General features: G+C 47.3%; 206 protein-coding genes, 1 tRNA gene, 6 rRNA genes, 1 pseudogene and 1 riboswitch (1 of these 215 cut by a window edge). Of the genes and pseudogenes, 127 read left to right on the plus strand and 87 right to left on the minus strand.

Going from position 1 to position 230,686, the window contains the following annotated elements; translation table 11 throughout:
- The 13 genes from AC5YB1_RS01150 to AC5YB1_RS01210 form a co-directional block, all read right to left on the minus strand.
- Positions 1-1,286, minus strand: the 5' portion of a protein-coding gene (locus AC5YB1_RS01150) for a class II fumarate hydratase (RefSeq protein ID WP_494520394.1). Its footprint begins 97 nt before the window's first position; only the first 1,286 of its 1,383 coding nucleotides appear in the window; it begins with the start codon at positions 1,284-1,286; its stop codon lies beyond the left edge, outside the window.
- A gap of 299 nt (positions 1,287-1,585) precedes the next feature.
- The gene (locus tag AC5YB1_RS01155) at positions 1,586-2,575 is read right to left on the minus strand and encodes a formate dehydrogenase subunit gamma (protein WP_475515451.1); all 990 of its coding nucleotides are present in this window, start codon (positions 2,573-2,575) and stop codon (positions 1,586-1,588) included.
- A 71-nt stretch (positions 2,576-2,646) separates the two neighbouring features.
- Positions 2,647-3,216: a formate dehydrogenase FDH3 subunit beta gene (gene fdh3B, locus AC5YB1_RS01160; protein WP_475515450.1), complete on the minus strand. Its 570-nt coding sequence runs from the start codon at positions 3,214-3,216 to the stop codon at positions 2,647-2,649.
- 20 nt (positions 3,217-3,236) lie between these two features.
- Positions 3,237-6,092 carry a molybdopterin-dependent oxidoreductase gene (locus AC5YB1_RS01165; protein ID WP_494520395.1) on the minus strand — a complete coding sequence of 952 codons (2,856 nt, stop codon included), beginning with the start codon at positions 6,090-6,092 and terminating at the stop codon, positions 3,237-3,239.
- Between the two features lie 17 nt (positions 6,093-6,109).
- On the minus strand, positions 6,110-6,307 hold the full coding sequence (locus AC5YB1_RS01170) for a twin-arginine translocation signal domain-containing protein (protein WP_110458741.1): 198 nt from the start codon (positions 6,305-6,307) through the stop codon (positions 6,110-6,112).
- Positions 6,308-6,876: 569 nt separating this feature from the next.
- Positions 6,877-7,905: a formate dehydrogenase subunit gamma gene (locus AC5YB1_RS01175; protein WP_475515448.1), complete on the minus strand. Its 1,029-nt coding sequence runs from the start codon at positions 7,903-7,905 to the stop codon at positions 6,877-6,879.
- Between the two features lie 51 nt (positions 7,906-7,956).
- The gene (gene fdh3B, locus AC5YB1_RS01180) at positions 7,957-8,553 is read right to left on the minus strand and encodes a formate dehydrogenase FDH3 subunit beta (protein WP_475515447.1); all 597 of its coding nucleotides are present in this window, start codon (positions 8,551-8,553) and stop codon (positions 7,957-7,959) included.
- 26 nt (positions 8,554-8,579) lie between these two features.
- Positions 8,580-11,429 (minus strand): formate dehydrogenase subunit alpha, encoded by a 2,850-nt coding sequence (locus tag AC5YB1_RS01185; protein ID WP_494521556.1) that lies wholly within the window; start codon positions 11,427-11,429, stop codon positions 8,580-8,582.
- A gap of 67 nt (positions 11,430-11,496) precedes the next feature.
- Positions 11,497-11,697 (minus strand): twin-arginine translocation signal domain-containing protein, encoded by a 201-nt coding sequence (locus tag AC5YB1_RS01190; protein WP_475515446.1) that lies wholly within the window; start codon positions 11,695-11,697, stop codon positions 11,497-11,499.
- A gap of 142 nt (positions 11,698-11,839) precedes the next feature.
- Positions 11,840-12,508: a TorD/DmsD family molecular chaperone gene (locus AC5YB1_RS01195; protein WP_475515445.1), complete on the minus strand. Its 669-nt coding sequence runs from the start codon at positions 12,506-12,508 to the stop codon at positions 11,840-11,842.
- A gap of 10 nt (positions 12,509-12,518) precedes the next feature.
- A complete protein-coding gene (locus AC5YB1_RS01200) occupies positions 12,519-14,189 on the minus strand; it encodes a 4Fe-4S binding protein (RefSeq protein WP_475516889.1) in 1,671 nt (556 codons plus the stop codon).
- A gap of 188 nt (positions 14,190-14,377) precedes the next feature.
- The gene (locus AC5YB1_RS01205) at positions 14,378-14,968 is read right to left on the minus strand and encodes a DUF3306 domain-containing protein (RefSeq protein WP_475515444.1); all 591 of its coding nucleotides are present in this window, start codon (positions 14,966-14,968) and stop codon (positions 14,378-14,380) included.
- Positions 14,968-15,438, minus strand: a complete 471-nt coding sequence (locus tag AC5YB1_RS01210) for a DUF3305 domain-containing protein (protein ID WP_475515443.1) — start codon at positions 15,436-15,438, stop codon at positions 14,968-14,970. Before AC5YB1_RS01210 ends, AC5YB1_RS01205 begins: the two co-directional genes overlap by 1 nt.
- Positions 15,439-15,744: 306 nt before the next feature.
- Here AC5YB1_RS01210 and AC5YB1_RS01215 point away from each other — a divergent pair, with 306 nt between their 5' ends.
- From AC5YB1_RS01215 to AC5YB1_RS01230, 4 genes are all read left to right on the plus strand, one after another.
- Positions 15,745-16,590 carry a formate dehydrogenase accessory sulfurtransferase FdhD gene (locus tag AC5YB1_RS01215; protein ID WP_475515442.1) on the plus strand — a complete coding sequence of 282 codons (846 nt, stop codon included), beginning with the start codon at positions 15,745-15,747 and terminating at the stop codon, positions 16,588-16,590.
- A 25-nt stretch (positions 16,591-16,615) separates the two neighbouring features.
- Positions 16,616-17,521, plus strand: coding sequence for a substrate-binding domain-containing protein (locus tag AC5YB1_RS01220; RefSeq protein ID WP_475515441.1), 906 nt, complete (start codon positions 16,616-16,618; stop codon positions 17,519-17,521).
- Positions 17,522-17,613: 92 nt separating this feature from the next.
- Positions 17,614-19,503 (plus strand): DUF294 nucleotidyltransferase-like domain-containing protein, encoded by a 1,890-nt coding sequence (locus tag AC5YB1_RS01225; protein ID WP_494520396.1) that lies wholly within the window; start codon positions 17,614-17,616, stop codon positions 19,501-19,503.
- 7 nt (positions 19,504-19,510) lie between these two features.
- Entirely contained in the window at positions 19,511-20,230 is a 720-nt protein-coding gene (locus tag AC5YB1_RS01230; RefSeq protein WP_494520397.1) for a 3'-5' exonuclease, read from the plus strand.
- 71 nt (positions 20,231-20,301) lie between these two features.
- Here the strand turns inward: AC5YB1_RS01230 and AC5YB1_RS01235 are convergent, their stop codons facing one another.
- Positions 20,302-21,873, minus strand: coding sequence for a BCCT family transporter (locus AC5YB1_RS01235; RefSeq protein ID WP_494520398.1), 1,572 nt, complete (start codon positions 21,871-21,873; stop codon positions 20,302-20,304).
- Between the two features lie 632 nt (positions 21,874-22,505).
- Between AC5YB1_RS01235 and folX the strand changes: the two genes are divergently transcribed.
- The 3 genes from folX to folM are packed head-to-tail and all read left to right on the plus strand — an operon-like array spanning position 22,506 to position 24,267.
- Positions 22,506-22,871: a dihydroneopterin triphosphate 2'-epimerase gene (gene folX / locus AC5YB1_RS01240; protein WP_110458839.1), complete on the plus strand. Its 366-nt coding sequence runs from the start codon at positions 22,506-22,508 to the stop codon at positions 22,869-22,871.
- 34 nt (positions 22,872-22,905) lie between these two features.
- Positions 22,906-23,541: a GTP cyclohydrolase I FolE gene (gene folE, locus AC5YB1_RS01245; RefSeq protein WP_494520399.1), complete on the plus strand. Its 636-nt coding sequence runs from the start codon at positions 22,906-22,908 to the stop codon at positions 23,539-23,541.
- A gap of 18 nt (positions 23,542-23,559) precedes the next feature.
- Entirely contained in the window at positions 23,560-24,267 is a 708-nt protein-coding gene (gene folM / locus AC5YB1_RS01250; protein ID WP_494520400.1) for a dihydromonapterin reductase, read from the plus strand.
- A gap of 157 nt (positions 24,268-24,424) precedes the next feature.
- On the opposite strand, the gene moeB is transcribed toward folM, so the two are convergent.
- Positions 24,425-25,195, minus strand: a complete 771-nt coding sequence (gene moeB, locus AC5YB1_RS01255) for a molybdopterin-synthase adenylyltransferase MoeB (protein WP_494520401.1) — start codon at positions 25,193-25,195, stop codon at positions 24,425-24,427.
- Between the two features lie 14 nt (positions 25,196-25,209).
- A complete protein-coding gene (moeA, locus tag AC5YB1_RS01260) occupies positions 25,210-26,454 on the minus strand; it encodes a molybdopterin molybdotransferase MoeA (protein ID WP_494520402.1) in 1,245 nt (414 codons plus the stop codon).
- A 394-nt stretch (positions 26,455-26,848) separates the two neighbouring features.
- On the opposite strand from moeA, the gene ftnA reads away from it, so the two are divergent.
- Positions 26,849-27,373, plus strand: a complete 525-nt coding sequence (gene ftnA, locus AC5YB1_RS01265; RefSeq protein WP_494520403.1) for a non-heme ferritin — start codon at positions 26,849-26,851, stop codon at positions 27,371-27,373.
- A gap of 114 nt (positions 27,374-27,487) precedes the next feature.
- Here the strand turns inward: ftnA and ribB are convergent, their stop codons facing one another.
- Positions 27,488-28,141, minus strand: coding sequence for a 3,4-dihydroxy-2-butanone-4-phosphate synthase (gene ribB / locus AC5YB1_RS01270; protein WP_494520404.1), 654 nt, complete (start codon positions 28,139-28,141; stop codon positions 27,488-27,490).
- A 164-nt stretch (positions 28,142-28,305) separates the two neighbouring features.
- Positions 28,306-28,510, minus strand: a riboswitch (FMN riboswitch).
- A gap of 303 nt (positions 28,511-28,813) precedes the next feature.
- Here ribB and AC5YB1_RS01275 point away from each other — a divergent pair.
- The 3 genes from AC5YB1_RS01275 to AC5YB1_RS01285 all read left to right on the plus strand — a co-directional run bounded on the left by AC5YB1_RS01275 (position 28,814) and on the right by AC5YB1_RS01285 (position 32,192).
- Positions 28,814-30,904, plus strand: coding sequence for a S9 family peptidase (locus AC5YB1_RS01275; RefSeq protein ID WP_494520405.1), 2,091 nt, complete (start codon positions 28,814-28,816; stop codon positions 30,902-30,904).
- Between the two features lie 27 nt (positions 30,905-30,931).
- The gene (locus AC5YB1_RS01280) at positions 30,932-31,216 is read left to right on the plus strand and encodes a GIY-YIG nuclease family protein (protein ID WP_475515433.1); all 285 of its coding nucleotides are present in this window, start codon (positions 30,932-30,934) and stop codon (positions 31,214-31,216) included.
- Between the two features lie 157 nt (positions 31,217-31,373).
- The gene (locus tag AC5YB1_RS01285) at positions 31,374-32,192 is read left to right on the plus strand and encodes a phosphatase PAP2 family protein (RefSeq protein ID WP_494520406.1); all 819 of its coding nucleotides are present in this window, start codon (positions 31,374-31,376) and stop codon (positions 32,190-32,192) included.
- Positions 32,193-32,307: 115 nt separating this feature from the next.
- Here AC5YB1_RS01285 and AC5YB1_RS01290 read toward each other — a convergent pair whose 3' ends face one another.
- The 4 genes from AC5YB1_RS01290 to AC5YB1_RS01305 form a co-directional block, all read right to left on the minus strand.
- The gene (locus tag AC5YB1_RS01290) at positions 32,308-33,027 is read right to left on the minus strand and encodes a DUF4097 family beta strand repeat-containing protein (RefSeq protein ID WP_494520407.1); all 720 of its coding nucleotides are present in this window, start codon (positions 33,025-33,027) and stop codon (positions 32,308-32,310) included.
- A gap of 71 nt (positions 33,028-33,098) precedes the next feature.
- Positions 33,099-34,937: a M14 family metallopeptidase gene (locus AC5YB1_RS01295; RefSeq protein WP_494520408.1), complete on the minus strand. Its 1,839-nt coding sequence runs from the start codon at positions 34,935-34,937 to the stop codon at positions 33,099-33,101.
- A gap of 122 nt (positions 34,938-35,059) precedes the next feature.
- On the minus strand, positions 35,060-38,215 hold the full coding sequence (locus AC5YB1_RS01300) for an efflux RND transporter permease subunit (protein ID WP_494520409.1): 3,156 nt from the start codon (positions 38,213-38,215) through the stop codon (positions 35,060-35,062).
- A 9-nt stretch (positions 38,216-38,224) separates the two neighbouring features.
- Complete coding sequence (locus tag AC5YB1_RS01305) at positions 38,225-39,385, minus strand: efflux RND transporter periplasmic adaptor subunit (RefSeq protein ID WP_494520410.1); 1,161 nt, start codon at positions 39,383-39,385, stop codon at positions 38,225-38,227.
- Positions 39,386-39,797: 412 nt separating this feature from the next.
- Between AC5YB1_RS01305 and AC5YB1_RS01310 the strand changes: the two genes are divergently transcribed.
- A complete protein-coding gene (locus AC5YB1_RS01310; protein WP_494520411.1) occupies positions 39,798-40,556 on the plus strand; it encodes a TorF family putative porin in 759 nt (252 codons plus the stop codon).
- Between the two features lie 123 nt (positions 40,557-40,679).
- Here AC5YB1_RS01310 and AC5YB1_RS01315 read toward each other — a convergent pair whose 3' ends face one another.
- Positions 40,680-41,360 carry a DNA-3-methyladenine glycosylase I gene (locus AC5YB1_RS01315; RefSeq protein ID WP_494520412.1) on the minus strand — a complete coding sequence of 227 codons (681 nt, stop codon included), beginning with the start codon at positions 41,358-41,360 and terminating at the stop codon, positions 40,680-40,682.
- 229 nt (positions 41,361-41,589) lie between these two features.
- Between AC5YB1_RS01315 and AC5YB1_RS01320 the strand changes: the two genes are divergently transcribed.
- Together AC5YB1_RS01320 and AC5YB1_RS01325 are read left to right on the plus strand one after the other, a co-directional pair.
- Positions 41,590-42,513, plus strand: coding sequence for a LysR family transcriptional regulator (locus AC5YB1_RS01320; RefSeq protein WP_494520413.1), 924 nt, complete (start codon positions 41,590-41,592; stop codon positions 42,511-42,513).
- Positions 42,514-42,553: 40 nt separating this feature from the next.
- Entirely contained in the window at positions 42,554-43,201 is a 648-nt protein-coding gene (locus AC5YB1_RS01325) for a glutathione S-transferase family protein (protein ID WP_494520414.1), read from the plus strand.
- Positions 43,202-43,229: 28 nt separating this feature from the next.
- On the opposite strand, the gene AC5YB1_RS01330 is transcribed toward AC5YB1_RS01325, so the two are convergent.
- Positions 43,230-43,760: a thioesterase family protein gene (locus AC5YB1_RS01330; protein ID WP_494520415.1), complete on the minus strand. Its 531-nt coding sequence runs from the start codon at positions 43,758-43,760 to the stop codon at positions 43,230-43,232.
- Between the two features lie 175 nt (positions 43,761-43,935).
- On the minus strand, positions 43,936-44,469 hold the full coding sequence (gene hemG / locus AC5YB1_RS01335; RefSeq protein WP_494520416.1) for a menaquinone-dependent protoporphyrinogen IX dehydrogenase: 534 nt from the start codon (positions 44,467-44,469) through the stop codon (positions 43,936-43,938).
- Between the two features lie 264 nt (positions 44,470-44,733).
- Here hemG (AC5YB1_RS01335) and AC5YB1_RS01340 point away from each other — a divergent pair, with 264 nt between their 5' ends.
- Positions 44,734-45,039, plus strand: a complete 306-nt coding sequence (locus tag AC5YB1_RS01340) for an ArsR/SmtB family transcription factor (RefSeq protein WP_028763438.1) — start codon at positions 44,734-44,736, stop codon at positions 45,037-45,039.
- A 24-nt stretch (positions 45,040-45,063) separates the two neighbouring features.
- Here AC5YB1_RS01340 and hemG (AC5YB1_RS01345) read toward each other — a convergent pair whose 3' ends face one another.
- The 4 genes from hemG (AC5YB1_RS01345) to pepQ all read right to left on the minus strand — a co-directional run bounded on the left by hemG (AC5YB1_RS01345) (position 45,064) and on the right by pepQ (position 49,197).
- Entirely contained in the window at positions 45,064-45,591 is a 528-nt protein-coding gene (hemG, locus tag AC5YB1_RS01345) for a menaquinone-dependent protoporphyrinogen IX dehydrogenase (protein ID WP_494520417.1), read from the minus strand.
- Positions 45,591-47,048: a TrkH family potassium uptake protein gene (locus AC5YB1_RS01350; protein ID WP_494520418.1), complete on the minus strand. Its 1,458-nt coding sequence runs from the start codon at positions 47,046-47,048 to the stop codon at positions 45,591-45,593. Before AC5YB1_RS01350 ends, hemG (AC5YB1_RS01345) begins: the two co-directional genes overlap by 1 nt.
- A gap of 198 nt (positions 47,049-47,246) precedes the next feature.
- A complete protein-coding gene (locus tag AC5YB1_RS01355; protein WP_494520419.1) occupies positions 47,247-47,861 on the minus strand; it encodes a YigZ family protein in 615 nt (204 codons plus the stop codon).
- A gap of 13 nt (positions 47,862-47,874) precedes the next feature.
- A complete protein-coding gene (gene pepQ, locus AC5YB1_RS01360) occupies positions 47,875-49,197 on the minus strand; it encodes a Xaa-Pro dipeptidase (RefSeq protein WP_475515418.1) in 1,323 nt (440 codons plus the stop codon).
- 282 nt (positions 49,198-49,479) lie between these two features.
- On the opposite strand from pepQ, the gene fadB reads away from it, so the two are divergent.
- The 6 genes from fadB to AC5YB1_RS01390 all read left to right on the plus strand — a co-directional run bounded on the left by fadB (position 49,480) and on the right by AC5YB1_RS01390 (position 58,124).
- Positions 49,480-51,630, plus strand: coding sequence for a fatty acid oxidation complex subunit alpha FadB (gene fadB / locus AC5YB1_RS01365; protein WP_494520420.1), 2,151 nt, complete (start codon positions 49,480-49,482; stop codon positions 51,628-51,630).
- 21 nt (positions 51,631-51,651) lie between these two features.
- On the plus strand, positions 51,652-52,815 hold the full coding sequence (gene fadA, locus AC5YB1_RS01370; RefSeq protein ID WP_494520421.1) for an acetyl-CoA C-acyltransferase FadA: 1,164 nt from the start codon (positions 51,652-51,654) through the stop codon (positions 52,813-52,815).
- Between the two features lie 373 nt (positions 52,816-53,188).
- Complete coding sequence (gene ybaK / locus AC5YB1_RS01375; RefSeq protein ID WP_494520422.1) at positions 53,189-53,671, plus strand: Cys-tRNA(Pro) deacylase; 483 nt, start codon at positions 53,189-53,191, stop codon at positions 53,669-53,671.
- A gap of 143 nt (positions 53,672-53,814) precedes the next feature.
- On the plus strand, positions 53,815-54,060 hold the full coding sequence (gene tusA, locus AC5YB1_RS01380) for a sulfurtransferase TusA (RefSeq protein WP_110458777.1): 246 nt from the start codon (positions 53,815-53,817) through the stop codon (positions 54,058-54,060).
- Between the two features lie 86 nt (positions 54,061-54,146).
- Positions 54,147-54,602 carry an MOSC domain-containing protein gene (locus AC5YB1_RS01385; protein WP_494520423.1) on the plus strand — a complete coding sequence of 152 codons (456 nt, stop codon included), beginning with the start codon at positions 54,147-54,149 and terminating at the stop codon, positions 54,600-54,602.
- Positions 54,603-54,926: 324 nt separating this feature from the next.
- Positions 54,927-58,124, plus strand: coding sequence for an amidohydrolase family protein (locus tag AC5YB1_RS01390; protein WP_494520424.1), 3,198 nt, complete (start codon positions 54,927-54,929; stop codon positions 58,122-58,124).
- 218 nt (positions 58,125-58,342) lie between these two features.
- On the opposite strand, the gene AC5YB1_RS01395 is transcribed toward AC5YB1_RS01390, so the two are convergent.
- Positions 58,343-58,912, minus strand: coding sequence for a DNA-3-methyladenine glycosylase I (locus AC5YB1_RS01395; RefSeq protein WP_494520425.1), 570 nt, complete (start codon positions 58,910-58,912; stop codon positions 58,343-58,345).
- 108 nt (positions 58,913-59,020) lie between these two features.
- Between AC5YB1_RS01395 and glyQ the strand changes: the two genes are divergently transcribed.
- From glyQ to pxpA, 5 genes are all read left to right on the plus strand, one after another.
- On the plus strand, positions 59,021-59,926 hold the full coding sequence (gene glyQ, locus AC5YB1_RS01400) for a glycine--tRNA ligase subunit alpha (RefSeq protein WP_494520426.1): 906 nt from the start codon (positions 59,021-59,023) through the stop codon (positions 59,924-59,926).
- A 12-nt stretch (positions 59,927-59,938) separates the two neighbouring features.
- Complete coding sequence (gene glyS / locus AC5YB1_RS01405) at positions 59,939-62,008, plus strand: glycine--tRNA ligase subunit beta (protein WP_494520427.1); 2,070 nt, start codon at positions 59,939-59,941, stop codon at positions 62,006-62,008.
- Between the two features lie 153 nt (positions 62,009-62,161).
- A complete protein-coding gene (gene pxpB, locus AC5YB1_RS01410; protein ID WP_494520428.1) occupies positions 62,162-62,824 on the plus strand; it encodes a 5-oxoprolinase subunit PxpB in 663 nt (220 codons plus the stop codon).
- On the plus strand, positions 62,821-63,753 hold the full coding sequence (locus AC5YB1_RS01415) for a 5-oxoprolinase subunit C family protein (protein WP_494520429.1): 933 nt from the start codon (positions 62,821-62,823) through the stop codon (positions 63,751-63,753). The genes pxpB and AC5YB1_RS01415 overlap by 4 nt, the downstream gene beginning before the upstream one ends.
- Positions 63,743-64,495 carry a 5-oxoprolinase subunit PxpA gene (gene pxpA, locus AC5YB1_RS01420; protein ID WP_494520430.1) on the plus strand — a complete coding sequence of 251 codons (753 nt, stop codon included), beginning with the start codon at positions 63,743-63,745 and terminating at the stop codon, positions 64,493-64,495. Before AC5YB1_RS01415 ends, pxpA begins: the two co-directional genes overlap by 11 nt.
- A gap of 168 nt (positions 64,496-64,663) precedes the next feature.
- On the opposite strand, the gene gyrB is transcribed toward pxpA, so the two are convergent.
- The 4 genes from gyrB to dnaA all read right to left on the minus strand — a co-directional run bounded on the left by gyrB (position 64,664) and on the right by dnaA (position 70,751).
- The gene (gene gyrB, locus AC5YB1_RS01425) at positions 64,664-67,081 is read right to left on the minus strand and encodes a DNA topoisomerase (ATP-hydrolyzing) subunit B (RefSeq protein WP_494520431.1); all 2,418 of its coding nucleotides are present in this window, start codon (positions 67,079-67,081) and stop codon (positions 64,664-64,666) included.
- Positions 67,082-67,097: 16 nt separating this feature from the next.
- Positions 67,098-68,180 carry a DNA replication/repair protein RecF gene (gene recF, locus AC5YB1_RS01430; protein ID WP_494520432.1) on the minus strand — a complete coding sequence of 361 codons (1,083 nt, stop codon included), beginning with the start codon at positions 68,178-68,180 and terminating at the stop codon, positions 67,098-67,100.
- Positions 68,181-68,247: 67 nt separating this feature from the next.
- On the minus strand, positions 68,248-69,348 hold the full coding sequence (gene dnaN / locus AC5YB1_RS01435; RefSeq protein WP_475515404.1) for a DNA polymerase III subunit beta: 1,101 nt from the start codon (positions 69,346-69,348) through the stop codon (positions 68,248-68,250).
- A 20-nt stretch (positions 69,349-69,368) separates the two neighbouring features.
- Positions 69,369-70,751 carry a chromosomal replication initiator protein DnaA gene (dnaA, locus tag AC5YB1_RS01440; RefSeq protein ID WP_475515403.1) on the minus strand — a complete coding sequence of 461 codons (1,383 nt, stop codon included), beginning with the start codon at positions 70,749-70,751 and terminating at the stop codon, positions 69,369-69,371.
- 443 nt (positions 70,752-71,194) lie between these two features.
- On the opposite strand from dnaA, the gene rpmH reads away from it, so the two are divergent.
- The 5 genes and pseudogenes from rpmH to mnmE all read left to right on the plus strand — a co-directional run bounded on the left by rpmH (position 71,195) and on the right by mnmE (position 75,032).
- Positions 71,195-71,332, plus strand: a complete 138-nt coding sequence (rpmH, locus tag AC5YB1_RS01445) for a 50S ribosomal protein L34 (protein WP_011867659.1) — start codon at positions 71,195-71,197, stop codon at positions 71,330-71,332.
- 15 nt (positions 71,333-71,347) lie between these two features.
- Positions 71,348-71,704 (plus strand): ribonuclease P protein component, encoded by a 357-nt coding sequence (rnpA, locus tag AC5YB1_RS01450; RefSeq protein ID WP_494520433.1) that lies wholly within the window; start codon positions 71,348-71,350, stop codon positions 71,702-71,704.
- Positions 71,671-71,926 (plus strand): annotated as a pseudogene (yidD, locus tag AC5YB1_RS01455) (membrane protein insertion efficiency factor YidD). Before rnpA ends, yidD begins: the two are co-directional and overlap by 34 nt.
- Positions 71,927-71,929: 3 nt before the next feature.
- Positions 71,930-73,561, plus strand: a complete 1,632-nt coding sequence (yidC, locus tag AC5YB1_RS01460) for a membrane protein insertase YidC (protein ID WP_494520434.1) — start codon at positions 71,930-71,932, stop codon at positions 73,559-73,561.
- Between the two features lie 109 nt (positions 73,562-73,670).
- On the plus strand, positions 73,671-75,032 hold the full coding sequence (gene mnmE, locus AC5YB1_RS01465) for a tRNA uridine-5-carboxymethylaminomethyl(34) synthesis GTPase MnmE (RefSeq protein ID WP_494520435.1): 1,362 nt from the start codon (positions 73,671-73,673) through the stop codon (positions 75,030-75,032).
- Positions 75,033-75,105: 73 nt separating this feature from the next.
- Here mnmE and AC5YB1_RS01470 read toward each other — a convergent pair whose 3' ends face one another.
- The 3 genes from AC5YB1_RS01470 to AC5YB1_RS01480 all read right to left on the minus strand — a co-directional run bounded on the left by AC5YB1_RS01470 (position 75,106) and on the right by AC5YB1_RS01480 (position 80,409).
- The gene (locus AC5YB1_RS01470) at positions 75,106-75,258 is read right to left on the minus strand and encodes a hypothetical protein (protein WP_494520436.1); all 153 of its coding nucleotides are present in this window, start codon (positions 75,256-75,258) and stop codon (positions 75,106-75,108) included.
- A gap of 1,049 nt (positions 75,259-76,307) precedes the next feature.
- Positions 76,308-77,015, minus strand: a complete 708-nt coding sequence (locus tag AC5YB1_RS01475; RefSeq protein WP_494520437.1) for a sulfotransferase — start codon at positions 77,013-77,015, stop codon at positions 76,308-76,310.
- Between the two features lie 226 nt (positions 77,016-77,241).
- Positions 77,242-80,409 carry a DUF3427 domain-containing protein gene (locus tag AC5YB1_RS01480; RefSeq protein ID WP_494520438.1) on the minus strand — a complete coding sequence of 1,056 codons (3,168 nt, stop codon included), beginning with the start codon at positions 80,407-80,409 and terminating at the stop codon, positions 77,242-77,244.
- Between the two features lie 417 nt (positions 80,410-80,826).
- On the opposite strand from AC5YB1_RS01480, the gene AC5YB1_RS01485 reads away from it, so the two are divergent.
- The 21 genes from AC5YB1_RS01485 to glmS all read left to right on the plus strand — a co-directional run bounded on the left by AC5YB1_RS01485 (position 80,827) and on the right by glmS (position 102,527).
- Positions 80,827-81,468, plus strand: coding sequence for a LysE family translocator (locus AC5YB1_RS01485; RefSeq protein ID WP_204165148.1), 642 nt, complete (start codon positions 80,827-80,829; stop codon positions 81,466-81,468).
- 491 nt (positions 81,469-81,959) lie between these two features.
- On the plus strand, positions 81,960-82,724 hold the full coding sequence (ubiG, locus tag AC5YB1_RS01490) for a bifunctional 2-polyprenyl-6-hydroxyphenol methylase/3-demethylubiquinol 3-O-methyltransferase UbiG (RefSeq protein WP_494520439.1): 765 nt from the start codon (positions 81,960-81,962) through the stop codon (positions 82,722-82,724).
- Positions 82,725-82,916: 192 nt separating this feature from the next.
- Entirely contained in the window at positions 82,917-83,357 is a 441-nt protein-coding gene (mioC, locus tag AC5YB1_RS01495) for an FMN-binding protein MioC (protein WP_494520440.1), read from the plus strand.
- Positions 83,358-83,840: 483 nt separating this feature from the next.
- Complete coding sequence (mnmG, locus tag AC5YB1_RS01500; protein ID WP_494520441.1) at positions 83,841-85,730, plus strand: tRNA uridine-5-carboxymethylaminomethyl(34) synthesis enzyme MnmG; 1,890 nt, start codon at positions 83,841-83,843, stop codon at positions 85,728-85,730.
- A 102-nt stretch (positions 85,731-85,832) separates the two neighbouring features.
- The gene (rsmG, locus tag AC5YB1_RS01505) at positions 85,833-86,456 is read left to right on the plus strand and encodes a 16S rRNA (guanine(527)-N(7))-methyltransferase RsmG (RefSeq protein ID WP_494520442.1); all 624 of its coding nucleotides are present in this window, start codon (positions 85,833-85,835) and stop codon (positions 86,454-86,456) included.
- 101 nt (positions 86,457-86,557) lie between these two features.
- Complete coding sequence (locus AC5YB1_RS01510; protein ID WP_110458817.1) at positions 86,558-87,346, plus strand: ParA family protein; 789 nt, start codon at positions 86,558-86,560, stop codon at positions 87,344-87,346.
- Between the two features lie 10 nt (positions 87,347-87,356).
- Positions 87,357-88,235 carry a ParB/RepB/Spo0J family partition protein gene (locus AC5YB1_RS01515; protein WP_494520443.1) on the plus strand — a complete coding sequence of 293 codons (879 nt, stop codon included), beginning with the start codon at positions 87,357-87,359 and terminating at the stop codon, positions 88,233-88,235.
- A gap of 223 nt (positions 88,236-88,458) precedes the next feature.
- The gene (locus AC5YB1_RS01520) at positions 88,459-88,842 is read left to right on the plus strand and encodes an ATP synthase subunit I (RefSeq protein WP_494520444.1); all 384 of its coding nucleotides are present in this window, start codon (positions 88,459-88,461) and stop codon (positions 88,840-88,842) included.
- Positions 88,843-88,854: 12 nt separating this feature from the next.
- Positions 88,855-89,649 (plus strand): F0F1 ATP synthase subunit A, encoded by a 795-nt coding sequence (atpB, locus tag AC5YB1_RS01525; RefSeq protein ID WP_494520445.1) that lies wholly within the window; start codon positions 88,855-88,857, stop codon positions 89,647-89,649.
- 70 nt (positions 89,650-89,719) lie between these two features.
- Positions 89,720-89,971 carry a F0F1 ATP synthase subunit C gene (atpE, locus tag AC5YB1_RS01530; RefSeq protein ID WP_011639455.1) on the plus strand — a complete coding sequence of 84 codons (252 nt, stop codon included), beginning with the start codon at positions 89,720-89,722 and terminating at the stop codon, positions 89,969-89,971.
- Positions 89,972-90,008: 37 nt separating this feature from the next.
- The gene (atpF, locus tag AC5YB1_RS01535; RefSeq protein WP_494520446.1) at positions 90,009-90,479 is read left to right on the plus strand and encodes a F0F1 ATP synthase subunit B; all 471 of its coding nucleotides are present in this window, start codon (positions 90,009-90,011) and stop codon (positions 90,477-90,479) included.
- 15 nt (positions 90,480-90,494) lie between these two features.
- A complete protein-coding gene (atpH, locus tag AC5YB1_RS01540) occupies positions 90,495-91,028 on the plus strand; it encodes a F0F1 ATP synthase subunit delta (protein ID WP_494520447.1) in 534 nt (177 codons plus the stop codon).
- A gap of 14 nt (positions 91,029-91,042) precedes the next feature.
- Positions 91,043-92,584 (plus strand): F0F1 ATP synthase subunit alpha, encoded by a 1,542-nt coding sequence (atpA, locus tag AC5YB1_RS01545; protein WP_494520448.1) that lies wholly within the window; start codon positions 91,043-91,045, stop codon positions 92,582-92,584.
- Positions 92,585-92,633: 49 nt separating this feature from the next.
- The gene (gene atpG, locus AC5YB1_RS01550) at positions 92,634-93,494 is read left to right on the plus strand and encodes a F0F1 ATP synthase subunit gamma (RefSeq protein ID WP_494520449.1); all 861 of its coding nucleotides are present in this window, start codon (positions 92,634-92,636) and stop codon (positions 93,492-93,494) included.
- Positions 93,495-93,529: 35 nt separating this feature from the next.
- Positions 93,530-94,906 carry a F0F1 ATP synthase subunit beta gene (atpD, locus tag AC5YB1_RS01555; protein ID WP_494520450.1) on the plus strand — a complete coding sequence of 459 codons (1,377 nt, stop codon included), beginning with the start codon at positions 93,530-93,532 and terminating at the stop codon, positions 94,904-94,906.
- A 34-nt stretch (positions 94,907-94,940) separates the two neighbouring features.
- A complete protein-coding gene (locus tag AC5YB1_RS01560) occupies positions 94,941-95,369 on the plus strand; it encodes a F0F1 ATP synthase subunit epsilon (RefSeq protein ID WP_494520451.1) in 429 nt (142 codons plus the stop codon).
- 152 nt (positions 95,370-95,521) lie between these two features.
- Positions 95,522-95,878, plus strand: coding sequence for a DsrE/DsrF/TusD sulfur relay family protein (locus AC5YB1_RS01565; protein ID WP_494520452.1), 357 nt, complete (start codon positions 95,522-95,524; stop codon positions 95,876-95,878).
- A gap of 123 nt (positions 95,879-96,001) precedes the next feature.
- The gene (gene glmU, locus AC5YB1_RS01570) at positions 96,002-97,366 is read left to right on the plus strand and encodes a bifunctional UDP-N-acetylglucosamine diphosphorylase/glucosamine-1-phosphate N-acetyltransferase GlmU (RefSeq protein ID WP_494520453.1); all 1,365 of its coding nucleotides are present in this window, start codon (positions 96,002-96,004) and stop codon (positions 97,364-97,366) included.
- A 225-nt stretch (positions 97,367-97,591) separates the two neighbouring features.
- On the plus strand, positions 97,592-99,730 hold the full coding sequence (locus AC5YB1_RS01575; RefSeq protein WP_494520454.1) for a TonB-dependent siderophore receptor: 2,139 nt from the start codon (positions 97,592-97,594) through the stop codon (positions 99,728-99,730).
- 154 nt (positions 99,731-99,884) lie between these two features.
- Positions 99,885-100,655 carry a DeoR/GlpR family DNA-binding transcription regulator gene (locus tag AC5YB1_RS01580; protein WP_494520455.1) on the plus strand — a complete coding sequence of 257 codons (771 nt, stop codon included), beginning with the start codon at positions 99,885-99,887 and terminating at the stop codon, positions 100,653-100,655.
- 42 nt (positions 100,656-100,697) lie between these two features.
- Positions 100,698-102,527, plus strand: a complete 1,830-nt coding sequence (gene glmS, locus AC5YB1_RS01585; RefSeq protein ID WP_475515374.1) for a glutamine--fructose-6-phosphate transaminase (isomerizing) — start codon at positions 100,698-100,700, stop codon at positions 102,525-102,527.
- A gap of 121 nt (positions 102,528-102,648) precedes the next feature.
- On the opposite strand, the gene AC5YB1_RS01590 is transcribed toward glmS, so the two are convergent.
- The 3 genes from AC5YB1_RS01590 to AC5YB1_RS01600 form a co-directional block, all read right to left on the minus strand.
- Positions 102,649-102,861, minus strand: coding sequence for a DUF2061 domain-containing protein (locus tag AC5YB1_RS01590; protein ID WP_494520456.1), 213 nt, complete (start codon positions 102,859-102,861; stop codon positions 102,649-102,651).
- 172 nt (positions 102,862-103,033) lie between these two features.
- Complete coding sequence (locus AC5YB1_RS01595; protein ID WP_494520457.1) at positions 103,034-103,936, minus strand: 1,4-dihydroxy-2-naphthoyl-CoA synthase; 903 nt, start codon at positions 103,934-103,936, stop codon at positions 103,034-103,036.
- A gap of 131 nt (positions 103,937-104,067) precedes the next feature.
- Positions 104,068-104,421 carry a hypothetical protein gene (locus tag AC5YB1_RS01600; protein ID WP_494520458.1) on the minus strand — a complete coding sequence of 118 codons (354 nt, stop codon included), beginning with the start codon at positions 104,419-104,421 and terminating at the stop codon, positions 104,068-104,070.
- A gap of 89 nt (positions 104,422-104,510) precedes the next feature.
- Between AC5YB1_RS01600 and ccoG the strand changes: the two genes are divergently transcribed.
- From ccoG to AC5YB1_RS01635, 7 genes are all read left to right on the plus strand, one after another.
- Positions 104,511-105,938 (plus strand): cytochrome c oxidase accessory protein CcoG, encoded by a 1,428-nt coding sequence (gene ccoG, locus AC5YB1_RS01605; protein WP_494520459.1) that lies wholly within the window; start codon positions 104,511-104,513, stop codon positions 105,936-105,938.
- A gap of 630 nt (positions 105,939-106,568) precedes the next feature.
- Positions 106,569-108,115 (plus strand): 16S ribosomal RNA (locus tag AC5YB1_RS01610).
- 339 nt (positions 108,116-108,454) lie between these two features.
- Positions 108,455-111,348: ribosomal RNA gene (locus AC5YB1_RS01615) — 23S ribosomal RNA — on the plus strand.
- Between the two features lie 137 nt (positions 111,349-111,485).
- Positions 111,486-111,601: ribosomal RNA gene (gene rrf / locus AC5YB1_RS01620) — 5S ribosomal RNA — on the plus strand.
- Together the 16S, 23S and 5S rRNA genes form the textbook arrangement of a ribosomal RNA operon.
- Before the next feature lie 371 nt (positions 111,602-111,972).
- Positions 111,973-113,008 (plus strand): IS630 family transposase gene (locus AC5YB1_RS01625; protein WP_494518896.1). Its coding sequence is split into 2 segments (ribosomal slippage): positions 111,973-112,431 and positions 112,433-113,008, totalling 1,035 coding nucleotides; the frame shifts between segments, so codons are not numbered across the junction.
- Between the two features lie 78 nt (positions 113,009-113,086).
- Positions 113,087-113,341, plus strand: coding sequence for a YkgJ family cysteine cluster protein (locus tag AC5YB1_RS01630; protein WP_494520460.1), 255 nt, complete (start codon positions 113,087-113,089; stop codon positions 113,339-113,341).
- Between the two features lie 10 nt (positions 113,342-113,351).
- On the plus strand, positions 113,352-113,804 hold the full coding sequence (locus tag AC5YB1_RS01635; RefSeq protein WP_494520461.1) for an Rrf2 family transcriptional regulator: 453 nt from the start codon (positions 113,352-113,354) through the stop codon (positions 113,802-113,804).
- Between the two features lie 26 nt (positions 113,805-113,830).
- Here the strand turns inward: AC5YB1_RS01635 and AC5YB1_RS01640 are convergent, their stop codons facing one another.
- From AC5YB1_RS01640 to gpmM, 4 genes are all read right to left on the minus strand, one after another.
- Positions 113,831-114,592 (minus strand): divergent polysaccharide deacetylase family protein, encoded by a 762-nt coding sequence (locus tag AC5YB1_RS01640; RefSeq protein ID WP_494520462.1) that lies wholly within the window; start codon positions 114,590-114,592, stop codon positions 113,831-113,833.
- 16 nt (positions 114,593-114,608) lie between these two features.
- Positions 114,609-115,814 (minus strand): S41 family peptidase, encoded by a 1,206-nt coding sequence (locus tag AC5YB1_RS01645; protein ID WP_494520463.1) that lies wholly within the window; start codon positions 115,812-115,814, stop codon positions 114,609-114,611.
- 32 nt (positions 115,815-115,846) lie between these two features.
- On the minus strand, positions 115,847-116,932 hold the full coding sequence (locus AC5YB1_RS01650; protein ID WP_494520464.1) for a murein hydrolase activator EnvC family protein: 1,086 nt from the start codon (positions 116,930-116,932) through the stop codon (positions 115,847-115,849).
- A 66-nt stretch (positions 116,933-116,998) separates the two neighbouring features.
- A complete protein-coding gene (gpmM, locus tag AC5YB1_RS01655; protein ID WP_494520465.1) occupies positions 116,999-118,546 on the minus strand; it encodes a 2,3-bisphosphoglycerate-independent phosphoglycerate mutase in 1,548 nt (515 codons plus the stop codon).
- Between the two features lie 241 nt (positions 118,547-118,787).
- Here gpmM and AC5YB1_RS01660 point away from each other — a divergent pair, with 241 nt between their 5' ends.
- From AC5YB1_RS01660 to AC5YB1_RS01675, 4 genes are all read left to right on the plus strand, one after another.
- A complete protein-coding gene (locus tag AC5YB1_RS01660) occupies positions 118,788-119,222 on the plus strand; it encodes a rhodanese-like domain-containing protein (protein WP_494520466.1) in 435 nt (144 codons plus the stop codon).
- A 205-nt stretch (positions 119,223-119,427) separates the two neighbouring features.
- A complete protein-coding gene (secB, locus tag AC5YB1_RS01665; RefSeq protein WP_475515362.1) occupies positions 119,428-119,916 on the plus strand; it encodes a protein-export chaperone SecB in 489 nt (162 codons plus the stop codon).
- Between the two features lie 6 nt (positions 119,917-119,922).
- Positions 119,923-120,942, plus strand: coding sequence for an NAD(P)H-dependent glycerol-3-phosphate dehydrogenase (gpsA, locus tag AC5YB1_RS01670; RefSeq protein ID WP_475515361.1), 1,020 nt, complete (start codon positions 119,923-119,925; stop codon positions 120,940-120,942).
- Positions 120,943-121,133: 191 nt separating this feature from the next.
- Positions 121,134-122,318 (plus strand): BaiN/RdsA family NAD(P)/FAD-dependent oxidoreductase, encoded by a 1,185-nt coding sequence (locus AC5YB1_RS01675; protein ID WP_494520467.1) that lies wholly within the window; start codon positions 121,134-121,136, stop codon positions 122,316-122,318.
- 18 nt (positions 122,319-122,336) lie between these two features.
- On the opposite strand, the gene AC5YB1_RS01680 is transcribed toward AC5YB1_RS01675, so the two are convergent.
- Positions 122,337-123,050, minus strand: a complete 714-nt coding sequence (locus tag AC5YB1_RS01680) for an RluA family pseudouridine synthase (RefSeq protein WP_494520468.1) — start codon at positions 123,048-123,050, stop codon at positions 122,337-122,339.
- A 312-nt stretch (positions 123,051-123,362) separates the two neighbouring features.
- Between AC5YB1_RS01680 and AC5YB1_RS01685 the strand changes: the two genes are divergently transcribed.
- Together AC5YB1_RS01685 and mog are read left to right on the plus strand one after the other, a co-directional pair.
- Positions 123,363-124,259: a GGDEF domain-containing response regulator gene (locus AC5YB1_RS01685; RefSeq protein ID WP_494520469.1), complete on the plus strand. Its 897-nt coding sequence runs from the start codon at positions 123,363-123,365 to the stop codon at positions 124,257-124,259.
- Positions 124,260-124,544: 285 nt separating this feature from the next.
- Positions 124,545-125,078: a molybdopterin adenylyltransferase gene (gene mog, locus AC5YB1_RS01690; protein WP_475515357.1), complete on the plus strand. Its 534-nt coding sequence runs from the start codon at positions 124,545-124,547 to the stop codon at positions 125,076-125,078.
- A 141-nt stretch (positions 125,079-125,219) separates the two neighbouring features.
- Here the strand turns inward: mog and AC5YB1_RS01695 are convergent, their stop codons facing one another.
- From AC5YB1_RS01695 to AC5YB1_RS01705, 3 genes are read right to left on the minus strand one after another with little or no spacing between them, the layout of a single operon-like run.
- Positions 125,220-126,353, minus strand: coding sequence for an ABC transporter permease (locus AC5YB1_RS01695; protein ID WP_475517069.1), 1,134 nt, complete (start codon positions 126,351-126,353; stop codon positions 125,220-125,222).
- A complete protein-coding gene (locus AC5YB1_RS01700; protein ID WP_494520470.1) occupies positions 126,353-127,087 on the minus strand; it encodes an ABC transporter ATP-binding protein in 735 nt (244 codons plus the stop codon). The genes AC5YB1_RS01695 and AC5YB1_RS01700 overlap by 1 nt, the downstream gene beginning before the upstream one ends.
- Entirely contained in the window at positions 127,080-128,630 is a 1,551-nt protein-coding gene (locus AC5YB1_RS01705) for an alpha/beta hydrolase (RefSeq protein WP_494521557.1), read from the minus strand. Before AC5YB1_RS01705 ends, AC5YB1_RS01700 begins: the two co-directional genes overlap by 8 nt.
- A 392-nt stretch (positions 128,631-129,022) precedes the next feature.
- Here AC5YB1_RS01705 and AC5YB1_RS01710 point away from each other — a divergent pair, with 392 nt between their 5' ends.
- The gene (locus AC5YB1_RS01710; RefSeq protein ID WP_494520471.1) at positions 129,023-130,816 is read left to right on the plus strand and encodes an AMP-dependent synthetase/ligase; all 1,794 of its coding nucleotides are present in this window, start codon (positions 129,023-129,025) and stop codon (positions 130,814-130,816) included.
- A 183-nt stretch (positions 130,817-130,999) separates the two neighbouring features.
- The gene (locus tag AC5YB1_RS01715) at positions 131,000-131,404 is read left to right on the plus strand and encodes an acyl-CoA thioesterase (protein ID WP_475515352.1); all 405 of its coding nucleotides are present in this window, start codon (positions 131,000-131,002) and stop codon (positions 131,402-131,404) included.
- Positions 131,405-131,480: 76 nt separating this feature from the next.
- Here AC5YB1_RS01715 and AC5YB1_RS01720 read toward each other — a convergent pair whose 3' ends face one another.
- The gene (locus AC5YB1_RS01720) at positions 131,481-131,729 is read right to left on the minus strand and encodes a GNAT family N-acetyltransferase (protein WP_494520472.1); all 249 of its coding nucleotides are present in this window, start codon (positions 131,727-131,729) and stop codon (positions 131,481-131,483) included.
- A 351-nt stretch (positions 131,730-132,080) separates the two neighbouring features.
- Between AC5YB1_RS01720 and AC5YB1_RS01725 the strand changes: the two genes are divergently transcribed.
- Positions 132,081-133,082, plus strand: a complete 1,002-nt coding sequence (locus AC5YB1_RS01725) for a Solitary outer membrane autotransporter beta-barrel domain (protein ID WP_494520473.1) — start codon at positions 132,081-132,083, stop codon at positions 133,080-133,082.
- A 360-nt stretch (positions 133,083-133,442) separates the two neighbouring features.
- On the opposite strand, the gene AC5YB1_RS01730 is transcribed toward AC5YB1_RS01725, so the two are convergent.
- On the minus strand, positions 133,443-133,874 hold the full coding sequence (locus tag AC5YB1_RS01730) for an acyl-CoA thioesterase (RefSeq protein WP_475515348.1): 432 nt from the start codon (positions 133,872-133,874) through the stop codon (positions 133,443-133,445).
- Positions 133,875-134,022: 148 nt separating this feature from the next.
- The gene (gene mtnC, locus AC5YB1_RS01735; protein WP_475515347.1) at positions 134,023-134,706 is read right to left on the minus strand and encodes an acireductone synthase; all 684 of its coding nucleotides are present in this window, start codon (positions 134,704-134,706) and stop codon (positions 134,023-134,025) included.
- A gap of 464 nt (positions 134,707-135,170) precedes the next feature.
- On the opposite strand from mtnC, the gene AC5YB1_RS01740 reads away from it, so the two are divergent.
- Positions 135,171-136,118 (plus strand): PDC sensor domain-containing protein, encoded by a 948-nt coding sequence (locus AC5YB1_RS01740; RefSeq protein WP_494520474.1) that lies wholly within the window; start codon positions 135,171-135,173, stop codon positions 136,116-136,118.
- Between the two features lie 100 nt (positions 136,119-136,218).
- Here the strand turns inward: AC5YB1_RS01740 and AC5YB1_RS01745 are convergent, their stop codons facing one another.
- The 4 genes from AC5YB1_RS01745 to AC5YB1_RS01760 are packed head-to-tail and all read right to left on the minus strand — an operon-like array spanning position 136,219 to position 141,839.
- On the minus strand, positions 136,219-136,524 hold the full coding sequence (locus AC5YB1_RS01745) for a DUF3240 family protein (protein ID WP_475515346.1): 306 nt from the start codon (positions 136,522-136,524) through the stop codon (positions 136,219-136,221).
- Entirely contained in the window at positions 136,521-139,574 is a 3,054-nt protein-coding gene (locus tag AC5YB1_RS01750) for an efflux RND transporter permease subunit (RefSeq protein ID WP_494520475.1), read from the minus strand. The genes AC5YB1_RS01745 and AC5YB1_RS01750 overlap by 4 nt, the downstream gene beginning before the upstream one ends.
- Position 139,575: 1 nt before the next feature.
- Positions 139,576-140,607 (minus strand): efflux RND transporter periplasmic adaptor subunit, encoded by a 1,032-nt coding sequence (locus AC5YB1_RS01755; protein ID WP_119979283.1) that lies wholly within the window; start codon positions 140,605-140,607, stop codon positions 139,576-139,578.
- The gene (locus AC5YB1_RS01760; protein ID WP_494520476.1) at positions 140,604-141,839 is read right to left on the minus strand and encodes a metal transporter; all 1,236 of its coding nucleotides are present in this window, start codon (positions 141,837-141,839) and stop codon (positions 140,604-140,606) included. Before AC5YB1_RS01760 ends, AC5YB1_RS01755 begins: the two co-directional genes overlap by 4 nt.
- Before the next feature lie 304 nt (positions 141,840-142,143).
- Between AC5YB1_RS01760 and AC5YB1_RS01765 the strand changes: the two genes are divergently transcribed.
- From AC5YB1_RS01765 to AC5YB1_RS01775, 3 genes are all read left to right on the plus strand, one after another.
- Positions 142,144-142,686, plus strand: a complete 543-nt coding sequence (locus tag AC5YB1_RS01765) for a helix-turn-helix transcriptional regulator (protein WP_494520477.1) — start codon at positions 142,144-142,146, stop codon at positions 142,684-142,686.
- A gap of 135 nt (positions 142,687-142,821) precedes the next feature.
- A complete protein-coding gene (locus AC5YB1_RS01770) occupies positions 142,822-143,064 on the plus strand; it encodes a GDCCVxC domain-containing (seleno)protein (protein WP_475515341.1) in 243 nt (80 codons plus the stop codon).
- A 93-nt stretch (positions 143,065-143,157) separates the two neighbouring features.
- Positions 143,158-143,457 (plus strand): hypothetical protein, encoded by a 300-nt coding sequence (locus tag AC5YB1_RS01775; protein WP_494520478.1) that lies wholly within the window; start codon positions 143,158-143,160, stop codon positions 143,455-143,457.
- 328 nt (positions 143,458-143,785) lie between these two features.
- On the opposite strand, the gene AC5YB1_RS01780 is transcribed toward AC5YB1_RS01775, so the two are convergent.
- The 3 genes from AC5YB1_RS01780 to hutI form a co-directional block, all read right to left on the minus strand.
- A protein-coding gene (locus AC5YB1_RS01780; RefSeq protein WP_494519615.1) for an IS3 family transposase occupies positions 143,786-144,888 on the minus strand; the annotation gives its coding sequence in 2 pieces (ribosomal slippage) (positions 143,786-144,624 and positions 144,624-144,888; 1,104 coding nt in all).
- An 88-nt stretch (positions 144,889-144,976) separates the two neighbouring features.
- Positions 144,977-146,611 (minus strand): KAP family P-loop NTPase fold protein, encoded by a 1,635-nt coding sequence (locus tag AC5YB1_RS01785; RefSeq protein ID WP_494520479.1) that lies wholly within the window; start codon positions 146,609-146,611, stop codon positions 144,977-144,979.
- Positions 146,612-147,038: 427 nt separating this feature from the next.
- Positions 147,039-148,265: an imidazolonepropionase gene (gene hutI / locus AC5YB1_RS01790; RefSeq protein WP_494520480.1), complete on the minus strand. Its 1,227-nt coding sequence runs from the start codon at positions 148,263-148,265 to the stop codon at positions 147,039-147,041.
- A 184-nt stretch (positions 148,266-148,449) separates the two neighbouring features.
- On the opposite strand from hutI, the gene hutC reads away from it, so the two are divergent.
- From hutC to AC5YB1_RS01810, 4 genes are all read left to right on the plus strand, one after another.
- Positions 148,450-149,157, plus strand: a complete 708-nt coding sequence (gene hutC / locus AC5YB1_RS01795; protein WP_475515336.1) for a histidine utilization transcriptional repressor HutC — start codon at positions 148,450-148,452, stop codon at positions 149,155-149,157.
- Positions 149,158-149,246: 89 nt separating this feature from the next.
- Positions 149,247-150,926 carry a urocanate hydratase gene (gene hutU, locus AC5YB1_RS01800; protein WP_494520481.1) on the plus strand — a complete coding sequence of 560 codons (1,680 nt, stop codon included), beginning with the start codon at positions 149,247-149,249 and terminating at the stop codon, positions 150,924-150,926.
- A 24-nt stretch (positions 150,927-150,950) separates the two neighbouring features.
- Positions 150,951-152,483: a histidine ammonia-lyase gene (gene hutH, locus AC5YB1_RS01805; RefSeq protein WP_494520482.1), complete on the plus strand. Its 1,533-nt coding sequence runs from the start codon at positions 150,951-150,953 to the stop codon at positions 152,481-152,483.
- A 225-nt stretch (positions 152,484-152,708) separates the two neighbouring features.
- Complete coding sequence (locus AC5YB1_RS01810; RefSeq protein ID WP_494520483.1) at positions 152,709-153,179, plus strand: PaaI family thioesterase; 471 nt, start codon at positions 152,709-152,711, stop codon at positions 153,177-153,179.
- A gap of 127 nt (positions 153,180-153,306) precedes the next feature.
- Here the strand turns inward: AC5YB1_RS01810 and AC5YB1_RS01815 are convergent, their stop codons facing one another.
- A complete protein-coding gene (locus AC5YB1_RS01815; RefSeq protein WP_494520484.1) occupies positions 153,307-153,972 on the minus strand; it encodes a DUF3157 family protein in 666 nt (221 codons plus the stop codon).
- A gap of 407 nt (positions 153,973-154,379) precedes the next feature.
- Between AC5YB1_RS01815 and AC5YB1_RS01820 the strand changes: the two genes are divergently transcribed.
- Positions 154,380-155,636 carry a mechanosensitive ion channel family protein gene (locus AC5YB1_RS01820; RefSeq protein WP_494520485.1) on the plus strand — a complete coding sequence of 419 codons (1,257 nt, stop codon included), beginning with the start codon at positions 154,380-154,382 and terminating at the stop codon, positions 155,634-155,636.
- Between the two features lie 39 nt (positions 155,637-155,675).
- Here the strand turns inward: AC5YB1_RS01820 and AC5YB1_RS01825 are convergent, their stop codons facing one another.
- Together AC5YB1_RS01825 and AC5YB1_RS01830 are read right to left on the minus strand one after the other, a co-directional pair.
- Positions 155,676-156,299 (minus strand): LysE family translocator, encoded by a 624-nt coding sequence (locus AC5YB1_RS01825; RefSeq protein WP_494520486.1) that lies wholly within the window; start codon positions 156,297-156,299, stop codon positions 155,676-155,678.
- A 75-nt stretch (positions 156,300-156,374) separates the two neighbouring features.
- Positions 156,375-156,932 carry a lysophospholipid acyltransferase family protein gene (locus tag AC5YB1_RS01830; RefSeq protein WP_494520487.1) on the minus strand — a complete coding sequence of 186 codons (558 nt, stop codon included), beginning with the start codon at positions 156,930-156,932 and terminating at the stop codon, positions 156,375-156,377.
- Between the two features lie 108 nt (positions 156,933-157,040).
- Here AC5YB1_RS01830 and AC5YB1_RS01835 point away from each other — a divergent pair, with 108 nt between their 5' ends.
- The gene (locus AC5YB1_RS01835) at positions 157,041-157,463 is read left to right on the plus strand and encodes a YybH family protein (RefSeq protein ID WP_475515328.1); all 423 of its coding nucleotides are present in this window, start codon (positions 157,041-157,043) and stop codon (positions 157,461-157,463) included.
- On the opposite strand, the gene AC5YB1_RS01840 is transcribed toward AC5YB1_RS01835, so the two are convergent.
- Positions 157,460-158,230 carry an NRDE family protein gene (locus tag AC5YB1_RS01840; RefSeq protein ID WP_475515327.1) on the minus strand — a complete coding sequence of 257 codons (771 nt, stop codon included), beginning with the start codon at positions 158,228-158,230 and terminating at the stop codon, positions 157,460-157,462. The two genes, AC5YB1_RS01835 and AC5YB1_RS01840, sit on opposite strands and share 4 nt — an antisense overlap.
- Before the next feature lie 84 nt (positions 158,231-158,314).
- Positions 158,315-159,913 carry a ZIP family metal transporter gene (locus AC5YB1_RS01845; RefSeq protein ID WP_494520488.1) on the minus strand — a complete coding sequence of 533 codons (1,599 nt, stop codon included), beginning with the start codon at positions 159,911-159,913 and terminating at the stop codon, positions 158,315-158,317.
- Between the two features lie 229 nt (positions 159,914-160,142).
- Between AC5YB1_RS01845 and AC5YB1_RS01850 the strand changes: the two genes are divergently transcribed.
- Together AC5YB1_RS01850 and AC5YB1_RS01855 are read left to right on the plus strand one after the other, a co-directional pair.
- Positions 160,143-160,745, plus strand: a complete 603-nt coding sequence (locus AC5YB1_RS01850) for a YhgN family NAAT transporter (protein WP_494520489.1) — start codon at positions 160,143-160,145, stop codon at positions 160,743-160,745.
- A gap of 268 nt (positions 160,746-161,013) precedes the next feature.
- Positions 161,014-163,620, plus strand: coding sequence for an immune inhibitor A domain-containing protein (locus AC5YB1_RS01855; protein ID WP_494520490.1), 2,607 nt, complete (start codon positions 161,014-161,016; stop codon positions 163,618-163,620).
- Positions 163,621-163,623: 3 nt separating this feature from the next.
- Here the strand turns inward: AC5YB1_RS01855 and AC5YB1_RS01860 are convergent, their stop codons facing one another.
- Positions 163,624-164,196 carry a chorismate--pyruvate lyase family protein gene (locus tag AC5YB1_RS01860; protein WP_494520491.1) on the minus strand — a complete coding sequence of 191 codons (573 nt, stop codon included), beginning with the start codon at positions 164,194-164,196 and terminating at the stop codon, positions 163,624-163,626.
- Positions 164,197-164,368: 172 nt separating this feature from the next.
- Here AC5YB1_RS01860 and AC5YB1_RS01865 point away from each other — a divergent pair, with 172 nt between their 5' ends.
- Both AC5YB1_RS01865 and rlmF read left to right on the plus strand, forming a co-directional pair.
- On the plus strand, positions 164,369-164,776 hold the full coding sequence (locus AC5YB1_RS01865; RefSeq protein WP_494520492.1) for a flagellar basal body-associated protein FliL: 408 nt from the start codon (positions 164,369-164,371) through the stop codon (positions 164,774-164,776).
- 79 nt (positions 164,777-164,855) lie between these two features.
- Positions 164,856-166,031: a 23S rRNA (adenine(1618)-N(6))-methyltransferase RlmF gene (rlmF, locus tag AC5YB1_RS01870; RefSeq protein WP_494520493.1), complete on the plus strand. Its 1,176-nt coding sequence runs from the start codon at positions 164,856-164,858 to the stop codon at positions 166,029-166,031.
- An 8-nt stretch (positions 166,032-166,039) separates the two neighbouring features.
- On the opposite strand, the gene AC5YB1_RS01875 is transcribed toward rlmF, so the two are convergent.
- From AC5YB1_RS01875 to def, 5 genes are read right to left on the minus strand one after another with little or no spacing between them, the layout of a single operon-like run.
- Positions 166,040-167,482 (minus strand): TrkH family potassium uptake protein, encoded by a 1,443-nt coding sequence (locus tag AC5YB1_RS01875; RefSeq protein ID WP_494520494.1) that lies wholly within the window; start codon positions 167,480-167,482, stop codon positions 166,040-166,042.
- 29 nt (positions 167,483-167,511) lie between these two features.
- The gene (gene trkA, locus AC5YB1_RS01880) at positions 167,512-168,921 is read right to left on the minus strand and encodes a Trk system potassium transporter TrkA (RefSeq protein WP_494520495.1); all 1,410 of its coding nucleotides are present in this window, start codon (positions 168,919-168,921) and stop codon (positions 167,512-167,514) included.
- 9 nt (positions 168,922-168,930) lie between these two features.
- A complete protein-coding gene (rsmB, locus tag AC5YB1_RS01885; RefSeq protein ID WP_494521558.1) occupies positions 168,931-170,211 on the minus strand; it encodes a 16S rRNA (cytosine(967)-C(5))-methyltransferase RsmB in 1,281 nt (426 codons plus the stop codon).
- The gene (fmt, locus tag AC5YB1_RS01890; protein ID WP_494520496.1) at positions 170,211-171,185 is read right to left on the minus strand and encodes a methionyl-tRNA formyltransferase; all 975 of its coding nucleotides are present in this window, start codon (positions 171,183-171,185) and stop codon (positions 170,211-170,213) included. Before fmt ends, rsmB begins: the two co-directional genes overlap by 1 nt.
- Positions 171,186-171,192: 7 nt before the next feature.
- Positions 171,193-171,705, minus strand: coding sequence for a peptide deformylase (gene def / locus AC5YB1_RS01895; protein WP_494520497.1), 513 nt, complete (start codon positions 171,703-171,705; stop codon positions 171,193-171,195).
- 125 nt (positions 171,706-171,830) lie between these two features.
- On the opposite strand from def, the gene AC5YB1_RS01900 reads away from it, so the two are divergent.
- The 6 genes from AC5YB1_RS01900 (at position 171,831) to hemF (ending at position 176,849) form a co-directional block, all read left to right on the plus strand.
- Positions 171,831-172,928, plus strand: coding sequence for a LysM peptidoglycan-binding domain-containing protein (locus AC5YB1_RS01900; protein ID WP_494520498.1), 1,098 nt, complete (start codon positions 171,831-171,833; stop codon positions 172,926-172,928).
- A gap of 84 nt (positions 172,929-173,012) precedes the next feature.
- A complete protein-coding gene (gene dprA / locus AC5YB1_RS01905; RefSeq protein WP_494520499.1) occupies positions 173,013-174,032 on the plus strand; it encodes a DNA-processing protein DprA in 1,020 nt (339 codons plus the stop codon).
- Between the two features lie 2 nt (positions 174,033-174,034).
- A complete protein-coding gene (locus AC5YB1_RS01910) occupies positions 174,035-174,508 on the plus strand; it encodes a DUF494 family protein (protein ID WP_475515315.1) in 474 nt (157 codons plus the stop codon).
- A gap of 151 nt (positions 174,509-174,659) precedes the next feature.
- Positions 174,660-175,223 (plus strand): DNA topoisomerase family protein, encoded by a 564-nt coding sequence (locus tag AC5YB1_RS01915; protein WP_110456821.1) that lies wholly within the window; start codon positions 174,660-174,662, stop codon positions 175,221-175,223.
- Between the two features lie 104 nt (positions 175,224-175,327).
- The gene (gene tsaC / locus AC5YB1_RS01920; RefSeq protein ID WP_494520500.1) at positions 175,328-175,885 is read left to right on the plus strand and encodes an L-threonylcarbamoyladenylate synthase type 1 TsaC; all 558 of its coding nucleotides are present in this window, start codon (positions 175,328-175,330) and stop codon (positions 175,883-175,885) included.
- 46 nt (positions 175,886-175,931) lie between these two features.
- Complete coding sequence (gene hemF / locus AC5YB1_RS01925; protein ID WP_494520501.1) at positions 175,932-176,849, plus strand: oxygen-dependent coproporphyrinogen oxidase; 918 nt, start codon at positions 175,932-175,934, stop codon at positions 176,847-176,849.
- A 52-nt stretch (positions 176,850-176,901) separates the two neighbouring features.
- Here the strand turns inward: hemF and AC5YB1_RS01930 are convergent, their stop codons facing one another.
- Entirely contained in the window at positions 176,902-177,330 is a 429-nt protein-coding gene (locus AC5YB1_RS01930) for a group II truncated hemoglobin (protein ID WP_494520502.1), read from the minus strand.
- A 188-nt stretch (positions 177,331-177,518) separates the two neighbouring features.
- Between AC5YB1_RS01930 and aroE the strand changes: the two genes are divergently transcribed.
- Both aroE and AC5YB1_RS01940 read left to right on the plus strand, forming a co-directional pair.
- Entirely contained in the window at positions 177,519-178,337 is an 819-nt protein-coding gene (aroE, locus tag AC5YB1_RS01935) for a shikimate dehydrogenase (RefSeq protein WP_494520503.1), read from the plus strand.
- Positions 178,338-178,395: 58 nt separating this feature from the next.
- On the plus strand, positions 178,396-178,665 hold the full coding sequence (locus tag AC5YB1_RS01940; RefSeq protein WP_475515309.1) for a DUF1488 family protein: 270 nt from the start codon (positions 178,396-178,398) through the stop codon (positions 178,663-178,665).
- On the opposite strand, the gene AC5YB1_RS01945 is transcribed toward AC5YB1_RS01940, so the two are convergent.
- The gene (locus tag AC5YB1_RS01945; RefSeq protein ID WP_494520504.1) at positions 178,662-179,219 is read right to left on the minus strand and encodes a gamma carbonic anhydrase family protein; all 558 of its coding nucleotides are present in this window, start codon (positions 179,217-179,219) and stop codon (positions 178,662-178,664) included. The genes AC5YB1_RS01940 and AC5YB1_RS01945 overlap by 4 nt on opposite strands.
- A 566-nt stretch (positions 179,220-179,785) precedes the next feature.
- Between AC5YB1_RS01945 and AC5YB1_RS01950 the strand changes: the two genes are divergently transcribed.
- From AC5YB1_RS01950 to AC5YB1_RS01965, 4 genes are all read left to right on the plus strand, one after another.
- A 16S ribosomal RNA gene (locus AC5YB1_RS01950) occupies positions 179,786-181,332 on the plus strand.
- 339 nt (positions 181,333-181,671) lie between these two features.
- Positions 181,672-184,565 (plus strand): 23S ribosomal RNA (locus AC5YB1_RS01955).
- Positions 184,566-184,702: 137 nt separating this feature from the next.
- A 5S ribosomal RNA gene (rrf, locus tag AC5YB1_RS01960) occupies positions 184,703-184,818 on the plus strand.
- 78 nt (positions 184,819-184,896) lie between these two features.
- Positions 184,897-184,973 (plus strand) — tRNA-Asp (locus tag AC5YB1_RS01965).
- A gap of 709 nt (positions 184,974-185,682) precedes the next feature.
- Here AC5YB1_RS01965 and AC5YB1_RS01970 read toward each other — a convergent pair.
- The 8 genes from AC5YB1_RS01970 to AC5YB1_RS02005 form a co-directional block, all read right to left on the minus strand.
- Positions 185,683-186,660 carry an alpha/beta fold hydrolase gene (locus AC5YB1_RS01970; RefSeq protein WP_494520505.1) on the minus strand — a complete coding sequence of 326 codons (978 nt, stop codon included), beginning with the start codon at positions 186,658-186,660 and terminating at the stop codon, positions 185,683-185,685.
- A 132-nt stretch (positions 186,661-186,792) separates the two neighbouring features.
- Entirely contained in the window at positions 186,793-188,874 is a 2,082-nt protein-coding gene (flhA, locus tag AC5YB1_RS01975) for a flagellar biosynthesis protein FlhA (RefSeq protein ID WP_494520506.1), read from the minus strand.
- A 15-nt stretch (positions 188,875-188,889) separates the two neighbouring features.
- Positions 188,890-190,020: a flagellar biosynthesis protein FlhB gene (flhB, locus tag AC5YB1_RS01980; protein ID WP_494520507.1), complete on the minus strand. Its 1,131-nt coding sequence runs from the start codon at positions 190,018-190,020 to the stop codon at positions 188,890-188,892.
- Positions 190,017-190,796, minus strand: coding sequence for a flagellar biosynthetic protein FliR (gene fliR, locus AC5YB1_RS01985; RefSeq protein ID WP_494520508.1), 780 nt, complete (start codon positions 190,794-190,796; stop codon positions 190,017-190,019). The genes flhB and fliR overlap by 4 nt, the downstream gene beginning before the upstream one ends.
- Position 190,797: 1 nt before the next feature.
- Complete coding sequence (fliQ, locus tag AC5YB1_RS01990; RefSeq protein WP_494520509.1) at positions 190,798-191,067, minus strand: flagellar biosynthesis protein FliQ; 270 nt, start codon at positions 191,065-191,067, stop codon at positions 190,798-190,800.
- A gap of 4 nt (positions 191,068-191,071) precedes the next feature.
- Positions 191,072-191,803 carry a flagellar type III secretion system pore protein FliP gene (fliP, locus tag AC5YB1_RS01995; RefSeq protein ID WP_494520510.1) on the minus strand — a complete coding sequence of 244 codons (732 nt, stop codon included), beginning with the start codon at positions 191,801-191,803 and terminating at the stop codon, positions 191,072-191,074.
- Entirely contained in the window at positions 191,803-192,159 is a 357-nt protein-coding gene (gene fliN / locus AC5YB1_RS02000; protein ID WP_110458447.1) for a flagellar motor switch protein FliN, read from the minus strand. The genes fliP and fliN overlap by 1 nt, the downstream gene beginning before the upstream one ends.
- Complete coding sequence (locus AC5YB1_RS02005; protein WP_494520511.1) at positions 192,152-193,033, minus strand: FliM/FliN family flagellar motor switch protein; 882 nt, start codon at positions 193,031-193,033, stop codon at positions 192,152-192,154. Before AC5YB1_RS02005 ends, fliN begins: the two co-directional genes overlap by 8 nt.
- Before the next feature lie 887 nt (positions 193,034-193,920).
- Between AC5YB1_RS02005 and AC5YB1_RS02010 the strand changes: the two genes are divergently transcribed.
- From AC5YB1_RS02010 to AC5YB1_RS02045, 8 genes are read left to right on the plus strand one after another with little or no spacing between them, the layout of a single operon-like run.
- On the plus strand, positions 193,921-194,790 hold the full coding sequence (locus tag AC5YB1_RS02010) for an OmpA family protein (protein WP_494520512.1): 870 nt from the start codon (positions 193,921-193,923) through the stop codon (positions 194,788-194,790).
- A gap of 25 nt (positions 194,791-194,815) precedes the next feature.
- Positions 194,816-196,123 (plus strand): sigma-54 interaction domain-containing protein, encoded by a 1,308-nt coding sequence (locus AC5YB1_RS02015; RefSeq protein ID WP_494520513.1) that lies wholly within the window; start codon positions 194,816-194,818, stop codon positions 196,121-196,123.
- Positions 196,124-196,150: 27 nt separating this feature from the next.
- Complete coding sequence (fliE, locus tag AC5YB1_RS02020) at positions 196,151-196,489, plus strand: flagellar hook-basal body complex protein FliE (RefSeq protein WP_494520514.1); 339 nt, start codon at positions 196,151-196,153, stop codon at positions 196,487-196,489.
- A gap of 12 nt (positions 196,490-196,501) precedes the next feature.
- Positions 196,502-198,187: a flagellar basal-body MS-ring/collar protein FliF gene (fliF, locus tag AC5YB1_RS02025; protein WP_494520515.1), complete on the plus strand. Its 1,686-nt coding sequence runs from the start codon at positions 196,502-196,504 to the stop codon at positions 198,185-198,187.
- A gap of 22 nt (positions 198,188-198,209) precedes the next feature.
- Complete coding sequence (locus tag AC5YB1_RS02030; protein ID WP_494521559.1) at positions 198,210-199,196, plus strand: flagellar motor switch protein FliG; 987 nt, start codon at positions 198,210-198,212, stop codon at positions 199,194-199,196.
- Positions 199,196-199,903, plus strand: coding sequence for a flagellar assembly protein FliH (fliH, locus tag AC5YB1_RS02035; RefSeq protein WP_494520516.1), 708 nt, complete (start codon positions 199,196-199,198; stop codon positions 199,901-199,903). Before AC5YB1_RS02030 ends, fliH begins: the two co-directional genes overlap by 1 nt.
- Positions 199,881-201,236: a FliI/YscN family ATPase gene (locus tag AC5YB1_RS02040; protein WP_494520517.1), complete on the plus strand. Its 1,356-nt coding sequence runs from the start codon at positions 199,881-199,883 to the stop codon at positions 201,234-201,236. Before fliH ends, AC5YB1_RS02040 begins: the two co-directional genes overlap by 23 nt.
- On the plus strand, positions 201,208-201,642 hold the full coding sequence (locus tag AC5YB1_RS02045) for a hypothetical protein (RefSeq protein WP_494520518.1): 435 nt from the start codon (positions 201,208-201,210) through the stop codon (positions 201,640-201,642). The genes AC5YB1_RS02040 and AC5YB1_RS02045 overlap by 29 nt, the downstream gene beginning before the upstream one ends.
- An 18-nt stretch (positions 201,643-201,660) precedes the next feature.
- Here the strand turns inward: AC5YB1_RS02045 and AC5YB1_RS02050 are convergent, their stop codons facing one another.
- From AC5YB1_RS02050 to flgA, 3 genes are all read right to left on the minus strand, one after another.
- Positions 201,661-202,122, minus strand: coding sequence for a flagellar protein FlgN (locus AC5YB1_RS02050; protein ID WP_494520519.1), 462 nt, complete (start codon positions 202,120-202,122; stop codon positions 201,661-201,663).
- Complete coding sequence (gene flgM, locus AC5YB1_RS02055; RefSeq protein WP_475515294.1) at positions 202,115-202,402, minus strand: flagellar biosynthesis anti-sigma factor FlgM; 288 nt, start codon at positions 202,400-202,402, stop codon at positions 202,115-202,117. The genes AC5YB1_RS02050 and flgM overlap by 8 nt, the downstream gene beginning before the upstream one ends.
- Positions 202,403-202,496: 94 nt before the next feature.
- Complete coding sequence (flgA, locus tag AC5YB1_RS02060) at positions 202,497-203,111, minus strand: flagellar basal body P-ring formation chaperone FlgA (RefSeq protein WP_494520520.1); 615 nt, start codon at positions 203,109-203,111, stop codon at positions 202,497-202,499.
- A 221-nt stretch (positions 203,112-203,332) separates the two neighbouring features.
- On the opposite strand from flgA, the gene flgB reads away from it, so the two are divergent.
- From flgB to AC5YB1_RS02175, 23 genes are all read left to right on the plus strand, one after another.
- On the plus strand, positions 203,333-203,683 hold the full coding sequence (gene flgB / locus AC5YB1_RS02065) for a flagellar basal body rod protein FlgB (protein ID WP_110458435.1): 351 nt from the start codon (positions 203,333-203,335) through the stop codon (positions 203,681-203,683).
- Positions 203,684-203,691: 8 nt separating this feature from the next.
- Positions 203,692-204,111 (plus strand): flagellar basal body rod protein FlgC, encoded by a 420-nt coding sequence (flgC, locus tag AC5YB1_RS02070; protein ID WP_494520521.1) that lies wholly within the window; start codon positions 203,692-203,694, stop codon positions 204,109-204,111.
- Complete coding sequence (locus tag AC5YB1_RS02075; RefSeq protein ID WP_494520522.1) at positions 204,112-204,774, plus strand: flagellar hook assembly protein FlgD; 663 nt, start codon at positions 204,112-204,114, stop codon at positions 204,772-204,774.
- Between the two features lie 23 nt (positions 204,775-204,797).
- Positions 204,798-206,006: a flagellar hook protein FlgE gene (flgE, locus tag AC5YB1_RS02080; protein WP_494520523.1), complete on the plus strand. Its 1,209-nt coding sequence runs from the start codon at positions 204,798-204,800 to the stop codon at positions 206,004-206,006.
- Positions 206,007-206,017: 11 nt separating this feature from the next.
- Entirely contained in the window at positions 206,018-206,752 is a 735-nt protein-coding gene (locus AC5YB1_RS02085; protein WP_475515289.1) for a flagellar basal body rod protein FlgF, read from the plus strand.
- 13 nt (positions 206,753-206,765) lie between these two features.
- Positions 206,766-207,551, plus strand: coding sequence for a flagellar basal-body rod protein FlgG (gene flgG, locus AC5YB1_RS02090; protein WP_475515288.1), 786 nt, complete (start codon positions 206,766-206,768; stop codon positions 207,549-207,551).
- Positions 207,552-207,560: 9 nt separating this feature from the next.
- A complete protein-coding gene (gene flgH, locus AC5YB1_RS02095; RefSeq protein WP_494521560.1) occupies positions 207,561-208,235 on the plus strand; it encodes a flagellar basal body L-ring protein FlgH in 675 nt (224 codons plus the stop codon).
- 15 nt (positions 208,236-208,250) lie between these two features.
- The gene (locus tag AC5YB1_RS02100; protein WP_494520524.1) at positions 208,251-209,366 is read left to right on the plus strand and encodes a flagellar basal body P-ring protein FlgI; all 1,116 of its coding nucleotides are present in this window, start codon (positions 208,251-208,253) and stop codon (positions 209,364-209,366) included.
- Positions 209,366-209,770, plus strand: coding sequence for a rod-binding protein (locus AC5YB1_RS02105; protein WP_110458427.1), 405 nt, complete (start codon positions 209,366-209,368; stop codon positions 209,768-209,770). The genes AC5YB1_RS02100 and AC5YB1_RS02105 overlap by 1 nt, the downstream gene beginning before the upstream one ends.
- Positions 209,767-211,140 carry a flagellar hook-associated protein FlgK gene (flgK, locus tag AC5YB1_RS02110; RefSeq protein WP_494520525.1) on the plus strand — a complete coding sequence of 458 codons (1,374 nt, stop codon included), beginning with the start codon at positions 209,767-209,769 and terminating at the stop codon, positions 211,138-211,140. Before AC5YB1_RS02105 ends, flgK begins: the two co-directional genes overlap by 4 nt.
- Positions 211,141-211,151: 11 nt before the next feature.
- Entirely contained in the window at positions 211,152-212,069 is a 918-nt protein-coding gene (gene flgL / locus AC5YB1_RS02115) for a flagellar hook-associated protein FlgL (protein ID WP_494520526.1), read from the plus strand.
- Between the two features lie 12 nt (positions 212,070-212,081).
- Positions 212,082-213,092, plus strand: a complete 1,011-nt coding sequence (locus tag AC5YB1_RS02120) for a hypothetical protein (protein WP_494520527.1) — start codon at positions 212,082-212,084, stop codon at positions 213,090-213,092.
- 316 nt (positions 213,093-213,408) lie between these two features.
- Positions 213,409-214,209 (plus strand): flagellin N-terminal helical domain-containing protein, encoded by an 801-nt coding sequence (locus tag AC5YB1_RS02125; protein ID WP_494520528.1) that lies wholly within the window; start codon positions 213,409-213,411, stop codon positions 214,207-214,209.
- A 296-nt stretch (positions 214,210-214,505) separates the two neighbouring features.
- Complete coding sequence (gene fliD / locus AC5YB1_RS02130) at positions 214,506-215,855, plus strand: flagellar filament capping protein FliD (protein WP_494520529.1); 1,350 nt, start codon at positions 214,506-214,508, stop codon at positions 215,853-215,855.
- A 16-nt stretch (positions 215,856-215,871) separates the two neighbouring features.
- The gene (gene fliS, locus AC5YB1_RS02135; RefSeq protein ID WP_494520530.1) at positions 215,872-216,252 is read left to right on the plus strand and encodes a flagellar export chaperone FliS; all 381 of its coding nucleotides are present in this window, start codon (positions 215,872-215,874) and stop codon (positions 216,250-216,252) included.
- Positions 216,221-216,547, plus strand: coding sequence for a hypothetical protein (locus AC5YB1_RS02140; protein WP_494520531.1), 327 nt, complete (start codon positions 216,221-216,223; stop codon positions 216,545-216,547). Before fliS ends, AC5YB1_RS02140 begins: the two co-directional genes overlap by 32 nt.
- Positions 216,537-217,814, plus strand: coding sequence for a flagellar hook-length control protein FliK (locus AC5YB1_RS02145; protein ID WP_494520532.1), 1,278 nt, complete (start codon positions 216,537-216,539; stop codon positions 217,812-217,814). The genes AC5YB1_RS02140 and AC5YB1_RS02145 overlap by 11 nt, the downstream gene beginning before the upstream one ends.
- 15 nt (positions 217,815-217,829) lie before the next feature.
- Positions 217,830-218,288 (plus strand): flagellar basal body-associated FliL family protein, encoded by a 459-nt coding sequence (locus AC5YB1_RS02150; protein WP_494520533.1) that lies wholly within the window; start codon positions 217,830-217,832, stop codon positions 218,286-218,288.
- Between the two features lie 10 nt (positions 218,289-218,298).
- A complete protein-coding gene (locus AC5YB1_RS02155; RefSeq protein ID WP_494520534.1) occupies positions 218,299-219,012 on the plus strand; it encodes an RNA polymerase sigma factor FliA in 714 nt (237 codons plus the stop codon).
- 27 nt (positions 219,013-219,039) lie between these two features.
- Positions 219,040-219,897 carry a flagellar motor stator protein MotA gene (motA, locus tag AC5YB1_RS02160; RefSeq protein ID WP_494520535.1) on the plus strand — a complete coding sequence of 286 codons (858 nt, stop codon included), beginning with the start codon at positions 219,040-219,042 and terminating at the stop codon, positions 219,895-219,897.
- Positions 219,897-220,889, plus strand: coding sequence for a flagellar motor protein MotB (locus AC5YB1_RS02165; protein WP_494520536.1), 993 nt, complete (start codon positions 219,897-219,899; stop codon positions 220,887-220,889). Before motA ends, AC5YB1_RS02165 begins: the two co-directional genes overlap by 1 nt.
- Before the next feature lie 19 nt (positions 220,890-220,908).
- Positions 220,909-221,355: a PilZ domain-containing protein gene (locus tag AC5YB1_RS02170; RefSeq protein WP_494520537.1), complete on the plus strand. Its 447-nt coding sequence runs from the start codon at positions 220,909-220,911 to the stop codon at positions 221,353-221,355.
- Positions 221,356-221,363: 8 nt separating this feature from the next.
- On the plus strand, positions 221,364-221,651 hold the full coding sequence (locus AC5YB1_RS02175; protein WP_494520538.1) for a hypothetical protein: 288 nt from the start codon (positions 221,364-221,366) through the stop codon (positions 221,649-221,651).
- Between the two features lie 64 nt (positions 221,652-221,715).
- On the opposite strand, the gene AC5YB1_RS02180 is transcribed toward AC5YB1_RS02175, so the two are convergent.
- A complete protein-coding gene (locus tag AC5YB1_RS02180; RefSeq protein ID WP_494520539.1) occupies positions 221,716-223,518 on the minus strand; it encodes a DUF885 domain-containing protein in 1,803 nt (600 codons plus the stop codon).
- A 273-nt stretch (positions 223,519-223,791) separates the two neighbouring features.
- On the opposite strand from AC5YB1_RS02180, the gene add reads away from it, so the two are divergent.
- Positions 223,792-224,787, plus strand: a complete 996-nt coding sequence (gene add / locus AC5YB1_RS02185) for an adenosine deaminase (protein ID WP_494520540.1) — start codon at positions 223,792-223,794, stop codon at positions 224,785-224,787.
- A gap of 88 nt (positions 224,788-224,875) precedes the next feature.
- Here add and hemN read toward each other — a convergent pair whose 3' ends face one another.
- The 5 genes from hemN to AC5YB1_RS02210 all read right to left on the minus strand — a co-directional run bounded on the left by hemN (position 224,876) and on the right by AC5YB1_RS02210 (position 229,568).
- Positions 224,876-226,252, minus strand: a complete 1,377-nt coding sequence (gene hemN, locus AC5YB1_RS02190) for an oxygen-independent coproporphyrinogen III oxidase (protein ID WP_110458411.1) — start codon at positions 226,250-226,252, stop codon at positions 224,876-224,878.
- A gap of 176 nt (positions 226,253-226,428) precedes the next feature.
- Entirely contained in the window at positions 226,429-226,896 is a 468-nt protein-coding gene (locus AC5YB1_RS02195; RefSeq protein ID WP_494520541.1) for a DUF2489 domain-containing protein, read from the minus strand.
- 84 nt (positions 226,897-226,980) lie between these two features.
- Entirely contained in the window at positions 226,981-227,514 is a 534-nt protein-coding gene (gene yihI, locus AC5YB1_RS02200; protein WP_475515272.1) for a Der GTPase-activating protein YihI, read from the minus strand.
- 47 nt (positions 227,515-227,561) lie between these two features.
- On the minus strand, positions 227,562-228,230 hold the full coding sequence (locus AC5YB1_RS02205; RefSeq protein ID WP_494520542.1) for a methyltransferase domain-containing protein: 669 nt from the start codon (positions 228,228-228,230) through the stop codon (positions 227,562-227,564).
- Between the two features lie 717 nt (positions 228,231-228,947).
- Positions 228,948-229,568, minus strand: a complete 621-nt coding sequence (locus tag AC5YB1_RS02210; RefSeq protein WP_494520543.1) for a c-type cytochrome — start codon at positions 229,566-229,568, stop codon at positions 228,948-228,950.
- 168 nt (positions 229,569-229,736) lie between these two features.
- On the opposite strand from AC5YB1_RS02210, the gene yihA reads away from it, so the two are divergent.
- Complete coding sequence (gene yihA, locus AC5YB1_RS02215) at positions 229,737-230,393, plus strand: ribosome biogenesis GTP-binding protein YihA/YsxC (protein ID WP_110458406.1); 657 nt, start codon at positions 229,737-229,739, stop codon at positions 230,391-230,393.
- Positions 230,394-230,686 lie beyond the last annotated feature (293 nt).

Here is a 230,686-nt window from a genome sequence, read left to right on the forward strand (position 1 = left end):
ATTTCACGTTGCTGCTCGTAAGCTTGTTTCGCAATCTCAGCCGCTTTAAGGTAACCAACCACAGGTGTTAACGCTGTCACCAGAATGGGGTTACGCCGTAGCGGCTCCTCTATATTGGCCTGATTCACGCTAAAACTGATAATTGCCTTATCGGCCAGCAAACGGCTCGTGCTGCTGAGTAATTCGATGCTATGCAACAGGTTAACCGCTATTAGCGGTTGCATCACATTGAGTTCAAAGTTACCCGACTGGCCACCAAGGGTGATGGCCGCATCATTACCTATCACCTGTGCAGCCACCATACAGGCCGCTTCGGGGATCACCGGATTGACTTTGCCCGGCATAATGGATGAGCCGGGCTGCAAGGGCTGTAACGCTATTTCGCCGAGTCCGGCCAGTGGCCCCGAGTTCATCCAGCGCAAATCGTTAGCTATCTTCATCATCGCCACCGCGCAGGTCTTCAGTTGCCCCGATAGCGCCACTGCAGTGTCATGGCTGCCCATACGGCTAAACAGATTATCGGCTGGACGAAATCTAACTCCAGTGATACTACTGAGCTTATCGCAAAAACAACTTGCAAAGTCGGGGTGGGTATTGACCCCAGTGCCGACTGCCGTACCGCCTTGGGCAAGCGCCGACAATGACGGCTGCAGCGCGATGAGCATCAGCTGGCATTGCTCAATTTGACTGGCCCAGCCATCAAGCTCTTGGCTAAAGCGCACTGGCATAGCGTCCATCAAATGGGTACGGCCAGTTTTAACCCGCTCGGTTAAGGTCAGAGCTTTTTGACTGATAATCTGTTGCAGATGGCTTAGTGCGGGCAATAATTGCTGCTCAAGCGCCAACATGGCACTGATATGAATACTGCTAGGAATAATATCGTTACTGCTTTGGCCTAAATTGATCTCATCGTTGGCACTCACCTCACGGCCTAGGCGCTGGCTGGCCAAGCAGGCGATAACCTCGTTAGCGTTCATATTGCTGCTGGTTCCCGACCCGGTTTGAAACCTATCGATAGGGAAATGTTGCATCAGCAGTGGATCGTTCTGCAGTTGTTGCACCGCATTGACAATGGCATTGACCGTCACGCTATCAAGTAATGCGAGCTGGCCATTGGCCTCTGCTGCCGCGCGCTTGGCCAGTAATAAGGCGCGTATAAAGGCCTCAGGCATGGGGTAGCCACTAATAGGGAAGTTATCCAAGGCGCGCGCCGTTTGCGCGCCGTACAAGGCATCAAATGGCACTTTAATCTCCCCCATACTGTCTCGCACCGTTTTGTATTTCATCGCCACCCCCTTCTCAATCCACCTCTGTTGAGCTTAGATCAAAACCGACGACTTCACTGCCCACTAGCCAATCAATTCATTGAGAATATTGATTATTTAACAATATCTGCGGTATCCAGTTATATTCAAGCTCAGTCTTGGTTGGCGCAGAGCGTTGAGCACATTTATCGCCATCACACCATGTATGATAAGCCCCCTTAACTCAGGCATAAAAAAACACCTCACTGGTTACCCAACGAGGTGTTTATCAAAGCGGTTGTAGTGGCTAGCGCCTAAGCACTATCACCTAAGACTACAGCCTATTTTTTATACTTAAGCGTACCGTCGGCTTTGATCTCATCGAACCACAAGTTGTGGTGCTGAGTCGCCCAGTTTTCATCACAGTAACCCGACACCATACACTCCATGCCACCTTCAGACATCACGGTTGCCATGAAGATATGCACGATTGAGAACGCGGTGATGATGATGGCGCTAACTGAGTGCAATACCAAAGCAATTAAGCTCAGGGTACGGCTAGGCTCGAACAAGTTCGGGAACAGCAACAACATGCCAGACGCTGAGATGATTAGGCCAAATAGCGCGAACGCCCAGAACCACATCTTCTCACCGGCGTTAGCAAAGCCCGCATCAGGGTGTTTGCCTTTGAATGGACCGAAGTTGATGTAACCACCCACCACCATGAACCATTTAACGTCATACATCTTAGGTAGCTGGTTTTTAGCCCATAAGCTGACCATGAGCGCCCAGCCCAACATAAAGGGGATGGCCATCACGTCGTGCACTTGCTTTGCACCATACACCAGTGCCGCCCAGAAGCCTTCACCCAAATAAGGTTGGAAGAAGAAACGTCCGGCCAACAGGGTTAATCCGGTGAGGATCAACAGTAAGCAAGGAATGGCGCCAAGCCAGTGGATCGATACATCAAACTTCGACCAGCGATACACCATTTTACCCGAGAAGCCATGATGCAACTTAGAGATACCATTCACTTTAATAAACAGTATAAAGATGACAATCATGCCAAACAGCGCAGCCATTAGCGCTGGTGCTAGCCAGTCACTGCGTAGCTCGAGTACGCGTAAATCATAGGTGTTAATGGGTTGATTATGGAATTGACCATCTGAAGTGGTTTCACCGGTGACGCCTGCTTGTAGCTGCGACCAGATCTGCCCTTCTGTTGCCTGAGCGTGCGCCGCGGCATCATCATGGGCAAACGACAATGCACTAAACATTGTCCCCACAACAAGGGCTAACACTAGGCTAATTTGTTTGAACCAATTGTTCATATTACATCCTTATCGTCCACACCGGCCCTAGGGCACGGTGTGGATTATAGTGGCGTTATGCAAGCTGAGGATTAACCCCAAATTGCATTTTTTGAACCACGGTATGCAACACGCTCGCGGAAGATGTTTGAGATAACCTCAGCATCACCTGCCAGTAGCGACTTAGTCGCACACAGTTCAGCACACATAGGCAGCTTGCCTTCTGCAATACGGTTTGCACCGTACTTCTGACGTTCTGCATCTGAATGATTCTCTTCAGGACCACCGGCACAGAAAGTACATTTGTCCATTTTACCGCGGCTACCAAATGCCCCCTGTTTAGGGAACTGAGGCGCGCCAAATGGGCAAGCAAATAGGCAATAGCCACAACCGATACAGGTATCTTTGTTGTGTAGCGTTAGGCCATCTTCTGTCTTGTAGAAACAGTTTGCAGGGCAAACCGCTTGGCAAGGTGCATCTGTACAATGCATACACGCCACAGAGATAGACGCTTCGCCTCGAACACCGTCATTGATGGTGACAACGCGACGACGCTGAATACCCCACTCTAGAGCAGAGTCGTTTTCGTTTTTACATGCAGTGACACAGCCGTTACATTCGATGCAGCGCTTGGTATCACATAAAAATTTCATTGTAGCCATATTGGCAATTCTCCCGGTACTTAGGCTTTAGTGATCTGACAAAGCGAAGCTTTAGTCTCTTGCATCTGCGTCACAGGGTCATAACCGTAAGTTAATGCCGTGTTCGCTGACTCACCAATCACATAAGGCACTGTACCTTCTGGATAGTTGTTCTCGAGGCTTTCGCCATGCATCACACCCGCAAAGTGGTAAGGCATCCAAGTCACACCAGGTTTAACCCGTGGGGTTACCATCGCCTGAATCTTAATGCGGCCACCTTCAGCACCCTCTAGCCATACAGTGTCACCGTTACGGATACCACGGTCAGCGGCATCGGCAGGGTTAATTTCAACAAACATCTCTTGTTGAAGCTCTGCTAGCCATGGGTTAGAGCGTGACTCTTCACCACCACCTTCGTACTCAACCAGACGACCTGAGGTCAATCCTAATGGGTACTTGACTGAACTGTCTTTCTCTTGGATTGACTTGTACAGCGTAGGTAGACGATGCACTTGCATATCGTCATAAGTTGGGTACTTAGACACAAGATCACGACGTGGCGTGTACAGAGGCTCACGGTGCACAGGTACTTGATCAGGGAAGGTCCATACGATACAACGCGCTTTAGCGTTACCAAATGGAATACAACCATGCTTCATAGCCACGCGCTGGATACCACCTGAAAGGTCAGTCTTCCAGTTTTTACCTTCGGCAGAGACTTTCTCTTCTGCTGTAAGGTCGTCCCACCAGCCAAGTTGCTTGAGCATATCTGCGCTGAACTCTGGATAACCGTCTTGGATCTCAGCACCCTTAGAGAAGCTGCCTTCGGCCAATAGGTTCTTACCTTTGTATTCAACACCGTAGCGCGCACGGAAGTTACCGCCGCCCTCAAGCACATGTTTGTGTGTGTTGTATAGGATTTGCGTACCTGGGTGTTTCTGCTCTGGCGTACCCCAACATGGCCAAGGTAGACCGTAAGTTTCGCCTTTTGCTGGGCCACCTACCGCTTCAAGAGTTTTATTGCTAAACGTACCCCAGTTTTGGGTGTGTAGCTTCAAACGCTCAGGGCTTTGACCAGACATACCGATAGTCCACATACCGCGGTTAATTTCGCGAGTAACATCTTCAATCACCAGTACGTCATTAGCATCTTTGGCGATGCGCTTAGTGTACTCATCTGCGAAACCAAGCTTTTGTGATAGACGATACATGATCTCAAGGTCAGTCTTAGACTCGAATAACGGCTCGATGACCTTTTCGCGCCACTGCTGGCTACGACCGGAGTTAGACACTGAACCTTCAGTTTCAAACTGAGTCGCTGCTGGTAATAGATAAACACCATTCTTACGACGGTGCATCACACCCGCCATAGTTGGGAATGGGTCGACTACTACTACAGTGTCCATCTTATCTAGGGCGTCACGCACTTCGCTTTGACGAGTTTCGGTGTTAACCGATTGACCCCAGAAGAACGCCATACGCACACGATCTTTCTGTGCTAGCTTCTCAGGCGTTTCTAATACACCATCGTGCCAACGAGAACATGGAATACCAGGCGTATTCATTGGGATACGACCAAGGTATTCATTTTGGTCGAAACGACCTTTAACCCACTCGTAATCCAGTTCCCATACATTTGACCAATGCTTCCAAGAACCAGTCTTAAGACCGTAGTAACCAGGTAGCGTATCGAACAGTAGACCTAAGTCAGTCGCACCCTGTACGTTATCGTGGCCACGGAAAATGTTAGTCCCACCACCAGACACGCCCATGTTGCCTAAGGCGAGCTGCAAGATACAGTAAGCACGCGTGTTCGCGTTACCCACGTGATGCTGAGTACCACCCATACACCAAACTACGGTACCAGGACGGTTATCGGCCATTAATTTAGCCGCTTGGTATACATCTTCTTCACTCACACCCGTGATATTAGTCACTTCTTTAGGTGGGAATTTCTTCACCTCTTCACGGATAGTCTCCATTTCGAACACACGCTGCTCGATAAAGGTTTTATCTTCCCAACCGTTTTCGAAGATATGCCAAAGCATACCGTAGATGAATGGAATATCGGTACCTGGTCGCAGTGCACAATGCAGATCTGAATGCGCTGCAGTGCGAGAGAAACGTGGATCGACAACAATCACTTTCGCGTTATTCTTCTCTTTAGCGATAAGGATATGCTGCATCGCGACCGGATGTGCTTCAGCTGGGTTAGACCCAATAAAGAAGATCGCATTGGCGTTCTGGATATCGTTGAACGAGTTAGTTTGCGCACCATAGCCCCAAGTGTTTGCAACACCGGCTACCGTGGTAGAGTGACAAATACGCGCCGAGTGGTCGACGTTGTTGGTGCCCCACATTGCCGCGAATTTACGGTACATGTAGCAGCCTTCGTTAGAAAACTTAGCGCTACCCATAAAGTAAAGTGAATCTGGACCCGACTCTTTGCGGATGTCCAGCATCTTGTCGCCCACTTCGTTAAAAGCCTGCTCCCACGACAATTTTTTCCACTTACCATCAACCAATTTCATTGGGTACTTAAGACGCTTCTCACCGTGACCATGTTCACGCAGTGCAGCACCTTTAGCACAATGGCCGCCAGAGTTAAATGGATGGTCGAATGCAGGCTCTTGTCCTGTCCAAACGCCATTTTGTACTTCAGCATAAAGACCACAACCAACCGCACAGGCACTACATACGGTGCGTTTGATTTCGATAGGTGCATCATGAGGAATATCTTTGGCTTCGGCGCGACGCATCATGCCAGTACCAAGAAGAGATGCTGCTGCGATACCACCGGTGGTGATACCTGCGTGCTTCATAAATTGACGACGACTGATCCCTAGTGTTGACTTAGCAACGGTAGGCGCCTCATTTGATTTGCGAGTTAACTTCATCGCTTTTGTTCTCCTAATTAGCTACGCAAGCTGTTGTAGTAGCTGCGGATATGCGCAGTTTCATGGTAGCTGTCGGTGTGTTTTACACTTGGCTTAGTTTCCGCTGCATGGGCAACACTGACACCACTTGCGGCAATGGCCACACCGGCCGTACCACCAATGGAGAGTGCTTTCAGCAATGATCTACGATTGAGATCGGGCTGTTGCTTTTTCATTTTTGCTCCTAGTATTAGGACGATTCAAATAGTTGGGATGCTTCATTCAAATCAAGCGATAAAACACACGTTAAACAAATGTTGCGCCTAGGTGCTGATTTGGTAAATTTTATGTATTTATTAAAAACATCCGATTAATTGCCCCTGCAATATAGGTGGATTTGATGCATAAAATATTGATCTAAACGGGGTAAGAACTACGCAAAAATAGAGTAAATAGCCAAAGTGTTAAGCCAATCATGTATATTCAAATATCCAGAGCAGCGGTTCGTCATAAAGGCGTGATACACCCAAACACAGATGTAAATTAAATGTTGCATGCTGAATTGAGCGTAATAGATATTGGTATACGCCATCAACGCCACACTTGACCGTTAACCGATAAATGGCTGGTCTTTTAGAAAATGGGGGCCGACATGGTTGCCACGTTTTGATAGCACTAACGAACTCATCCGCAGACAATATTCGGCAACACCTTTGACCAATTTGACTTGAAAGCGAGCCAAAAAAAAGCACCTCATTGGATTACCAACGAGGTGCTTTTTATAAGTGAAGTTTAGGTAATAAACTTACTTTTTATACTGCAAGGTACCGTTTTCTTTGATCTCATCGAACCAAAGATTATGGTGTTGAATCGCCCAGTTTTCATCACAGTAACCCGACTTCATCGATTCCATACCGCCCTCACTCAATACCGTCGCCATCCATATATGTACTATGGTAAAGGCAATCAAGATAATAGCGCTGATACCGTGAATAAGTAGGGCTGCCATTGACGCTTCACGTGGCAGATCTAAGCCAGGTAGAACCAACATGATACCGGACACACTGATAAATAGACCAAAGAAGGCCAGTGTCCAGAACCACATTTTTTCACCCGCGTTAGCAAAACCACTGTCAGGGTGCTTACCTTTAAATGGACCGAAGTTGATGTAACCACCCACCACGAGGAACCATTTAAGGTCATACATCTTAAATGTCTGCATTGGCATCCATTTAATGACACATAACGCCCAAGCGATAATGAACAAAGGACCGGCATAATCATGGATAGTCTTACTACCATAGATTAATGCAGCCCAAATATCGGCTCCGACATAAGGTTGCAAGGCATACTTACCTAGCATGATATTTAAACCAGTAAAGATCAGTGCTAAGCAAGGTATCGCCATCGCCCAGTGCAGCCACAAGTCGGCTTTTGTCCAGCGCAATAGCATTTTGCCGGAAAAACCATGGCTTAATTTAGATGCACCATTTACCAAGTAAAACAGTAAAAATGCACCAAAAACACCGACGACCGCTATGGCCATAACTGGCGTGAGGTATTTATTTCGGACCTCTTTACCTTCATTACCGGCAACGTTAATCAGCACCCCAGTTTCAACACCTTTAGCTGTGGTATAACCCGAATCACCGGCTTTTACCGCTCGCCATAGGTCAGCATCACTGGTCTTTGCGTTAGCCTGTTGCTGGCTCGATTGCTGATCACTCGCGTGAGCAGGCATAGAGAGCATCGTCGCCCCCATACCCAATCCCGTGATGAGCACTAACAGAGCAAACAGACTACGCAGTGATTTGTTTAACAGTTTGTTTAACATTGTCACTCCTTTACTTAAGGGTTAGTACTGACGCACTAACCCTTGCTCTGCTTAGTTGAACTCAGCCGTTTGAGGGTTGTAACCCCAAATCACATTAGGATTACCTCGCGCAGCCATGCGCTCGCGGTAAATGTTCGATACCACTTCAGCATCACCAGCGAGCAGTGCTTTAGTTGAACAAAGCTCTGCACACATCGGCAACTTACCTTCAGCGATACGGTTAGCACCGTACTTCTGACGCTCGGCTTCAGAGAAGGTCTCTTCTGGGCCACCGGCACAGAAAGTACACTTATCCATTTTACCGCGGCTACCAAAAGCCCCCTTCTTAGGGAACTGTGGCGCGCCGAAAGGACAGGCATAGAAACAGTAACCACAACCAATACAGGTATCTTTGTTATGCAATACAATGCCGTCTTCGGTACGATAGAAACAATCAGCTGGGCAAACTGCCATACAAGGGGCGTCGGTACAGTGCATACATGCCACTGAGATCGATGCTTCGCCTGGCTGACCATCGTTAATCGTCACGACGCGGCGACGTTGAATTCCCCACTCGAGTGCGGAATCGTTTTCGTTCTTACATGCTGTGACGCAACCGTTACACTCGATGCAGCGTTTGGTGTCACATAAAAATTTCATGACTGCCATAATGGCTATCTCCTCATCAAGTTCAGTTAGGCTTTAGTGATCTGACACAAGCTAGACTTAGTCTCTTGCATCTGGGTCACAACGTCATAGCCGTAGGTCAATACCGTATTGGCTGATTCGCCAATAATGTAAGGGATTGTGCCCTCTGGGTAATTCTTCTCTAGGCTTTCACCTTCGAAGATACCTGCGAAGTGATATGGCATGAAACATTCACCATTAATCACCCGAGGTGTCACCATTGCCTGAACTTTAATTTTGGCGCCTTCTGGACTGTGAACCCATACTTCGTCACCATCACGAAGGCCGCGATCCGCCGCATCACCCGGGCTGATTTCGATGAACATCTCTTGTTGCAGTTCAGCTAGCCATGGATTTGAACGGGTCTCTTCACCACCACCTTCATACTCAACCAAGCGGCCCGAGGTTAATGCCAGTGGGAAATCTTTGGCAAAATCTTGATCCTGAATAGTTTTATATAGAGTAGGTAGTCGCGCAACCATACGGTCATCATAAGTAGGATACTTAGCAACCAAGTCACGACGAGGAGTGTAAAGCGGCTCACGATGTACTGGGATATCATCAGGGAAGTTCCACACGATACAACGCGCTTTAGCGTTACCGTAAGGGATACAGCCATGCTTAATCGCCACACGCTGAATACCACCAGAAATATCAGTCTTCCAGTTTTTACCTTCAGCAGCGGCTTTCTCTTCAGCGGTGAGATCATCCCACCAGCCAAGTTGCTTAAGCATCTTGTCGGTAAATTCAGGGTAACCATCTTTGATTTCAGAGCCTTTAGAGAAAGAGCCTTCAGCCAAGATATTGTTACCTTCGTGCTCAACCCCGTAACGGGCACGGAAGTTACCGCCACCGTCTTTTACTTCACGGCCGGTACGATACAGAATTTGCGTACCAGGGTGTTTCATCTCTGGCGTCCCCCAACATGGCCAAGGTAGACCATAGGTTTCACCCTTAGCAGGGCCACCTGGCGCTTCAAGCGATTTAATATCGAAGGTGCCCCAGTTTTCTTGGTGCATCTTCAAACGCTCAGGGCTTTGACCTGTGTAACCGATGGTCCACATACCTTTGTTATATTCACGGACGATATCTTCGATCAGCGGCTCATCGCCATTGACTTGGATATGCTTACACAACTCTTGCTCTATGCCCCACTTCTTCGCCAGCTTGTACATGATCACATGATCAGGCTTAGACTCAAATAGTGGTTCAATGACCTGAGTACGCCACTGGAGTGAACGGTTAGATGCTGATACAGAGCCGTAGGTTTCAAACTGAGTCGATGCAGGCAGCAGATACACACCATCTTTACGCGTGTGCATAACACCAGCCATGGTTGGGAATGGATCCACAACAACCACGGTATCCATCTTGTTCAATGCTTCACGCACTTCACGACCACGGGTTTCGGTGTTAACAGACTGACCCCAGAAGAATGACATACGAATGTTATCTTTCTGCGCAATCTTAGATTTATCTTCAAGTACACCATCATGCCAACGCGAACATGGGATACCCGTTGATGTCATTGGGTCTTGACCCAAGTACTGGTTTTGGTCGAAGCGAGCTTTCACCCATTCATAATCCAAATCCCATACGTTACACCAGTGTTTCCATGACCCAGTCTTCAAGCCGTAGTAGCCTGGCAAGGTATCAAACAGTAGACCAAAGTCCGTTGCACCCTGTACGTTATCGTGACCACGGAAGATGTTAGTACCACCACCAGACACACCCATGTTACCTAGGGCTAGCTGCAGGATACAGTAGGCACGGGTATTGGCATTACCGATATGGTGCTGAGTACCACCCATACACCAAACGATAGTGCCAGGCTTAGTGGTTGCCAACAACTTAGCAACGCGATACATCTGTGCTTCGGGTACGCCGACAACGTTTTCCACTTCTGCAGGGGTCCACTTAGCGGCCGCTTCGCGAATACGCTCCATACCGTAAACGCGCTGGTCGATAAAGGTTTGATCTTCCCACTTGTTTTCAAAAATATGCCACAACAGACCATAGATATAGGGAATATCGGTACCAGGGCGGATATGCACGAACTCGTCAGCTTTTGCTGCCGTTCGGGTGAAACGTGGGTCGACAACGATAATTTTCGCGCCGCGCTCTTTACCTTCCAGGATATGCTGCATTGAAACAGGATGTGCTTCTGATGGGTTAGACCCGATGAACATCATCGCTTTTGCATTACGAATATCGTTGAAAGAGTTGGTTTGCGCACCATAGCCCCAAGTGTTAGCAACACCGGCTACAGTGGTAGAGTGACAAATACGTGCTGAATGGTCGACGTTGTTAGTGCCCCACATCGCGGCGAATTTACGGTATAAATACGCTTGCTCGTTAGAGAACTTAGCACTACCCATGAAGAATACTGAATCTGGACCCGATTCTTTACGGATATCCAGCGCCTTTTGGCCGACTTCTTCAATGGCTTGCTCCCATGAGATACGCTTCCACTTACCGCCTTCAAGCTTCATTGGGTATTTTAAGCGTTTCTCACCATGACCATGTTCACGCAGCGCTGCACCTTTAGCACAGTGACCACCAGCATTGAATGGATGATCGAATGCAGGCTCTTGCCCAGTCCACACCCCATTTTGTACTTCGGCGTAAATACCACAACCCACTGAACAGTGAGAACAGATAGTCCGTTTGACTTCCGTTGGGGCATCATGAGGCACTTCTTTTGCTTCAGCTTTACGCATCATACCTGCGCCAAGCATTGAAGCCGCTGCAATACCACCAGTAGCAAGACCTGCTGTCTGGAGGAATTGGCGACGATTTAGACCTAGGGCTGGCTTTTTAGTAGCGTCAGCTTGGTCTGTTTTGCGTGTTAATCGCATCACACACTCTCCTAATGTTATTGAATTACTGCGTAATTACGCTTTGATTCACTACCTAAGTAGTGATTTACTTAGTACGTAACGACGCGTAATAACTACGAATATGATCCGTCTCCTGATAGCCATCACCACGAGCAGACTCTTTAGCCTGTGCTGGTGTAGCTGCCGCAGCCTGACCACTGACGGTAGCAACAGCACCGGCAGCACTCCCTATGGCTAAGGCTTTTAACAGTTGACGACGACCCATATCGGAAGCTTGCTTCTTCATAGTGTCTCCTTTATTAACTCAAAGTGAGTCGCGTTGCCGATATGTGAAACTCACTGGCGCAGCGACCCGATGGTAATTGAGGGCGAGCCCTCAGATTTCACTATGCCTGCAGCAGATGACACAGGCATAACAAGTTGCCACCCTATGAAACGAGTTCATTGCTGGTGGGTTGGATCTTTTCCGCTTCGCTGCCAGGGCAGTTCACCGGAATGTTTAAACTCAATTGTTCAAATTCATTGGCTTCAATAGCAAAGAAAGATTTAGCCAACTGAGCCACTGTGGCATAAAACGCCGCACTAGGGGTGCGAGCCAAGTGATCACAGAAGCGGTCGATCCAGCTACCGATATGACGTTGGTAAAACGCTAATTGACGATAGCCTGGTGCCTCTAAAATTAGGGTACCCATCACTTCACACAGAGCAGCCACATGATCTTCAGGCTCTTTCACCTCATCGGTACGCTCAAACCCGAGTTGAGCCAAGTCTTGACGCAGCAAGGCCAACGGCTTATCCATCAAAGAGCCGGTCATAAACCAACTGCCATAAGGCAAGATTTCACCACTGCCTACACCCAAGAAGATATTAAAATACTCCTCTTCAAGTTGGTCGGTAGTAAACTGACCTGCGGCAAGTTTTAATGCCAACCAGGCCTTAGTCATGTCGCTATCATCTTCGTTGGCATCTATCTCAAGGCTGGCAAGAAACTGCAGCAATTCAGCGCTTGGCTGACAACGTAATAGTGCGGCTAACAGCTGATAGATATCGGCTCTTAATTGATCGTTTTCTGATACTTCTCTTACTAATTCGGTCATAGCTACACTCTTATCGCAGTTGCTTTTCAGGATCTTGAAGAATATCTTCAAACATATCTTTTACCCGGCAGTCGCTACACATCTTCAAGCGTTCTGTGTTGGCACTGAAGGCGCTATGGCCTCCGACTACATCCATCATCCGTTGCACCATGGATTGGGTCGCGAAAGGGGTGCCGCAACGAATGCAATCAAACGGGGCTTCCTCTTTCAAGGTTTGGCGCTGCTGACGTGCAGCCGCATCAAAATTCATCTGTGCTGTCAGGCTAATCGCATTCTCAGGACAGGCCGACTCACATAAACCACACTGCACACAGTCTTGCTCAACAAAATGCAATGCTGGCATATCGCCACCATCGGTTAACGCTTGGGTCGGACAGGTCGACACGCACGATAGACACAAGGTGCAGCTGTCGGTGTTAACACTGACTTTGCCGAACGGGATATTGCCCTTACTCAAGGTGCTTTCGATTGAGGCCGCTTGGCTATTGAGATGATCGATTGCCGCATACAGGGTGGCGCGCTTAGTGGTTGGACTAAATTCACCAGGCACAATCACAGGCCAACTTGCACTCACTTCAATTAATGCGGCGAGCTCATCAAGTTGATTTTGGTTGATAACGCTAACGCGTTGCGGTTGTCCCATCTCATCGAATATGTCATTGGCCAACTGTTGTTCGCCATTTAGCATCTGTGTTAGGGTCGGCGCCGTAGCGTCGGTATTCAGCACTATGATTTGACGTGCGCCCCAAGCCAGCGAGGACATCCAGTGATCCATGCTGGCAACGGTGATCTCTTCTAGCTCAACAGGAATCACTGCCCCCGGCAGTTCCTCGTTAATTAAGCTGGCACCATTAGCCGCGTCATGAAACAAAATGACCGGGGCTGTTTGCGCCTGCGCACGAAAACGACTCACAAGCTTATGTAGATATGAATGCAGTGCTTGTGGCGTAGGTAAATCGTAACTGATTGCACCTGTTGGACAGGCATTGGTGCAACTGCCGGCGCCATGACAAAGATAAGGATCGATCTCAATCTTCTTGTTCACACTAGCAATAGCATCGGCAGGACAGAAATTAAGGCAGCGATTACAGCCATCGATACCATTACGGTTATGGGCACAGATCTCGCTGTTGACTTTGACATACCGCGGCTTATCAAACTCACCAATTAAGTCGGGTAACTGGGCGATGGCATCGGCCAATTTGGCTTCATCTTGGCCTACATAGAAATAGCCTGGTGGCAGCATCTCTAGACTAATGCATGGCGAGTGACTGAGGTCGAGGATAAGGTCGAAATGAGCTTTACGAATAGCGACTAAACTGAGCTCGGCAGCACCGTTTTCATGTTCAACTTTAACCTGAAACTGCCCCAAAAACCCTTTAATTTCAATTAACTTATTGTAGTAACTTTCAACGCCTTCCGCCGCGGCCATCACCTTTTCAAGGTGGTCTTCATCTTGGCTGGTAATGGACTCGTTAGCGAGAATGGCCCGCTGGCCCATGTTTGACAATTTGTCTGCCGCGAGGCGCGCTAAATCCTCTGGGCCAATGATAAGTACATTGCCCTCGGTGGTGTAGCTTACTGTGGGTGGGATCAGATTTTGAAGAATTTGCGTCTGTCCCAACACTTGCTGACGAACCTGTTTGAGGTCGGTCAGATTTTCGTTACCGTTTAAATGCATACTCACATTGCGTTCCTGAACAGTTTTGGCTGCTGCCGTCAGCGAGGTGGCTGTCTACTCTATTGGCATGCGCTTTACTTGCGCCAGCTTCACCTCAATATCAACAAGAAACTAACTCGTTGTAAATGTGCCTTATTGCAGCAATTCACGTACCAAAATTATGGATTTAAAAGCACTCTAAACTGACCTCAAGCAACGGGCGGTTTAGGTGCAGCTAGTGATTCTGGTTCATTTTGGGACAAATCAGCTGATTCATCGTCCAAAATGTCCGCTGGGCCTGTGCCGGATAAATTAACCTCCTGCTCGGCGGTAGAAGCTGTCATCTCCTCAGCTTCACTTAACTCGTTAGGCACCTCTTGCTCCTCATCTTTGTTGAGGTGGCGGAAAACTTTCTTGGCGAGCTCCGCCGAGACCTCGGCTGAAAGCTTAGGTTGATTGGTATAATCGAGCGCGTATTCGAGCAAACCATCTATCTCACTGTAGTGTGGTTGCTTCCACAAGGCACGTAACGCGGCAGCCTTGGCATTAGGATCGACGTTATCGGCCATAAAACTGGCAAAGCTCCCCCCTACCTCAATAGACTCAGGATCAGGAAGATCTTCAGCCATCAAGGTTTTATTAGCCTCGCTTGGTTCTGCATTGACTGCATCGGCATGTTCGGTCGGCTGTGTGGTTGGCTCAGGAGCTTGCTGGGCAAGTTGCTCGGCTTCCTCTTCTTGCTGCACCTGCTGACGACGAAGGTTCCATCGTGCTAACAATCCACTCGGTTTTTCACTCATTAGGAAACCTGCCCTCGGTTGTGGTTAGTACTTGGCCCTTCATTTTTACGACGATTAACGTGCTTGCGTCGATGGGCACAAATTTCTACCTCTCCATGGCGGGTAATGAACGCTTCAATCCAGCATGCTACGGCATTGGGCATTAGCATGTTCAATACGGGGGTGTCGCCCTCAAGGCAACCTGCTGCGACATTTTGATCGGCTGAGATATAGGTCGGAATCCAAGTGCCATCTTCAAGTTCATCACAGACGATATACAACATGGCGTTATCCATATCCAAATTGATACGGTAGCTGCCACGCTCATCCTTGTGCAGCTCTAAAGCCACCAATCGAGCGCCCTCTGGTGCAGGTTGCGTGGCTGGAACAACTTGATCTAATTCCCAAGATTCGGCGGTCCAGCGCCCCATTTGTTTTTCCACCTTTTTCAGCGAAACATACATGGGCCATTGACTTTCGGTACGTTGCATTCCAACTCCGTTGATTAGAGGGCTTGGCCATTGTTTGTAAAGCGATTACAAAGCCAAGCCATGGGTTGCGATATACTTACGAATGAAGCAATAAGTGTGCCAGTGCAATTAGCAAATAAGTTTGAGCTAGATCATCAATTCCATGCCCAGGGTAGGACAATTTGTCCTAACTGACATTTTAGACGGGACATAAAAGGGCGTTTTAAGTCTGAGTATTTAACTCGATCACGCATTGCAACATAAAATCATAGTCTCGGAATGATTATTGCTATGCTGCAGGCAGCCAATTGCGAATAGATGATCTTTATGACTAAGAGTAAACAACTCACTTTTTTAAAAACCCAAGCCGATGTGCCGTTGACCATTGCAGTAAAGGCAACCAACGAGCAAGGTGAAATCGTCGATAAATTTATTGCCTGTGAACGTCCCCTCACGGTTTACCTGAATTGGCGTCCAATTGTGACGCTAATGACACTTGGAGCCCGACCGGAGGCTTTAGCACTGGGGTATCTTAAAAACCAAGGCTTTATTTCTGATGTAAAACAACTCGAGTCAGTCATCGTCGATTGGGATGTTAATTCTGCCGCCGTACTCACCCAAGAGACGACCGAGCATCTTGATGAAAAGCTGGCAGAAAAGACCGTCACCACGGGCTGTGGTCAAGGTACAGTGTATGGCGGTTTTATGGATGGGCTAGACGATATAAAACTGCCCACTCCCCAGCTTAAACAAAGCATGCTTTATAGCTTGTTAAACAATATTAGTGCCTACAATGAAACCTACAAAAATGCGGGTGCCGTACATGGTTGTGGCCTTTGTCAGGGCGACCAAATAACCGGTTTTATCGAAGATGTGGGCCGCCATAATGCAGTCGACACTTTAGCCGGTGAAATGTGGCTCAAGCAAGAGTTAGGCGGCGATAAACTGTTTTATACCACTGGGCGACTCACCTCTGAAATGGTGATAAAAGTCGCTAAGATGGGCATACCGGTACTGCTGTCCCGCAGTGGCGCAACCCAGATGGGGCTTGAACTAGCACAAAAGTTAGGCATCACTATGATTGCCCGTGCCAAGGGACGCCATTTTCTGGTTTACAATGGCGCCGAGAACATTGAATTTGATGCCACACCACCTAAACGCAACATCAACTAACCAATAGAGATTTAAAGGAATATTGATGACCGAGCCAAGTGAACTCATCTACATGAGTGCAAAACAGGTGGCTGAATACTTAGACCTTAATGAAAAAAAGGTCTATGCAATGGCAAACGATAGAATATTACCTGCGACTAAAGTCACTGGGAAGTGGCTATTCCCCAAAATACTCATCGACCGCTGGGTTATGGACTCGTGCCACAGCGGTATGCTGTCCGATAGAATGCACATCACCGGCAGTGACGATCCGCTGCTATCCATGTTGGTGGCTCGCCTAATGTCGCGTATCGGTAAGAGTGATTTAGTCAGTTACAGTGCCACAGGCTCACGCATGGGGCTGGATCTGCTGTCGCGCGGCTATGCCGATGTATGCACCCTACACTGGGGCAATATCGAAGAGCGTAATATTCGCCACCCCGCCCTGCTCAAGGGCTACCCTAACCACCAGCAATGGGTCATGGTTCACGGTTATACCCGCCAGCAAGGCTTAATGATGCGCGCCGAAATGCACCATAGATGCCAAGAAGAGGACAGGCTAGTTAGCTTGCCTTGGCGCTGGGTGGGCCGCCAATCGGGGGCCGGTAGCCAACAGCATTTAGAGCACTGGCTGATGAAACAAGGGGCGAGTATCGAACAGCTAAATACTGCCGTGACCGCCTATAGTGAACGGGAGTTGGCAGGATTTATTGCCCGTAACGAGGCCGACATCGGCTTTGGCTGCCAATCGGTCGCAATGGAAAGCGGCTTAAGCTTTGTGCCGCTAATCACTGAGTCATTCGACTTTGTTATGCCGCAAGGCATCTACTTTCGCCGCCAGCTACAAGCGTTATTCGATATGCTCAGCAGTACCCAGACCCGACAACTGGCCACACAATTAGGCGGATATGACCTGAGCCAGTGCGGACAAATGCTCTGGACCGCGTCATAATTAAGCCACATCATGTTTTATATTCTTTAACGAAATTTAGATGTGATAGGGTACACGCCGCATAACCCATGCACGAGACCAAAGGAGATATCGTGGAAGCTGAGTTAAACGAGATCCAAAACTTCTTAGTAAAATATCCGCCTTTTGACTTGTTACCTGAAGAAGTTATCGAACGCATTAGCCGGCATGTAGAGATATCTTATTATCGTAAAGATACGCCTATCATTCATCTTGGTGATCATATCAATGATCTTTACATAATTCGTAGCGGCGAGGTCGAAGTATACCGCAGAAAAGGAGAGCTCTATAACAGGCTCGATACTGGTGATCTTTTTGGCCAAATGGGATTACTTACCAACAATAAAATTCGCTTTCCGGTTAAAGCTATTGAAGACACATTGGTCTACTGTCTTCCTGAAAACATTTTTCAAGAACTTTACGAGCAATATGATGTCTTTGCCGATTTTGTCGAAGTTGAAGATAACGCACGTTTACGTCAGGCGGTATCAAATTCTACTAATCAAAATGATCTCACCTCACCTAAAGTACGGACCTTATTAACTCGCGAGCCCCCCTATATAAACAAGACAGAAAGTATACAAAATGCAGCTATATTGATGGCTAAAGACAATGTTTCCTCTCTGTTAGTAATAGATCCTGATGTACTAGAAAATGATGAAGATGATACATCACCATTAATGGGCATCATCACAGATAGAGACCTATGTACCCGTGTATTAGCCGAAGGCATAAATCCAAGCCATGAAGTCGGTTCTGTTGTAAGCACAGATGTCATCAGTCTAGATCACAACGCCTATGTCCACGAAGTGATGCTAACTATGCTTCGTTACAACGTTCACCATCTACCTATTTTGAAGGGGCGCCAACCTATAGGCATCATTGAAGCCACTGATATCGTGCGCTACGAATCACAAAACTCACTACTGCTAGTAAGTAGTATCTTTCAGCAACTATCGGTTGACGAGCTAGTGATGCTATCAAAGCAAGTTAAAGACAGCTTCGAGCGTATGGTTAATGAAGACGCTAATTCTCATATGATTGGTAGCGCTATGTCAGTGATAGGGCGTAGCTTCAAACAACGCATACTGGAACTCGCCGAGGAAAAATTTGGCCCACCACCTATCCCTTATTGTTTTCTAGCATTGGGCTCAATGGGGAGAGATGAGCAACTTATCGTTACAGATCAAGATAACGCTATTATCTTGGATGAGAGTTATGATAAGGAAAAACACAATGATTACTTTGCAAACTTGGCTAAATTTGTCTGTGATGGACTCGATAAATGTGGTTACAGTTATTGCACGGGTGACATTATGGCAACCAATCCCACATGGCGTATGACACGCAAGAAATGGGAAGAGTGCTTTGCTGATTGGATAGATAACCCCAACCCCAAAGCTTTACTTAACGCCTCTATTTTCTTTGATCTTGATGGTGTATATGGCAGGCTTAAATGGGCTGAACAGCTCAATGGTTTTATCGTCCGCCGAGCTAGAAAAAACAATCGCTTCTTAGCGTGTTTAGCAAGGAATGCTCTCAATCGTAAACCTCCATTGGGATTCTTCAAAGACTTTGTCATGGAAAAAGATGGTCGTCATAATAATTCCATTAACCTCAAGCGTCGTGGCACTGCACCTCTTGTAGATCTCATTCGTGTACATGCGCTATCTGTAGGTTCTAGGGCACGAAACTCGTTCGAACGACTCGATGATATTATTGACGCCGCTATACTTCCAAAAGGGCGCGGTCAAGACCTACGCGATGCCATGGAGTTTATATCCATGGTGCGTATCCGTCACCAAGCCTTTGATGTAAAACTTGGAATAGATCCTGATAACAACATAGAGCCCGAAAACTTATCTGACTTTGAACGACGGAACCTCAAAGATGCATTTCAAATCTTAAGTAACGGACAGAATTTTCTCAAGTTCCGCTATCAAGCCAATAATCAATTCAAGTGAGTGCACTATGCTAAAAAAATGGCTTTCGCATCCAACTATCGACTGGCCGGGAAAATTCAAGCAAAAACTAAAAACGCTAAAAGAGGGTAGCTTACGCGATTATTATGCCACATCGCTTCCCGATGGAAATAACCCCATCGGCAAAATAGAGTTCCTCTCCATGGACTTTGAAACAACAGGTCTAAATGCAGATAAAGACGACATCATCAGCATAGGAACAGTGCCTTTTAACTTAGATCGTATCTTGCTCAATCGCGCAAAATCTTGGACGGTGAGGCCAAGAGAAAAGTTAGCCGAAGATTCTGTCATCATCCACGGTATTACCCATACCGACATCTTAGATGCACCGGACCTATCGGTTATATTCGAGCAGGTATTAAATGAGATGGCAGGTAAAATAATAGTGGTTCATTGCCAACAAATAGAACGACTATTTTTGGAGCGGGCCTTAATGACCCGAATCAACAATGGCATCGAATTTCCCGTGGTGGACACCATGGAACTGGAATCGAGAATCCAACATAAACTTCGCGCTAGAATATGGAACAGGCTCAAAGGCGGCAAATCTCTTTCAAGAAGGCTTGGATCCTGTCGGCAACGGTATGGATTACCTCCTTACTCGCCTCACCATGCCTTAACCGATGCGATTGCTACGGCTGAGCTTCTTCAAGCACAAATTGCACATCACTATGATCCACAATCACCTATCAAAGAATTCTGGCAATAGAGTCCACAAGAGATTAAGGCCTCCCTATAAAAAAGGAGGCCAGTAACCTAGCCTCACTATAATCTCATCAACTAAAAGCGTTCAGTACGCATCCCTTTAATCAGGCTGACACACATCAACAGCAATATAAATGTGAATGGCAAGGCAGTAGAGATCGCTGCGGCCTGTAAAGCCTCAATCGCTTGAGCTCCACCAATCCACAATAATGCAATCGCTATAGCGCCCTCTAATAGTGCCCAAAATATGCGTTGAGGTACCGGTGCATCCATCTTACCTCCGGCTGTAATACTATCGATCACTAATGACCCTGAGTCTGAAGAAGTAATAAAGAAGACCAAGACTAAGAGAACAGCAATAGCTGATAATAATGTACCAAACGGCAAAACATCAAACATCTGGAACATTGCTAAAGGCACTTCGGTAAGCCCCTGCGTACCAAGTTCACCTACTTTATTGACCACTTGATCGATTGCCATCCCGCCAAATACCGACATCCAGAGAAGCGTTACAAAGGTTGGAACCAACAATACTGCGGTGATAAATTCACGCACGGTGCGTCCTCTAGACACTCGCGCAATAAACATACCTACAAATGGTGACCAAGATATCCACCAAGCCCAGTAAAATACAGTCCAACCTTGGAACCAGGCTTCATCGGTACGGCCATGAGGGTTACTTAAAGGGATAATGTTCTCAACATAGGACATCAGCGTAGTATATACCGATCCAAAGCTAACGTAATAACCTATCACCGCAACAAAAATAAGTAGTATAAGAGCCACTATCATATTGATATTACTGATAACCTTTACACCACCATCGATGCCTCGCATAACAGAAACGACCGCCAGTAAAGTTACGCCAATAATCACCCCAATCTGCAGACCTAACCCAGCCTCTATGCCAAATACATGATGAATACCACTCGCTGCCTGCTGCGCCCCTAACCCCAGAGAAGTTGCCAGACCAAATAAGGTTGCCAACACTGCCAATATGTCGACAATATGCCCCGCCCATCCCCAGGCTCGGTCACCTAAAATTGGGTAAAAAATAGAACGAATTGATAAAGGAAGTCCTTTATTGTAGGCGAAGAAAGCTAAAGATAAGGCCACAACGCCATAAATAGCCCAAGGATGCAACCCCCAATGGAACATAGTCGCACCTAGCGCGATTTTGGCAGCTTCAGGCGAATAAGCCTCTACACCTAAGGGAGTTTCATACCAACCAGTAAAATAAGCAACAGGCTCAGCAACACTCCAAAACATTAATCCTATTCCCATACCCGCAGCAAACAACATAGATAGCCAAGAGAAGAAAGAATAATCAGCTGTCGCCTCACGCCCACCTAACCGTATTTTGCCATAGGGTGAAGCAATTAATCCCAAGCAAAACAAGACGAAAACATTGCCTGACCAAATAAATAACCAATCAAATAAACCAATAATTTTCCATTTGATACCATCCAATGCCGCCTTCGATGTTTCGGCATCTGTGACTAAGGTTGCGATTAGAAATGCAACAATAAGCCCCGCGCTAATACCAAATACAGGGTTATGTACATCAAACCCCCACTTCTGCACATTATCCTGACCAACCGTATAGTCGGTACTATCGATACTGTACTTATCAATACCTTTTGTCATCGATTATCCCCACTAAAAAAACCTAAAGAATAACTATTGAAAAATCATTCCAGATTGCCAAAAATGATTTCAACTCATAGTAATATAGTAAATATTATTTTCTCCTATTGTATTCTTCTATATGGCCACGTCCAATAAAATGCCAATTTTTACTAACTTTAACGACCTTTAGGCGGTTAAATAGGCTTTATCCCAAGAATAAACAGTTATTGAAACCCACCACCATGATTAGAGCACTAACTAAAAAGTTGCTATTCATCTGTATCTGAACTCAATAATCGGTACCCATCAAATATGGTTTATTCACATTGAGTATTCGATATGGACGGGCAACAGGATAAACGAATCACTCCCTATGATGATCAATCAACTGAATGCTGATGATGCTTAAAAATGAAAGAGTACCTAGTAAAAAGTTAACAAGAAGCTCAATTAAACGACGAAAAATAGCTCTCATTAAAATAGGGAAAGTAAGAAACACAAGATTTATTAAGCAAAGCTTGATAAAAAAATGACTTCACACCAACATCTATATTCCTATCTGTTTTACTTTAACAACTGATCTAACGATTCACGACCAACGTACTGCCTGCAAATGATGAGGAAATGTCATGACCATTACCAACGCCAAAATTAGCCATGCCAAAATCAAGATCACCAATTTGAGGTTACGCACCTTTATCGGTTTTAATCCCGATGAACGTGAGAAACAGCAAGATGTGGTGATCAATATTGAGATCCACTACCCAGCCGCACTTTCGGCCCAGACAGATGATGTCAGTGACGCACTCAACTATAAAGTGATCACCAAAAAAGTGATCCAGCACGTTGAGGAAGGTCGCTTTTTATTACTGGAAAAATTAGTGTCCGACATACTCACCATTAGCTGTGAGCATCCATGGGTGCGTTACTGCCAAGTGACAGTAGACAAACCCCACGCCCTGCGATTTGCCGACTCAGTCTCATTATCGCTAGAAAGCCACTTAGATGACAGATAGTCATCATTAACCGTTTTATCGCGGAGTATTTGTTATGAATCCAGCTGCACAGCAAGTGAGACAAGCGTTAATCGCCCAAGGTTTAGAAACCCCATTGCGTGATAATCCCCTGTCTTCGCAACAGAAGTATGAGCGGATAAAAGGATTAATGACCGAAGTGGTCGACACTTTAGGGCTAGACCTCAATGATGACAGCCTGTGTGAAACCCCACATCGTATTGCCAAAATGTACGTCAATGAGATCTTTGCCGGTATCGATTACGACAACTTCCCCGCGATTGCTCAAATTGACAATAAAATGGGTGTTGACGAGATGGTCAAAGTCAGTGACATCAGCCTGACCAGCACCTGTGAACATCACTTTATTACCATAGATGGCACGGCAAAAGTGGCCTACATCCCTAAGTCATCGATCATAGGTTTGTCGAAAATCAATCGTATCGTACGCTTTTTTGCTCAACGGCCTCAGGTGCAAGAGCGGCTGACCCAACAAATATTGGTGGCACTGCAAACCTTACTCAATACCGATGATGTGGCGGTATCGATTTCAGCGACCCATTATTGCGTCAAATCACGCGGCATTATGGACAGTCAATCATCGACGCAAACCACCGCATTGGGTGGCTGCTTTAAGTCGAATCACCATACTAGAGCCGAATTTCTTGGCTAACTTACCTACAGGGATCTTATGCAACCCACCATTTTAATCACAGGCGTAGGCAAGCGCATTGGTTTGTACTTAGCACAGGCCTTCATCGACAAAGGCTATCAGGTTATCGGGACTTTTCGGCGCCACTACCCCAGCATCGACGCTTTAAGCGAGGCGGGTGCTGATCTGTATTGCTGTGACTTTACCCAAGCTGAAGAGGTGCAAACCTTCATTGATGCCATCATGGCTAAGTATCCACAACTTGATGCCATTGTTCACAACGCCTCTCTGTGGTTACCCGATGACAGCCCGCTGGCGCCAGAGCAAATAATGGCCACCATGATGCAGGTACATGTGACGGCACCGTATCAGATCAATCTAGGGTTAGCCCCGCTGCTGATCCAGGGTGACCGCCTAAGCGACATCATTCACCTCACCGATTATGTCGCCCAAAAAGGCAGCAAAAAACATATAGCCTATGCGGCCAGTAAGGCAGCTTTAGAAAATATGACGCTATCGTTTGCGACTAAGTTAGCTCCGCACGTTAAGGTCAATAGTATTGCGCCTGCGCTGATCTGTTTTAATGAACATGATGACGAGCAATATAAACAGCAAGCATTAGCTAAATCGCTACTGCAACGTGAAGCCGGTGAAGTTGAGGTGCTTAAGGCGATTGAATATCTTATGGCAAGCCACTACATTACCGGACGCTCATTGGCGCTCGATGGTGGCAGGCATTTAAAGTAATTAGCCATAAAAATCATTGGTATTTTAAGTGCTTGTGATTTGAAGTAATAGTAATTTGAAATAATGGAGAGTTAAAAGAATAGGCGCCGAAAAAACCTAATATTGCAACGCAAAACAGCTAGCCCACCATCTGGGCTAGCGTATCAGCTAACAGCGCTTATGCACCGCAGGTACTGCAGTTTTGCTGCTTGGTCAGTTTCATCTCGCGAAACTCCATCGTCATCGCATCTATCATCAAAATGCGGCCCACTAAAGGTTTGCCCATGTGAGCAATCACCTTAATGGCCTCTACCGCTTGCAGGCAACCAATCATGCCCACAACTGGAGCCAAGATGCCTGACTCGACGCAAGTCAGTTGCTGGTCGCCAAACAGCTGGCTAAAGCAATGATAACAAGGTGTATCCCCCTGATAGTCAAACACAGTGACAGTGCCTTCCATACGGATCGCGGCGGCCGAAACCAGTGGTACCTTATGGGTAAAGCAACTGCTATTTAACTGCTCACGCACCGTCATATTGTCAGTGCAGTCCATCACGATATCGTGCTGCATGACTAAGGCATCAAGCTCTGAGTCATCTAGCACGGCATTGATAGTGGTAATCGCCACATGAGGATTAAGCTGACTCAAGGTTTCTTGCGCCGAGGCCACCTTAGGTTGGCCGATATTATCCGCTTGATGCAGCACTTGGCGCTGCAGATTAGACAACTCAACAGTGTCAAAGTCTACTAAGGTCAATTGCCCTACACCCGCCACGGTAAGATATTGGCTTGCGGCGCAACCTAAGCCGCCAACCCCTATCACTAAGACCTTGGCTTGTTTCAGCTTCTCTTGCCCCTCAAAGTCCATCGCCTTAATGGAGATTTGGCGACTGTAACGTAAGATCTCTCTGTCCGACAGAATGTCGTCATTATCGAGTGTCGATGTCATCTCAGCTTACCTACTTAACAGAGCACAGAATTAAAGGGTTCAACCGTCACTAAGCTACCCGCAGGCGTGTCACCCTGCTCTCGCGCTAAAATAACAAAGCAGTTAGCCAAGCTCATCGAGGTCAACATACCCGAACCTTGCCCACCGGTAATGCTCACCTCAGCTTGGCCTTGTTCGTTGTGGCTCAAAATACCGCGTTGATATTCAACCCGACCAGCAAACTTACGCAGATCGCTGCTCAGTTTCGCCTGCAGTAATAACGGCTTAGCGCGTGGCAAGCCTTGCATCTTATTGATAAGCGGCCATACCAATTTATAGTAGGTCACCATAGATGACACCGGATTGCCTGGTAGACCACAAAATATCGCCTTACCCAGTCGCCCAAAAGCAAATGGCTTACCCGGTTTCATGGCTAGCTTCCAGAAGGTAATTTCACCCTCTTCTTCTAAAATTTGTTTGGTGTAATCGGCGTCGCCTACAGAGACACCACCCGAGGTGAGTAGCATATCCGCTTGGGCAGCTCCGGTACGAAATGCCTCACGAATCGCCTCAGGATCATCTGCAATCACCCCCAGATCGACCCACTCAACATTGGATCGAGTCAATAAACCTTGAATGCTGTAACGGTTAGAATCATAAATCTGCCCCGGCGCTAACTCGCTGCCAACCGGACGCAGTTCGTCACCCGTTGAGAAAAAGGCCACTTTGACACGACGCACAACGCGTACTTGGCTCGCTCCTATGGTGGCGAGCACGCCCATTTCGGCGGCGCCAATCTGGGTGCCAGCCCGTAAGACTTTATCGCCAGTGTTAAGCTCTTCGCCGCGATAACGCACATTGGCACCAACCGCATCAGGCGCTTCAATGGTAATGCTATCGCCGTTGGCACGGGCTTTTTCTTGCATCTGCACGGTATCGTAACCGGCTGGCAATGGTGCGCCAGTCATAATGCGCACGCAGGTATTGGGTTTGGCCTCGCCGTCAAACGGATGTCCTGCAAAAGAGTGACCGATCAGCGTCAGGGTGTCGTTGTTGCTTAAATCTTGCAATCGAAAAGCATAGCCATCCATTGCCGAGTTATTAAAGGGAGGCAAATCAATACTCGATGCCAGATCTTCAGCTAATACTCGGCCTAAGGCATGGGGAAGCTGCACCATTTCAGAGTCACTAAGAGGCATGACTTGATCGAGCAGTTTAACAATCGCTTCGTCTGGGTGCATAAGGCTAGGCTGAGAACATGGATCAAATTTCATGGGCATCGGTTACCTTAAAGATAAGTGTTTAAGCAAAGATTGATGCTCATTATGCCACGCTGATGAGAGAAGGCCATGATCTCCATGGCAGTTTTTGCCATAGTGCGAACAAATCAATCCTCAGCAAGCTAACTGAGCAGCTTGCGCAATTAACGACTTAATATAGCGCGAAACAAGACTGTCACCTACCGCCAATCGCAAGGCTTATGCCTACAATGCACCGCTTGTTAATGACTTAATCAAGGGGCCGTTAATCCGACAAATATTTGATAGGCTCAACACTGACGCAATGATAAATATTTGTATTTGAAACATTAAGTTAAGTAAATTTAGTTGCATTTAACCGCCTGCTTTTACACAATAGTCCAGCTTAATACAATGAACATAACAAGGATCTACTATGCTGGCACAAACGATGATTGATCAGTTGAACGCACAAATTAATGTGGAGTTCTTCTCCTCAAACCTCTACCTGCAAATGAGCGCTTGGTGCGAAGACAAGGGCTTTGAGGGTGCCGCTAAATTTATGCGTGCCCATGCTGACGAAGAGATGCAGCACATGCACCGCCTATTTACCTACGTTAGCGAAACGGGCGGCATGCCACTGATTGGCGCCATTGAAGCACCGCAAGCTGAGTTTGATTCATTACTGGCCCTATTTGAACACACCTACGCCCATGAGCAGATGATAACCAGTAAAATCAATGCACTTGCTCATGCTGCATTCACTAATCAAGACTATTCTACTTTTAACTTCCTGCAGTGGTATGTCTCTGAGCAACATGAAGAAGAGAAGTTGTTTAAATCGATCGTCGATAAGATTCGCCTGATTGGCGAAGATGGTAAGGCGTTATTTTTTGTCGATAAGGATTTGGCGCAAATGGCCATTGAAGAGTCGGCGAGCGTGATGACCTCGGGTCAATAAACCGCTAACAGATCGCTAGTGTCTATTTGAAATAGACCTTATGAGTGGTCGATATTGGTGGTAAATGATAAACAAAGAGCCATATATTGGCTCTTTGTTTATTTATTAAGCCTATTAACTCGCTTGAGCCAGTAACGACTTACGGTAAATCACGATATCTTCTATGGTCAATACTGGCATTTGATGCTGCTCGCCAAACGCGATGATCTCAGGCAATCTCGCCATGGTGCCGTCAGGATTGGTCACCTCACATAATACGCCCGCAGGTTTCAGCCCTGCCAGCAGCATCAGATCTATGGTGCCTTCGGTATGGCCTCTGCGAGTCAATACGCCACCGGGCTGAGCACGTAGCGGGTACACATGACCAGGACGAGCCAGATCACAGGCACTAGCCCCATCGGCGATCGCCGCTTTAATAGTGGTAACCCGATCGGCAGCCGAAACGCCGGTTGTCACCCCAACTTTGGCTTCGATGCTCACGGTAAACGCGGTGCCATACTGGCTTGAGTTATCAGCCACCATGGGCGGTAACTGCAATTGTTTAACCCGCTCATCAGGCAGGCATAAACAGACTATGCCACTGCATTCCCGAATAAGCAGCGCCATCTGTTGATTGGTTAAGTGCTCGGCTGAATAAATAAGATCACCTTCATTTTCGCGATCTTCATCGTCGACCACCAACACGCCTTGGCCAGCGCGTAAGGCTGTCAACGCGGCTTCAACACGGGTATTGGCATCGCCAAAGGCTGAGAGTAAAGACTGATTCATGGTTAAATCCTTAGTAATACTAATAAAATGGTTTTGTGCCAGAATCAGGGCATATAGAAAATAACACCGATAAGCCTGCGCTTATGGTGGTGTTGAATAAGAGCCAGGGTCACGTTAGCGAACTAAGCCCAAGCTTAGAGCGCAGCATACGCTGTTTGTGGTTCTTATATTCTCTTTCATCCGGACTCAGTGCGCTTACGCGCTCATTACCGTCGGCTCTGGAATACTTTTAACATGCTATCTCTACACGCAACAAGGGCACCAGATCTGCTGACCCTAACCTTGGAAAAGATTAGGCGCTCGCGGGCTTAAGTTGCATCTACAACTATCACCGCCGGTGGGGAGTTACACCCCGCCCTGAGAATTATTAATGTCACCTACTCACTGAATATCGGCTCAACTGCCTATTTTTAAGCGGCGCAGCGTCACTGTTAAACGGACTCGCTAACGGGCTCACACTGGGTCTGCGTAACAGCAGTAAAACCGTAAATATTGCTGGAGGGGCTAATCTTAATTACTTAGGATCAGCACATTAGGCGCAAATAGGGTGCGCCAATTTGAAACAAATAACAAGCTAGCAGGTGACAAGCCTAAACTAAATCACCTAAGCTCAAGCTTTACAGGCAAACTCGCACTGGTTTACCACGCTATCGATAATAAAGGTCGTCTTTAATGCATTCAATTTCTCCACCGATCGCCGCCAAAAAGCCACACTCATTGATACATCATGGTGTAGAGAGGATAGATAACTATTATTGGTTAAGAGACGATACGCGTCAGTCACCCGAGGTGATAGCGCATCTCAATGCCGAAAACAGCTACCATCAACAATGCTTTAAGCCCTTCGCGCCTTTACAGGCACGTTTATTCGATGAGTTGGTCGGCAGGCTAGATAAAGATGAGTCGAGTGTTCCTTACTACTGGCACTCCCATTGGTATTGGAGTCGTTACCATAGAGAGGGGGAATACCCTATCTTACTGCGTAAACCACAGCTTAATAGCGATGCCGAAGAGGTGCTGTTAGATGTTAACCAACGCGCCCACGGCCATGAGTTTTATGGTCTGGGCAGCTTCGCTATTAGCCCTGACGAACAGTTATTGGCCTTCAGTGAAGATAAACTGAGCCGGCGCATTTACACCATACACATTAAGCGCCTCGAACAAGGCGAACTGCTGGAAGATACACTCGAAGGCACTGACGGTAGCATAGTGTGGGCTAACGATAACCTGCACCTGTTTTACATCGCTAAAGATCCACAAACCCTGCTGGGCTACCAAGTGTTCCGTCATCGTTTAGGACAACCACAATCGGCCGATACACTCGTGTATGAAGAGCAAGATGACAGCTTCTATCTCAGCTTAGGTAAAAGTTTAGATGAAACTCGTATCGAACTATACCATGAAAGCACGATCACCAGTGAGGTCTCGGTGCTCAATGCCGATCAAGCTCTTGACCACTTCACTGCACTACTGCCCAGAGAAACAGGCCATGAGTATTCGGTGGCTAAACGGGGTGACAACTATTTTATTCTTACCAACTGGCAGGCGGTTAACTTTCGCCTGATGCAAGTGGCCGAAGCGGATTTTGCCAATAAGCATGTTTGGCAGGAGGTGATTGCTGCCGATGACCAATGCCGCATAGAGGAGTTCTTGGTACTGCAAGATTACCTTATTGTGCAGCAGCGCCGTCAGGGACTCAGCCAGATCACCGTCTATCCGGATCAGCTACCTAGCTATCAAATCGACTTCGATGATCCCGCTTATGTGGTGGGTTTTGATGTTAATCCTCGCCAAGATAGCCACCAGCTTAGGCTCTATTATGCTAGCCCCACCACCCCAGAATCGATTTACCAATACGATTTGACCCAAGCCTCACCCAAGCAGTTACTCAAAAGGGAAAACGTATTAGGCGGCTTTAATAGCGAGCACTATCAGGCTGAACGCCTCTTTATCGATGCCAGAGATGGCGCGAGCATTCCCGTTACCTTGGTGTACAACAAAAGCCTATTTAAACGAGATGGCAGCAACCCACTGTACCAATATGGTTATGGCGCATACGGTTACACCATAGATGCGGATTTCGACAGCGCCATATTAAGCCTACTCGACCGAGGCGTGGTTTATGCCATTGCCCATGTGCGCGGTGGCGAAATGCTCGGCAGACCTTGGTATGACGCAGGCAGGCTGTTTAACAAGCAAAATAGCTTTAACGATTTTATCGATGTCACCCAAGCATTGATCCAGCAACAATATGCCGATCCTCATAAAGTAGTTGCGACGGGAGGCAGCGCAGGTGGCCTGTTGATGGGCGCCGTGATTAACCAAGCACCCGAACTCTACTTGGCCGTGGCCGCCCATGTGCCGTTTGTCGATATAGTAACGACCATGCTGGACGAGTCGATCCCACTCACCACCAATGAGTATGACGAATGGGGCAACCCTAACGACAAAGATGCCTTCGACTATATGTTAAGTTATTCGCCCTATGACCAAATTACGCGTCAAGCTTATCCTCACCTTTTGGTCACCACTGGCCTGCATGACTCTCAGGTGCAATATTTTGAACCCGCTAAATGGGTGGCGAAATTAAGAGAATATAAGACCGACGACAACTTATTACTGTTCCATATCGATATGGAGGCTGGGCACGGTGGCAAAAGCGGTCGCTATCGCCGCTATCAAGACACGGCTGAAGAGTATGCTTTTTTATTAGGGCTGTTAGGCGCAGAGCCAATATTAACCAACAGCAAAAACTGTCGTTAACCTCGCCGAGCAACACAAGAGCTATCGATGACGACAGGCAAACCTTGGTTTTTATATATCGTTGAGTGCCATAAAGGCCAGCTCTATACCGGCGTGACAACCGACATAGCACGCCGCTTTAAAGAACACCAAAGCGGCGGCCCTAAAGCCGCTAAATTTCTGCGCGGTAAGGGGCCGCTGCAATTGGTTTATCATGAGCAGTTAAGTTGTCACTCTACGGCACTGAAGCGCGAAATAGCGGTTAAGAAGCTCACCAAAAAACAAAAGCTGACATTAATACAAAATGAGGCCAATATTCATATCGTTAGCTAATTTCAGCTTTATATTGATGATGTTTAGTGATTATCCCCATAGAAATATCCATCGACAATCAATCTAAATACCTGCCGCGGCTTGATCATAAGCACGCGGCTTTACTTAGTCATAGCAAAGCTCTATTGTAGGCAAAAATTGCTTATTTGAGACGATTATGGGCACCACCACACACGAAAAGGCTGATGGATTGCCTAAACAATATAAGCAGCATCAACGCAGCTTTTTCGGCTTAATGTTAGTGTTAAGCTCTATTTTTTTAATCACGCTGCTTCCCGATGTAAACCTTACTCTGTTTAGACTACTCAATGGAATTGCGGCAGTGTTACCCGATTGGCCCATATTGCTACTTACAGATTTAGGCAATGGCGTCACTCTTGGGGTGATCACCTTATGCTTCTTGATTAAACGCCCCGAGTTAATATTACGGGTGATCATTGCCAGCGTGTTGTCATTACTGTTAGTACCACTCTTAAAACAATATTTTGATGCACCGCGCCCCGCCGCGGTGTTAGACGTACTTAATATTATTGGCGACACCCGGTTAAGCCATAGTTTCCCCTCGGGCCATACTGCCAGTGCTTTCCTGTTTGCAGGTACCCTATGGTTTGCTTACCAAAGCCGCACCATTAAAACATTAGCCATCGCGCTTGGTGCTATCGTTGGCATATCGAGGATCATTGTTGGCGCTCACTGGCCACAAGATATTATGCTGGGTGCGATCGTCGGATTACTCTGCGCTTATGCTGCTGCGTATTGTCCACCAACTCAGTTACAGCGGGTCAATAACGCATTAATGCTGATGTTTTTATGGTTAGTGTTGATGATCTGCGAGCTGGAAAAAAGCTTTGATAAGGACATTATTTGGCAAGTGTTACTACTAAGATGGGGACTGCTGTTTACCGCCGCGGCTCTGTTCTTACGCCAATACAATATTAAACAGCTGTTGATACAACGCTTTGGTTCAAAAGTGTAATAGACATGCGTAAACGGTCTTGACGCTAAGTGGGCGATGACCACCGCTATCATCAATTCACAACTACGCTTATGGACTCCCCCTAATCTGCTCTAGGCAATCAGGGGGAAAGCCATTAATCCATGGTGACGGGCCCTTGAATATTGTCAAAATTCAGATCGCCCGAACCAGACTCGATAATGTGTAATCCTTTGCTGTTATCGACACTAATACTTCCAGAACCATCATCGATGGTGACTAAGCCTGCCACATGATTAATGACTATCGAGCCAGAACTATCAAGCACTGACACATCGCCATTCACCTGCTGGATCTCGATACTGCCTGAGCCATCCGTTAAGCTGATATTCCCTTCAATATTTTGCAATGCAATACCGCCTGAGCCGTCATCGATAGTTAATCCCTTAGCGCCATCGATAGTGATGCTGCCAGAGCCATCGGTAATAATCATTTCGGCGTTCACGCCACGAATCTCAATACTACCTGAGCCATCATCCAGCGTTAGTTTCATATTGGCAGGCACTTTAACCACCAGCTCCATATAGGGAGAGTTACCACTCGTCAACGAAACCCGACTGAAGGAGTCAAAATTGGCGATCAGTTTGGCATGTTGACCTTCCTGTACTAAGCTAAGCTCTGGCTCGGCGCCATCATACCCATAAATACCCGCCTCGATATGCACCTTACTGAGGCCATCAACCCCTTTAATAGTCAGCGAACCCGCCCCAGTTTCGGCTACGAGGTGTTGTAACTGTGTAGCATCAAGTGTTAACTGTTGCCTGACGGTGATAATCAAACGAGGTCCCCCCGAACCTTTTGAGGAACATTTACCCATCCCCCCCCTTAAACCATGCGCAATAAAAAACGCAGCCTAAGCTGCGTTAATACTGATGATGCCGCAGGCCATTACTCGTCTCGCCAAACCGGATAGACCTGGTATTGCGCATCATAATAAGGGCTTCGAACATAAAACCAGCGTAATCTTGCCAGGGCATCAGCGGCAAAGGCAGGGTCTTGCAACGCTTGGGTAAATTCGGCCTGCAAGCTGGGGTCGGCCTCAAGCATTTGCGCCGCCAGCGGCTCTACCGCGTAATGCTCGATATATTCGGTGCGGGTAAATATGGGATTGAAAAAGCCCCATTGTAATAAGGAATCAGGCGACTGAGGCTCTAACAGCAATATCGCCAGATCCCCTAAAGGCTGCCGGGTATCAATCTTGACCGTGCCTGCCGGCAGTGTGGTCTGTAGCCCATGTGCGCTCAATTGCGCGCTCACTCGCTGGCGACCTTCATAATCTTGACTGCCAAACTGCGGCGCAGTTAATTGATATTGGGTCAACTTAAGCACCTTGGGTTCGGTTAGCGTTGTCATACGGATCCCATGAATTGCGAGGCGCTCAATCACATCAAGCCATTGAGGCGCAATATAATAGGCCGAGGGACGGTTGACCTTTATTTCAGCCAGAGTATTACCTATCACGGGTAAATTTTTATAGAGCTTAGGCTGGCCACTCCAACGCACCACCGGCTGACCACTGATGGGGCTGATTTCGGTGTGGTAATCAATCCCTTTGAAGTCCCACCCTTGCTGCTGTTGCTGGTCGCCCCACGTTAGGGTAATGCGATCGCTATAGCGATACCTGTCTTGCTTAATCGCCGAGCGCAGTGAAGTGGCTTGGTTGCCCACCAATTCAAGGGTGGCCGCTAACATGACATAGGTACCGAGCACTCGTTGCTTAAACGGCTTTAAACTATGATTTTCAATTAAAATCGTCGGCAGATGCCGAGCATCACCATAACCATTAGAGTAACGTGGACTGGCATTCCATAATGACATTCCCTTGCTCAAATCATTATTGTCGATAGCAAACACCAAGGGGCCCGCAATATGCCCTTGCCGCGTTAATGCCTGCTCCACATAAGGTCGGTATTGGGTCTCTAACCAACGAAAACTCGACGGGCTCAGCCCTTGAGCTAAGTTATAGCCAAAGGTGACATCATATTGATAATCGATGCCATCGGTAGCGTGTACATCGATATACAGATCGGGCTGCCATCGATTTATCGCACCCAACATATGCTGCATCTCTACTGTATCGGCCTTGGCATAATCACGATTCAAATTAAGATTGTTGGCGGTCGTGCGCCAACCCATCTCTATCGGGCCGCGCTGATTAACGCGATTATATTGACCACTGCGCTCATGGGCATCGACACTAAAAATCGGCACAAATAGCAAATTAGCCCCATCGAGCAGCGCCGCTTTATCACCCAATACCATGTCTCGCAGTAACATCATTCCGGCATCTTTACCGTCAATTTCTCCGGCGTGGATCCCAGCTTGCACTAACACTGTGGGTTTACCCGTCGCAGCCAAGGCCTCAGGGGTACCTGCCCCCTCATTCGAGGCTATCACCATCCAAATATCACGCCCCTGAGGACTCTTACCCAGCGACACCTTGTGTAACATGTCGCTACTGGCCACCAACTTATCTAACCAAACAAACGTCTCATCGTAACTTGGGCTGACCTTAAAACCGCCCTGTTCAAACGGAGTCGCCCATGGCGCGTCGCCATCGAGTAATAACGATTCACTTGCCCCATGCCACACCAAGCTAGGCGGTAGGATGGCATCGTTAACATAGGTTGTGGCAACCTGTGGGGTTGCAGTGGGTTGCTCTGCCCATACAGGCAAGCCAAACGTAAAAGGGAGTAACAGGAAAAGTGTCGATAACTGAGGGCGCATAGATGTTGACCTTACGGCTTATTTTTAGACAAACATATTTAACGAAATATCCTTTAAATGCAATACTCTAGCGCCAATAAAAAGCCCAGCAAGTGCTGGGCTTTTTGGTACGATAGAGTCAATTATGATTCTTTGTCAGCCGCCTTGGCGATAGCGGCATCACTGCCACCATTGCGCTCACGCTTACTGAAGATCCGTTCAACTATCACGAAGAAGATCGGAATAAAGAAGATCCCCAAGAAGGTTGAACTCATCATACCGCCGAGTACGCCGGTACCGATGGCGTTCTGACTACCAGAACCAACACCAGTGCTTATCGCTAACGGCACAACCCCTAGACCAAACGCCAGAGAGGTCATTAGGATAGGACGTAAACGTACCCGCACCGCGTGTAAGGTCGCTTCGACTAGGCCTGCACCTTTCTCATAGAACTCTTTAGCAAACTCGACAATCAAGATTGCGTTCTTCGTCGCTAGACCCACTGTGGTTAACAGACCTACTTGGAAGAATACGTCGTTGGGCAGGCCCCGACCATTCATCGCCAGTAGCGCACCAATGATCCCAAGCGGAACCACTAAGATAACCGCAAACGGCACAGACCAACTCTCGTACAGCGCAGCCAATACTAAGAACACGACTATGATAGAGAGTGCGTACAATGCCGGCGCCTGATTACCCGATAGGCGCTCTTCATAAGACAGGCCATTCCATTCAACACCAAATCCTGGTGGTAATTTGGCAACCATGGCTTCGATATCATCCATCGCCGCACCAGTACTATAACCCGGCGCAGTGCCCCCTTGAATGTTCATTGACGGCAAGCCGTTAAAACGCTCTAGACGCGGTGATCCATATTCCCATGAACCGGTAGCAAAGGCCGAGAAAGGCACCATTTCACCTTCGGCATTACGTACATACCAAGTATCAAGATCTTCCGGTTGCATACGGTACTGAGCATCGCCCTGTACGTACACTTTCTTCACACGACCGCGGTCGATAAAGTCATTAACGTAACTGCCGCCCCAGGCCGTGCCTAGCACACTGTTTACCGCATCGATGTCGACACTCAAGGCACGAAGCTTGGCGTGATCCACATGGATTTGATACATAGGCGCATCTTCCTGACCATTAGGACGTACACCGACCAAGTTGGGGTTTTGCGCGGCTAGCCCAAGTAACATATTACGGGCTTCAACCAACTTATCGTGGCCTTGACCATTTCTGTCTTGGAGATAGAAATCGAAACCGTTAGCGGTACCCAGTTCAATCACCGCTGGCGGCACAAAGGCAAACACAAAGGCTTCTTTCAGTTGCGAGAACATCGCCATAGAACGCCCAGCAATTGACTGAACATCTTGACCGGGTTCACCACGAACTGACCAATCTTTTAAACCGACAAACGCCAGACCCATGTTTTGACCGCTACCGGCAAAACTAAACCCAGAGACACTGAATACTGAGTTAACATTGTCACCCTCTTGGTTAAGGTAGAAGTCTGTGACTTTCTCCATCACCTTCTTGGTGCTTTCTTGGGTCGAGTTAACGGGCAAAATAGCCTGTGTAAACAAGATACCTTGGTCTTCGTCGGGTAGGAAAGCGGTAGGCATACGCATGAAAATCCAGCCTACGGCCACGGTCAATGCCAAGTAAACCAGCATGACACGTCCGGTACGCTTAATCATAGAAGCGACACTGGCCTCATAGCGTGATGTCATGGCATCGAACTTACGGTTAAACCAACCGAAGAAGCCGGTTTTGGCATGCCCTTCGCCTTTGGCGATAGGTTTTAACATGGTCGCACATAGCGCCGGCGTCAGGATAATCGCCACCATCACAGACAAGGCCATGGCAGAGACAATCGTGACCGAGAACTGACGATAGATAACCCCTGTCGATCCAGACATAAAGGCCATGGGTACGAATACCGCCGACAAGGTAAGACCGATACCCACTAGGGCTCCGGTGATCTGATCCATCGACTTACGCGTCGCCTCAAGTGGGCTCAGGCCCTCCTCTTGCATCACGCGTTCGACGTTTTCCACCACCACAATCGCATCGTCCACCAGCAAACCGATGGCCAACACCATGGCGAACATGGTGAGAGTGTTAATCGAAAAGCCGGTCGCCGACAAAATGGCAAACGTACCTAACAAGACAACGGGAACCGCAATAGTTGGGATTAACGTCGCGCGGAAGTTTTGCAAGAACAGGTACATGATCACGAAGACCAAGACGACGGCTTCTAGCAAGGTGTGCACCACGCCCTCAATCGATTTTTCAACAAAAGGCGTTGTATCATAAGGATAAACAACCTCTAACCCTTGCGGGAAGAACACCTTTAATTCATCAATTTTTGCACGCACACGCTCGGCTGTCGCCAACGCATTAGCACCAGTGGCGAGCTTAATCGCTAGACCCGACGCAGGCTTACCGTTATAAAACGATTCAACCGCATAGCTTTCTGCGCCAAGCTCAACACGTGCCACATCTTCTAAGAAGACCTTAGCACCAGAGCTGTCTGCCTTGATGATGATTTTCTTAAACTCATCGGCAGTTTGTAAACGACTCTGAGCCGAAACGGTGGCGTTTAACTCTTGACCTGCAATCGCAGGCGCCCCACCTAATTGACCGGCCGACACTTGCGCATTTTGCTCACGGATCGACGCCATAATATCTTGGCTGGTCAGGTTGTATTGGGTCAGTTTTAACGGATCGAGCCAAATACGCATCGCATATTGGGCACCGAACAACTGAATCTCACCCACACCCGCTACACGGCTAATAGGGTCTTGGATATTTGAGCCAACATAGTCGGCAATATCGGTTTTACCCAATGAACCATCAGATGAAACGAAACCCAATACCATTAAAAAGCCCGAGCTCGACTTGTTAACTTTAACTCCTTGCGCCTGCACCTCTTGTGGTAACAATGGCATGGCAAGCTGCAGTTTATTTTGCACCTGCACCTGAGCAATATCAGGATCGGCCTCGGCGTTAAAGGTTAAGGTAATTTGCGCGTTACCAAAGCTGTCACTGGTTGAGGCGATATAACGTAGATTATCAATCCCCGTCATTCGCTGCTCAATCACCTGAGTAACGGTATCTTCCATGGTCTTTGCCGAAGCACCTGGATAAACAGCACTAATCACGACGGTTGGTGGCGCAATACTGGGATATTGTGACACAGGGAGCTTCATAATAGAGAGCACCCCGGCCATCATAACGATAATGGCGATCACCCAAGCAAAGATAGGGCGATCGATAAAGAAACGAGCCATAACTTTACCCTACTTTTGTGATTGCTTATCTGATTGCGCTGCGTCAATCGGTTTTCCGGTCACTGGCGCACCGGGACGAATTTTCTGTAAGCCTTCAACAATCAATTGGTCGCCAACTGTAAGACCATCGATGATACGCCATTGATGGTTGATAACTTCTGCCGTAGTCACTACGCGCGCTTCCACTTTACTTTCAGCACCTATCACCATTGCAATGGCTTGGCCTTTGGGATTGCGCGTAATCGCTTTTTGCGGAACTAAAATCGCATGCGGATCTGTGCCCGTATTTAACATGGCGCGCACATACATACCTGGCAGTAGCACCCCATCTGGATTTGGGAACTCGGCGCGTAATGTTACTGAGCCGGTATTCTCATCAACACTGACTTCTGAAAACTGCAACGTGCCCGTATATGAATATGGCGTGCCATCTTCCAGCACTAAGGTGACATCGGCGTTATCGACAGCCTGTAATGAGCCTTGCTTCAATTTAGCTTTAAGACGCAATAATTGCGCACTCGATTGAGCAATATCCACATTGATAGGATCAAGTTGCTGAATGGTCGCCAATGTTTGGCTTTGATTCGCCGTCACTAACGCCCCCGCAGTCACATTCGACTTACCAATACGACCCGAGATAGGGGCTTGAACTTGAGTGTATTCAAGGTTGATTTTTGCGGTATTAATCGCCGCTTTCGCGACGGTAACGTTAGCTAAAGCTTCTTTGTATGCCGCCTCTGCTTCATCAAATTCTTGCTGGCTAATCGCATTGGTTTTAACTAACTCTTGATAACGAGCCGCTTTAGCTTTCGCCGAGGCTAAACCTGCATTTGCACGCGCCAAATCAGCTTCAGCACTCACTAATGCTGCTTTGTAAGTAGCAGAGTCTATTTGATAAAGTGACTGTCCTTTGACAACATCAGCCCCTTCGATAAAGCTACGCTCGGTAATAATACCGGAAACTTGCGGACGGACTTCAGCTTCAAGAAACGCTTTGCTACGACCAGGCAGTTCAACCTGAATCGCTTGAGGTTGTGCCACAACCTGCATCACGCCAACTTCAAGACTTCGTGGCGCAGCTGCTGATTGACTCGGTGCCTCTTGCTTTCCACAACCCGTTATCCATAACGCCACACTTAAAACAGAGGCAATTTTCACTATTTGCCGCATGATAACTCCTAATCAAGGCCACAACAAAAAATGCCCTTTGGCAGCACAACATGCTACAGGGCAATCTTTTGGAAGCATTATTTATATTGAGACCATTTATCTCACACCTAGCGTATGTCAACAAGAACAATAACCTGCTCATTTTGTAAGTTAATGCAAATTTTTATAGGCAAGCATCGAGTGTTGTTAACAACTGGTTAAAAAAGGACGTTTACCCCCAGAAAAACACAATCTATGTAGTGAGAATGTGACACAACTCAGTATCAACCACGCTAACAACAGTAAATTTAGCATTAAGCGAATACAACCGTTCACAATTGTTCATATTTTTTGGTCGTTAGTTCATTCTCAGCATAATAGTCATTCATAAGTTCACTTTATAGTCATCACAACAAAACTTACCGTTAGCGAGATGATGATCATGAATACCGTTACAAAGCTAAAATACTCAGCCCTCATTGGCAGCTTACTACTATCAGCAGTATCCGTTGCACAAGCACAAGAAGATAATGAATTATTTGGTGGCAAACTCACGACTAAGCTTACTTTCGCATCTGACTATGTATTTCGTGGTGAATCCGAAACCATGGACGGTGATGTACCTGTGGTACAAGGTACATTAGGCTGGGGTAACGATGGCGGCTGGTATGCCGGAGTCTTCGCTTCCAATATCAAATTTGCCGATCCTAATTTAGAAATTGTCACCGCCCCCTATCTGGGTAAATTTGGCGAATTTGGCGATAGCGGTATCACCTATGATGTCATGCTATTTTCCTACCTCTATCCAGGCGCATCATACTCGAACTACACCGAGTTATGGTTGAAAGTGGGTAAACAGTTCGGCCGCACCAATGTGCAACTCGAAGTCACTCCTACGGTAGATGATTGGTTCGGTGTAGATGGCTGGCAAGGCGTCAACTACGCACTTCACCCTAGCTATACATTCGATAATGGCCTTAAGGTTTCTGGCAGTCTCGGCTATCAAGATCTTGATGGCGAAGGAGCTGAAGGTTGGAGTCACTGGAACCTTGGTGTCACTAAGGCCTTTGCCGGCTTAGACTTCGATTTGCGTTATCACGGCAGCACAGTAGATGAAGACCATAAAGTCTATGGCACACAAACAGAAATATTTGATGACCGGGTTGTTGTCGGGATCAGTAAGCACTTTTAACCGTCATTAAATTAGCGCCATAGTTTATCTCTAATAGTTTTATCTCTGCACTTTTTGCCAGCCAAAAATAGGCTGGCTTTTTTTGCATTGAAGCTAGCGATTCACTTGCCACCCTTTTTGTCATCAGATTCGGTTATCACCCACACTACAAGCCACAATGCGACTAATTTCAGCCAGCGGCAAACCGGACTCTTGCTGCCAAGTGTTAAATACCCTCTGCACCTGCGCTAAGCCACTCTTGGTGCTAAACCCGAAGTCGATTAACTTGTGCGCCTGAAAATAACCTTTAATATCATCAGATAATAGCAAGGTATCTTTGCCTATCGCGCGTAAAAAGTAGGCTCCGGTATTGCCGCCAAGACGATTACCGCGACGCTTGAGTTCGCTCCATAGACCTGTAATATCATCACTTGGCCAGTCGGCGATAAACTGGGCAAAACTGCCATACTCGAGTTTAATCTCGTGCACCATTAATGCGTTGTCATAAATGGCCATGGTTTTCTTTAGGTGCCTGATAAGGTTCTCATCACTGGCTCTTTGCTGCAGCTGCTCAGGTGAAAGCATTAATACCTTATGCGGCTCAAAATCAAAAAATGCCTGCTCGTAAGCTGGCCATTTATTATCGACAATGCGCCACACAAAACCACACTGGAACACCTTTTTACAGAGTTCAGACAGTAGCTGGCCGTCGCTGTAACGCTTAATTGAATCGTCAGACTCCACCACAGGCATCAAGCGTTTTAATGCAGCCTTCCCCCCTTTACGTTGGCAGGCCCGCTCGTAAATTTTCTCAAAAGATTCCAAAATAACGTCTCTCTAATCTTGGTCGTTTTACCAATAGGACAACTAATAGCCATTGCCCGTCGATTAACCACTCAATACCCCTCAGAAGCACAAAGCGATCATTTACAATGACAATCCCCCCTTGTTATCGGGTTAGCACCCTGACTAATTAGGCTATCTAAGTAACCAATAAATATTTTATAGGCTAATTTTATTATTAAGATTAAACAATAAATGGAAATTAGACTGTATGGATGCCTCACAACTCTATCGCATGTTGGTATTTGCCAATGTCGTTGAGCAGGGTTCGCTCACAGCGGCGGCAACACAACTTGGGATCAGCCGCTCTATGGTGAGCCAACACCTTAAACGGCTTGAGAGCCGTTGCCAGCAGACACTGCTAAAGCGCACCACTCGCACGCAATTGCTCACTCAGGCAGGACAGCAGTTTTATTCCTACTGTGCCGAAGTACTGTTACTGGCAAAACAAGCTGATGCGTTACTACTCCCAGAAGATAAACAACTGCAAGGTAAGCTTACTATTGCAGCACCAGTTGCCTTAGGTGAGCACTTATTGGCGCCGATACTGGCAGACTTCCATCAGCATTACCCTTTGCTCAACCTGTCACTGCTATTTACAGATAACAGCCGCGACTGGCCAGAACAGCATATTGATGTCGCGATTCAAGTTGGCCAGCCAGACAAGCGCCTCTGGATGACAGTCGAGCTGGCTAAAGAACAGTATTCATTAGTGGCCAGCCCCAGCTATATCAGTCGTTATGGCAAGCCATTACATCCCGACAGTTTACCCCACCATCAGTGGTTAATGCAGGGGACGCATAGCCGGCCTCGTAGCTATCAGTTTCATCACCGCGATGGCTGCGTATTTTTATTGCAGCTGAGCCCTACCATAAGCTGTAATACCTTGCAGGCAACATTAACACTCGCTAAAGCGGGGTTGGGACTGGCTGTCCTTCCCGATTATTTGCTCAATAGCACAACACATCAGGGGGCATTAATACCGCTGCTGCCCGACTATCAGCTACAGCACAATACCATTTACGCCGTGCATGGCTATCACCGTACTCTGCCGCCAAGAGTAAGGTTAATACTAACGTTTTTACAGCGCAGGTTTAATGTGAAAAACTCGACCGTAAAGCAAAAAGCAGACTAAAGTTAGGGTATCAATTGGCGGCGCATGGCAATAAGTTAAGATGGAACTGTTTTATCATCCACTTTCAAGGTACTCACAAAAAGTACTGGTGGCGTTTTATGAAAAACAGGCCAACTTCTATCCTAGAGTTATCGACGTCAAGGATCCTTACTCACGTAATGCTTTTAAACAACAATACCCTTTAGGTAAGTTACCCCTACTCAAAACACCTTCGGGCAAATTACTGCCCGAATCCAGCATTATTATCGAGTATATTGATCATCAATTCGCCACAGGTACCCAGCTTATTCCTGCAGACTTTGAACATGCATTACAGGTCAGGCTGTGCGATCGTATTATTGATAACGATATAAGCAACAAGCTATATATGATTGAAAAAATGCAAATGCGCGCCGAACAAACCCCATTGAAAATCAAACAACTTGAAAATGACATTGTGGCCAGCCTGAGTAGCTTAAATGAACAATTGGGTCATTATCACTGGTTATGTGGTGATGCGTTTACCATGGCAGATTGTGCGCTAATCCCATCCATCATCGACGTCAGAAAGCGCTTTAAGCTGTACCAATTTGATCAACTTAATCGCTATCTGCACCAAGCTGAAAATCGCGGCTCATGGATGCAGGTTCAACAAGAGATTGAGCTGGCGAAGACAAGTGCGCAGGGAGGCTTTCGCCCTATTCCCTAATGCTACCAGCTCATCGATTTGAGATACGTTATAGATTACGTTCTTTTTTCAGCTGCAAGAATGCTTTCCACTTTACCACCTCAGGAGGCAGCTCTGGCGCGGGGCCTTCAAAACCCGCTTCTTTTACCATAGTAGCAATGGGTATCTGCTTGCGATCGCACACAAAGACGCCGCGCACATGGACGATACAACGCAGGATATTTTCGCTCACAAATCGCTGCTCAATATAAAAGTATTTGTCATCCCAGCCGACCACCTTACTTTGCACTTCAAATTTTCTCAGCGGCTTAATATCGCGAATATAAGTAAATTCCGCCGCATTGACGATGGGCATCCATTTGAGCTTAAGAAAGCGTTTCAACAACCCCATTTCTGCCAACATGTAGGTTCTGGCCAGATCCATAAAGGCGGGGTAACGTGAATTGGTAAGATGAAAGTTGATATCACAATCCAAAGGTAACGCACGATAATCAATCGTACTGGTACCGAGAAAATCAATACTACGACAATGGCGAACACGCCATAACATCAACCAAATCAAGCGAAAATACAGATTCATTACATTAGCGTCCTTTAAAATGAAGCCGAAAGGCTAGCAGAGGTCATACCTGATAACAAGCAAGATATCGGCCTGCACTTCAGTCGTAATGACACGGGCAAGTACAGTGTTTCTTAGTCTAATAAGCACAAAAAAAGAGCCATGATGGCTCTTTTAAACTCACGGTAATCTAACGCTATCTGGTAAGGTTAATAAGGTGCTCACCATATACTTTCACATCGTCCCAATCCGTGTAATCGATAACGGCTTTAGGGTCGGTTGGCCCATGAGTGATCTTCATGATCAGTTGGATCATCAATCTGTCATACCAACGCCAAGAGGGGTAATCAACCTTGCCTGCAATCACTTTGACATCTTTAGGTTTCCAAGGTGACAACTCAATGAATTTTTGCAGGTATTTATTGTTTTCAGGCACACGTTTCTCGGGATTACGCGCGACAACGTTAACACTAAAAAAGCTATTGGGTCTTGAGGCTAGCTGCTGCTGATATTGAGTCGCAAAGGCAAATACCGATTTATCATAACTGCCGTAAAGCACGCAGGCGCCTAAAGCAACGCAATCATACTTATCCCAGTCAATCGTCTCGACATGGCCTATCTGCACCACATCGCATTGATGCCCTTGCTGGCGAATATGTGTTGCTATTGCTTGGGTAATTTTGGCTGTATGCCCGCCACGAGAATAGTAAATAAGTAACACTGAAGCCATATCGCACCCATAATCAAAACCAGTTAAATTACATTGTTACAGCTTAATGCTTTGAAAACATATCAATGGATCACAAATTAGTTAAGGGTTTTGTGAAATATGCCACCTAATCATTAAAAAAATCGCGGTACAATATCTCAATTAAAATACTGATTAAGCTTGTAGACTCACAAATTGAGTTCGAGCTATAGACTAAGTATCATTGCCTTAAGCTGGCCGTTCAATTAGAGTCATCTAATCAAGTAGAGTGTAAGAGACTAACCTATGCAAAAAGATATCGATGTAGATACCATGGTCACCAATGCTCAAAGTGCTGCCAAGTGGCTCAAGGCGATTGCCAATCCCTACCGCCTGATGATCTTATGTCAGTTACTTGATAATGAACTCAGCGTCACTCAGCTTAATGAAACTGTGCCACTGAGTCAGTCGGCGTTATCTCAGCATCTGGCCGTGCTGCGCGCCGAAGATCTGGTCGCGACGCGCAAGAGTTCACAGATTGTCTATTACACCCTGAAAAACGAGCAGGTTACCGAGGTTATTTCGATTCTTTATAAACGCTACTGTGCCTAAGGCTGAGTAGCGCTACTCGCTGCGTTATCGCTCACTAAAAGCTTTACCAAAGGCTTTTACCTTGTCCCAATTAGTAAATTCGAAGGTGCCAGTCGTATCAGTTGGTCCTTTGGTGATCCACATGATGAATCGAATCATAAACTTGTCAAAAAAACGATATTTAGGGTAGTCAATCTTACCGGCAAAAACACCTAGTTGCTGCGGCTGCCATAACGACAGCTGTAAAAACTTTTTCATATAAGGGTTAGTTTCTGGGGTGTTTTTTTCCGGTTTTCTGGCCACCACATTAACGGTGAAAAAAGCGTTTTTCTTGCTATTTAACACGGCGCGATGACGGTTAACATATTGCAGCAGTTCGGGTCTATGCTTGCCATAACGAATGCTGGCACCAATCAGCACCTTATCAAAATAAGACAGATTAACTGCCTGCGCTTCTTCCAATGAAACCACGGTTACCATTTGCGTTTCAGCCTGACAGATCTCTTGGATTTGGTCACAAATCGCCTTGGTTTGCCCATCCACTGTCGAATAAATAATTAATGTACGGCTCATCAATTCTTCCAAAAAGTAGGTGTAAATAACACCAATAAAGTAAACACTTCTAAACGACCAAATAGCATCGCGACCACGAGCACCCACTTGGCACCATCGCCGATACTGGCATAATTACTCGCCACCTCACCTAGTCCTGGACCTAAGTTATTTAAGCAAGCCGCGGTAGCACTAAAGGCGGTAATATTATCCAGCCCCAACGCCATCAGTATCAACATACAAACGACAAAAACCAGCGCATAGGCAGAAAAGAACCCCCATACCGCATCGATCACCCGATCAGGTAACGCCTTGCCATTAATTCGAATCGAGAACATGCCACGAGGGTGCACCAAACGCTTAAGTTCGCGCGATCCTTGCAGCAAGAGTAAGATGACTCGCATCACTTTGATACCGCCGGCGGTAGAGCCCCCACAGCCTCCGATAAAGCTAGAAAAAATCAGTAGCATTGGCAAAAATAGCGGCCACATGTGAAAGCTTTCGGTGCCAAAACCTGCAGTGGTGGAAATGGATACCGCTTGAAACAGGGCAAAATCGAAGGTTTCTTCGGGACTATCATAGATCCCTGAATGATAGAGAGTCGCAAAACAGATCAGGGTGAGGGTGAGCTGAACAACCAATAAAGCTTTAAATTCGGCGTCGCGAAAATAGACTTTTAGATTAATGCCACGACGGGTAAATGCCGCAAAATGCAGACTAAAATTTAGTGCAGCAATCAATAAAAACACCACACACACCATGTTAATTGCCGTACTATCGAAGTAGCCCATACTGGCATCATGGGTAGAAAAACCGCCAATCGCAATGGTCGAGAATGAATGACATATCGCATCAAATAGATCCATGCCGGCAAGCCAATAAGCAAATGCACACGCAATGGTCAATGCTAGGTAGATATACCACAATGCTTTTGCCGATTCGGCGATTCTTGGGGTCATCTTACTGTCTTTAACGGGGCCAGGAATTTCAGCGCGATAGAGCTGCATCCCCCCAACACCCAGTACGGGTAAGATGGCAACCGCTAGCACAATGATCCCCATGCCGCCCAACCATTGCAATAGATGGCGGTAAAACAAGATCGCCTTGGGCAGATCATCTAACCCCACCAAAACTGTAGCCCCAGTGGTGGTTAAACCTGAAAAAGACTCAAAGAAGCTGTCTGCAAGAGATAAGTCTGGTTGACTAGAGAAAATAAAGGGCACTGCACCAATCGATCCCAGCACGCCCCAAAATAACACGACCAACAAAAAACCTTCGCGGGTTCGCAGGTCTTTCTTGTGGTGACGATTGGGGTACCAAAGCACGAAGCCGAGCAATAAACTCAGAAAAAAAGCCTGAATAAACGCCGCGCCGCCACCATCCTTGTAGATCACGGCGACGAGCGCTGGGGGAAGTAGCGATAAAGAAAACAGGCCCATCAACAGCCCGGTAATTCTTATGATTGTTCTATATTGCATCTGGGCTTTCTATTAGTCCTTTAGCGGCATCATGCACAATCGGCCATTTTCGCACATATTTAACATGCTGTTGTATAAAATTTATAACCCTAATACGTAACCCAACCAAGGCAATGATCAAAAACCAAGCGCTTTTATCTTTAAAGCTTTAGCGCAGAGCTAATTTGACCATATTTATATTACCCAGAATAATGACAGTCACTCGGTAAACTGCACTTTCAATTGGCCTTGACTGATGGTGGCTAACTCTTGCGCAAATATTTGCTGACGCCCTTTGGGTATCTCAAAATGTAGCTGTACCTTATCTGAAAATATTTTGTCGGTGATCAGCCCTTCACCACGCTCTAAAAAGTGCTCCACATCCTTAAGCTGATGATACTCACACACTAACTGACCGGGATAACGGATTAATTTAAGTTCGGTCTCCAGCTGCGTGAGCCCTTGCTTAATGCCCGCACTATAGGCTCTCACCAATCCACCGACGCCGAGCTTAGTACCACCAAAGTAGCGCACCACTATGGCACCAATCTCACCAACATTGGCCCCTTGTAACGTGGCTAACATCGGCCGTCCAGCACTCCCTGCAGGCTCACCATCATCACTTGAGCCCATCGTTACTGTATTACTGGGGTCAGCGGCGATAAAAGCATAACAATAATGATTAGCTCCAGGATACTCAGCCTTGACGTTAGTAAGCACACACTTCAGAGTTTGTTCAGATGAGCAATGAAACAGTACGGAGATAAAACGACTGTGTTTTATCTCCTGTTCTATCACTAGGCGCTGAGCCGGAATAAGATAACTTTCACTCAACTATTATTAACCCTTAACCGTGAAGACCTAAATTACGGGTCATATTTTCAGTATGATCATGGTGAACAATCACATTATCTTCAATACGGATGCCACCAAATGGACGTAACATAGCCACCGTATCCCAATTAATCTGTTGCTGACGAGTATCCTGCTTTAAGGTGTCGAGTAAGGTATCAATGATGTACAACCCAGGCTCAATGGTTAGCACTTGATTGGCTGCTAATGTGCGCGTGCAGCGTAAAAATGGGTGTGCCTCTGGCGCAGGAATATGAGTACCACGCTCATCATGCAAGAAGCCTCCCATATCATGTACCTGCAATCCAAGCATGTGGCCTAAGCCGTGAGGGAAAAACACACTGGTGATCCCCTGCTCTACCAAGCCCTGCTTATCACCAGTAGCTAAATTGAAATCCAGTAGAATTTGCGCCAATTTATGGTGAGTTTCTATGTGTAGATCAACATATTTTACCCCGGGTCGCATCATGTCGATAATCGCTAGCTGCAGTTGTTCCATCGCCACGATCAGCTCGCCAAAGCGATTTTTTTCAAAGGCGTAGGTGCGAGTAATGTCGGCGGCATAACCATGAAAGTTAGCACCGGCATCAATCAAAAAAGATAAACGCTGAGCAGGCACCTGATGCTCTAGTGCGGTGTAATGTAATATCGCAGCATTTTGGTTAAGTGCCACAATATTGCCATAGGGCATCTCATTTTCACTCTGATCAACCGCATTGAGGTAAGCTTGTTGGATTTGAAACTCGCTGCCGCCACCGTAAAACGCACTCTTAGCAGCCTCATGCCCTTTCACTGCAATTTCATTGGCTTTGCGCATGCAGGCTAGTTCATATTGTGTTTTCGTTGCACGATGATAGTGCAAATAACTCATTACGGCATCGGGATTACGCGATGTAAACCCTAATACTTCGGCAACCTCCAAATGTTCGCCAATATAGGCCCAGTTACCAATATCATTAGGCAAAAAATCGGCTATTTTGTCGGCTTTGGTGAGTAGCTTAACTTCAATTTCACTGGTCCAAAATGCATCAGGAAGGTCAGCCACTTTATGCCAAAAATCCACTGGACGATAAAAAATCAGCTGTGGTTTATCCTTACCATTAACCAATAACCAGCAATGGGGATTATCGATAACGGGTAACCACGCCTTAAAATGTGGATTAACCTTAAACGGGTAATCCATATCGTCTAAAAACTGACGATGAGGCTGACCTGAATGGATCACCAATCCAGACAGTTTTTCCCTCTCTATAATCTCAGCAACGCGATGATTTAACTCAAGGATATGGTCAGGGTAAAGGGTAGCTAAATTTTCCATGTCTATGTTCCTATTATTATTTTATGGCACACGTCTAGATGCTTAACACCTAGGCGTCAGTGGCGGCGACAATATTGACGTCAGTCTAACATAAAGCACAAAATTCAGCCTAACCGAAGAAAATTAAACAACCGTTTAAATTGGGTGTTGAAATTTTCTCGATTTAGACGCACACTGAGCAGCAACTGGTCAAATGATGGCCTGCTGTAAGATAGAGATTTTACCTACGTCATACAAAATCAATAGTAGGTAGTGCTCTTTAAAGCAATAAGGAAGCAAGCAATGATCTACCAAAGTCCTACGATTCAGGTTGAACAACTTGAAGACAATATCGCTCGGCTCTGTTTTAACGCCGCAGGCTCAGTGAACAAATTTGACAGAGAAACCTTAACGTCTCTCGATGCCGCATTAGATGCCATTAAGCAACAGCCAAACCTTAAAGGCTTAATGCTGGCGTCTGGAAAGGATGCATTTATTGTCGGCGCAGATATCACCGAATTTTTAGGTCTGTTCGCACAAGATGATGCCGTACTGCTCAATTGGTTAGAAGAAGCTAACAAGATCTTTAATAAGCTTGAAGATTTGCCCTTCCCAACCATCTCAGCAATCAAAGGCTTTGCATTAGGCGGTGGCTGTGAAACCATTTTAGCAACCGATATGCGCGTGGCTGATACCACGGCTCGCATTGGTCTGCCCGAAACTAAACTGGGTATTATTCCTGGTTTTGGCGGCACGGTACGTCTACCTCGCGTCATTGGCGCAGACAACGCGCTTGAGTGGATCACCACAGGTAAAGATCAACGCCCAGAAGCGGCATTAAAAGTCGGCGCTATCGATGCTGTTGTTGCACCAGAAGCGCTAGAAACCGCAGCGATTCAAATGCTTAACCATGCCATTGCCGAGAAGATTGATTGGCAATCACGTCGTAACCGTAAATTATCTCCACTCACGCTACCTAAGCTTGAAGCAATGATGTCATTTGCCACAGCTAAAGGCATGGTCTTTCAGGTTGCAGGCAAACATTACCCAGCCCCAATGACTGCGGTTGATATAATAGAGCAAGCCGCAGGCGCTAAGCGAGCTGAAGCGCTACAAATCGAACATCAGGCATTTCTTAAACTGGCTAAAACCGAAGTTGCTCAAGCACTTATCGGTATATTCCTTAATGATCAACTCGTTAAAGGAAAGGCAAAGAAAGCTTCTAAGCAAGCTAAACCCGTAAACAGTGCCGCAGTGTTGGGCGCAGGCATCATGGGCGGTGGTATTGCCTATCAAAGTGCCAGCAAAGGCACGCCAATCGTCATGAAAGATATCGCTCAGCCAGCACTTGAACTTGGTTTAGGCGAAGCATCTAAACTACTGACAGCGCAAATCAAACGTGGACGCTCGACTCCAGAGAAGATGGCTGCAGTACTGAATAACATCACTGCCACACTCGATTACAGTGCGGTAAAACAAGCCGATGTTGTTGTTGAAGCCGTTGTTGAGCATCCAAAAGTGAAAGCCACGGTATTGGCTGAAGTCGAAGAGCATGTCAGTGAAGATGCTATTATCGCCTCCAACACATCAACCATCTCAATCAATCTATTGGCTAAGAGCCTTAAGAAACCTGAGCGTTTCTGCGGTATGCATTTCTTTAACCCAGTACACAAGATGCCTTTGGTTGAAGTTATCCGTGGTGAAAATAGTTCAGAAGAGACGATTGCATCCGTTGTGGCTTATGCTGCCAAAATGGGGAAAACCCCTATTGTTGTTAACGACTGCCCAGGCTTCTTCGTGAACCGCGTGCTATTTCCTTATTTTGCCGGCTTTAGTGGCCTACTTGCCGATGGCGCCGATTTTGCGGCTATCGACAAGGTAATGGAAAAGCAGTTTGGTTGGCCAATGGGCCCTGCTTATCTGCTCGACGTAGTAGGTCTAGATACCGGCCACCACGCACAAGCAGTGATGGCTGAAGGTTTCCCCGACAGAATGGGCAAAACCGGTAAAGATGCGATTGATGTAATGTTTGAAGCGCAGCGTTTTGGACAAAAAAATGCCAAAGGTTTCTATCAGTACTCTGTCGATCGCCGTGGTAAGCCAAAGAAAGATATCGATCCTGTAAGTTATGAACTCCTAGGTAATACCTTTGGTGAACTCAAAGAGTTCACCAAAGAGGAAATCATTGCTCGCACTATGATCCCAATGATTATCGAAACAGTACGCTGCCTCGAAGAAGGCATCATTGCCACCCCAGCTGAAGCTGATATGGGGCTGGTTTACGGTCTTGGTTTCCCTCCATTTAGAGGGGGTGTGTTCCGTTACATCGACACCATGAGCGTAGCTAATTTTGTTGCATTAGCCGACAAATATGCTCACCTAGGCGGTCTGTACCAAGTAACAGACAAGATGCGTGAACTTGCTGCCAACAACGGTAGCTACTACCAAGCCTAATCAGCCGGAAGGAATAGAATAATGAAACAAGCAGTTATTGTAGATTGCATCCGTACTCCTATGGGCCGCTCTAAAGCTGGAGTATTTAGAAACGTTCGTGCAGAGACCTTGTCGGCCGAACTAATGAAAGCGTTACTGGTTCGTAACCCACAACTTGACCCTAATACCATTGAAGATGTGATTTGGGGCTGTGTACAGCAAACCTTAGAGCAAGGCTTCAACATCGCGCGTAATGCCGCCCTACTGGCTGGTATTCCTAAGCAAGCGGGCGCTGTCACCATCAACCGTCTTTGTGGTTCATCAATGGAAGCCATGCATCAAGCTGCTCGCGCCATCATGACGGGCATGGGTGATACCTTTATTGTCGGTGGCGTTGAACACATGGGTCACGTGCCGATGAATCACGGTGTCGATTTCCACCCAGGCCTTGCCAACAACGTGGCTAAAGCCTCGGGCATGATGGGGCTAACCGCCGAGATGCTAGGTAAGATGCACGGCATCACCCGCCAGCAGCAAGATGAGTTTGCCGTACGCTCTCATCAACGCGCCTATGCGGCCACCGTTGAAGGACGCTTTGCTAACGAAATCCATGCAATTGAGGGTCACGATGCCAGCGGTGCTCTTGTAAAGGTATACCACGATGAAGTCATTCGTCCTGAAACCACACTAGAATCACTTGCAGGTCTTCGCCCTGTATTTGACCCAGCTAACGGCACAGTAACGGCAGGGACTTCTTCGGCATTGTCTGACGGTGCCTCGGCTATGCTGGTGATGGAAGAAGAGAAAGCGAAAGCGCTTGGTCTACCAATCCGCGCCCGCATTCGCTCTATGGCTGTTGCCGGCTGTGATGCAGCAATCATGGGTTACGGCCCCGTTCCTGCCACACAAAAAGCACTTGCCCGTGCAGGTCTCACCATTAATGACCTTGATGTGATTGAGCTTAACGAAGCCTTCGCAGCACAATCACTACCTTGTGTTAAAGATCTTGGATTGATGGATGTGGTCGACGAAAAGATTAACCTTAACGGTGGTGCGATTGCACTGGGTCACCCATTAGGCTGTTCAGGTACACGTATCTCTACCACCTTAATCAATCTCATGGAAAGTAAGGATGCTAACTTAGGCTTAGCCACAATGTGTATTGGTTTGGGTCAAGGTATCGCAACGGTATTTGAACGCGTTTAACGCCAACTACCCATCACCGTTATAAAAAATCGAGTAGCTAATAGCTTACTCGATTTTTTTTGGCTGTTTCACGTGAAACAGGCTTGAGAAAAGTTCACCGTGATGAGAACAATAGCTGATGAACATTATCGATATTCAACCATTGGTTAGGGTATTTTTGTCGATACTGCATATCGAAAACAAAGACGAGTAACCCAAGGTTCTCAATGCATTGTCGGACAGGCTAAACAACTCAATATTAATCATCTATACCTACAGATAGAAAGTAAAAATGTCGGCCTTTATCACAGTCAAGGTTGGCAAACGATAGCTAAAATTCCTTATCATGCGTTGACACTTTCGGTCATGCACCGACGCCTATAAAGAAAGAGCAATGACACCAGCAACCAAAGCCTTAGATAAAGCCAACATCAGCTACAGCCTTCACGAATATCAACATGAGAGCAACGCCAAAGCGTTTGGTTTAGAGGCTGCAGAAAAACTTAACCTTCCGGTGGAACAGGTCTTTAAAACCTTAGTCGCCCAACTGGACTCAGGTCAATTGGTGGTCGCCATCATCCCTGTCAATGAAAAGCTCAATATGAAGCGTTTGGCTAAAGCCTCTGCAGCCAAAAAAGCAGCCATGGCGCCTGCCGATGTAGTGCAGCGAGCCACAGGATATATATTGGGAGGGGTCAGCCCTATCGGTCAAAAAAAACGTCTCGTCACTTTTATTCATCAAAGTGCAGAAAAACTCGAACGCTGTTATGTCAGTGGTGGGCGTCGCGGCTTAGATATTGGCATCACACCACAAGATCTTATTCGCGCGACGAACGGTAAATATGCTTGGTTAACCGATAGTGACCCACTCGAGTAAACCATATAAACAAGTTGTTTCACGTGAAACAACCCCTCTTGAGTTCACAAAACCGTGCCCACATCTTGGCTTAGTCATGCCGCTAGCGTAATATTAGCTGCTTCTGTTTAAAGTGATTTTTTTCATCTTCTAAGGTTGAATATATGAGTAATCCATTTTCAGACGCCCAACACCAACTCGATGCCATGGGACTTCGCTGCCCAGAACCAGTCATGATGGTTAGAAAGTCAGTCCGAAATATGAATGATGGCGAGACCTTATTGGTCATTGCAGATGATCCGGCAACCACCCGGGATATCCCCAGCTTTTGTGAATTTATGGACCATACCTTAATAGCCAGTAACACCGAAGCCGTACCATACCAATATCTGATAAAAAAAGGCTTATAGCCCATAAGAGTTTGCCCTTTAGTAACACTTGCCAGCTGAGTCGAGCACAGTTTACACTGAGTGATAGTCATCAAAAGGACGGATAAATGGCAATTTTACAAGGCATTAGCTATAAAGTGGTCAAGCGCGGCCCAATGTTAGAAACCTCAACCGCATTGGTCACTACGAGCAGCGGCGTTGCCCAAGATATTTTTGGTAAACCAGGCAACAGACAAGTCACAGTGCTCTCATTCGAACAATGGGAGCAGGCCTGCAAATCACTTAACGCTCAACTACCATGGACAACCCGCAGAACCAATTTACTGGTCGAAGGTGTCAGCTTTGGGCCGCAAGATGTCGGTAAAATTATGCATGTTGGAGATCTACAGCTTCTCGTTACAGGTGAAACCGATCCCTGCAGAAAGATGCAAGCAGCCTTCCCAGGCTTAGAGAAAGCATTAACTCCAGATTGGCGTGGTGGCGTCACCTGCAAAGTGCTCAATGACGCTACCATAGATATTGGTAATAAAGTGCATTTTAGTGAACAGCTGCAATTACTTTAATCGACGCCACACCTTTATTACCTCAGAACTAGCCACTGACGCAAGTGGCTTACATTCACTCTAGACTCTATTTCGCCATCTCAAATACCATTCATTTTCTGTCACATAAATTGGGTGTTACTGTTAACCAATTTATGCGATAACTATTATTTATAAGACTGTATTTAATATAACTGCATCGATAAAACTGACAGTACAGTGATATAAAATGTCGCCAGCACATAATTTTGCAGCTATACACATTTCACCATCAATAAGTAAAAACTAGCGATACTCAGCACAACGCATGCCTATGGAAACAATAACAACTAGACGGATATAATAATGCTAACACAACAAATTAAGCCCTTATGTGCAGTAATAGCACTCACACTAAGCCCCCAGATAATTGCACAAGAAACCACTCAAGATACCACCACTTGGCAAGTTAATGCTCCTGCAAACGCCCCCCTTCAACAAGTCAAAATCGACGTGTCTGAGGGCTCCTGGATGAACGTCAGTGTCAGCCCTGATGGCAAAACCATAGTGTTTGATCTATTGGGCGATATCTACCAAATACCAATCGAAGGTGGCGAAGCAAAAGCTCTCGCTAAAGGCATCGCCTGGCAGATGCAGCCCGTTTATAGCCCTGATGGTAAATCCATTGCATTTACCTCAGATGAAGATGGTGGCGACAATATATGGATTATGGATGCCGATGGCAGCAACCCTCGCCCCGTGACAAAAGAGACATTCCGCTTACTCAACAGCCCAGCTTGGAGCCCAGATTCACAGTACCTTATCGCGCGTAAGCATTTCACCGGCAGCCGTAGCTTAGGTGCTGGCGAAGTGTGGCTTTATCATGTTGCCGGTGGCGATGGTGTAAAACTCACAGAGCGCCCTAACGAACAAAAAGATCTGGGCGAACCCGCTTATTCGCCGGATGGCCGTTACGTTTACTTTAGCCAAGATGCGACACCAGGAAAAACCTTCCACTACTCAAAAGACTCAGTCAAGGGTATCTATAAGATTAAGCGCTACGACACTCAAACGGGTGACATTGAGGTGCTCATCGAAGGCACTGGTGGTGCGATACGTCCAACCCCAAGCCCGGATGGAAGCAAGCTCGCCTTCATTAAACGTGATGGATTTCAGTCATCGCTTTATCTGCTCGATTTGAAGTCTGGTAAAAAAACCAAACTATACGACAAACTCGACCGCGACATGCAGGAGACCTGGGCTATTCACGGCGTATATCCAACAATGAGCTGGACCGCCGATAATGAAGAACTTGTGTTCTGGGCCGGTGGCAAAATTAACCGCCTAAAGGTAGCAGATAAGCAAGTTAAGCAGATCCCCTTCTCGGTTAAAACAGAACTTGCGATACAACCCTCGGTACGCTTTAAGCAGAACATCGACAAGGATATCTTCGATGTCAAAATGCTGCGCATGGCACAGGTATCTCCCGATGGAAAGAAAGTGGTCTATGAAGCCCTAGGTAAGTTATGGGTTAAAACTTTACCTGATGGCAAGGTCACTCGACTCACTAAGCTTGATGCAGACCTGCGAGAGCTATTCCCGCAATGGTCTCGCGACGGCCAGCTGATAGTCTTCACCACTTGGGATGATGACAAGCAAGGCAGTGTCCGCGTTATCAGTGCTCGTGGCGGCAAAGCCAAAATACTCACCCAGGAACCGGGCAAATATGTTGAGCCCACCTTTTCGCCAGATGGCGAGTTAGTGGTTTACCGTAAAGCCAAAGGTGGCAATATCACGCCAAGGACTTGGTCTCAGGAACCCGGCCTATACGTAGTCGACATCAAAGGTAAAGCCAACAGCAAAATAACCCCAGATGGCTATCAGCCTCAGTTTGGCGCAGAGTCAGACCGAGTCTTCTTTTTAGACCACGGCGAGACGCCACAGCTGTCTTCAATTAATCTGCATGGATTCCAAAAGCGGGTGCATTACACTAGTAAGCACGCTACAGAATTTAGGGTCTCACCGGACGGCAAACAACTCGCGTTTGCTGAGCGCTTTAAAGTCTGGGTCACCCCATTCGCTAAACATGGCGAAACCATAGATATCGGCCCGAAAGCCAGCAACCTGCCCGTTACCCAATTAAGCGTGCGTGCAGGTGAGAGCATCAGCTGGAACAGCAACAGCGATCAGCTTTACTGGACTCTGGGCCCAGAACTGTATCAAGTTAACGTCGATAGCAGCTACACCGCAGCAGAGAAAAGCGCCAAATCAGAGAGCAGCGAACCTAAGATCACAGATATCGGCTTTAGCAAGAAAGCGGATGTTCCACGTGGAACTATCGCCTTTATTGGTGGCCAAGTGATCACCATGGAAGATGATAAGGTTATCGATAACGGCATAGTGATAATCAAAGACAACAAGATTGTCGCTGTAGGTGATGCAACAACCCAGATCCCTGCTGGTGCAGAGGTTATCGACATCAAAGGCAAAACATTGATGCCAGGTCTATTTGATGCACACGCTCACGGATCACAAGGTGAAAGTGAAATTATCCCGCAGCAAAACTGGGAGCTTTATGCCAACTTGTCGCTCGGTGTCACTGCCATCCATGATCCCTCTAACGACACTACCGAGATCTTTGCCGCTTCAGAGCAACAGAAGGCAGGCAATATCGCCGGACCACGTATCTTCTCTACGGGCACTATCCTGTATGGAGCCAATGCTCCGGGATATACCTCGCATATCGATTCACTCGACGATGCCAAGTTTCACTTAGAACGGCTCAAAAAAGTGGGGGCATTTAGCGTCAAGAGCTATAACCAACCGCGTCGTAACCAGCGTCAACAAGTGATTGCCGCAGCGCGAGAATTGGAAATGATGGTGGTTCCAGAAGGTGGCAGCTTACTACAACATAATCTCACCATGATCGCCGATGGCCACTCAACCGTTGAGCACTCGCTACCAGCTGGGGCCATTTACAACGATATCAAACAATTCTGGAGCCAAACCGACGTTCATTACACCCCGACTCTAGTGGTTGCCTATGGCGGTATCTCAGGCGAAAACTATTGGTATGATAAGACAGATGTGTGGTCTCACCCTCGCCTCTCTAAATATGTACCTAGTGATCTTTTACAGGCCCGTTCAATGCGCAGACCTACCGCACCCGATGCACACTATAACCATTTCAATGTTGCACGCGTCGCCAATGAGCTAAATGAACTCGGTGTAAAGCCTAATATTGGTGCCCACGGACAACGAGAAGGGTTGGCCGCGCATTGGGAGATGTGGATGTTCGCCCAAGGTGGCATGAGCAATATGGAAGTGTTAAAAACGGCAACTATTAATCCTGCCACCACCTTTGGCATGGAGCAGCAATTGGGTTCCATCAAAGCGGGTAAGCTTGCTGACTTGATCATCATCGATGGCAATCCGCTCGATGACATCCGGGTCACCGACCGAGTAACTTATACTATGGTCAACGGCAAACTTTACAACGCTGAAACCATGGACCAGCTCAATGGTGATAAAACCAAACGCAAACCATTTTTCTTCGAACTTTAATCAATTTTCAATTTTAAAATCTGCCGGAGTTTAGCCGCAAATTTTAATTTCATGAAAATTTCAAAATGAAGTAAAAATCCCATTCAGGCGTTTAAAAAGGGTGTTCCACGTGGAACACCCTTTTTAATACCATATTAAAATGCAATCAATATTCGATTTACATAACTTTAGCGATAACAAATATAACAATGGAATCATCCACCCCACTCTTCTCGAAATCATTTATCTGGCTGTTGATAACAACAGCAATCGACTAGATGATCATTTACCATGCCTACCGCTTGCATAAAGGCGTAGCAAATTGTCGGCCCGACAAAGTTGAAACCGAGCTTTTTAAGCGCCTTTGACATAGCTTCAGACTCAGGCGTTTGTGCAGGTACTTGCGCTAAAGAAGTGAAATGATTAACCCTAGGTTTTCCATCGACAAAACTCCATAAAAATGTCGAAAAATCATTACCCTGCTCTACATATGCCAAATAGCCTTTAGCATTTTTTATAATCGAATTCACCTTTAAACGATTACGCACAATACCGGGGTTTTGCAACAAGACCTCCACTTTTTGCTCATCAAAGGTGGCAATGATTTTAGGATCGAAATTAGCAAAGGCCGCCTCATAATTTTGCTGTTTCTTCAAAATGGTGAGCCAAGACAAGCCCGCTTGTTGGCCATCTAAGCAGAGCTTAGCAAACAGTTCTTGGCTATCGTAAACAGGCTTTCCCCATACATCATCATGATAAGCCTGATATAAAGGGTCATCACTCACCCAGCCACAACGCGTTATAGGCATGACATTTTTCTCAATTTTCCCAAGTTAAGATAAAAAATAACCTACATAAGCCGTTTTCAACAAGGTATAATCGAAACCATTTTCTATCACCAGCTGACAGTAGTAGACATGACGACGAAACACGACGTAAAAACATTCCAGGGATTTATCTTAACCCTGCAAGAATACTGGGCGCAGCAAGGTTGCGCTATCGTTCAACCGCTGGACATGGAAGTAGGTGCGGGTACATTCCACCCTATGACTTTCTTGCGTTCATTAGGCCCAGAACCAATGAGCAGCGCCTATGTCCAGCCATGTCGCCGTCCAACCGATGGCCGTTATGGTGAAAACCCTAACCGCCTGCAACACTACTACCAGTTTCAAGTAGTCTTAAAACCTTCACCAAGCAATATTCAAGAGCTTTATTTGGGGTCACTTGAAGCGTTAGGTGTCGATATGGGTATCCACGATGTGCGCTTCGTTGAAGACAACTGGGAATCACCCACGCTCGGTGCTTGGGGACTGGGTTGGGAAGTCTGGCTAAATGGTATGGAAGTGTCTCAGTTCACTTACTTCCAACAAGTAGGCGGCCTAGAGTGTAGCCCTGTAACTGGCGAGATCACCTATGGTTTAGAACGTCTAGCCATGTACATTCAAGAGGTTGATAGCGTTTATGATCTTGTTTGGACTGATGGCCCAATGGGCAAGATTATGTATGGTGATGTTTTCCACCAAAATGAAGTTGAACAGTCTACCTACAACTTTGAACACGCCAACGTAGAAGTGCTTTTCAAGCAGTTCGATGACTGCGAAAAAGCCTGTAACCATTTGCTATCACTTGAAACACTGCTGCCACTACCCGCTTATGAGCAAGTAATGAAAGCCTCGCACGCTTTTAACTTACTCGATGCTCGCCATGCTATTTCGGTTACCGAACGTCAGCGTTATATTTTACGCGTTCGTACTATGGCAAAAGCGGTTGCAGAATCCTATTACCAAGCCCGTGAAGCGCTTGGTTTTCCAATGTGTAAGTAGAGGGTTATAAAGATGAAATTTGAAAACTTACTCATTGAAGTAGGCACCGAAGAGTTACCACCAAAAGCACTACGTAACTTAGCAGAATCATTTTTAGCTAACTTCACCGAAGAGCTAAATAAAGCAGAGCTGGGCTTTGAATCAGCAACTTGGTATGCAGCTCCTCGTCGTTTAGCCATCAATGTTAAGCAACTGGTATTGGCGCAAGCCGATAAAGTGGTAGAAAAACGTGGTCCTGCAATTGCGCAAGCATTCGATGCCGATGGCAACCCAACTAAAGCCGCAATGGGCTGGGCTCGTGGTAACGGCATTACCGTTGAACAAGCCGAACGTCTTAAAACGGATAAAGGCGAGTGGTTATTGCATCAAGCTAAAGTAGTTGGTGTAGAAACAAAGTCACTTATCTCAGATATGGCCCAGCGCGCACTAGACAAGCTACCTATCCCTAAACCTATGCGTTGGGGCAGCAACAAGACACAATTTATCCGCCCAGTGCACACAGTGACTATGCTAATGGGTAGCGAGCTAATTGAAGGCGAATTACTGGGCATAAAATCTGCTCGCACCATACGCGGTCATCGCTTTATGGGTGTAGACACCTTAGAGCTAGACCATGCAGACAACTACCTCAGCGCGCTTAAAGAGCAAGGTAAGGTGTTAGCCGATTACGCTGAGCGTAAAGCGATCATTAAAGCGGGCGCCGAAGCTGCTGCCGCTAAAATCGGTGGCGTGGCCGATCTTGAAGATGACCTACTCGAAGAAGTGACTTCACTGGTTGAATGGCCAGTTGTATTGACCGCCAACTTCGAAGAGAAATTCCTCGACGTACCAGCCGAAGCCTTGGTTTACACCATGAAAGGCGACCAAAAATACTTCCCAGTATTTGATAAATCTGGCGCACTACTACCCAACTTTATTTTCGTCACTAACATCGAATCTAAAGATCCGGCGCAGATTATCTCAGGTAACGAAAAAGTGGTTCGTCCGCGTCTTGCCGACGCAGAGTTCTTCTTCGAAACCGACAAAAAACAGTCGCTCGAGTCTCGTCTTGCTAGCCTTGAAACCGTGGTATTCCAAAAGCAGTTGGGCACCATCAAGCAGCGCGTCGAACGCATTTCAGCTTTAGCAGGCTTCATCGCTAATGGTATCGATGCCAACAGCAAGGATGCCGCCCGTGCTGGTCTATTGTCTAAATCAGACTTGATGACCAACATGGTGATGGAGTTCACCGATCTACAAGGCACCATGGGCATGCACTATGCACGTCTAGATGGTGAAACCGATGCGGTAGCAGTCGCACTTGCGGAGCAATACAAGCCTAAGTTTTCTGGCGATACCGTGCCAACCGCACCTATCTCTATCTGCGTAGCATTAGCAGAGAAGCTAGATACCTTAGTGGGTATCTTTGGTATTGGCCAAGCACCAAAAGGCGCAGCCGATCCATTCGCCCTTCGCCGCGCCGCCATTGGTGTGCTGCGTATCTGTTTAGAGAACAACTTACCGCTTGATTTGGTTGATCTGATTGCAAAAGCACAAGAGCTTCATGGTGAAAACCTCAGCAATGACAAAGTCGCCGAACAGGTACTTGAGTTCTTTATGGGCCGCTTCCGCGCTTGGTATCAAGATCAAGGTGTGAGTGTCGATGTGATCTTGGCCGTGCTTGCACGTCGCCCTACTTCACCAGCCGATTTTGAAAGCCGTATCAAAGCGGTTGCTCACTTTAGAACCCTTGAGCAAGCGCAAGCACTCGCTGCAGCCAATAAGCGTGTATCTAACATCCTAGCGAAAGTTGAAGGTGAGCTTCCAGCCACTATCGACGCTAACTTGTTAGTTGAAGGCGCCGAAAAAGCTCTAGCCGCTAAGCTTAATGAACTTCAACCTCAGCTAGCGCCGCTGTTTGCTGCAGCTAACTATCAAGAAGCCCTGTCACTGCTGGCCAACCTACGTGAAAGCGTGGATACCTTCTTTGAAGATGTGATGGTGATGGCCGATGATGAAGCGCTGAAGAACAACCGCCTAGCCTTGCTATCGAGCCTACGCGAGCAGTTCTTACACGCAGCTGACATTTCGTTACTGCAGTAAGCATTAATTTTGCTAATAAAAACGCACCCTTAGTGGTGCGTTTTTTTATGACCGAGGATAATAATCCCACTCATTTTAGTGCAATGCTTGAGCGACGATACAAAGCCAAGTTAGACTTAACCCTATCGTTCCCACAACTAGGTCTAAAGCGCCATGGTATCTGAAAGTATCATCTATCCTCTAGGTGAAAACGCCTTGGTGTTAGACCCTGCGCCGCGAGCTACAATCGATTTTGCCCTGCAAAACAAACTTTGCTGGATAGCAGATAGCTGCCGAAATATCACCGGTGTGCTCAATGCCGTCCCAGGAATGAATAACCTCACCCTCTATTTTGATAACGCCGAACGGCTTAAATCTGGCGAAGCGATACTACAACAACTATGGGATGAGGCGGCGCAGCATTCATTGGCGCAACGACATATCGAAATTCCCGTGGTATACGGTGGTGAATATGGCCCCGATATCAACAATGTCGCCAATGCCCACCAGCTGAGTGTCGAAGAGGTCATTCGCCAACACAGTAGCGCCAAATACCAAGTGTTTTTCATTGGGTTTCAACCCGGTTTTGCCTACCTCGATGGCTTGCCAGCCTCATTACATACCCCAAGATTATCAACGCCTCGGCTGCAAGTACCCGCAGGTTCAGTCGGCATAGGTGGAGAACAAACGGGGATCTATCCAAGTCAAAGCCCTGGAGGCTGGCAACTTATCGGTCAAACCCACCTTAAGTTGTTTAATCCTCATCACTCCTCACCTAGCCTATTACAACCTGGTGATATCGTTACTTTCGTTGCCACTCGGTCATTTACATCATGATCCATATTGAGCAAGCAAACAGCCATATTACGATCCAAGATCTAGGCCGCGCTGGAGTCGCCCATTTAGGCATTCCTATTGGCGGCGCAATAGATAAACAAGCATTACTCCTCGCGAATCGTTTAGTGGCAAACCCCGACAACTGTGCAGCATTAGAATTTAGCGCGGGTGAATTTACGCTCCGCTTTGAAACTGACACTTGGGTCGCCCTATGTGGCGGGTACTTCGATGCCAGCATCAATAATAGACCCCTATGGAATGGCTGGCGTGGCAAGGTAAATAAAGGTGAGTCACTGCATGTTCGCGGCCCGAAACAAGGGATGTACGGCTACCTTGCCATCATGGGAGGTATAGATTGTGAGACGGTTTTAAAGGGTAAAGGCACCGACATCACCAACCAGTTTGGCGGACATCAAGGGCGCTACCTTGAAGCGGGGGATCGCTTGAACATCGGCGTGACAGCCTTCGGTAACTTCAGTCGTCCAATTGGCGCGGTACAATGGGCCAACGACGGTATCCTAAGAGCCCTTCCCGGCCCCGAATTACTGCTATTTAGTCCATCCAGTAAAAAAGCCTTTTGGCATACGTCTTGGAAAGTCTCCAATCAAAGCAACCGCATGGGGACTCGGCTGAATGGTCAACCCCTTACAACCGAAACCGACATGAGCTTACGCTCACACGGCGTAATGCCAGGGGTGGTACAAGTTCCACCGAATGGCCAACCTATTGTATTGATGGCAGATGCGCAAACCACTGGCGGATATCCTAGAATTGCCTGCGTGATAGCAGCCGATTTATGGAAAGTAGCGCAAATGAGGCCGGGACTTGGGTTGATATTCCAACATATCAGCCCAAGTCAGGCACAAAGTGCCAACTATGAATGGCAGCAGTATCATTATCGTTTAGCAAAGGCAATGGATGGCAGTTAACACAAAGCAAGCTGAGCGGCGTTATCCAATCGATCTCAACGCCGATTTGGGTGAGGGAGGCGCACACGATGCAGCGTTATTGCACATCATCACCAGCGCAAACATCGCCTGTGGAGGCCACGCAGGCGATCAAGCCTCCATGCGCCAAACGGTAACACTGGCTAAGCAATGTAATGTGCTAATTGGCGCCCATCCGAGTTATCCAGACAGAGTAAACTTTGGCCGTCAAACCATGGAGCTAAGCGAGAATGAGCTGTTGGACTCGCTATATAATCAAATCATCACTTTAAAGCAAATTTGCGACGCCTTAGCGGTAAAACTACATCATGTTAAGCCTCATGGCGCGCTATACAATCAAGCGGCTGAAAACAGCGGTTTGGGGCAAATCATTATCGATGCGATAAAGCGCGTCGATCCAAACTTAAAACTGATGATGCTAGCGGGTAGCTCACTAGTCCAGCAAGCGTGTGAGCAAGGTATCGACGTTATTGAAGAAGCCTTTGCCGACAGGGCTTATTTAGCCAGCGGCGCTTTGGCATCACGCAGCCTTGCCGGCGCCGTCATCGAAGACGCGCAAACGGCGATGAAACAAGTTGAGCATATTATCAATGATCAGCCTATTACCACGTTAGATGCTAAATCGGTCATCATAAAGGCGAGTAGTATTTGTCTACATGGCGACAATGACCATGCACTCGCTTTCGCTAAGCTTATTAGTCAACACCTATCCCAATCAACATAAGCTGCGAGCTTTATTTCACTCGCGCTCTGGTGAGTCATAGGGCATGGATGAGAGCCAACGTGTCCCACTTCCAACTCATTCTTTATCACCATCATCAGTCAAAAATGAGCAACAAAAAAGCCCCAGATCTCTCTGAGGCTTTTGCCAGAACTTAATGGTCAATAAGACTTACACGTCTAAGTTAGCCACATTAAGTGCGTTGGACTCGATAAATTCGCGACGCGGCTCAACCTGATCACCCATCAAACAGGTAAATAGCTGATCGGCGCCAATGGCATCTTCGATAGTCACTCGAAGCATACGACGCGACTCAGGATCCATTGTGGTTTCCCACAGCTGCTCAGGGTTCATCTCACCCAAACCTTTATAGCGTTGGATATAGAGACCACGCTTTGAATCGCCCATCAACCAATCTAAGGCTTCAACGAAAGAGCTGATCTCTTTAGTACGCTCACCGCGTTTAACGTAGCCACCCTCTTCAATCAAACCGTCAAGAGCATCGGCCAGTTTCGCCATACGCAGATAATCGCTTGAATGCAGGAAGTCATACGAGAACAGGTAATGGGCGTCGATACCATGCTTACGAATAGTGATCTGCGGCAGATACACTTTACGCTCAGGATCAAACACAGCTTCGCCGCTAAAGATAAACCCACCAGACTCGGCTTCTTTTAGCGCAGCCACATAAGTGTCGCACCATTGCTTAACTTTGGCTTCATCGGCTAACAGTTCGTCAGTTAACGGAGCTTGATACAGCATGCGCTCGGTCAGCATCAATGGAAAACGCTTTTCAAGACGATCGAAAATTTGCTCAACTTCGCGATATTGATAAACCAGCTTCTCTAATGGCGCACCCAACATTGCCGGCGCATCTTTCGATGGGTGAATTTCCCCCCCATCCAAAGCTAGGTTAGTCAGGTATTCGGTTAACGCCGGATCGTCTTTTAGGTACTGCTCTTGCTTACCTTTTTTCACTTTGTACAGTGGTGGCTGGGCAATATACACATAACCACGCTCGATAAGCTCAGGCATTTGACGGAAGAAGAAGGTCAACAGCAAGGTACGAATGTGCGAGCCGTCGACGTCAGCATCGGTCATGATAACGATGTTGTGATAACGGGTCTTATCTGGATCGTATTCATCACGGCCAATACCACAACCTAATGCAGTGATCAGCGTGGCCACTTCTTGTGACGACAACATCTTGTCGAAACGCGCCTTCTCTACGTTAAGGATTTTACCCTTTAGTGGCAGAATCGCTTGGTTCTTACGGTTACGCCCCTGCTTGGCGCTACCGCCAGCAGAGTCCCCTTCCACTATGTATATTTCAGAAAGCGCAGGGTCTTTCTCTTGGCAGTCAGCCAGTTTACCTGGCAAACCACCTAAATCTAATGCACCTTTACGACGAGTCATTTCACGGGCTTTACGCGCCGCTTCACGAGCACGAGCGGCATCGATAATCTTACCAACAATGAGCTTAGCTTCGTTTGGATGCTCCATTAAGTAATCACTTAACTGCTCACCCATGGTTTGCTCTACCGCAGTTTTCACTTCACTTGAAACCAATTTATCTTTAGTTTGTGAGCTAAACTTAGGATCAGGCACTTTAACCGAAATCACTGCCGTCAAACCTTCACGAGCATCGTCACCGGTGGCGCTGGTTTTACCCTTTTTATTGAATCCTTCACGATCCATATACGCATTCAGGTTACGGGTCAATGCACTACGGAAACCCGCTAAGTGAGTACCACCATCGCGCTGAGGAATGTTGTTGGTAAAACAGAAGATGTTTTCTTGGAAGCCATCGTTCCACTGCATCGCCACTTCAACGGTAATACCATCCTCGCGCTCTTGGATAAAGTGAAATACTTCTTTGTTTACTGGCGTCTTATTAACGTTTAAGTAGTCAACAAAGGCACTAATACCGCCTTCATACTTGAAGAACTCATCACGGTTATCACGCTCATCAACAAGGTGAATACCGACACCAGAGTTAAGGAATGACAACTCACGTACACGCTTAGCCAGAATATCAAAATGGAATTCAACGTCGGTGAAGGTTTCTTTACTTGGCCAAAAACGGATTTCGGTACCCGTTGTGGTGGCTTCTCCCACTTCAGCTATCGGTGCGTCAGGTACACCATGGGTATAGAACTGTTCATATACTTTACCGTCACGACGAATGGTCATTTGCAGCTTTTCAGACAGCGCGTTAACCACTGAAACACCTACACCGTGGAGACCACCAGACACTTTGTAAGAGTTATCATCAAACTTACCACCGGCGTGCAAAACCGTCATAATTACTTCGGCAGCAGATACCCCCTCTTCCTCATGGATAGAGACAGGAATACCGCGGCCATCATCTTTAACCGATACCGAGCCATCAGAATGGATTTTGATGGTGACATCACTACAATAGCCAGCAAGTGCTTCATCGATAGAGTTATCGACCACTTCGAATACCATGTGATGTAGACCTGTGCCATCATCGGTATCACCAATGTACATTCCCGGTCTCTTACGTACCGCATCAAGGCCTTTTAAAACCTTAATACTCGAAGAATCATAACTATTCTCTGACATATTATTCTCTCGTCGGTTATTCAATTACCGTTACACACCCTTGTTCCACATGGAACACCTTTACCGGCGGTGTGTTTAACGAATCCACTATTGCCGCAGGCTCGATTGCCGTCACAAACACTTGTGCCCCGGTATCGCATAGCTGCTGCAACAACAGTTGCCTGTGTCTTGCATCCAGTTCCGATGGAAGATCATCCACCAGATAAATACTGTTTTTATCGATTTGTTGTTTTAGCAGCTTGCCCTGTGCAATGCGCAGCGCACACACTAACAATTTCAGTTGACCTCTAGATAATGCATCCTGCACCGGCAAAGTGCCCACACGCAGTCTTAAGTCCGCTTTATGGGGCCCACTCGCAGTGTGTCCCGCCGCTAAATCTCTGGGATATTGTGCCTGCAATAGCGCCTGATAATCGGTTTTGCTATCCCAACCTCGAGTAAAGGAAACTTTAACATCTATCTGAGGTAAAAACTCTTCGATTATACCCTTAAGTCGTTCATTTAACGAGCCTACATATTGCTTTCGTATCTCGGTGACGATTTCGGCATAACGCACCAGTTCTTTGTCCCAAAACTGGATTTGCCGATAGTCAATTTGGTTTTTAAGTAACTGATTTCTATGCTTTAAAATACGTCTGACATTCGCCCATGCACTGTGGAAGTTTTTGTCGGTATGAAAGGCTCCCCAGTCGATAAACTGTCGCCGCGCTTTGGGGCCTTCAAAAAGCAGTGAAAAACTCTCAGGAGTGATCACCTGAATAGGTAAAGTTTCGGCCAAGGTCGATAATCTTTTGACCTTATCGCCATTAATTTTAACCTCGGTATCACCGGAGCGAAAACGGCGTAAGCCAATTTTGTGTTGTTGATCGCCGAGGCTTAGATTAGCAAACAGCGTGAGCTTATCTTCGCTGTTTTGAATGACACGCTGCGACAGATGACTGCGGAACGAACGCCCCATCCCCAGAAAGTAAATCGCTTCTAAGATGCTGGTCTTGCCGCTACCGTTTTGACCATAGATAAGATTTAAGCCATCGCCTAACTGCAACTGCGCGCTAGTGATGTTACGGAAAGCGTCGATATGAAGCCGAGTTAAACTCATTAAATACTCAATTGATCAACCAGACGGGTAAAACAAACGCCACCCAAAAGTGGCGTTACCTGTTGCGTTACAGACGCATTGGCATCACAACATACATAGAATCTTCTTCAATATGGTTTTCAATCAAGGCGCTGGAGTTGCCATCGATTAGGGTGATACGCACATCATCGGAAGGTAGGTTGTTTAAAACATCCAATAAATAACTGACGTTAAAGCCAATTTCTAGCGGAGTATTGTCATATTCGATATCTAAGATCTCTTCCGCTTCTTCCTGCTCGGGATTATTAGCGGTGATCTTAATTAAATTTTGTTCTAGCTGAACCCGCACCCCGCGAAACTTCTCATTCGACAAAATAGAGGCGCGTAGCAAGGCTTGCTTTAATTGATGACGACTGGCAATCACTACCTTATCACCGCCTTTAGGCAGTACTCGGCGGTAATCAGGAAAACGCCCATCGACAAGTTTACTGGTAAATACCGCGCTTTGAGTGATAGCACGGATGGCATTGTCACCAATGGCGATGGTGACATCGAGATCTTCACCTTCAAATAAACGTTGCAGCTCTAACACACCTTTACGCGGCACAATGACCTGCTTTTCAGGTAATGAATCGGCTAAGGTGCGATGACTCAACGCCAGACGATGCCCATCGGTTGCAACGGCTCTGAGCACATTGCCTTCGGTTTCTAACAACAAACCATTAAGGTAATAACGCACATCTTGGTTAGCCATCGAAAACTGGGTTGCATCGATGAGCGACTTTAAGGTGCCTTGCTTGAGGGTAAACTCGATATCCGCCTGAAAGGCGTCAACATTGGGATATTCTTCAGCAGGCAGAGTCGCTAAAGTAAAACGACTGCGGCCAGAGCGAAGCAACAGGCGGTTTTCCTGTTGCTCTATTTTAAGTTCGACTTGATCAGGAAGTGATTTAACAATATCGAGAAATTTCTTAGCCGGGACGGTCGTCCGCCCCTCAATGACCTCACCCTCAAGCTGTGCTTGGCCAACCAACTCTACCTCTAAATCGGTGCCGGTCAGTTTAAGTGAGTGACCACTTACTTCAACTAAAAGGTTTGCCAGAATAGGCAAGTTATGTCGTCTCTCCACCGCTCCACTAACCAGTTGAAGTGGCTTTAATAGGGCATCCCTATCAATTGAAAATTTCATGTGTTTCAATTTCCCTGATTTTATGAAGATAACGTACGGATCAAGTTAGCATAATCTTCTTTAATGTCATGACTTTCTTCACGTAGCTGTGCGATTTTGCGACACGCATGCAATACGGTAGTGTGGTCACGACCACCAAACGCATCACCAATCTCAGGTAAGCTTTGGTTAGTTAACTCTTTCGACAGTGCCATTGCCATCTGTCGTGGGCGTGCCACGCTACGTGAACGACGCTTAGACAGCATATCGGCCATCTTGATCTTGTAATATTCAGCAACGGTTTTCTGAATATTGTCTATAGTGACCAATTTTTCTTGCAGAGCCAAGAGATCTCTTAACGCTTCACGCACAAAATCGATGGTGATCGGCCGACCGGTAAAGTTTGCGTTAGCGATAACACGGTTCAATGCGCCTTCAAGTTCACGTACGTTGGAGCGTAAGCGTTTAGCAATAAAGAATGCCACTTCATCAGGAAGGTTAATCCCGCTTTCTTGTGCCTTACGCATCAAAATTGCAACACGAGTTTCTAACTCTGGTGGTTCAATCGCCACGGTTAAGCCCCAGCCAAAGCGCGACTTAAGACGATCCTCAACGCCGTCTATCTCTTTAGGATAACGATCAGAGGTCAAAATGATCTGATGATTTCCCTCAAGCAAGGCATTAAAGGTATGGAAAAACTCTTCTTGTGATCTGTCTTTATTAGCAAAAAACTGAATATCATCGATAAACAGCGCATCCACACTGCGGTAGTAGCGCTTAAACTCTTCAATCGCATTATTTTGTAACGCTTTAACCATATCCTGAACAAAGCGCTCAGAATGCATGTAAACCACTTTGGCGTTGGGATTATTCTTGATAATGCCATTACCCACAGCATGCAGTAAATGCGTCTTACCTAAACCGGTACCACCGTATAAAAACAGTGGGTTATAGGCGCCACCTGGGTTTTCAGACACCTGCAATGCAGCCGCTTTACCCAGTTGGTTCGACTTACCTTCAACGAAGTTTTCGAACTGATAGGTTGGATTGATGTTGCTACGATGATTGGTCATCGTTGACGGTTCATTGGTGTTGAACGACGGCTTACCAGGGGACTTATTGGCCGACGGTATCGTGGCACTCTTTACTGAAGCGGTCGGTCGAACCGGCTGGCTCGCTGGACGGCTACCAATATCGAAACGCAACTTAGGCGCATTACTGCCCATTTGCTCAGTAAAGAATTGATTAATGGTATTAAGGTACTTGTCTCTTACCCAATCGAGAACAAACCGATTCGGTGCGTACAGCACTAGAGTATCCCCGTCCATTTCGGCTTGTAACGGTCTGATCCACATACTGAATTGCTGAGCCGAAAGCTCGTCTTGTAGTCGTCCGATACATTGCTGCCAAAGTGAAACCGCCACGTACTTATCCCCAAAAGATCATACAAAGGGGTGTATTCTATAGTGAGATCACAAGGATCGCTATCCTTTAAATGGATTTATCCCCAGTAAGATCAACTTGACTTTTTGACACTGATCCAGATCGATCGCAGCCGATCAATTTATTTATATAAACCAGTAAACTCAGCTTTATTAAGCGATCCAGATCGATCTATAATTAGCAACCTTCGTTCAGGCAAATGAATACCAGATCCACAAGATGTAGTGTTCATTCACAGAGTTATCCACACTAGAGTGTGTATATAACCTAGCCGAGCAGAAGTATTAAAGGAAGATTTTGTACACTTGTTGATTTTGCTTGTTGACGGGCATCACTAAAGTGATTACAATTCGGCCTCTTTTTTGCCCTTACTTCTAATTTGTAGGAGTCAGGTTTATTCACCTAACAAAGACGGATTGCCATAATGAGTAAACGTACTTTTCAACCTAGCAACCTGAAGCGCAAGCGTTCTCACGGCTTCCGCGCTCGTATGGCTACTGTAGGTGGCCGTAAGGTTATCGCACGTCGCCGTGCAAAAGGTCGCGCTCGTCTTTCTGCTTAATCAGTAGAAATGCAAGTGACCAGCTATACCTTTACGCGGGAGTTACGTTTGTTAACTCCCGCGCAATTCAAATCTGTATTCTCAAATCCTATCAAAGCTTCTTCGGCTGAAATTACCTTACTTGCTATACCTAACTCAGAGCAACATCCACGTATTGGATTAACCGTTGCAAAACGTTATGTAAAGAGAGCTAATCAACGCAACAGAATTAAACGTATCATCCGCGATAATTTTCGTTTGCATCAGCACGATCTACCCCCGCTTGATATCGTCGTTTTGGTAAGAAATGGCGTACTGGATATGGATAATGCAGCACTCCACAAACTGGTAGAGAAGTTATGGCGCAAACTCAGTCGCCGTTACAATGGCTAGCCACTACGTTAATTCGTGGCTATCAAATCTTTATCAGCCCTATACTAGGGCCAAAGTGCCGTTTTCACCCCACATGTTCAACTTACGCCATTGAAGCCATTCATTTGCATGGATTTGTGAAAGGGAGTTGGTTTGCAGGGAAACGCGTATTAAAATGTCACCCTTTACATCCGGGCGGTGAAGATCCCGTCCCTCCAAAAAATAAATAGGTGTAATAAATAGGCTATGGAATCTCAACGCAATATATTGCTTATCGGTCTGCTTTTTGTCAGCTTTTTGCTGTGGCAGCAATGGCAAACAGACAAAAACCCGCAACCCGTTGCTACTGAATCATCAGTGGCCGCGTCAACTACTGTCGCAAATACACATGGTAGTGATGTTCCTGATGCCGATGCTGCACTCCCAGAAGCAGTCGTTGCATCTAAAGAACTCATTACTGTCACCACAGACCAGTTGATATTAAAAATCAACCCAGTCGGTGGTGATATCGTTTATTCGGCATTAGTGGCGCATAAACTTGAACTCGATAAAGACGAACCTTTCGTGTTGCTCGAGCAAACTAACGACATCTACTATATCGCGCAAAGCGGCCTAATAGGTCGTAACGGTATCGATAGCAGCGTTAAAGGCCGTGCCCACTATTCAAGCCAAGCACAGCAATACACTATGGCCGATGGCCAAGACGCACTCGAAGTACCACTGACTTATGTGGCCGACAATGGTGTGACTTACACCAAAGTGTTTGTGTTGCATCGTGGCAAATTCAACATCGATGTAGATTACCGTATCAACAACACCTCTAGCGAACAGCTACAAGTGCAGATGTATGGCCAAATCAAGCACAGTATCAAAGAAAGCGAAAGTAGCATGATGATGCCAACGTATCGCGGTGCTGCATTCTCGACTCAAGATACCCGTTACGAGAAATACAGCTTCGAAGATATGGCTGACAAAAACCTAGACAAGAAAACCCTAGGTGGTTGGGCAGCAATGCTGCAGCACTACTTCGTTTCTGCATGGGTTCCACCAGCAAACGACCAAAACACGATTTTTTCTAGCATTAGCGCAGGCGGATTAGCCAATATTGGTTTCCGTGGTGCAGTGTATGATATTGCCCCAGGTAGCAGCCAAACCATTGGTGCACAATTCTATGTTGGTCCTAAAGACCAAGCGGCATTATCGGAAATATCTGAATCACTTAACCTAGTGGTCGATTATGGTTTCCTATGGTGGTTGGCAGTACCTATTTACAAACTACTGATGATCTTCCAATCATTTGTAGGTAACTGGGGCTTAGCGATTATCCTTATCACCTTAACCGTTCGTGGCCTGCTGTACCCACTAACCAAAGCACAATACACCTCAATGGCAAAGATGCGTAACCTGCAGCCTAAGCTAGCTGAGATGAAAGAGCGCTTCGGTGATGACCGTCAAAAGATGGGTCAGGCGATGATGGAACTGTACAAGAAAGAGAAAGTAAACCCTATGGGGGGCTGTCTGCCTATCTTGCTACAGATGCCGATTTTCATTGCCTTGTACTGGGTACTGTTAGAAAGCGTTGAGTTGCGTCATGCACCCTTTATGCTATGGATCACCGACCTTTCGGTACAAGATCCTTACTATGTGATGCCAATCCTAATGGGTATCTCAATGTTCTTAATGCAGAAGATGCAGCCAATGGCGCCAACTATGGACCCAATGCAACAGAAGATGATGCAATGGATGCCAGTGGTATTTACCGTATTCTTCTTATGGTTCCCAGCCGGTCTTGTACTTTACTGGTTAGTCGGTAACATTGTTGCGATTACTCAGCAGAAGATCATCTATGCTGGTTTGGAGAAAAAAGGGTTAAAATAACCTTTTAGTTCCAACAAACAAAAGCGGTCGGATACTAAGTATTGACCGCTTTTTTGTTTTATATAAACGCATATTTTTGCCATTCACCATCAATTTAGGAAACACAGTAATGACAACAGATACTATCGTGGCACAGGCAACCGCTCCCGGACGCGGCGGCGTGGGGATCATACGTATCTCGGGCGACAACGCCAGCAAAGTGGCAATGGCCGTGTTAGGGCATATCCCTAAAGTCCGCTATGCCGATTACTGTGACTTTAAAGATGCTAATGGGCACGTGATAGACCAAGGCATTGCCCTCTTCTTTAAGGGGCCCAACTCATTTACCGGCGAAGATGTACTCGAGCTACAAGGCCATGGCGGCCAAATCGTACTGGATATGCTGATCAAGCGCGTCATGGAAGTGGGCGGCGTACGTATTGCTAAACCAGGGGAATTCAGCGAGCAAGCGTTTATGAACGACAAGCTGGATCTGACTCAAGCCGAAGCCATTGCCGATCTGATTGACGCCACCAGCGAACAAGCCGCCAAAAGCGCCCTCAATTCGATGCAGGGTGAATTTTCCACCCAGGTACATGATCTGGTCGATCAGGTGACTAACTTACGTTTATACGTAGAAGCCGCTATCGACTTCCCCGACGAAGAGGTCGACTTTCTCTCTGACGGCAAAATTGCCGCCTCGCTCAACCGTATTATCGACAAACTCGATTCGGTGCAATCGAGTGCCAAACAAGGCGCGATTATTCGCGAAGGGATGAAAGTCGTTATTGCGGGTCGCCCGAACGCAGGCAAATCGAGTCTACTGAACGCATTAGCCGGTAAAGAATCGGCTATCGTTACCGAAATAGCCGGCACCACCCGTGACGTATTGCGCGAGCACATTCACCTTGATGGTATGCCGCTGCACATTATCGACACCGCAGGTCTACGTGACACCACAGATACGGTAGAGCAAATAGGTATCGAGAGAGCCTGGGCCGAAATAGAAAGTGCCGACCAAGTGCTATTTATGGTCGATGGCACCACCACCAATGCAGTCGATCCCCACGATATTTGGCCAGACTTTATTGATCGCCTCCCCAAAAACCTTGGCGTCACCGTCATACGTAATAAAGCCGACCTGACTGGCGAACCATTAGAGACCACCCAAGAACAGGGTTATAAAGTCTTTCGTCTATCGGCAAAAACCGGCTTAGGCGTCGAGGAGCTTAAAGCACACCTTAAATCTCTTATGGGCTACCAAAGCAACCTTGAAGGTGGCTTTATCGCCCGTAGGCGCCATTTAGAAGCCTTAGAGCTTGCCAGTAGTCACTTATTACTGGGTAAAGAGCAGTTAGAGGTTTATCAAGCGGGTGAACTGCTCGCTGAAGAGCTACGGATGTGCCAAATGGCCTTATCTGAAATCACGGGTAAATTCACCTCAGATGACCTACTGGGTAAAATATTCGGCTCTTTCTGTATCGGGAAGTGATGCCTAGCTGGATTACGCTGGGCGTTATTAAATAAAAAGATGAGCATTGGCTCATCTTTTTATCAATATTGATTTATAGCTTGTTAGATGTAGACAACTCAGCCTCTAATTCTTGCTTCACTCTTTGGGTTTTAAACTCAGAGTAAAGCACAGCTTCATCATTAGGATTTAACGTCTTACCCGACTCTTGGATCAACTTGTCGAATAATGGCTTGGTATTTTCCATCACCACCAAGACACACAATTGTTTTTTATCATCGATGCGGACATATGCGACTTGCCTAGTGATGACAACTTAGCATTACTAAAAACCATTACGATAAGATTCACTCGAGCAAAATAATCACGCTTGAAAGCTGAGGCACCAAAATGGTTTTCAAACACACCAAAATTGATGCTCAAGCTTACCTTCAATTCAGCCGTGACCTTGGCGCTACACTAGATTAAAAATCAAACAAAAAAGCCGCGATCATTTAAAGATCTTGTCACGCTTTGGTGCATAAACACTCAGATCGAGATCAATTTAATCAACAGAGATATCAACAAGTAATCCACGGGGGATCTAAAGTTAATCAACATAAGGTGGAAAGCATTAAGGATCTGTTTTTTAAAGAAAAAATACAGCGGTGTTTTTTGTGGATTTTGATTAGCTTAGTAAATTTCAGATCTCAGTAAAAAAGTTATACTCAAAATATATCGCTAAAAATAAGCCAGATCGCAGCGCAGATCGACTGATTAGTCGATGTCAACCATTCTACTCGCTTTTTTATACTAGATTTTCACGCTTTTTCAGCATACCAACCAACAAGCAATAACTCTGCTTCCCCAGCACTCGATCCAATATTTAGACCTAACAAATGCACGCCAATCAGCACCAATCTAATTAACCCAGTATTAGCCTAAATAATTTAGATCGAAATCAATCAGCCCTTTATGCAGTAATGACTCAATTAACATGAAGATAAACCGAGTAGGCTATGACCAACACCCACTGCGAGCGATAACACACGTAGCAACTATAGATAAACATGGCGGCATCAAGGTGGTAAAAACGTCGAAAGTCTAAATAACCAAAGTCTAGAGAACAGCTTACGCTAGCGCGGGTTTGATGAGCATGGTGGGTAAGATGCCATGTATAAAAACAGACTCAGTTGTTACTGCCTATGAATTGTGCAATTCAAAGCCTTTGGTTAATAGCCACTAGGGCGCTGAAGTTCCACGTGAAACTTCACCTGCTCGTTTATTCCACTGTAGTTATGTGATGTTCAAGATAAGTTAACCCAATTTGTAACTGAAAAACTTACGTTTATCGGGCCCTACAGCATTAGTACTGATTTTATTAGGATGTTTATATTCATCCCAACTGGCGACATTTCGCCCTTTATTTAAATGAGGAAAGTTTAAATGAGGCAAATTTGAGTGGGAAGATGGTTTCACATCGCAAGATAGCGCGCCGTTCAAAGGTTCAACCGATAAAAATGTCATAAGCTTTGCCAAACTGTCAGCATCACTAATATCAATACTAATAAAGTTAGCTTGCTCGCTAAAGTAATCAAAAACTTGTTTTTTATGATTATGATAACAATCAACCAAATGCATCGCACACATAGGATCATCCACCCGATTAATCGCAAAACTGTGATTAAAACTGCGCTTTAAAATGGGATGAAACCGCCCCGTTTTATCATCAAGGTGCACCAACATTCGACTAAGTAACATCTGCATCGATGGCACCCAAGCATCTAGCGCCCGGTCTAAGTAAACAAATTTAGCTTGTGGATATAAACCATGTAACTGGCGATAATCACTAAAACACGGTGCGTCAGACACCACATCCGCCAACTCGAATGCCTGCTTAGTAAACGCCTGATGAGCCACTTTAAAGCCCTGTTCTAACAAAGCCACACTAACACTCGTGGTTCCTGTTCGCGGCAGACCTATGATGAAGATTTTGGCTCTATTAGGATTGCAGCAATTCGGCATAAACTTAACCCTAGTTTTAAGTGGTCTCGATTTAATGAGATGCAGTATAAGGGAATGGCTAAGTTTGTTCGAGCTTACATAGCATTATAAAAATGCGTTAATTGAACATGCCTTTATATAGCGCCTTGGTAACAACTTAGCCTTTGCAACTCCCTATAACTATCTGCAATAAAATGGAATTTGGATTTATGCTTTGATTGATTAATTGATAAGCAGAAGCTCTTTGCTAGCCAACAGATAACTTAGCGGCGTCATGCCACATTACATCAGGTATTGGATGCTCTAATCGCCATGTGATATTCATCGGTTGTGAACCGCTATAGCTGACATAATGTACTTTGCCAAAATTCACGAATCCCATAGTGCGGCCATTTTCGTCTTTTGACTGCTCTCGAACAAACAACAGTATGGTTTTCCTTAGCTTTTGTTGCTCAATATAACTCAGGCCTCGACCACGTTCTGGCCGTGCGCTATTTTGTGATTGCCAGTGAAAAAGATGCTCGCTAATGGCATAGTCGTGATACATGGTTGTCGGTGAAAACTGCTTCTCTGATTTGTTTAACGTGACAAATAAGCATTCAAGATTTTGGTCATTAATCGCAAGCACCCCTTCTCTTGAAGGTGATTTAACTGAAAATGTGCTCGCACCAATCGCCGCAAAAATTTGCTCACGAGTATAACGAGAGTGCACTTTCAAAACGGTGGGTTGTTGCAATTCTAAATCCATTTCTTGATGGTGTATCCGGTTAATAAGTATCGCCAACACTGCCAACAACTCTTCCTGTAACGGTTTATTGCGTAGCATCTGCAAGCTAGCAGTTAAACTGTGAATGTTTAAAGCCGTACCAGATCTATCCCAAAAGTTGTAATGGCACATTAAGGCAAACTGATTTTGAATAGGATCTAGCCCGTCAAAAACAAAATCATTTTCGCATAACTGTTTGATAAATAATAAATAGGAAAGTGAAGTACAACTGAGTAAATGAAAGTTAATCGCACGATAATACGCTTTAGCTAAATTGGGCAGCGCTGCAGGTTCAGCAACCTGATGGCCCTGAACAGCCTCGACTAATAAGGTCCAGCCACATTGACCATTAATCTTGATGCGATAAATGTCTTCCAAGGTCACTTGCGGATTAAGACGTAAAAAATTACCTAGCGTGAGCGGTAAATTAGTCTGATGTTTAAAGTTTGCTATTAGGCTGGTTAATCGATTGGCATTGAGCGTTGCGCGGATAATATTGCGCAAAATCATCGACTGCGCTTTCTCCTCAAGTTCAATTCGGCACCCTAGCGGTAGATGCGGAAAGTCATTCAGAATTTCATCTTTAATCGACTGATTGGTTTTACCGACTAATGCTCTAAATTTTTGCGAGAAATCATATTCATCACGTGAATTGCCGACAAAATCTAATATGGTGCAACACTGCTTATCATCGGTGAGACGTAAGCCACGTCCAAGTTGCTGCAGGAATATAGTCAAGCTTTCCGTTGGCCGTAAAAATAACAAGGTATCCACTTCAGGAATGTCGACACCTTCGTTGAAAATATCCACCACGCATAAAATAGATAATTTGCCACTAACTAGGCTCTGCCGCTTTTGTTGGCGTTCAGAACGATTATCACTGGTCAGCACATCGGCGCTGATCCCCGCCAAATTGAACTTCTTCGCCATGTATACGGCGTGTTCCTTGGTTACACAAAAGGCTAACGCCTTGATATTATTTGTATCTGTTACAGTTTCAACTAGGCTGCGAATAATGCGCGTCACGCGTTGTTCATTGTGAGTGTATAAATTGCTCAGCTCAGCGACGTCATAACGACCATGGCGCCAACTTAACTTACGAAGATCGGTCGCATCATCGATCGCAAAATATTGAAATGGACATAAATGCCGTTGATTAATGGCTTCGGGTAACCGTATTTCAGCCGCTATCACACCACAAAAATCAGCCAAAATATCGACACCATCGTGACGCTCTGGTGTAGCCGTAAGCCCCAATAAAACCTTAGGTTCAAAATGAGCTAAGAGCCCACGGTAACTGCTCGCAGCAACATGATGGACTTCATCAATAACAATATAATCATAAAAATCAGCCGCTAATGGCAGGTTATCAAGTTGCAGATTCAAGCTTTGGATAGATGCAAATAAGTGTTTGTAACTATTTGGTTTATGCTCTGCAACCCACAACTCGCCAAATTGGTTGTTTTTTAACACGCCACGATAAGCACTGAGGGCTTGCTGTAATATTTCTTGCCTATGGGCAACGAACAAAAAATTGGCTTCTGGATGCAGTTTATAAAACCGCGCAAAATCGAACGCGGAAATAATCGTTTTGCCCGTGCCTGTCGCCGCGACAATAAGATTTTTAAAACGGCCATGAACGCTTCGTTCTACTGCAAGCTGTTCGAGGATTTCTCGCTGATGCGCAAACGGCTTAATGTCAAAATGAAATGAGCTCGATTCAGTGCCACAGCCTTTCGCTTCTTTGAGCGCATTGTTTAACTTTTCTTTACTGTTCGCATCACCGCTAAAAAGCTCAAATTCGTTCGATTCCCAGTAAGTTTCAAAAGTGCTGAGTGATTTATCAATAATGTGGGGAATTTCTTGGGTGGTGATCTTAAGGTTCCACTCAAGCCCGCTGGTCAATGCAGAATGCGATAAATTTGAAGAACCGATATAACCAGTATGAAAACCCGTATTTCGTAGAAATAAATAGGACTTTGCATGCAGCCTTTCGCGTTTAGTGTTGTAACTTAATTTTACTTGGCTATTGGGTAAACTGGCTAGAAACTCGACGGCCTTAGCATCAGTAGCGCCCATATAAGATGTCGTGATGATACGTAACTCTTTACCACTGCGCGTAAATTCCTCAAGTTCATTTTTGAAGATACGAATACCCGCCCACTTGATAAATGACACCAGCCAATAGATTTTATCTGATGAGTGGATCTCACGTTTAAGCTCACTTTCAAGCGATAATCCCGCATTACTACCACAAAAAAGCTCACTCTGAGTGAGCCCTGTTAATGGAAATATGGCGGCCGTATATTTAGGTAAATCAGTTGCAATAGGATTTTGCTTGTTAAAGAGAGCCGTGAGTATCCGACCTTGGCTATCGATGAGATTTTCATCAATAAAATCATCATCGTTAATGTGCTCTTTGAGCCACATCACTAACCGATTAGCCAAACTGATTTGATTGATAACTTGGTTTTCATCTGCGGGAACAGAATTAATCACATATTCAATGACTTTAGTCAAAAAACGTGAGAGCCAAACACTTGCCTCAGCAACTTCTAGCTTCCTTTCCCCAACAAAAAATATGTCCTTATCTAAGCGCTGCTCAATGAGTTGAGTAATAAGCTTTTCGTAAATCCCGACCTGTTCCATAGCCAGATATGCCCCAAGACTAACAATCAAAGTGCTAGTGAATATATCACATAAGAAATTGATTCAAGATGATATTTTCATAATAGCTGAATATTTAGCTTAGGGATAAATACCACTTAGACTTTGACTCATAATCTCCACAGCGCAAACCTGTTTGGCCTTGAGTAAAATGCACAGTAGAAATAATATTGCTCAGCTAATCAGCTTTCAGGCATTAGCCACTAATGAGCTCCATTTCAAAATAGCCACTAACATTAAACCGTGAAGCTCAACTAAAAATACGCAGTTAATTCCACCATCGTAAAGCTGCCCTGCCAGTGATTTATGGATTTAAATCCCTTGTCACTTTCATTTTTAATCGATCGCTGTAAAATCCGCGCCTTGTTTTAGTCTTTAACCTTAAGCAGTCCATTTTTGATGATCGATCTCAACCTACTACCACTCTATTTAACCACTGTAATTGCGCTGCTGCTGATCCCTGGCCCTGACATGCTATTAATCGCCAGTTCTAGCCTAAGCTATGGTAAAAAGGTGGGGGTTTATGCCAGCTTTGGTAATGCCACATCGGGGCTTATTTTGACATTGCTGGCGGCACTGGGCGTTTCTGCAGTCATAGCGGTTAATCCATTAGCTTTAGAACTACTTCGTATATTAGGTGCCGCCTACTTATTGAAGATGGGATGGGATTGTATTCGCAGCAGTGCGGCCGATGCCCCGCAAATTGAGCAACAAGATAATATTGCTAAACAACTGTACCGACGTGCAGTGATGAGCAATCTGCTCAATCCGAAAGCTTTGATCTTTTTTGTATTGTTTTTACCGCAATTTGTCTCGACTCAGCTAGCCACGAGCTCTGGCCAGCAAATGTTAGTCTTAGGTCTATTACTCAATGTGATGGGATTACTATTTAATCTATTATTGGTCGCTATGGTGGGTACATTAGGTAAGTCATTACTTAATAATGATAAATTTAGACAAAATCAAAATAAGTTTATGGGGATCATCTTTTTTGCTTTAGCCATTTGGCTTTTGGTATCACAGGTTAAAAGTATTAGTTAACCCAGCTTTAACGCGTTGTTGGCTGCTGTACTAACTAATATAAGCCTACTAAATATAAGCTTATGAACAGTAAGCCGCCGACAAACGTACGCCTTTTACCAGTTAATTATCCAGTGCTATTTAAACCACACTTTGACACTGGCTAATAAAGTAAAGCCGCCCACTCTTGGTGATCAATAACTAGTTATCACTAACACTCAATAATGCTTAGCCATTAAGTCATAGCCCTAAAATAAACGACTTAACCACCCCACTCTTTCCCCTGTAAACCGCTACCACTGAGCGCCCGGCGCTGGCCTCTTTTAATGCACTGTTACTGATTGATAAATCTGCCGCGCTATACCATTCGTCACTTGATGCCATGACTCACCTTCCTTTAGCCTAAAATTAATGATGGCTCCAACAAATAATGTGTGCACTGATTTAGGTGAACTAACGTCACCGTTTTGTACGTATATAATCAAATAACCTGCAAATAGAAATGGATCTTTATGTTAGATAAAAGCCAGCTGAGCAATAGACCCAAGATGCTCGACCAACAAGCTGAAATAGCCAAATTTGATGCTCTAGCGCAAGAGTGGCGCGATCCTAAAGGTAAATTTAAGCACGTATTAGCCTTTAATCAGACTCGCTTAACTGCCATAGAAGATGCCATAGCAGGTCATTATCAACGAGATTTAACTCAAGACGTCAGCTTCGAAGGTTTGTCGATCTTGGATATTGGTTGTGGTGTTGGCCTACTATGCGAACCATTAGCCAGTCAGGGGGCTGATGTAACCGGTATCGATGCTAGCGCCCATAATGTGCTATTGGCACAACGACATGCTAAAAGTTGGTCGATCAAAGTCGACTATCAACATTGCTTAGCCGATGATTTACTGAATAAACCACTCCAATATGATGTGATTCTAAACACCGAAGTGATTGAACATGTCGACGACCAACGCCAGTTAATCGATGTGTGTTGTCAGCTGTTAAAACCAGGAGGATTATTGGTGATGGCGACTCTTAATCGCACCATCAAATCCTATCTTATCGCCATTATCGGGGCTGAGTATGTCATGGGGTACCTACCCAAGGGCACTCATGATTGGCGTCATTTTGTAAAGCCACAAGAGATAGATAACATGATATCGCGCCATGGATTAACCACTATAAAAGTGGAAGGAATGCGCTTTAATCCATTTTTCAACCAATGGAAAACCAGCCGCCAACCCGACGTAAACTATTTGCTCTATGCCCAAAAACCGCTTTAAAACTGGCTTGCAGATACCGCCATCACATTATGCGGTATGGCGGTTATTTATCGTTATAACGTGCTTACCAACAAGACCTAAATGGGCTTTTCACTTATGATGCCATAATGGCTTAGATTGACATTAACTCGGTTTTAATCGGTTAATGCGGCATAAAGCTTAATCATCTTGTGACTCAATATAGGAAAAATAATGGCAAAAATAGAACTGATTGTCGGTACAACACTGGGCAGTGCCGAGTATGTTGCTGATGAATTAGCGGCACAATTAGAGGCTTTAGATCACCAAACTCAGGTACATTTAACCCCAGAACTGAACGATCTTGACCCTAAATGCCTATGGTTAATCGTGTCATCAACCCATGGTGCAGGCGATCTACCTGACAATATTCAGCCTTTTTACGAAGAAATCGTGGCCAAAAACCCCGATCTTAGTCGAGCCAAATATGCTTTGTGTGCCATTGGCGACTCCAGCTACGATACTTTTTGCCAAGGGCCTGAAAAATTAATTGAAGCGATCGAAAATTGCGGTGCACAAGTCTATGTGGATAAGATCCAGATCGATGTGCAATACGATCCTATCCCTGAAGAGCCTGCTCAGGCTTGGTTAAGCTCCTGGCAAGATCATCTTTAACGATCCCATTCCCGTATAACTCTAGTAATAGCCCACAGATTAGATCATCTTTATCCACATATTACGCTCTTAAATGATAAATATGTGGATAACCTATTATTTGATCATGATCTAACTCTGTATTATTCACTGACCTCGATGACCAAAGATCACCCTTGTGGATAAGTAGGCGATCTATCCCCAAGCTTACGCCAGTTAGATCGCGATCAGATCACAGGATCAGAATGATGCTATCTATTGATATTAAAGGTGAATTAGAGTTATCCACCGAAAAGTGCGATCCTAATAGTAAACATAATAAAGGATCTATATAAAGATCTTAAGATCTATTAAGCAGATCCACTTGAGATCGAAAGGGCTAAATTGATCTTTCACCAAATGCCTTCCAGGTGCTAAAATGCTCGGCTACTCGATGGTTAGTTTGTCGGTAGCAAATATCAATCTACTTTCAATTTCGATACAGGTTTTATTTAAGGTACTGTGATGCATTTTCATGAACGGTTTGATGTAATTGTTGTTGGTGGCGGTCATGCCGGAACCGAAGCTGCATTGGCATCTGCTAGGATGGGGTCAAAAACGTTATTGTTGACTCACAACATTGATACCTTGGGACAAATGTCCTGTAATCCAGCAATTGGAGGGATTGGTAAGGGCCATTTAGTTAAAGAAATTGACGCCTTAGGTGGCGCTATGGCCATAGCAACAGATCATGCGGGGATTCAATTTAGAACCCTAAACTCGAGCAAAGGCCCTGCAGTTCGAGCCACCAGAGCCCAAGCTGACAGAGCTCTTTACCGAGCTAAGATCCAACAAATTTTACAAAATCAACCTAACCTGCGCTTATTTCAACAAGCGGTAGATGATCTCATTGTTGAAAACGATCGCGTTATAGGGGTTGTTACTCAGATGGGCTTAGCATTCGAAGCTCCAGCGGTAGTGTTAACTGCAGGAACCTTCCTAAGCGGTAAAATTCATATTGGCTTAGAAAACTACAGCGGAGGACGCGCTGGCGATCCGCCATCGATCTCTTTGGCGCAGCGATTACAAGAACTGCCTATCCGTGTAGGACGTTTAAAAACCGGTACTCCACCACGTATCGATGCCAACACCATTAATTTTGACTTGATGAGTGAGCAAAAAGGTGATGATCCATTACCTGTAATGTCGTTTATCGGCGATGTAAAAGATCATCCTCGTCAGGTCTCTTGCTATGTGACCCATACTAACGAGCGTACCCACGACATTATTCGTGGTGGACTCGACAGAAGCCCAATGTATTCAGGCGTCATTGAAGGTATTGGTCCGCGTTATTGCCCATCGATTGAAGATAAGATCAATCGCTTTGCAGACAAAACATCACACCAGATTTTTATTGAGCCAGAAGGGCTTAATACTAACGAGATCTACCCTAATGGTATCTCAACCAGTTTACCTTTTGATGTACAGTTAAACCTGGTTCGTTCGATCCAAGGTATGGAAAATGCACAAATTATTCGCCCTGGCTATGCCATCGAATATGATTATTTTGATCCGCGCGATCTCAAAAACTCACTCGAAACTAAAGCGATAAGTGGACTCTTCTTTGCTGGCCAAATTAATGGCACCACAGGTTACGAAGAGGCTGGCGCACAGGGGTTACTTGCTGGCATGAATGCATCACTACAGGTACAAGGCAAAGAGTCTTGGTGTCCACGTCGTGATGAAGCCTATCTTGGTGTTTTGGTTGATGATCTATCAACCCTTGGTACTAAAGAACCCTACCGCATGTTTACCAGCCGCGCGGAATACCGTTTATTGCTGCGTGAAGACAATGCGGATCTGCGCTTAACCGAGAAAGGTCGTGAACTGGGATTGGTTGACGATAACCGCTGGGCTAAATTTAATACTAAACGTGAAGCCATTGAACTAGAGCTTCAACGTCTACGCAGCCAATGGATCCACCCTAATTCACCTTTGGTGGATGCGTTAAATCCGCACCTCAATACGCCAATTACGCGTGAAGCGACCTTTGAAGATTTACTACGCCGCCCAGAGCTAGATTATCCTAAGTTGATGAGTATTGAAGGTTTTGGCCCAGCCATTGAAGATCAACGTGCTGCAGAACAAGTGCAAATTCAGGTGAAATACTCTGGCTATATTCAACGCCAACAAGATGAGATCGATAAAGCGATTCGCCATGAAAAGACTCGTCTGCCGTTGGATCTTGATTATCAAGAAGTGCCCGGTTTATCTAACGAAGTGATCGCCAAATTAAACGATCATAAACCTGAAACTGTCGGCCAAGCGTCGCGTATTTCTGGTATCACACCTGCCGCGATCTCTATTTTGTTGGTCCATCTTAAAAAACGTGGTTTGCTCAGAAAGAGCGCATAAAACCAAGCTGTTGATTGATATAAGTCTAGATGGTAAGCCTTGGTGCTTCCCATCTAGGCTCGTCCGCTTCATAATATCCCATTGTTTATCGAGGATACGTCTGTGTTATCAGCCCAATTAGATACTTACCTTGCCGAAATCGAGATGACGGCAACGCCAGAGCAAAAACAACAGCTGCTCGACTTTGTTGCCATGTTGGCTAAATGGAATAAAGCCTACAATCTAACGTCGGTGAGAGAACCCGAGCAGATGCTGATCCGTCACATCATGGACAGCTTAGCGGCAAGCAAACATCTTGTTGGAGAGCGTTTTATCGATGTGGGCACTGGCCCAGGATTGCCCGGTATTCCGCTGGCGATTATGAATCCCGATAAAACCTTTGTACTGCTTGATAGTTTGGGTAAGCGAATTCGCTTTCAGAAACAGGTTCAATTTGAGCTTTCTATCGCTAATATAAGCTCGGTGGAAAGTCGTGTCGAAGCCTATCAACCTGAAGAAAAGTTTGATGGCGTATTAAGCCGCGCATTTGCCTCAATTCAGGATATGCTGCATTGGTGTCACCATTTACCGAAAAAGACTGGCTGTTTTTACGCGCTAAAAGGCCAATTAAGTGATGACGAAATGGCACAACTACCTGAAGGCTATAGCGTTACTCATGTATTTGAATTAAAAGTCCCTCGTCTCGATGAGCAGCGTCATTTGCTCAGAGTGGTTAAAAACCCTTAGGCTCGAGGTCGATGACTGTTGCATTATTAAATCAGTTCAAGCAATTTGATAGCAGAATAAACTGACCCTAAACCAGCTAACAAGATAGACAGGATAATATTGTGGGTAAAGTGATAGCCGTGGCCAACCAGAAAGGTGGTGTCGGGAAAACAACAACTTGTGTGAATTTAGCTGCATCTTTGGCTGCCACTAAGCGCAAAGTTTTGCTTATCGATCTTGATCCTCAAGGTAACGCTACTATGGGTAGCGGTGTCGACAAATACAGTGTCGAAAATACCGCCTATGAGCTGCTCGTTGAAGAAAAAAGTTTCGATGACATAGTGTATCGCGACACAACGGGTAAATACGATCTGATCGCCGGTAATGGCGATGTGACCGCAGCTGAAATTAAGCTGATGGAGTTTTTTGCCCGCGAAATTCGCCTTAGAAATGCACTTGCGCCTATCAAAGATGATTACGACTTTATCTTTATCGACTGCCCGCCTTCGCTCAACATGTTGACGGTCAACGCCATGTCGGCAGCCGATTCAGTGCTTGTGCCTATGCAGTGTGAGTATTACGCTCTCGAAGGCTTAACCGCACTCATGGATACCATCAGTAAGTTAGCTGCTATGGTTAATCCTGGGCTGTCTATCGAAGGGATCTTACGCACCATGTACGATCCGCGTAATCGACTATCTAACGATGTATCCGATCAACTTAAACAGCATTTTGGCGATAAAGTGTACCGAACGGTGATCCCTCGTAATGTGAGGTTGGCTGAAGCCCCCAGTTTTGGTGCTCCTGCCATGTATTACGATAAGTCTAGCGCGGGGGCTAAGGCTTATTTGGCGCTAGCTGGTGAAATTATTAGACGTGCAGAGCAACATTCTCAGTTAGAGCAAGCTTAAGGAAAAATTGATGACACCGAAAAAACGTGGCTTAGGCAAAGGGTTAGATGCGCTATTAAGCACTAGCCATGCAGCGGCTAGCAATATGGCTTCTAAAGATACCAGCAGTGACAGCCATGAAGAGCTAAAGATGATTGCCGTAGACTTGCTGCAACCGGGTAAGTATCAGCCTCGTAAAGATATGTCACCCGAAGCGTTAGACGAACTTGCTGAATCGATTCGTAATCAAGGTATTATTCAGCCCATCGTTGTGCGCCGCGTTTCTGAGCAAGGATATGAAATTATTGCCGGTGAACGTCGCTGGCGTGCGTCTCAATTAGCTAACTTAGACAAAGTGCCTTGTATCATTAAACAGGTGCCTGATGAGTCGGCTGTTGTTATTGCATTAATTGAAAATATTCAGCGTGAAGATCTCAACGCGATGGAAGAAGCGATTGCGTTAAATCGTTTAATTGAAGAATTTGACCTCACCCATCAGCAAACTGCCGATGCTGTAGGAAAGTCGCGTACTACTGTATCAAATTTATTACGCTTGAATGGCCTAAACGAGCCAGTAAAGCGCATGCTTGAGTATGGTGATATCGATATGGGCCATGCTAGAGCGTTACTTGCCGTCTCTGGCGATGAGCAAACGACACTGGCTAGATTAGTGAGTGCTAAAGAGCTAACTGTTCGAGAAACTGAACGTTTAGTTAATAAAACCTTAAATCCACCTGAAATCATCGATAAGCCAGCAAAAGATCAGGATGTTGCCCGCTTAGAGAGCCAGTTAATTGAAAAGTTAGGTGCCAAAGTTTCTATTACTCATAATAAAAAGGGTAAAGGTAAAATGGTAATTAACTATCAAAACTTGGCTGAATTAGATGGGATTATTGAAAAAATCCGCTAATTATTACAAGTTAACGCAATATTATGTAATTTTGTGACATCTGTTAATCTTCCTCTTTTAGACTTTTGGCGTAGATCACGCGAAAAGTCTCGATTTTCCCTACCTTAAACTTGCTTTGAATGTGCGAAAAGGTATACTTTCGCAAGCTTTTTGTACCTCGTCAGTGAACGGATATTTGTAGTCCGGTCATAGAAACAAAAAGTATGAATGCGGAGAAGATGAATTGAGCAAGGTTTTAGCACGTCGTGGCCGGTGGTCTGCCTATAAGTTGGTGATGATGCAGGCGGCGATGGCTGGGGGTGTTTCGATTGTCTTTTTCGCCGTGTGGGGAGCTCAGTTTGGACTATCTGCGTTAGCAGGCGGTGCAATTGCTGTACTCCCTAATTTTGTATTCGCGACCCTCGCTTTTTCCCACACGGGAGCAAGTTCAGCAGGAAAAGTTATGAAAACTTTTTACTGGGGGGAAGCGGTAAAGTTGCTGTTAACCATTGCTATGTTTTCGTTAGTGTTTATCAATCTTAAAGTCGTATTTATGCCGCTTTTCGTTTGTTATGTTGCTACCTTATTCGTACATTGGACAGCTCCTTTATACTTCAAGCAAAGTTAAGTGGGATGAATCATGGCTGCAACTGGTGAAGCGTTAACACCGCAGGGCTATATCCAGCACCACCTTACCAACTTACAGGTTGGCGAAGGCTTCTGGACATGGCACATTGATTCGTTGTTCTTTTCGGTTGGGCTTGGTGTTCTATTCTTGTGGCTATTCCGCAGTGTTGGCAAGAAAGCAACGACAGGTGTTCCCGGTAAGCTTCAATGCTTTATCGAGATGATCGTTGAATTCGTCGACTCTAGTGTGAAGGAGACCTTCCACGGCCGCAATCCTGTTATTGCTCCGTTGGCGCTAACTATTTTTATGTGGGTATTCATGATGAACTTCATGGATATGATTCCAGTTGACTGGATTCCATCACTGGCAGCTGCTGCTGGTATCCCATACATGAAAATTGTGCCAACTACTGACTTAAATATCACCTTCAGCTTAGCTATTGGTGTGTTTGTGCTGATTATCTATTACAGCATCAAGGTCAAGGGCATTTCAGGTTTTGTTAAAGAATTGACATTACAGCCTTTTAACCATAAGGCAATGATACCCGTCAACCTCCTATTAGAGTCAGTTACTCTGATCGCTAAGCCTATTTCATTGGCATTGCGTCTATTTGGTAACTTGTACGCAGGTGAGTTGATCTTCATCCTTATTGCGCTGATGTATGGTGCTAACATGGCGTTATCTGCCCTAGGTGTGACATTACAACTAGGTTGGTTAATCTTCCATATTTTAGTTATCACTCTGCAGGCGTTTATCTTCATGATGCTGACGATCGTATATCTCAGCATGGCACATGAAGATCATTAAGGGTTGCTGAAGAAATTTTTTTTAAGCTAAATCACTAACTAACTAAAGATTTAGAATACTGGAGATAGAGATGGAAACTGTATTAGGCATGACAGCTATCGCTGTTGCTCTACTGATTGGTATGGGTGCTCTAGGTACCGCTATCGGTTTCGGCCTACTAGGTGGCAAGTTCTTGGAAGGCGCTGCGCGTCAACCAGAAATGGCTCCTATGCTACAAGTTAAGATGTTCATTGTTGCTGGTCTATTGGATGCTGTAACCATGATCGGTGTAGGTATTGCACTATTTATGCTGTTTACTAACCCACTGGGTGCAATGCTGTAATCAACGCTTCTGTCTTTAATCTAACTAGGAGGCTGTTGTGAATATCAACGCTACCCTAATCGGTCAGACGGTTGCCTTTATTATCTTCGTGTGGTTCTGCATGAAGTTTGTTTGGCCCCCTTTGATGAATGCCATCGAAGAGCGCCAAAAAAGGATAGCCGACGGTCTAGCTGATGCTGATCGTGCTGTAAAAGACCTTGAGTTGGCACAGGCGAAAGCCACCGACCAACTAAAAGAAGCTAAGGCAACTGCTAACGAAATCATTGAGCAAGCTAATAAGCGCAAAGCTCAGATTGTCGAAGAGGCCAAAGCCGAAGCAGACGCTGAGCGTGAAAAAATTATCGCTCAGGGTAAAGCAGAAATTGAAGCTGAACGTAATCGCGTGAAAGAAGACCTGCGTAAGCAAGTCGCCTCTCTAGCCATCGCTGGCGCAGAGAAAATCCTTGAGCGTTCGATTGATGAAGCCGCCCACAGTGACATAGTTAATAAACTAGTTGCTGAAATTTGATAAGGGAGTTGAGTTATGGCTGAAATAACCACCATCGCTCGTCCTTACGCAAAGGCAGCGTTTGACTTTGCTCTTGAAAAAGACGCAGTAGAAAGCTGGGCAGAAATGCTTAGTTTTGCAGCTCAAGTCAGTGAAAACGAGACGATGAAGCCGCTACTGTCTGGCGCATTAGCCAGTAACCAGCTTGCAGAACTTTTTATTAAAGTGTGCGGTGAGCAGGTCAATGAGCAAGGTCAAAACCTGTTAAAGGTAATGGCTGAAAACGGTCGTTTGGAAGTACTTCCTGCCGTATGTGAACTCTTCCAAGGGTTCCGCAATGAGTGGGCGAAAGAGGTTGAAGCACATGTTGTTTCTGCCACTGAGCTTAGCGCAGAGCAACAACAGCAAATCGGTGCTTCTCTAGAGAAACGTCTCACACGCAAAGTTAAGCTGAATTGTAGCGTAGATGCCAGCCTAGTCGCTGGTGTAATTATCACGGCAGGCGACCTAGTCATTGATGGCTCGGTCAGCGGTAAACTAAACCGTCTGTCTGATACGCTGCAGTCGTAATTGGGAGTTTGAGCATGCAACTGAATTCCACTGAAATCAGCGATCTGATTAAACAGCGGATCGAGCAGTTCGAAGTCGTTAGTGAAGCTCGCAACGAAGGTACTATCGTTGCAGTAAGTGACGGCATCATCCGCATCCACGGCCTAGCCGATGTGATGCAAGGTGAAATGATCGAACTGCCTGGTAACCGTTTCGCAATCGCGTTGAACTTAGAACGTGATTCTGTCGGTGCCGTAGTTATGGGTCCTTATGCCAATTTGGCTGAAGGTCAAAAAGTTAAAACAACTGGTCGTATCTTGGAAGTTCCAGTTGGCCGTGGTCTATTAGGCCGCGTAGTCAACACATTGGGTCAACCAATCGACGGTAAAGGACCTATCGACAACGATGGTTTCTCTCCTGTTGAAGTTATCGCACCAGGTGTTATTGAACGTAAGTCAGTAGATCAGCCAGTGCAAACTGGTTATAAAGCCGTTGACTCTATGATCCCTATCGGTCGTGGACAACGTGAATTGGTAATTGGTGACCGTCAGACTGGTAAAACAGCGCTAGCGATCGATGCCATTATCAATCAAAAAGACTCTGGCATTAAGTGTGTATACGTAGCAGTAGGCCAAAAGGCTTCTACCATTGCTAACGTAGTTCGCAAACTTGAAGAGCACGGCGCATTGGCTAATACCATTGTTGTGGTTGCAACCGCTTCTGAAGCTGCTGCACTACAATACTTGGCGCCATATTCTGGCTGTTCAATGGGTGAATACTTCCGTGACCGCGGTGAAGACTCACTAATCGTCTATGATGACCTGTCTAAGCAAGCAGTTGCTTACCGTCAGATCTCATTGCTACTTAAGCGTCCTCCTGGACGTGAAGCATACCCAGGCGACGTTTTCTATCTTCACTCACGTCTACTAGAACGTGCTTCACGTGTAAACGTTGAGTATGTTGAGAAGTTCACTAAAGGCGAAGTTAAGGGCAAAACAGGCTCTTTAACAGCACTGCCGATTATTGAAACTCAAGCGGGTGACGTATCTGCATTCGTACCGACCAACGTAATTTCGATTACCGATGGTCAGATCTTCCTTGAAACTGACCTATTTAACTCGGGCTTACGTCCAGCAGTTAACCCAGGTATCTCTGTTTCTCGTGTTGGTGGTGCGGCGCAGACTAAGATCATCAAGAAACTGTCTGGCGGTATCCGTACTGCACTTGCACAGTATCGAGAGCTTGCGGCGTTCTCTCAGTTTGCATCTGATCTTGACGATGCAACTCGTGCTCAGCTTGAGCATGGTGAGCGTGTTACCGAACTAATGAAGCAAAAGCAATACGCGCCAATGAGCGTAGCTGCTCAGTCTGTGTCTATTTTCGCAGCTGAAAAAGGTTACCTAAAGGCTGTTGAGCTTAAAAAGATCGGTGATTTCGAAGCTTCTTTGCTCTCTTACATGAACAGCGAGCATGCTGACCTAATGAAGACTATCAACGAGACTGGCGATTATAACGCCGACATCGAAGCTGGTCTGAAGGCTGGCCTCGACAAGTTCGTAGAAACCCAAACCTGGTAAAGACCCAGAGGTGTCTTAAGGCACCTCAGGTCCAGATTGGAGAGTAAAGATGGCCGGCGCTAAAGAGATTAAAACCAAGATCGCGAGTGTTCAAAACACTCAGAAGATCACATCTGCGATGGAAATGGTTGCAGCCAGCAAAATGCGCAGAGCGCAGGAACGCATGGCAGCGAGCCGTCCATATGCAGAAAATATGCGTAAGGTGATCGGTCACGTGGCGCAAGGTTCTCTCGAATATAAGCATCCTTATTTGGAAGTGAGAGAGGCTAAGCGTGTTGGTTACATTGTAGTGTCAACCGACCGTGGTCTTTGTGGTGGTCTGAACGTTAACCTTTTCAAAAAGGTTATCGCAGACGTGAAGAAGCAACGTGAAGCCGGTGCAGAAGTTGAATTCTGCCCTATTGGCGCACGCAGCGTACAATTCTTCAATAGCTTTGGCGGTAAAGTGTCTGCTTCTGCTTCGGGTTTAGGCGATGCTCCAAAGCTCGCTGACCTGATCGGAACAGTACGCGTAATGCTACAAGCTTACAACGAAGGCAAGCTAGATCGTCTGTATGTGGTATTTAACAAGTTCGTTAATACCATGAGCCAGACGCCTGTGATCGAACAGCTGCTACCTTTGCCTAAGTCGGATAGCGATGAGATTTCTCATCATTGGGATTATCTATACGAGCCAGATCCAAAAGAAATTTTGGAAAAACTATTGGTTCGCTATGTTGAATCTCAAGTTTATCAAGGTGTTGTCGAAAATATCGCATCTGAGCAAGCAGCCCGTATGGTTGCTATGAAAGCTGCGACAGACAATGCTGGTGAGCTTATCGATGACTTGCAGTTGGTCTATAACAAAGCCCGTCAGGCTGCGATTACGCAAGAACTGTCGGAAATTGTTTCTGGTGCCGCTGCAGTTTAGGCTGGGTAACGAATACAAGTTTTAGAGGATTAATCATGAGCACAGGTACTGTTGTCCAAGTAATTGGCGCGGTTGTGGACGTTGAGTTTCCACATGATGCCGTACCTCAGGTTTATGACGCTCTAGAGATCAAAAGTGAAGGCTTGGTGCTGGAAGTTCAGCAGCAACTTGGTGGTGGTGTAGTTCGTACCATCGCTATGGGTACTTCAGATGGTCTGCGTCGTGGTCTTGAGGTAGTAAATACAGGTTCACCTATTTCTGTTCCGGTTGGGGTGAAAACTCTTGGCCGTATCATGAACGTACTAGGTCAACCTATTGATGAAGCGGGTCCTATTGGTGAAGAAGAGCGTTATGAAATTCACCGTGAAGCGCCTTCATACGAAGATCAATCAAGCACTACTGAGCTTTTAGAAACAGGTATCAAGGTTATCGACCTTGTATGTCCGTTTGCTAAGGGTGGTAAAGTCGGTCTGTTTGGTGGTGCGGGTGTTGGTAAAACAGTTAACATGATGGAACTGATTAACAACATCGCTAAAGCACACTCTGGTTTGTCAGTATTCGCTGGTGTAGGTGAGCGTACTCGTGAGGGTAACGACTTCTACTACGAGATGGAAGAATCTGGTGTTCTCGATAAAGTGGCCATGGTTTATGGTCAAATGAACGAGCCTCCAGGAAACCGTCTACGTGTGGCACTGACTGGTCTGACTATGGCTGAAAAGTTCCGTGATGAAGGTAAAGACGTACTATTGTTCGTCGATAACATCTATCGTTACACCTTGGCGGGTACTGAAGTATCTGCACTGCTAGGCCGTATGCCATCAGCAGTAGGCTACCAGCCAACATTGGCTGAAGAGATGGGTGTTCTTCAGGAGCGTATTACTTCAACTCGAACTGGTTCTATTACTTCAGTTCAAGCGGTATACGTACCTGCGGATGACTTGACGGATCCGTCACCAGCAACAACCTTCGCTCACTTAGATGCGACTGTTGTATTGTCACGTAACATTGCTTCGCTAGGTATTTACCCAGCGGTTGACCCATTGGACTCGACTTCACGTCAGCTAGATCCATTGGTTGTTGGCCAAGAGCATTACGACGTAGCTAGTGGTGTACAGACTGTACTACAACGCTATAAAGAGCTTAAAGATATCATCGCGATCCTAGGTATGGACGAATTATCTGATGAAGATAAGACCACTGTATCTCGTGCGCGTAAGATTGAAAAATATCTTTCTCAGCCATTCTTCGTAGCAGAAGTATTCACCGGTTCTCCAGGTAAGTACGTTTCTCTAAAAGACACTATCCGTGGCTTTAAGGGACTATTGGAAGGTGAGTTTGATCACATTCCAGAGCAAGCGTTCTACATGGCTGGTTCTATCGACGAAGTTATCGAGCGAGCTAACAAAAAATAATCGGGCCCTAGGCTTGGTATTTTAAGGAGAACGGATGGCAGCCATGACAGTACAACTTGATATTGTAAGTGCAGAAAGTAGCATCTTTTCAGGTCTTGTAGCACACCTACAGGTAACTGGTAGTGAAGGTGATTTAGGTGTTATGCCAGGTCACGCTCCTTTGCTTACACCTATCAAACCTGGCATGGCGCGCATCGTCAAGCAAGATGGTAAAGAAGAAGTGTTCTATCTTTCAGGTGGTATCCTGGAAGTACAACCTTTTTCGGTATCCGTATTGGCTGACGTGGTATTGCGTGCCGAAGAGATTGATGAGCAGGCAGCTGTAGAAGCCAAGCGTCGTGCAGAAGCCCATATGGCTGATGCTGGTGCAGACTTAAACTATGCCGCTGCAGCGATTGAATTAGCTCAGGCTATCGCTCAATTGCGCGTTGTAGAAACCATCAAAAAGAACATTGCCAGATAAGGTTATTGTTTGATTATAAAAGGCGCCTCTGGGCGCCTTTTTTGTATCTAAAATCAGTTGATGGGAACCGCTATAACGTGACAGATACAGATCTTTCATTACACTGATACTGTTACTATTTGGCTATTTATCTCTGGTTGAAGAGAGCTCCAATGCTGCACGTGCTTATAATTGTTAATGACGCCCCCTATGGTTCAGAACGCTTATTTAATGCTTTACGCTTGGCAATACAGCTCAATGAGCAAGAATCACCACCAGCAAAGGTAAAGCTCTTCTTATTGTCAGATGCCATCACCGCAGTACTGCCTAAACAAAACCCCAATGAGGGTTACAATATTCAGCAGATGCTAGAAATTATTATCGCCCAAGGTAGTGAGGTGAAGTTCTGTGGCTCCTGTATGCAGGCTCGTGGCTTTGGTGAATTAGCGGTGATTGAAGGTTGCCAGGTTGCCACTATGGATGATTTAGCCCAATGGATATTAACCACGGATAAAAGCGTGACTTTTTAACTGTTAACAATGAGCGACGTTTTAATGAGCCCGTCATTCGCTTTTACATGCTCAATCCATTAAAATCACCCCCACAAAAAATTGACCTCATTATTTAAACCAGCATTAGCTCAAGGATAACCCATGGCACTGAATGTAGTGATTTTGGCCGCAGGCAAGGGAACCCGCATGCGCTCAGATCTTCCTAAAGTTCTTCACCCGATTGCCCACAAAAGCATGGTGCAACATGTGATAGATACCGCGCATAATGTGGGTAGCGATACCATTCAGCTGGTGTATGGCTATGGTGCCGATAAGCTGCAAGCCAGTTTAGGTGAGCAGCAACTTAACTGGGTGCTGCAAGCCGAGCAACTGGGTACCGGTCATGCTGTGGCGCAAGCCAACGACAATATTAATGATGACGATACCGTGCTGATTTTATACGGTGATGTGCCCTTGATTCAGCCATCGACTCTTCAGGCGTTGCTTGCAGCCCGCGAAGCTAATGGTTTGGCTATTTTGACTGTTAATCTGCCCAATCCAACGGGCTATGGTCGTATCGTGCGTGAGGCGGGTAAAGTCGTCGGCATTGTCGAGCAAAAAGATGCTAATGCCGAGCAGTTAGCCATTAATGAAGTGAATACCGGTATTATGGCAGCGCCAGGTAAACAGTTAAAAGAATGGCTGGGTCAATTATCATCGAATAACGCGCAAGGTGAATACTACCTTACCGATATCGTGGCTATGGCTCATCGCGATGGGGTTGCGATTACCACAGCCCAACCGCAGTCGGCTATTGAAGTGGAAGGCGCTAATAACCGCGTACAGTTAGCCCAACTTGAACGTGCTTATCAGGCGCGCGCCGCTGAAAAACTGATGCTAGCAGGGGCAAATCTTAGAGATCCAGCTCGTATCGATATTCGCGGTGATGTTAGCGTGGGTATGGATGTGATGGTCGATGTGAATGTGATATTCCAAGGTAAAGTGACCATAGGTAATAATGTGACCATTGGCGCAGGCGCGATTTTAATTGATTGCGACATTGCCGATAACGCGGAAATCAAACCTTATTCGATTGTTGAAAATGCCATTGTTGGCGAAAAAGCCAGTGCAGGACCTTTTGCGCGTTTGCGCCCCGGCGCCGAACTTAAACGTGATGCTCATATTGGTAATTTCGTTGAGATGAAAAAAGCCGTGTTAGGTGAAGGCTCTAAAGCGGGTCATTTAGCTTATATTGGCGATGCGCAGATTGGCGCGGGAGTGAACATCGGTGCCGGCACCATCACCTGTAACTATGATGGCGCCAATAAACATCTTACTGTGATTGAAGATAATGTGTTTGTCGGCAGTGATACTCAGCTTGTAGCGCCTGTTACCATAGGTAAGGGCGCAACATTGGGCGCGGGTTCGACCATAACCCGTGATGTAGCGGCCGATGAGCTCGTTATTACTCGTGTTAAGCAGCGCCACTTAAGCGGCTGGACTCGTCCCGTTAAGCTAAAGAAGTAAAACACGGTATTAAGTTTGGAGTTGAATACCACAATTAAGCGACCTTACTGGGTCGCTTTTTTATTGCTAGCTCATTGAAGTGCATGAAATTTAACCGCTAAGGCGCAATAAATTGAACTGGCTCACCTTGCAATGTAAATAGATGTAAAGAAACTTAAATAAAAACGATTCTCATTTATATTTAGCGCAACTTTTTCTGTTGTCGTTTTTAGTTATGGGGTTGTTATGTCAATCAAGGGCGCTGCGTTTAAATACTCGAGTGTAGGTTTAGCGGTTATAGCTGCATTAGCCAGTGTGTCAGTTTCAGCTGATGAAGCGGATAATACTACTGCCGATGCTAACATAGAACGTATTACGGTTACCGGCCGTACCTTTAACGATTATAAAGTGGGTGTTGCTTCTGGCGCCATGCGTGGCGATATTGATTTAATGGATACTCCTCAGTCTGTTGCCGTCATCCCTGATTTTGTCACTGATGAGCAGTTAGCAACTAACCTTTCTGAAGTATTGGTGAATGACTCAAGTGTCACTGGTGGTAGTGAGAAATGGAACCGCCAAGTGTTTAATATTCGTGGTTTTGAGTTGTCTTCAGGTTCAGGTTATTTGATCAATGGCCATCAACAGTGGTCTCACTATGTGCAGCCTATCGAGACATTGCAGCAGGTTGAAGTGCTCAAAGGTCCATCTAGTATGCTATATGGTCAGTCTGGTCCTGGTGGATTGATCAACATGGTGACCAAAAAGCCAACCTATGACACCATGTTTGAGGTCGGTTTCGATACTGATGAATACGGCTCTACCCGCGTACAACTCGATGCTGGCGGTAGCTTAAACGAAGCTCAAACTATGCGCTATCGCACTGTGTTGGTTAAGCAAGATACACAATACTGGCGTGACTATCAGGATGACACTAATCAAGAGCGTGACCGTTGGTTAGGTTATCTAAATCTAGAATTTGATATTACCGACGACCTTCTGTTGTCACTCAAATATGATCATACCCAAGATAAAACCGGTATTGACCGTGGTGGTTGGTTAAACCGTGACGGTGAGTTGATTGGTGGCCGTGACATTATCTGGGATATGCCGTGGGCGTTTACCGACAATACTATTACTAACTTGGGCGCCGAACTGACTTACCACATCAATGATGATTGGAAAGTTAAAGCCGGTTATAACGACCAGCAGTTTAATCGTCAGCGCCTAGACTCATCACCTAGCTTAGTAAAGGGCTCTGAAAACCCATTCCAAGACGGCTACACAGTCAGCCCATTTGATAGATACGACGATTGGCAGCACAAAACTGGCTTTGTTGATATCACGAGTAAATTCAGTACAGGCAGTTTTGAGCATCAGTTCTTAATCGGCGCCAATATGCTGGATTACTATTACGGTCAGTTGAAAGACTCTGGACCTAAAGGCCAGATGGTGATGCCGGGTCAGCCGCTTGCCAGACCCGATCTTGATTACCATAGAGATGACACTAAATATGAAAGTGATTACAAACACTATGGTTTCTATATCCAAGACTTGATCAGCATTAACGATAACTGGCAAGTATTGGCGGGTGTGCGTTATGACGAGCAGAAAAAAGACGGTGGCGGTAATAATAGCTATGCCGTATCGCCAAAATTTGGCGTGATCTACTCGCCAATGGATAATGGCAGTATCTATGTTAACTACTCTAAGAGCTTCACACCACAAGGCCAAGTTAACGATGCCGAAGATGTTAACGATAAGATGAACCTTAATCCTGAGTATGGTGAGCAATACGAAATCGGTACTAAGTGGGAGCTATTTGATGGCAGCTTACTACTGACGGGAGCCGTATTTGATATCACAGTCTCTAACGTCACGGTAACCGAAGAGCTTGATGTTATCGCTAGTGTCGATAAGCAAACCATTACCACCCAAAGCGGCGAGCAGCGCCATAGAGGCTTTGAGATGGGAGCGCAGGGTCAAGTCAGTGAACAGTGGTTTGTAACCAGTTCAATGATGTATCTGGATGCCGAGAATGTTCGTCCAGCTGCTGACAGCTTGAATGGTAAGACTCCTGTTGATGCTCCTGAGTGGTCGGCAAACGTCTGGACTCGTTATGAAATGACTGATGATCTAGCGTTTAACTTCGGTGCTATCTATGTGGGTGAGCGTTTTGCCAATACCAGCAATAGCATCAGCAAAGATAGCTACGTACGCTTTGATATGGGCGCGGCTTATAGTATGGATATCTTTGGCAGCGACATGAATGTGCGACTCAATGTGAAAAACCTATTCGATACCGACTACCTAGCTGGCGGTACTAATACCGATGTCACGGTTGGTGAAGGGCGTCATTTCAGCCTAGCATTAGAAGCTAAATTTTAACATAAGCTCATAGTGATGATATAAAAGCCTCTGTCTTATCGGATAGAGGCTTTTTGCTATTTAAGGCATTTGCCATTTTTTAAGCTTCAAGTCTGGCAAAAAAGTTTCGTTTCATTATAATCGGCTTTCGAAACGAAACTTAGCAGCCACTTTTATGAATAAACGCAACACTCAACAGCGTCGACATAGCATTATCGCCATCCTCAATGAGCAAGGTGAAGTGAGCGTTGATGAGTTATCGTTACGTTTCGATACCTCTGAAGTTACCATTCGTAAAGATTTAGCCGCTTTAGAAAAAACCGGTCTTTTACTGCGCCGTTACGGTGGCGCGGTTGCCATTCCCGATGAAGTTACTTTGCATTTTAGTGCCAAGGTTGCACCCAATAAATTAGCCATTGCCGCGGCAGCGGCTAAATTAATTAAAGATCATAACCGCATCATTATTGACAGTGGCAGTACGACCTCTGGTTTAGTGCAGCAGCTTAATGATAAGCGTGGCTTAGTGGTGATGACCAATGCGCTGCAATTGGCCAATGCCATACATGAGTTGGAAAACGAACCGACATTATTGATGACCGGTGGCACCTGGGACCCGCACTCTGAATCCTTTCAAGGACAAGTTGCCGAACAGGTATTACGTTCATATAACTTTGACCAACTGTTTATCGGCGCTGACGGCATCGATCTCGAGCGTGGTACCACCACTTTTAATGAATTGACGGGCCTGAGCAAAGTGATGGCCGAAGTCTCGCGCGACGTTATCGTGATGGTTGATTCAGATAAAATTGGCAAACGAATACCGAATTTAGAGCTGGCATGGCAACAGATAAGCGTGCTGGTGACAGACGACCGCATTGATACCGCGGTGGTTAAAAAAATTACCGAGCAAGGCGTTGAAGTGATCTTAGCCCCTTACTCAAACTAGCTTTTATTTTTAAACCTTAAGATTAGCGTGTAGGAAAACATTATGTGTGGAATTGTTGGCGCAGTAGCGCAACGGGATGTTGCAGAAATTTTGGTCGAGGGGTTACGTCGTCTCGAATACCGCGGTTATGACTCAGCCGGTGTGGCGGTTATCCACAATGGCGAGCTCAAGAGTACGCGCCGCGTGGGTAAAGTACAGGAGCTCTCTAGTGCGTTAGAGCAAACGCCATTAGCGGGCGGCACAGGTATCGCCCACACTCGCTGGGCAACCCATGGTGAGCCAAGTGAGCGTAATGCCCATCCACATCAATCATCTGGCGACATTGCCGTGGTGCATAACGGCATTATCGAAAACCACAATAAACTGCGTGAAATGCTAAAAGGCTTAGGCTACGTATTTACCTCTGATACCGATACCGAAGTGATTTGTCACTTGGTGCATCACGAGCTTAAGTCGCACGACACCTTATTGGCAGCGGTACAGGCAACGGTAAAACAGCTAGAAGGTGCTTACGGCACTGTGGTGATTGACCGTCGTGATTCTGAGCGCATGATCGTGGCGCGTTCTGGTAGTCCGTTGGTGATAGGCTATGGCTTAGGCGAAAACTTTGTTGCCTCCGATCAGCTAGCACTGTTACCTGTGACCCGCTCTTTTGCTTTCTTAGAAGAAGGCGATGTGGCCGAAGTGACTCGACGCCAAGTCTCAATTTTCGATATTGACGGTAATCCTGTTGAGCGCGAAGTGAAAGAGTCTGAAGTGACTCATGATGCGGGTGATAAAGGCGAATACCGTCACTACATGCTCAAAGAGATCTATGAGCAGCCACGTGCGATTGCCCATACCTTAGAAGGCCGTATTGCTGGTGGTCAGGTATTGGACTCGGCGTTTGGCGACAATGCTGCAGAGTTTTTAAAAGACATTAAACACGTGCAGATCATCGCCTGTGGTACCAGTTATCACGCCGGCATGGCGGCGCGTTATTGGCTTGAAGATTGGGCGGGGGTGTCATGCAACGTCGAAATCGCCTCTGAGTTCCGTTACCGTAAGTCTCACCTGTTCCCCAATAGCTTGTTAGTGACTATCTCTCAATCGGGTGAAACGGCCGATACGCTTGCTGCACTGCGCTTGGCTAAAGAGATGGGTTATAAAGCCACCATGACCATCTGTAACGCGCCGGGTTCATCTTTGGTGCGTGAATCAGATATGGCTTACATGATGAAAGCGGGCGCCGAAATTGGCGTTGCGTCAACCAAAGCCTTTACCGTGCAGTTAGCCGGATTGCTGATGTTAACGGCCGTGATTGGTCGTCATAATGGGATGTCTGACGAGATGCAGGCAAAAATCACCCAGAGCCTACAATCTATGCCTGCCAAAGTGGAGCAAGCACTGGGCTTAGATGATGCCATTGCCGAACTGGCGGAAGACTTTGCCGACAAGCATCACGCACTCTTTTTAGGTCGTGGCGATCAGTATCCCATCGCGATGGAAGGGGCGCTAAAGCTAAAAGAGATCTCTTATATTCATGCCGAAGCTTATGCCTCGGGTGAGCTTAAGCATGGCCCGCTAGCGCTTATCGATGCCGATATGCCTGTGATAGTGGTGGCACCTAATAACGAGTTACTGGAAAAGCTTAAGTCAAACGTGGAAGAAGTGCGTGCTCGTGGTGGCTTAATGTATGTGTTCGCCGACAAAGATGCTGAATTTGAGTCAGACGACACCATGAAGGTGATCCCTATTCCTCATTGTGATGAGTTTATGGCGCCACTGATCTACACCATTCCGTTGCAGTTGCTGTCATATCATGTGGCACTGATTAAAGGCACCGATGTGGATCAGCCACGTAACCTGGCAAAGTCGGTCACGGTTGAGTAATAAAATCGATTCACGATAGTGATTGGTTAACCGATAGCAAAAGCCTCCTTTTGGGAGGCTTTTGCTTTTATTCATACAATGAGGCGGGTTGGTTCATGACTGTGATTTGGTACAGTATATGCTAGGAAGGACAGTAACTACTTAGGCCTAATGGCATTGCACGACGATTTTCTATTCGTCTCCATACCTTATCATGAAAATAAAACACCACAGTGTTAACCGCTGGCTCAATAAGGGCTACCGCGCCACCAATAACTAAGCTACCCGTTAATAGGTAAGTAATCGTAAAGGCAACGCTAAAGTGCAGTATTGCAAAAGTGAATGTCTTAGCCATGATGAAACTCCTCTTTAATTAAGGTAAATGATATTCGTTATCATTTGAGTTCTAAAGAGGTTAATGTCGATAGGGCTAAAAGAGTTTTTAGATTGACCGCAGGTATATGCGAGTTATCAATATAAGCAAGCCGCAGTGATGCGGCTTGCTTAGTAGGTGAGCCTATTCGTGGTTAATAGTGCCAAGGGAATTTAGAAAAATCTTGCTCACGCTTCTCTAAAAAGGCATCTCTGCCTTCTATGGCTTCATCGGTGCCGTAGGCTAAGCGAGTCGCTTCACCGGCAAACAGTTGTTGGCCGACGAGTCCATCATCGGGCAAGTTAAAGCCGTATTTAAGCATGCGCATGGCGGTGGGTGATTTCGAGTTGATCTCTTTGCCCCAATTTAATGCTTCGATTTCCAGCTCTGCATGGGGCACTGAGCGATTGACCATGCCCATATCGAACGCTTCATCGGCACTGTAATTAAAACCTAAGAAGAAAATTTCACGGGCACGTTTTTGACCAATCATTTTAGCAAGATAGGCGCTACCGTAACCTGAATCGAAACTGCCCACATCGGGATCCGTTTGCTTGAATATGGCGTGTTCCTTCGAGGCGAGAGTGAGGTCACATACCACGTGTAGGCTATGACCACCGCCCACCGCCCAACCTGGGACGACCGCAATCACCACTTTGGGCATAAAGCGGATAAGCCGTTGCACTTCTAATATATGCAACCGTCCCATGCGAGCGATATCGGGCTTACCCTCTTCTGCACCTTCGTATTTGTAGCCATCTTTGCCACGAATGCGTTGATCGCCGCCAGCACAAAAAGAGTACTGCCCTTTAGCCGATGGGCCGTTACCGGTTAATAGTACGCAGCCAACATCAGACCATTGGCGCGCATGATCTAAGGCGGTATAGAGTTCATCAACGGTTTTAGGGCGAAATGAGTTAAGGCAATCAGGGCGATTGATAGCAATACGTACCGTGCCTTGCTCTTTAGCCCTGTGATACGTGATATCTTCAAATGCAAATCCGCTGACTTGCTCCCAAAGGCTTGAGTCAAAAATATCGGAAACTTGGTCTGTCATATGGATTACCTTGTGTCTGTATTGTCAATTGAGACGAATCGCCCAAGGCTAGGCTCAATCGTTATAGAGGTCAATTATGGATATAAAAACCGTGCGCTGGGCGCGGCATTGATATCGGCGCTAATGGGAAATTATCGTAATTTATCGCATATGAATAATTGGTTGTCGCGGCTTAATATCGTAAAACGACTGGCGTTATCACCGCAGTATTGTGCTTTATAGGCCATGACAGATTGCTCTGATTCGAAAATACCCTCTAACGCGGCCTGTTCCGCCTTGTTGAGTCGGTTCGCGATTTCAGCTTTTAGTTGAGATAAATGATTATCGACTTTAATAATTTTCGTGCCTGTCATTGAGTCGAGTTTTCGCTCAGCTTTTTGCATAAGCGCATCGGCTTGAGCCATTGGCTCATCGAGCTTATTGGTTTCGGTTGCAAGGTAATAGAGTAGCCCTGCACCTGCGCCTAAAATAATCCAGCCTCTCATTATTTCTCCAACCATGATGAACAATTTGTGATAGAAAAGGTATAATAAGCCAGTTTTCATGGAATATTAAAGCTGTAAGGCTGTTAAATATGAACGCAGAATCAAATAAAAAGGACTATTCGAAGGTTGAGCGGATCAAAATTCACCAGCCTGATGTAAATAAGTCCGACCGCTTCAATCCCCGCAATCGTATTTATGTCAGAGCAATACAAGGGTTTTGGACCCAGCTGCGCCGCCGTCTAGGTTGGGTCGCAATATTGTTCTTCCTTATATTACCTTGGATCCCATGGGGTAATAGGCAAGCGGTATGGTTTAACCTAGGTGAGCAGAAGTTTCACATCTTTGGGTTGACCATTTGGCCGCAAGATTTAACCCTATTAGCTGCACTATTAATGATAGCCGCTTTTGGGTTGTTTTTTGTGACCACCTATCTTGGTCGAGTCTGGTGTGGCTATACCTGCCCACAAACGGTATGGACCTTTATCTTTATTTGGTTTGAAGAAAAGCTTGAAGGTGCACGCAACAAGCGCATTAAGCTTGACCAAATGCCATGGAGCCTTAATAAGGTATGGCGTAAAACCGCAAAGCACCTCGCTTGGTTGCTAGTGTCCCTGTTAACAGCCATGACTTTTGTCTCCTATTTTGTTCCTACCACAGAAGTGTATGCCGAGGTATTCAGTGGCACCGCGTCTGGCGGGGTTTACTTCTGGGTCATGCTTTTTACCTTAGCGACTTATGGCAATGCTGGTTGGATGCGCGAAATCATGTGTACCCACATGTGTCCCTACGCTCGTTTTCAATCGGCCATGTTCGATAAGAACACCTACATCGTTGGTTATGAAACTAAACGGGGTGAAGCCCGAGGTCCTCGCTCGCGTAAAGCTGACCCTAAAGAGCTAGGTTTAGGTGATTGCATCGATTGTGACTTATGCGTTCAAGTGTGCCCGACAGGTATCGATATCCGTAACGGTTTACAATATGAATGTATTAACTGCGGAGCATGTATTGATGCTTGCGATAACACCATGGAGCGTATGGGATATCAAAAAGGCTTGATCGCTTACACCACCGAAAACAAACTCGATGGGATAAAAGAGAAAGTGTTAAGACCAAAGCTGGTCGGTTACGGTGCGGTGTTAGCCATCATGATCGTTATCTTTGTCTATGCCAGTGCCACCATTGCCCCTGTTCGTGTTGATATTATCCGCGATCGTAATCAGCTATTTAGAGTCAACAACCAAGGATTAATTGAAAACACCTTCACATTAAAGATACTCAATAAGACCGAAGCGCCGCATGAGTACCAGTTGGGCGTAGAAGGATTACCCAATTACAAATGGTATGGCCCGCAAACGGTCACCATTAATGGTGGCGAAGTGTTAACTCTGCCAGTCAGTATTGCGGTCGATCCTGTTGAGCTTTCGCGCCCCATGATAAAAATCGACTTTAAAGTGACGACCATCTTAGATGGTGAAAAGGTAGAGGCTACACAAGAATCGCGATTCTTCGGCCAATAACCGCCAACAAGTGTACGAACACAAACAAGAAAGGGGCTAACTAGCCCCTTTTTTATACGTATCGTTTGATAAGTATTCACTCAATAGTAAAAGTGTTACTTTCTTTCAAAAAGCGCTTGCGCCCATCCGAGAACTGCCTATAATGCGCATCCACTGACACGGCACAGCAGGCCAACTACCTAGGTAGTACGGGACTTGCAGCGGTGTTAGGAGTTGAACTCTTCGGAGATTAACTCAGGTGATAAGCGCTTTTAAGGGCTTCGATTGATGACTTCTGTTTAAGAAAGCATCGCTTGGAAAACTTCTTAAAATAAGCACTTGACGCCAACAACGGGGCGTGTAGAATACGCATCCCTAAGCCAACGACCTAGCGTCAACGGCGGCTAAATGAAAGATTGATTCTCTCATGCTAGCAACGCTCTTTAACAAGATAAAACAAGAAATCTGTGTGGACACTCACAGGTGTTGAGTTAATCGAAATTGCCTAACCTTCGGGTTGGCAATCAAAGAATTAAATCAATGTAACGATGAGTGTTCATAGCAATATGTACAAACGTTTTTAAGATTCTTCCGAGTCTTTTAAACGGAATCAGAATTCATTGAGCCGAATCGCAAGATTCAACAAAACTTTAATTGAAGAGTTTGATCATGGCTCAGATTGAACGCTGGCGGCAGGCCTAACACATGCAAGTCGAGCGGTAACAGGAAGAAAGCTTGCTTTCTTTGCTGACGAGCGGCGGACGGGTGAGTAATGCCTAGGGAACTGCCCAGTCGAGGGGGATAACAGTTGGAAACGACTGCTAATACCGCATACGCCCTACGGGGGAAAAGAGGGGACCTTCGGGCCTTCTGCGATTGGATGTACCTAGGTGGGATTAGCTAGTTGGTGAGGTAATGGCTCACCAAGGCGACGATCCCTAGCTGTTCTGAGAGGATGATCAGCCACACTGGGACTGAGACACGGCCCAGACTCCTACGGGAGGCAGCAGTGGGGAATATTGCACAATGGGCGCAAGCCTGATGCAGCCATGCCGCGTGTGTGAAGAAGGCCTTCGGGTTGTAAAGCACTTTCAGCGAGGAGGAAAGCTTAAACGTTAATAGCGTTTAGGTGTGACGTTACTCGCAGAAGAAGGACCGGCTAACTTCGTGCCAGCAGCCGCGGTAATACGAGGGGTCCAAGCGTTAATCGGAATTACTGGGCGTAAAGCGTACGCAGGCGGTTTGTTAAGCGAGATGTGAAAGCCCCGGGCTCAACCTGGGAATTGCATTTCGAACTGGCAGACTAGAGTCTTGTAGAGGGGGGTAGAATTTCAGGTGTAGCGGTGAAATGCGTAGAGATCTGAAGGAATACCGGTGGCGAAGGCGGCCCCCTGGACAAAGACTGACGCTCAGGTACGAAAGCGTGGGGAGCAAACAGGATTAGATACCCTGGTAGTCCACGCCGTAAACGATGTCTACTCGGAATTTGGTGTCTTGAACACTGGGTTCCCAAGCTAACGCATTAAGTAGACCGCCTGGGGAGTACGGCCGCAAGGTTAAAACTCAAATGAATTGACGGGGGCCCGCACAAGCGGTGGAGCATGTGGTTTAATTCGATGCAACGCGAAGAACCTTACCTACTCTTGACATCCAGAGAATTCGCTAGAGATAGCTTAGTGCCTTCGGGAACTCTGAGACAGGTGCTGCATGGCTGTCGTCAGCTCGTGTTGTGAAATGTTGGGTTAAGTCCCGCAACGAGCGCAACCCTTATCCTTATTTGCCAGCACGTAATGGTGGGAACTTTAGGGAGACTGCCGGTGATAAACCGGAGGAAGGTGGGGACGACGTCAAGTCATCATGGCCCTTACGAGTAGGGCTACACACGTGCTACAATGGCAAGTACAGAGGGTTGCAAAGCCGCGAGGTGGAGCTAATCTCACAAAGCTTGTCGTAGTCCGGATTGGAGTCTGCAACTCGACTCCATGAAGTCGGAATCGCTAGTAATCGTGGATCAGAATGCCACGGTGAATACGTTCCCGGGCCTTGTACACACCGCCCGTCACACCATGGGAGTGGGCTGCACCAGAAGTAGATAGCTTAACCTTTCGGGGAGGGCGTTTACCACGGTGTGGTTCATGACTGGGGTGAAGTCGTAACAAGGTAGCCCTAGGGGAACCTGGGGCTGGATCACCTCCTTACCTATACGACTAACTCAATATTTGCTGAGTGTTCACACAGATAACTTGTTCTTGTTAGAGCAGGTGGCACGTCTTAACGGCGATGCTTGTTCTTTAAAAATTTGGAAAGCTGATAGTGTTAATGTGAAAGGGATAGTGACGTACTTGTACGTGATTATTTGTAGCATTGACGCGAAAATTAAAATTGAGTTCTCAAACACTTAAATCAAGTGCCGAGTCATTGTAATGATGATTCATGAGTATTCTTTTGGCGAAAGTAAACACCATTAGTTGCGATACAACATCAAGCTTACCCGCTTGATAAAGTTTGTTTCCTTGTGAAACTCATTTGGGTTGTATGGTTAAGTGACTAAGCGTATACGGTGGATGCCTTGGCAGTCAGAGGCGATGAAGGACGTAGTAACTTGCGAAAAGCGTTGGCGAGCTAGTAACAAGCATTTGAGCTAACGATGTCCGAATGGGGAAACCCACATGCATAAGCATGTATCACAACATGAATACATAGTGTTGTGAGGCGAACCCGGGGAACTGAAACATCTAAGTACCCGGAGGAAAAGAAATCAACCGAGATTCCCCTAGTAGCGGCGAGCGAACGGGGATTAGCCCTTAAGCGTAGAGGGTGTTAGTGGAATGTGTTGGAAAGCACAGCGGCACAGGGTGATAGCCCCGTACATGAAAACTAACTTTACGTGAAAACGAGTAGGACGGGACACGTGACATCTTGTCTGAACATGGGGGGACCATCCTCCAAGGCTAAATACTCCTGACTGACCGATAGTGAACCAGTACCGTGAGGGAAAGGCGAAAAGAACCCCTGTGAGGGGAGTGAAATAGAACCTGAAACCGTATACGTACAAGCAGTGGGAGCGGTTCTTGAGACCGTGACTGCGTACCTTTTGTATAATGGGTCAGCGACTTACATTTTGTAGCGAGGTTAAGCGAATAGCGGAGCCGTAGGGAAACCGAGTGTTAACTGCGCGTTTAGTTGCAAGGTGTAGACCCGAAACCCGGTGATCTAGCCATGGGCAGGTTGAAGGTTGAGTAACATCAACTGGAGGACCGAACACACGTATGTTGAAAAATGCGGTGATGACTTGTGGCTGGGGGTGAAAGGCCAATCAAACCGGGAGATATCTGGTTCTCCTCGAAAGCTATTTAGGTAGCGCCTCGAGCGAATACCATTGGGGGTAGAGCACTGTTAAGGCTAGGGGGTCATCCCGACTTACCAACCCTTTGCAAACTCCGAATACCAATGAGTACTACTCGGGAGACACACGGCGGGTGCTAACGTCCGTCGTGAAAAGGGAAACAACCCAGACCATCAGCTAAGGTCCCAAAGTTATTGCTAAGTGGGAAACGATGTGGGAAGGCTTAGACAGCTAGGATGTTGGCTTAGAAGCAGCCATCATTTAAAGAAAGCGTAATAGCTCACTAGTCGAGTCGGCCTGCGCGGAAGATTTAACGGGGCTAAGCAATACACCGAAGCTATGGGTACTAGCGCTTGCGCTAGTGCGGTAGAGGAGCGTTCTGTAAGCCGTTGAAGGTGAAGGGGTAACCCACGCTGGAGGTATCAGAAGTGCGAATGCTGACATGAGTAACGATAAAGGGGGTGAAAAACCCCCTCGCCGAAAGACCAAGGGTTCCTGTCCAATGTTAATCAGGGCAGGGTGAGTCGACCCCTAAGGCGAGGCCGAAAGGCGTAGTCGATGGGAAACAGGTTAATATTCCTGTACTTCTGCTAACTGCGATGGAGAGACGGAGAAGGCTAGGCTAGCGCGGCGTTGGTTGTCCGCGTTTAAGGCTGTAGGTGGTGCACTTAGGCAAATCCGGGTGCACATACACTGAGAGTTGATGACGAGGTTCTACGGAACTGAAGTAGTTGATGCCATGCTTCCAGGAAAATCTTCTAAGCTTCAGGTTAGCAGGAATCGTACCCCAAACCGACACAGGTGGTTGGGTAGAGAATACCAAGGCGCTTGAGAGAACTCGGCTGAAGGAACTAGGCAAAATGGTACCGTAACTTCGGGAGAAGGTACGCTCCTGTTGGTGATGAGACTTGCTCTCTAAGCTGACGGGAGTCGCAGATACCAGGTGGCTGCAACTGTTTATCAAAAACACAGCACTGTGCAAACTCGCAAGAGGAAGTATACGGTGTGACGCCTGCCCGGTGCCGGAAGGTTAATTGATTGGGTTATCTTCGGAGAAGCTCATGATCGAAGCCCCGGTAAACGGCGGCCGTAACTATAACGGTCCTAAGGTAGCGAAATTCCTTGTCGGGTAAGTTCCGACCTGCACGAATGGCGTAATGATGGCCACGCTGTCTCCAGCCGAGACTCAGTGAAGTTGAAATTGCGGTGAAGATGCCGTATACCCGCGGCTAGACGGAAAGACCCCGTGAACCTTTACTATAGCTTGGCACTGAACATTGACCCTACATGTGTAGGATAGGTGGGAGACTTTGAAGCAGGAACGCCAGTTCTTGTGGAGTCAACCTTGAAATACCACCCTTGTAGTGTTGATGTTCTAACTCTGGCCCCTGAATCGGGGTTGAGGACAGTGCCTGGTGGGTAGTTTGACTGGGGCGGTCTCCTCCCAAAGAGTAACGGAGGAGCACGAAGGTTGGCTAAGTACGGTCGGACATCGTACGGTTAGTGCAATGGCATAAGCCAGCTTAACTGCGAGACATACACGTCGAGCAGGTGCGAAAGCAGGTCATAGTGATCCGGTGGTTCTGAATGGAAGGGCCATCGCTCAACGGATAAAAGGTACTCCGGGGATAACAGGCTGATACCGCCCAAGAGTTCATATCGACGGCGGTGTTTGGCACCTCGATGTCGGCTCATCACATCCTGGGGCTGAAGTCGGTCCCAAGGGTATGGCTGTTCGCCATTTAAAGTGGTACGCGAGCTGGGTTCAGAACGTCGTGAGACAGTTCGGTCCCTATCTGCCGTGGGCGTTGGATGATTGAAGGGAGCTGCTCCTAGTACGAGAGGACCGGAGTGGACGAACCGCTGGTGTTCGGGTTGTCATGCCAATGGCATTGCCCGGTAGCTACGTTCGGAATCGATAACCGCTGAAAGCATCTAAGCGGGAAGCGAGCCCTAAGATGAGTCATCCCTAGGACTTTAAGTCCTCTAAAGGGCCGTAGGAGACTACTACGTTGATAGGCAAGGTGTGTAAGCGTTGTGAGGCGTTGAGCTAACTTGTACTAATGACCCGTGAGGCTTAACCATACAACCCAAAAGGGTTTCCAGTTAATGGTTAACTTTAGCGAAAGAATACCGACACTTGATTTAGTGTGACTCAAATTTAATATCTCTTGCTTCTTGAAATACAGAATTGAGAGCAGCTTTTCAAATTTCCGAATTTGTCTGGAAACCATAGCATTGTGGTACCACCTGATCCCATCCCGAACTCAGAAGTGAAACGCAATCGCGCCGATGGTAGTGTGGGGTCTCCCCATGTGAGAGTAGGTCATTTCCAGACGCCTAATACGATAAAGCCCGTTGCTAATGCAACGGGCTTTTTTCGTTTTAGCCTGGAGATAACCACTCGAACATGGGGAAATAAATAGTCCGAACGTAGTGAGGTGTAACCCATGTGATAGTAGGGCGAATATCGCGTAAGCGATGTGCATATGAGCGCGAAGCTTTAGCGTAGCTGGCCATAACAGGCGCCTAATACTTCTCGTAAGAGAATCGATAAATCCCCAGCACTTCGTGTTGGGGATTTTTTCGTTTAACCGCTTAAAAATATGACGTTTGGACGTTAATGTATTATTAGTATTTGATATGTTATACCAATCTAAGTAAAAATATGATCTAATTGTATTTATCATATTCTCTTCATTTGTTGTTATGGATAACTTTAAGAATACCGACTTTAATTCACTAGCTCGTAAGCAAACATCTATTCAAATGAAGATGCGGCTACTTGCACTTGCTCATTTTCAAGATGGAAAGTCCCGAACACAAATTGCACGTTTTTTGAAAGTGAGTAGAACGAGTGTTAATAAGTGGGTACATGTCTTTTTAGAGGAAGGCTTAGCTGGGTTGCAAGAGAAGCCACGTACAGGTAGGCCACCATTTCTTAGCAAGAAACAACAAGCCCAACTCGCTGACTATATAGAAAAAAGAGCAAATAGCGATCAAGGTGGTAGATTGACGGGGGCACATATTCATAGCTACATTTTATCTGAGTTTGGTAAAAGCTATCATCCTGACTCAATCTATTATTTGTTGAATCATATGGGGTTTTCGTGGATAACCTCACGCTCTAAGCACCCAAAACAATCAATTGAAGCCCAGGAGGAGTTTAAAAAAATTCCAAATTAAAACGATCCTTAAGATCCCCGGGCACCTTTCTTTAGATCGCATTGATATTTGGTTTCAAGATGAAGCAAGATTTGGCCAACAAAATACGACAACGAAGATTTGGGCCAGAACGGGTACCAGACCACGGGTTGTACGGCAGCAGCAATTCGAATATGCATACCTATTTGGTTCTGTATGTCCTAATAGGGGCATAGGTCAGGCAATAGTCGTTCCATGGACGAGCAAGGAAGCGATGCACCTCCACTTAAAACAGATCTCGGACGTCACTGATATAGATCGACATGCTGTCGTGATAATGGATGGAGCCGGTTGGCATACCGAAGGTATCGCAGATGAATTCAAAAATGTCAGCATCATCAAATTACCGCCTTATTCACCAGAGCTAAATTCAATCGAACAAGTATGGAGCTGGATGCGCCAGCATTGTCTCGCCAATAGAGTTTTTAGAAATTATGAAGACATTGTCGATAGCGTTTGTGATGCCTGGAATACCTTTACCGATAGTTCAGAACGAGTGACACAAATGTGTTCTAGGGACTGGGCAAATATGACCAGTTAGTTTTCCAGTTTGGTATTATCTGCAGCGCACTGTGATCTTTATGGCTAACATGCAACGTGAATAGAGGTATAATGCGGTATGAATTGTCGTTTAGGATGTGGTGCATGTTGTATTGCGCCTTCAATAACCAGCCCAATACCAGGAATGCCTAACGGTAAGCCTGCTGGTGTGCGTTGTATCCAACTCAATGATGATAATCTTTGTCAAATTTTCGGTCAGTCTGAGCGACCTGAGCTGTGTGCTCGGTTTGCGGCTACAGAAGATGTCTGCGGCAACACAAACGAAGAGGCCCTTTGGCTTATCACTTCATTAGAAGCAGCGACACAATCCTAGAAGGTTATTTATGCAGTTAACTCGTTATACAGATTTTGGTATCCGCACTTTGATGTATCTAGCACTATTTCCTGAAAGGGAGCAGCTGTTCAGGATTGCTGAAATTACAGAGGTGTTTGATCTCTCCCCTAATCATGTATCAAAGATTGTGCATCATTTAGGTAAAGAGGGTTATTTGCAGACTATTCGTGGTAAGAGTGGTGGCTTTAGGTTGGGGAAATCTGCTGAAGATATCAATATTGGTCAGTTGGTGAGGATTTTAGAAAACTCTTTGGCCCCAATAGATTGCAGTAAGCCCTATTGTCGTTTTACTCCCTCGTGCCAATTAAAAGGTGTATTGGCAGAAGCGGTTGAGGCTTATCTTGCGGTGTTAGACCGTTATACTCTCGCCGATATTATCAGTAACCGCCAAGAGCTTAAGGGGTTATTAACTGATATTTCAATTCCTATCTTAGAGTTATAAAGTCGCAGAATAAAGACTAAGTTGACCTACCTTAATCGTGTAGGGCTTGCTGTCGATTTCAACTTAGGTTGCTGTGCTAGGCGATAAGGAAGCAGTGTAGAGGTTGGAACTAAAGTAATGCCTTCTTGCTGCAGTCTACTTACATTGTGTCGCAAAAAGCGAATCGTTTCAGGGTAAGGGTGCGCGATCGCTACCACGCTACCTTGGTTATTAGCTAATTGGATTAATTGTTGAAACTGTTTTTCTAATGCCTCTTCTCTGACATCATTGTCAAGAAACAGTTGTCTTCTTAGTAATGGAATACCGAGTTTATTGGCATTATCCGCTGCCTTGCTATAACGGGTTGTCACACTGTCAACAAAGTAATTATCTTGTTGTTTTAAGCTTTCCATTAGCCATAACATGGGTTTATCCATCTGGGTTAGCAAGCTGCCCATATGATTATTAACCCCTTTTACGTGGGGAATACTGTTAAAAGCACTGGATATTGTCTGTTTAAAAGTGTGCTCATTCATGTCATTTGTTAATCCCCCCGGGCCGAGTTTTTTACCATTGAGTGCCTGCATCGGAATGTGCAGCATGATCTCATGACCTCTATTGTGGGCGGCAATGGCAATTTTTTTGCCTAGCGGAGTATTAGGCAGTACTGACAGGGTAACGCCAATAGGGAGAGACAGTACGGCCTCATCGGTTTGACGATATCCAATATCGTCAATGATGATAGCGACTTGAGCGGCCTTTGCAGAGTTAGCAATAAAAGTAACAATCAATAAAAGTAATAAGCGCACTATGATTTCATGGTATTTAGCTGTTTGTTTTTATCCATGTGACAGCCGAATTAATCAGCCTGTCTTGAGCGATATCATCATGGGGCGATAGCTCAGCGATTATAGGCATACTTTTAATTCCAGTCATAGCGTCTTTAGTGATATTTATATCAGGTTCAATACCAATAGTGTTGATATCCCTACCTTTTGGTGTGGTGTAGTGGCCGATAGTGAGCTTGATTGCATGGCCATCAATTAGGGTAGGGATCAGACTTTGAACCGTGCCTTTTCCGAAGCTTTTTTCACCGATTAAAATAGCTCTTTGGTTTTCTTGCAGGGCTGCCGCTAAGATCTCTGATGCCGATGCGGATCCTTTGTTGATGAGGACCACTATTGGCAATTTAGAAAACATATTTTTCGGCGAGGCGAAGTAGTCACTATTGGCATCAAAAAATCGTCCTCGAGTCGATACTATGCGCCCTTTTGCTAAAAATAGGTCGGCAATTTTTATGGCTTGGTCCAGTAAGCCTCCGGGGTTATTACGCACATCTAAAATAAGCCCTTTCATGGGCAGGTCTTGCCACTGGTTGAGCTGGTTGACCATATCTCGAGTCGAGTCATCTTGAAAGCTGCTGAGTTTGATATAGCCAATATCATTAGCGAGTAGTGTGGCGCTAACGGAGTTTACGTCAATAAGGGAAGGCTTGAGGGTAACGTTGACAAGGTTTTCAGAATTTTGCCGACGTAACGATAAGTTAATCGCTAAATTGTGTTTGCTATGGTGTTTTATCTGCCGCAGCACGTTATCTAATTGGCTAGGATCGATAGCTTTATCATTGACTTTAACAATTTTATCGCCAGGTAATATACCTGCTGCTGCGGCTGGAGAGTGTGGAAATGGACTGATAATCGTGACCTGATTCTCCTCGGTAGCGATCTCGATACCAAAGCCAAAATATTCGCCACTATTGGCATTTCTGATGTCTGAGAAGGCTTCTGCATCGAGAAAATTAGAGTAAGAGTCGAGAGAGTTAAACACTCCGTCAATGGCTGCCTGTATTAAAGTTTCTTGGGGGATCTTGTCGATATAGTAGCTTTCTACGGTACTAATGATATCGATGAGTAATGGATAATTAAGTTTAGAGTGATGCTGCGCAGTGTGCTCTGTGCCTGATAATGTGATGGATAAGCCGAGTGTTAATCCTAAAATAACGCAGGCAAAGTAACGAATAAACTTTATCATAAACAACCCTCTATAAAAGGGTTGCTGTTGTCCTAGCGCTTACAATAGAGTGCTGGGTCGATAGCCTGCCCTTTGTGCCTTACCTCAAAGTATAGGCCAGGTTCGGTTTGTCCACCCGAGCGTCCAACTAGGGCAATGGTTTCACCTTTGTCGACCGCATCACCGGCGTTTTTAAGTAAGGTCTGGGCGTGACCATATAGGCTCATATAGCCTTTGCCATGGTCGACTACCATCACCATACCAAAGCCTCGTAACCAGTCGGCATAGATCACCTTACCTGAAGCAATAGCACTAACTGATTGCCCTTCAGGAGCGGCGACGATCACCCCTTTCCATTTAACTTCACCGGAACGTTGGCTACCAAAGCCTGAACGAATGCGGCCTTGAGTGGGCCAATTGAGCTTATGTTGGCGTGATAACCCTTCCATTACAGGGCTGTCTTTCATCGCCTTTAGCGCTTGTTCTACCACGCGCTTTAAACTGGCTTCTTCAATTTGTAACTGTTCAAGTTTGGCACCATGAGAGTTAAGCGTACGCTGCAGTTGTTTGAGCGTTTGTTGCCGTTGAGCTTGCTCTTGAGTTAGATTTTTGGCTTGCTGCTGTTGTTCGAGCACCAGTTGGTTGAGGCGGATTTGTTTCTGCTTTTGCTCTGCTTCGACACTGTCTAATTCGGTGATAGTTTGCTGCAACTTATTGATCGAGTCGATGCGGGCCTTATTAAGGTATTGGTAGTAAGCCAGCAGGCGCTCTATGGTTGCAGGGCTCTGCTGATTAAGTAGCATTTTGGTGTAATCATGATTGCCTGCAAGGTAGGCGCTGGCCAACTGATTTGATAGGGTTTGCTGTTGAATTTTTTTCAGTTTATCGAGTGTGACTCGGCGAGATTCTAGCGCTGCGAGTTGTTTATCGGTTGTCGCCAAGGAGGCCTTAGTGTTATTGACCTTTTTGGCCGCGTCAGCGATAGCCTGCTCATCTTTTTTTAGCAGCTTGATCAGTTTTTCATGCTGCGAGCTAGTATCTTTGAGCGCCGACTGTTGGCTGCTGATCTGCTTTTGTATCGCCTCTAGCTGCGATTGACGCTGCGTCAGATCGGAAGCCTGCACAGTAAAAGATAACATGATAAAGCCAGCAATTATGCTGGCTTTATGAAAACCGTATCGCTTAAGCAATGAATCGTTACTCGCTTAGTTGGTTGTTAGAGTGATGAGAGAGCGTCCTGTCATCTCGGGTGGAACCGTTTGATTCATCAAGGTTAACATGGTTGGGGCTATATCGCTTAATCTTCCGTTGTCGGCAATTGTTGCCGGGCGGCCCACATAGATAAATGGCACTAACTCGCTGGTATGCGCGGTATGTGCTTGCCCGGTTTGCTCGTCGGTCATCTGTTCGGCATTACCATGGTCGGCAGTAATTAAACACTCGCCATCCACTTTAGCTAAGGCTTCGACCACGCGGCCAATACAAGCGTCTACCGCCTCACAGGCCTTAACGGCGGCTTCAAAGTTACCCGTATGGCCTACCATGTCGCCGTTAGGGTAGTTACAGATAATCACGTCATATTTCGTTGACTCAATGGCTGCGACCAATTTATCTGTTAACTCGGCAGAGTTCATCTCTGGCTGCAGATCATAGGTGGCAACTTTAGGTGATTGCACCAAAATACGGTCTTCACCTTCAAATGGTTCCTCTTTGCCGCCATTGAAGAAGAAGGTGACATGAGCATATTTTTCAGTTTCAGATATACGTAACTGGGTTTTAGCGCTGTTTTGTAACACTTCACCTAAGGTATTGACCAAGTCTACCGAGGGGTAAGCGATAGGCGCCTTAATGTCGGCGGCGTATTCAGTCAAGGTGACAAAGTTGACCTTAGGCATGACCTCGCGGGTAAAGCCATCAAAATCAGCATTGATAAAGCTGCGAGTAATTTGGCGGGCACGATCGGCGCGGAAATTCATGAAGATCAATGCATCGTCGTCGTTAAGGGTTGCCACTTGCCCCTGCGCGTCGGTGATCGTCGAACTGGCGACAAACTCATCATTTTCATCACGCGCATAAGCGGCGGCCAAGGCATCGACAGCATCTGCAAACTGGTATTGTGCTTTACCTTGAGTGATCAACTCATAAGCCTGAGACACTCTATCCCAGCGGTTGTCTCTGTCCATGGCGTAGTAGCGACCAATGATAGAGGCTATACGGCCAGTGCCTAAGGTGTTAAACAGCTCATTGAAATGGGCAAGGCTCGATTTTGCGCTGCGTGGTGGGGTGTCGCGGCCATCGAGAAAAGCATGTAAATAAACATGTTTTGCGCCGCGCTTAACCGCCATCTTACACATAGCTTCGATGTGATTCTCGTGGCTGTGCACGCCACCAGGTGATAATAGCCCCATGATATGCACAGCACCATTGGCTGCGATGGCTTTATCTACGGCTTCGACGAGGGCTGGGTTGGTGTCAAACTCACCGTCTTCGATAGCCTTGCCGATACGGGTCAATTCTTGATAAACCACACGGCCGGAGCCGATATTGATATGGCCCACTTCAGAGTTACCCATTTGACCATCGGGCAGTCCGACATCGAGGCCTGAGCCTGAAATTAAGCTGTTGGGATACTGTTGGTTGAGTCTGTCGAGCACTGGGGTGTTGGCGTGATATACCGCATTATTATGGGTGTCTTCACGATAACCCCAGCCATCAAGGATCAGCAGTGCCAGAGGGCGTTTGCGTGTCGTCATGGTGGTACCTTTAAGTTTAAGAAACAAAGATTACAATTCGAAATTGGTTAAATATTACTACGTACGCAGGCGATCAAAAAGCGATTTACTCCGATAGCGGTTATCGAACATTGGACCGATGGCGCGATTGTCACCATCGGTCAGCCCGTTAAGGGTTAACAACTTGCTGCAATCTGCGGCGACAATCGGTTATACTCTTGGCCCTGACAGAACCTCCAGCCACAGAAGTAGGCCGTAAATTATGCAAGAATATATCGAATTTTTAAAAGCCAATCCCATGCTTAGCCTTGCTTGGATTGGTTTACTTGTTGCGCTTTTAGTGAGCGTTTTTAAGTCTAGTCTTTCTAAAGTGAAAACAGTTGATCATCAACAGGCAACCTTGTTAATTAACAAACAAAACGCCAAAATTGTCGATGTGCGCTCTAAAGAAGAGTTCAAAAAAGGTCATATTGTTGATGCAGTTAACATCCCGTTAGCGGAAATTAAAAATAATCAGTTAAGTGCACTTGAAAACGCTAAAGCCAGTCCCATTATAATGGTATGCAACGCAGGAATGACCTCGGCGCAAGCGGCTCAGTTGATGGTAAAAGCAGGTTTTGAATCTGTGTATAATCTCAAAGGCGGTATGAGTGAATGGCAACAAAGTAACTTACCTGTTGCTAAGGCTAAGCGCTAACTCTACCCACTCAGTGTTTGCTTTTTTAAGGCGACTTTGAGTAGAGTGTCATCTCTTAAAAAATGGCTTGAAGGATTACCAGTTAATCCTTCAAGCAAAACTAAAACCGGGATGGTGGCTGAGGTCTTATTGGGACTCGAGTAACAAAAGCCCTAAGATGATTCTTCTGTTTGGAAGATCACATAAATTGATTAGGTAGGAAATTATGGCTGAAGTAGCAAATAACGAACAACAGGGTCCACAGTTCAACATTCAACGTGTTTACACTAAAGATATCTCTTTTGAAACACCAAATAGCCCAGCTGTTTTCCAAAAAGAGTGGAGCCCTGAAGTTAAGCTAGATCTAGATACTCGCAGCGCTAAATTGGCTGACGACGTTTATGAAGTGGTTCTTTCGCTAACTGTTACTGCTAAAAACGGTGAAGAAACAGCTTTCTTATGTGAAGTACAGCAAGCGGGTATTTTTGCTATCAGCGGCCTAACAGAGCAGCAACTGGCTCACTCTCTAGGTGCATACTGTCCTAACGTACTATTTCCATACGCGCGTGAAACCGTTGGCAGCCTAGTGGCTCGTGGTACTTTCCCACAGCTAAACCTAGCACCAGTTAACTTTGATGCGCTATTTGCACAATACGTGCAACAGCGTCAAGCAGCTGCCGAAGCCGCTCCTGCTGCAGAAGAAGCGAACGCTTAATCACGCATGAAAAATACTGCCGATATTACGGTACTGGGGGCGGGCTCTTATGGCACCGCCCTTGCTATTTCTTTAGCCAGTAACGGTCATAAAACATTGCTTTGGGGACATGACCCTGAGCATATCGAAAACCTTAAGCGCGATCGCGCTAATGAAGCGTTTTTGCCCGGTATTGCATTACCCGATTTACTCATTCCCGAGTCTGATTTAGCCACGGCATTAGCCGCGTCTAACAATGTGCTAGTGGTTGTTCCAAGCCATGTATTTGGTCAAGTGTTGAAGCAGGCTAAACCTTTACTGCGCCAAGATGCGCGTATTGTTTGGGCGACCAAAGGCTTAGAGCCTGAAACCGGCCGCTTGCTACAAGAAGTCGCACGCGAAGTGCTCGGTGACCAATATCCGCTGGCGGTGTTGTCTGGGCCTACATTTGCTAAAGAGCTCGCTGCGGGCATGCCTACAGCCATCTCGGTGGCGGGCACAGATGACACCTTTACTAACGATCTGGTCGAACTGCTGCACAGCCCGAGTCGTTTGCGCGTCTACGCCAATGATGACTTTATCGGGTTGCAGTTGGGTGGTGCGGTTAAAAACGTGATCGCCATCAGCGCTGGTATGTCTGACGGTATCGGTTTTGGCGCCAACGCTCGAACCGCACTCATTACGCGCGGGCTTGTTGAGCTCACGCGTCTAGGTGAAGCCATAGGTGCCCAAGGTTCAACCTTTATGGGGATGGCGGGCCTTGGTGACTTAGTGTTGACTTGTACCGATAACCAGTCGCGTAATCGTCGCTTTGGCTTGGCATTAGGCCAAGGTAAAGATGTCGATACAGCGCAAGCTGAGATTGGCCAAGTGGTTGAAGGCTACCGCAATACGAAAGAGGTCTACACCTTAGCGAAACGCTTAGGGGTTGAAATGCCTATTACAGAGCAAGTCTATCGTGTCTTGTATCAGGGTGGCACTCCTCACGAAGCTGCAAAAGCTTTGCTGGGTAGAGAGAAAAAATCAGAGACGGCAGAAAGCGATTAAAGCCTAGGCTGTGTGATACTAAATAATAAAAGGGTGCTAAAATAGCGCCCTTTTTTATGCAATAAGTATTTATCTCCGAAGCGCATGGATGGCAGTGAAGGAGAGTGATATTGGGGCTAACATGTTTCATACCTTTTTGGCATTTGCTCCATGCAACGCGTAACCATGACTCAAAGTAAGAGGTAATCTAAGTGGAACATCATGATGTGATCATTATCGGCGCAGGCGCAGCGGGGCTTATGTGTGCGGCTACCGCAGGATATCGAGGTCGTGATGTCTTAGTTATCGATAATGCTAAGCAGGCGGGACGTAAAATTCTGATCAGTGGCGGTGGACGCTGCAATTTCACCAATCAAAAGGTTGAGCCCGCTAACTTTATCTGCCGAAACCCACATTTTGTAAAATCGGCATTGGCTCGCTATCGCTCGCAAGACTTTATTGAACTAGTTGAACGTCATGGTATTGAATACCATGAGCGCGATCATGGTCAGCTATTTTGCAACGATTCGGCTAAAGAGATAGTCACCATGCTACTGACCGAGTGTGAATGGGCCGGCGCGCGCATCCAGCTGCGCACCGACATCATCTCTGTGAGCAAAAATGACAGCGGCCTATTTGTATTACGCACCTCTAAAGGCGAATACAGTTGTGATTCGTTAGTGGTGGCCACCGGCGGATTGTCTATGCCTAAATTGGGCGCGACGCCATTGGGCTATCAGTTGGCCGAACAGTTTGGCCTTAAAGTACTCCCCACCTGCGCAGGGTTGGTGCCTTTTACTTGGCACAGTGAGCAAAAGCAAAAGTTTGAGCCATTATCTGGCATCGCTGTGCCATGTACCATCACCGCTCAGGATGGCACACAATTTAGTGAAGCGTTGCTGTTTACCCACCGGGGGCTTTCAGGGCCCGCGGTGTTGCAAATATCGAATTACTGGAAGCCGGGCGAAACTATCTCTATCAACCTTTTACCGTACATGGATGCGGCGCAGGGCTTGTCTGAGGTACTCGAGCAGCACCCGAAACAAAGCTTGCGCAATACCTTAAGCCAGTGGTTACCTAAGCGTCTGATTGAGGTGTTATTCGATGAGGCGTTACTCAATATGGCGCTGAATCAATTGGTGCATGCTCAGCGTGATAAAGTGGTTGCCGACTTGCATCGCTGGGAATTGTTGATGAACGGAACCGAAGGTTACCGCACGGCTGAAGTGACCCTAGGTGGCGTCGATACCGACGAGTTATCGTCTAAAGATATGCAAAGTAAAAAGGTCGCAGGGTTATTTTTTGTCGGTGAAGTCATGGATGTCAGCGGCTGGCTCGGTGGGTTTAATTTCCAGTGGGCATGGTCATCCGGCGTGGCCGCCGGTCTTACGGTGTAATTGCGAGTATTAAGCGGTTTAAAACGGGCAAGGGCATTGGCCATGGTAGGTTTCGCCAAGAGTTGGATGCTCAAAATACAGGTCACTGGCGTGTAATTGTAAGCGCTCTGCCAGTTGTTCACTTTGGCTGCTGTTATACAGATCGCACCCAAGAATGGGGTGGCCCATGGTCAAGCTGTGTATTCGCAGTTGATGCGTACGGCCGGTAACTGGGGTAAATTGCACTAAGGTGCGACAGGGCTGCTCAAGGCGCTGTAAGACAATGTATTCACTGATGGCCGGCTTGCCTGTGGTGGAGCAAATTTTGACTCGTGGAAAGTGATCCCTATCTTTTGCTATTGGCGCGGTGATCTGGCCATTATCATCTGTAACCCAACCTTGTAGTAGTGCCATGTAGCGCTTGTTAATGGTGTGCGCTTGAAACTGTTTATTGAGGTGTCGGGTCGACTCTGCATGCAGCCCCACAACCATGATGCCCGATGTGCCAAAGTCTAATCGATGTGGCAATTTGGCCTCAGGAAATGCAGGGCTAACTCCTGCCTGACCATGGACTAAGCGGTAGTGTACTGAATCTTGGTTAAGGGGATGTTTGCCTGACAAGCTCAGTAAACCACTGGGCTTATTGATCAATAAGATATCATCATCTTGATATAAAATCGTGACCACATCATCGCACTTAGGTGCGATAAAATCGTCAAAGCTGGTATCAGTCGGCGAGCCGATATTAGGCATGGGTTGTTCCTGTTACTGGTATATCTAGAGTCTCTGCTGCATCACGACAATCATCTTGTATTGCACACGGCTATCTTGTTGGTAGCGGTGAACAAGGATGTTAGTTTACACGGTTTCTCATCTCAACTTGTCTCTAGTGCCATTTAAATGGATATTAAGGTGATTGCTATCGCACGATATTATTTTTTATTGTTGTTTTTATTGTACTTTTTACCCAACCCTTTGAATGGTGGTGCATCTGCTACACTGTTAAATTGAGGCTATCCATTTGAATAGTTGTATCTAATTGACTGATGAAAGCTAGGGGAAAGTATGGAAGCGCTTTCTGTTGTGCTGGTGGTTGATGATGTAAAAACCAATGTGCTCATCATGAGGCAATGTTTAAAAGGGCAATATCAAATTTGGGCCGCAGCAAGCGGCAAAGAGTGTTTAGCTTTGGCTAAGCAGCAACCCGACTTGATTTTGTTAACGATAGACATGCCCGATATGGACGGTTATGAGGTGTGTCGGCAGTTGAAGGCTGATACCGAAACGGCCCACATTCCGGTTATTTTTGTTACCGCTAAAGATGCCAATGACGACGAGCAAAAAGGCCTAGCATTGGGCGGTGTCGACTACATTACTAAGCCCATCCGCCCCGCGATTGTACGCGCTCGGGTTGCGACTCATCTGCAATTAAAGTCTCACCGCAGTAAATTACAATTTATGGCGCTACACGATCAATTGACCGGACTCTACAATCGTCACTTTTTGGCCGAATGGGCTGCACAGCGTTTATCGAGTATGGCTCGCCATCAAACTGAGCTGTCAGTGGTGATGTTAGATTTGGATGATTTCAAGAAAATTAATGACTTTAATGGTCACCATGTTGGCGACAAGATATTACAGGCTGTGTCTAAATTTCTGCAAGACAGCTTTCGCAAGGAAGACATGGTGGCGCGGATGGGCGGTGAAGAGTTTATTATTTTGATGGAATCTGGCATGACTGAGGCCCGTGAGAAAGCAGAAGGTGTCCGCCAACGTCTACAGCAGTTAAAACCTATGGGAATTACGGTAACGGGGAGTTTTGGTTTATTGGTCGCTAATGCGCAAATGATCGACTTTTCTCACCTGTTGGTATTAGCCGAAGAGGCCGTTTATAAAGCCAAGGCTGATGGGCGTAACTGCCTCGTTTATTATGATAACGGGCAATACATTACCGTCGGGTAAGATGCATAGGTATTGCCCTACGCTGGTGGTTCTTTTTTATTTCACAGGCCTATTGTCAGGCTAAGTTGTTCCATTTACTCCAACCGTATCACACCCTTAAGTGTGTTGTTGCCCTTTAGCATGCGCAGAGCAAGCTTATGTCAGGTGTAGCGGGACAGAGGCTTACATCCGCTGTCTCAATTTGATGCAATAGATGCCAAGGGCTAACTAAAATATGTTATTTTAGCGGCTAAACGAGAGTGGTTAGCATTCTCTCAATCGACTGCGCTAAAAGAGGAAAGTGTAATGGCAATAGCAAAAATTGGCATAGTGACCGTAAGTGACCGAGCGAGTGCGGGCGTGTATGAAGATATTTCTGGTAAGGCCATTATTGAGGTGCTAAACCAATACCTGACCTCTGAGTGGCAACCCGTTTATGAGGTGATCCCTGACGAGCAGGATGTGATTGAAGCGACCCTAATTAAGATGGCCGATGAGCAAAATTGTAGCCTTATCGTCACCACTGGCGGTACTGGTCCTGCGAAGCGCGATGTGACGCCAGAAGCCACCGAAGCTGTGTGCGATCGCATGATGCCAGGCTTTGGTGAGCTGATGCGCGCCGAATCATTAAAATTTGTGCCCACCGCGATTTTATCGCGTCAAACCGCTGGCCTGCGCGGTGACTCATTGATAGTTAATTTACCCGGCAAGCCAAAATCGATTCGTGAATGTCTCGATGCGGTATTCCCCGCTATCCCTTATTGTATCGATTTGATGGACGGGCCTTTCTTAGAGTGTGATGAAGCTGTGATTAAGCCATTTAGACCCAAAGCTAAATAAGCCATATCAGTCGACCTTTTACTGATGTAAAAAGAGCGCATATTAGGCGCTCTTTTTAATGGCAAATACTCAGCGCGGTGTTAAACAGTAAAGCACCTTTGACCAGCGCTTTACAGCCTATGCATTCAGCGCCTTTTGGCGTTACAAGCCAAAGACAATCTTTTCACTCTTGAGGGAGCGCTCCATGCCCAGCATTAGGGCAAAGGTGATGGCTAAGGTTGTAGCACTCGACAGTAGCAGCTGCATTAGCGGTATCTCTTTGCCTTTAATAAAGGCGATAAGTGCCTGCATCTGTCCGGACACGGGTAGCCACTGTAAGGTGTCTGGCGCTATGTTGTAACTGGCCGCCATTGACAGCATCATGGGCACTATGAGCACTATCGTTAGGTAAGACTGTGCCTCTTTAAATGACTTTGCCATAAATGACACAAATAACTGCAATGAAGCGGCCATAAGTGCGATCGGCAGGCCGATAACCAGCATTAACCCAATAAAATCAGGGGTGATATTGACGCTAAAGCCCAGCTCTTGCCAAGGTACAAAGCCGTAGGCAATTTTTGAGATGAGTAAGGTCAACACTAATCCCAGCATGGCAAATATGGTGACCGCGGCGACCTTGGCGAGCACTATGTCACGCGTCGATACCGGATGGCTCAGCAGCAACGCCAGCGAGTTGCGTTCGCGCTCTCCAGCGCTGGTGTCGATGGCTAGGTTCATGCCCGAGATAAATACCGCATACACCATCATAAATATCGCAATACCTAAGATCATGCCGCCTTTAGAATCGCTGGTGGCTTGATCTTCTACCGTCACTTTTATCGGCTGCACCACTTTAGGGTCAATCCCCCTGGCTATTAGGCGTAGGCTACCCATTTCGGCGCTGTATTCTTGCAAGCTTTTTTCAATGCGCCGAATAGAGGATTGCAACTTTTCATTGGAATTATCGGCAATAAGGGTTAATTCGGCCGTGCGGCTTTTGGCCATATTGCTGGCATAATCTTGGCTAATTATCAGCTCTATCTCTTTGCGCTCGGCTTTATCGCCTTGGCTAATATCGTTACTGGCAAGAAACTTAACCAGATCGGGGGCGCGTTCGCCATGGGTGATGGTAATATTAAGTGCTTCGGGGCTGGTTATTTGGCCTATCAGCAGCATAAACATGCCGCACATCATCAGCGGCGCGCCGATAGCATAATAGAGGCCGGCCATGACCGAGCGTTTATCGCGGGCGGCATCGATCAGCTCTTTTCGAACCATGGCTATAATGGTGCTGATCATGCTGCAATCCCCTCATCGGTGCCAATTAATGCGATAAAGGCATCTTCTAATGAGGCCTTGCCTGTTTGTTGGCACAACTGCTCTGGGCTGCCGATGGCAACCACCTTGCCTTGTGCCATCACTATCACCCTATCGCACAGAGCGGCGACCTCTTGCATCACATGGCTAGAAAACAACACGCAGTGGCCGGCCGCTTTAAGGTCTTTTAGCAGATCGCGCAGTACTCGCGTGCTCATCACATCTAGGCCTCGGGTAGGCTCATCGAGAATGATGTTGGTAGGTTCGTGCACTATGGCCTGGGCTAGGGCGGTTTTCATTCGTTGTCCCTGAGAAAAGCCTTTGCATTTGCGGTCGGCAATATCATCCATATGTAATTTGTTGAGCACGCTGGCGGCTGCGACTTTGGCCTGTGCACGCGGTAACCCGTTGAGCTCGGCAAAATAGCTCACGTATTCTCTGGGGGTAAGGCGTTCATACAGGCCAAAGGGATCGGGAAATAACCCCAGTTGCTGCTTGGCTTTGACCGGAAACTTAGCCACATCGATACCGTCAATTTCGGCGGTGCCATTATCGGGTTTAAGTAAACCAAACACGGTACGCAAACAGGTGGTTTTACCTGCACCGTTGGGGCCGAGTAGTCCGGTTATCTGGCCATCGAGCGCTTCGAAACTCAAGTCGTTAAGTGCCTGCACGTCACCAATACGCTTAGAAAGATTAGCTACTTTAATCATGACGCACTCCTTGTGCCTTAGTATGGGATGTCGATGAACGGGCTTGTTTGGCTGCAGGGAGCGCTTCGACAGTATTCGCATTGAGATAAAAATTACGGCTAACATCTTTGCTTAGGCATTCATCGGATATGTCATCAAGGCTGTTGCTGCTGACAAGCTGGGCGATGAGATCGTTGCCACAGGATTGGTAGGCTACTCCGTGGGTGGCATAGGGGGCGATAAAATGCTTGGCATTGCTCAGTTTCGCCATCGCCATCTCGCCCCAGCTCGGAGGCGTTGCGGGATCTAACTGTCCCGATAACACCAAGGTGGGAATATTACTGGCAATCGGGTCTGAAAACTCGGCGTCAACGGCGGGTACATTCCAAATCGGGCAGTAAAGATCGAAGGCATTGACCATTTCGCGGGTGAAGTAGCTTTGCTCGGCTTGCTGGCGCTCGACTTGGCTAAAGCGCTGCCAATCTTCACCACACACCACTGATGAGTGCATGCCAGTCGCAATGCCTGTGCTGTCTATCGTCAGAGCATATAAGCCCATAATGGCTTGGAAGTTATCTTGCGCGGCTTGATGAATCGCGTGGGGCAGTAGCGCTCTGATATTAGGGGTGTACATGGCCATACGCAGCGCCCCCATAAACTTAGCGCGGGTCATCACAAGCGTGAGCGGCTCATTGGTTAACGGGTCGCGAACTTGGCTACTCACTGGGGCTTGGGCGAGGCGCGTATTCACCTGTTGCAAGTCCTGTTCAAGGTCGGTAAATTGCTCATGGCATAAGGCATTACTGCTGCAGTCATCGAGCAGTAAGCCGATGGCTCTGTCTATGGCCACACCAATATTGAGTACACTTTGCTGCATCGGCACTACGCCGTCTAATGTCACCGTGGCCAAAACTTGCGGGTAATGGCGCATATAAAGCTGAGCCATGCGGGTGCCGTAAGAGATGCCATAAAGGTGCAGCTGTTGGTAGCCTAAATGCAACCTGACCGCTTCAAAGTCTTTAAGCGCGGTTTCACTGCCATATTGGCTGACATCGGCATCGAGTCCGTCGAGGCACTTTTGAGTTTCGCTCGCAATATCTAAATCATCCTCGTTGAGTGATAATGCTCCTTCAAAGCCTTCGCCCTCACATTGTAATAGGTTGGACTGCCCTGTACCTCTTTGGTCTATCAGCAGAATATCGCGCTGCTGACGGACTTTGCTCAACATGCGATCGAACGTCGGCGCGTTTTCAATTGCCGATTGCCCTGGGCCGCCGGCAATGGCGAGCAAGGCTTCTTTAGTAAAGCTCGGTTTTATTGCTGGCAGTACCGCGTAATGGATGTTGAGCTGCCGACCTTCGGGGTGAGCGTAATTTTCTGGCACTGTGACGAAGCCGCAGCGCAGCCTATCTGGCAGACCGTCGACATAGCAAGTGTCGTTGGTGGGCGCGGTTTCTGTCTCGGCATGGCTGGTAAGAGAAAATAGCATGGCAGCCAGCGGCAGTAACAACCACAGCCACAGTGCTAACTGAGTCTGACGTTCCTTATCGCTTGCCGTGTGCATAATGTTGGCTTGTGGCATGATATTCATCCCTTGAATGCGCATATTGCGACAATGTTAATTCAGTTTTTTATCAATAGGTTAATAAGCTGCTGAAAGGCTAATGCGAGAACGACATTGTGTCAACAGACTGATTCGTTATAGCAGCCAGCCTATGGAATGAAGCTCAATTAAATTATGTTATCTATAAGAGGTCTGATGAGTCTGGTTTTTACACCTAATTCACTGTAATAAAATAAAAATAATATAATCACAGTGGGTGAGTCATGTGTCATTTGCTACCGTTTTGTGCGCCAATTAACAGTGTTGGAGCAAAAGCTCTTATTTTTTAGGCAAGGTTAAAGTAAAATGCGCTAAAAGAGGTACACCTGTACGCTAAAAAGGTTATAAAACTTATGTCACTCGAGCAATATCATCCAATACGCCTGATCCAGGAGCAGAGCCTTAAATGCGGCGATGCCATTGCGCTCGAGGGCTATGGTAGTGCAGCACCTTGGCATCAGATCAGCTGGTCTGCATTTGATAATATCAGTGATGCTATCGCTAAAGCTTTGATCCGTTTCGATTTAGCGCTACAAGATAGAGTCGTTATCCTGTCACAAAATTCTCCACAATGGACCTGCGCCGATGTGGGAGCCTTAAAAGCCAAAACGGTTGTGGTGCCTATATATCCCACTAGTACAATAGAACAAGCGGCTTACATCATAGATGATGCGCAGGCAAAACTGATTTTTGTGGGGGATGCGGCGCAATACCTGATGGCTTGCGAGCTCACCAAGCGCTGTGCCACGCTGACCCATATTGTGGTGTTTGATTCAGATGTGACCCTGATTGACCCAGCGCATTATCATTTCGATAGCTTGCTTAATCCGGCGGTAGATCCCGCGATTGAAGTTGAGTTATTGCAACGACTGAGCCAGACCAGTCTCGATGATCTATTAACCCTAATCTATACCTCAGGCACAACGGGGGACCCTAAAGGGGTGATGCTCGATTATCGCAATATCGCCTCGGTTATCCGTCAACATGACACCATTTTGCCTTTTACTCCCGGCGATGTGTCACTGGCCTTTTTACCATTAAGTCATGTATTTGAGCGTGGCTGGAGCTTCTACGTGCTATGCCGTGGCGGTCACAACGTTTACCTGCAAAACCCTATGATGGTCAAAGAAGCCATTGCCGATGTGAAGCCCCATACCCTGTGTGTGGTGCCGCGTTTCCTCGAAAAAGTCTATAGCGCAGTGCAAGATAAAGTGGCGAAGGCGCCAGCGGCAAGGCAAAAACTGTTTGCGTGGGCGATGTCAGTCGGTGAGCGTCAGTTTGAAGTCAGCCAAGGGCGCGCTAAAGGCACGGTGTGGTTAGGTTTACAGCATAAACTGGCGCACAAATTAGTGTTTAGCAAGTTGCAGCAAGTACTGGGTGGGCGCTTAAAGTTTATGCCTTGTGGTGGTGCGGCACTCGACAAAACGGTGGCGAGCTTTTTCCATGCTATTGATATTCCTGTTTTATGTGGCTATGGCATGACAGAAACCACGGCAACCGTCACCTGTAATACCTTGGCCAATCGCTTAGCGGGCTCCAACGGTAAGGTGCTACCTGAAGTGGAGATCAAGTTAGGTAAAGATGATGAGATCTTAGTTCGCGGTGATACTGTGATGCGTGGCTATTACAACCGCCCGCAAGAGACTGAAGCCAGCTTTGAAGATGGTTGGTTAAAAACCGGAGACGCAGGTTATATCGACGAGCAAGGTAATCTGTTTATTACCGATCGCATTAAAGAGTTGATGAAAACCTCAAATGGTAAATATATTGCGCCGCAACGTGTCGAAGGTAAGGTGGGCTGTTGTCCTTATATCGAACAGGTGGCCATTATTGCCGATGCTAAAAACTATGTGACCGCCTTAATCGTGCCGGCATTTGCCTCGCTCGAAGCTTGGGCCAAAGACAAAGGGTTGCATTATGAGTCGCCTATTGAACTGTTGCGTCATAGTCATGTGATTGAGCATTTTGAACAAAGGTTAAAGCATTTGCAGGTTGAGTTGGCAGGGTTTGAGCAGATCAAAAAGTTCACTTTGTTACCCGAGGCATTTTCTATGGAAGCAGGGCTTATTACCCCCACCATGAAACTACGCCGTAAGATGATTTATCATAAATACTCTACCGAAATTAATGCCATGTACGGTAAATAGCTAAAGACTTTGTGCGAAAGAGGGGCTTGATGCAAGGTTGAGGTGATAATCTTACTCAAGCCCTCAAGCCCTCAAGCCCTCAAGCCCTCAAGCCCTCAAGCCTAAAGTTCATATTGCATCGTTCAATCTTCTCAGTTAACGTCAGCAGCACAATAATAAGCGTACCTTTACAAGGATACTTCAGTGGCTGAGACATTTTTTAGCGCAACCCTTAACCCACGTTTCAATGAAACCGATGGCTTGGGGCATATCAACAATACCGTGATCCCCATTTGGTTTGAGGTGGGGCGTGAGCCTATTTTTAGCTTGTTTAATCCTAGCCTGAATCTTGATGAGTGGAACTTGATTGTGGCAGGGTTCACCATTGCCTATACCTCGCCCACCTTCTTTGGTCAGCCTGTTGAGGTCAAAACGTGGGTGAGCCGTATTGGTAACAGTAGCTTTGAGGTGACGCAGCAATGTTGGCAGGCGGAGAAAAAGACCGCAGAGGCGCAAACCACCTTAGTACATTATGATTATGGCGCAAATCAGAGCGTGCCGATCCCCAATATGGTCAAGCAGGCCTTAGCGCTGCGCACCGGAGATTAAGCAATTTAACTTGACCGCCGCGAGCAAGTAGTGCGCTGGGGGTATGCGGTCACGACGGCGATTTATCATCAGTAGGTTAGCGCAAGAATTTTTGTACATACCAGCAACTGGCACTGATGGTTAGTTGTTGTGCCTTGGCCCACTTTAGCCCATGGCGCACTAAACGTTCGGCTAGTCCTCGCCCTCTCAATGCATCGGGTACGTAAGTGCGATTAAAATCGATATGATCGCCCTCAATCAGGTATTCAAGCAGTGCTTGCTGGTCATCGATTAAAATCACAAATCTCTGTTTGTCGGCCTGATGTAAAATGGTTGACTGGCTCATGTATATTCCCTTGATATCTTGGCTCTGCTGACGTTAGCACGTTTAGTGCTGTGATGCCTGTGTTGTGCTTATCAATCTGGGCGATCCCTTTTCATGGGAGCCTTGGTTGTATTTAGCGATCGGGCTATGTAATCTGAACTCAGGATAACCAAGGTATTTCAAATAGCTGCCATTAATACTTAACATTTTGTATTAAAAGTAAAATACACTGTTTATTTGTGTGTGAGTTCGCCTTGTTAATAACATCAAGGACAAGTTTGAGCCTGAGAGCAATATCTCATCAATAGAAAGTTATATGGCGTTAGAGTTAGCGAGGTGCAATTGATTCATCGATGGTTAACTGGGGGCATTATGTTGCGTTATTTATCGGCGCTCGGTTTGGTTTTGATCGGATGGAGTCTCCCTGTATCGGCGGTTGAGGATGCATTGCGAAAGGCTGTCGAAACCAAAGTGAAAGGCGATGTGACGAGCGCAATTGTGCTTACTGATGCAAATTTGATCACCTTGGGTATTGTCGACTTCGATCCTAATGCGTTTATCGATTTAGGCTCAATTGGCGATATTAATGCCGGTGATGCAGAGTCATTGCGCCGGCGCAGTCAGTTGCGCAGCTATTCTCTGCCTTGGGAAAGCAAGCCCAGTGAGTTTAATCGCGACTGGCAGGTATCGAGTGCGGTGCGACTCTCCTATGTTAACGCCACAGAAGATATTTTGGGTATTGATGATAAGTCGTTAATGAGTCCCCTAGAGGATACCAGTTATCTATTAGCGGCCGAGTACCGCTGGCAATATCTGTTCACGCCTCGTTGGCAGGTGGTATTCGGTGTGGGTGGACAGTTATTGTGGTTAGAAAACCGTTTAGAGTATCGCGATCCTATCTTGGCCGCACAGCGGTCGCAGTTGGATGGCGTGATAGTGAATACCCGTTATGGCGCGGTGATGGTCGACCCTAATGTTGAATTGACTTACACCAGTGACTTATTTGGCCACAAATGGGAGTTTATCAGTGCGTTTCGTTATGCCTATGGCCGCACAGTATTGACCGATAATGGCGCGCAGTCAGTGTCACCCGAGGTGAGTCGTTTTAGCAATACACTGGTGTTCCATTATGGATTACCCAGTGTATGGTCGCGTCGTAATGAACTGGTGTTGCAGGTTAAGCGGGTTGACTTAAGTGGTGATGTGGTCGACCCAATGGGCACGCGTTATTACTATGAGCTGGGGGCTGGCTGGATAATCGAAACCCCGTCACTGGCGGCTTGGGTCGATAATATCGGTTTAGGCATCACACTTAATATTAACAGTGGCTTAAGTGGCGGTGGCTTGATATTACTGTTTAACGAGCCGTTATAAACCCACCATATTGTGAGTCTCAATGCATGAATTACTGATTAAATTGGATGAACATAAACGGCTTATTTACACGCGGGGCGCCTAATCAACATCGTGACCGAGGCGCCTGTGGTTGTGTTATGCGTCTTGTTGATGTTCATGCAATACAGTAAGTAACTCAGGGGCTCGCTTAACTTGAGCTCGGCTTTTTTAGTTTGTGAAAATGAAACTAACGCTGCGACCGAGGCGCCTGTGGTTGTGTTATGCGTCTTGTTGGTGCTCACGCAATACGGCAAGTAACTCAGGGGCTCGCTTAACTTGAGCTCGGCTTTAGTTTGTGAAAATGAAACTAACGCTGCGACCGAGGCGCCTGTGATTGTGTTATGCGTCTTGTTGATGCTCACGCAACACGGCAAGTAACTCAGGGGTTAGCTCGGCTTTAGTTTGACTATGAAAATTAAACATCACAGCGACTGAAGATCCCGTAGTCGTAATCGCTTGTTGTTGCTCGCTGTAAATATGGTAATGCATGGTAAATCTATCGCTTTGTATATCGCTAATGCTCACACCAACATGCAAGGTGTCGGGAAAGGTCACCGGCCGCTTATAGCGTGCGCTATTGTCGCTGATCACAGGTCCAACCCCCGATTTATACATCTCATCGAGCGGAAAAAAGCGATTAAAGAAGTTAATTCGAGCGGTTTCGAAATAACGGAAATAAACGACATTATTAACGTGTTGTAGGGCATCCATCTCTCCCCAGGCGACATTGATTTGACTGCGAATGGGGTACTGTTTGATAAATTGTTCCACTTGGCTTACTTCCTGTTGCTGTTATTGGGACTCAAATTAAAACGCTTGTTTAATTGAGCATAACAGCATGTTTAGTCAGCAACAAGGGGGAGTGAGTGGATCAAAAAAGGCATCGTTAACGATGCCTTTTGCTGGGTAAAATCACTGTTTAGTCTTGCAGTTTTAGCTCGGCAAAGCTGGTGATTTGTGGGTACTCACCAGTGCGCTGGGTGGTGTCGCGTACCATCTGTACCGTGCGAAGCCCCGCTTGTTCGGCGGCTTTTAACTCCTCTAACAAGTCAGAGATAAATAGCACTTGCTTGGGTTTTAAGCTGATGGTGTTGATGATATTGCTATAGGCCTGCTTAAAGAGCTTATGGCCTGTACGAGTGTCGAAATGGCCATTGAAATATTCGGTCAGATCGCCGCCATCACTATGACTAAAAAGCAATTTCTGTGCATCTACCGAGGCAGAGGAGAAGCTGTAAACGCGCAGGTTTTCGGCTTTAAATTGCTTAATGGCGTCGATAAAGTCAGGGAATATATGGCCCTTAAACTCGCCTTTATCGTAACCCTGTTTCCAGATTAAGCCTTGCAGGGTTTTTAGTGGCGTTGCTTTACGGTCTTCATCTATCCATTGCTGTAAAATTTCGACGACACGATCCAGAGATGCTTCTGGTTCTAAGGCGATATCTTTTACATCGCTAATGCAGTTATCAACTAACACATTGTTTTGATTTTCTTTAATAAAATCGGGAAGCGCCTTCGCAGAATAAGAGAAAAGGATGTCTTTAATAAAGTTAAGATCGGTTGTTGTACCCGCGGTATCTACAACTATGGCTCTAATACCCATAATGTTGGCTTACTCCACATTGCATTAAAATTAATCGCCTCAATAGCTACCCCGATCCTAAGCTGATTTCCCCAATTTGGCTAGCTTATTTGGCCAGCGCTGCGAGTCCAAGAGGTAAAATCAGCTTGCAGTGTAAGTCATTGACCCACTTAGTTCGCAGCGACAAAACCTTTGAGCTGTGCTCGGCGTTAATCGCTCATTTTTCTCTTAGTGGTCAGCGAGGCTGCATCTATTAACCATGCTCTATTTTGGTGCGCACGAGCTCAGTCGGTGCGTTTCGATGAGTAGTATCGGCGCGATTAGCTTGCCTTATTGGTTGGGTCTGATGATTGGCGGCCCTCTGCCTAGCGCCCCTGTTGGGGGGGGGGGGGGGGCGCTGACGATCGCATATGGTTATGGTCGACGCTTTGTCATTGGCGTCATAGTTGCAAAGGCCTTGCTTGTGGTCATTATTGGAGCAACCTATGGCAGCCATGAGCTATTTGAGTGTAATAGAGCGATACCATGAACATGAGCAGTTGGTGAAAGAGCTGCTGGAGTCGATTTTAGTGGGGATTAGCGATCCTGTGATGCTGTCGGACCCTGGGATGCGGGTGCGGGCTATGGCCGAAATGGCCAACAGCTACCCCTTCATCGAGTTGCTGTATATCTTAGATGCCGATGGAGTGCAGATCAGTGATAACGTCGCCATTGTTAATCGAGTCGTGCAGGCTATTCCCGTGGGGCGTAACTTAAACCGCAGCCATCGGCCTTATTTTTCAAAGGCGCAACCACTACAGACGCTGAATATCACCCATCCTTACTTGTCGAATGCCAGTGGTAAATTATGTTTGTCGGCTTCCTACCGAATTGGGGATAACGGCGAGCAAGGTTATATCGTGGTCGATGTGAATCTGACTCAATTGATCGAATTTATGATGGGCGATAGTGCTCGTCGTAAGGCCACCCCTTTATTTAAAAGTGTCTACTGCGCCCTGGTGCTGGGACTGTTTATTATGGTGATGGTGCTGATCAGTATGGCTGCGGTGGACATTGCCTCGCTGTTAGCTGACGGGCGAGTACCCAGTGGCTCAATTAAACCCTTTGGCATTATTATCTTTATCACCTTGGCGCTGGCGGTATTTGATTTGGGCAAAACTATATTGGAAGAGGAGGTGTTGATGCACAAAGATATCTTCCGTCATAGCTCGACGCGGCGCACCATCACCCGTTTTATCTCCACCATCTTAATTGCTATTTCTATCGAGGCCTTGCTGACCATGTTTAAGGCATCGTTGGGTGAGATGAAATATGTTCAACCCGCTATCTGGATGATGTTTGCTGTGGTTGGTTTGCTGGTGGGGTTGGGGGTTTATGTGTACCTAGGGGCTAAGGCCGAGCTATTGCTCAAGCAAGGTAGCGCTAAGCCTTAAGCGTTGTTAACGCTAAGCTGGCAACACATAGTGTTTAGTGAGTTGGGGGACTTGCCGCCCACGCAGGCTTTGTTAAGCTGACGTGGGCGGCGAGCTTGGTTTAGCACAGGGTGCCCGTGTGCGTTATGGGCATTATCCAGTAGCGGCATGGATTGTGTTTGCATACCAAGGTAATAGCCGCCAATAGCGCCTCTTGTTGCTCGCAGGGATGCATAATTTCAAACTTACAAAACTCTCGATAGCCTTCCACCTGCTCCTTAATATTAAAGTGGCTGTGTTCGCGACTAAAACCGCAGATATTGCCCAAACTAAAACCGGATAAAAAATCGAGTTCAATCAAGGTATCAACGATATCGTCTTTTATCTCGTTTTGGGCGATCAGCACTAACATCTGCTTCGGGCTCATTGACGTTTCTCCAGCCAGTAATAGAGGATTGGTAATAGGTATAAGGTGGTGATCGTCGAGGTGAGCAAGCCACCAATCACCACTATGGCTAAGGGTTTTTGAATTTCAGCGCCGGGCCCAGAGGCAAACACTAATGGCATTAAGCCAAACATAGCAGTCGTTGCTGTCATCAAGATCGGGCGTAAGCGCCGCGCTGCGCCTTGCTCTACTCGCACTAACAGACTGCTAAATTGGTGTTTGGTTTGCTCATAATAACTGACCATCACGACCCCGTTGAGCACCGCCACCCCCAGCAGCGCGATAAAGCCAACCGAGGCGGGTACCGACAGGTATTCACCCGACAGATACAGGCTGACAATACCGCCCATCATGGCAAACGGCACGTTAGCGAGGATCAAGCCCGATTTTGCCAATGAGCCAAAGGTGGTAAATAAAATTAAGGTGATCAAGGCGATTGCAATGGGGATCACCAGTAATAAGTTGTTGGTGGCACGTTGCTGGTTTTCAAACTCACCACCAAAGCTGACGCTGTAGCCGCTGGGAAGTTTAACCTGTTCGGCGATTTTAGCGTCCAGTTCTTCGACAAAGCTCACAATATCGCGACCTTGTACATTGGTGGTGATCACCGAAAAGCGATCGCCTTGCTCGCGTTCAATTAAAATGGGCCCCTCTTTGTAACTTAGTGTCGCCACATCGGTCAGGCGTCTAAGCGAATGATCTGGCATCACCAATAGCTGATTTTGCAACTCATTAATGCTGCTTAAACTGCTTTGATTATTGGCCATCAACACTGGAGTGCGTTTTTTACCTTGCAGCACTTCGGTCACGATAACGCCCTCGAGCTGGCTCTTAAGGTAGCGCGCAAACTCCATGGTGCTCATGCCGAAGCCTCGGGCCAATTCGTTGTCTAAGGTCAGGTTGATAAAGGGGCTGCCCTCAATCATCGACATTTTGACATCTATGCTGCCGTTGGTGGCGCTGACTAACTGCTCAATTTGACCGGTTAGCTGGCCAAGTGTGTCGATATCACTGCCAAAGACCTTAATTGCCACATCGCCAATGCTGCCGGTCAGCATTTCAGATACCCGCATCTGAATGGGCTGGGTAAAGTTAAAGTTTACCCCTGGGTAATTGAGTAGTTCGCTGCGAATAGCATCAATAAGTTGCTCTTTGGTGTCAAAGCGCCACTCGCTACGCGGCGCTAGCTCTAAAAACACATCGGTCTCGTTAAGCCCCATAGGGTCCAAACCTATCTCATCGGCACCAGTACGGGCCACCATCTGCTTGATCTCGGGCACCTTGGCTAGCAGGGTGTGCTCTATCTGTTTATCGATATTGATAGAGGCCTCGAGCGAAATCGACGGTGATTTTTCTAACTGTAAGATGATGTCACCCTCATCTAAGGTTGGCATAAAGGTTTTACCCACCAGACTAAACAGACCTAGGCTGATGATGAGTAAGCTAAAAGCGACAATCATAAAGGGCTTTTGGTAGGCAATCGTGCTCTTAAGGCTGGCAAGATAAGCCGCTTTTAGCTTTTCGATTGCCTTGGGCTCCTGCGCCGCTTTTTCGTTAACTAAGTAAGAGGCGATAACCGGGATCACTGTGAGCGACAAGACCAGCGCCGAGAGCATGGCAAACACTATGGTGACAGCCACTGGAGTGAAGAGTTTACCTTCAAGCCCCGTAAGAGTGAGCAACGGCGAGAAGACGATCATCACGATAACCGTTCCTGACACCACTGGGATCGCCACATCTTTGGTGGCACGAAAGATGAGGTGCAGCCGAGGTAAACGCTGTTTGGTGGCGATAAGGTTGACCATGTTTTCGACCACCACCACAGATGAGTCGACTAACATACCGATGGCGATCACTAAGCCGCCTAAGCTCATTAGGTTGGCTGATAGGTTGAAAAAGTCCATCATCAAGAAGGTCATTAAAGCCGCAAGTGGCAAAGATAGCGACACGACAAGCGCGGCGCGCACATTACCTAAAAATAGCGCCAGCAACACAATCACTAAAATGACCGCCTCGAACAGTGCGTTAGAAATGGTATCGATAGCGGTGTTGATCAGGTTGGCGCGATCATAGAAGGTGTTGATCTCGCTCCCTTCGGGCAAACTGGCACTGATCTGCTCCAGCTTAGCTTTGATATTGTTGACCACGTCGGCGGTGTTAGTGTCTTTTAGCGCGATGATCAGCGCTTCTGCCGTTTCTTCACCATCTTTGGTCACTGCGCCATAGCGGGCAAGGTGACCTATCTGAATATCGGCTAAATCCTGTAGGCGATAAACCTTGGCATCGTCGGCCTTAATCACCAGTTGTGCCAGTTCGTCGATATCGTCGATACGCCCTTCGGCACGCACAATAATGGTGTCTGTGCCTATGGTAAGCTTACCCGCACCTTCATTATGGTTGTTATCGATAATCGCCTGCTGCAGGGCGGCAAAGCTGACTCCTGCTGCTGCCATCGCCGCAGGATTGGGGTTGACGCTAAAGCTTTTAGCATATCCGCCCAGAATATTTACATCGGCCACGCCTGCCACAGTGCGCAGTAGCGGACGCACTTCCCACTCAAGCAGTTGTCGGCGTTCCATCAGCGACAGATTCGGGTTTTCTAGCGAGAACATAAAAATCTCGCTCAGCGGGGTGCTCATAGGCGCTACACCGCCAGAGACGCCTTCGGGAAAGCTGTCCCATACCGCGGCAAGGCGCTCGCTCACCTGTTGGCGTGCCCAGTAGATATCGGTACCTTCGGTGAAATCTAGGGTGATATCGCTGATGGCATATTTGGTGGTCGAACGTAAGATCGCCTGATTAGGAATACCCAATAACTCGGTTTCAATGGGCACGGTGATCTGGGCTTCTATCTCCTCAGGCGTCATGCCTGGCGCTTTGAGGATAATTTTGACCTGGGTCGGCGAGATATCGGGAAAAGCATCGAGCGGAATGGCAAACCAGGCGCGAGCACCGGCTAACATTAAGATCAGCGCCACAATCAGCACAAACAGGCGCTGAGTCAGCGAAAAACGGATCACAGAGGTCAGCATATTATTCGCCTCCTAGGCCGAGCATTATGCCTTTTACTGCGGCAACCGACTGAGATAACACTTGGATTTGGCTCAAGTCTTGGTCGCTGGCGACTATGTATTGCTGTGGGGTTGAGCCTAATATATCGATATTGATGGCCGTGAGTGTCTCTGCGGTTTGAGTAAACACTTGGGTCTCTTGCTGCCAGCTAAATACGCTGTTTTTCGGCAGTAAATATACCGCTTTTTGATACTCGGGTATCACAGTGATTTGTTGGCCTAACAGCAGGTTACACTCTTTTGGTACCGGCATTGACCATGCGCCCACAAATGCACCGTCGGCGATGGCTGACATCGAATCGATGGCGATATGGCACTGGTTAATATTGATGGCCGAGAGTGACGTCGACTGGCTCATCGGTACATTAACTTGTACACGAATGCTGTCTGCTGGCACCAGTGAAAACAGCTGTGAGTCAGCCATATAGGGACTGTTGAGCGTGTTTAGTTTAACGATACCGGCCACGGGGGCGCTGATCACTAACGACTCGGTAGTGGCATCTTTACTGTGCACCATCTCCATAAAGTGTTGCATATGCTCAAATTCGAGGTGGCTGCTAAAGTAATCTTGGCTGATCTCACGCCACTTTTCGGCGCTGATACTGCCATTTTTTAATAGCGGCTTATTACGGTCATAGCGCTGCTTAGCCAACTGATACAGACTGCTGGTGGCCTCAAATTGTGCAAGATAATGAAACACTTCTGGCCCTGTTAACCTGACAATCTCTTGTCCTTTGGTGACAATCTGTCCCTGACCGACCAAGAAAGTGACCTGCTGGATATTTTCAGGGGTGCTCACCCAGTAATCGTTACCCGGTAAACGGTCAACTTGTGCCGGTAGCGGGCTACCTTCATAGCTCGCGACCTTTTGCGGTTGGGTATAGCTCAGTTCTAAGTTGCCTAAAGCCGCTAGGGCTAACGATTCGGCTTGTACCAAGCTGGTGGATAGGCAGGCAGATAAACATAACAGGCTTGCGCCATACTTGGCGATCATAATGAAATTCCTAAGGCTTGCAGTTGCTGAGAATGAAGTTGTTGTTGCATCACTTGGTTGAGCGTTAAGCGTGACTCAGTATCGAGAGCGTCCACATAACGGCGCAGCCAGATCTCGTAGCTCACCTGATCTTGGTCTTTTACTTTGGCGAGCTCTTCGGTAATGGTGCGGCTTAATGACAAGCCACGGCTTAAAAGGGCGTGTTGCTGTTGTAAATTACCTTGCTGTTGGGTGAGCTTGTCGATTTGGGTCGTTAACTCTAGGTAGGTGCGATCGCGAGCCAGATTTTGCTCTGTGTGTGCTTGCTGCCATTGTGATAGCTCACCTTGTGACAGCGCCGAACTAAAGCCCAGTGGCACAGTAATACCTAACCCCAATTGCTGGTCATCGACTTGATCGTCAGACGTGTTTTTTGCCGTAAGCGACACAGTCCAAGGGTCTTGTTCACCCGCTTGCTGGCTTTTGATGATCAACAGCTGTTGCTGCTGTTGTAACGTTTGCAGTTGCCATAGAGGATGCTGGGCTAAATCTGAATTGCCATTGGCTAGTGGGCGCTGGCTTTCGGCTATCAGGGTGGGAACCTCATCTTGTCCTGTCAGTTGGCGATAGAGGGCATGGGCTTCATCTTGTTGCTGCTGAATATCAATTTGCTCAAGCTCAATATCAACCAGCTCGCGCTCAAGCAGTAGCAGATTCGCCAGCGGTAACTCGCCCACATCGGTAAGCCGTTTTTGCTGGGCGTGTAACTTTTGCAGTAAGTTTGTTTTTCGCGCTAACTGCTTAAGCTTTACAGAGGCAATGCGATGCGCCCACAGGCTTTGCCTGAGTAATCCCGATAGGTACAAACTTTGTAAGGCTGATTGCTGGCTCTGAATCGCTTGGCTCAGCTGCGTTAAGCGTTTATCACTTCCGTGTTGGCCCGGTGATTTAAGGGGTAAGTTGAGCGACACTTCTTGCTCGTAACTGTTACCATTATCTAGGCTGCTCAAATGGCTCAAACTGATGCTAGGTAGGCCGCTTAGCCAAGAAGATGCGCTTAATTCAAGTGCGCGCTCATCATTAAGCGCTGTGCTATTGAGCTGTGACGCTTGTAATCTGGTTTGGCTTAACTGGAGCAGAGGAGACAATGGGCGCTCAGGTGGGGTATCGCCTGTGGCCGCATGGCCGAGAATACTCGTGCAACTTAACACGCTTAACAGACATATCTTGATACAAGACTTTACAACAGACATACGCGATTTCTTTGCTTTTAAAGTGTGCTGTTAGTCTAAGGCTTGGTACACTGATGTCTTGGGGGAGATGTATCATAAAAACGCTTATGGTACATATGTCCCATAAGTTAATTTATGATTTTATTTGTTTTTCCTTGTGGTGCCCAAATTGCGTCGATAAGGCGCTTGGTTATCATCATAGGCCTCATTATGCTGCTGGTAGGTTGAAAGTTGTACAGCTCGTAGCGAAATAGAGCCTAAATAGATGCGATATCAAATCAACTTATTAGGTGTCATTGATCTTGCTGATGGAGTAGAAGTTCCCATGAAAAAGGATGTCGTCATTATTGTGTTGTTGGTGCTAATCATGCTGTTTAAATTGCTTGATATTGTCGCCGACTTTCAGCTTGATATCCCTGCTTGGCATATAGCTCAAGAGGGGGTTTTGGTGTTGCTTACTGTCATCGCGACCGTTTACTTAAGTCATGATTTGATGCGCCGTTCGCGGCAGGTGAAAACCTTAGCCCAGCGCCTAGCCAAAGCCGATAAGCAGATAGATAACATGACCAGCCAGATGCGCTCCGCTCGGCAAGAATATAGCCAGGCAGTCTCTAGTCAGTTTACGACTTGGGGGTTCACTAAGAGCGAGCAACAGGTTGCCTTTCTCTTGTTAAAAGGCTTAAGTTTTAAAGAGATTGCCGAGGTGAGGCAAACCAAAGAGAAAACCGTACGCCAGCAGGCTTCCTCTATTTACAGCAAGGCCGATGTCGATGGTCGCCACACCTTCTGTGCCTGGTTTATGGAAGATTTTATCCAAGATCGTAATGATGAGTTAGCCTCGAGCACTGCGGCAAATGAGGCTGCTTAGTCGCTAGGCAAACCTGCCCAGCACAGCTCGAATCACCTTAACTAAGCCATTTAGTTTACTAGAATAGATTTTTTACCTTATCGACACCGATGTGAGCTATATGTGAGCTGCATGTACGCTATAAAAGGTGGAGGCATGATGAACCCGATACTAAGCCCAATAGAGTTAGTTTCTGAAATAACCTGCCCTTATTGTGGTAAGCATGCACAAGAAACCATGCCAACCGATGCCTGTCAGTTTTTCTATGAGTGCACCGCTTGTCACCAACTGCTTAAGCCGCTTGCGGGTGATTGCTGCGTGTTCTGCTCTTACGGCACAGTGAAGTGTCCGCCGATTCAGCAAGGTAGTGGTTGCTGTAAAGCTAAAGCGACTAAGTAATAAGAAATTTTTTTGGATTGGCCGATTGATTTCTTCCAGCAAGCTTTATAGTTTTGATGCTGTACTTTAATCTTTCCTATGGAGAGGGAAGCCATGCAACAAGCCGTAATCAAGTCGTCAAATGCCACCATTCAAAATGGCGTCGCACGCGCAGATGGTAAGTTTTGGGTCACCGAAAGTGATATCCATTTTGAACCGTACAACACAGAGTTTGGCTTAGGTCCCTATAAGCTCGATAGACAATCGGTATCTAAAGTCGAGAAATGCGTAGCGACGGGTGGCGGCTTTATTCCCGTGACCACAGATGCCATTAAAATCACCCTGTCAGATGATCACTCCTATAAATTTATTTTGGCCTATGCCGATGAATGGCTTCAGCTATTACGTCCCTAGTTAGAAATTAGCTGGATTAGGGGGCATTGAACATCCACGTCGGGTACTGTATTCGGTATACGAATGTAGTGATTGTGTGTTCACTGATGTTCCCTATATCATACTGAAATTTCTAATATCTCTATGGGGATGTGAAAGAATGACCTAATGTGCAGGTATGACTTCGGGCCGCTGTAAAGCCATCCATGGCTGCTTAACGAAAACGTCCCTGTTTTCGATCCCCTCAGCCATACCTATACACCTTATCCAACGTCTCTTCGATTAACCCTCTGTTGGTACTCTTGGATCGCGCAAATGATGGTCGTTGTGTAACCCTCCCTTATATCGATCATATTTTGAGAGAGTTTTCCTCAATTAATCGCTCATATAATTTAGGCGGTAAATCATTCAGTGATTCATGTGGCCGATCATAATTATATTCTTCAATCCAACTATCTGTGATTTCCCTTACTTCAGTCAAGCTATTGAACAAGTAACAGTCTAATACTTCATTTCGATAAGTGCGGTTGAATCGCTCAATATACGCATTTTGCGTTGGTTTTCCTGGCTTAATAAAATCTAACTTGATGCCATGTTCTTCAGCCCATATCTCAAGTGCATGTGAGATAAATTCTGGCCCATTATCTTGCCTTAATCGCTTTGGGTAACCACGGTAGGCTGCGATTCTATCCAGCACGCGTATAACCCTCTGTGCAGGTAAGCTCGAGTCCACTTCGATGGCTAACGCTTCACGATGATAATCATCAATGACATTAAATGTTCTGAAAGACTTGCCTGAAAATAAGTTATCACTCATAAAATCCATAGACCAGCATTCATTAGCCTTTGCTGGAACGGCCAGTGGCTCAGGCTCTCGAGAAGGTAAGCGCTTTTTACCTTTACGCCGTAAGTTAAGCTTCAAACCACAATAAATACGGTACACACGTTTATGGTTCCATTTATGGCCTAGGAGCCGTAGCCGCTTAAATATCTTCCGAAACCCATAGGCCTTATGTTTTTCAGCAATGTCTGATACTGCCTCAATAATATCATTATCATCTATACGTTTAAGTTGATAATAATATGTGCAACGACTGATGTTTAACGCATCACAAGCCAGCACAACACCTAGGCCAAATTCATTAATGGCATAGTGGGCTAATACCTTTCGTTCTGCTGGCCTTATAGCTTTTTTTCAACAATATCTTTGAGTGCCATATTTTGTAAGCTGACATCAGCAAACATCTTTTTAAGTTTGGCGTTCTCGGCTTCTAATTCCCGCATACGGGTTAAGTCAGAGGCTTGCATCCCACCGTACTTAGATTTCCATTTGTAATAGGTACTTTGACCTACATTATGTTTGCGACATAACTCAGGCACAGTCTGTGCACCAGACTCGCCTTCTTTGAGGATGTTGATAATTTGGCTTTCAGTAAAACGTGTCTTTTTCATGTGATTCTCCATTTGGTTTAGTGTAAATGGAAAACTCTATTTAAAACATTCTGATTTTAAGGGAGGGTTACAGTTGCACACTTTGATTTTATGTACTTTCTAATTCTTGTATATCCAGTGCAGAAGCGAGTTCGACAAGATCTTTGTATGTAGAAATATCATAAGTACTTTGCGTTGTTTCTCTATCCATGAAAATGACAACCCAATCAGTACTTGAATTACGATTATTATGGTGAGATAAATTTCTGATAGATTGTCCTTTTAAATTGCTGCTGTTGGGGTGTTTGCTTTTTATAAATGAGTGTGAAATTCCTATAAATTGGTGGATGCTTATAACATATTGCTTATCGGGACCGATTTGATTTGCTGTCTCAATTGATTGTAAATCAGAGCGAAATTCATTAAACAATTCTCTCGGAGACAATTCAACTTCCACAGGTTTCAAGTCACCAATTAAAGCTAATTCATTGATTAAATTTGATAATGTTTTTTGTCGTTCAACAGTTTGATCCATGTTTTTTGCAATCATTGAGTCATACAAGAACTGGTTTTTTTCTCTTAGACAGAGCAGAAAGACAAGATAAAGTAGGTTGATGTGAGAATGTGCTTTTAGATGCTCAACAATAGATATGAGCCGCTCGGTTATTTGAATGACTTGCCTTGCTGATAACGAAAAGGCGTTATAAATGGTTGTCAGGTTTTTGAGTGGTATTACATCTGAGTCTTCAGTCCGGACATCAAGCTCTGGCCAGTTCTTGATATTTCTATCGTTGAAGTATGATTCAGATAACTTTTCTATATCACAGTGAACTGGTAGTAGCTTCTCAAAAGAGGAGGACTTGAGGGTATAACGACTGTTAAAGAATCTGCCAAGGTAAGTACGTGCATCGAACCCTTCGCCGTAAATTGCCTTTATTGTATGTTGTAGTTGTTCGGTATCAGTGGCAACGACAAATACGACGCCGGGTATGTCAAAAATGTGCTTAATGGTTTCGAGCATTTCAACCGCATAGCTAGGTCTGCATCGATCCAATTCATCAATAAAAATAAATGCAGGTGACTGCTTTTGTTGAAGTCCAACGACGGCGCTGACCCATTGCTCAACACTTAGCTTTAAACTGGCTATTGCGTCAGATTTTGCATCGTGATCCTTGATTAAGTGTTCGACCATTTTAGAGGCTGCCAGCCCCATATCGATCTCTTGACCATTTTCATCCCTAATAGCTTCGCCAATATCGCCATCATCGGCTTGCTGAATGATTTTGACGGGATCTATGCCTAAGTATCTGGTTGCGACTCCTCTTGCAATGCTTGGAGCGGCGGCTTTTAGTAAGCCTATTAATTTACGTGGTGTTTTAAATAGCGGGTCTTCTTCGCCTTTTCCTGCTTGTTCTCTTAATTGTTTTATCATCGAGGAGATGACCGTCATCAAGGGATCATCTGAGTAGTCTTGCTTCCAAGCGTCTACATAGACAACAGGATATTCCTCTTTCAAATCTGCCGCCCAGCGACGTAAGAAGTAAGATTTACCAGCCCCCCACTCGGCGTTTAAATTTAAAACATAGTTATGTTTCTCGCTTGAGCTATCTTCGCCCTTTGATGCCAAAAAATGTGTCAGAAACTCTGCATACTTTGCGCGATCTAGCTGGTCGGCAGGGAAGTTTTCACTGCAGTCTTGTATTTTTAACGGACTTGACCAATCAATCGTAATTTGTGACACCATTTACTGGATCTCGAGTGACATTTGATAGGTTATCTTGGTCTTTATGTTAATGAATTTCAATTGTATATCCCTCATTACAAGAATTTGTTTGAGCGATCCTTTTAGGTATGGAGGTCGTGGCTGTGGAAGTTAGCCTTTGGGTTGTGAGTAGAGTTTTTTTAGAAGGGCTGGACACTTTTGTAATGAAGCTAAATCGAAGAGACAGATGACTAGGTGTAAGCACGCTTTTGGCCTTCGGTGGCAGGGATGCCACCGCAGAGCACCCAGGGATGGGCTTGCTGCGTGCCAAAAGAGTGTTTGCACATAAGCCCACCGCAGGTGATAGGTTGCCAAGGTGTTATGGTTTAAAAACACCTATCAAATGAAAATTTGGCTCAGGAGCCAACCCAAACGATGAGTCAGCCTCATCGCTTAGGTTAAGCCAAGGCTATTGATGCACTAATCGGCCTTTCTTCACCACATCCTTACACACATTAACCCCATAGCTATAGGCCAGTGCGGCTGGGGTGGTGATATCCCAGTGACAGAAGTCGGCTTGCATGCCAGCGCGTAATACGCCGACACTCTCTTCAATATCCAGCGCCTTGGCGGCGTTGCGTGTCATGCCGGCTAAGGCTTCTTCTGGCGTTAAGCGGAACAGGGTGCAACCCATGTTGAGCATCAATAGGCTCGAACACAGCGGTGATGAGCCGGGGTTGTAATCGCTGGCGAGCACCATAGGCACTTGATATTGGCGCAACAAGTCGATAGGAGGCATCTGGGTTTCACGCAGGAAGTAGTATGCGCCTGGCAGCAGGGTGGCACAGGTACCGCTTTCACTGAGGGCCTTTACGCCCGCTTCGTCTAAGTATTCGATATGATCCACCGATTTAGCGCCCAGCTTGGCGGCCATAGCCGAGCCGCCTAAATTAGATAACTGCTCGGCATGAAGCTTGATATCCAGCCCTGCCGCTTTGGCGGCGCTGAGTACGCGCTCCGTTTGCGCTAGGCTAAAGGCGATATTTTCGCAAAACACATCGACGGCATCGGCAAGGTTTTCAGCTATCACCGCGGGTAGCATCTCGTCGATAACGAGATCCACATAAGCGTCGCTATTATTTTTATACTCTGGCGGGATCGCATGGGCGCCTAAAAACGTGGTTTTTACATCCACATGATGATGCTTGCCAAGCTCACGAGCAACGCGCAGCAGTTTGAGTTCGGTGTCGGTATCCAGCCCATAGCCTGATTTTATCTCGACCGTGGTTACTCCCTCTTTAGCTAGGGCATTGAGACGTTGCCTTGCAAGGTCAAATAACTCGGCTTCTGATGCGTCACGGCAGGCTTTGACTGTCGAGATGATACCGCCGCCCGCCCGCGCAATCTCTTCGTAGCTGGCGCCTTGCAGACGCAGTTCAAACTCATTGGCACGATTACCCGCGAACACTAAATGAGTGTGGGCATCGATAATGCCCGGGGTCAGCCAGCCGCCTTTACCTCTGTAAACTGGCGTTGACAATACGTCAAATTGTGGCAACTCACTGCGTGGGCCAACCCAAGCAATTTTGCCCTCTTTTACCGCCAGAGCCGCATCGGTGATTGCACCGTAAGGCACTGAAATATCTGGATCCATTGTCGCAATGTTGACGTCAATCCAAACCTGATCCCAAGACATAATATTTCCCTCAAGGTGCGACCTAAACATGTCGCGATCATTAATTTGTGTGAGCTAGCTTGTGCTTGCTTGTATATACAAGCTAGGATTATAGCGGTTAATTTAATCACTTTTAAAGTGATATTGCCCTATCACAGTCTGCATCAAGATGATGGGGTCATCACCATAAGCTTAAGGAGCTTAGATGGCTACGCCTAAGTTTGCTGAGATTAAACAATTCATTCTGACCAAGGTTGAAACCGGTGAGTGGCAACAACATAGCCGCGTGCCGTCTGAAAATCAGTTAGCCGAGCTGTTTGAGTGTAGTCGCATGACGGCCAGACGGGCGTTAACAGAGCTCACTGAATCGGGCGTGCTCGAGCGCTCTCAAGGGCTAGGCACTTTTGTGGCTGGGCTAAAGTCGCAGTCGTCGATGCTGGCGATTCGCAATATAGCCGATGAGATCAAAGACCGCGGTCATGGCTATAGCGTGCAGCAACTTGAACTAAAACAGATTCAGGCGCAAGCGCAGACAGCGATAGCCTTGGGGCTCGAAGAGGGTTGCCCTGTGTTTTACTCGCTGTTAGTGCACTGTGAGCAGGCGCTGCCGCTGCAAATTGAGGAGCGCTATGTTAATCCCCAACTGGCGCCTGATTACCTTGAGCAAGATTACACTTTGCAAACGCCTCATGAGTACCTGTCATTTGTGGCGCCCTTGACCGAGGCACGTCACACCATCGAGGCGATCCTTGCCAATCCGTCACAGCAACAACAATTGCAGATTGAAGGCAGTGAGCCCTGTTTGCAGATCTTACGTCGCACCTGGTCACGCCAAGGTGTGGTGAGTTTTGCGCGGCTTATCCACCCCGGTAGTCGTTTCCGTTTAGGTGGTCATTTGACCTTTAACCGTTAACGCCTGCCTGATGAAATGAGCGTAATACCAAAAATATTAAATATAACAATCGCGTTAAGCGATGAGATAACACAAATTGAGGAAAACCCATGACCAATAGACACGACCCAAGCCGTCGCATTATCGCGCCCCACGGCACAACATTAAGCTGTAAGAGTTGGCTTACCGAAGCGCCGATGCGCATGTTGATGAACAACCTGCATCCCGATGTGGCCGAACGTCCAGAAGACCTCGTGGTCTATGGTGGCATTGGCCGAGCGGCGCGTGACTGGGAGTGTTATGACAAGATCATCGAAGTACTGCAGCGCTTAGAAGATGATGAAACCTTGTTGGTGCAGTCTGGTAAGCCAGTGGGCGTATTTAAGACCCACAGCAACGCGCCTCGCGTGATCATCGCCAACTCAAACCTAGTACCGCATTGGGCTAACTGGGAACACTTTAACGAGCTAGATAAAAAAGGTTTGGCTATGTACGGCCAGATGACCGCAGGGTCTTGGATCTATATAGGCTCCCAAGGCATAGTGCAGGGCACCTATGAAACCTTCGTTGCTATGGCTAAGCAGCACTTTGGTGGTGACGCTAAGGGTAAATGGATCTTAACCGGCGGCCTTGGCGGCATGGGCGGAGCCCAACCTTTAGCAGGTACCATGGCGGGCTATTCGGTGCTGGCTTGTGAGGTTGATGAGACGCGTATCGATTTCCGCCTACGTACCCGCTACGTCGATAAAAAGGCCACTAACCTAGATGAAGCGTTAGCTATGATCGATGCAGCCAACAACGCGGGCACTCCCGTATCAGTCGGCTTACTTGCTAATGCTGCCGATGTGTTTGCCGAGTTGGTCGAGCGCGGCATTACCCCTGATGTGGTGACTGATCAAACCTCTGCCCATGACCCACTTAACGGCTATCTACCCCAAGGCTGGACGCTAGAACAGGCTGCTAAGATGCGTCAAAAAGATGAAGCTGCGGTAGTTAAGGCGGCTAAGCAATCGATGGCGGTACAAGTTAAGGCGATGTTAGCGCTACAAGCGGCTGGCGCTGCGACGACCGATTACGGCAATAATATTCGTCAGATGGCGTTCGAAGAGGGCGTAGCGAACGCATTCGATTTCCCCGGTTTCGTGCCTGCCTATGTGCGTCCGCTGTTTTGTGAAGGTATTGGCCCATTCCGTTGGGCGGCACTGTCTGGCGATCCCGAAGATATCTATAAAACCGATGCCAAGGTCAAAGAGCTTATTCCTGATAACCCACAGCTGCATAACTGGCTGGATATGGCGCGCGAGCGCATTGCGTTTCAAGGTTTGCCTGCGCGTATCTGTTGGGTAGGATTAAAAGACCGTGCGCGTTTAGCGTTAGCGTTCAACGAGATGGTTAAAAATGGTGAGCTATCGGCGCCAATTGTGATTGGTCGCGATCACTTAGATTCAGGCTCTGTTGCCAGCCCTAACCGTGAAACCGAATCTATGCTTGATGGCAGCGATGCGGTATCGGATTGGCCCTTGATGAATGCATTGCTCAATACAGCGAGTGGCGCCACTTGGGTCTCCTTGCATCATGGTGGTGGTGTCGGCATGGGCTTTAGTCAGCACTCGGGTGTGGTGATTGTGGCCGATGGTAGCGATGATGCCGCCGTGCGTTTAGGCCGTGTATTGTGGAATGACCCTGCAACAGGGGTGATGCGTCATGCCGATGCCGGCTACGATATTGCTAAGCAATGCGCCGCCGAGCAGGGCTTAGATCTGCCCATGCTCACCACAGCAAATAAATAATAACAATAATAAGAGAGCGTATTTATGCATCATTTAGTATTAAAACCGGGCACCCTTAGCCTAGAACAACTGCGCGAAATTAGCCGCAGTAAAGTGAGTCTTGAGCTGTGTCCAAGTGCCATTGCCGATATCAATACCAGTGCCAGTCTGGTGCAGCAAGTTGTCGATGAAGGTCGCACTGTCTATGGTATCAACACAGGTTTTGGTCTGCTGGCCAACACCAAAATAGGTAATGATGATCTGCAGTTGTTGCAGCGTTCTATCGTGCTGTCTCATGCAGCGGGTACCGGCCAACCTATGCGCGATACGACCGTGCGCTTGATGATGGTGCTCAAAATTAATTCCCTTAGCCGTGGTTTTTCGGGTATCCGACTTGAGGTGATTAACTTTCTTATCGCCTTGGTCAATGCCGAAGTTTACCCCTGTGTGCCTGAGAAAGGTTCTGTGGGGGCATCAGGCGATTTAGCGCCACTGTCACACATGTGTCTGCCGCTGCTTGGTGAAGGCAAGATGAGTTATCGTGGTGAGCTGATTTCAGCTGCTGAAGGTCTTGAAATCGCAGGTCTTAAACCCATTGAGTTGGCGGCCAAAGAAGGTTTAGCGCTGCTTAATGGAACACAGGCGTCGACCGCATTAGCACTGGAAGGGTTGTTTAACGCAGAAGATCTATTTGCCGCTAGCTCGGTGATTGGTGCCATGAGTGTCGAAGCGGCAATGGGCAGTCGTAGCCCGTTCGATCCTCGTATTCATGCGGCGCGTGGCCAAAAAGGCCAGATCGATTCGGCAGCAATTTTCCGTCATCTATTAGGTGATGAGTCGGAGATCAGTCTCGATCACGTCAACTGTGAGAAGGTGCAAGATCCTTACTCTCTGCGTTGTCAGCCGCAGGTACTGGGTGCCTGTTTGACCCAAATTCGTCATTCGGCAGAGGTGTTAGCGGTTGAGGCCAACGGGGTAACCGATAACCCATTAGTGTTCCAAGATACTGGCGCTATCATCTCTGGCGGTAACTTCCACGCCGAACCTGTGGCAATGGCTGCCGATAACTTGGCGATTGCGCTTGCCGAGCTTGGCTCGATTGCCGAGCGCCGTATTGCGCTGCTGATCGACTCAAACCTGTCAAAACTCCCGCCATTCCTCGTCGAGAATGGCGGCGTAAACTCTGGCTTTATGATAGCGCAAGTGACCGCTGCGGCGTTGGCTTCAGAGAACAAGACTTACGCGCATCCGGCGTCTGTTGACAGCTTACCGACGTCGGCTAACCAAGAAGATCATGTATCGATGGCCACGTTTGCGGCTCGTCGTCTGCGTGATATGTCAGAGAACACTCGTGGTGTGCTGGCGGTGGAGTTACTCGCTGCGGCGCAGGGACTTGATTTCAGAGCGCCATTGCAGCCCAGTGTCGCGGTAGCCAAAGCCAAGGCGGAACTGCGTGAGTTAGTCACTTACTACGATAAAGACCGTTTCTTTGGCCCAGATATCGAAGCGGCGACAGACTTGCTATTGACCGCAAGCTTCAATGCTTACCTGCCAGTGGGCACTATGCCAAGCTTTTAATGGTATCGCTTTAGTTGTCGCAGAAAGGGCCTAACGGCCCTTTTTTATTGGCGAGTGTTTAACTGGAAGCGTGCTAATTCCCCTTCATACACTTTCTGCATCTGCACTTGTGAGCATCGAAACTGGTGACAATAGGTAGTTAGGATTAAGCCTTAAGTTGGTATTGTTCAAGGGGGTGAATCGATATAGCGTGGTAACTTGCCATAATTGATAGAGGATGTGTAGATGCAGCAAGGAGTCGCGTTTCAGGATGTCTATCCTGATGATTTAAGTCACTGTTATGGCTGTGGGCGTAATAATAGTCAGGGGCATCAGCTTAAGAGCTACTGGCGTGGGGAGGAGACCGTCGCCCACTTTATGCCCGAGCCGTTTCATACTGCAATCCCAGACTTTGTCTACGGCGGGCTTATTGCCTCGCTTATCGATTGCCATGGTACCGGCAGTGCCAGTGCAGCGGCGCAGCGAGCAATGCAACAGGCGGGGGATTCGGATGCAGAACCACCAAGATTTGTCACTGCAGCGCTGAATATCGATTACTTATCCCCGACGCCAATGGGGGTAGAACTCGTGCTTGTGGGCGAGATTAAAGAGGTGAAACCGCGCAAAGTGGTGGTCGATATTTCACTGTCTGCTGGTGGGATCCTTTGTGCTAGAGGTCATATGGTGGCGGTTAAGATGCCCGAGACCATGATGTAAGTGACTTGCTGTATCGCATCTTAAATGTGAAGTGCTAACCAAAGAGGCTCAATCACGGATGATTGAGCCTCTTTGGTCTCATCAATAACTAGACCTGTGATGTTAATTTGAGCGTGAATAAGCTGGCTTAGCGTGAGTCCATCTCTTTAATGTTGAGTGTTAGTAACTGCTTGCTCCACTGAGCTTTATCTACCCCTTCAATCCAAAACGTGTCGCTCTTGCGGGTTTGGCCTTTGCGAAGATAGGTTTCGGGCATTCTGAAAATGGCCTGCCAAACTTCAACTGTTTCCTTTTTGAGTAGCTGGCCAGAGTCGGCAAATAAGCCTATTTCTAGCTCGATCATCACATAACTTTCTGGGCTGGTACTGCTAAGCTCGAAGTTAAGCCCTAAGCGCCCCTTACTGTCCCATTGGCTATTCAGGTAGCTAATTTTAACTCCATTTTTTGCCGTAGACTTAAGCAGGTCTGACTGTTCGATGGCGCGACTGGTTAAGCTATTGGCGACCTCGGCGGCGGTGGTGACGGTTGCGACTGTTGCATCTTGTGCCGCTGCATTGAACTCGGGCGTATTTGGTGCTGGGCTTGTAGGCGTATCTTTTGGGGCTTGTGCTGTGGGTTGGTTTTCTAGAAACACATATTCCCAAGTAAAGTCATCATTGAGTTTGACGCTAGCGCCATTTTCAAGGGTGACAATGGCTACTGGCTCTGGCGCCATATCCTTAGCGAACGTCGATAGCGATATCAGCATCATGGCCAAGGCGGCATAGGCATAATAGGGTAGTGCTTTATACATGGAGTTAAGCCGATTCAATAGGGTTACCAAGTAGGCTAGCATAGACAAACTGAGAGAAAATTTATACACCATATCAAGCAACATAGGTTTTTTATGCCTCAGATAGGGTAAGCCACTGCGCGAGTTTAGGTTTTCAGGGCTGAGGTTTACGATTATCGGCTAATGTGTGTCATCTCGCTTTAATAAGCAACCTAGGCCAGCTTTGTCGTGGCAGCAATTCTTATGGCGTAGAAATGGATTGTTGTTCGGCTTTATATTACAGTCGAGCAATAGGATTAAAACAGCTTTAAAAATAAGTATTTGTAATACTTTTGTTAGTAAGCAGATACGCATGGATGACCCGCCACTGATATGGCGATGTTAACGGTTTAGCGGCGCGAGACATTTCGCCTCAGGAGATAAATATTTTGGATCAAGAACTACGCGTACATGTGTCGCAATGGCTGGCTCACTTTGGTATTGATACCCCAGCCGATGGCGTCTCTACCGGAATTATGTTGCTAGTGAGCGTACTGATCGCGCTTATCGGTTACCTGATTGTCAAACGTGGTGTGGTGCAGGCCATGAATCTGGTGATCCAGCGCTCTAAGGTTACTTGGGATGACATTTTTATGCGCCATCAGGTGCTAGAAAAGTTTGCCTTGCTGGTGCCGACCTTGATTTTAAGTATCTTACTGCCACTGGCATTAGTGGGGCATCCACTGCTGAGCAGCTTGGCCGACCGCCTGCTGGATGTTGCTATTGTTATTTTGTTTGTGCGCGGGGTGTATTGTGCTCTGGATGCACTCAATGAGATTGCCGATGTAAACCTTATCAGCCGCCGCTTACCGATTAAGAGCTTTGTGCAGCTGCTAAAGCTGTTTATGTTCTTTGTGGCTATCATCATCTCTATTTCTGTGTTGGCCCAGCAGTCTCCGGTGTACTTCCTCAGCGGCTTAGGTGTTGCCACCGGTTTGGTGATGTTGGTGTTCCGTGACACCATTTTAGGCTTTGTTGCGGGTATCCAACTTGCCGCTAACCGTATGGTAAGCCCTGGTGATTGGATCCAGATGGACAAATATGGTGCCGACGGTGCGGTCGAAGAGGTGTCATTAACCACGGTTAAGGTGCGTAACTGGGACCGCACACTCACTATGATCCCCGCTTATGCGCTGGTGTCTGATGCCTTTAAAAACTGGCGTGGCATGCAAGAGTCGGGTGGGCGACGCATTAAACGTGCGGTAAATATCGATATCGACTCGATAGCCTTTCTCAGTGAAGAGCAGAAGCAACGCTTAGGTAAAATTAATTTATTAAAAGAGTATCTGGCTCGTAAAGAGGTTGAAATTACCGAATTTAACGCCCATATCGAAGATGGTGATATGCCAGTTAACAGCCGTAATCTAACCAATGTGGGCACGTTTAGGGCTTATCTACTGGAATATATGCACAAGCATCCAAAAGTGCATCAAGATATGACGCTGTTAGTGCGTCAATTAGCCCCAACAACCGAAGGCTTACCGATAGAGATCTACATTTTCACCAACGATACCCGCTGGGCTATTTATGAAGATATTCAAGCGGATATATTCGATCATATTTATGCTGTACTACCGCAATTCAATCTGCGAGCGTTCCAATCACCCACAGGTGCCGATATTCGTAGTTTGAAGGTCGAGCATTAGCCTTAAGGTGTGACGGGGAGTCAGACTCAGTCCTCAAGCTCACTCTCTAGTGACTAAAATGGCGGCGAGGCTAAGAAACACGCCGCCACTGACTCTATCGAACCAATGCAGTCGATTACTGGATTTGAGTTTGGGAGCCAGCATATTAGCCATGCTGGCATAGATCATCACAAAGCTAAAATCGATCACTGCCCAGGTGAGCGCCAATATGGCCAGTTGTGGTATTTGGGGCTGATTGATGTCGATAAACTGTGGAAACAGTGCGCCGAAGAAGAGCAGATCTTTGGGGTTACTAATACCCACTAAAAATGCCTCTTTAAACATTTGCTTAGGCGATCCTTTGCCTTTGATATATTGCAAATCTAGCCCTTGAGCGCTGGCTTTGGTCATGATGAGTTTGATGCCAAGAAACAGCAGATAAGCGGCGCCGCAGTATTTGAGTAGCGCGAAACCATGCTCTGTGGCACTTAACAGTGCCCCCAGCCCCGCAGCAGAGGCTAACATCAACAGCAGCGCTGAACTGACGCTGCCTAGCGCCGTCGCCAAGCTGCGGGTTTTACCGAAATGGATACCGTGGCTCATCGAGAGTACTGCCATGGTGCCTGGTGAAATGGCAATCAATAAGACGGCAAACAAGTACAGTAACCAGGTATCAAAACTCATAGTAAAGCTAGTAGATAAAATGGGCAGTGGCCGCACTATAACCAGTGCGACCCGCTTTAGCAAACCTGCCCGTGGCTATTTTTGCGCGCTGTAATCGGGAATGGTTTTAGGGTGGCGCCCCTTGATGGTGCGGTAGAAATCTAAGATAGCGCCCATCTCTTGTGCTATGTCACCACTGACTTTTATGGCGGGTGGGATCACCACGGTTTTATGGGCAAAATCCAATGCGACCGTGACAATGGGGACATCGGCTGCCAGTGCAATATGGTAGAAGCCTGTTTTCCAGCGCGTGACAGGGCTACGGGTGCCTTCTGGCGCTAAGGCCAGTTTAAAGTGGGCATCGGCTTTAAACAGTTGCGCCACGGCGTCCACTAGATTGTTATTCTTGCGCCGATCCACTGGCGTGCCGCCAATGGCCTTGAACAACCAGCCCCAAGGTGGAATAAAGAGTTGATGTTTGCCGAGGAAATGGATGTTGTGTCCCAGAGCACCACGGGCCAATACACCGATAATAAAGTCCCAGTTACTGGTGTGGGGCGCCACAATGGCAATGTATTGCGGCGTGGTCGGTAAGGCGCCATCAATTTTCCAGCCCATTAACTTGAGTAGTGTTTTACACAGGGTTTGCAGCATAATTTAAGCTCTTTTAATAATGCAGTTGGGTGTTTTTTTAGTTAACCGATAATGTCTTACAGTAGTTTATTATATACTACACCTTAATTTCTCCCGATGGAGTACATCATGGTTAAAAATGGATGGTTAATGCTGGTACTGTTGTTGGTCTTTCCGGCGCAGGCAGTGCCTACGGATGAGATCACCAAGGTGATCACCGAGCAGCAGGACGCATGGAATCGCGCCGACTTAGATGCGTATATGCAGGGTTATTGGCACAATGACAAGGTGCGGTTTGTCTCGGGTAATAAATTTCGTTATGGCTGGGAAGAGACATTAGCGGCCTATAAGAAAAACTACCCAGACAAGGCGACATTAGGCACACTAAAATTCACCATTAACGAGATCAAAATGCTCAGCAACTATGCTGCCCTAGTGGTCGGGCGCTGGGAGTTGACGCGGGCAAAAGATCAGCCCAACGGTGTGTTTACCCTGTTAGTCGAAAAAATTGATGATAAATGGGTGATCACCCATGATCATACCTCTGATTAAGCGGTTATCTCTGGGCTAAGGGTAAAGCGCTGCCGCCCTAGGTTGCGCCCCTTGCCATCGTATCGTACCTCGATAAACTCGCTATTGCCTTGGTTATCTTGCAAGATAATCGAGGTCGAGCGCGTGCCATATTCTGGGTGTTTAATATAGATAGACGACAGCAGTCTTTCCCACTCTAATGCGATGCCTGTTTGTGGCAGTTCGCTGTCTTGAGCTTGGCTTTGGTCGGTCATAATGGCGAGCAGGGCATCGATATCGGGGGGCGTTGTTTGCGACAGTTGTTGCTCCAAGGCGCGGGTGCCTTTAGCCATTTTTGGCCAAATATCGTCTAAGGCCCCATTACTGATGGCATGAAAGCCGGGCGTGAGTTGCTTAAGGCTGTTATCTAAGCTGTGGTAACAATAGAGTTGATTGTGGCGGCCAAACAATAGGTTGAATGGGTTGTAGCGTTGATGATGCTCACTGAGCCAGTTATGGGTAATGCTGCTCGGTTCGTTTAACGCTTTGATCACTAATTCCCCACGGCTGCGGCTATCGGCATGCAGTTGCTCTGGCGCGCGAATATTGGTCAGCGCCGCAATATCGCCCTGTTGATTGATGCCTAACCAGCTCCCCCCCGCTTGGAGATCTTTGCCTGCCAGAACATGATGCTCACTCGGCCAGAGGTGGGCGGGTTCTGTGGGGCGCACATGGAACTCGTCGCGGTTAGCGCAGATGATAACCGGATGGTCAGGATGTACGCCAAGCGCGACAAAGAGAATGCACATTAGCTCAAACTCACAGGATAAATGATGGCTTTAATTTAGCTTTGTCGCGTCATAAAAGCCATCTAAATGGGCATCATCGCCTGACTAATGGTGATGATGTTTGTGAGTGTGCTGCTCAGGTTTTGCGCTTATGGCGTCATCAGCGTGTGCATGAGCCGTATCATCATGGTGATGATGGTCGTGAACTTTTGGTGTCCACAAGGTGATGCGCGCCATAAATTTACGTGGCCCTAACCTAAGTAAGCTTGCGCCAAACAGGAAGGTAATAACGGCTAAGGCTGCGGTATTCAGGTTTTGCGGCAGGGCAATAATAGTGCTCCACTGCGGGATCAGCCAATGGGTGCCTAAAAGGCAGATAATAATAAGCCCGGCTAATAGCAACCTTTGGGTCCAGTTCATCAGTTTTAGCTGCGCCAGATTAAATACCGGTGCGGCGAGCAGTGCGACCATGACAGCCTCGATACTCCAGCCACTGTAGGCCAGCGATAAGGCTAAGACGGCGCCGCCAAGATTACAAAAACGCATAGGTAAAAACAGCGCCATTAGCACCATCACTTGTACCAATGGGCTTTCTAGCGGCACTGATGGATGGCCGATGAGGTTGGCCAAAATCAAACTGAGGATGATCCACGGCGCGCTTCTATCCACTAAATGGGCGAAGCCAAAACGCCACGCCGAGATAGGCAGCCCTTGATGAGGATCGGTTAGTTGCACTCTGGTTAGCGTGAGCAATAGGCCGATAAGGGTTAGGCCAATCAGTTGGATCATCGCTAAGCTTGGCCCCAACAGTAGTAAGGTGATCACTAGCGCTTCAGGGCCTGCCAGTCGTTGCAGCCAGCGTTTACCTAGCTGAGGATGCTGTGGCGATAAACCAAACAAATAGCGCACGGTGGCGATAACATAGGCCAGAATAAGCACTGGCGCTAAGGTCAGTAACCATTGCATCAGTTGTTCTGTGCTGTGGCTGTGCTCATGATGCTCGTGTCCACCCGAATCCATGGCGAGCAGAATAAACAGCAAGGCGATGCCGAGCAGGCTGCCAATGCCGGCCTGGTATTCATATTTACCTTGTTTATCACTGATATTGTTGCCATGAGGCTGATGCAGTACCACATGTAAAATTGAGCCGGTGACAAAGGCTTGCAGGTAAACTGTGTTATCTAGGCTGAGGTGATTAAGCAGTTGTTCACCGGCGAAGTAGCCGATACCCGTGAGTAGCATCATGCTAGCCAATACCGCCATGGCCCAGCGGTTGCCGACTTGGGGTTTGAGTAACCACCATATGGCCAAACCGACCGGCAGCCGATGCAGTATCACGCCTAGGGCCAGTAGCGCCGAGTTGCCCTCTTGTTGGGCTAATACCATGGCGCCACCATCAGTCATCGTGTGCAGTAATAGACCGGTGATCCCCAGCGTTAGGGTGAGGTTATGGGTTACTTCAGAATAGCGATGGAAGAGGCGCTCACTCAGGGTGGGGCCCCACAAGCCTATGATCACAAACACTATGGCTAAGAAACCACCGTGCTCTAATAGTTCAGGCAAAATATGGATTAACACTAAGCCACCTAGCGAGACAAAGATAAATCCATCTAAGCCTTTTTGCAGGCCTGTTCCCGTGGTAAAGAAACGGTAGAACAGTGGGCCTAGCAGGAGTGCAATACAACTGGCGACGAGATAGTACATATTTAGTGTTAACAAGGGAGTCTAGAAAGCCAGATAGTATACCAGTGTTATGCTGTCCAATCGAATAATTAGCGCGCAGCATCATTTAATTTACATTGCCAAGGCGATAAGCGTCGCAGCTCATGGGGTAAAGATGTTGTTTAAAACCGGCATTTGTTGTGCTATTGACTGATAAATATTGAGAATAAGTTGTACAATAACGCCTACATTTTTGACCAATATTTGAGTTATGGACATATTTTCTGCTGCGGTAATGTTGTTTTTGATTATGGATCCGCTTGGCAATCTGCCAATTTTTGCCTCTATCTTGCGTCATATTGAGCCGAAGAAGCGGCGCCGAGTCTTGATCAGAGAGCTACTCTTCGCCCTGATCATCATGCTGCTGTTTCTGTATGCAGGCGAAGCCATATTGAACTTCCTTAATTTGCGTTCTGAGTCGGTCAGCATCGCTGGCGGTATCATTTTATTTTTGATAGCCATTCGAATGATTTTCCCCCAACCCGGTGGCGTGGTGGGATTGGCAGCGGGTGAAGAGCCATTTATCGTGCCAATGGCGATTCCACTTATGGCTGGGCCGTCGATATTAGCGGCCTTAATTTTGTTAGCCCATACCGATAGCACCCGTATGATGGATTGGACGCTCGCCTTGTTAGGTGCTTGGGGCGCCAGTGCCGTTATCTTACTCTTCTATAAAGGGTTTACTAAGCTATTGGGTGACAAAGGCTTAACAGCCGTAGAGCGCCTGATGGGAATGGTACTGGTGATGATTTCGGTTCAGATGTTCCTCGATGGCATCGCCAACTATATGGCGCACACGGGGCAAGCGAACTAGTTGTAGTATCAAGGCTTACCAGCAAATGTGGTAAGCCTTGTGTTAAAGGCTATCGTGATCGTTCTGACTATTTTACCCCCCTCATTTGTCTATTTATTCCTCTTGTTCATGCCGCCGCGTGACTGTGGTGGTTCGACTGTGATAGTGATCCTTTTAGTGCTTAGCAGACTAGAATAAACACTATAGACCAATCGATATGACGTATCTGCTGACGTGTAGTAAGTGTTGAGTACGGCAGTTTTGATACTGGATCGTATGAGGGTGAACGATGAAATATCAATGTGTTGCAACAAGGCTATCGGCGTTGCTATTGTCAGGGCTTTGGCTGGTTTCAAGTGCTTTCGCCGCCCCCCTAACGCGTGATGAATCAGGTGGATTTGCCGATGCGGGGGTGATTAATCAGCAGCGTATTCTCTATTGGTTGGTCAAACGAGGCGAACTGGCCAGTGATGCCAGCGACACCGAGCGTCGTGATGCGCTAGCGGCCTTTACCGCCAGAGCCAAGGGTTACCCGCAGAATAGGGCTGTTATCTTGAGCCGTCTTGAGCAACAACAAAGGCTAAGATCTAAGCAACAGCTATCCACTCGCACCATGAGTTTTGCCGCCGCCCGCGCCGACGCCGATATAAGTAAAACCGTTAAAGTGCTGGCTATCTTGATTGATTTCCCCGATCTACCCCACGACAACAATCGCTTATCTGCTGGCGATACCAGCATGTATTATCCCAGTTATCCGCGCGCTCATTATCAAGATCTGATGTTTTCCACCTCGGGCTTTGCTGGGCCGCAGGGGCAAAACCTCATCAGTGCTTATCAATATTATCAAGCCGCTTCTGGCGGCAGTTTATTTTTTACGGGTAACGTTAAGGGCTGGTATACCGCTAGTCAAAATGCGGCTTACTATGGTGAAAATGACCCTAATAACAGTGATGACGATCAAGCCGTGCCCGAATTAGTTAAAGAGGCGGTGACGCAGGCCTTAGCTAATATGAGTCAAGCCGAAATCGACACCTATGACGTGGAAGACCCTTACGATCTCGATGGCGATGGTAATGTTAATGAAGCCGATGGTGATATCGACCATGTGATGCTGTTTCATTCCAGTATTGGTGAAGAGGCGGGGGGTGGCGTACTGGGGCGCGATGCAATTTGGTCGCATCGTTATTTTGTCTATCAAGCTGGTGCTCCAGGATACGCTATTGCGGGCACTAACAAGAAAGTGTTTGGCTACACTATTCAGCCCATAGATGCCGCCGCTGGCGTTGTAGTGCATGAATTTGGCCATGCACTGGGTTTGCCCGATGAATATGACACCACCAACACTGGCGATGGTTCGCCAGTGGGAGATTGGTCGATTATGTCTAGTGGCAGCTGGTCGGGTGAACTTGCTGGTACCCAGCCTGTGGGTTTTAGCCCCTATGCTCGCTCTTATCTACAGGATAAATATCGGGGTAACTGGGTGAGAGAGTTACAAGTCGATCTCGACAGTATCCCTATTGGCGGCCAAGAGGTGCGCCTTGTCGAGGCGGTTAATTATGACCAAGTCAATCAAATTGCCCTGAGGCTGCCAGCGGTCGATATTGCCTTTAAGGCGCCCTATTCTGGCGCTTATCAATACTATTCCAATCAAGGCAATTTACTGAGTACCGCGGCAGCGGTGAATATCGATTTTCCAGCAAGCAATAATTTGACCCTTAAGATGAAAGCGCATTGGGATATTGAACTTAATTATGATTATGCTCAGGTGATGATCGATGGTGTAGTGCTTAAGGGTAATTACACTCGAGCCAGTAATGGGATTAATGGTGCGACCAATATTATCACCGGCACGTCGGCGGATATCGGCGCGGCCGAGGGCGTGGATAATTGGGTCGACTTAACGTTTGATGTTTCTGGATACGCTGGCAGTACGGGTAGGCAACTAAGTATTGTGTACCGCACCGATGAAGCTGTGGGTGGATATGGTTTTGTGGTTGACGATATTGGTTTATTTGATGGTAATAATCGCCTTTATTTCGATGGCGCAGAAGCTGCCGGAGTGATGCAGTTAACCGGGGGTTTTGTGCGAATTGATAACAATCGCCCCGGTGGTGAGCGCCGTTACCTAGTGCAACTTCGCAGCCATAATGGTCTCGATGCCGGCTTGGCCAGTCGCGATTATGAGCCCGGTGTGCTGTTATGGTTGGAAAACTTGAGTGAGGTCGATAACAACGTCAGCAATCATCCGGGCAGAGGCTTGATTGGCGTGGTGGACGCAGATCAAAACTTAATTGGCAACGCCGCCACGCAAGTACAAATCCGCGATGCGACTTTCAGCATGTTCAATCAATCACGCTATTTTAATGACAATCACCTATCGGCTATCAGTTTGTTCGATGATCGCCGTGATTACAGTGCGCCCTTACAGCCACAATCAGGTTTAGTGTTACCAGTATTAGGACTCACTATGGAGGTTATTGAACAGCAAGCGGATTCTAGCGTTGCTACGGTGCGGTTTGAATACCGCAGTGAATCGGTCAATCTGCCCAGTGCTAATTTTGATTATGTGGCGACCGAGTTAAGGGTCGCGTTTAGCAATACCACATCGGGAGGGAGCGGGCCGTTTAGCTATGTGTGGACCTTTGGTGATGGCAGTAGCAGTAGCGACATTTCGCCAACTCACACCTACGCCAATGCTGGGCGTTACCTGGTGACATTAACGGTCACCGATGGCAGCAATACGCAATCGAGCGCGACGCAAACGGTTATCGTAGCCACGACCCGTGATCTTGACACCAACTCAGACTCTGGCGGTGGTGGTAGTGTGGGCTGGATGACGCTGTCGTTGTTATTCTTGCTCGGTTATCATCGTCTTCGTTGGCATAAGCAGCAATAAGGGTCATTCGAGTTGATGTTGTTCGATAAGTCGCTGCGCCGCCGGTAAAAAGATTTCGCTGACGATAAGCTGCTGCTCGTTATGGCTAAAATAACGCCTTCTGCCCCAGAGCGTCTGCTCACTGCTTTGGTGTAAGGATTCGATAAGCTTGGCTAAGGTGCTGCAGGCGTTAAACTGGCCCACTTCAATTTTGCCTGGGATGAACTCGCCACTGTTGAACAGCAGTTCGCCAAGGGGGCGATTACCCAAGGTTAAAAAGTCTGACTGAGCATTGTCGAGCATGCTGCCGGGCACTAACGTACGGGCAAAGACCCAAGGCAGACCATCGAGGCACAATAGTACTTCTCTAATCCAGGCCTGTTTTTGTTGTGGCATCTCATTGGCAAAGGGGCTAAGAATATCTTCACCCAAGACCTTTACTTCAAATTGACCACAGTGAGACTTAAGCTTTTGGGTTAAACTACCTGGGGCGAGTAGCCAATCCTTGAGGGGAGACGGTGGTAGCTGCGGTATCTGATCCGCTTCATACCAGTGAAGAGATTCACCATAGGGAAAGCTTAATTTCGTTACGCTCATTAAATTCTCGGCACTATACTCGCAAACGCCTGCAGTTTATCATGCTGTTACTATGATGTCGGTAATTAAAGTATTGGCACAAGGTGGCGATAATTGAGTATCAATTGAATCAATATGAAACCGCTTAAGCTAACAATGGCGAGCTTAAATAATTAGGGAGTACCCACCAAAAATGAAAAAGTTTGCATTGCTACTGTTACTGTTGGCGAGCTGTAGCATGAGCCATGGCGCTTTTGCCGCCAAAGATGATGTCGTCGATACTTATGCTTATTACGGCTTTACCCCCGATATCGTCACCAATTACATCTCCAATCGAAAGAAACTCGGCTTTGTAAAAATTAGCGTCGAGCTAATGGTTCAAGCTCCTGAGGACCTAGTGGTGTTGCAACATCATGATCCCTTACTGCGCGCGGCAATTTTGGAAATATTAGGTGCCCAAACAGAAGACAAGGTGAAATCATTAGTGGGCAAAGAAGAGATCCGCCGTGAGTGCTATGAGGCTGTTAATCGTCTCTTGCAACAAGAGGTGGGTAAGCCTTTGGTGGTCAATATGTTGTTTACCAAATATCTGTATGACTAACCGCCGTTAGTTGACCCCGGCATTTTCTGTGGCCGCGCAGCCGATCCTGCGCGGCCACCTCTTTAATGGTAATTGCTTCATGACTCAGCCTGATAAACCTCGACGCGCGACTAACACCACTCCAAGCGCCCACAGTAAATCTAAATCAACAGCGGCGAAATCGAGCCAGATTAAGCCAACCAATAAGGCTAAGTTAGTGAAAAAGACGCCATCATCACATAAGAAGCCTAATCAGGTGCAAGGTCGCGAGGCTCAAGGTGGCAAGGGGCTTCATCCACGCAACGCGCATGGTAATGGTTATGACTTTAACACCTTGATTGCCAAGACGGAGCAGCTAAGCCCGTTTGTGCGACCGAATCCTTACGGTAACTTGTCGATCGATTTCGCCGATGAACAGGCGGTTAAAATCTTGAATTTAGCCTTACTTCGGCAGCATTACGGTATCGATTATTGGGACATCCCTGCCGGGTTTTTGTGTCCTCCTATCCCTGGGCGGGTCGATTACCTGCATCACTTAGCCGATCTCTTGGCTGAGGACAGTGCCGCGAATACGCATCGCGTCAGTGGTCGCACCACCCAAGTTAAGCCACCTAAAGGCGCAAAAATTCAGGTGTTAGACATAGGCACTGGGGCCAATGGTATCTATCCTATTTTAGGCGTACAAACCTATGGCTGGCGTTTTGTGGCCAGCGACATCGATCCCCTATCGATAACCAATGTACACACCATTATTGACCGTAATCCGTCGCTACAGGGTAAGATCAACTTACGTCTACAGAATACACCTAAGGCGATTTTCAATGGCGTGATCAAGCCACAAGAGCGTTTCGATGTGACCATGTGTAACCCGCCGTTTCATGCCTCATTGGCGCAGGCTGCTGCTGGCAGCGAGCGCAAACTGGGGAACCTTGCTGCGAATCGCCGCGCCAAAGGACATGCAACCCTGGCCAACAATCCTACGGCTAAGCTTAACTTTGGTGGTCAGAAGGCGGAGCTCTGGTGTGAAGGGGGAGAGTTGCGGTTCTTGCTGGATATGATCGATGAGAGCAAAATCTTTGCCCAGCAATGCTTATGGTTTAGCAGTTTAGTGTCGAAAAAAGAGAACGTAAAGCCTTGCTATAACGCGCTGGAACGGCTCGGCGCCGTCACGGTGAAAACCATAGAGATGACCCAAGGCAATAAGCTAACGCGAGTATTGGCGTGGAGCTTTCTCACCCCACCCCAGCGACAAATGTGGCATAAATTTCGCGGCTAAGACAGAGGTTAATATTTCCAAAAATGCGGGTGGAATAGTACGGCCACGGTCAAAATTTCTAAGCGCCCCAGTAACATGCCGATTGCTAATGCCCATTTAGCCACATCAGGCAGCGATGAAAAATTCCCCGCAGGGCCGATAATAGGCCCAAGCCCGGGGCCGACATTGGTCACAGCGGTAACTGCACCGGTAAAACTAGTGGTGGGATCGAGCCCTGTTATCACGAGTATGACCGATAGCGTCACAATAACCAGCATAAACAGCAGAATAAAGGTGACCAGTGAGCGCACAATATCTTCGCTAATGGCGCGGCCATTGTAGCGTTCTTTGAAAATACCGTTAGGGTGGAACTGCTGCTTAAGTTGCTCGCGCATAATGGCGATGGCAATTTGAAAGCGGAAAATTTTAATCCCGCCCGATGTCGAGCCCGAGCAGCTACCTGCAAACATTAAAAACAGAAAGGCAACGTTGGCCAGTGCTCCCCAGGCGGTATAGTCAGTGAGCCCATAACCTGTGGTGGTGACCACGGAAACCACGTTAAAGCTGGCTAGACGCAAGGCATCGATAGGCATCATCTCATGTCCCTGCCAAAGCCAAAAGGCGAGGCTGCAAGAGATGCACAGCAAAAATAATAGGTAGCCTTTAACTTGATCATCATTCCATATTTTTACCGAACGCTGCGACAGCGAATGCACAAACATCAATAGCGGTAATCCGCCTGCTGTCATAAACAGGGTGCCAACCCAATGTGCCGAGTTCGAGAAGGCCGCCATCGAGCTGTCAGAGGTCGAATAGCCGCCTGTTGAAAGAGTCGTCATGGCATGGTTTATGGATTGAAACCAAGTCATGCCGGCAAGGTGATAGGCGACTCCACAAGCTACAGTCAGCCCCACGTAGACAAAAAACAACTGCTTGGCCATATTCTGCGTGCGCGGCACTGCTTTTTCGCCCCAGTCTGATGACTCGGTTCTAAATAGCCGCATGCCGCCGACGTTAAGGAAGGGCAAAATGGCCACTGCCATCACAATAAAGCCTATACCGCCGAGCCACTGCAGTAGTGATCGCCAGATAAGAATGCTGTGATCCATGGTGTCTAAGTTAGATAATACCGTCGAGCCTGTGGTGGTGATCCCCGACATGGTTTCGAAGAACGCGTCGGTGTAGTTAATGCCGTGATAGAGGGTAAAAGGCATGGCAGCGAACAAGCTAACAATCAGCCAGGTGAGGCTGGTGAGCAGAAACATATCGCGTATATTAAGACGCAATTTGTCTCTGTGTCCTTGGTGCATCGAGGCGCTTGCACACGTGCCGGTAACTAGAGAGGCGATCATAAAGGCCCCCACTGTTTCTTCACCATAGAATAGGGCAAAGAGCAGCGGGATAAACATAAAGGCGGTCAGGGTCGACAGGAAAACGCCTAATATGAACAGTAATGGCCGAATATTAAGCATATTGAGCTGCCACTGAATTAAAGGAACGGCTAAAAGAAGAAGGCACTAGGCTGAAACAGCTTTTCAACTTCACCGATAAACTTCTTATTAACTAAGAAGAGGATGACATGGTCGCCCTGTTCGATAACGGTTCTATCGTGCGCCATCAAGACTTCTTCGTCTCGCACTATGGCACCTATGGTTGTTCCTGGGGGCAGCTTAATTTCACCAATCTGTTTACCCACCACTTTTGAGGTGCTGGGGTCGCCATGGGCAATGGCCTCAATGGCTTCTGCTGCGCCACGTCTGAGGGAGTAGACGTTACAGATATCCCCTTGACGAATGTGAGTTAACAGTGCCGAAATAGTGGCTTGTTGGGGTGAGATAGCGATATCGATATTGGCCTCTTGCACAATATCCACATAGGCTTCACGCTGGATCAGCACCATCACCTTTTTCGCGCCCATACGTTTAGCCAGCAGTGCTGCCATGATGTTGGCTTCATCGTCATTGGTTACGGCAATAAAGACATCGGTTTGATCTATATGTTCTTCAAGCAGCAGTTCTTGGTCTGACGCGTCACCGCAAAATACCGTGGTGTTTTCTAGCTTTTCCGATAATGCTTCGGCGCGATCTTGTCGATGTTCAATCAGTTTCACTGAATGATTGCGCTGCAACTGCTTAGCTAACCCTAGGCCTATGTTACCCCCGCCCGCGATCATGATATTACGATAGCTGTTGTCGAGCTTTTGCATTTCGCTCATCACCGCGCGCACATGGCGGCTGTCGGCGACGAAAAAGACCTCGTCGTCGGCTTCGATAATCGTAGTGCCGCGCGGCATAATCGCGCGGCCTTGCCTAAAGATGGCCGCGACTCGGGTATCAATATTTGGCATGTGCTCACGCAATGCCGCCAATGCATTACCGACTAACGGGCCACCGTAATAGGCGCGCACGGCCACTAAGCTTAGGCGCCCTTCGGCAAACTCCAGTACCTGCAATGCCCCCGGGTATTCGACCAAGCGGCGAATATAGGAGGTGACTAACTGCTCTGGCGCGATGAGTTCATCGATAATAAAGCCGCCACGTGGGCGGTTTTCGCTGTTTTTGGTTTCACTGTTAATAAACAGTTTGTCACGCAGGGCAAGGTATTGTTCTGAGCGAATACGGGCAATTTTCGTCGGGGTGCCATAAAGCGAATAGGCTATCTGGCAAGCGGCCATGTTGCATTCATCGCTATTGGTTACTGCAATTAACATATCGGCATCTTCGGCCCCGGCGTCTTTGAGTACGCTGGGGTGAGCACCATGACCGAGTACAACGCGAAGATCGTACTTGTCTTGTAGGGAACGCAATCTTTCTCTGTCGTTATCGACGATAGTGATATCGTTATTTTCGCCCACTAAGTTTTCGGCTAATGTGCCGCCAACTTGCCCTGCACCTAATATGATAATTTTCATAAACTAACGTTACCCTTTAAGCAGACGTGCGTAATAAAACCCGTCCATATTGTCTTGTCCTGGCGTGATTTGCCAGCCGATATCGTCGCGATGAGTCTGCTGCGTAATGGGTACGAGCGTGGCGTCCGCCGTTCTGGCCAAAAAGGCGCTGATCTGCTCGGCATTTTCTTGCGGCAAAATAGAGCAGGTTGCGTATAGCAATGTGCCACCCGATTTTAGCCACTGCCAGCAGTGATCTAAAATTTGTGATTGCAACGTGGCTAACTCTTCGATATCTGCTTGTTTTCTAAGCCACTTAATATCGGGGTGACGACGTATTACGCCCGTGGCGGAGCAGGGGGCGTCGAGTAAGATGCGATCAAATTTTTCCCCTTGCCACCATGAGTCAATATTGGCGGCATCACCGTGGATCACCTTGGCGTGCAGTGACAAACGGTCCAGATTTTGTTGTACCCGTTCGAGTCGTTTGGCGTCAAAGTCTACGGCGACTAGATCTATGCTATTTTCGGTTTCTAGCAGATGGCAGGTTTTGCCGCCGGGCGCGGCACAGGCATCGAGTATTAATTCGTTGGCCTGCGGTGCCAGTAAGGTGGCCGCCCATTGGGCTGCGCCATCTTGTACCGATGCAGCGCCGTCGCTAAAGCCTGGCAGTAGGGCCACATCTTTAGGGCTGTCCAGTAAAATGGCGTTGTCGCTGTTGCCTGCTGTGGCACCAATCTCTTGCTCGGCGAGTAATGCTAGGTAGCGCTGGCGCGTTTGTGATAACGCGTTATTACGCAGCCACATAGGTGGGCGTTGATGGCTCTGCTCTATCACCTGTTGCCAAGTGTCTGGATACGCCTCTTTAAGGCGTTTGATCAGCCACGCGGGCGTATTAAAGGCCAAGGTGTCGTTATCGGTTGGCAGTGGTGCTTGATTACGCTGTAGGTTACGCAATACACCATTAACCACTTTGACTAAACCATCGAATTTAAGCTGTCGACAGGCTTCGGCGGTTTCTGAAATGGCCGCATGACTTGGAATACGAGTGAAATACAGTTGGTAGCAACCAATTAATAGCAGTTGGTGGACGATACGTTGCTTGCCTTTCATCGGCTTGCTCATGCAATCGCTCACTAGTTTGTCTAACTGAGGCAAATGACGCATCACGCCATAGCTGAGTTCGGCCAATAAGGCTTTGTCTTTAGCGCTACTCAGTTTCTGCTGTTGCTCGGGCAGAGCGACTGACAATGACACGCCTTTTTCCAGCACCTGAAAAATCACTTTGGCCGCTAACGCGCGTAAATTCATCACGAGTTAGCCTCAAGGTTGTCTGCGCCATTGTGCAGCCGAGTGCCTGGAGTAAACCAGTCGGCGCGCGAGTTTAGGATCTCGGCCACCGGCAGCGCTTTTTTACCAGGGAGCTGTATGGTTTGTAGCACTAAGGTGCCGTCACCCGTCGCCAAGGTAACACCTTGTTTATCGGCGGCTAAAATGGTCCCTGGCACGGCGTCAGTTGCATGCTCTCCAACGGCGGCTTGCCAGACTTTGATGCTGGCATCCATATGATTGAAGTGGCTTACCGGCCAAGGGTTAAAGGCTCGGATCTCACGCCACAGTTGTACGGCAGGTTTACTCCAGTCGAGCAGCGCTTCCTCTTTGCTGAGTTTTTCAGCGTAATTGGCGAGGGCTTCATCTTGTGGCTCTGGAGTGAGCGTGCCTTGAGCTATCCCTGCTAGCGCTTCAATCAGTGCACTTGGCCCTTGTTGAGCGAGCTTTTCATAGAGGGTCGCCGAGGTGTCGCTATCTTCGATGGGCAGATGGGTTTTAAGCAGCATGTCACCCGTATCTAGGCCAATATCCATCTGCATTATGGTCACGCCAGTGGCGGCGTCGCCCGCCCATAGTGCGCGCTGGATAGGTGCAGCACCTCGCCAGCGAGGCAGTATTGAGCCGTGCACATTGATACAACCCAATCGTGGTGTGTCGAGTACCACTTGCGGCAAAATCAATCCGTAGGCGACCACCACCATGATGTCGGCTTTCAGTGAGGCTAATTCGGCTTGTGCCTCTGGGGCGCGCAAACTACTGGGTTGGTACACAGGAATATTGTGCTCGAGTGCCAATGCTTTCACTGGGCTTGCTTGCAGCTTTTTACCGCGCCCTGCGGGTCTGTCAGGTTGGGAATAAACCCCTATGACATTGTGCTCAGATTCGATCAGCGCTTGTAGGTGGCGGGCTGCAAAGTCTGGCGTGCCCGCAAAAATGATATTGAGTGGTTTCAAGTGCAACTTATCCTTGCTTGGCTTCGAGACGGGCGGTTTTTTCAAGCTTCTGTTTAATGCGCTGCCGTTTCAGGGGCGACAGATAATCGACAAATAACTTGCCATTGAGGTGGTCAAGTTCATGTTGCAAACAGATAGCAAAAAGCCCATCAGCCTCTAAAGTGAACTCGTTACCATGGCGGTCGAGGGCTTTGATTTTTACACACTCGGCGCGATCGACTTTGGCATAAACCCCGGGTACCGATAGGCAGCCCTCTTCATTGGTAAATTCACCGCTTTTTTCGAGAATTTCTAAATTAATAAAGACTTTGGGTCGCTCTATATCATCTTGTAGATCCATGACGATAAGTTGTTTGTGAAAGTCGACTTGGGTGGCGGCTAGGCCGATGCCCTTTTCTTCATACATGGTTTCGAGCATATCATCGATCTGTGTTTGCAGCTCGGGGGTAAATTCTGTCACTGGCTCCGCAATGGTGCGTAAGCGTTCATCTGGAAAACGTAATACTTTGAGTAAGCTCATACATAAACTCTTAACAAGTCTGTCAAATTTGAGCCAGTTAGTTATACTGACTCAGGCTAATAGGTTAATTTTAATCCTTAGTGGCATTCAATAACAGCAAAAGCTCTATTTAAAGAGCAAACAGCATGGATACCCCCATGAAACGACTAATTTTACTCGGTTTAATGATATTAAGTTGTTCGTCTGTTTTCGCAGACACTTTGACATTGAAGTCTGGTCATCCTGACTCTTACATAGTAAAGAAAGGCGATACCCTTTGGGACATTTCTGCACACTTCCTTAATGATCCTTGGCGTTGGCCTAAATTGTGGGGGTCGAACCCACAAATTGCCAATCCTCATCTCATTTATCCTGGCGACAGGCTGACGTTGGTGTTTATCGATGGCGAGCCCAGATTAGTGGTTAAACCCCATGTGCGTAAAAGTCCACAGGGGCGCATCATGGCCAAATACGGTGCGATTCCTGCTATCGATTTGTCCTTAATCCAAGCTTATTTAGTGCAAAACCGTGTGGTTGATAGCCGTTGGTTTGAGCAGCAACCCATGGTGATGGGCGGAGAAAGTGAATCTAAGCATCACATCATCAATGACATTGTTTATGTGCAGGCTGAACTCACCGTGGGTGACAAATTGGGCGTGTATGCACCTGGGCGTGAATTTGTGGCCCCCGACTCGGGCGATAACTTAGGCCAAGAGGTGATCATGACCGCCAGTGGTCGTGTGATTGAGTCTGGTCCAATTTCAAAAGTCCGTTTGTTGAGTAATCTGCAAGAGACCAAAGCCGGTTATCGTATCTTACCTATTGATGATGACTCACTCATGTCTGCGTACTTTATGCCTAAGGCTGCGACAACGCCTGCTTCGGTATTGGCGACCGAGGGGAGTTTGCGAGAAGTGGGTAAACTCGATGTGGTGTATATCGATAAAGGCAGTAATGGGGGGGTCGAGCCTGGTCAGGTATATTCCATTTTCAGAGATGGCCAAGCCATAGTGATCGATGGCGATGGCATGCCGGTAAAACCAGAAGATCGCAGCACTTATGAAGATCTTCTTTCGAGTATCTCTGCCGATAATGAAATTAAGATGCCCGATATCTACCACGGAAAACTCATGGTGTTTAAAGTGTTTGATAAGGTGAGTCTTGGGTTGATCTTACTCAATAAAAAACCGGTGCGCGTTAACGATAAGCTGCTGCAACCGGACACGTTATTACAAGGTGAATAAATAGACGACAAACTGGTCGATTGGCTAGTTGTTTGTGCAGTATCTGGGCTTGGACCCGCTCGGATTAAACAATTATTAAACTACATGGAAGTAGAGGAACTCAGGCATAGGCTAGAGCATGAACCGCATGCGCTACCTTTGCCTGAGAAACTGCTGAATCGCTCGTTCGCACCTGATTTTACCCGTGTTGAAGCGGCGCTCAACTGGCTGGCTAAAGCCGATAATCATCATATTATTTGTCAAACTTCTTCTCTTTATCCCAGTTTGTTGCTCGACATCAGTGATCCTCCGCCCCTGCTCTTTGTTAAAGGAGCACCGACCGCTTTACTGCATCCAAGTATTGCAGTGGTGGGCAGTCGCGCTGCATCTAAAACGGGGCTTTCAACCGCTTATCAATTGGCAACCGAGCTAAGCGATGCGCATATTGGCGTTACAAGTGGCATGGCTGCCGGTATTGATGGTGCGGCTCATCAGGCGGCGATTGATGCCAAGAAGCCTACGGTCGCTGTGCTGGGAACTGGGGTCGATGTGGTTTATCCTAAGCGCCATAGGACGTTATATCAGGCGATTGTGCAGCAAGGATGCGTGATCAGTGAGTTTTGGCCAGATATGAAACCTTATGCTGGTAACTTCCCTAAACGTAACCGTATAATTAGCGGCCTGTCGTTAGGTGTACTCGTGGTTGAGGCCACGCGTAAAAGTGGTTCCTTGATCACCGCTAGGTTGGCATTAGAGCAGGGGCGAGAAGTGTTTGCTGTGCCGGGGAATATTTTGGCCGGCGATCACCAAGGTTGTCATGATTTACTGCGTGATGGTGCCAAACTTGTCGAGTGTGCGGCCGATATTATTGAAGAGCTGGCACCTTTATCGAATTTTCACCTTGAAGAGTTGCATCGTCGCCACCATATAGGGGGGGAGTTAGCTTCTGATTTGCCATTTACCTCACTGTTAGCTAGTGTAGGTTATGAGGCCACACCATTAGATGTGGTGGTCGAACATAGTGGAAAAACGATAGAGCTAGTACTAGAGCAAATGCTTGAACTTGAACTGCAAGGTTGGGTTTCAGCGGTACCCGGTGGTTATATAAGACTTAAGAGGAGCTAGCCATGTTTGATATCCTCATGTATCTATTTGAAAACTATGTTCACGGTGAGGTTGAGCTGTTGGTCGACGAGGATGAGTTGACGCAAGAGTTAACCCGCGCTGGTTTTCATCAGTCTGCAATTATCAAGGCCTTGTCTTGGTTAGAGCATTTGGCTTCATTGCAAGAAAGCGATCAGCCCTATTTGTGCAATCATGATCAACATTCATTTCGTATTTATACTCAAGATGAGATGGAAAAACTCGATGTCGAATGTCGAGGCTTTCTGCTGTTTTTAGAGCAGATAAAAGTATTGAGCGTCGAAACCCGTGAGATGGTGATCGATCGCGTCATGGAACTGGATGAACCTGTACTGATTTTAGAAGATCTCAAGTGGGTTATCTTAATGGTATTATTTAATGTGCCTGGTAACGAATCTGCTTATGAGCAGATGGAAGATCTGATTTTTGAGCAGCCAGATGGTCGGTTCCATTCATAATCGATACAGCAATGGCAACACATTAAGGAGGCGATAGCCTCCTTTTTGAGTTTAAATCACCATAGGTTTAGTGGCAGATGATCATTGATTAACATCATACCCTAGGGATTAAAATACCTGAGTATCAGCAACGGCGCCCATTGAGGAAAGCATGTCTAAAATAGATCAACAACTGTTTAGCTCTCACGAGCACGCGTTAGAAAAAGAGTATGAACTCTGCCCTAAGTGTGGCTGTGAGTTGTCGATAAAAAACAGTAAGCATGGTGGGTTTGTCGGTTGTAATAATTACCCCTCTTGCGATTACACTCGGCCGTTGGTGCATCATGAGTCGATAGAGAGTCAGGTCATTGAGGGGTCTGAATGCCCTGACTGTGGTGCTGAGTTAGCGGTTAAATCCGGTCGTTTTGGTATTTTTATCGGGTGTACTCGTTATCCCGAGTGCACTCATATTGAAAAGCATGATCATGACGACGAGCAGGCGCAGATTGCTTGTCCCAGTTGTAAAAAAGGAGTCATAGAGCATAGAACCAGTCGTTTCGGTAAAACATTTTACGCCTGTAGCGCTTACCCTAAATGCAAATTCTTAGTCAATTATCCTCCAGTGGCAGAAACCTGCCCTGACTGTGGGTTTGGTATCTTGGTCGAGCGTAAAGGCGCGGCCGGTATGCGTGTGGAATGCCCGCAAAAGGCATGTAAATATAAACGCCCTTTATAGGCGCTTATGTTTACAGCGTTGTCAGTATTAGCCATCTCTGTATAATCTCGACTCATTGAAAATGATAATGCGTCTAAATAAGTTCGACGAGAAGGTTAGGCTAAATGTTGCAGCAAGATCCCCATGCGGTAGTTGATGTTGTTTTACAAGGCGGTGTAATCGCGTACCCAACAGAGGCGGTATATGGCTTAGGTTGCGATCCTGATAATGACAGCGCCATTCAAAAGTTGCTTGAATTAAAGCAAAGGCCTTGGCAAAAAGGGCTGATCTTAGTGGCTAGCGATTTTTCACAGCTAAAGCCCTATATTGACGAATCGCAGCTTAGTGCCGAGCAGTTGCAACAAGTATTCGACAAATGGCCTGGGCCCTTCACCTTTATCATGCCCATTAAACCTAACTTATCTCAGTTACTCTGCGGCCAATTTAATTCATTGGCGGTAAGGGTCTCTAATCATCCCGGTGTACAAGCCTTATGCCAAGCTCTGGGTAAACCCATTGTTTCGACCAGCGCCAATTTGACGGGCCAAGATCCTGCGATGACGGCAGCAGAGGTGATTTTGCAGTTTGATGGCAAAATCGATGCGCTGGTTACAGGCGAGTTAGGCCGTGAGCTAAAGCCTTCGACGATAATCGATGCCATTAGCGGCAAGATTTTGAGATAAAACCGCTTTTACGTTGAATCAGATAAAACCATAACAAGGACTAAATATGAGTAAGCCAACTACCAGTGAGGTCAAAGCATTCCTACTCGGTCTGCAACAGCAGATATGCGAAGGTTTAGAGCGCCTCGATGGTAAGGCTGAGTTTATTGCTGACTCTTGGACGCGAGAAGAGGGTGGCGGCGGAACCAGTCGTGTGATGACCGATGGACAAGTGTTCGAACAGGCCGGGGTTAATTTTTCCCATGTGACAGGAGCCGCCATGCCTGCATCGGCCACGGCGCATCGTCCTGAGTTGGCGGGCCGTAGTTTCGAAGCGATGGGCGTGTCATTGGTTATTCATCCCAAAAATCCTTATATCCCAACCACACACGCTAATGTTCGTTTCTTTATTGCCGAAAAAGAGGGCGCCGATCCAGTATGGTGGTTTGGTGGTGGGTTCGACCTCACTCCTTATTATCCGTTTGAAGAAGATGTCATTGGTTGGCATCAAAGTGCCAAAGAGTTATGTGAGCCTTTTGGCGATGATGTTTATCCTAAATACAAGAAATGGTGTGATGACTATTTCTTCTTGCCACATCGCAACGAAACCCGTGGTGTTGGTGGCTTGTTCTTTGATGATCTCAATGAGCAAGGTTTCGATACGAGCTTTGCCTTTATGCAGGCGGTGGGTAATGGGTTTTTAAACGCCTATGCGCCTATAGTTGAACGCCGCAAAAACACTGAATATGGTGAGCGCGAGCGTAACTTCCAGCTTTATCGTCGCGGGCGCTATGTCGAGTTTAATTTAGTGTATGACCGAGGCACCTTATTTGGGCTGCAAACCGGTGGTCGTACCGAGTCTATTTTGATGTCGATGCCGCCATTAGTGCGTTGGCAATATGCTTACACCCCTGAAGAGGGTAGCCCTGAGGCGCTGCTTTATAGCGATTACCTCGCGCCAAGAGATTGGTTAGGCGCTAAGTAACACAGTAAAAAGGAGCTAATAAGCTCCTTTTTTGTGGGTTATTACGTCATCTTTATCGATTACGCATATGGTCGGCAAGAGTCGATATGGCTTGATAGATGGCTTCTCTATGCTGCGGCTGCTTAATCTCTAGCTCAATAGCGCGTTTCATACACAGTAACCATTGATCGCGCATGTCACTATCGATAGCAAAAGACATATGCCTTGCCCTAAGAGCAGGATGACCGTATTTTTGCTCAAACAGCGGTGGGCCACCTAGCCAGCCACTTAAAAACTCAAACAGTTTCTGCTCCGATTCGGCTATAGGTGAGCGATGCATCGCTAACAGCGCCTGAGTTTCAGGATTGCTCTGCATCTGCACATAAAACTGTTTTGCTAATGCCGCAATGACTTTCTCACCACCGATACGATCGTAAGCATTCGACTGCTGTGGATCTCGTTGCTCCTGCTTTTTAGATATTAACTTTGTTAACCACTTCATTGCCAAAACTGCCATTACCTTAGCGTTGTTATATGTAGCGCACACTAGCTTATCCGCTCAAAGCGATCAACCAGCGCCTTTAGTCCTTCAATGGCAGCTTATAAATAAGTAACACTTGGTTTTTTGGCTTTGATTCACAGATAAAGCATGGGTAGACTGATGCCATCGTCAAAAAACTGAGTCAATCGATGACAGACAGATATGCCGTATTGGGTAATCCAATAGGTCACAGTAAATCGCCCGCGATTCATCAAGCGTTTGCCGCAGCCACAGGGCAAGTATTAAGTTATGAAGCGATACTCGCGCCAATCGATGGCTTTGAGTCTTGTTTACGGCAATTTATTGCTAATGGTGGCAAAGGGGCCAATGTTACCGTGCCTTTTAAGGAGCAGGCATTTGCCTTATGCGATGAACTTAGCGAAGAGGCCAAACTGGCTGGCGCAGTGAACACCTTAAGCGTATTAAAAGGCGGTCGATTAAGAGGTGACAATACCGATGGCATCGGGCTGGTTGCCGATCTGCAGCGTCATATCGGCAAGCTTCATGGCAAGAAAGTATTACTCGTGGGTGCTGGTGGTGCGGCAAGAGGCTCTATCCTTCCTCTACTGAATAGTGGCATCGACTCGATAGTTATCCATAACCGTACCCACGAGAAAGCTACCGCTTTAGCCAAGCTATTTGCTCCCTTTGGCGATATTCAGGCTAAGGGACTAGATGAGCTAGAGCAGCCTTTTGATCTGGTGATTAACTCCACATCATCGAGCCTAAGCGGTGAAGCTCCTGCATTACCAAGCTCGGTAATCGGTACTCATACCGCTTGTTACGACATGATGTATGCCAAGCAGCTTACTGCCTTTAATCTGTGGGCGCGGGAGCAAGGTGCTAAGCAAGTGATTGATGGTCTCGGGATGCTTGTCGGCCAAGCGGCTATAAGCTTTGCCTTGTGGCGTGGCGTCGAGCCTGATGTTACCCCAGTACTCGCTAGCTTGCGCGAGCAATTAAGCTAGCACTAGGCGCAGTAAAACCTGTAATTTAGTAATTTTTTAAAGTGGTAAAGGGTAGGGCATGAATCAAAGCGTCATATTTAGCGACAGTTGCCAATGGGATGCAGAGCGCAGCGCCATTCATTTTGTCGCGCAGCAACAAGGGATGACGATCGACTGTTACATTGACCTAGCGGTATTACAGGGACTATCAGGTACGGAAGGGGGGCAGCCACAGCAGGCTATCGACCTGTTTGAACAATTTCGTTTCGATATAGAGGATAAGGCACAAGAGCTCATCGACCAGGAAGCGGTCGATGAGCAGGGCTGTTTAGTGATTAATTCAATTTAAGTCGGTAAGTTCTGTAGCGCTTCTTCTATATACTCATTCTTCAACCGCACATAGTTGTCGGCCGATTGCGGTAAGAAGTTCAATTCATCTTGGGTCAAGGCTCTGATCTTTTTCGCAGGGCTTCCCACATAAAGGTGGCCTTTCTCAAGCGTCTTATTAGGAGGAACCAAAGAGCCCGCTCCCAAGATCACATCATCTTCAATGATCGCCCCATCTAGAATAATCGCTCCCATACCAATGAGAATACGATCCCCCAACTGACAACCATGCAGCATGGCTTTATGGCCAATAGTGACATCATCGCCAATAATCAACGGATGACCCTGCGGACGCGCGGCCGATTTACGGGTCACGTGCAATACAGTGCCGTCTTGAATATTAGAGCGCTTACCAATTCTTATTTGGTTCACATCGCCACGAGCTGCCACTAAAGGCCAAACACTAGCATCGGTATCTAAAAAAATGTCGCCAACTAATACACAAGCTTGGTCAATATAGACGCTGTTATCAAACTGCGGGCTGATACCCTTATAAGATCGTAAACAATTTGCCATTGGGTAGTCCTTAAAACGGCTAAAATAGCGAGAATCTAGCAGTATAATGGGTAAAAAGTAGCTAGTCAGGCTAAAAAGTATTCAAACAGTGCAAAAGTAATAGTTTTCTTTAAAAAAGCCCTTGCGCGTAATCGATAACGCCCTATAATGCGCCCCACTGACACGGCAAACAGCGTCGCTAAGCGACATGAATGCAGTGACTCAGCAAGTTGAGTTTAAAGTGAACAAGTTGAAAAACTTATTGAAAATCACTTGACGCCAACAGCGGGGCGTGTAGAATACGCATCCCTAAGCCAACGACCTAGCGTCAACGGCAGCTGACTTAACGCATTAATTGCTCTGATGTTAGCAACGCTCTTTAACAAGATGGAACAAGAAATCTGTGTGGACACTCACAGGTGTTGAGTTAATCGAAATTGCCTAACTTTCGGGTTGGCAATCAAAGAATTAAATCAATGTAACGATGAGTGTTCATAGCAATATGTACAAACGTTTTTAAGATTCTTCCGAGTCTTTTAAACGGAATCAGAATTCATTGAGCCGAATCGCAAGATTCAACAAAACTTTAATTGAAGAGTTTGATCATGGCTCAGATTGAACGCTGGCGGCAGGCCTAACACATGCAAGTCGAGCGGTAACAGGGAGAAAGCTTGCTTTCTTTGCTGACGAGCGGCGGACGGGTGAGTAATGCCTAGGGAACTGCCCAGTCGAGGGGGATAACAGTTGGAAACGACTGCTAATACCGCATACGCCCTACGGGGGAAAAGAGGGGACCTTCGGGCCTTCTGCGATTGGATGTACCTAGGTGGGATTAGCTAGTTGGTGAGGTAATGGCTCACCAAGGCGACGATCCCTAGCTGTTCTGAGAGGATGATCAGCCACACTGGGACTGAGACACGGCCCAGACTCCTACGGGAGGCAGCAGTGGGGAATATTGCACAATGGGCGCAAGCCTGATGCAGCCATGCCGCGTGTGTGAAGAAGGCCTTCGGGTTGTAAAGCACTTTCAGCGAGGAGGAAAGCTTAAGCGTTAATAGCGTTTAGGTGTGACGTTACTCGCAGAAGAAGGACCGGCTAACTTCGTGCCAGCAGCCGCGGTAATACGAGGGGTCCAAGCGTTAATCGGAATTACTGGGCGTAAAGCGTACGCAGGCGGTTTGTTAAGCGAGATGTGAAAGCCCCGGGCTCAACCTGGGAATTGCATTTCGAACTGGCAGACTAGAGTCTTGTAGAGGGGGGTAGAATTTCAGGTGTAGCGGTGAAATGCGTAGAGATCTGAAGGAATACCGGTGGCGAAGGCGGCCCCCTGGACAAAGACTGACGCTCAGGTACGAAAGCGTGGGGAGCAAACAGGATTAGATACCCTGGTAGTCCACGCCGTAAACGATGTCTACTCGGAATTTGGTGTCTTGAACACTGGGTTCCCAAGCTAACGCATTAAGTAGACCGCCTGGGGAGTACGGCCGCAAGGTTAAAACTCAAATGAATTGACGGGGGCCCGCACAAGCGGTGGAGCATGTGGTTTAATTCGATGCAACGCGAAGAACCTTACCTACTCTTGACATCCAGAGAATTCGCTAGAGATAGCTTAGTGCCTTCGGGAACTCTGAGACAGGTGCTGCATGGCTGTCGTCAGCTCGTGTTGTGAAATGTTGGGTTAAGTCCCGCAACGAGCGCAACCCTTATCCTTATTTGCCAGCACGTAATGGTGGGAACTTTAGGGAGACTGCCGGTGATAAACCGGAGGAAGGTGGGGACGACGTCAAGTCATCATGGCCCTTACGAGTAGGGCTACACACGTGCTACAATGGCAAGTACAGAGGGTTGCAAAGCCGCGAGGTGGAGCTAATCTCACAAAGCTTGTCGTAGTCCGGATTGGAGTCTGCAACTCGACTCCATGAAGTCGGAATCGCTAGTAATCGTGGATCAGAATGCCACGGTGAATACGTTCCCGGGCCTTGTACACACCGCCCGTCACACCATGGGAGTGGGCTGCACCAGAAGTAGATAGCTTAACCTTTCGGGGAGGGCGTTTACCACGGTGTGGTTCATGACTGGGGTGAAGTCGTAACAAGGTAGCCCTAGGGGAACCTGGGGCTGGATCACCTCCTTACCTATACGACTAACTCAATATTTGCTGAGTGTTCACACAGATAACTTGTTCTTGTTAGAGCAGGTGGCACGTCTTAACGGCGATGCTTGTTCTTTAAAAATTTGGAAAGCTGATAGTGTTAATGTGAAAGGGATAGTGACGTACTTGTACGTGATTATTTGTAGCATTGACGCGAAAATTAAAATTGAGTTCTCAAACACTTAAATCAAGTGCCGAGTCATTGTAATGATGATTCATGAGTATTCTTTTGGCGAAAGTAAACACCATTAGTTGCGATACAACATCAAGCTTACCCGCTTGATAAAGTTTGTTTCCTTGTGAAACTCATTTGGGTTGTATGGTTAAGTGACTAAGCGTATACGGTGGATGCCTTGGCAGTCAGAGGCGATGAAGGACGTAGTAACTTGCGAAAAGCGTTGGCGAGCTAGTAACAAGCATTTGAGCTAACGATGTCCGAATGGGGAAACCCACATGCATAAGCATGTATCACAACATGAATACATAGTGTTGTGAGGCGAACCCGGGGAACTGAAACATCTAAGTACCCGGAGGAAAAGAAATCAACCGAGATTCCCCTAGTAGCGGCGAGCGAACGGGGATTAGCCCTTAAGCGTAGAGGGTGTTAGTGGAATGTGTTGGAAAGCACAGCGGCACAGGGTGATAGCCCCGTACATGAAAACTAACTTTACGTGAAAACGAGTAGGACGGGACACGTGACATCTTGTCTGAACATGGGGGGACCATCCTCCAAGGCTAAATACTCCTGACTGACCGATAGTGAACCAGTACCGTGAGGGAAAGGCGAAAAGAACCCCTGTGAGGGGAGTGAAATAGAACCTGAAACCGTATACGTACAAGCAGTGGGAGCGGTTCTTGAGACCGTGACTGCGTACCTTTTGTATAATGGGTCAGCGACTTACATTTTGTAGCGAGGTTAAGCGAATAGCGGAGCCGTAGGGAAACCGAGTGTTAACTGCGCGTTTAGTTGCAAGGTGTAGACCCGAAACCCGGTGATCTAGCCATGGGCAGGTTGAAGGTTGAGTAACATCAACTGGAGGACCGAACACACGTATGTTGAAAAATGCGGTGATGACTTGTGGCTGGGGGTGAAAGGCCAATCAAACCGGGAGATATCTGGTTCTCCTCGAAAGCTATTTAGGTAGCGCCTCGAGCGAATACCATTGGGGGTAGAGCACTGTTAAGGCTAGGGGGTCATCCCGACTTACCAACCCTTTGCAAACTCCGAATACCAATGAGTACTACTCGGGAGACACACGGCGGGTGCTAACGTCCGTCGTGAAAAGGGAAACAACCCAGACCATCAGCTAAGGTCCCAAAGTTATTGCTAAGTGGGAAACGATGTGGGAAGGCTTAGACAGCTAGGATGTTGGCTTAGAAGCAGCCATCATTTAAAGAAAGCGTAATAGCTCACTAGTCGAGTCGGCCTGCGCGGAAGATTTAACGGGGCTAAGCAATACACCGAAGCTATGGGTACTAGCGCTTGCGCTAGTGCGGTAGAGGAGCGTTCTGTAAGCCGTTGAAGGTGAAGGGGTAACCCACGCTGGAGGTATCAGAAGTGCGAATGCTGACATGAGTAACGATAAAGGGGGTGAAAAACCCCCTCGCCGAAAGACCAAGGGTTCCTGTCCAATGTTAATCAGGGCAGGGTGAGTCGACCCCTAAGGCGAGGCCGAAAGGCGTAGTCGATGGGAAACAGGTTAATATTCCTGTACTTCTGCTAACTGCGATGGAGAGACGGAGAAGGCTAGGCTAGCGCGGCGTTGGTTGTCCGCGTTTAAGGCTGTAGGTGGTGCACTTAGGCAAATCCGGGTGCACATACACTGAGAGTTGATGACGAGGTTCTACGGAACTGAAGTAGTTGATGCCATGCTTCCAGGAAAATCTTCTAAGCTTCAGGTTAGCAGGAATCGTACCCCAAACCGACACAGGTGGTTGGGTAGAGAATACCAAGGCGCTTGAGAGAACTCGGCTGAAGGAACTAGGCAAAATGGTACCGTAACTTCGGGAGAAGGTACGCTCCTGTTGGTGATGAGACTTGCTCTCTAAGCTGACGGGAGTCGCAGATACCAGGTGGCTGCAACTGTTTATCAAAAACACAGCACTGTGCAAACTCGCAAGAGGAAGTATACGGTGTGACGCCTGCCCGGTGCCGGAAGGTTAATTGATTGGGTTATCTTCGGAGAAGCTCATGATCGAAGCCCCGGTAAACGGCGGCCGTAACTATAACGGTCCTAAGGTAGCGAAATTCCTTGTCGGGTAAGTTCCGACCTGCACGAATGGCGTAATGATGGCCACGCTGTCTCCAGCCGAGACTCAGTGAAGTTGAAATTGCGGTGAAGATGCCGTATACCCGCGGCTAGACGGAAAGACCCCGTGAACCTTTACTATAGCTTGGCACTGAACATTGACCCTACATGTGTAGGATAGGTGGGAGACTTTGAAGCAGGAACGCCAGTTCTTGTGGAGTCAACCTTGAAATACCACCCTTGTAGTGTTGATGTTCTAACTCTGGCCCCTGAATCGGGGTTGAGGACAGTGCCTGGTGGGTAGTTTGACTGGGGCGGTCTCCTCCCAAAGAGTAACGGAGGAGCACGAAGGTTGGCTAAGTACGGTCGGACATCGTACGGTTAGTGCAATGGCATAAGCCAGCTTAACTGCGAGACATACACGTCGAGCAGGTGCGAAAGCAGGTCATAGTGATCCGGTGGTTCTGAATGGAAGGGCCATCGCTCAACGGATAAAAGGTACTCCGGGGATAACAGGCTGATACCGCCCAAGAGTTCATATCGACGGCGGTGTTTGGCACCTCGATGTCGGCTCATCACATCCTGGGGCTGAAGTCGGTCCCAAGGGTATGGCTGTTCGCCATTTAAAGTGGTACGCGAGCTGGGTTCAGAACGTCGTGAGACAGTTCGGTCCCTATCTGCCGTGGGCGTTGGATGATTGAAGGGAGCTGCTCCTAGTACGAGAGGACCGGAGTGGACGAACCGCTGGTGTTCGGGTTGTCATGCCAATGGCATTGCCCGGTAGCTACGTTCGGAATCGATAACCGCTGAAAGCATCTAAGCGGGAAGCGAGCCCTAAGATGAGTCATCCCTAGGACTTTAAGTCCTCTAAAGGGCCGTAGGAGACTACTACGTTGATAGGCAAGGTGTGTAAGCGTTGTGAGGCGTTGAGCTAACTTGTACTAATGACCCGTGAGGCTTAACCATACAACCCAAAAGGGTTTCCAGTTAATGGTTAACTTTAGCGAAAGAATACCGACACTTGATTTAGTGTGACTCAAATTTAATATCTCTTGCTTCTTGAAATACAGAATTGAGAGCAGCTTTTCAAATTTCCGAATTTGTCTGGAAACCATAGCATTGTGGTACCACCTGATCCCATCCCGAACTCAGAAGTGAAACGCAATCGCGCCGATGGTAGTGTGGGGTCTCCCCATGTGAGAGTAGGTCATTTCCAGACGCCTAATAAGCTCAATAGAGCACGTCTCCTAGCCATGACACGCTAGCGACGATAAAAGAATTTAGACTTCGGTCTAAAGGAGCGGTAGTTCAGTTGGTTAGAATACCGGCCTGTCACGCCGGGGGTCGCGGGTTCGAGTCCCGTCCGCTCCGCCAACATTACGATAAGCCCTTAGCAGCAATGCTAAGGGTTTTTTCGTATTTATTTCTCAGAGAAATGATAACGATGGTACTAAGTGTAGTGCGTAAGTCGTTGCTAAAGCAGCGGTCACTCTCGATCATCCATGGTCTACGTGACATTGGTGCATTCATGCACTTAGTCGTTCAGCTGGAACAACTATGTTGCCGACATTGTTTGGCATTTACCCACCCCTAGGGGCTGACTCTTTATAAACAGAAATCCGCCTGCATTCTGCCAATAGCCAGTTCGACTCAATATATCCCTATATAAAAGCCAGTTCAGTATCCTTGTTTCTCATTCGCTAGCATTTGGCTGTCGCCAAGTTCACCCTAGCTCTCGTTCATAAGCTTATTACTACGTCATATTTCCCCTGTCTATTTCGCTGTCTATATACCCTACTCCATGTTGGTCGAATGTTTTTGTTAAGCGGGTAAGGATGCCCTGTGATGGCTCGAAGCGGTATCTGCGGATAAGCTGGTGAATATCGAGCCACTATTTCGATAAGTTTAGGGCTGTTTTTAATGCCATTGATATGACTGAGTGGCTCAATGCAGATGGGGGCGGTGGTTTATGACTGCGTATATCTGTATGTAGATAAAGCCAATGGAGAGCGGTGAGCGATGTTTACCGCTGGTTTATTGGGGTAGCCCTTATTGGGTTATGACTACCCCAAAGTGATGGGGTTTAGGCGTATTGTTGGAAAAAGTCAAATAGGCTGTTAAGGGCGTTATTGCGGATGCTGTCGCTCTCAAACAGTATTTCGTGCCGCGCGCCATGGATAATAACTCGCTGGGCATTCTCCCCTATTGCCCTGTCTTGTGCCGAGTTATCGACTATGGTGTCTTCATCTGCTTGCAGAATTAACGTGGGGACAGTACTGTGTTTGACGCTGTTAACGCAGTATTCAGCAGCCTTAATTGACTCGGTTAGCCAGCGATTGGTGGGTGAGCCTAACTGTAATTCGGGGCGCTCGGTATAGAGCTGTTGGTAACGCTGATAGCGTATTCGACAATGAGTAAGCTCATTTTTTTCAAAGGCTACCTGGCGATAGTTGCACCCGCCAGGTACATAGTTGGGTTCGCCATCTCGTCTGAATTTGTCTAACCAAGTGGCAAGCCAGAGGACCGCCGGTTTAGGCGCGGGTAACCGTATGCCATACATGGGCGCAGAAAATGCAGCCGCGCTAAAGGTGTGAGGATTACGTGCGACATACAGGCTACTGATGGCGCAGCCCATGGAATGCCCCAGCAAAAAAAGAGGGCTCTCTTGTGCTTGTGCGGGTAGGACAACCTGTTCGATAAATTTTTCAAAGTCATCAACATAGTCATCAAAATGCTCGACATGTCCCTTATGAGGATTCAATGTCAGCCGACTAGAGAGTCCTTGTCCTCGGTGATCCAGAGCATAAACATTGTAACCTTGCTGATAGCAATCGTAGATCACTTCTTGGTACTTAAGGTAAGACTCGACGCGGCCATTACTGAGCACTAGGGTGCGCTTATGGCTGGGATGAGTCACTGCCATATAAGCCAGTGTGATCTCTGGGCTGACCGTCAGTTCACCAGTGGTTATTTGTTGCCAAAAACGTTGTAATTGGGGGGAGGTAAGCGTGTGCTCACTGCTGTAAGGATGAGGTATTACTGAGCCAGTTGTCGGTGTCATAGGGGTTACAGTCATTGAGTGAGCAAGATAAAAGTGGGTGCATTATAAGCTCATGAGTGTAACAGAGATAAGCTTATGATGGCGATCAATCTTGCGTGCTAGCCTTGGGACTCACCAAGGCTAGCGGCTAGGTTAACCGAGTTGCCCAGCGATCATCAGTTCTTTGGTTTCAGGCACTTCGTTATAGGAGAGTACATGTAGTCCTCTGGCAAAAGCCAGTGCATAACGAGCCAGCAGCGGCCTTAGTTGTGGCGATACCAGTAAGATAGGGCTGTGACCTTTCTCTTTGGTCTCGCTCAGCAGTTGTGGCATGCGCTGTTGTAGCTGGGCGAGTAAACTCGGTTCTACCGGAAAACTGTCGAGTGCCACTTTGCCCTGTTGCTGCGACTGGTTGAGTGCGGTCATCAGGGTTTGCTCTAATTCCGGCGCTAGGGTCAGTACATTCAATTTGGCACTGGTGCCCACTATCTGTTGTAAGATGCTGTTGCGCAATGCACAGCGAACATCGGCGGCCAGTAATACGGGATCTTTGGTCTGCTCGCTGCACTCAAGTAACGTGGTGGCGATGGTGCGAATATCTTTTAACGGCACCTGCTCTTTTAACAGCAAACGAAATACTTTCAGTAATTGCACCGGAGTTAACGCCGTGGTTAAGGATTCTGCCAGTTTAGGCGCTTGTTTACTGAGGCGATCGCTCAGATGCATAATATCATCGTGTTGCAATAAGTCGGCCAGCGATTCTCGTAGCTGTTTGCTCACATGGGTGGCAATAACAGTCGCGTTGTCGACCACCGAGTAGCCTAAATTCAACGCCTTGGCTTTAATATCCGTGTCTATCCAAACCGCATCCATTTGATAGGCTGGTTCGACCGTTAAGATACCATCAATTTTGCCATAGACTGGACCACTTTTAATGGCCATAAGACGATCGGGTTCTAACTCGGCATAGGCCACCTGAGTGCCCATAAAATTGATTTGATAGGCATTAGGGGCAAGAGTGAGGTTGTCTCGCACCCGCACTTCTGCAAGCAAGAAGCCTGCTTGTTCTGACAAGGTGCGTCTAATCCCGGTGAGGCGTTTTTGCAGTTCGGCGCCCTTGGTCTTTTCCACTAAATGCACTAGACGATAGCCAAGGCGAACCTCGATAATATCTGTGTAGGGCAGCGCGTCCCAGCTCGGTGCCGAGGGCTCAGTGAGGGTGTTCTCAATGGTTTCATCAGCGCTACTCTCGGCAATGGGCGTCACATTACGGCTTTGTCGCCATGAGGCGAACCCCAGTAACAGTGCAAACGACAGGAACACCGCTGCTGGCATGCCAGGGGTAATGCCTAAGATAAACATCACCACTGCCGCAGTCGCTAAAGTCTTTGGGTTAGCCAGTAGTTGCCGCGTTAACTGCGCCGGCATCTCTTCAGCATCAGAGACGCGGGTCACTATGATGGCTGCCGCTGTGGCTAACAATAGTGAGGGGATCTGGGCAACTAGGCCGTCACCTATGGTGAGTAGCGCGTAAGTTTTAAAGGCATCGGCGGCACTGAGATCGTGCATAAAGATACCGATACTGATACCACCAATAATGTTGATCGCGAGGATCAACAGGCCGGCAATGGCATCACCACGGACAAACTTAGAGGCACCGTCCATCGAACCATAGAAATCGGCTTCTCTGGCGACATCTTGGCGGCGGATGCGGGCCTGTTCATGGGTGAGGGTGCCTGCATTAAGATCGGCATCAATCGCCATCTGTTTACCGGGCAAGGCATCGAGTGTAAAGCGCGCAGATACCTCAGAAATACGTTCGCCACCTTTAGTGATCACTACAAAGTTGATGATCATTAAGATGAGGAAGATTACCGCACCGACAACATAGTTGCCGCCAATGACCACTTCACCAAAAGCTTGAATGACTCGACCTGCAGCATCGCCACCTTCATGGCCTTCAATTAACACCACTCGGGTGGATGCCACGTTCAGTGTCAAGCGCATCAAGGTGGCTAGCAGTAGGAGCGTTGGGAATACCGAAAACTCCAATGGCCGGCGGATCGACACACTCACCAACAACACCATCACCGCAAGGACGATGTTGAAGGTAAAGAGGACGTCGAGCAACCAAGGTGGTAGCGGCAAAATCACCATCGCCAGAATCGCCAGCAGCATCACAGGGATGCCGATAGCGCTATAGTTTCCTGAAAAGGTGCGTGATAGCCAGTTCATAGGTTAAGCAATCCTTTAATCGTGTCGTAAATGTGGAGGAATGAAGAAATGAGGCAAAGGCTCAGGCTTTTGTTGTTTGCCTTGGCGAGACGCCTTAATCTGCATTACATAGCTAAGTACATGGGCAATCGCGGTAAATAGCGCAGCCGGAATTTGTTGATCGACCTGTGTCGTATGATAGATAGCGCGGGTAAGCGCCGGGATCTCAATCACTTCGATATTATGTTGCTTGGCGAGCTTACGCATATACAGGGCTAACTCTTCGGTGCCCTTAGTGATAACGTAAGGGGCATCAGCCAAGTTGGGGTCATACTTTAAGGCCACCGCATAATGGGTGGGGTTAACCAAGAGCACATCGGCTTTTGGAATCACGGTATCGGCACGAGAGCGCGCCATACGTTGTTGTAATTGACGTATTTTGGCCTTAATTTCGGGCTTACCTTCCTGCTGCTTATGTTCATCTTTAAGATCTTGATGAGACATGCGCAGCTCTTTACGGTGATGCCAATATTGATAGGGCACATCAATCAGCGCGATGGCCAGCAGACCTGTACCTAAATAAAGCATCCCTTCCGATAGCAGGGTCATACCGCGGCTAATCGCCTCGTCGATGGGCAGCTGACTGTAGTTCAGCAGCTCTTGTAAATGACTACTTAAAAACGTAAACATGATGCCGATCAACAACACAATTTTAAGCACAGACTTAAGCAGCTCGACCAAGGATTGCACCGAGAAGATGCGACCAATGCCAGAGACAGGATCGATGCGGCTATATTTAAATCCCGCATTACTAAAGCTCAATAGGGGGCCACCGGGCAGGGCGCCAGCCACGGCAGCCAATAGTGCCACCATAATAAACAGCGGCCCCAATAGCTCGAGCATATGCATCAGGCTCGCGCCTAAGTGGCGTGTCATCATATCTGGCTGGTTAAGATCGGCCTTGGTCAGGTACATATTGTATTTGAGCAGCTCTTTGACTTTCTCGGCAAACCAGTCGGCACTGCTGGTGAGCATCAAAGAACAGCTAATGATCAGTGCCGCTGCCGCCAGATCTTTCGATCGCGGTACCTGGCCCTCTTCTCTGGCCTTGCGCAGTTTCTGCTGGGTGGGTTCCTCGGTTTTATCGTGCTTATCGTCCTGACTCATGCACTGCCACCAATAAATTGATACATAGCGGTGAGCGCATCGAGGCAGACATCGCTGTAGCGACTAGGGATACCACTGAAAGAGAGTAATACGCACAGCAAGCCCATCAGCATGGTCATCGGAAAACCCAGCGAAAAAATATTCAACGAGGGTGCGGCGCGGCTTAATACGCCAAAGGTAATGTTAACCATCAACATGGCTAATACTGCCGGAATCGCCAGCATTAATGACGCCGAAAATAGCCAGCCAACGCGATTAACCAGTCCCATTAACGGCAGATCAAAAATGCCAGTGCCAACTGGCCACAGACGAAAGCTGTCGACCAGTATGCCAATCGCGACTAAGTGACCATCTAAGGCTAGGAAGATTAAGGTGCCAAACATCAAAAACCATTGGCTTAAAATCGGATTAGAGTTGCCATTAGCCGGATCATTCATAATGGCCATCGCCAAGCCCATCTGCAGTGACATGATAGTGCCCAGCATGCTCATCACGTGCAGTAAGATGCTGAGAAACAACCCCAGCATAAAGCCAATTAATAACTGTTCAATCGCCAGTAACAGCGCGCCAACCGAGACGGCATCCACCTGAGGCACGGGGGGCAGCATAGGGCCTAGCAGCGCGGCCAAGCAGAATGCCAGTAAAATCCTCACCGTCACAGGTACGAAGGCATTACCCAGCAACGGCATCACGATAAATGCCCCCATTAGGCGACAAAAAGGCCACCAGAAGCTGCCAATCATGGTGCTGATCTCGATTGAAGTGAGCGAAAGCATGTCAGCCTATGATGTGGGGAATGTTCATAAATAACTGGTCGAAGAAATCCATTAGTTTCTGAATTAACCAATGGCCAGCAAAAAGTACCATTAACAGGGTCAAGACCAAGCGGGGTAAGAAACTCAAGGTTTGTTCATTGACCTGAGTTGCCGCTTGGAATACGGCGATCAACAAGCCCAGCACTAGGCCGGGGGTCACGAGCACCATCACCATGGCGACCACAAGGTACATGGCATCGGCAAATAAAACCGTGAGTTGGTTGGTATCCATGACGTTACCCAAAACTCGCGGTCAGGGTACTGACCGTCATCGACCAGCCATCAACCAAAACAAAGATCATCAGCTTAAATGGCAGCGAAATGATCAGTGGCGACAACATCATCATCCCCATAGACATCAGCACGCTGGCCACGACCAAGTCGATCACTAAAAAGGGTAAAAATAACAAAAAGCCAATTTGAAATGCCGTTTTTAGCTCGCTCAGCACAAAGGCGGGCATTAGCACAAAAAAGGGCACATCTGCCGCTTTAAGATTGGTAGGTTCACCCGCAATCTTAAGCATCTGCTCTAAGTCGGTTTCTCGGGTTTGTGCCAGCATAAACTGACTCAAGGGCACTTTGGCAATAGCGACCGCTTCGGTTAGTTCAAGCTGACCTTGATCATAAGGCAGGTAGGCATCTTGATAGATACGCTCCCCCACCGGGTGCATGATAAAAATCGTTAGCACCAGTGCAATCCCGATAAGCACCTTATTCGGTGGGCTCTGCTGTAAGCCTAATGCCTGTCTTAAAATGGCCAATACGACGACGATGCGCGTAAAGCTGGTCATCATCATTAGCAGCGCAGGCAACAGGCTTAGCGCTGTCATCAGCGCTAAGATCTCCAGCTTTATATTGACGGCTTGGCTCTCTTGAGCCCCATCGAGCGTGAGTAATGTGAGGCCATCAGCGGCAAATGCCTGAGGCGCTAAAAGGCATAGGCACAGTATCAACGCTCGCAGTAGCATTAGTCGCTTGCTCCGCCTAAACCGATATCTTCCACTTCAAGTAGACGTACACCGTAGCGTCCGCCCACCTCAACCACTTCACCCTTACCTAGCAGTGCACCGTTGACTCTGATATCTAAGGGCTCACCCACCATACGGTCTAAGGCAATCACGTCGCCTTCACCCATGCGGGTCAGCTCACCAAGACACATCTCTGCACTGGCCAATTCAAGGGTGACCTGCACAGGAAGCTGTTGAAAGAATGAGATATCTTTCAATGGTTTATTTTGAGCCTTAGGCGTTGAAAAGTTATCTTCGGCGAAAATGTCATCGTCGAGTAAAAACTCGTCATTCGATAGTAAGTCCTGTTCAGCCAATGTTGCTGTCCTCATGTTGAAATATATCTTGGGTCAATTTGGCGACCATTTGGCCTTCGTGACTATGCACAGAAGCCTGGAATAAGGGGCGGTTACCCACATTAAGCTGGCCCTTAGGGTTTAAATTCATTGGCAGTATGTCGCCAACGTTAAGCTGATTAAGCGAGCGCACTGGCATGGCGTGCTGGCCTAAGGTCATCTGCAGTTTAATGGGTAATTGTTGTAGCCAAAGTTCGAGCTTTTTCGCCAGATCTTTGTTGACGACAGGCTCCTTAGGCTGCTCAGCCATCAAGCCGAGTAAGTGTTCGGTCATGCAAAACAGCATAGGTGGTACGAAACGTTCTTTGCCCAGTTCGATAGACCAGACTGCTGGCGCATCGAGTGTCATTGGTGGTTTCACCAATTCAAGTTCAATCTGCTCAGCGTCCATTGCCGTCATAGGTAGTGCATTTAAGGTGTGTACCAATAAGTTTTTCACTAGTCTGAACTCAGACTGGCAGGGCTCACGCAGCGGTGAGCTCAGAGGCGTGGCTAGGCTACCGTAATAGCAACTGGCCAGCTGATCTAAAGTGCAGCTATCGATGCGCCACCAACCTAGGGTCGTTTGTTGATAGCGGCACACAAACCAGGCATGGTAATGCTCAGGCTGCTGCGGATTATCTTGCTCTGTCAGCGTCACGTTATGCGCAGGGCCATGACCATTACGGATTAAGGGCGCCAGTACTGCATTGATGGCATCAAGTAATGGTCTGCGGCTAAGGACCAACTGCTGCAGTAAGCGTGCTCGAGCAAGTTTCTCTTGTACGAGCATCACTGGCCTAACCTTGTGGCCCGAGCCTGCCTTAAGTAGGCGAGATTTCGTCGTTGTTTTCATTTTTTCTCCGCATTGAAAGCAAGGTTCGCCTAACTGCTCACGCTAAGTACTGATTTAAAAGTTTTGATTTAAAAAGGACAAATACTAAAAATAACTCACATTAGCCTTGTTATGTCATTCGTTTGCTCAAAATCAAAAAGTGAGCAATGGATCACACTTTAAAAATAAAACCTAATATAGGGTTTGTTTTATTTTTGCTCATCACTTTCGATTCGTTTGTTAGATAAAGTTTACCGATTGATCATTAGTGAACATCTCATTATCAACTAGCTATTTTTATCATTAAATAAGCGCCAAATTTTTGTCGATAGTTATTTTATTGACTCTTTAAATGTCATCTTTTTATATTTAAAGTGCAGTCCTTCTTAATTGGGCGCTAAACATACCAGTCAAGTATGTCGGTTTCAATATTAAAAGATCACCCATAGTGAACTATTTTTTAATCAGTGTGTAATTGACATAATATCTGTCATACTAGTAAAGTACTTTGCGTTTATATCGGGCAACTCTCGATAAGAGGCCTAAAGTAGTGTTAATCACTACTTTTTGAAAGATAAGGTTTTTTTCTAAATTATTGGTCGTTATATTCCCAGTGGACTAGGTATTAATTAATGAATCAACTAATTGATTTTCATTGATTGATTACTAGTTTTTTTTTGGGTAAAAAATCGTCAGAATATATAGGTTGATTAATCTGAGTTAATTTATATCGCTTTATCACTTTGTTATTAAGCGTTTGGGTGACTTATTTGATGTTTGCGTGGATTAATTTGCGATGGACCGCGTTACTAGTTTTTAACAAATTGTGTTCCAGAGTAATTATTGCCAAAGATTAAGCTTTAGGAGTGTCGATCACGCCATAAGAATAAAAGGCATTGAGGTTGTTTATGCGTGGTTTTGTTAGTTTTTCTTTACTCTTATTGTTGGTATTGTCGGCCCCAGTCGCAATCGCGAATCCTAATCTGACCGTTTATAAGACGCCGCTTGAAAAAGCTCAGTGGCTGTTCGAAGGTGATCGCTTTGGCTGTGAGTTACGCCACCCGGTTATGGGTTTTGGTGAAATGGCGCTCGTCGCTCAGCCAGGCCAGCCGATTCGTTTAGTACTCAATGCCGATTGGCTGGCGCTTAACGATTTAGGTATTACCGCCAGTATCGAACCTTCTGCATGGCAGTCTCAGACCAGTATTTTGGCCCACACCACCTTACAAGGTCAGGGGAAAAGCGCAGTAAGCACCGCCTCTGCTGATCTCTTTCTCGAAGCATTAGAAAGTAATTATGCGTGGCAAATGTTGCTCGTCGAGCAAGGTGAGTTGCTGTATCAAATTGACTCCAGCGCAGTATCGACCCAAGCGGGAGCGCGCGCGATGAGCCAGTGCATACGTAATTTGCTACCCAAGCCTTTTTCTTATGTTCGCCAGCGTGAATTGTTGTTTGCCAAAGGTTCAGACACCTTAACGGCGTCACAGTTGGCCGACATCAAAGCGATCGCCGCCTACGTTAAGGTTGATAAACAGATTAACCAAATTTTGGTCGATGGTCATGCCGACAGCAACGGCGATCGACTGGCGAACTTGATGTTAAGCAGACAACGCAGTGACGAAGTGGTCGCACGCTTGATTGAGCAGGGGATAAGTCGCGCCATGATACAGGTGCGCAGTCATGGCATTCGCTACCCCAAAAGCAGCAACATATCTGAGGCGGGTCGACAGGCCAATCGCAGAGTCAGCATACGTTTAGTTAAGCAGACCTCAAAGTGATAGGTTCCAATTGGAGAGCATCGATATGAATACCCTCAGTATTAGAACCCTAGGCATTGAGCTGCCAGATGAAATCCAGCAACAGTTGTTTAGTGCTGGATTTAGTTTATGGCAACAAAGCACTAGTCAGCCTTGGTTAACCTTGGTTAACTTATCACAGTGTGATCCCACCGAAGTGGCTGCGCAACTCACCCATTATCAAACCGCAAACCTGGTGGCACTGTTAGCGCCAGAGCAAAGTGAATTAGCCGCAGCGGCGATGCAAGCTGGCGCGCAGGATTACTTATTACTGCCAGTGATTGGCGAGTCGCTATTTGCGCTGTTAAACCGGTTACGCCGTCTCGAGCAGCCCGACACCAGTTTGGTTGTCGCTGCAGCCGTAAGCCGCCAGCTATTGATGTTAGCGCATCGCGCCGCCGCAACCGAGGCCAGCGTCCTGCTTTGTGGTGAGAGCGGCACAGGTAAAGAGCCACTCGCTCATTATATTCATCGCCACTCATCACGAGCCAATAAGGCATTTGTGGCCATAAACTGCGCGGCCATTCCTGAGAGCATGTTGGAATCGGTACTGTTTGGTCACGTCAAAGGGGCCTTCACCGGCGCTGTATGTGATAAAGCGGGTAAATTTGAACAGGCCAACGGTGGCACCTTGCTACTCGATGAAATAGGCGAAATGCCACTGCTGTTGCAAGCGAAATTATTGCGAGTATTACAAGAGCGCGAAGTCGAACGCTTGGGTGGTAATCAGCTGATCCCGTTAAATATCAGATTAATCGCCTCGACCAATAAAGACTTACGTAAAGCCGTTGAGATGGGCAGCTTCAGAGAAGACCTCTTCTATCGCCTGGACGTGTTACCGCTAACCATTTCACCGCTGCGTGAACGCAAGGCCGATATTTTACCCTTAGCCGAACATTTTTTATGTTTATACGACACCCCTGAGTCGGCGGCGCCGTGCTACTTCAGCGAACCGGCAAAACAGCTATTAATGGCACACGATTGGCCGGGCAATGTACGTGAGTTAGAAAACTGTATTCAACGCGCGTTAGTGATGCGCCGCGGCCAGGCGATACAAGCGGCAGAGTTAGGCTTAGCCGTTGAGCTGCTGATGTCACCAGAGCCTACAGACAATGGCGATGGCCTCAAGGCGTCTAAGCGTCAGGCAGAGTTTCAATATATCGTCGACATCCTCAAACGTTTCAATGGTAATCGTAACCAAAGTGCCGATGCACTAGGGATGACCACGCGAGCGCTGAGGTACAAGTTGGCACAAATGCGCGAGTCGGGCATCGACGTCGATCAATTACTACAACGTGCTGGTCAAGCGGCATGAAGCAACTAAAGAAAAATAGGAATTGTTATGGTTAATGGGACGCACGTCAGCTCGACTGGACTACTCGACACCCTGAGCGTGCATCGTGAGATTGCCAAGGGAGCCATCAATATTAGCGCCAATCCTGCCGATAATGGCATGGCTGTTGGATCATTTACCGAGTTGATGAAACACAAAATCTCGGCGATAAACCAAGATCAAAACCACTCATCAATGATGATGAAAGCGGTAGATAGCGGCAAGAGCGACGACTTGGTAGGTGCCATGGTCGCGTCACAAAAGGCTAGCCTATCCTTTTCGGCCATGATGCAAATCCGTAATCGATTGGTGCAAGCCTTCGACGATGTAATGAAGATGCCTTTGTAAGGAAATTGTTGTATGTCTACTTCTGTTATTCAATCTAGCCCGGACATCAACGCCGATGCCCGTACTAGCCCGTTGGCGAGTGTGGCGCAAAAGTGGCGTCAGTTCACCAATGGTGACCGTCAGGTGATGGTATTGGCGCTGCTGTCCAGTGTGGTGGCGAGCGTGATCGTGCTTATGCTATGGACCGCCAGTCAAGGGTATCGCCCGCTGTATGGCAGCCAAGAAAACGTTGAAACCTCGCAAGTTATCGAAGTGCTTGAGGCGGAGGGTGTTAATTATCGACTCGAAGCCAATACCGGTTTAGTGCTGGTGGCCGAAGATCAACTCGGCATGGCGCGGATGTTACTCGCTGCCCGTGGTGTAAAGGCTAAAGTGCCATCGGGGATGGATCAGCTCGACAACGCAGGTCTGGGCACCAGCCAGTTTATGGAGCAGGCGAAATACCGTCACAGCCTCGAAGGCGAATTATCGCGCACCATTATGGCACTCAAGCCGGTTCGTGCCGCACGAGTGCATTTAGCTATCCCTAAGCGTACCCTGTTTATCCGTCAGCAGCCCGAACTCCCCACGGCTTCGGTGATGGTGCAGCTCTATTCTGGCTCGACATTGAACGAAGCTCAAGTCGAGTCGATTGTGAACCTAGTGGCGGGCAGCGTCACAGGTATGACGCCGGCTAACGTTAAAGTGGTCGATCAAAACGGTAACTTCTTAAGTGCCGCTATCGCCGATAATCAAGATATTACTCAGGCGCGCGACCGCCAACTGCAATACACCCGCGAGTTAGAGCAGAGCTTAATCGCCAACGCTTCATCTATGTTGGCGCCTGTACTTGGGGCTGAAAATTTCCAAGTCAGAGTGACCGCCAAAGTTAATTTTAACCAAGTGGAAGAGACCAAAGAGTCACTCGATCCGCAAGCCGTGATGACCCAAGAGCGCACCAGTTTAGACGATAACAATGCTGCCATTGCGGCAGGCATCCCTGGCGCCTTGAGCAATCAACCACCGCAGCCAAACGAAGAGGACGCAGGCACAGATACTAACCGAAATGTGCGTCAAGAAGAGAGCCGTCAATATGATGTTGGCCGCTCAGTACGCCATATCCGTTATCAGCAGATGCAGTTAGAAAACCTCTCTGTGTCGGTATTGGTCAATAGTGCCACTATCGCCGATGCTGCGCAGGAAGAGGCACAGCTACTCAAATTAGGCAACATGGTGAAAGATGCCATCGGCTTTTCAGCTCCGAGAGGCGACAGCTTTAGCATCAATGCGTTTGCTTTTGCCCCCATTACCGTGGCCGAATTTAGCCCAATGCCTTGGTGGCAGGCTGAGCATTATCAAACTTACCTACGCTATCTGATCGGTGGATTGTTGGGGATCGGCCTGATCTTCTTCGTGTTGCGTCCACTGGTGAAGCACTTGACTCGGACCTCACAGAAGAAAGCCGGCAACACCGAAGCCGAAAACCAAGCTGCACTCCCCACCGCGGCCATCAGCGAGCCCGCGCCAGCGGCCTTACCGCCAAAAGCCAGTGGTGACAAACAGCTTGCCGACGCCGATTGGCTGGGGAGTCAAGGATTGCCAGAGCCGGGTTCACCCTTAACGGTGAAGATGGAGCACCTCAGCATGCTGGCAAATAAGGAACCGGCACGGGTTGCCGAAGTAATAGCTCATTGGATAGGTAATAAAGACGGTGAATGATAATAACGATCTCGACATCAAGATGGACAACTATTCGCAAGCGGCCATGTTGCTGCTGAGCATGGGTGAAGAAGGCGCAGCGATGGTGATGGCGCATCTCGACCGTGATGATGTCCAGCACCTGAGCCACAAAATGGCTCGCCTCTCCAGCATCACTCAACAAAAAGCGGAAGCGGTATTGAGCCGCTTCTTCGAGCGCTATAAAGAGCAGTCGGGTATTGCCAGAGCCTCACGCTCTTATTTACAAAAAACCCTCGATATCGCCTTGGGTGATCGCGTGGCTAAAAGTCTGATCGACAACATCTATGGCGATGAAATTAAAGTGCTGGTGAAACGCTTAGAATGGGTGGAACCTAAACTGCTTGCCAGAGAAATTGCCCACGAGCATAGCCAGCTACAGGCTGTGTTACTGGGCTTGCTACCACCAGAAAGTGCCGCCGAAATTTTAAAAATGTTGCCAAGCGTCAGCCAAGACGAGGTGTTAATTCGTATTGCTCAGCTGGGCGATCTCGACCGCCACGTGGTCGATGAACTGCGTCAGCTGGTGGAGCGCTGCATGCTGATGGCGATGGAAAAGAGCCACACTCAAGTGGCAGGCGTTAAGCAAGTGGCCGATATTCTTAACCGTTTTGAAGGCGACCGTGAGCAGTTGATGGAGATGATTAAACTGTTCGACAAACAGTTGGCCAGCGATGTTACCGACAACATGTTCGACTTTATTATTTTGGGGCGTCAAAAGTCAGATACTTTGCAGACCTTATTAGGACAAGTGCCAGGTGAAACCTTAGCCCTAGCCCTAAAAGGGATCGACTTAGAGCTTAAAGACGCGCTACTCGATGCCTTACCTAAACGTATGTCATCGGCGATTGAAACTCAGGTCGATGCCCTGGGGAGTGTGCCGGTAAGCCGCGCCAACGGTGCGCGCAAGGATATTATGACGCTCGCCAAGCAGATGGTGGCAGATGGCGAAATTGAGTTACAGCTATTTGAAGAGCAGGTGGTGAGCTAATGGCGGACAAACCTACCCGCTGGCGCTTAGATGACAAGCTAGCACGACGCTATCGATTTCCGCCGCTCTCCAGCGCTGGCGAGCCCGGCAGTGAAGGCTCTGGCTGGCAAGATTATCAGCAAGCGTTCGAGCAAGGCTACGATGAAGGCATGCAGCAAGGCCGCGACGCTGGCTATGAAGTAGGCTTGCAAGAGGGCACAACCGCTGGGCATGCCGCCGGTTTTTTGCAAGGTAAACTTGAAGGCCAGCAAGCAGGCAAAGCCAGTATCGATGAGCAGCTCAATGAGATAATTGCTCCCCTGGGAGCGCTCAAAGCCTTGCTAGAAGAAGGTCATTGCCAACAGGTCAGTGAACAGCAGAGCCTGATTTTAGATCTGGTTCGCCGCGTCTCACAACAGGTGATCCGCTGTGAATTAACCCTGCAGCCGCAGCAAATCCTTAAGCTGGTGGAAGAGACCTTAAGCGCACTGCCCGATGATCAAAGTGACGTTAAAATTCACCTTGAGCCTTCGGCCGTGACCAAGTTAAAAGAGCTGGCCGAAGATAAAATCCGTGGCTGGAACCTAGTACCAGACGCCAGTATTTCTGCTGGTAGCTGCCGCATTGTCAGCGATAAATCTGACGCCGATGCCTCGGTAGAAACGCGGCTCGATGCCTGCATGCAGCAGGTCGAAGCCAAATTGAATGAGGCGGAACTTGAAGCCTGAGTTAGCACCGCAGGACTGGCCTAATGTGCCCGTTGCCCGTGTCTATGGACGGTTGACTCGAGTCAACGGCCTGTTGCTGGAGGCCGTTGGCTGCCAGCTTGGCATGGGCGATCGCTGCCAAATCGAGGGGCGTAATGGCCGGCTTATCGAAGCCGAAGTGGTGGGCTTTCATAAGGATGTGCTCTGTCTCATGCCGATTGAAACCACCCAAGGGCTGATGCCCGGCGCCCGCGTGCTACCCATGGTCGAGCAGCAAACGCTAACCATAGGTGAAGGGCTGCTCGGACGGGTACTCGATGGATTAGGTCAGCCGTTAGACACCTTAGGCGAGTTAACCGGTATCGCCCGCGTGCCACAATCAGACACCAGTTATAACCCCTTGTTGCGTCAGCCAATAAAACAAGCGCTGGATGTTGGTGTGAGAGCCATCAACAGTTTATTGCCCATAGGCCGTGGCCAACGCTTAGGCTTGTTTGCCGGCTCAGGCGTGGGTAAGAGTGTGCTCTTGGGCATGATGACCCGCTTCACCGAAGCCGATGTGGTGGTGGTGGGATTGATTGGCGAGCGTGGCCGCGAAGTACGCGAATTTATTGAAGAGACTCTTGGCGAAGCTGGCCGGCGCCGCGCGGTGGTGATTGCCGCACCCGCCGATACCACGCCCTTGATGCGCCTGCGCGCGATGCGTTTATCCCATGCCATTGCCTGTGGTTTTCGCGATCAGGGCAAGCAAGTATTACTGCTGGTGGATTCGTTAACTCGCTACGCTCAGGCGCAGCGAGAAATCGCCCTCAGCTTGGGCGAGCCGCCAGCCACTAAAGGCTACCCGCCTTCGGCATTTGCGCAGTTGCCTCGTTTGGTGGAGATGGCCGGTAATGGTCAGCACCCACAAGGCACCTTAACCGCCTTCTATACGGTACTAACCGAGGGGGACGACCAGCAAGACCCCGTGGCGGATTCGGCCCGTGCGATCCTCGATGGCCATATTGTACTGAGCCGTAAACTGGCCGAGCGCGGCCATTTTCCCGCCATCGATGTTAATGCATCGGTGAGCCGTTTAGCCACTCAGATCGCCAGCCCAAGTCAGCTAGAGCAGAGCCATATTATGCGCCACCTCTTGAGTCGCTATAACGAGGTGCGTGAATTATTGCCATTAGGCGGTTATCAGGCGGGGCAAGATCCCGAGATGGACTTGGCTGTACAAGCCTATCCCGAGATGGCCAAGTTTTTACGCCAAGCGGCCGACACCAAAATCAGCCGCGCCGATAGTCTGCAACAGTTAGAGCAATTAATGGAAGTGATGGGTTATGCGCCAGCGTCAGCGACAACTGTCTAGATTGTGTCAACAGGAAGAGAAAAAGCTCGCGCAATTAGGGCTAAAGCGTGATGAGGCGTTGCGCCGTATGCAGCAGGCTCAGCAACAACATCAAGCCTTAAGTGAGATGATCAGCGATTATAGCGGTCGCCAATATGGGGCGCATCCGCTGTTATGGCAAAACGCGACCCAGATGGCCCAAGCGTTAGAGCCGATGAAGAGCAAACTGGCTCAACAGCAGACCTTGCTGCAACAAGAGCAGGCACGAGTCGACAATTTATGGCGTAAGCAGTTGGGGCGGCAGCAAGGACTAAAGTGGTTACAGCAGCAGACCAACGAGGCGCTACTGGAGCACAGCATGCGTCAAGAGCAAGCGACCTTAGATGATATGGCAGGGTTTTATACGCGGGGCAATGTGTCTCGCTAACGCAATTTCAGCTTAACATTAGCGAGCTAGGTGATTGCCGTAATCTATCTGTTGATGCTGGCTATCAGGATTGAGCAACCGAGTGAGGGTTTCTTGCTGCAATGCTAATAGACGGCCATTCACTTCATTGGCCTGATGGCTATCTTTCACTAGCAACTGTAAGTTATCCCACAAAATTTTAATTTGTGGACGCAACTGATTCGGCAGGGCGGCCAGTAAGCGCTTCATGCCATTGGCATCGCCATCAAACCCCAATTGTATCAGGATCTCACTACGCTGAGCGGCCCGTTGTGCTAGTTTGTCGCACAGTGCCGTTTGACGCGTATTATGCAGTGATAGCCCTTGGTTGTCGGTGCGCTGCATTAATTCTCTTTGATGTTTCAGCATGCTTTTTAGCTGGCTGTAGTCATCCACATCTAAGCGAATATCACGTAGCAGCGTCTGCACTAACAAGCGCTTATCAACTTGGGGTTTATCCATGTTGGTTAAGCATCTTATCGGCAATCTGATCTAAATCTACTGAGAAGCTACCGTCTTGCAGCGACTGACGCAGTGCGGCAATTTTGTCATGATCCACATCGTCAAGTTGCTGTAGTGCCTGCTGAGATTGTTCAAGCGACTGCCAATCCTGACTGATCGAAAGCTGCGCTGGAGCAGACGTAGCGGCTGATTGAGGCGCTGGGGTGGCTTGAGCATTTACATTGCTCTTATTGGCCCCAATCTCAGCACCAATAGCGCTGTTGATTTTATTGATTTCCATTGTACTCACTCGATAATTCGGCTTGATACTCTATATGAGCGACCGGATTGTGACATCGCTAAAACTTTTTTAGGGATTTTTTAAGCTAATAAGCCTAAAACTGGGTGCGGACTCGACCTTTGGCCACCACATAGGCGGTGATCACCTTGCCTGAACTGCTATTTTTAACCCGAATAGCATCGCCCTCTTTACCCACATCCAAGGCGACGCCGAGCATATTAGCATAAAACCCCTCACTGCTGGCCTCGATAATCACCTCATCGCCGACATTAATCAGCCTTGGCGCCTCGAGATAGGCGGCGCGAATAGGTTTATTTTTACGCAGTTTGCGGGTTACTTGTTGGCCAAGCAAGTTGGCCTCTTGGGTGATCACATCTTGATCTGAGGCCTTCAGCGGTAACATTTTCCAGTGCAGATCGGCAGATGTCACTATCTCATCTCTTTGCAAGTTCCTATTGGCGACAGGTAAATAGGCGTGCAGCGTCACTTTTGCCCTGACATACAAAGACCAACCTTGAGAGGGGCAACTCAGCTTGCGTTGCACTCGGCCGAAGGGTAAGCCTTGAGGCGGATCTATGGTGATGCTTTGCGGGCAAGGCTCAAGGTTATCAGCCCCTGATGGCACGCGAATCACCATCTTATGTTGCACCTTATCGATAGCCTGTTGCTGTTGCCAGCGGCTCAGTTGTGTTTCGATTGAGCGCCGCATCTGTTGCTCAATTTGTGCGCTGGCGGAAGTTGTGTCTGTCTGGCTATACACCGGCAGCGGAAGTAAACCGAATCCGCCTAAGAGGAAGAGGGAAGTTAGGCTTCCGACTATGGCAGGCCTCAACATCTAAGTGTTTGTTTAATTTGATTTAAAATACTTGGCATATTAATTGGATACTCAGTGCCATAAACATTGTTGAGCATACATTACTAGGAATTGAGATGGCTATCAACCTCGATACGGCGTTGGGAATTCACCCCCAAACACTGAACTTTAGGGTAGAGAGAAGCAAGGTGCTGGCGGGTAATTTGGTGAACGCCGAAACCCCAGGTTACAAGGCGCGAGATCTGGACTTCAGTAAGGTAATGGCTCGCATTGAATCGGGTGCCAGCAACGCTAATCGCTACGATATCGGTTATCGCGTGCCTTATCAAAGCTCTGCCGACAATAACACGGTTGAGCTTGGCAAAGAGCAGGCGAGATATTCGCAAAATGCGATGGATTATCAGACCAGCCTGACATTTCTTAACATGAAAATTGCCGGCTTAAAAACGGCTATCGAAGGTCGCTAGGAGTCCCTATGTCATTTGGAGAAATCTACCAAATAGCGGGTGCAGGCATGAATGCCCAAACCATACGCTTAAATACCGTGGCCAGTAACTTAGCCAATGCCGGAACGGCTGCCGAGTCGCCAGAGCAAGCTTACCGTGCGTTAAAGCCGGTATTTGCCACTATCTATAGCCAGATGCAAGAAGGCAAAGCCGCCAGCGCCTCGGTTGAGATTAGCGATATAGTGCAAGCCGATGCGCCGCTGGATATGCGTTATGAGCCCAACCATCCGTTTGCGAACGAGCAAGGTTACGTGGCGTATTCCAACGTTAATACCGTTGAAGAGATGGCCGACATGATGGCGGCGAGCCGTTCGTTTGAGACCAGTGTTGAAGTGATGAACCGTGCCCGCTCTATGCAGCAGGGCTTACTGCAATTAGGAAACAAGTAAATGGAAGTAGGACGTACTACGGACAGCCAAGCGCAGCAGAGCGCTAATGTGTTGCAAGCGCCAGGCAATGATGCTGCCTCGCTCAAAAATGAATTTATGACGTTGATGATTGCTCAGATCCAAAACCAGGATCCGACTAAGCCGATTAACAGCGCCGAATATGTCTCGCAGTTAGCTCAGTTCTCGCAAGTAGAGAGCTTAGAATATATGCGCGAAAACCAGTCGAACCAGATGGTGATGATGGAGAACTTAGGCATAGTGCAATCGGCATCGCTGATTGGTAAGAGTGCCATGGTGCCAGCCTCTGGCCTTGAGCTAGGCAATGAAGCGGTTGAAGGCAAAGTGTTTTTAGAAAACGGCGTTGAAGACCTAGAGATTGAGGTGATCAACGAGCAAGGCGAAGTGGTGCAAACCGTTAAGCTGGGCGCGCAATCTAAAGGCGATATTGCCTTTAACATTGACCCCGAAGCCTTAGGTTTGCCTGAAGGCAAATATGAGCTTAAAGCCAACGCCACCGTGGGCGAGTCGGTGTTAATGGCACCCACATACATTAAAGCGCCGATCGAAAAAATTCATTTCGCGAGCGCATCAGGAATGATGATGGCCGAGATGGGCTATGGTCTAGGCACAATTTCAGTGCTGGATATTTCTGAAGTTTCATAAATTTATTTTAATAGGGTATTAGGATGTCATTTAACATAGCGCTAAGCGGCTTACAGGCCACGACACAAGATCTCAACACCATCAGTAATAACATTGCTAACTCATCTACCGTGGGTTTTCGTGGTGGCCGCAGCGAGTTTGCCGCCATCTATAATGGCGGCCAAGCCGGTGGCGTCAGCGTCATGTCGACCAGCCAGAACTTTTCTCAGGGTGGCAGCTTAACTTACACCGGACGCCAGTTAGATATGGGGATCCAGGGTGAAGGTTTCTTCATGCTAAAAGGCGTTGATGGTGGCGGTATGTATGCCCGTGCGGGTATGTTCCATCAGGACTCACAAGGTTTTATCGTCGACTCAGTGGGTAATCGTTTACAGGGTTATGCAGTGGGCGCCACAGGCCAAATTCAAACGGGTAATACCACCGACCTGCAAGTGCAAACGGCGGCCTTGGCAGCGAAAGCCACGACTACAGTTGGCTTAGTCTCAAACCTTGATGCTCGCGTCGATGTGATTGATCCAGCGTTAGTACCCTTCGATCCTGCCAACATGGACAGCTACCACTCATCAAGCACCGTCAGTGTGTATGACTCGTTAGGTAACGAACACGCACTCACCCAATACCATGTAAAAACCGCCTCTAACGAGTGGAGCGTGCACTACATGATGGAAGGCGTTGATGTGACACCTGCTGGCGGTCACACCATGACCTTTGACTCAAACGGTATCTTAACCGCAGGCAATACCCTGACCATGAACATCAACGACCCAGCTATCTTAGATGGCGCGACGGCGATGGCATTCGATGTGGGCTTCGATAAGAGCACCCAATATGCGGCGGCGTACAATAACTCTAGCCTGAGCCAAGACGGTTACACCTCTGGTGATCTAAAAGGCGTGCGTCTTGATGACAACGGTTTGCTATATGGCACATACACTAATGGTCAAGAGCAGTTACAGGGCCAAGTGGCACTGGCTAACTTCGCTAACCCTAATGGCCTAGAACCTATCAGTAACAATGCTTGGATTGCCACTAACAGCGCCGGTCAAGCAATTCTTGGCGCGCCAGCTACAGGCACCATGGGTAACGTTACCGGCGGCTACTTAGAAGGCTCTAACGTCGATACCACCGCAGAGATGGTTAACTTGATGTCAGCGCAGCGTAACTACCAGTCTAACGCTAAGGTGCTGGACGTTAACTCGACCATGCAGCAAGCCTTACTTAACGCTATTTAAGGGCTAACAACATGGACAAGATGCTGTATACAGCCGTTAGCGGTGCTACGCGTATTATGGAAGCACAAACCATTCGCGCGAATAACTTGGCCAACGCCGAGACTACGGGCTTTAAGGCCGATCTGGAGCGAGTGAACGCCATGGCGATCCCTAACACACCAGGTAGCTTTGACACCCGAGTATTAGCCTTGACCCAAAGCAGCGGCTTTAGCCAGCAGAGCGGCGCGGTGAACCCCACGGGTCGCAAATTGGACATGGCGATTCATGACCAAGGCATGTTCAGTGTCATGGTCGATGGCGGCGAAGCCTATACCCGCGCCGGAGCCATGATCGCCGACGGTGAAGGCCAGTTGACCGTTGATGGTCGCCCCGTGCTGGGCGTCGATGGACCACTGGTATTGCCTGAGCATAAAGACTTGTTTGTCGGTGAAGATGGCACCATCAGCATTTTGCCATCTGAAGGCGGAGTGATTGAGGAAGTTGGGCGACTAAAGCTGGTGAATAGCGATATGGCGCAAATGCAAAAAGGCCCAGATGGTCTCTTGTATCGCCGTGACGGCGCTGATCTGCCACAAGACGATGAAGTGCGCGTCAATAGTGGTTTCCTCGAAGCCAGTAACGTACAAGCGGTGAGCGAGCTTATCGCCTCAATGGATTTGAGCCGTCAGTTTGAAGTTCAGGTGAAATTAATGAAAAGCGCAGAGAAATTGGCCGAAGTCGGCAATCGTCTACTGCGTAATGTGTAAAGGATAGTTCAGCATGCAATCAGCTTTATGGGTAAGTAAAACCGGCCTGACGGCACAAGATACTAAAATGACCACTATCGCCAACAACTTGGCGAACGTGAATACCACAGGCTTTAAACGTGACCGTGTGGCGTTTAACGATCTGTTTTATCAAGTACAGCGCCAACCTGGTGGTCAAGTCGATGCCATGAACGAACTGCCATCGGGTTTGCAACTCGGTGCCGGTACCCGCGTGGTCGGGACACAAAAAATCTTCACCACCGGTGATATGCAGACCACCAATCAACAACTGGATTTAGCCATTGAAGGTAACGGCTTCTTCCAAGTGGAAGAGCCTAATGGTGAATTAGCCTATACCCGTGATGGTCAATTTTATCGCAGCAGCGAAGGGATGATGGTGACCTCTCAGGGGCTACCGTTAGTGCCTAACATAGTGATCCCAGAAGATGCGTTATCAATTTCCATCGCTACCGACGGTTTGGTGAGCGCACAAATGGCAGGCCAAGCGGACCCACAAGAGCTGGGCCAAATTACCTTGATCAACTTCACCAACCCAGCGGGCCTACAAGCACGCGGCGATAACCTGTACCGCGAAACTGCGGCTTCGGGTGTGGCTGTTGAAGGGGTGGCTGGCGACCAAGCGTTAGGCGGTTTGCGTCAGGGCGCCTTGGAAGGTGCTAACGTTAACGTAGTTGAAGAGATGGTCGAGATGATCTCGACTCAGCGAGCCTATGAGATGAACGCCAAAGTGGTATCGGCGTCTGACGATATGCTCAAGTTCCTCAACCAGTCGTTATAAGGAAGTATGATGCGTTGGTTTTACTTGCTGATGACCTTGTTGTTATCTGGATGTATTTCACATATACCAGAGCCGTTAACTAAGCCGGGCGGCGCCGAATGGGCACCGCCAGAGATAGATTATAGTTTGCCAGATGCTAAAGATGGCAGCTTGTATCGTCCCGGTTATATGCTGACGTTGTTTAAAGACAAGCGTGCCTTTCGCGAAGGGGATCTATTGACTGTTGCCTTAGATGAAAAAACCTATTCCAGCAAGAAAGCCGACACTAAAACCAGCAAAGCGCAAGATATGTCCTTTGGATTAGCCGCGGGCTCCAGTGGTTCAATTGGCGCCAATAATCTGGGCGCCGACGGCGATGTGTCTTTAGGGCGTGGTTTTAATGGTACTGGGTCAAGCACCCAGCAAAACCAGCTATCAGGCTCGATCACAGTAACCGTCGCCAAGGTATTGCCCAATGGCGCACTGCTGATCCGCGGCGAAAAGTGGCTCAGGCTCAATCAGGGCGACGAATACTTGCGCCTATTAGGACTTATCCGCACCGACGATATTGGTAACGACAATACTATCTCGTCACAGCGCATCGCCGATGCACGTATTATTTATGGTGGCCAAGGGGCGATTGCCGACAGTAATGCAATGGGTTGGGCTTCTCGTTATTTCAACAGCCCATGGTTCCCTCTTTAGGCAAGGATTTTTAGCATGCTACGTTTGTGTTTATTACTGTCAGTGTTTATCTGTGCCCAGCTTAACGCTGCAGAGCAGTCGCGCTATTTGATGGATATCGTCGATGTACAAGGTATTCGTGACAACCAGCTGGTGGGCTACGGTGTCGTGGTGGGCCTCAATGGCAGCGGTGACCGTTCGCAGGTGAAATTTACCAGCCAGTCTGTGGTCAACATGCTCAAGCAGTTTGGCGTGCAAATAGATGGTAATAGCGACCCTAAATTGAAAAACGTCGCCGCCGTTGCGGTGCACGCTACCGTGTCGCCTATGTCTAGCCCTGGGCAGACCATAGATGTGACAGTGTCATCATTGGGTGATGCTAAAAGCTTACAAGGCGGCACCCTGTTGATGACGCCACTGCGCGGCGTCGATGGCGAAATTTATGCGGTGGCCCAAGGTAACTTAGTGGTCGGTGGCTTTTCAGCATCGGGACGCAATGGCTCCTCGATCACCGTCAATGTGCCTACCGTGGGCAGTATTCCCAATGGCGCCTTACTTGAGGCCGCCATTGGCAGTAGCTTTAATGATAACGCCGATATCATCCTTAACCTCAAAGATCCCAGCTTTAAGACTGCGCGCAATATCGAGCGCGCGGTTAATGGGCTGTTTGGCCCCAATGTGGCAAGAGCGGAAAACCACGGCAAAGTCTTAGTGCAAGCGCCTAAGTCGAACCGCGAGCGTGTGACCTTTATGTCGATGCTCGAAGAGTTACAGATAGAGCAAGGACGCCGCAGCCCGCGTATCGTATTTAACAGCCGCACCGGCACGGTTGTGATGGGGGGCAATGTCGTAGTGCGCAAGGCGGCGGTCAGTCATGGCAACCTGACTGTGACCATAGTTGAAGGACAAAATGTTAGCCAGCCTAATGGTGGCTATTTTGGCAACAATAATGGCGAAACTGTCGTGACCAATGAAAGCCAAGTGTCGGTCGAGCAAGGTGATAACCGCATGTTTGTCTGGCCAGAGGGTATTGCTATCGAAGCGATTGTTAAGGCGGTGAACAGTTTAGGTGCTGCGCCGATGGATCTGATGGCCATATTGCAGGCGCTTGATGAAGCTGGCGCCCTAGAAGCTGAGTTAGTGGTGATCTAATGAAACTTGAAAATAATAACGGCTATCTTAACCAGTTAAATGCTGGCGATCTGATTAAAAGCAATGGCGAGCTGGGAGCCCTTAAAGTGGTGAGTCAGCAGTTTGAAGCGCAGTTTTTGCAAACCGTCTTAAAGCAGATGCGCTCAGCCTCCGATGCGATGGCCGATGAAGAGAGCCCATTGTCGTCAAAAAACGATGGTTTATATCGCGATCTGCACGATGCCGAATTGGCTAGCCGTTTGAGCCAGATGCAAGGCATGGGCTTGTCTGAGGTGATGACTAAACAATTGTCTGGCGCGCTTAAGTCGAGTGCCGATCCTGTCGCCTATGATCCGCAACAGATGACAACCACAGCTATGCAGCCCGCACTTTTTGTGCCGCCGCACGCTAAGGACAATAAATGAGCATGTTAAACATTGGTAAATCTGGGCTGTTAGCCAGCATGGCGGCGCTCAATGCAACCTCTAATAATGTGGCCAATGCCATGGTGGCGGGTTACTCGCGCCAGCAAGTCATGACCAGCTCTGTGGGCGGCGGTGCTTATGGTGGCGGCGCTGGGGTGTTTATCGATGGCGTTAGGCGCATTTCAGACCAATATGAAGTGGCCCAACTATGGCAGACCACCAGTAATGTGGGCTTCGATAATGTGCGCAGCAGTTATTTAGGTCAAGCTGAGCAAGTCTTTGGCGCCGAAGGTAATAATATTTCTGCCGGATTAGATCAGCTATTTGCGTCGCTCAACTCGGCGATGGAGCAGCCTAATCTGGTTGCACATCGTCAAGGGGTGTTAAACGAGGCGAAAGCCTTAACCCAGATGATTAACGGCATCAACGATAGCTTAGTATCTCAGCGCGATCAGGTGACAGGTCAGTTAGGTACATCGGCCAAAGAGGTCAATGCCCAGCTGGAGATCATCGCCCGTTTTAACCAAGACATTAAGGCCGCCAGCGCCAGTGGTACTGTGCCAGCCGCATTGCAAGATGGCCGTGATGCGGCTATCGATGAGCTAGCAGCCATTGTCGATATACGTGTTATCGAAGATGACAAAGGCATGGTGAACATCTCGCTAGCACGTGGTGAACCTTTGTTGTCGGGCAATACCGTGGCTAAATTGTCAGTTGTGCCCGATCCGGCCAATCCGTTGGTCAGTAATGTAGACATCAATTTTGGTCAAAGCCATTTTACCCTTGAAGCCTCGGCCGGCGGCAGCATGGGCGCGTTACTCGATTATCGCGATAATGAATTAGCCAGCTCGCAAGCGTACCTTGATGAATTAGCCGTTAAATTGGCCGATGAGTTTAATGCTGTGTTGGCAGGCGGTACCGACTTAAATGGTGCTGCGCCAACTCAAAACCTATTTAGTTTTCAGCCGGGCAACCCCGCTGGCAGCCTACAGGTGACCAATGGCTTTACCGCGGAAGAGTTGGCTTTTGGTACCGATGGCACCCAAGGTGACAACAGCAACCTAAAAGCGCTGGTGGCCTTAGCAAACAAAGATTTGGCCTTTACTAGTTTAGGTGTGAGTACCAGTTTCTCCGAATCCTTTAGCAGCAAAGTGGGTCAGTTAGGCTCGGCGTCGCGTCAAGCCATTGCCAATGCCAAGACCAGTGTCGAGTTACAAAAAGATGCGCAGTCTCAGTGGGCCAGCACCAGTGGTGTTAACCCTGATGAAGAGGGGGTTAACTTGATCATTTATCAGCAGTCTTATATGGCTAATGCCAAAGTGATATCGACAGCCGATCAGCTGTTTCAAACCATGCTAAGCAGTTTTTAAGGGGGCCGAAAATGCGCGTGACAATGCAAAATTTGTACACTAACAATATTCACAGTCTGCAAAATACCACCATAGATTTGGCCCGCTTGAACCAGATGTTATCGACGGGAATGTCGATATTGCGTCCCTCAGACGACCCTATTGGTGCGGTGCGCGTTATGGCTAATGAACGCGATTTAGCCTCGATGGAGCAGTATGTTAAAAATATCGATTCGCTGAGCACCAGCTTAGGCCGCTCAGAGACTTATCTGTCGGGCATGGTTGAGTTGCAACAACGGATGCGTGAAATCAGCGTGGCCACTAATAATTCGACCCTATCGCCGGAAGATCGCAGTGCCTATGCTCAAGAGCTAGATGAGTTACTTGAGGCGATGGTCGATAACGTCAATGCCAAGGATGATGGCGGTAATTATCTGTTTTCGGGGAATCGCACCGAGCAGCAGACTATTACCCAAGATGCTGCGGGGCGTTATGTCTATCAAGGTGATAATAGCCAGCGTGAGGTGCAAACCTCGGGATCATCATGGATGACGGCCAACGTGACGGCCGAGCAATTCCTGTTCTCTAACGCCAGCCAAGACATTCTAAATCAGACTGCCGATTATATTGCGGTGCTCAAAGACCCCACGCTTGCGCCAGACGATGCCGCTTTTGCAACAGCTGCCGATGCGATGCAAACCTCGCTTAATGATACTTTAGACAGTATTAACAGCGCGATCACCGATATGGGTGGCAAGCAAAACAGCCTGTCGTTGATGAAAACCTCTCACGAGGAGATGGTGCTGTTTAATAAAAAGGTGATTGGCGAAACCCAAGAGCTAGATTATGCCAGCGCTACCGCTGAATTTAATGTTAAACTCACGGCCCTCAAAGTGACTCAACAAACTTTTGTTCAGGTGAGTCAGTTAACCCTGTTCAATCATTTATAAGGCGTGTGTTAGATGGTTAATGCGATAGGTGATTCGCTCAATGTGTTACGACAGAATCAGACTGTTAGCAGTAGCCATACAGCGCCAGTCGCCCCTGTACAGCAGGGGCCGCAACCCACTCGGGCCCTACCTAAGCATCGACTGGCTTCTTATGGTCGCTGGGCCAGTAGCACCAAAGAGCAGCATCAAGTGAGTGCCTCTCAGGTGGCACTGCAAGCGCTGCAGCAGGCATCAAGCTTGTTGAGCCACATTCGCCAGCAGTTGTACAGCGTGATCCGCTCAGGCTCTGGTGAGATAGGTCAGCAGACCTTATTTAAAGCCGAGCAAGAGCGGCAACGTCTGAGCCAAATTCGCCCCTTTTATCGCGGTCAACTATTACTCGATCATCATTTTAACCTGCTATCGCAAACCCCTGCTGCCACGCATGCTTTTGTGTTGCGCTCGGTCGACTTAACTGTGCCGAAGCAACGTGACGAGCGCATATTGGTGCAGCTTGGTCAGCGCTCATTACATGTGACCTTGGCTGCCGGCTTGGACCGGCAGCAGCTTAATCAGGTGTTAGCTAATGCACTCGCCCCTTTAGGGCTTAATGTTGAACGGATCAATGGCGAATGTTTGTTTAAGGCACCCAGCTCTGTGTGGCAACAGGTACAAGAAGGCTTGCTGATGATGGGCGAGGGGCAACGCTTGCCCGCTGGCGAGTTGCGTAATATCCACTTGGATGAGCGCTTTAGTGTGCAAGATCCCCGCGAGTGGGGTTTAAAGGCCGACAGCAACTTAAAGCAGACCTTAGCTAAAGTAACCAAGACACAACAAAAAATCGATAGTCAGATCCAGGTGATCTTAGCCACCCACGCCGCATTACTGAGCCAGATGCAGACATCGATGGCGGCCATTCCACCACAGAAGGAGTTACAACTACTGGACAAGTTTATGCAGCCGCAACCCTTTGTCTACCAGTTGACGTCATTGATGGCGCAGGGCAATGCCAATCGCGATCAAGTGACTGCGCTATTGGGTTAAATTGTGCACATTTCTGCTGGAATCATTGACTTCAACGAGTGAGTGAGAATATTAAGCCGACCCTAGGGTCGGCTTTTTCATGACAATGAGGTAACTCTTGCCGTGTCGTTATGCTTTTTCTGTATCGTGTTCTTAGCATCTTTTTATTTTGGAGGAGTTGATAACCACCACAGCGGCTATGGTGATCGGCGCTCGAGTGACAGGTTAGATCAATTTATTTAAAAAATTTTAGATTTTTATTTTCAGTTTTCTTTTGCACTGCCGTCTTATCTATTGTGAATCACGATGAAACATTTTAATTTCTTGGAGAATACACATGCTTTCAGTTCACACTAATTACGCGTCACTGGTTTCACAAAATGCGGTTACTAAGAGCAACGATCTACTGACTAACGCTATGGAGCGTTTATCTACTGGTCTTCGTATCAACAGCGCATCTGACGATGCTGCAGGTCTACAGATTGCTAACCGTATGAATGCCAACATCCGTGGCATGGAAACTGCCAATCGTAACATTTCTGATGCGACTTCTATGCTACAAACTGGTGACGGTGCGCTAGAAGAGTTGACTAACATCGCTAACCGTCAAAAAGAATTGGCCACTCAAGCAGCCAACGGCGTGAACTCGACTACAGATATGGCGGCACTTGATGCAGAATTCCAAGAGTTGGTTGCTGAATCTACTCGTATTATGGGTGAAACCACTTACGCGGGTAACGACCTAATGGCTAAGCTAACTGGTGGTGTTCAGTTCCAAATTGGTGCTGGTACTACTGAAACGCTAACTGTCACCATGGCTGCTCCAACTGCCCTAGCTGGTGATTTAACAACGACTGCTGGTGCAACTGCTGCAATTACAGCGATTGATACTTATATCGATGAAGTGGGTGTTGCGCGTTCTGAGCTAGGTGCTAACATCAACCGTCTAGGTCACACTGCGGCTAACTTAACTAGCATCACAGAAAACACTAAGTCTGCTGCTGGTCGTATTATGGATGCTGATTTCGCGACTGAATCTGCAAGCATGACTAAGAACCAAATGTTAGTTCAAGCAGGTACCACTATCCTGTCTTCTGCAAACCAAAACACTGGTTTGGTTATGGGTCTATTACGTTAATTGTAAGCACCTTAACCATCAAGGGGCTGCGGCCCCTTTTTTTATCCTCTTAAATTGACTTTTGTCTCCCTGCTTATTTCAGCTCCAGCCCGTTTCGGTCGCCTATTTGAGCTATCCACATCGATTGTTGTTACCCACTGAGCGCATTGGCGCGGAAGCATTACTTCCCTTTGTGTTGTAACAACGGAAGCCTCCTCACCTAATAGGATCTCGCTTCTTTTAAAAATATATTAAAAACAATTAGATAAATCTTGGTACAAGGTTTGCTTTAAGGTTATCAATAAGAGGATTTTTTAATGATTTCAGGTATGAGTGCGGCGCAGTTTTCCGAACAGCTGATTATGGTTGAGCGTGCGGGAAAAGATGCCCTATATAAGAACAACCTTAACACCTATAACGCCAAGTTAGATGCGTATAAATTGCTTGAAAAAAGCATGGACAAGCTAACGGCTAAGTTAACCAGTTTTGACACTGAAGCCTTCAAAGGCAAGACCTCGAGCGTCAGTGACGACAAAGCCAGCGTAACAGTGACGGCCGATGCCCCTAAGGGAAATTATGAGCTGCATATCGAGCAGTTGGCGCAGGCACAGCAATTAACCAAGAGTTATGCCTCAGAAGATGAGTTATTGCCGGCCTCAGGTGTGTTTAGTATTCAGCTAGGTAGCGATCCTGCCCAGCGCTTAGAGATTGATCTTGCGACGGTTAATAGTGGCGCGCCCATGACGGTGGCGCAATTACGCGATGTGATTAACAAGCATCCAGATAACCCTGGAATGCAAGCCTCTTTGGTGCGTACGGGCGGCCAAGTTGAATTAATGATGTCGGCGACCGAATCAGGCGTGGCCAACAGTTTAACCGTTGAGCTTGATGGGGTTGATTTCGGTATGACCGAGCGCCGCGCGGCGCAAGACGCCAAGCTAAGCCTTAATGGTATCGACATTACCAGTAGCAGCAACTACCTCGAAAATGTGGTCGATGGCGTCAGCTTAGAGTTAACCAGTACTCACGCCGTTGGCGAAAGTAGTTGGGTTAAAATCGAAGAAGATTTCGAAGGTACCCAAGATGCAGTGAAAGACTTTGTTGAAGCCTTTAACACCATGTTGCAGCAGATCAATCAGTTGACTCGCTCGATGGGCAGTTCGGTGATTGAGGAAGATAACAATACCGATAAAGACGATGAAGATGAAGTAGCCACTACGGTAAAAGAGGGACAAATCGGCGTCTTGAAAGGGGACGCTTCTATTCGTCAATTGCAAAGCCAGATGCGTGACTCGATATTTGCCAGTGCACCAAACGGCATGCGTTTATCGGATATCGGCATTGAATTAGACCGCTACGGCAAGTTGAAAGTTGATGAAACTAAGTTGACCGACGCGCTAAAGGGTGATGCATCGGCTATCGAAGCCATGTTTACCGATGCTGGCAGTTATGTCGACAGACTCGAAACAGTGATGAAACCCTTTAACGACTTTCAAGGCTTGATGGATCTGAAGAAAGATACCCTCGATGGCCAGATAGACAGAGTCAACGAGAACATGGAGCGTCACGATTATCACATGCAGCAACGTTACCAAATTTACTTGGCCCAATTTACGGCCATGGAAGCGACCATAAACCAACTGAGTGCAGCCAGTGGTTTGTTTTAAAAGGAAAATAGTATAAATGTTAAATGAGCACGATCCCTTTAATGCGTATCAGCAAGCCTCTTTAGATGCCCGCGTTGCCGCTGCGAATCCCCACGATATGGTTCGTATGCTACTGGAAGGTTTGCTTGAAGAGTTAGAGCGCGCCGCAGGGCACATGGAGCGAAAACGCTATGAGGCTAAGGGTATTAGCATCAATAAGTGTCTCAATATTGTTCATGGGCTCGACTCCATGCTGGACTTGGAAAACGGCGGAGAAGTGGCCACCAGCCTAAATCGTTTATATGACTACTGTAGCCGTCAATTAATCAGTGCCAGTATTGAGAACAGCGCCGAAGCGCTCCAGCCTGTAACCGAGGTTATTACCAATGTTAGAGAAGGATGGGCCAATCTCAATTGAGCAGTGGCAGCGTTTTGGCGTCGCGTTACGTCAGTATGCAGACCAAGCTGATTGGGAGAATGTCACTCGGGTCAATGCCACCCTTATCAGGGCGTTGACCAAGGCGGGTACGGTAAGTAGCGAGGCACAACGACAAGCCCGCGCCGATCTTGGACAGATCCATGCTCAAGTGTTGCGTGAATTGGAGGCGGCGCGCGATGAACTCAGCGAAGAGATGAAGCGCTTTAAACAGCAACAACCGGGACTTGCGGCCTATCAATTAACCCTAAGCAGCGGAGCTGTTGATGATATCTGATTTTATAATGGCGCGACCCGTTGCGGCCGAGGCCAGTGGTAAAGCGGCGAGCGTTACGGCTAACACGTCTTCGGCTAACACGTCAGAGCACGAGGAGATACCGCAGTTTGCCCTATTGCCTGCCGATAAGGATACGCCAGCTTTAGTCGATACTGCAGCGCAAGGTGAGCAAACTGACATCGCTTTAGCGATGCTTGAGCAGGCATTAGCTCATGAGTTGAGCGGCGGCCCTATGCCTATGGGTGCGATGAGTTCAGCTAGCATGACTTCTGTGAATATGGCCCCCGCTAATATGAGCTACCGTGGCCTGCTTAACCCTGAATTGCTGTCACCACAGAGTGCACCATTGGCCAGTATCGTCACCACCGCCAGCCCTTATGCGGCGCAGTTGGGATTTTCAACCGCCATGGCTGACGGCGGCAACGATATGGCAATGCGATTCGCCGCAGCAGGCAGCGATAGCGCCGCACAGGCCAATGCCTTGGCGACCTTGAGCAACCCCATGAAAACGGCAATCAAGATCCCTGCTGGTACCTTAGCCACCCCTATACAGGTTGGTGCAGTAACGGCTGCGGACAATAGCAGCGTGGCATTACCCGCGTCGCTGATCAAAGGTGGCGGCCCTGGAGCCGAGTTTATGCCACTTGCCAACATGGCCTTGGCATCAAACACCAGTGCTTTGCCTGCAACTGGCGTGACTACGCTTCGCAGCGACCCAAGTTTGTTGCCAGCGATGGCAGAGCTTCGTCATAGTGAGGCGATGGATATTGCCAGTCAGGCCACGCAGCAAGCGGGTCGGCAGGGTGCCAATGTGAGCCAATGGGGGCCAGTGTCGGTTAGCCCACAGGCCAGTGTTGCTCAGCAGGCGCATGAGATGTTAACTCCGATGCGCGAGCAGCTGCGTTTTCAGATTGATCAACGCATTAAGCACGCCGAGTTACGCCTCGATCCGCCAGAGCTTGGTAAAGTTGAGTTAAATATTCGCCTCGATGGCGATCGTCTACATATTCAAATGCATGCGGCTAATCCAGCGGTGCGCGAGGCATTACTAACCGGACTTGAGCGGCTACGCAATGATTTGGCTCAAGACCATGGCGGTCAAATTGAGTTAGATATTGGCCAAAGTAGCAGTGGCAATGAACAGCAGCGACAACAACAGAGTGCAGGTTTGAAGAGTCCAAGTCTCAGTGGGCATGATTTTGAACCTATGACAGAAACAGAGGTGCCGGCGCAATTGCACCAGCATCAATTGAATTTATTGGCGTAATGCCGGAGTAATTACATGGCACTAGCGAAATCGAGTGTAGTTAAAAGTTTAGCCATTATCTGTGTGTTCCTTGGATGGACTGGCGGTGCTTTATGGTTGGGTTGGCAAGGTCCTGAGTTAACTAAACCCTATCTACAGCCTAAAGAAGAGCCGGCAGAGGTGGCGAAATACTATCCATTGGAAAAGTTCATCATGTCGATTCCAGGCGATAAGTATCCCCATTACATGTTACTTGAAATGACGGTAAAGAGCCGTAATCCGCTACTCGAAAGCGAGTTGCTTGAGGCCGACCCAGTGATCCGTAACTCATTGATGAAGATGTTTTCACGTAAATCATTTCAAGAGTTAAATAACCGAGATCAACTCGAAAGCCTACAGTCAGAAGCCTTAGTGATGATAGTGAAGGTATTGTCTGAAAATGATTTTCAGTCGGATATCGACGAAGTGCTCTTCACCCGCATGGTGCTCCAGTAAAGGGTCGATAATGAATACTGACGGTCAGCTAGCCTATCAACAAGTGTACGATGAGCCACAGCAGCGCATGAGTGAAGCGCAGCTAATGCGCCAGTATTTGCCTTTGGTAAAACGCGCCGTATCTCAGTTACGTAGCCATTGTGGTGCCATGTTGGCCATAGAAGATATGGAGCAGATAGGCATGATGGCACTGCTGGAGTCGTCTCGGCGCTACCCTGGTGAGTATGACAATGGTTTCATCTCTTTTGCTGGTCAGCGTATACGTGGCGCGATATTGGATGAGTTACGCCGTCAAGATTGGCGTCCGCGTCCGGTGAGGCAGCAGGCCCATGAGCTTAACGATGTGGTGCGCACGTTGAGCCGTCGTCTAGGACGAGAGCCAAAAGATCTGGAAGTGGCTGCCGAGATGGGTTTGAGTCAGGAAGCCTACCGTGAGCGCCTTTATGCCTCGCAAGCAGAGACCATGAAGAGTCTAGATGAGATGTTGAGTCTGGGTAATGACCCCATTGCCGGTGGCAATAGTGTCGACCAATTTATCCTCAAAAAGACCCTAATCAAAGCCATGGCAAAATTAAATGAAAGAGAACAGCTAATCCTGTCGCTTTACTATCAACATGAGCTCAATTTGAAAGAGATTGCCGCGACGCTGGGGTTAACCGAGACCCGCATCTGTCAGCTGCATAAATTGGCCGTAGCACAGCTGAAAGGCGTCCTGCAGCAATAAATCGTTATTCGGAGTAAGTAAAGCATAATGAGTAAATTAATTGGGTTACTGATCATCCTGTTCTCTGTATTTGGCGGCTATTTATGGGCAGGTGGCACACTGAGATCCTTATGGCAGCCCGCTGAAATTTTGATTATTTTTGGTGCGGGTCTAGGTGCGATTGTGATAGCCAACCCTAAACCCGTATTGCTCGAGATGGCTGAACAAATTAAAGAGCTGTTTACCAAAGAGCAGGAAGACCCTGAGTTGTACCCGCAACTGTTTGGTTTGATGGGGGTCTTAATGTCTCAAATTCAGATGCAAGGGCTTAAAGTGTTAGACGAACACATTGAAAATCCGCAGGCCAGTTCGCTATTTTTGATGTACCCCGCCGTGTTAAAGCATCCCGATGTGTTGCAATTTCTGATCGATAATCTACGCATCCAGTCGATTGGTAAAATATCGCCTCATGATCTTGAGCACCTGCTCGAAGAGGAGATCCACCGCATCGAAGAGGACAGGTTACGCCCATCAGAAGCCTTACATAAAGTGGGCGAGGCGATGCCGGGCTTTGGTATTTTGGCCGCCGTATTGGGGATTATTATTACCATGTCGGCTATCGATGGTCCCATCACCATGATTGGTGTGAAAGTGGCGGCCGCCTTGGTCGGTACCTTTATCGGTATTTTTGCCTGTTACTGCTTTTTTGACCCTTTATCAAAAGCTTTGGAGCATCTGGTTGACCGTAAGTCTGCTCAACTGCGGTGTGTTGCCGCCATTTTGAGCGCTTTCGTTAAAGGTAAGCCCCCTATGATGGCTATCGATGCTGGTCGTAAACAGATCCAGAGTGAAAGCCGCCCATCATTCATCGAGCTTGAGCGCTGGATGGAGGAGCAGAAAAACTGATGATCCAGAAAAATGAACCTGTCATCATCAACCGCCGTAAGCGGAGTAAACGCGGCGGCGGTCATGGTGGTGCTTGGAAAGTGGCCTTTGCCGACTTTACCTTGGCGATGATGGCTTTGTTTATGGTGCTGTGGATCATGCAGATTGCTGACGAAAGTGAGCGCACCATGATAGTCCAATACCTGCGCGGTGAGATGAATGAAACTGGGCCGATGAACCCGTTTAGCATGAGTGATGCCTCATCGATGATCGATTTAGAGGGGTCGATGGCGGTGCAGCAGGCTGTGATCCCCACCCAAGGCACTGGCGCCGAGCGCGCGGGGCCTGCGGCGTACAATAATGTGCCTGTGGGAGAAAGTGAGCCTAATGCGGGTTTGGGCCCAGAGCTCAATGCCATGGTACCTGGGCAGTACGAAACCCAAGCTCAGTTAACCATGTTAGCCCGTGAGCTTAATCGTGTAGTGCAAAGCTCTGAAATGGCTGATAATATTGCTATTACCTTGGTGCCACAAGGAATACGGATTTTAATCCACGATAATATTAACCAGTTTATGTTTACCCGTGGCAGCGCCAAGATACAACCATATTTTGAAGACTTACTGTTAGCGTTAGGCCCAATATTGGGTCAAATCACCAATGCCATGGTGATCTCTGGCCATACCGATTCGACTCCTTATGCAGGCACAGTGTTCACCAACTGGGAATTATCCAGTAAACGGGCACTGCTCGCGCGGCGAGTGCTTGAATATGGCGGCGTTAAACGTCAACAAGTGATTCAAGTGACAGGCATGGCCGATCAGGTGCCTTATATTGCCGATGAGCCAGCCGCTGCGGCCAATCGCCGTATTGAAGTGTTGATCTTAACCTCATCGACCGAACAGCTGATCCGTGACATGGTTGGGGTGCCTGCAGAAGTATTGGAAGCGGGAGTGGACGTACAAGAGGCCAAGCAGCAAGCAATGGCTAATCAACCTAGAGTCCGCTACCAGTAGTAAACAAAAGGATGACAGTGTGATTAAGTACGAAGATTTAGTTCATTTTGACGATATACCTAAGGATAGGTTCAGCGACTCACCGATATCTGATGAACTTGAGCATGACAATCGCCGCGAGCATAAGCGTTTTAGTCTGCGGCCAAACCCGAGCGCTTCGCTCGTCTTGGCTTGCGATGGCGTCGCCGTCACCCTATTCGAACCGGGTTGGTTGACTGCTAAGTCATTAGGCGCAGCCAGTATTAAAGACTTTAGTTTAAGTGGTGTGGGGCTATTGGCGAGCATGAATTTGGCTATCGGGCAGCAACTCTATATTCAATTTGAGCAGCAGCGGCTGCTATGTGAAATCACTCGCACTCACCAAGTAAAGGGGCGGCTTCGGTTCTGGGGGGCTCGTTGGGTCGAAGCCGATAATATGCAGCTGTTATCGCTACTGCAGCAACTTAAACGTCGTTCTGTAAATTAGAGGTAAGCATGACAACATCTTTTAAGCGTGTAGGTACCAATAAGTTACAGAAGTTTTTTCTTTATTTAATCCTACTCGACTGGGTGTTGTTGATTATTACGGCGTTAAAAATGCAGTCGCTCAGTTTTAGCTATGGCGCTATTATTTCGGTGATGTTGTTTGTCTACAGCCTATTTTTAACCAACTTATGCCGTATTCGGGCTAGGCGCGCCAATGACGCTTACATGATCTATCCGGTGATCATCGGTGCCATCGTCTCGTTTCTCTTAGTGGTGTATTTTTTCTTTTTTATTTAACCCTGTGCTGCTTAAGTTAATCCATGAAGGTGAGCCAGAAACAGGCTCACCCTCCTATTCTCAATTAGCCTTTTTGCGCCGCAATAAAGTCCTCTATTTGTGCCTCGAGTACCGACATGGGTACCGAACCGTTGGCTAAAATGGCATCGTGAAATGCGCGGATATCGAAGTCTTGTCCGAGCGCCGTCTCGGCCTGATGGCGTAAGCGTTTTATGGTCAGTTCCCCTACCTTGTACGACAGTGCCTGCCCAGGCCATGAGATGTAACGGTCGATCTCCGTAGTGACATTGTGCATCGACAGTGCGGTGTTGCTGGCCATAAAGTCGAGGGCTTGCTGGCGAGACCAACCCTTGGCGTGCATGCCTGTGTCGACCACCAGACGCGCCGCGCGCCACATCTCATAGGTTAAGCGGCCAAAGTTACTGTAGGGATCTTGATAAAAGCCTGCCTCTAGACCTAAAAACTCAGCATACAATCCCCACCCCTCGCCAAAGGCTGAAATATAGCTGTAACGGCGGAAATTGGGTAAGGATGTGAGCTCTTGATTGAGCGAGATCTGTAAATGATGTCCCGGCACAGCTTCATGCAAGGTTAAAGCTTCCATCTCATATAGGGGGCGCTTGTCTAAGGCGTAGGTGTTAACCCAGTAGTAACCGGGCTCGTCGTCTCGACTCGAACCCGAGTATCGTCCTGTGGTGTACTTAGGCGCAATTTCGGCAGGCACCTGTTGAATGCCGTAAGGCATTCTGGGTAATTGGCCAAAATAACGTGGCAATATGGCATCGGCTTGCTTAGCAATATAAGCGGCTTCTTTTAGCAGCTCCTCGGCGGTTTGGGGGTAAAACTGCGGATCGGTGCGCAGGAAATGCAAAAAAGCGTCAAAGTCCCCCTCAAAGCCGATATCGTCGATGATGGTTTGCATCTCTGCGCGGATCCGTTTGACCTCTTTAAGGCCAAGCTGGTGCACTTCATCGGCAGTCATGGGTAAGGTGGTATAGTAACGCACGCGGTTTTCATAAAAGTCTTTGCCATTGGGCAGGTCGCTGGCGGCGATGCTGCTGCGGGCACCGGGAATATACTCTTGGGTCATAAAGTCGAAATAAGCACGATAGGCGGGTAATACTGAACTGCGGATCAACTCGAGCCCTTGGGCTGTGAGCTGCGCTTGTTGTTGTGGGCTAAAGTGGGCCGGATATTGAGTAAAGGGCTTGAAGTAGCCACTTTGTTCAGCCGGAATGATAAACGCGCTGATGCTGTCTTCAAAACCAGTTAACACGACTTTTGCCGGAGTGATACCTGCGGCTAATCCCTGTTTTAACCAATAGGTTTGCTGGGCAAAGTAGTTTGGCAGAGCCTGCAATTTAGCTAGGTAATCTTGGTAATCTTGCGCTTGAGTAAAGCGTCCTTTGGCTATCGAAGCGATATAAGCATGAAAACCGCTTTCTGCTGAAATAGGCAGGTAGTGATCATGATAGCGGTACATGTCGACACTGTTTTGCAGCTGATACTGCAAAATTTGGTCGTTGATCTGCTCATCTTTAGTAAGCATGGCGCTGTCGAGTTGCTGTAAGCGTGTGAGCAAGGCTTGTTGCCGTTGAGCCTGCAAAGCTAACGCTTGCGGCGACAAGTTAACCAGTTTGCCTGCTGCGGCGCTATCACCTAATGCGTAAGCCAGTTCAGGATCAAAGTCTAAGCGAACTTGCCATGCGTCATCGATAACCGATTGTAACTCCTGCGAGGTTGCATTTTTAGTGGCGCTTACGCTAATGGGATCTGCCGCTGATGATGACGTTGCTGGAGCCGATGGCTGTAATTGGCAGGCGCTGAGACTAACAAGTAAGAGACACGGGGCGAGGCGAGAGTACATGGGAATCCTTCCATTTATAGCTATTATTTATGGTTGTTATTTGTGCTGTTAACTCATCGGTGTGAGTCGTAGGTGAAACATTATGCACGGCTGTGTGTTGCTTGTCATCGGTGTGGCTTACGCTTCATTATCCGCCAACTAGCAAGTGGCGCTATGAAGGTGCGATAGCTGAATTAAGTCGTACAGTCGATTAAATAATGCGTGTTATAGTGCTGACAACTTCAGACCAGATAAAAAATAATATTGGCTGAGGGGTTTACATAGGGGTTAAATATGATTGATACATCCATTCCGTTGGTGGACCTTCATCGTCACCTTGATGGCAACGTCAGGGTTAATACGATTTGGGAGCTTGGTCATCAACATCACATTGCGTTGCCATCCGATACATTGGAAGGGTTAGCGCCTTTTGTACAAATTCAAGGTAAAGAGTCGAGTCTGGTCGCGTTTTTAAAGAAGCTCGATTGGATGGTGGCCGTGCTTGCCGATCTTGATGCCGTTAAACGCGTAGCTTATGAAAACGTGGTTGATGCAGCCGTGTCAGGCTTAGATTATGCTGAGTTGCGTTTTAGCCCATATTACATGGCGATGAACCACCAATTACCGCTCGAAGGGGTTGTCGAAGCGGTGATCGACGGTGTCAATGCCGGTGTAAAAGAGCATGACGTGAAGATTAATTTGATTGGTATTATGTCGCGCTCATTTGGCCAGCAAGCCTGTATGCTGGAGCTCGACGCGCTGCTGGCCCATAAACAGCACTTAGTGGCGATGGACTTGGCTGGGGATGAACTCGGTTTCCCTGGTGCACTGTTTAACAGCCATTTTAATAAGGTGCGTGATGCGGGCCTTGCCGTTACGGCTCACGCTGGTGAAGCGGCTGGCGCCGAAAGCATGTGGCAGGCGATTTTGGAGTTAGGTGCGACTCGTATTGGCCATGGTGTTAATGCGGTGCATGATCCTAAGTTGATGGAATACCTAGCTAAACACAAGATAGGTATCGAGTCTTGCCCAACCAGTAACTTGCACACATCGACGGTTGCTAATTATCAACAGCATCCGCTGCGCACCTTCATGGATGCAGGGGTGTTGATTGGGCTCAATACTGACGACCCAGGTGTGAGCGCTATCGATATTGAGCATGAATATCGGGTGGTGAAGGCTGAAATGGGCTTAACCGATGCCGAGTTAGCGTTATTGCAACGCAATGGCGTGGAGATGGCCTTTTTATCTGACAGCGAACGCAAAGCGTTATACGCCGCCAAAGCGTAATGACCTGAGCGTGATAAACAAAAAAGCCGATGAATTATCATCGGCTTTTTAATGGACGGTCATTATCGCTAGCGGTTAACTGCAGCGATTAGATCACACGTGAGAACTGTTGCTGACGTGCCTTATCGCGATAGTAAACATCGAAACAGATGCAGATGTTACGAATAAGCAGGCGGCCTGTATTGCTAACGGTGATCTTTCTGTCGGTGATATCGACCAGTTTATCGTCAACAAAGGTTTGTAGCAGCTTAAGATCTTCTGCAAAATACTCTTCGAAATTAATTCCAAGTTGCTGGTCAATCTTGGCCATATCCAGATCAAAGTGACAGATGAGCTGTTTAATCACTACGCGGCGGATCTCATCATCACGGTTAAGCTTACAGCCTTTCCATAATGCATGGCCTACGGCGTCGACAGACTCATAATAAGGACGAATGTCTTTTTGGTTTTGTGCGTAACAATCGCCAATCTGGCTAATGGATGACACGCCTAAACCCAGTAGGTCGCACTCTTCTTGAGTCGTGTAGCCTTGGAAATTACGATGCAGTCGACCTTCATTTTGCAGGATAGATAGCTCATCGTCAGGTTTGGCAAAGTGGTCCATACCAATATACTGATAGCCAGCGCCTGTGAGGGTTTCGATGGTCTGATGTAGCATCTCTAGCTTTTGCTGCGGAGAGGCTAAATCTTCATCCTTAATTTTACGCTGCGCAGCAAAGCGTGCTGGCAGGTGCGCATAGTTAAACACAGATAGGCGATCGGGCGATAAGTCTAAGACCCGCTGCATGGTTTCTGCAAAGGTTTCTGGTGTTTGGTGTGGCAGACCATAGATTAAATCGATATTGGTCGATACAAAGCCCATCGCTTTAGCTTTGGCCATAAGGTCAAAGATAAACTGTTCATCTTGTTCACGATTAACCGCGACCTGTACTTTTTTGTTGAAGTCTTGCACGCCAATCGAAATACGGTTAAATCCAGCTTCTTTGAGGGTATCGAGCATAGATAGCTCAATTTCCCGAGGATCGACTTCGATTGAATACTCACCTTCATCGGCAATATTAAAATGCTCGCGCAGTAGCGAAGAGAGTCTAAGGATCTGCTCAGGATTAAGGAAAGTGGGAGTTCCGCCGCCCCAGTGAATTTGTGTTACTAGGTAGTCTTTAAACAGGGGCGCACGCTTAACAATTTCGGCCGCTAAATATTCAATATATTGGTCAGCTTTGTGCTGATGACGAGTGATCACCTTGTTGCAGCCACAGTAATAGCAAAGCTTAGCGCAAAAAGGGATGTGCAGATAAAGCGACAACTTATCGCTTTTACTGTTCTTGATTGAAGTCAGCAGATCGTTTTCAGTAAAAGAGTCATCAAACTCGAGTGCGGTCGGATAAGAGGTGTAACGGGGACCGCTGTAATTATACTTTTCGATCATTGACTGATCCCAATTAATTTGGGTGGGCTGCTTCAAGGCGTGTCCTCCGAAGGTGGTAAATTAGCAACAAGCGAAGTATGCAATGTTATCAGATTAATAACATTGATCTCTGTTGCAAATTAACACTGCAAGTAATAGTAGCCGATGAATATCCTTGAATTTAGACCAAATGTCTGTGGTGCGAGGTGAAATTTGTGCGCCGACTCACGCCGCTATTTTTGGATAGGGGCGTAATCTTTAACCAGTTGCTGTGTTTCTTGATTGATATCGGCCTCGAGTGCCGCCTCTGATTTCATTCTGACTAAGTCGAGTTTCATGCGCTGCTGTTTACTGAGTGCTTTACGTTGCTCCATGATCGGGTGCTGCTCAATCACTTCGAAATGGGCGAACAAGGCTGGGTAACGGCTGGTGGCTTGTTCTGTTTGACCCAAAATACCAAATAGTTTGCCGATACGCATGACTCCCTCAGACAGTTCACAGCGCTCCTCTAGCATCGCGGCAGCAATATAATGAATATTGCCGAGCAGCTCTTGCTCTCGAGCCTCGACCGCTTGTTGCTGAGCGGCCTGTTGTGCTTGCTGTTGCCGAGTCTGCTGCTTTAATTTTATCAGTAGGTGGGCGGCGTAGCCTGCAAGCCCAATAATAATTAAGGCACCGATAATCATAAGTGAAGTCGTCATAATCAGGTCCAAATAAGCTGTGTTAGGGGAGTAGATATAGAAATGGCATCGAATTCGATGCCATTAAGTCCTCATGCGAGTGCATTAGTCTTTACGTTGGTAGTCTTTTAGTAGATCAGCGCCAGACTCAAACTTCTCCAGCAAATCATCATCAGACGTTGCTGTGGTTTTCATTACGTGCTCTAAATCATCTTCTTCATTGATCCCGAGACGCTCCATTAAACGTTCGATTTCAGTCAGCTGTTTTTCAAGCCAGCTCTGATCGGCTGCGGTTAATGTTTTGCCCTCTTCTAGCATGTCGAGTAGCGAATTTAGACGCGGATCATCTTCTAATTTAAGTAGCTTCTGCTCATCACTCATTTTAGGAGCCGCAGGCTTTTTCTCTACCGGTTTAACGGTTGGTAGATTTAAGGCCACAGGCTTCTTACTGCCGTGACGAGGATCTTTGGCTCTCGCCGCTCCCGATTGTGTTTGCTGGATCTGCTTTTCGTCATGACGGCTGCCCGGTTTGTTGCCCGAATTTTGCTTTTTGCCGGCAACTACACGGTCTTGCTTTTTCGTTCGTGGCTGTTTCTTAGGCGCATTTTCATTGATTTTGCGCGATTTGTTACGGGACATAGCAATAATCTCAACTACAAAAAATATCGTGAACTTATCTAATCAAATTAGACAAGAGAACTTGGGTCGCGTGTTATATCAGATTTTGGTGGTTTTTGCACCAAAATGAGATCGTTTGACGCGAATAATAGCTTAAATTCAGCTTGGTATGCTAGATATTGGAAGGTGGCCTGCTGATAAAAACTGACGTGGGTTAAATTATTCTTATGGTGCCATTTGGAAAAGCCAGTTAACTCGGTGATCAATTGCGTATTTATCGCCATCCATCCGCCCGGTTTTAGCAATGAACAGAGTAAACGCCACTCTCTATTTGGGAAGCGAAAGTGTTCAAATACTTTATAACAACAGATAAAGTCATATTGCTGTTTTAGCACTTTATGTTGTGGTGCGAAAAAAGGGTCGTATTGATACAGTTGGTGGCCATTAATGGCTAACTCATCGATAAGTGCAGGCATAACGATACGGCCAAAATTAAGTCCGGTTAAGGGGCTTGTGGTCTCTTGTTCGATTTGGCCGACGAGGCTCAATATTAGTTGGCGGGTGGCTTTATGTTTTTGGGTTGCCGTTTGGTATTTATTGAGTTCGGCCTTGGGCGGCAAATGAGAACTGGCATCGGCAAATAGTAACATGCAGGTTTTACAGCGGTGTATGCAACGTTTTCTATCTTGATAGAAGGGGGTAGTATTATCGTTATGGCATAGGGGGCATCTTCGCATCGGTAACGAATGACTCTTCTAGGTGATTCCATTTAGTGTACATTTTGTCATAAAAAAAGGCGACAGTATGACTGTCGCCTTCCAAAAAAGTACCCTAGGTACTCAATTCTGACTCCAAGTTTCCTTACTTGCTATGCGACTTTCCCAGTCGGATTCCATCTTATTTTTTGTCTGCTATCCATGCAGTTTTTATCGTTTGTGGTCTTCCAGACACTTTCTTATTAGCCTGTCGCCTTCCTGACAACAGTTTCCGTAGATGGTCTTAATGACACATCACAATATTGCTCATCATCTTTGATGATAAATCAACCATCCTTGTTGGTGTAACCTTGAGTTCAGTTGTAGCATTTCTGAACGAGTAAGGAGAGTGCTAATTAGCGAATTGGCCTTCCTAACCAATAATCCTTACCAAAATCGAACATGACCTGACTTCAAATTCGAAGTGCGACTCTATATTGTTTTATTAGTGAGTGGTCTTAATATTATTATTGTTATGGTTTCACTTTATTCTTATATCTTAAGCGATGTTACATACCGAAATCTGTTTAATATTATTAGATAAATTTTGGATAAACAGTTGGGTTCACCTCGGTACGGGCACAATTAAACCGAAATCTGTGATCTATGTCAAGCCCGAATTTGCGCAGTTGACGTAAGCGTCAGCTTTTTGAGGTTAAAAAAGGTGATCGTAACCACCTTTTTCATTAAGCTTAATAATTACTTAATACTGGCAACATATTTTGCTAGTGCTTCGATATCTTCGCTAGTTAATTTCTTAGCGACATCTTGCATCATGCCATTTAAGTCGTTGTTACGAGTAGAGTCGTGGAACTTAGTTAGCTGAATTTTGATGTAATTAGCGTGTTGTCCTGCAATTGCTGGAAAACCTGCTGCTTCAGAGCCTTTACCGTTAGGGCCGTGACAAGCGATACAAGCGGTAATTCCACGGACGGTATCGCCACCTTTGTAAAGTTGCTCACCCAGTTCAGGTACATCTTTTACTTCAGTCACTGTGAGTGGTAATGAAGCATAGTAGGCGGCTAGATCTTCGATATCTTGGTCGCTTAATCCTGCTGCCATAGGGCTCATTAGTGGCTCGTTACGGCCCTCTTTACCACCAGTGTGAGCCGCTTGACGTAAATCATGTAGCTGTTTCTTCAGGTAAGTCTCTTGTTGCCCTGCAATTTTAGGGTACATGTCTATCATGCTGTTACCATCAACACCGTGACAGGCAGAACAAATGATTGCTTTAGTTTTTCCCGCTTCAGCATCACCTGCTGCAATAGCGGGAGTCGATAATGTGGCTAAAATTGATAGCGCAATAGCTAGCTTTTTCATGGCGTTCCAACTTTTAGTTAAATTTTTTGTCCTGAGCTTACGAGAGTGACCTGCAAGCGTGATAAAATATGATTTATGTGATCGGAGTAATATTTTACACGAAATTGTGCAAATGTAAGCAACTCTTCGATATTTAAACTAAAGAATGAACAAATTTTGGAGTGGGTAGTGACTGATTCTCGTATCGATTTTCGGCAGGCAAAGTTTTTGATCAGCGCACCTGATATCGCGCATCTCAATGAACATTTGCCTGGAGATGTGGGTGTTGAAATTGCATTTGCAGGCCGATCTAATGCCGGAAAGTCCAGTGCATTAAATCAGCTTACAGAACAAAAAAGCTTAGCTCGAACCAGTAAAACCCCTGGGCGTACGCAATTAATTAACGTATTTGCCCTCGACGAGCATCGCCGCTTGGTGGATCTGCCTGGTTATGGTTTTGCGCAAGTTCCATTGGCGTTAAAGAAGAAGTGGCAACAAGCGTTAGGTCAATATTTACAAGAACGTGAATGCTTAAGTGGCCTAGTGGTACTGATGGATATTCGTCATCCGTTAAAAGATCTCGATATGCAGATGATAGAGTGGGCTGTTGATAGTCATATTCCGGTACTTGCGCTGCTGACGAAATGCGACAAGTTGGCTCAAAGTGCCAGAATGAAAACCGTTAACGAGGTTCGCAAGGCGCTAATTGATTTTGGTGATGCGGTTAAGGTGGAGCCCTTCTCTTCACTGAAAGGCACTGGTAAACCTAAGGTATTAAGCATACTGAATGAATGGTGTCACCCTGACTGGTTAGTTGAAGCATTGGCCGAGGCCGATCAAGAATAGTATTTATTGTACTGTTAAAACGCTTCCTTCGAGGAGGCGTTTTTTTGTTTCATAGTTGAACGGGCATTGCAGATAGCAATGAAGAAGAGGGGTATAGCGGAATTTTAGGCAAAAAAAACCGACGGTGTAAACCATCGGCGAATAAATTAGCTCTTTTGAGGAGAAGCTAAATTCAACAAGACTCAAGTTCCATCAATCGATGATCAATGGCTCTCAATAACTGCATGATAGCGCGAATCTCGACCAACTTAAAGTATTTGCTCTAAATTAAATTTTAGGCGAAAAAAAGCCCC

This window comes from Shewanella sp. 433 (assembly GCF_059338565.1).

Coding starts and splice junctions, on each gene's coding strand:
- AC5YB1_RS01155 (WP_475515451.1), bottom strand. CDS start 2,575: ATGAACAATTGGTTCAAACAAATTAGCCTAGTGTTAGCCCTTGTTGTG.
- fdh3B (WP_475515450.1), bottom strand. CDS start 3,216: ATGGCTACAATGAAATTTTTATGTGATACCAAGCGCTGCATCGAATGT.
- AC5YB1_RS01165 (WP_494520395.1), bottom strand. CDS start 6,092: ATGAAGTTAACTCGCAAATCAAATGAGGCGCCTACCGTTGCTAAGTCA.
- AC5YB1_RS01170 (WP_110458741.1), bottom strand. CDS start 6,307: ATGAAAAAGCAACAGCCCGATCTCAATCGTAGATCATTGCTGAAAGCA.
- AC5YB1_RS01175 (WP_475515448.1), bottom strand. CDS start 7,905: ATGTTAAACAAACTGTTAAACAAATCACTGCGTAGTCTGTTTGCTCTG.
- fdh3B (WP_475515447.1), bottom strand. CDS start 8,553: ATGGCAGTCATGAAATTTTTATGTGACACCAAACGCTGCATCGAGTGT.
- AC5YB1_RS01185 (WP_494521556.1), bottom strand. CDS start 11,429: ATGCGATTAACACGCAAAACAGACCAAGCTGACGCTACTAAAAAGCCA.
- AC5YB1_RS01190 (WP_475515446.1), bottom strand. CDS start 11,697: ATGAAGAAGCAAGCTTCCGATATGGGTCGTCGTCAACTGTTAAAAGCC.
- AC5YB1_RS01195 (WP_475515445.1), bottom strand. CDS start 12,508: ATGACCGAATTAGTAAGAGAAGTATCAGAAAACGATCAATTAAGAGCC.
- AC5YB1_RS01200 (WP_475516889.1), bottom strand. CDS start 14,189: ATGCATTTAAACGGTAACGAAAATCTGACCGACCTCAAACAGGTTCGT.
- AC5YB1_RS01205 (WP_475515444.1), bottom strand. CDS start 14,968: ATGAGTGAAAAACCGAGTGGATTGTTAGCACGATGGAACCTTCGTCGT.
- AC5YB1_RS01210 (WP_475515443.1), bottom strand. CDS start 15,438: ATGCAACGTACCGAAAGTCAATGGCCCATGTATGTTTCGCTGAAAAAG.
- AC5YB1_RS01215 (WP_475515442.1), top strand. CDS start 15,745: ATGACTAAGAGTAAACAACTCACTTTTTTAAAAACCCAAGCCGATGTG.
- AC5YB1_RS01220 (WP_475515441.1), top strand. CDS start 16,616: ATGACCGAGCCAAGTGAACTCATCTACATGAGTGCAAAACAGGTGGCT.
- AC5YB1_RS01230 (WP_494520397.1), top strand. CDS start 19,511: ATGCTAAAAAAATGGCTTTCGCATCCAACTATCGACTGGCCGGGAAAA.
- AC5YB1_RS01235 (WP_494520398.1), bottom strand. CDS start 21,873: ATGACAAAAGGTATTGATAAGTACAGTATCGATAGTACCGACTATACG.
- folE (WP_494520399.1), top strand. CDS start 22,906: ATGAATCCAGCTGCACAGCAAGTGAGACAAGCGTTAATCGCCCAAGGT.
- folM (WP_494520400.1), top strand. CDS start 23,560: ATGCAACCCACCATTTTAATCACAGGCGTAGGCAAGCGCATTGGTTTG.
- moeB (WP_494520401.1), bottom strand. CDS start 25,195: ATGACATCGACACTCGATAATGACGACATTCTGTCGGACAGAGAGATC.
- moeA (WP_494520402.1), bottom strand. CDS start 26,454: ATGCCCATGAAATTTGATCCATGTTCTCAGCCTAGCCTTATGCACCCA.
- ftnA (WP_494520403.1), top strand. CDS start 26,849: ATGCTGGCACAAACGATGATTGATCAGTTGAACGCACAAATTAATGTG.
- ribB (WP_494520404.1), bottom strand. CDS start 28,141: ATGAATCAGTCTTTACTCTCAGCCTTTGGCGATGCCAATACCCGTGTT.
- AC5YB1_RS01275 (WP_494520405.1), top strand. CDS start 28,814: ATGCATTCAATTTCTCCACCGATCGCCGCCAAAAAGCCACACTCATTG.
- AC5YB1_RS01280 (WP_475515433.1), top strand. CDS start 30,932: ATGACGACAGGCAAACCTTGGTTTTTATATATCGTTGAGTGCCATAAA.
- AC5YB1_RS01285 (WP_494520406.1), top strand. CDS start 31,374: ATGGGCACCACCACACACGAAAAGGCTGATGGATTGCCTAAACAATAT.
- AC5YB1_RS01290 (WP_494520407.1), bottom strand. CDS start 33,027: ATGGGTAAATGTTCCTCAAAAGGTTCGGGGGGACCTCGTTTGATTATC.
- AC5YB1_RS01295 (WP_494520408.1), bottom strand. CDS start 34,937: ATGCGCCCTCAGTTATCGACACTTTTCCTGTTACTCCCTTTTACGTTT.
- AC5YB1_RS01300 (WP_494520409.1), bottom strand. CDS start 38,215: ATGGCTCGTTTCTTTATCGATCGCCCTATCTTTGCTTGGGTGATCGCC.
- AC5YB1_RS01305 (WP_494520410.1), bottom strand. CDS start 39,385: ATGCGGCAAATAGTGAAAATTGCCTCTGTTTTAAGTGTGGCGTTATGG.
- AC5YB1_RS01310 (WP_494520411.1), top strand. CDS start 39,798: ATGATGATCATGAATACCGTTACAAAGCTAAAATACTCAGCCCTCATT.
- AC5YB1_RS01320 (WP_494520413.1), top strand. CDS start 41,590: ATGGATGCCTCACAACTCTATCGCATGTTGGTATTTGCCAATGTCGTT.
- AC5YB1_RS01325 (WP_494520414.1), top strand. CDS start 42,554: ATGGAACTGTTTTATCATCCACTTTCAAGGTACTCACAAAAAGTACTG.
- AC5YB1_RS01330 (WP_494520415.1), bottom strand. CDS start 43,760: ATGAATCTGTATTTTCGCTTGATTTGGTTGATGTTATGGCGTGTTCGC.
- hemG (WP_494520416.1), bottom strand. CDS start 44,469: ATGGCTTCAGTGTTACTTATTTACTATTCTCGTGGCGGGCATACAGCC.
- AC5YB1_RS01340 (WP_028763438.1), top strand. CDS start 44,734: ATGCAAAAAGATATCGATGTAGATACCATGGTCACCAATGCTCAAAGT.
- hemG (WP_494520417.1), bottom strand. CDS start 45,591: ATGAGCCGTACATTAATTATTTATTCGACAGTGGATGGGCAAACCAAG.
- AC5YB1_RS01350 (WP_494520418.1), bottom strand. CDS start 47,048: ATGCAATATAGAACAATCATAAGAATTACCGGGCTGTTGATGGGCCTG.
- pepQ (WP_475515418.1), bottom strand. CDS start 49,197: ATGGAAAATTTAGCTACCCTTTACCCTGACCATATCCTTGAGTTAAAT.
- fadB (WP_494520420.1), top strand. CDS start 49,480: ATGATCTACCAAAGTCCTACGATTCAGGTTGAACAACTTGAAGACAAT.
- fadA (WP_494520421.1), top strand. CDS start 51,652: ATGAAACAAGCAGTTATTGTAGATTGCATCCGTACTCCTATGGGCCGC.
- ybaK (WP_494520422.1), top strand. CDS start 53,189: ATGACACCAGCAACCAAAGCCTTAGATAAAGCCAACATCAGCTACAGC.
- tusA (WP_110458777.1), top strand. CDS start 53,815: ATGAGTAATCCATTTTCAGACGCCCAACACCAACTCGATGCCATGGGA.
- AC5YB1_RS01385 (WP_494520423.1), top strand. CDS start 54,147: ATGGCAATTTTACAAGGCATTAGCTATAAAGTGGTCAAGCGCGGCCCA.
- AC5YB1_RS01390 (WP_494520424.1), top strand. CDS start 54,927: ATGCTAACACAACAAATTAAGCCCTTATGTGCAGTAATAGCACTCACA.
- AC5YB1_RS01395 (WP_494520425.1), bottom strand. CDS start 58,912: ATGCCTATAACGCGTTGTGGCTGGGTGAGTGATGACCCTTTATATCAG.
- glyQ (WP_494520426.1), top strand. CDS start 59,021: ATGACGACGAAACACGACGTAAAAACATTCCAGGGATTTATCTTAACC.
- glyS (WP_494520427.1), top strand. CDS start 59,939: ATGAAATTTGAAAACTTACTCATTGAAGTAGGCACCGAAGAGTTACCA.
- pxpB (WP_494520428.1), top strand. CDS start 62,162: ATGGTATCTGAAAGTATCATCTATCCTCTAGGTGAAAACGCCTTGGTG.
- AC5YB1_RS01415 (WP_494520429.1), top strand. CDS start 62,821: ATGATCCATATTGAGCAAGCAAACAGCCATATTACGATCCAAGATCTA.
- pxpA (WP_494520430.1), top strand. CDS start 63,743: ATGGCAGTTAACACAAAGCAAGCTGAGCGGCGTTATCCAATCGATCTC.
- gyrB (WP_494520431.1), bottom strand. CDS start 67,081: ATGTCAGAGAATAGTTATGATTCTTCGAGTATTAAGGTTTTAAAAGGC.
- recF (WP_494520432.1), bottom strand. CDS start 68,180: ATGAGTTTAACTCGGCTTCATATCGACGCTTTCCGTAACATCACTAGC.
- dnaN (WP_475515404.1), bottom strand. CDS start 69,348: ATGAAATTTTCAATTGATAGGGATGCCCTATTAAAGCCACTTCAACTG.
- rpmH (WP_011867659.1), top strand. CDS start 71,195: ATGAGTAAACGTACTTTTCAACCTAGCAACCTGAAGCGCAAGCGTTCT.
- yidC (WP_494520434.1), top strand. CDS start 71,930: ATGGAATCTCAACGCAATATATTGCTTATCGGTCTGCTTTTTGTCAGC.
- mnmE (WP_494520435.1), top strand. CDS start 73,671: ATGACAACAGATACTATCGTGGCACAGGCAACCGCTCCCGGACGCGGC.
- AC5YB1_RS01470 (WP_494520436.1), bottom strand. CDS start 75,258: ATGGAAAATACCAAGCCATTATTCGACAAGTTGATCCAAGAGTCGGGT.
- AC5YB1_RS01475 (WP_494520437.1), bottom strand. CDS start 77,015: ATGCCGAATTGCTGCAATCCTAATAGAGCCAAAATCTTCATCATAGGT.
- AC5YB1_RS01480 (WP_494520438.1), bottom strand. CDS start 80,409: ATGGAACAGGTCGGGATTTACGAAAAGCTTATTACTCAACTCATTGAG.
- AC5YB1_RS01485 (WP_204165148.1), top strand. CDS start 80,827: ATGATCGATCTCAACCTACTACCACTCTATTTAACCACTGTAATTGCG.
- ubiG (WP_494520439.1), top strand. CDS start 81,960: ATGTTAGATAAAAGCCAGCTGAGCAATAGACCCAAGATGCTCGACCAA.
- mioC (WP_494520440.1), top strand. CDS start 82,917: ATGGCAAAAATAGAACTGATTGTCGGTACAACACTGGGCAGTGCCGAG.
- mnmG (WP_494520441.1), top strand. CDS start 83,841: ATGCATTTTCATGAACGGTTTGATGTAATTGTTGTTGGTGGCGGTCAT.
- AC5YB1_RS01515 (WP_494520443.1), top strand. CDS start 87,357: ATGACACCGAAAAAACGTGGCTTAGGCAAAGGGTTAGATGCGCTATTA.
- atpB (WP_494520445.1), top strand. CDS start 88,855: ATGGCTGCAACTGGTGAAGCGTTAACACCGCAGGGCTATATCCAGCAC.
- atpE (WP_011639455.1), top strand. CDS start 89,720: ATGGAAACTGTATTAGGCATGACAGCTATCGCTGTTGCTCTACTGATT.
- atpH (WP_494520447.1), top strand. CDS start 90,495: ATGGCTGAAATAACCACCATCGCTCGTCCTTACGCAAAGGCAGCGTTT.
- atpA (WP_494520448.1), top strand. CDS start 91,043: ATGCAACTGAATTCCACTGAAATCAGCGATCTGATTAAACAGCGGATC.
- atpG (WP_494520449.1), top strand. CDS start 92,634: ATGGCCGGCGCTAAAGAGATTAAAACCAAGATCGCGAGTGTTCAAAAC.
- atpD (WP_494520450.1), top strand. CDS start 93,530: ATGAGCACAGGTACTGTTGTCCAAGTAATTGGCGCGGTTGTGGACGTT.
- AC5YB1_RS01560 (WP_494520451.1), top strand. CDS start 94,941: ATGGCAGCCATGACAGTACAACTTGATATTGTAAGTGCAGAAAGTAGC.
- AC5YB1_RS01565 (WP_494520452.1), top strand. CDS start 95,522: ATGCTGCACGTGCTTATAATTGTTAATGACGCCCCCTATGGTTCAGAA.
- glmU (WP_494520453.1), top strand. CDS start 96,002: ATGGCACTGAATGTAGTGATTTTGGCCGCAGGCAAGGGAACCCGCATG.
- AC5YB1_RS01575 (WP_494520454.1), top strand. CDS start 97,592: ATGTCAATCAAGGGCGCTGCGTTTAAATACTCGAGTGTAGGTTTAGCG.
- AC5YB1_RS01580 (WP_494520455.1), top strand. CDS start 99,885: ATGAATAAACGCAACACTCAACAGCGTCGACATAGCATTATCGCCATC.
- glmS (WP_475515374.1), top strand. CDS start 100,698: ATGTGTGGAATTGTTGGCGCAGTAGCGCAACGGGATGTTGCAGAAATT.
- AC5YB1_RS01590 (WP_494520456.1), bottom strand. CDS start 102,861: ATGGCTAAGACATTCACTTTTGCAATACTGCACTTTAGCGTTGCCTTT.
- AC5YB1_RS01595 (WP_494520457.1), bottom strand. CDS start 103,936: ATGACAGACCAAGTTTCCGATATTTTTGACTCAAGCCTTTGGGAGCAA.
- AC5YB1_RS01600 (WP_494520458.1), bottom strand. CDS start 104,421: ATGAGAGGCTGGATTATTTTAGGCGCAGGTGCAGGGCTACTCTATTAC.
- ccoG (WP_494520459.1), top strand. CDS start 104,511: ATGAACGCAGAATCAAATAAAAAGGACTATTCGAAGGTTGAGCGGATC.
- AC5YB1_RS01630 (WP_494520460.1), top strand. CDS start 113,087: ATGAATTGTCGTTTAGGATGTGGTGCATGTTGTATTGCGCCTTCAATA.
- AC5YB1_RS01635 (WP_494520461.1), top strand. CDS start 113,352: ATGCAGTTAACTCGTTATACAGATTTTGGTATCCGCACTTTGATGTAT.
- AC5YB1_RS01645 (WP_494520463.1), bottom strand. CDS start 115,814: ATGATAAAGTTTATTCGTTACTTTGCCTGCGTTATTTTAGGATTAACA.
- AC5YB1_RS01650 (WP_494520464.1), bottom strand. CDS start 116,932: ATGTTATCTTTTACTGTGCAGGCTTCCGATCTGACGCAGCGTCAATCG.
- gpmM (WP_494520465.1), bottom strand. CDS start 118,546: ATGACGACACGCAAACGCCCTCTGGCACTGCTGATCCTTGATGGCTGG.
- AC5YB1_RS01660 (WP_494520466.1), top strand. CDS start 118,788: ATGCAAGAATATATCGAATTTTTAAAAGCCAATCCCATGCTTAGCCTT.
- secB (WP_475515362.1), top strand. CDS start 119,428: ATGGCTGAAGTAGCAAATAACGAACAACAGGGTCCACAGTTCAACATT.
- gpsA (WP_475515361.1), top strand. CDS start 119,923: ATGAAAAATACTGCCGATATTACGGTACTGGGGGCGGGCTCTTATGGC.
- AC5YB1_RS01680 (WP_494520468.1), bottom strand. CDS start 123,050: ATGCCTAATATCGGCTCGCCGACTGATACCAGCTTTGACGATTTTATC.
- AC5YB1_RS01685 (WP_494520469.1), top strand. CDS start 123,363: ATGGAAGCGCTTTCTGTTGTGCTGGTGGTTGATGATGTAAAAACCAAT.
- mog (WP_475515357.1), top strand. CDS start 124,545: ATGGCAATAGCAAAAATTGGCATAGTGACCGTAAGTGACCGAGCGAGT.
- AC5YB1_RS01700 (WP_494520470.1), bottom strand. CDS start 127,087: ATGATTAAAGTAGCTAATCTTTCTAAGCGTATTGGTGACGTGCAGGCA.
- AC5YB1_RS01705 (WP_494521557.1), bottom strand. CDS start 128,630: ATGCACACGGCAAGCGATAAGGAACGTCAGACTCAGTTAGCACTGTGG.
- AC5YB1_RS01710 (WP_494520471.1), top strand. CDS start 129,023: ATGTCACTCGAGCAATATCATCCAATACGCCTGATCCAGGAGCAGAGC.
- AC5YB1_RS01720 (WP_494520472.1), bottom strand. CDS start 131,729: ATGAGCCAGTCAACCATTTTACATCAGGCCGACAAACAGAGATTTGTG.
- AC5YB1_RS01725 (WP_494520473.1), top strand. CDS start 132,081: ATGTTGCGTTATTTATCGGCGCTCGGTTTGGTTTTGATCGGATGGAGT.
- mtnC (WP_475515347.1), bottom strand. CDS start 134,706: ATGGGTATTAGAGCCATAGTTGTAGATACCGCGGGTACAACAACCGAT.
- AC5YB1_RS01740 (WP_494520474.1), top strand. CDS start 135,171: ATGGCAGCCATGAGCTATTTGAGTGTAATAGAGCGATACCATGAACAT.
- AC5YB1_RS01745 (WP_475515346.1), bottom strand. CDS start 136,524: ATGAGCCCGAAGCAGATGTTAGTGCTGATCGCCCAAAACGAGATAAAA.
- AC5YB1_RS01750 (WP_494520475.1), bottom strand. CDS start 139,574: ATGCTGACCTCTGTGATCCGTTTTTCGCTGACTCAGCGCCTGTTTGTG.
- AC5YB1_RS01755 (WP_119979283.1), bottom strand. CDS start 140,607: ATGATCGCCAAGTATGGCGCAAGCCTGTTATGTTTATCTGCCTGCCTA.
- AC5YB1_RS01760 (WP_494520476.1), bottom strand. CDS start 141,839: ATGTCTGTTGTAAAGTCTTGTATCAAGATATGTCTGTTAAGCGTGTTA.
- AC5YB1_RS01765 (WP_494520477.1), top strand. CDS start 142,144: ATGAAAAAGGATGTCGTCATTATTGTGTTGTTGGTGCTAATCATGCTG.
- AC5YB1_RS01770 (WP_475515341.1), top strand. CDS start 142,822: ATGATGAACCCGATACTAAGCCCAATAGAGTTAGTTTCTGAAATAACC.
- AC5YB1_RS01775 (WP_494520478.1), top strand. CDS start 143,158: ATGCAACAAGCCGTAATCAAGTCGTCAAATGCCACCATTCAAAATGGC.
- AC5YB1_RS01785 (WP_494520479.1), bottom strand. CDS start 146,611: ATGGTGTCACAAATTACGATTGATTGGTCAAGTCCGTTAAAAATACAA.
- hutI (WP_494520480.1), bottom strand. CDS start 148,265: ATGTCTTGGGATCAGGTTTGGATTGACGTCAACATTGCGACAATGGAT.
- hutC (WP_475515336.1), top strand. CDS start 148,450: ATGGCTACGCCTAAGTTTGCTGAGATTAAACAATTCATTCTGACCAAG.
- hutU (WP_494520481.1), top strand. CDS start 149,247: ATGACCAATAGACACGACCCAAGCCGTCGCATTATCGCGCCCCACGGC.
- hutH (WP_494520482.1), top strand. CDS start 150,951: ATGCATCATTTAGTATTAAAACCGGGCACCCTTAGCCTAGAACAACTG.
- AC5YB1_RS01810 (WP_494520483.1), top strand. CDS start 152,709: ATGCAGCAAGGAGTCGCGTTTCAGGATGTCTATCCTGATGATTTAAGT.
- AC5YB1_RS01815 (WP_494520484.1), bottom strand. CDS start 153,972: ATGTATAAAGCACTACCCTATTATGCCTATGCCGCCTTGGCCATGATG.
- AC5YB1_RS01825 (WP_494520486.1), bottom strand. CDS start 156,299: ATGAGTTTTGATACCTGGTTACTGTACTTGTTTGCCGTCTTATTGATT.
- AC5YB1_RS01830 (WP_494520487.1), bottom strand. CDS start 156,932: ATGCTGCAAACCCTGTGTAAAACACTACTCAAGTTAATGGGCTGGAAA.
- AC5YB1_RS01835 (WP_475515328.1), top strand. CDS start 157,041: ATGGTTAAAAATGGATGGTTAATGCTGGTACTGTTGTTGGTCTTTCCG.
- AC5YB1_RS01840 (WP_475515327.1), bottom strand. CDS start 158,230: ATGTGCATTCTCTTTGTCGCGCTTGGCGTACATCCTGACCATCCGGTT.
- AC5YB1_RS01845 (WP_494520488.1), bottom strand. CDS start 159,913: ATGTACTATCTCGTCGCCAGTTGTATTGCACTCCTGCTAGGCCCACTG.
- AC5YB1_RS01850 (WP_494520489.1), top strand. CDS start 160,143: ATGGACATATTTTCTGCTGCGGTAATGTTGTTTTTGATTATGGATCCG.
- AC5YB1_RS01855 (WP_494520490.1), top strand. CDS start 161,014: ATGAAATATCAATGTGTTGCAACAAGGCTATCGGCGTTGCTATTGTCA.
- AC5YB1_RS01860 (WP_494520491.1), bottom strand. CDS start 164,196: ATGAGCGTAACGAAATTAAGCTTTCCCTATGGTGAATCTCTTCACTGG.
- AC5YB1_RS01865 (WP_494520492.1), top strand. CDS start 164,369: ATGAAAAAGTTTGCATTGCTACTGTTACTGTTGGCGAGCTGTAGCATG.
- rlmF (WP_494520493.1), top strand. CDS start 164,856: ATGACTCAGCCTGATAAACCTCGACGCGCGACTAACACCACTCCAAGC.
- AC5YB1_RS01875 (WP_494520494.1), bottom strand. CDS start 167,482: ATGCTTAATATTCGGCCATTACTGTTCATATTAGGCGTTTTCCTGTCG.
- trkA (WP_494520495.1), bottom strand. CDS start 168,921: ATGAAAATTATCATATTAGGTGCAGGGCAAGTTGGCGGCACATTAGCC.
- rsmB (WP_494521558.1), bottom strand. CDS start 170,211: ATGAATTTACGCGCGTTAGCGGCCAAAGTGATTTTTCAGGTGCTGGAA.
- def (WP_494520497.1), bottom strand. CDS start 171,705: ATGAGCTTACTCAAAGTATTACGTTTTCCAGATGAACGCTTACGCACC.
- AC5YB1_RS01900 (WP_494520498.1), top strand. CDS start 171,831: ATGGATACCCCCATGAAACGACTAATTTTACTCGGTTTAATGATATTA.
- dprA (WP_494520499.1), top strand. CDS start 173,013: ATGGAAGTAGAGGAACTCAGGCATAGGCTAGAGCATGAACCGCATGCG.
- AC5YB1_RS01910 (WP_475515315.1), top strand. CDS start 174,035: ATGTTTGATATCCTCATGTATCTATTTGAAAACTATGTTCACGGTGAG.
- AC5YB1_RS01915 (WP_110456821.1), top strand. CDS start 174,660: ATGTCTAAAATAGATCAACAACTGTTTAGCTCTCACGAGCACGCGTTA.
- tsaC (WP_494520500.1), top strand. CDS start 175,328: ATGTTGCAGCAAGATCCCCATGCGGTAGTTGATGTTGTTTTACAAGGC.
- hemF (WP_494520501.1), top strand. CDS start 175,932: ATGAGTAAGCCAACTACCAGTGAGGTCAAAGCATTCCTACTCGGTCTG.
- AC5YB1_RS01930 (WP_494520502.1), bottom strand. CDS start 177,330: ATGAAGTGGTTAACAAAGTTAATATCTAAAAAGCAGGAGCAACGAGAT.
- aroE (WP_494520503.1), top strand. CDS start 177,519: ATGACAGACAGATATGCCGTATTGGGTAATCCAATAGGTCACAGTAAA.
- AC5YB1_RS01940 (WP_475515309.1), top strand. CDS start 178,396: ATGAATCAAAGCGTCATATTTAGCGACAGTTGCCAATGGGATGCAGAG.
- AC5YB1_RS01945 (WP_494520504.1), bottom strand. CDS start 179,219: ATGGCAAATTGTTTACGATCTTATAAGGGTATCAGCCCGCAGTTTGAT.
- AC5YB1_RS01970 (WP_494520505.1), bottom strand. CDS start 186,660: ATGACACCGACAACTGGCTCAGTAATACCTCATCCTTACAGCAGTGAG.
- flhA (WP_494520506.1), bottom strand. CDS start 188,874: ATGAACTGGCTATCACGCACCTTTTCAGGAAACTATAGCGCTATCGGC.
- flhB (WP_494520507.1), bottom strand. CDS start 190,020: ATGAGTCAGGACGATAAGCACGATAAAACCGAGGAACCCACCCAGCAG.
- fliR (WP_494520508.1), bottom strand. CDS start 190,796: ATGCTTTCGCTCACTTCAATCGAGATCAGCACCATGATTGGCAGCTTC.
- fliQ (WP_494520509.1), bottom strand. CDS start 191,067: ATGGATACCAACCAACTCACGGTTTTATTTGCCGATGCCATGTACCTT.
- fliP (WP_494520510.1), bottom strand. CDS start 191,803: ATGCTACTGCGAGCGTTGATACTGTGCCTATGCCTTTTAGCGCCTCAG.
- AC5YB1_RS02005 (WP_494520511.1), bottom strand. CDS start 193,033: ATGAAAACAACGACGAAATCTCGCCTACTTAAGGCAGGCTCGGGCCAC.
- AC5YB1_RS02010 (WP_494520512.1), top strand. CDS start 193,921: ATGCGTGGTTTTGTTAGTTTTTCTTTACTCTTATTGTTGGTATTGTCG.
- AC5YB1_RS02015 (WP_494520513.1), top strand. CDS start 194,816: ATGAATACCCTCAGTATTAGAACCCTAGGCATTGAGCTGCCAGATGAA.
- fliE (WP_494520514.1), top strand. CDS start 196,151: ATGGTTAATGGGACGCACGTCAGCTCGACTGGACTACTCGACACCCTG.
- fliF (WP_494520515.1), top strand. CDS start 196,502: ATGTCTACTTCTGTTATTCAATCTAGCCCGGACATCAACGCCGATGCC.
- AC5YB1_RS02030 (WP_494521559.1), top strand. CDS start 198,210: ATGGACAACTATTCGCAAGCGGCCATGTTGCTGCTGAGCATGGGTGAA.
- fliH (WP_494520516.1), top strand. CDS start 199,196: ATGGCGGACAAACCTACCCGCTGGCGCTTAGATGACAAGCTAGCACGA.
- AC5YB1_RS02040 (WP_494520517.1), top strand. CDS start 199,881: ATGAGGCGGAACTTGAAGCCTGAGTTAGCACCGCAGGACTGGCCTAAT.
- AC5YB1_RS02045 (WP_494520518.1), top strand. CDS start 201,208: ATGCGCCAGCGTCAGCGACAACTGTCTAGATTGTGTCAACAGGAAGAG.
- AC5YB1_RS02050 (WP_494520519.1), bottom strand. CDS start 202,122: ATGGATAAACCCCAAGTTGATAAGCGCTTGTTAGTGCAGACGCTGCTA.
- flgM (WP_475515294.1), bottom strand. CDS start 202,402: ATGGAAATCAATAAAATCAACAGCGCTATTGGTGCTGAGATTGGGGCC.
- flgA (WP_494520520.1), bottom strand. CDS start 203,111: ATGCGGCGCTCAATCGAAACACAACTGAGCCGCTGGCAACAGCAACAG.
- flgB (WP_110458435.1), top strand. CDS start 203,333: ATGGCTATCAACCTCGATACGGCGTTGGGAATTCACCCCCAAACACTG.
- flgC (WP_494520521.1), top strand. CDS start 203,692: ATGTCATTTGGAGAAATCTACCAAATAGCGGGTGCAGGCATGAATGCC.
- AC5YB1_RS02075 (WP_494520522.1), top strand. CDS start 204,112: ATGGAAGTAGGACGTACTACGGACAGCCAAGCGCAGCAGAGCGCTAAT.
- flgE (WP_494520523.1), top strand. CDS start 204,798: ATGTCATTTAACATAGCGCTAAGCGGCTTACAGGCCACGACACAAGAT.
- AC5YB1_RS02085 (WP_475515289.1), top strand. CDS start 206,018: ATGGACAAGATGCTGTATACAGCCGTTAGCGGTGCTACGCGTATTATG.
- flgG (WP_475515288.1), top strand. CDS start 206,766: ATGCAATCAGCTTTATGGGTAAGTAAAACCGGCCTGACGGCACAAGAT.
- flgH (WP_494521560.1), top strand. CDS start 207,561: ATGCGTTGGTTTTACTTGCTGATGACCTTGTTGTTATCTGGATGTATT.
- AC5YB1_RS02100 (WP_494520524.1), top strand. CDS start 208,251: ATGCTACGTTTGTGTTTATTACTGTCAGTGTTTATCTGTGCCCAGCTT.
- AC5YB1_RS02105 (WP_110458427.1), top strand. CDS start 209,366: ATGAAACTTGAAAATAATAACGGCTATCTTAACCAGTTAAATGCTGGC.
- flgK (WP_494520525.1), top strand. CDS start 209,767: ATGAGCATGTTAAACATTGGTAAATCTGGGCTGTTAGCCAGCATGGCG.
- flgL (WP_494520526.1), top strand. CDS start 211,152: ATGCGCGTGACAATGCAAAATTTGTACACTAACAATATTCACAGTCTG.
- AC5YB1_RS02120 (WP_494520527.1), top strand. CDS start 212,082: ATGGTTAATGCGATAGGTGATTCGCTCAATGTGTTACGACAGAATCAG.
- AC5YB1_RS02125 (WP_494520528.1), top strand. CDS start 213,409: ATGCTTTCAGTTCACACTAATTACGCGTCACTGGTTTCACAAAATGCG.
- fliD (WP_494520529.1), top strand. CDS start 214,506: ATGATTTCAGGTATGAGTGCGGCGCAGTTTTCCGAACAGCTGATTATG.
- fliS (WP_494520530.1), top strand. CDS start 215,872: ATGTTAAATGAGCACGATCCCTTTAATGCGTATCAGCAAGCCTCTTTA.
- AC5YB1_RS02140 (WP_494520531.1), top strand. CDS start 216,221: ATGTTAGAGAAGGATGGGCCAATCTCAATTGAGCAGTGGCAGCGTTTT.
- AC5YB1_RS02145 (WP_494520532.1), top strand. CDS start 216,537: ATGATATCTGATTTTATAATGGCGCGACCCGTTGCGGCCGAGGCCAGT.
- AC5YB1_RS02150 (WP_494520533.1), top strand. CDS start 217,830: ATGGCACTAGCGAAATCGAGTGTAGTTAAAAGTTTAGCCATTATCTGT.
- AC5YB1_RS02155 (WP_494520534.1), top strand. CDS start 218,299: ATGAATACTGACGGTCAGCTAGCCTATCAACAAGTGTACGATGAGCCA.
- motA (WP_494520535.1), top strand. CDS start 219,040: ATGAGTAAATTAATTGGGTTACTGATCATCCTGTTCTCTGTATTTGGC.
- AC5YB1_RS02165 (WP_494520536.1), top strand. CDS start 219,897: ATGATCCAGAAAAATGAACCTGTCATCATCAACCGCCGTAAGCGGAGT.
- AC5YB1_RS02175 (WP_494520538.1), top strand. CDS start 221,364: ATGACAACATCTTTTAAGCGTGTAGGTACCAATAAGTTACAGAAGTTT.
- AC5YB1_RS02180 (WP_494520539.1), bottom strand. CDS start 223,518: ATGTACTCTCGCCTCGCCCCGTGTCTCTTACTTGTTAGTCTCAGCGCC.
- add (WP_494520540.1), top strand. CDS start 223,792: ATGATTGATACATCCATTCCGTTGGTGGACCTTCATCGTCACCTTGAT.
- AC5YB1_RS02195 (WP_494520541.1), bottom strand. CDS start 226,896: ATGACGACTTCACTTATGATTATCGGTGCCTTAATTATTATTGGGCTT.
- yihI (WP_475515272.1), bottom strand. CDS start 227,514: ATGTCCCGTAACAAATCGCGCAAAATCAATGAAAATGCGCCTAAGAAA.
- AC5YB1_RS02205 (WP_494520542.1), bottom strand. CDS start 228,230: ATGCGAAGATGCCCCCTATGCCATAACGATAATACTACCCCCTTCTAT.
- AC5YB1_RS02210 (WP_494520543.1), bottom strand. CDS start 229,568: ATGAAAAAGCTAGCTATTGCGCTATCAATTTTAGCCACATTATCGACT.